162 protein-coding genes, 1 tRNA gene, 13 pseudogenes and 1 other annotated feature are annotated in these 180649 nt (G+C 54.7%); of the genes and pseudogenes, 115 read left to right on the forward strand and 61 right to left on the reverse strand.

Translation table 11 applies throughout. The annotated features are described in order from the left end of the window. Positions 1-511 (forward strand): annotated as a pseudogene (locus tag IM304_RS17565) (type IV secretion protein Rhs); the annotation flags it as partial. Positions 512-519: 8 nt separating this feature from the next. Then, positions 520-963: a DUF6386 family protein gene (locus IM304_RS17570; protein WP_176610092.1), complete on the forward strand. Its 444-nt coding sequence runs from the start codon at positions 520-522 to the stop codon at positions 961-963. A gap of 43 nt (positions 964-1006) precedes the next feature. On the opposite strand, the pseudogene IM304_RS22395 reads toward IM304_RS17570, so the two are convergent. After that, positions 1007-1087 (reverse strand): annotated as a pseudogene (locus IM304_RS22395) (DUF933 domain-containing protein); the annotation flags it as partial. A 40-nt stretch (positions 1088-1127) separates the two neighbouring features. Here IM304_RS22395 and IM304_RS17580 point away from each other — a divergent pair. The 3 genes and pseudogenes from IM304_RS17580 to IM304_RS22320 all read left to right on the forward strand — a co-directional run. Further along, positions 1128-2276: pseudogene (locus tag IM304_RS17580) on the forward strand (RHS repeat domain-containing protein); the annotation flags it as partial. Between the two features lie 36 nt (positions 2277-2312). Then, complete coding sequence (locus IM304_RS17585; protein ID WP_193356452.1) at positions 2313-2717, forward strand: hypothetical protein; 405 nt, start codon at positions 2313-2315, stop codon at positions 2715-2717. A gap of 64 nt (positions 2718-2781) precedes the next feature. Continuing rightward, a pseudogene (locus tag IM304_RS22320) lies at positions 2782-3064 on the forward strand (YciI family protein). A gap of 45 nt (positions 3065-3109) precedes the next feature. Here the strand turns inward: IM304_RS22320 and IM304_RS22440 are convergent. Next, a pseudogene (locus IM304_RS22440) lies at positions 3110-3202 on the reverse strand (DUF933 domain-containing protein); the annotation flags it as partial. Here IM304_RS22440 and IM304_RS22325 point away from each other — a divergent pair. The 8 genes and pseudogenes from IM304_RS22325 to IM304_RS22335 all read left to right on the forward strand — a co-directional run. Then, positions 3187-3489 (forward strand): annotated as a pseudogene (locus IM304_RS22325) (RHS repeat protein); the annotation flags it as partial. The pseudogenes IM304_RS22440 and IM304_RS22325 sit on opposite strands and share 16 nt — an antisense overlap. Before the next feature lie 432 nt (positions 3490-3921). After that, a complete protein-coding gene (locus tag IM304_RS17590) occupies positions 3922-4128 on the forward strand; it encodes a hypothetical protein (protein WP_193356451.1) in 207 nt (68 codons plus the stop codon). A 376-nt stretch (positions 4129-4504) separates the two neighbouring features. Beyond that, positions 4505-4675, forward strand: coding sequence for an RHS domain-containing protein (locus tag IM304_RS22330; RefSeq protein ID WP_370627943.1), 171 nt, complete (start codon positions 4505-4507; stop codon positions 4673-4675). 17 nt (positions 4676-4692) lie between these two features. Next, entirely contained in the window at positions 4693-4935 is a 243-nt protein-coding gene (locus tag IM304_RS17600) for a hypothetical protein (RefSeq protein ID WP_193356450.1), read from the forward strand. Positions 4936-5595: 660 nt separating this feature from the next. Beyond that, positions 5596-6072, forward strand: a complete 477-nt coding sequence (locus tag IM304_RS17605; RefSeq protein WP_193356449.1) for a hypothetical protein — start codon at positions 5596-5598, stop codon at positions 6070-6072. Between the two features lie 82 nt (positions 6073-6154). Beyond that, a complete protein-coding gene (locus tag IM304_RS17610) occupies positions 6155-6535 on the forward strand; it encodes a hypothetical protein (RefSeq protein WP_193356448.1) in 381 nt (126 codons plus the stop codon). A gap of 16 nt (positions 6536-6551) precedes the next feature. Beyond that, positions 6552-6917: a hypothetical protein gene (locus tag IM304_RS17615; RefSeq protein WP_193356447.1), complete on the forward strand. Its 366-nt coding sequence runs from the start codon at positions 6552-6554 to the stop codon at positions 6915-6917. 98 nt (positions 6918-7015) lie between these two features. Beyond that, positions 7016-7307: pseudogene (locus tag IM304_RS22335) on the forward strand (YciI family protein). A 54-nt stretch (positions 7308-7361) separates the two neighbouring features. On the opposite strand, the gene ychF reads toward IM304_RS22335, so the two are convergent. Together ychF and pth are read right to left on the reverse strand one after the other, a co-directional pair. Continuing rightward, positions 7362-8456 (reverse strand): redox-regulated ATPase YchF, encoded by a 1095-nt coding sequence (gene ychF, locus IM304_RS17620; RefSeq protein WP_010432886.1) that lies wholly within the window; start codon positions 8454-8456, stop codon positions 7362-7364. A 126-nt stretch (positions 8457-8582) separates the two neighbouring features. Continuing rightward, positions 8583-9167 (reverse strand): aminoacyl-tRNA hydrolase, encoded by a 585-nt coding sequence (gene pth / locus IM304_RS17625; protein ID WP_193356446.1) that lies wholly within the window; start codon positions 9165-9167, stop codon positions 8583-8585. A gap of 274 nt (positions 9168-9441) precedes the next feature. Between pth and ychH the strand changes: the two genes are divergently transcribed. Next, positions 9442-9717 carry a stress-induced protein YchH gene (ychH, locus tag IM304_RS17630; protein ID WP_022648382.1) on the forward strand — a complete coding sequence of 92 codons (276 nt, stop codon included), beginning with the start codon at positions 9442-9444 and terminating at the stop codon, positions 9715-9717. Positions 9718-9837: 120 nt separating this feature from the next. Beyond that, on the forward strand, positions 9838-10896 hold the full coding sequence (locus IM304_RS17635; protein WP_193356445.1) for a MerR family transcriptional regulator: 1059 nt from the start codon (positions 9838-9840) through the stop codon (positions 10894-10896). On the opposite strand, the gene dauA is transcribed toward IM304_RS17635, so the two are convergent. From dauA to lolB, 4 genes are all read right to left on the reverse strand, one after another. After that, on the reverse strand, positions 10882-12561 hold the full coding sequence (gene dauA, locus IM304_RS17640; protein WP_193356444.1) for a C4-dicarboxylic acid transporter DauA: 1680 nt from the start codon (positions 12559-12561) through the stop codon (positions 10882-10884). The genes IM304_RS17635 and dauA overlap by 15 nt on opposite strands. Positions 12562-12807: 246 nt before the next feature. Further along, positions 12808-13755 carry a ribose-phosphate diphosphokinase gene (gene prs / locus IM304_RS17645; RefSeq protein WP_003856663.1) on the reverse strand — a complete coding sequence of 316 codons (948 nt, stop codon included), beginning with the start codon at positions 13753-13755 and terminating at the stop codon, positions 12808-12810. A 125-nt stretch (positions 13756-13880) separates the two neighbouring features. Beyond that, positions 13881-14750, reverse strand: coding sequence for a 4-(cytidine 5'-diphospho)-2-C-methyl-D-erythritol kinase (gene ispE / locus IM304_RS17650; protein WP_176610122.1), 870 nt, complete (start codon positions 14748-14750; stop codon positions 13881-13883). Next, on the reverse strand, positions 14747-15358 hold the full coding sequence (gene lolB / locus IM304_RS17655; protein ID WP_148419604.1) for a lipoprotein insertase outer membrane protein LolB: 612 nt from the start codon (positions 15356-15358) through the stop codon (positions 14747-14749). The genes ispE and lolB overlap by 4 nt, the downstream gene beginning before the upstream one ends. Before the next feature lie 201 nt (positions 15359-15559). Between lolB and hemA the strand changes: the two genes are divergently transcribed. The 6 genes from hemA to kdsA are packed head-to-tail and all read left to right on the forward strand — an operon-like array spanning position 15560 to position 20863. Then, the gene (hemA, locus tag IM304_RS17660) at positions 15560-16816 is read left to right on the forward strand and encodes a glutamyl-tRNA reductase (RefSeq protein ID WP_193356443.1); all 1257 of its coding nucleotides are present in this window, start codon (positions 15560-15562) and stop codon (positions 16814-16816) included. A 41-nt stretch (positions 16817-16857) separates the two neighbouring features. Then, the gene (gene prfA, locus IM304_RS17665) at positions 16858-17940 is read left to right on the forward strand and encodes a peptide chain release factor 1 (RefSeq protein ID WP_148419606.1); all 1083 of its coding nucleotides are present in this window, start codon (positions 16858-16860) and stop codon (positions 17938-17940) included. Further along, a complete protein-coding gene (gene prmC, locus IM304_RS17670; protein WP_193356442.1) occupies positions 17940-18770 on the forward strand; it encodes a peptide chain release factor N(5)-glutamine methyltransferase in 831 nt (276 codons plus the stop codon). The genes prfA and prmC overlap by 1 nt, the downstream gene beginning before the upstream one ends. Further along, complete coding sequence (sirB2, locus tag IM304_RS17675) at positions 18767-19159, forward strand: invasion regulator SirB2 (RefSeq protein WP_176610124.1); 393 nt, start codon at positions 18767-18769, stop codon at positions 19157-19159. Before prmC ends, sirB2 begins: the two co-directional genes overlap by 4 nt. Positions 19160-19162: 3 nt before the next feature. Beyond that, complete coding sequence (gene sirB1, locus IM304_RS17680) at positions 19163-19972, forward strand: invasion regulator SirB1 (RefSeq protein WP_148419609.1); 810 nt, start codon at positions 19163-19165, stop codon at positions 19970-19972. A gap of 36 nt (positions 19973-20008) precedes the next feature. Continuing rightward, on the forward strand, positions 20009-20863 hold the full coding sequence (gene kdsA / locus IM304_RS17685; RefSeq protein ID WP_003856671.1) for a 3-deoxy-8-phosphooctulonate synthase: 855 nt from the start codon (positions 20009-20011) through the stop codon (positions 20861-20863). Positions 20864-20951: 88 nt separating this feature from the next. On the opposite strand, the gene chaA is transcribed toward kdsA, so the two are convergent. Beyond that, positions 20952-22052 (reverse strand): sodium-potassium/proton antiporter ChaA, encoded by a 1101-nt coding sequence (gene chaA / locus IM304_RS17690; protein WP_003856672.1) that lies wholly within the window; start codon positions 22050-22052, stop codon positions 20952-20954. 269 nt (positions 22053-22321) lie between these two features. Between chaA and chaB the strand changes: the two genes are divergently transcribed. Then, positions 22322-22552, forward strand: a complete 231-nt coding sequence (gene chaB / locus IM304_RS17695; RefSeq protein ID WP_003856674.1) for a putative cation transport regulator ChaB — start codon at positions 22322-22324, stop codon at positions 22550-22552. Between the two features lie 177 nt (positions 22553-22729). Beyond that, positions 22730-23425: a gamma-glutamylcyclotransferase gene (locus IM304_RS17700; protein WP_176611204.1), complete on the forward strand. Its 696-nt coding sequence runs from the start codon at positions 22730-22732 to the stop codon at positions 23423-23425. A 30-nt stretch (positions 23426-23455) separates the two neighbouring features. Here the strand turns inward: IM304_RS17700 and IM304_RS17705 are convergent, their stop codons facing one another. The 3 genes from IM304_RS17705 to IM304_RS17715 form a co-directional block, all read right to left on the reverse strand. Beyond that, positions 23456-23695: a hypothetical protein gene (locus IM304_RS17705; RefSeq protein ID WP_193356441.1), complete on the reverse strand. Its 240-nt coding sequence runs from the start codon at positions 23693-23695 to the stop codon at positions 23456-23458. Positions 23696-23890: 195 nt separating this feature from the next. After that, entirely contained in the window at positions 23891-25675 is a 1785-nt protein-coding gene (locus tag IM304_RS17710) for a methyl-accepting chemotaxis protein (protein WP_148419612.1), read from the reverse strand. A gap of 106 nt (positions 25676-25781) precedes the next feature. Next, positions 25782-26135, reverse strand: a complete 354-nt coding sequence (locus tag IM304_RS17715; RefSeq protein WP_148419613.1) for a DsrE/DsrF/TusD sulfur relay family protein — start codon at positions 26133-26135, stop codon at positions 25782-25784. 72 nt (positions 26136-26207) lie between these two features. Between IM304_RS17715 and nasR the strand changes: the two genes are divergently transcribed. The 7 genes from nasR (at position 26208) to IM304_RS17750 (ending at position 38551) form a co-directional block, all read left to right on the forward strand. Then, entirely contained in the window at positions 26208-27392 is a 1185-nt protein-coding gene (nasR, locus tag IM304_RS17720) for a nitrate regulatory protein NasR (RefSeq protein ID WP_193356440.1), read from the forward strand. A 227-nt stretch (positions 27393-27619) separates the two neighbouring features. Next, positions 27620-28867 (forward strand): CmpA/NrtA family ABC transporter substrate-binding protein, encoded by a 1248-nt coding sequence (locus IM304_RS17725; protein ID WP_193356439.1) that lies wholly within the window; start codon positions 27620-27622, stop codon positions 28865-28867. A 2-nt stretch (positions 28868-28869) separates the two neighbouring features. Beyond that, positions 28870-29748 carry a nitrate ABC transporter permease gene (ntrB, locus tag IM304_RS17730; protein WP_193356438.1) on the forward strand — a complete coding sequence of 293 codons (879 nt, stop codon included), beginning with the start codon at positions 28870-28872 and terminating at the stop codon, positions 29746-29748. 9 nt (positions 29749-29757) lie between these two features. After that, entirely contained in the window at positions 29758-30546 is a 789-nt protein-coding gene (locus tag IM304_RS17735; RefSeq protein ID WP_148419617.1) for an ABC transporter ATP-binding protein, read from the forward strand. Between the two features lie 12 nt (positions 30547-30558). Next, positions 30559-34545 carry a nitrite reductase large subunit NirB gene (nirB, locus tag IM304_RS17740; RefSeq protein ID WP_193356437.1) on the forward strand — a complete coding sequence of 1329 codons (3987 nt, stop codon included), beginning with the start codon at positions 30559-30561 and terminating at the stop codon, positions 34543-34545. Next, on the forward strand, positions 34542-37019 hold the full coding sequence (locus tag IM304_RS17745; RefSeq protein ID WP_193356436.1) for a nitrate reductase: 2478 nt from the start codon (positions 34542-34544) through the stop codon (positions 37017-37019). Before nirB ends, IM304_RS17745 begins: the two co-directional genes overlap by 4 nt. A gap of 113 nt (positions 37020-37132) precedes the next feature. Beyond that, positions 37133-38551, forward strand: a complete 1419-nt coding sequence (locus IM304_RS17750; RefSeq protein WP_193356435.1) for a YchO/YchP family invasin — start codon at positions 37133-37135, stop codon at positions 38549-38551. A 1-nt stretch (position 38552) separates the two neighbouring features. On the opposite strand, the gene narL is transcribed toward IM304_RS17750, so the two are convergent. Together narL and narX are read right to left on the reverse strand one after the other, a co-directional pair. Further along, the gene (gene narL / locus IM304_RS17755; protein ID WP_003856701.1) at positions 38553-39203 is read right to left on the reverse strand and encodes a two-component system response regulator NarL; all 651 of its coding nucleotides are present in this window, start codon (positions 39201-39203) and stop codon (positions 38553-38555) included. Continuing rightward, positions 39196-40992 carry a nitrate/nitrite two-component system sensor histidine kinase NarX gene (gene narX / locus IM304_RS17760; protein WP_193356434.1) on the reverse strand — a complete coding sequence of 599 codons (1797 nt, stop codon included), beginning with the start codon at positions 40990-40992 and terminating at the stop codon, positions 39196-39198. Before narX ends, narL begins: the two co-directional genes overlap by 8 nt. A gap of 309 nt (positions 40993-41301) precedes the next feature. Between narX and IM304_RS17765 the strand changes: the two genes are divergently transcribed. From IM304_RS17765 to narI, 5 genes are all read left to right on the forward strand, one after another. Further along, the gene (locus IM304_RS17765; RefSeq protein WP_193356433.1) at positions 41302-42699 is read left to right on the forward strand and encodes a NarK family nitrate/nitrite MFS transporter; all 1398 of its coding nucleotides are present in this window, start codon (positions 41302-41304) and stop codon (positions 42697-42699) included. A gap of 381 nt (positions 42700-43080) precedes the next feature. Further along, complete coding sequence (locus IM304_RS17770) at positions 43081-46824, forward strand: nitrate reductase subunit alpha (protein ID WP_176610135.1); 3744 nt, start codon at positions 43081-43083, stop codon at positions 46822-46824. After that, the gene (narH, locus tag IM304_RS17775) at positions 46821-48356 is read left to right on the forward strand and encodes a nitrate reductase subunit beta (protein ID WP_148419624.1); all 1536 of its coding nucleotides are present in this window, start codon (positions 46821-46823) and stop codon (positions 48354-48356) included. The genes IM304_RS17770 and narH overlap by 4 nt, the downstream gene beginning before the upstream one ends. Beyond that, positions 48353-49063: a nitrate reductase molybdenum cofactor assembly chaperone gene (gene narJ, locus IM304_RS17780; protein WP_148419625.1), complete on the forward strand. Its 711-nt coding sequence runs from the start codon at positions 48353-48355 to the stop codon at positions 49061-49063. The genes narH and narJ overlap by 4 nt, the downstream gene beginning before the upstream one ends. Continuing rightward, positions 49063-49740, forward strand: coding sequence for a respiratory nitrate reductase subunit gamma (gene narI / locus IM304_RS17785; RefSeq protein ID WP_193356432.1), 678 nt, complete (start codon positions 49063-49065; stop codon positions 49738-49740). The genes narJ and narI overlap by 1 nt, the downstream gene beginning before the upstream one ends. A gap of 170 nt (positions 49741-49910) precedes the next feature. Here the strand turns inward: narI and IM304_RS17790 are convergent. The 3 genes from IM304_RS17790 to IM304_RS17800 form a co-directional block, all read right to left on the reverse strand. Next, positions 49911-49995: transfer RNA gene (locus IM304_RS17790), tRNA-Tyr, on the reverse strand. Positions 49996-50152: 157 nt separating this feature from the next. Beyond that, on the reverse strand, positions 50153-50995 hold the full coding sequence (purU, locus tag IM304_RS17795; RefSeq protein ID WP_063452241.1) for a formyltetrahydrofolate deformylase: 843 nt from the start codon (positions 50993-50995) through the stop codon (positions 50153-50155). Positions 50996-51036: 41 nt separating this feature from the next. Then, positions 51037-51501, reverse strand: a complete 465-nt coding sequence (locus IM304_RS17800; protein ID WP_148419627.1) for a YchJ family protein — start codon at positions 51499-51501, stop codon at positions 51037-51039. 113 nt (positions 51502-51614) lie between these two features. On the opposite strand from IM304_RS17800, the gene rssA reads away from it, so the two are divergent. The 3 genes from rssA (at position 51615) to galU (ending at position 54725) form a co-directional block, all read left to right on the forward strand. Beyond that, a complete protein-coding gene (rssA, locus tag IM304_RS17805) occupies positions 51615-52517 on the forward strand; it encodes a patatin-like phospholipase RssA (protein WP_193355321.1) in 903 nt (300 codons plus the stop codon). An 89-nt stretch (positions 52518-52606) separates the two neighbouring features. Further along, complete coding sequence (rssB, locus tag IM304_RS17810) at positions 52607-53620, forward strand: two-component system response regulator RssB (protein WP_193355320.1); 1014 nt, start codon at positions 52607-52609, stop codon at positions 53618-53620. Between the two features lie 199 nt (positions 53621-53819). After that, positions 53820-54725, forward strand: coding sequence for a UTP--glucose-1-phosphate uridylyltransferase GalU (galU, locus tag IM304_RS17815; RefSeq protein ID WP_148419630.1), 906 nt, complete (start codon positions 53820-53822; stop codon positions 54723-54725). A 202-nt stretch (positions 54726-54927) separates the two neighbouring features. On the opposite strand, the gene hns is transcribed toward galU, so the two are convergent. After that, entirely contained in the window at positions 54928-55341 is a 414-nt protein-coding gene (gene hns / locus IM304_RS17820; RefSeq protein WP_193355319.1) for a histone-like nucleoid-structuring protein H-NS, read from the reverse strand. Positions 55342-55893: 552 nt separating this feature from the next. Here hns and tdk point away from each other — a divergent pair. Continuing rightward, entirely contained in the window at positions 55894-56508 is a 615-nt protein-coding gene (gene tdk, locus IM304_RS17825; RefSeq protein WP_176610140.1) for a thymidine kinase, read from the forward strand. A 64-nt stretch (positions 56509-56572) separates the two neighbouring features. On the opposite strand, the gene adhE is transcribed toward tdk, so the two are convergent. Further along, positions 56573-59251: a bifunctional acetaldehyde-CoA/alcohol dehydrogenase gene (gene adhE, locus IM304_RS17830; protein ID WP_148419632.1), complete on the reverse strand. Its 2679-nt coding sequence runs from the start codon at positions 59249-59251 to the stop codon at positions 56573-56575. A 480-nt stretch (positions 59252-59731) separates the two neighbouring features. Between adhE and IM304_RS17835 the strand changes: the two genes are divergently transcribed. Then, positions 59732-60379, forward strand: a complete 648-nt coding sequence (locus IM304_RS17835; RefSeq protein ID WP_063452247.1) for a YchE family NAAT transporter — start codon at positions 59732-59734, stop codon at positions 60377-60379. Positions 60380-60695: 316 nt separating this feature from the next. Here the strand turns inward: IM304_RS17835 and IM304_RS17840 are convergent, their stop codons facing one another. Next, on the reverse strand, positions 60696-60947 hold the full coding sequence (locus tag IM304_RS17840) for a hypothetical protein (RefSeq protein WP_193355333.1): 252 nt from the start codon (positions 60945-60947) through the stop codon (positions 60696-60698). Positions 60948-61147: 200 nt separating this feature from the next. Here IM304_RS17840 and oppA point away from each other — a divergent pair, with 200 nt between their 5' ends. From oppA to IM304_RS17870, 6 genes are all read left to right on the forward strand, one after another. Further along, positions 61148-62779, forward strand: coding sequence for an oligopeptide ABC transporter substrate-binding protein OppA (oppA, locus tag IM304_RS17845; RefSeq protein ID WP_148419634.1), 1632 nt, complete (start codon positions 61148-61150; stop codon positions 62777-62779). A gap of 82 nt (positions 62780-62861) precedes the next feature. Next, on the forward strand, positions 62862-63782 hold the full coding sequence (gene oppB / locus IM304_RS17850) for an oligopeptide ABC transporter permease OppB (protein WP_148419635.1): 921 nt from the start codon (positions 62862-62864) through the stop codon (positions 63780-63782). A gap of 12 nt (positions 63783-63794) precedes the next feature. Continuing rightward, positions 63795-64703 (forward strand): oligopeptide ABC transporter permease OppC, encoded by a 909-nt coding sequence (gene oppC, locus IM304_RS17855; RefSeq protein ID WP_148419636.1) that lies wholly within the window; start codon positions 63795-63797, stop codon positions 64701-64703. Between the two features lie 11 nt (positions 64704-64714). After that, positions 64715-65728 (forward strand): ABC transporter ATP-binding protein, encoded by a 1014-nt coding sequence (locus IM304_RS17860; protein ID WP_193355318.1) that lies wholly within the window; start codon positions 64715-64717, stop codon positions 65726-65728. Next, complete coding sequence (gene oppF / locus IM304_RS17865) at positions 65725-66729, forward strand: murein tripeptide/oligopeptide ABC transporter ATP-binding protein OppF (RefSeq protein ID WP_193355317.1); 1005 nt, start codon at positions 65725-65727, stop codon at positions 66727-66729. Before IM304_RS17860 ends, oppF begins: the two co-directional genes overlap by 4 nt. Positions 66730-66774: 45 nt before the next feature. Further along, on the forward strand, positions 66775-67611 hold the full coding sequence (locus IM304_RS17870) for an ion transporter (RefSeq protein WP_193355316.1): 837 nt from the start codon (positions 66775-66777) through the stop codon (positions 67609-67611). Positions 67612-67640: 29 nt separating this feature from the next. Here the strand turns inward: IM304_RS17870 and IM304_RS17875 are convergent, their stop codons facing one another. After that, the gene (locus tag IM304_RS17875; protein WP_006810881.1) at positions 67641-67970 is read right to left on the reverse strand and encodes an HI1450 family dsDNA-mimic protein; all 330 of its coding nucleotides are present in this window, start codon (positions 67968-67970) and stop codon (positions 67641-67643) included. Positions 67971-68003: 33 nt separating this feature from the next. Next, positions 68004-69464: a cardiolipin synthase gene (gene cls / locus IM304_RS17880; protein ID WP_148419640.1), complete on the reverse strand. Its 1461-nt coding sequence runs from the start codon at positions 69462-69464 to the stop codon at positions 68004-68006. Positions 69465-69607: 143 nt separating this feature from the next. Between cls and IM304_RS17885 the strand changes: the two genes are divergently transcribed. The 4 genes from IM304_RS17885 to leuE all read left to right on the forward strand — a co-directional run bounded on the left by IM304_RS17885 (position 69608) and on the right by leuE (position 71150). Beyond that, positions 69608-69781: a YciY family protein gene (locus tag IM304_RS17885; protein WP_193355315.1), complete on the forward strand. Its 174-nt coding sequence runs from the start codon at positions 69608-69610 to the stop codon at positions 69779-69781. A gap of 117 nt (positions 69782-69898) precedes the next feature. After that, a complete protein-coding gene (locus tag IM304_RS22445; RefSeq protein ID WP_209007145.1) occupies positions 69899-70027 on the forward strand; it encodes a KPN_01571 family protein in 129 nt (42 codons plus the stop codon). 11 nt (positions 70028-70038) lie between these two features. Continuing rightward, on the forward strand, positions 70039-70449 hold the full coding sequence (locus IM304_RS17890) for an Exc2 family lipoprotein (RefSeq protein ID WP_193355314.1): 411 nt from the start codon (positions 70039-70041) through the stop codon (positions 70447-70449). A 65-nt stretch (positions 70450-70514) separates the two neighbouring features. Next, positions 70515-71150: a leucine efflux protein LeuE gene (gene leuE, locus IM304_RS17895; protein WP_176610146.1), complete on the forward strand. Its 636-nt coding sequence runs from the start codon at positions 70515-70517 to the stop codon at positions 71148-71150. Positions 71151-71259: 109 nt separating this feature from the next. On the opposite strand, the pseudogene IM304_RS17900 reads toward leuE, so the two are convergent. Beyond that, a pseudogene (locus IM304_RS17900) lies at positions 71260-71604 on the reverse strand (tyrosine-type recombinase/integrase); the annotation flags it as partial. Between the two features lie 9 nt (positions 71605-71613). Between IM304_RS17900 and IM304_RS17905 the strand changes: the two are divergent. Then, positions 71614-72781 (forward strand): annotated as a pseudogene (locus IM304_RS17905) (replication endonuclease); the annotation flags it as partial. Between the two features lie 132 nt (positions 72782-72913). Here IM304_RS17905 and IM304_RS17910 read toward each other — a convergent pair. Then, entirely contained in the window at positions 72914-74785 is a 1872-nt protein-coding gene (locus IM304_RS17910) for a DUF262 domain-containing protein (RefSeq protein ID WP_193355313.1), read from the reverse strand. A 366-nt stretch (positions 74786-75151) separates the two neighbouring features. Next, a pseudogene (locus IM304_RS17915) lies at positions 75152-75755 on the reverse strand (phage portal protein); the annotation flags it as partial. A gap of 17 nt (positions 75756-75772) precedes the next feature. Between IM304_RS17915 and IM304_RS17920 the strand changes: the two are divergent. The 7 genes and pseudogenes from IM304_RS17920 to IM304_RS17950 all read left to right on the forward strand — a co-directional run. Then, positions 75773-75910 (forward strand): annotated as a pseudogene (locus tag IM304_RS17920) (phage tail protein); the annotation flags it as partial. Beyond that, a pseudogene (locus IM304_RS17925) lies at positions 75903-76359 on the forward strand (phage virion morphogenesis protein). The pseudogenes IM304_RS17920 and IM304_RS17925, both read left to right, overlap by 8 nt. A 242-nt stretch (positions 76360-76601) precedes the next feature. Next, positions 76602-77159, forward strand: a complete 558-nt coding sequence (locus IM304_RS17930) for a hypothetical protein (protein WP_193355312.1) — start codon at positions 76602-76604, stop codon at positions 77157-77159. Continuing rightward, positions 77159-77974: a toll/interleukin-1 receptor domain-containing protein gene (locus IM304_RS17935; RefSeq protein ID WP_193355311.1), complete on the forward strand. Its 816-nt coding sequence runs from the start codon at positions 77159-77161 to the stop codon at positions 77972-77974. The genes IM304_RS17930 and IM304_RS17935 overlap by 1 nt, the downstream gene beginning before the upstream one ends. A gap of 27 nt (positions 77975-78001) precedes the next feature. Then, positions 78002-78247, forward strand: coding sequence for a hypothetical protein (locus tag IM304_RS17940; RefSeq protein WP_193355310.1), 246 nt, complete (start codon positions 78002-78004; stop codon positions 78245-78247). Further along, the gene (gene tnpA / locus IM304_RS17945; RefSeq protein WP_193355309.1) at positions 78204-78662 is read left to right on the forward strand and encodes an IS200/IS605 family transposase; all 459 of its coding nucleotides are present in this window, start codon (positions 78204-78206) and stop codon (positions 78660-78662) included. The genes IM304_RS17940 and tnpA overlap by 44 nt, the downstream gene beginning before the upstream one ends. Positions 78663-78925: 263 nt before the next feature. Next, entirely contained in the window at positions 78926-79888 is a 963-nt protein-coding gene (locus tag IM304_RS17950) for a bifunctional helix-turn-helix transcriptional regulator/GNAT family N-acetyltransferase (RefSeq protein ID WP_193355308.1), read from the forward strand. A gap of 27 nt (positions 79889-79915) precedes the next feature. Here IM304_RS17950 and IM304_RS17955 read toward each other — a convergent pair whose 3' ends face one another. Continuing rightward, a complete protein-coding gene (locus tag IM304_RS17955; protein ID WP_148419645.1) occupies positions 79916-80212 on the reverse strand; it encodes a YciI family protein in 297 nt (98 codons plus the stop codon). Between the two features lie 221 nt (positions 80213-80433). Between IM304_RS17955 and tonB the strand changes: the two genes are divergently transcribed. Beyond that, positions 80434-81162 carry a TonB system transport protein TonB gene (gene tonB / locus IM304_RS17960; protein ID WP_176678699.1) on the forward strand — a complete coding sequence of 243 codons (729 nt, stop codon included), beginning with the start codon at positions 80434-80436 and terminating at the stop codon, positions 81160-81162. Positions 81163-81208: 46 nt separating this feature from the next. On the opposite strand, the gene yciA is transcribed toward tonB, so the two are convergent. The 5 genes and pseudogenes from yciA to IM304_RS22345 form a co-directional block, all read right to left on the reverse strand. Then, positions 81209-81604 carry an acyl-CoA thioester hydrolase YciA gene (gene yciA, locus IM304_RS17965; protein ID WP_148419647.1) on the reverse strand — a complete coding sequence of 132 codons (396 nt, stop codon included), beginning with the start codon at positions 81602-81604 and terminating at the stop codon, positions 81209-81211. A 99-nt stretch (positions 81605-81703) separates the two neighbouring features. Then, entirely contained in the window at positions 81704-83890 is a 2187-nt protein-coding gene (locus IM304_RS17970) for a TonB-dependent siderophore receptor (RefSeq protein ID WP_193355307.1), read from the reverse strand. A 179-nt stretch (positions 83891-84069) separates the two neighbouring features. Continuing rightward, entirely contained in the window at positions 84070-84609 is a 540-nt protein-coding gene (locus tag IM304_RS17975; RefSeq protein ID WP_148419649.1) for a septation protein A, read from the reverse strand. Between the two features lie 13 nt (positions 84610-84622). Further along, complete coding sequence (locus IM304_RS17980) at positions 84623-85366, reverse strand: YciC family protein (RefSeq protein ID WP_193355306.1); 744 nt, start codon at positions 85364-85366, stop codon at positions 84623-84625. Positions 85367-85391: 25 nt separating this feature from the next. Next, positions 85392-85484: pseudogene (locus IM304_RS22345) on the reverse strand (YkgJ family cysteine cluster protein); the annotation flags it as partial. A gap of 168 nt (positions 85485-85652) precedes the next feature. On the opposite strand from IM304_RS22345, the gene ompW reads away from it, so the two are divergent. Then, the gene (gene ompW, locus IM304_RS17985; RefSeq protein ID WP_148419651.1) at positions 85653-86285 is read left to right on the forward strand and encodes an outer membrane protein OmpW; all 633 of its coding nucleotides are present in this window, start codon (positions 85653-85655) and stop codon (positions 86283-86285) included. Between the two features lie 41 nt (positions 86286-86326). On the opposite strand, the gene IM304_RS17990 is transcribed toward ompW, so the two are convergent. The 8 genes from IM304_RS17990 to IM304_RS18025 form a co-directional block, all read right to left on the reverse strand. After that, positions 86327-86665 carry a hypothetical protein gene (locus IM304_RS17990; RefSeq protein ID WP_148419652.1) on the reverse strand — a complete coding sequence of 113 codons (339 nt, stop codon included), beginning with the start codon at positions 86663-86665 and terminating at the stop codon, positions 86327-86329. Between the two features lie 417 nt (positions 86666-87082). Beyond that, positions 87083-87316 (reverse strand): sulfurtransferase-like selenium metabolism protein YedF, encoded by a 234-nt coding sequence (gene yedF / locus IM304_RS17995; RefSeq protein ID WP_148419653.1) that lies wholly within the window; start codon positions 87314-87316, stop codon positions 87083-87085. Next, positions 87313-88524 carry a selenium metabolism membrane protein YedE/FdhT gene (gene yedE, locus IM304_RS18000; RefSeq protein ID WP_193355305.1) on the reverse strand — a complete coding sequence of 404 codons (1212 nt, stop codon included), beginning with the start codon at positions 88522-88524 and terminating at the stop codon, positions 87313-87315. The genes yedF and yedE overlap by 4 nt, the downstream gene beginning before the upstream one ends. A gap of 176 nt (positions 88525-88700) precedes the next feature. Next, positions 88701-89510: a tryptophan synthase subunit alpha gene (gene trpA / locus IM304_RS18005; RefSeq protein ID WP_176610152.1), complete on the reverse strand. Its 810-nt coding sequence runs from the start codon at positions 89508-89510 to the stop codon at positions 88701-88703. Next, complete coding sequence (gene trpB / locus IM304_RS18010) at positions 89510-90703, reverse strand: tryptophan synthase subunit beta (protein WP_148419656.1); 1194 nt, start codon at positions 90701-90703, stop codon at positions 89510-89512. Before trpB ends, trpA begins: the two co-directional genes overlap by 1 nt. Before the next feature lie 10 nt (positions 90704-90713). Beyond that, the gene (gene trpCF / locus IM304_RS18015) at positions 90714-92072 is read right to left on the reverse strand and encodes a bifunctional indole-3-glycerol-phosphate synthase TrpC/phosphoribosylanthranilate isomerase TrpF (RefSeq protein ID WP_193355304.1); all 1359 of its coding nucleotides are present in this window, start codon (positions 92070-92072) and stop codon (positions 90714-90716) included. A gap of 3 nt (positions 92073-92075) precedes the next feature. Further along, on the reverse strand, positions 92076-93671 hold the full coding sequence (gene trpD, locus IM304_RS18020) for a bifunctional anthranilate synthase glutamate amidotransferase component TrpG/anthranilate phosphoribosyltransferase TrpD (RefSeq protein WP_193355303.1): 1596 nt from the start codon (positions 93669-93671) through the stop codon (positions 92076-92078). After that, positions 93671-95233, reverse strand: a complete 1563-nt coding sequence (locus IM304_RS18025; RefSeq protein WP_193355302.1) for an anthranilate synthase component 1 — start codon at positions 95231-95233, stop codon at positions 93671-93673. Before IM304_RS18025 ends, trpD begins: the two co-directional genes overlap by 1 nt. A 23-nt stretch (positions 95234-95256) precedes the next feature. Further along, positions 95257-95351 (reverse strand) — a sequence feature (Trp leader region). A gap of 148 nt (positions 95352-95499) precedes the next feature. Between IM304_RS18025 and rnm the strand changes: the two genes are divergently transcribed. The 3 genes from rnm (at position 95500) to rluB (ending at position 97986) form a co-directional block, all read left to right on the forward strand. Then, entirely contained in the window at positions 95500-96393 is an 894-nt protein-coding gene (rnm, locus tag IM304_RS18030) for an RNase AM (protein ID WP_148419660.1), read from the forward strand. Further along, positions 96390-97010: an L-threonylcarbamoyladenylate synthase gene (locus IM304_RS18035; protein WP_023335953.1), complete on the forward strand. Its 621-nt coding sequence runs from the start codon at positions 96390-96392 to the stop codon at positions 97008-97010. The genes rnm and IM304_RS18035 overlap by 4 nt, the downstream gene beginning before the upstream one ends. Positions 97011-97107: 97 nt before the next feature. Continuing rightward, complete coding sequence (gene rluB / locus IM304_RS18040) at positions 97108-97986, forward strand: 23S rRNA pseudouridine(2605) synthase RluB (protein ID WP_148419661.1); 879 nt, start codon at positions 97108-97110, stop codon at positions 97984-97986. Positions 97987-98021: 35 nt separating this feature from the next. Here rluB and cobO read toward each other — a convergent pair whose 3' ends face one another. Both cobO and IM304_RS18050 read right to left on the reverse strand, forming a co-directional pair. Next, positions 98022-98612: a cob(I)yrinic acid a,c-diamide adenosyltransferase gene (gene cobO / locus IM304_RS18045; protein ID WP_193355301.1), complete on the reverse strand. Its 591-nt coding sequence runs from the start codon at positions 98610-98612 to the stop codon at positions 98022-98024. Further along, a complete protein-coding gene (locus IM304_RS18050) occupies positions 98609-99370 on the reverse strand; it encodes a YciK family oxidoreductase (RefSeq protein ID WP_193355300.1) in 762 nt (253 codons plus the stop codon). The genes cobO and IM304_RS18050 overlap by 4 nt, the downstream gene beginning before the upstream one ends. A gap of 252 nt (positions 99371-99622) precedes the next feature. Between IM304_RS18050 and sohB the strand changes: the two genes are divergently transcribed. Beyond that, entirely contained in the window at positions 99623-100669 is a 1047-nt protein-coding gene (gene sohB / locus IM304_RS18055) for a protease SohB (protein WP_176610159.1), read from the forward strand. Positions 100670-100704: 35 nt separating this feature from the next. On the opposite strand, the gene IM304_RS18060 is transcribed toward sohB, so the two are convergent. Then, on the reverse strand, positions 100705-100956 hold the full coding sequence (locus tag IM304_RS18060) for a YciN family protein (RefSeq protein ID WP_080329314.1): 252 nt from the start codon (positions 100954-100956) through the stop codon (positions 100705-100707). A 399-nt stretch (positions 100957-101355) separates the two neighbouring features. Here IM304_RS18060 and topA point away from each other — a divergent pair, with 399 nt between their 5' ends. From topA to acnA, 6 genes are all read left to right on the forward strand, one after another. Further along, positions 101356-103953 carry a type I DNA topoisomerase gene (topA, locus tag IM304_RS18065; protein ID WP_148419665.1) on the forward strand — a complete coding sequence of 866 codons (2598 nt, stop codon included), beginning with the start codon at positions 101356-101358 and terminating at the stop codon, positions 103951-103953. A 186-nt stretch (positions 103954-104139) separates the two neighbouring features. Then, positions 104140-105114, forward strand: a complete 975-nt coding sequence (gene cysB / locus IM304_RS18070; protein WP_006810844.1) for an HTH-type transcriptional regulator CysB — start codon at positions 104140-104142, stop codon at positions 105112-105114. A gap of 335 nt (positions 105115-105449) precedes the next feature. Then, positions 105450-105590: a YmiA family putative membrane protein gene (locus IM304_RS18075; protein WP_096168876.1), complete on the forward strand. Its 141-nt coding sequence runs from the start codon at positions 105450-105452 to the stop codon at positions 105588-105590. 2 nt (positions 105591-105592) lie between these two features. Then, positions 105593-105763: a hypothetical protein gene (locus IM304_RS18080; protein ID WP_193355299.1), complete on the forward strand. Its 171-nt coding sequence runs from the start codon at positions 105593-105595 to the stop codon at positions 105761-105763. Between the two features lie 137 nt (positions 105764-105900). Then, positions 105901-105999, forward strand: coding sequence for a small membrane protein YmiC (ymiC, locus tag IM304_RS22350; protein ID WP_227009597.1), 99 nt, complete (start codon positions 105901-105903; stop codon positions 105997-105999). Between the two features lie 165 nt (positions 106000-106164). Beyond that, on the forward strand, positions 106165-108840 hold the full coding sequence (gene acnA, locus IM304_RS18085; protein WP_193355298.1) for an aconitate hydratase AcnA: 2676 nt from the start codon (positions 106165-106167) through the stop codon (positions 108838-108840). Between the two features lie 37 nt (positions 108841-108877). On the opposite strand, the gene ribA is transcribed toward acnA, so the two are convergent. Continuing rightward, positions 108878-109468 carry a GTP cyclohydrolase II gene (gene ribA, locus IM304_RS18090; RefSeq protein ID WP_003856813.1) on the reverse strand — a complete coding sequence of 197 codons (591 nt, stop codon included), beginning with the start codon at positions 109466-109468 and terminating at the stop codon, positions 108878-108880. 197 nt (positions 109469-109665) lie between these two features. Between ribA and pgpB the strand changes: the two genes are divergently transcribed. The 5 genes from pgpB (at position 109666) to yciH (ending at position 113315) form a co-directional block, all read left to right on the forward strand. After that, positions 109666-110433 (forward strand): phosphatidylglycerophosphatase B, encoded by a 768-nt coding sequence (pgpB, locus tag IM304_RS18095; RefSeq protein ID WP_176610164.1) that lies wholly within the window; start codon positions 109666-109668, stop codon positions 110431-110433. 148 nt (positions 110434-110581) lie between these two features. Next, positions 110582-110890: a LapA family protein gene (locus tag IM304_RS18100; protein WP_148419668.1), complete on the forward strand. Its 309-nt coding sequence runs from the start codon at positions 110582-110584 to the stop codon at positions 110888-110890. Positions 110891-110896: 6 nt separating this feature from the next. Beyond that, complete coding sequence (gene lapB / locus IM304_RS18105; protein WP_148419669.1) at positions 110897-112066, forward strand: lipopolysaccharide assembly protein LapB; 1170 nt, start codon at positions 110897-110899, stop codon at positions 112064-112066. A 185-nt stretch (positions 112067-112251) separates the two neighbouring features. Further along, positions 112252-112989 carry an orotidine-5'-phosphate decarboxylase gene (gene pyrF / locus IM304_RS18110; protein ID WP_193355297.1) on the forward strand — a complete coding sequence of 246 codons (738 nt, stop codon included), beginning with the start codon at positions 112252-112254 and terminating at the stop codon, positions 112987-112989. Continuing rightward, positions 112989-113315, forward strand: coding sequence for a stress response translation initiation inhibitor YciH (gene yciH, locus IM304_RS18115; RefSeq protein WP_193355296.1), 327 nt, complete (start codon positions 112989-112991; stop codon positions 113313-113315). Before pyrF ends, yciH begins: the two co-directional genes overlap by 1 nt. A 103-nt stretch (positions 113316-113418) precedes the next feature. Here yciH and osmB read toward each other — a convergent pair whose 3' ends face one another. The 7 genes from osmB to fabI all read right to left on the reverse strand — a co-directional run bounded on the left by osmB (position 113419) and on the right by fabI (position 121218). Then, positions 113419-113637, reverse strand: coding sequence for an osmotically-inducible lipoprotein OsmB (gene osmB, locus IM304_RS18120; protein WP_003856823.1), 219 nt, complete (start codon positions 113635-113637; stop codon positions 113419-113421). Between the two features lie 262 nt (positions 113638-113899). After that, positions 113900-114652: a DNA-binding transcriptional regulator YciT gene (locus IM304_RS18125; protein WP_148419672.1), complete on the reverse strand. Its 753-nt coding sequence runs from the start codon at positions 114650-114652 to the stop codon at positions 113900-113902. 37 nt (positions 114653-114689) lie between these two features. Next, complete coding sequence (locus tag IM304_RS18130; protein WP_193355295.1) at positions 114690-114872, reverse strand: hypothetical protein; 183 nt, start codon at positions 114870-114872, stop codon at positions 114690-114692. Positions 114873-115077: 205 nt separating this feature from the next. Then, a complete protein-coding gene (pdeR, locus tag IM304_RS18135; protein WP_193355331.1) occupies positions 115078-117066 on the reverse strand; it encodes a cyclic di-GMP phosphodiesterase in 1989 nt (662 codons plus the stop codon). Positions 117067-117272: 206 nt separating this feature from the next. Further along, a complete protein-coding gene (locus IM304_RS18140) occupies positions 117273-119207 on the reverse strand; it encodes an exoribonuclease II (protein WP_148419674.1) in 1935 nt (644 codons plus the stop codon). A gap of 88 nt (positions 119208-119295) precedes the next feature. Next, positions 119296-120282, reverse strand: a complete 987-nt coding sequence (locus IM304_RS18145; protein ID WP_193355294.1) for a CMD domain-containing protein — start codon at positions 120280-120282, stop codon at positions 119296-119298. A gap of 147 nt (positions 120283-120429) precedes the next feature. Next, positions 120430-121218 (reverse strand): enoyl-ACP reductase FabI, encoded by a 789-nt coding sequence (gene fabI, locus IM304_RS18150; protein ID WP_003856831.1) that lies wholly within the window; start codon positions 121216-121218, stop codon positions 120430-120432. A gap of 452 nt (positions 121219-121670) precedes the next feature. Between fabI and IM304_RS18155 the strand changes: the two genes are divergently transcribed. The 6 genes from IM304_RS18155 to IM304_RS18180 all read left to right on the forward strand — a co-directional run bounded on the left by IM304_RS18155 (position 121671) and on the right by IM304_RS18180 (position 129536). Continuing rightward, positions 121671-121910: a hypothetical protein gene (locus tag IM304_RS18155; protein WP_148419676.1), complete on the forward strand. Its 240-nt coding sequence runs from the start codon at positions 121671-121673 to the stop codon at positions 121908-121910. A gap of 32 nt (positions 121911-121942) precedes the next feature. Next, positions 121943-124372 (forward strand): poly-beta-1,6 N-acetyl-D-glucosamine export porin PgaA, encoded by a 2430-nt coding sequence (gene pgaA / locus IM304_RS18160; protein ID WP_193355293.1) that lies wholly within the window; start codon positions 121943-121945, stop codon positions 124370-124372. 8 nt (positions 124373-124380) lie between these two features. Then, positions 124381-126402 (forward strand): poly-beta-1,6-N-acetyl-D-glucosamine N-deacetylase PgaB, encoded by a 2022-nt coding sequence (gene pgaB, locus IM304_RS18165; RefSeq protein ID WP_148419678.1) that lies wholly within the window; start codon positions 124381-124383, stop codon positions 126400-126402. Next, positions 126395-127720 carry a poly-beta-1,6-N-acetyl-D-glucosamine synthase gene (pgaC, locus tag IM304_RS18170; RefSeq protein WP_193355292.1) on the forward strand — a complete coding sequence of 442 codons (1326 nt, stop codon included), beginning with the start codon at positions 126395-126397 and terminating at the stop codon, positions 127718-127720. Before pgaB ends, pgaC begins: the two co-directional genes overlap by 8 nt. A 1-nt stretch (position 127721) precedes the next feature. Further along, entirely contained in the window at positions 127722-128120 is a 399-nt protein-coding gene (pgaD, locus tag IM304_RS18175; RefSeq protein WP_193355291.1) for a poly-beta-1,6-N-acetyl-D-glucosamine biosynthesis protein PgaD, read from the forward strand. Positions 128121-128306: 186 nt separating this feature from the next. Then, positions 128307-129536, forward strand: a complete 1230-nt coding sequence (locus IM304_RS18180) for a GGDEF domain-containing protein (RefSeq protein WP_227009581.1) — start codon at positions 128307-128309, stop codon at positions 129534-129536. 2 nt (positions 129537-129538) lie between these two features. Here IM304_RS18180 and IM304_RS18185 read toward each other — a convergent pair whose 3' ends face one another. Beyond that, positions 129539-130360, reverse strand: coding sequence for a helix-turn-helix transcriptional regulator (locus IM304_RS18185; protein ID WP_148419682.1), 822 nt, complete (start codon positions 130358-130360; stop codon positions 129539-129541). 61 nt (positions 130361-130421) lie between these two features. Beyond that, the gene (locus IM304_RS18190; protein ID WP_148419683.1) at positions 130422-130823 is read right to left on the reverse strand and encodes a RidA family protein; all 402 of its coding nucleotides are present in this window, start codon (positions 130821-130823) and stop codon (positions 130422-130424) included. A 131-nt stretch (positions 130824-130954) separates the two neighbouring features. Between IM304_RS18190 and IM304_RS18195 the strand changes: the two genes are divergently transcribed. Continuing rightward, entirely contained in the window at positions 130955-131545 is a 591-nt protein-coding gene (locus tag IM304_RS18195; protein ID WP_148419684.1) for a TetR/AcrR family transcriptional regulator, read from the forward strand. Here the strand turns inward: IM304_RS18195 and sapF are convergent. From sapF to pspF, 6 genes are all read right to left on the reverse strand, one after another. Further along, complete coding sequence (gene sapF, locus IM304_RS18200) at positions 131542-132348, reverse strand: putrescine export ABC transporter ATP-binding protein SapF (protein ID WP_148419685.1); 807 nt, start codon at positions 132346-132348, stop codon at positions 131542-131544. The two genes, IM304_RS18195 and sapF, sit on opposite strands and share 4 nt — an antisense overlap. Position 132349: 1 nt before the next feature. Then, complete coding sequence (sapD, locus tag IM304_RS18205) at positions 132350-133342, reverse strand: putrescine export ABC transporter ATP-binding protein SapD (protein ID WP_148419686.1); 993 nt, start codon at positions 133340-133342, stop codon at positions 132350-132352. Further along, positions 133342-134232, reverse strand: coding sequence for a putrescine export ABC transporter permease SapC (gene sapC / locus IM304_RS18210; protein ID WP_193355289.1), 891 nt, complete (start codon positions 134230-134232; stop codon positions 133342-133344). Before sapC ends, sapD begins: the two co-directional genes overlap by 1 nt. Beyond that, positions 134219-135184, reverse strand: a complete 966-nt coding sequence (gene sapB / locus IM304_RS18215; protein WP_148419688.1) for a putrescine export ABC transporter permease SapB — start codon at positions 135182-135184, stop codon at positions 134219-134221. Before sapB ends, sapC begins: the two co-directional genes overlap by 14 nt. Next, positions 135181-136821 (reverse strand): ABC transporter substrate-binding protein SapA, encoded by a 1641-nt coding sequence (gene sapA / locus IM304_RS18220; RefSeq protein WP_193355288.1) that lies wholly within the window; start codon positions 136819-136821, stop codon positions 135181-135183. The genes sapB and sapA overlap by 4 nt, the downstream gene beginning before the upstream one ends. Positions 136822-136909: 88 nt before the next feature. After that, positions 136910-137887, reverse strand: coding sequence for a phage shock protein operon transcriptional activator (gene pspF, locus IM304_RS18225; RefSeq protein WP_148419690.1), 978 nt, complete (start codon positions 137885-137887; stop codon positions 136910-136912). 166 nt (positions 137888-138053) lie between these two features. Here pspF and pspA point away from each other — a divergent pair, with 166 nt between their 5' ends. The 15 genes from pspA to IM304_RS18300 all read left to right on the forward strand — a co-directional run bounded on the left by pspA (position 138054) and on the right by IM304_RS18300 (position 152473). Then, positions 138054-138722, forward strand: a complete 669-nt coding sequence (gene pspA, locus IM304_RS18230) for a phage shock protein PspA (RefSeq protein WP_193355287.1) — start codon at positions 138054-138056, stop codon at positions 138720-138722. A 49-nt stretch (positions 138723-138771) separates the two neighbouring features. Beyond that, positions 138772-138996 carry an envelope stress response membrane protein PspB gene (pspB, locus tag IM304_RS18235; protein ID WP_148419692.1) on the forward strand — a complete coding sequence of 75 codons (225 nt, stop codon included), beginning with the start codon at positions 138772-138774 and terminating at the stop codon, positions 138994-138996. Beyond that, complete coding sequence (pspC, locus tag IM304_RS18240; protein ID WP_148419693.1) at positions 138996-139355, forward strand: envelope stress response membrane protein PspC; 360 nt, start codon at positions 138996-138998, stop codon at positions 139353-139355. The genes pspB and pspC overlap by 1 nt, the downstream gene beginning before the upstream one ends. 12 nt (positions 139356-139367) lie before the next feature. Further along, positions 139368-139592, forward strand: coding sequence for a phage shock protein PspD (pspD, locus tag IM304_RS18245; protein WP_193355286.1), 225 nt, complete (start codon positions 139368-139370; stop codon positions 139590-139592). A gap of 184 nt (positions 139593-139776) precedes the next feature. Then, complete coding sequence (locus tag IM304_RS18250) at positions 139777-141474, forward strand: sugar phosphorylase (protein ID WP_227009580.1); 1698 nt, start codon at positions 139777-139779, stop codon at positions 141472-141474. Between the two features lie 13 nt (positions 141475-141487). Further along, positions 141488-142780, forward strand: coding sequence for an ABC transporter substrate-binding protein (locus tag IM304_RS18255; protein WP_193355285.1), 1293 nt, complete (start codon positions 141488-141490; stop codon positions 142778-142780). 21 nt (positions 142781-142801) lie between these two features. Then, positions 142802-143683 (forward strand): carbohydrate ABC transporter permease, encoded by an 882-nt coding sequence (locus tag IM304_RS18260; protein ID WP_193355284.1) that lies wholly within the window; start codon positions 142802-142804, stop codon positions 143681-143683. Then, a complete protein-coding gene (locus IM304_RS18265) occupies positions 143670-144512 on the forward strand; it encodes a carbohydrate ABC transporter permease (protein WP_193355283.1) in 843 nt (280 codons plus the stop codon). The genes IM304_RS18260 and IM304_RS18265 overlap by 14 nt, the downstream gene beginning before the upstream one ends. 28 nt (positions 144513-144540) lie before the next feature. Continuing rightward, entirely contained in the window at positions 144541-145593 is a 1053-nt protein-coding gene (locus IM304_RS18270) for a zinc-binding alcohol dehydrogenase (protein ID WP_148419698.1), read from the forward strand. Between the two features lie 17 nt (positions 145594-145610). Continuing rightward, entirely contained in the window at positions 145611-146399 is a 789-nt protein-coding gene (locus tag IM304_RS18275; protein WP_193355282.1) for a sugar phosphate isomerase/epimerase, read from the forward strand. Between the two features lie 11 nt (positions 146400-146410). Continuing rightward, positions 146411-147469, forward strand: a complete 1059-nt coding sequence (locus tag IM304_RS18280; RefSeq protein WP_193355281.1) for a Gfo/Idh/MocA family protein — start codon at positions 146411-146413, stop codon at positions 147467-147469. Then, entirely contained in the window at positions 147463-149742 is a 2280-nt protein-coding gene (locus IM304_RS18285; RefSeq protein ID WP_193355280.1) for a glycoside hydrolase family 65 protein, read from the forward strand. The genes IM304_RS18280 and IM304_RS18285 overlap by 7 nt, the downstream gene beginning before the upstream one ends. Continuing rightward, positions 149732-150397, forward strand: a complete 666-nt coding sequence (pgmB, locus tag IM304_RS18290) for a beta-phosphoglucomutase (RefSeq protein WP_193355279.1) — start codon at positions 149732-149734, stop codon at positions 150395-150397. Before IM304_RS18285 ends, pgmB begins: the two co-directional genes overlap by 11 nt. A 13-nt stretch (positions 150398-150410) precedes the next feature. Continuing rightward, positions 150411-151493: an ABC transporter ATP-binding protein gene (locus IM304_RS18295; RefSeq protein WP_176611208.1), complete on the forward strand. Its 1083-nt coding sequence runs from the start codon at positions 150411-150413 to the stop codon at positions 151491-151493. A gap of 65 nt (positions 151494-151558) precedes the next feature. Beyond that, a complete protein-coding gene (locus IM304_RS18300) occupies positions 151559-152473 on the forward strand; it encodes an OmpG family monomeric porin (protein WP_193355278.1) in 915 nt (304 codons plus the stop codon). A gap of 33 nt (positions 152474-152506) precedes the next feature. Here IM304_RS18300 and IM304_RS18305 read toward each other — a convergent pair whose 3' ends face one another. After that, positions 152507-153517, reverse strand: a complete 1011-nt coding sequence (locus tag IM304_RS18305; protein WP_193355277.1) for a LacI family DNA-binding transcriptional regulator — start codon at positions 153515-153517, stop codon at positions 152507-152509. A 155-nt stretch (positions 153518-153672) separates the two neighbouring features. On the opposite strand from IM304_RS18305, the gene IM304_RS18310 reads away from it, so the two are divergent. The 3 genes from IM304_RS18310 to tyrR all read left to right on the forward strand — a co-directional run bounded on the left by IM304_RS18310 (position 153673) and on the right by tyrR (position 157772). Then, entirely contained in the window at positions 153673-155070 is a 1398-nt protein-coding gene (locus IM304_RS18310; RefSeq protein WP_193355276.1) for a YcjX family protein, read from the forward strand. Then, entirely contained in the window at positions 155067-156119 is a 1053-nt protein-coding gene (locus tag IM304_RS18315; protein WP_148419707.1) for a YcjF family protein, read from the forward strand. The genes IM304_RS18310 and IM304_RS18315 overlap by 4 nt, the downstream gene beginning before the upstream one ends. A 111-nt stretch (positions 156120-156230) precedes the next feature. Beyond that, positions 156231-157772, forward strand: a complete 1542-nt coding sequence (gene tyrR / locus IM304_RS18320) for a transcriptional regulator TyrR (RefSeq protein ID WP_193355275.1) — start codon at positions 156231-156233, stop codon at positions 157770-157772. A gap of 34 nt (positions 157773-157806) precedes the next feature. Here tyrR and tpx read toward each other — a convergent pair whose 3' ends face one another. Next, complete coding sequence (gene tpx / locus IM304_RS18325; RefSeq protein ID WP_193355274.1) at positions 157807-158313, reverse strand: thiol peroxidase; 507 nt, start codon at positions 158311-158313, stop codon at positions 157807-157809. A gap of 106 nt (positions 158314-158419) precedes the next feature. Here tpx and ycjG point away from each other — a divergent pair, with 106 nt between their 5' ends. Beyond that, entirely contained in the window at positions 158420-159385 is a 966-nt protein-coding gene (gene ycjG / locus IM304_RS18330) for an L-Ala-D/L-Glu epimerase (protein WP_193355273.1), read from the forward strand. On the opposite strand, the gene mpaA is transcribed toward ycjG, so the two are convergent. Continuing rightward, on the reverse strand, positions 159376-160089 hold the full coding sequence (mpaA, locus tag IM304_RS18335; RefSeq protein ID WP_193355272.1) for a murein tripeptide amidase MpaA: 714 nt from the start codon (positions 160087-160089) through the stop codon (positions 159376-159378). The genes ycjG and mpaA overlap by 10 nt on opposite strands. Before the next feature lie 183 nt (positions 160090-160272). On the opposite strand from mpaA, the gene IM304_RS18340 reads away from it, so the two are divergent. From IM304_RS18340 to IM304_RS18405, 14 genes are all read left to right on the forward strand, one after another. Beyond that, positions 160273-161889, forward strand: a complete 1617-nt coding sequence (locus IM304_RS18340; RefSeq protein ID WP_176610185.1) for an ABC transporter substrate-binding protein — start codon at positions 160273-160275, stop codon at positions 161887-161889. 609 nt (positions 161890-162498) lie between these two features. Continuing rightward, complete coding sequence (gene tssB, locus IM304_RS18345) at positions 162499-162990, forward strand: type VI secretion system contractile sheath small subunit (RefSeq protein ID WP_193355271.1); 492 nt, start codon at positions 162499-162501, stop codon at positions 162988-162990. Between the two features lie 38 nt (positions 162991-163028). Continuing rightward, the gene (gene tssC / locus IM304_RS18350) at positions 163029-164564 is read left to right on the forward strand and encodes a type VI secretion system contractile sheath large subunit (RefSeq protein WP_193355270.1); all 1536 of its coding nucleotides are present in this window, start codon (positions 163029-163031) and stop codon (positions 164562-164564) included. Between the two features lie 17 nt (positions 164565-164581). Next, a complete protein-coding gene (tssK, locus tag IM304_RS18355; RefSeq protein WP_193355269.1) occupies positions 164582-165922 on the forward strand; it encodes a type VI secretion system baseplate subunit TssK in 1341 nt (446 codons plus the stop codon). Beyond that, positions 165919-166611: a type VI secretion system protein TssL, short form gene (tssL, locus tag IM304_RS18360; RefSeq protein WP_193355268.1), complete on the forward strand. Its 693-nt coding sequence runs from the start codon at positions 165919-165921 to the stop codon at positions 166609-166611. Before tssK ends, tssL begins: the two co-directional genes overlap by 4 nt. After that, a complete protein-coding gene (locus tag IM304_RS18365; protein ID WP_193355267.1) occupies positions 166608-168314 on the forward strand; it encodes an OmpA family protein in 1707 nt (568 codons plus the stop codon). Before tssL ends, IM304_RS18365 begins: the two co-directional genes overlap by 4 nt. 5 nt (positions 168315-168319) lie before the next feature. Next, positions 168320-168811 (forward strand): type VI secretion system effector Hcp, encoded by a 492-nt coding sequence (gene hcp, locus IM304_RS18370; protein WP_001007319.1) that lies wholly within the window; start codon positions 168320-168322, stop codon positions 168809-168811. 172 nt (positions 168812-168983) lie between these two features. Beyond that, positions 168984-171620, forward strand: a complete 2637-nt coding sequence (gene tssH, locus IM304_RS18375; protein WP_193355266.1) for a type VI secretion system ATPase TssH — start codon at positions 168984-168986, stop codon at positions 171618-171620. After that, entirely contained in the window at positions 171617-173959 is a 2343-nt protein-coding gene (locus tag IM304_RS18380) for a type VI secretion system Vgr family protein (RefSeq protein ID WP_193355265.1), read from the forward strand. Before tssH ends, IM304_RS18380 begins: the two co-directional genes overlap by 4 nt. Beyond that, positions 173959-174831, forward strand: coding sequence for a hypothetical protein (locus IM304_RS18385; RefSeq protein ID WP_193355264.1), 873 nt, complete (start codon positions 173959-173961; stop codon positions 174829-174831). Before IM304_RS18380 ends, IM304_RS18385 begins: the two co-directional genes overlap by 1 nt. A gap of 24 nt (positions 174832-174855) precedes the next feature. After that, positions 174856-177975 carry a T6SS effector BTH_I2691 family protein gene (locus IM304_RS18390; RefSeq protein ID WP_193355263.1) on the forward strand — a complete coding sequence of 1040 codons (3120 nt, stop codon included), beginning with the start codon at positions 174856-174858 and terminating at the stop codon, positions 177973-177975. 100 nt (positions 177976-178075) lie between these two features. Beyond that, a complete protein-coding gene (locus IM304_RS18395; protein ID WP_193355329.1) occupies positions 178076-178816 on the forward strand; it encodes a DUF6708 domain-containing protein in 741 nt (246 codons plus the stop codon). Between the two features lie 104 nt (positions 178817-178920). Continuing rightward, positions 178921-179646: a DUF6708 domain-containing protein gene (locus IM304_RS18400; RefSeq protein WP_193355328.1), complete on the forward strand. Its 726-nt coding sequence runs from the start codon at positions 178921-178923 to the stop codon at positions 179644-179646. Between the two features lie 104 nt (positions 179647-179750). Next, positions 179751-180491: a DUF6708 domain-containing protein gene (locus IM304_RS18405; RefSeq protein WP_193362879.1), complete on the forward strand. Its 741-nt coding sequence runs from the start codon at positions 179751-179753 to the stop codon at positions 180489-180491. Positions 180492-180649: the final 158 nt, after the last annotated feature.

The raw sequence follows: 180649 nt of genomic DNA on the forward strand, positions 1-180649 counted from the left end.
CCCGATAGGGCTGGCGGGAGGGATAAACCTTTACCAGTATGCGCCGAATGCGCTGGGGTGGGTGGATCCGTGGGGGTTGAGTAGGTGTTCTGGAGGCACCCGGTTAACTGTCAATAAACCGAAGATTTTAAGCAGCACAAAGCTGTCGTCAACTGAGAGAAAATTCCTCGAAAGGCAGTTCATGAAAAAAATGAATGCATTAAACCGAGCGGCTCAAAGAGGAGAGTTAGTTTGGTCTCCAGGCACCCATGAAGTTAGGATTTCATCTTTGCAAAGTTCTTACAGGCAAGCTGTTTCTGCACGATTTGAAAGGATGTTTGGCTCAACTCCTGATCTAAGTAAGTTAAACGCTGATCATCCTGTTGATTTAATTGTGGGAGGTTCGCCTACACAAAGATTACAAATGCTGAATGAAACAATTAATAAAAGTGTCGGTAGTTCTTTAAAAAATGCAGGCAGAAAGGCGGGGCTTCAGCCTGGGGATGCCATCAGCGAAATAATATTTCAATAGGGGGTAAAGTGAATAAATTAATTAATATACAGACAGATACTGCCACATTAGTTATTTATGATTTGATGTCATTAAAACATAGGATTGATGATGATGCAGATTGGTGGAGTCTTCCAGAAGATGAAATTGAAGAAATAAATAAAGGGAATGTATTATTTCTCAATCTTGGAGATGATGGTGTTTATAAAGTCCTTATTAAAAATGATGTTGATGAATATGCCGGGGCGCTATTTTTAAAAGTACCTTCTGGAAAGGTTTTCATTGGAGCAGGAGAGGATGTTACGGGCGGAGATCTTGAGCCTGATGATTCAGATGTTATATCAGGTGAGTTTATTACTTTAGAACCTGGTAGTTACGAAGTTAAATACAAAAAGCAAGGTTCAGATGTTCTAATTTCTTTTACAAAAGCAACGTTTACTGAAAATTCATTAGAAGAGGGAGTTTATCTCTGAATTAAATCCACGCCTTGGCGTGGATTTTTTCATTCAAAACTAATCAAACGTTAAATAAGAAGTTCATCACATCGCCATCATTAACGATGTAATATTTACCTTCAGTACGCATTCGGGCTTCCTCTTACGCTCCTTGCTGAACCTTACCCTCAATAAGCTGTCAGTATACCCGCGACGAACTTCACCGTGAAACAAGCCGCACGCAGGGGCTGCTGACCACCCGCAGCGACTACGACCGTCTTGGTCGCCTGCATCGCCGGGACGTCTTCACCGGTAACGCCCAGCGCCCGTCGCCGCGCCGCTGGTCCCGCCGCTGGCGTTATGACATCGTGGAGAAGGATAACGGTCAGACCCGCTGGCGCTACCGGTACGACGGCGAACATCGCCTGATAGAAGCGATCAGCCAGCCGCGGGATCGCAACAGGCCGCAAACGCTGGTCAGCTTCCGCTACGACCCGCTCGGACGCCGCATCAGTAAAACGCGCCAGCAGATGCTGGGCGGTCAGCCAGTCGGCAAGCCGGTCACCACCCGGTTTGTCTGGGAAGGGTTCCGCCTGCTGCAGGAGCTGCACGGAGACGTGCCGCTGACCTACGTCTACAGCGACCAGGACAGCTACGACCCGCTGGCGCGCATTGACGGCGTTGATGCCCCGGAGATCTTCTGGTTCCACTGCCAGCCCAACGGCACGCCGGAGCGAATGACGGATATCGAAGGGCAGGTGCGCTGGGAAGGCGTTAACAGCGCCTGGGGCAAGCTGCTGCGGGAAAGCGAGACGCAGCTATCAGGATATTCCCAGAACCTGCGCATGCAGGGGCAATACCTGGACCGTGAGACAGGGCTGCACTACAATCTGTTCCGGTATTACGACCCGGACTGCGGACGGTTTACGCAGCAGGACCCGATAGGGCTGGCGGGAGGGATAAACCTTTACCAGTATGCGCCGAATGCGCTGGGGTGGGTGGATCCGTGGGGTTTGAGCCCTTGTAAACCTGACAAACATCTACCGGATGCGGAACCTGGACAATATAATTACCGTGGTATACATAAAGACCATCCCGAATGGGAAAATGCTCTTCAAGGCAAGGTGATTCCAGGGGATGTTCATTCATCATTAACTCCAGAACAACATAATTTTGGCGGGGTATCCAGTATCAGTCCATATACTTCGTGGACAGATAGCCCAGATGTAGCTAGAGGCTTCGCAGGACCTGATGGAGTTATATTAAGAGTCAAAGTTGGGGCTCCTAAACCTGGTGATTCGTGGTCGTGGGAGTATTCTTTTGATGAGGATGGAACGCGAAATTTTACTTAAAGGAACTTGAAGTGGCGATGTTGAGGTGTTTTTACCATGATAAACGATAACCTTATTGCGTATGCGCGAAAAAAAATACCGGATGCATATCTTTCTTATCTAAATGAAAAGAATAAATTGCAATGTGCATCATTTATAAGTAATGCACAAGATGAGTTGCGAATAATGAAAGCGCATAAAGAAAATACCAAATTCACAGGGTTGAAGGTAGAGGGTCTTGATGAGTTAATTATTGCTCTTGAAAATTTTGATGAGGAAAGTGTTTCTGTAATTAATATCCGAACCAGGTCATATTCTTTTAAGATTTATTCCAATCAAAAAAATACAGATCTATTGGGTGTTATAATACTTAAGTTAAAAAAGAAAACTGATGAAGAAATTCGATTTGGACGAGAGGTTCTTGGTATTACGTCTCCTCCTCCTGACATAGAAGATGATTAGTATTCCTTATTTAAACTTGAATACATACTAACCAGATTCTACATGCGTAGCGTACCGGGTTTACATTGTTATATTGACCTATTTAAAACCACTCGAAGAGATTGAAGTAGAGATACTTACTCATGTTGAGAGGTTAAACAGGGGGTAAAGGGACATTCCTGGCGTCTGGAAGACGGTTCCCAAGAACTGGCGGTGTCATTCTCGCTAAGTGTGGGAGTCTTGCCTCTCTTGAAGAGCGCTTACGCGAGGAGCCTTTTCATAGGTTAAAGCCTGCAACTGTTGAGATCATTCCTTTTGCACCCAGCATGAAAACAGAACTATTAGAAGATGTGTTAGCACCACAATAAAAAATCCACGCCAAAGCTTGGATTTTCTCTATTCAAAATAAAACAAACGTGAAACAGAAAGTTCATCACATCGCCATCTTTAACGATGTAATCTTTCCCTTAGGCACGCATCTTGCCTGCCTCTATCTCACCTTGCTCTCAATAAGCTGTCGGTCTCCGATTTTACCTGCGATGAGCCCCACCGTGAGACCAGCCGTACCCAGGGACTGCTGACCACCCGCAGCGAATACGACCGTCTGGGCCGCCTGCATCGCCGGGACGTCTTCACCGGTAACGCCCAGCGCCCTTCGCCGCGCCGCTGGTCCCGACGCTGGGATTACGACTACCGCAATAACCTGGTGCGGGGAGAGCGGGACGATAACCCGTTCAGCTGGTACCGCTGGCAGTACGACAGCGCCGGGCGCCTGCTCGATCAGGACGGCACGTCAGAGTTATTAATACTGACAAGATTGAAATTCTACCAGAGGAACCGTGATAAATTTACAATCTTATAGTGAAGTGTTAGATTTCCTGGAGCTGTTTTTTAAAAAATATATTCTTGATTCTAATTGTCTACAGGATATGCAATCTGTTTTAGATGGTTGTCGAAAAGAAAAAATGGTGGCTATTCGAGCTATAGACTCATATTTTATGGAGTATAGGCGAAAGACTCAAGACTATAGAGTCCCTACTCATGAGGAACAGGAGATATGGAAACAGTTGTTCAATATATGGCAATAAAATATTAAATAAACAAATGGCAAGATGGTTCTTTGCTTAAGATTCCGTATTATTTTACTAAGGTTATACATTACCATCGGTATCGGGAGGTAATCTCTTTTTTTTGAATGTGTTAGTATAATTCAGGAGTAAAAGCGATGACAGAAGAAGAGCTACGAAAGAATCTTATTTTTTTAATAAAAAAATATGTTCAGAAAAGTCAATGGGAAGCATTTCATGATGATATATTAAAGCCTGAGGTGCCAGTGAAAGGTATTTTAGCTGACTTTAATAAAGTCAAAACAAGAACCGTTGATGAAGCGGATGGAGATTTGATACGTGATATTTACTTTTATTTTTGCTAACTAATAGTTATGCGGGGAATTAATTTTTTCAGGTTGTTTATTATGTTTGTTTTTTATGGAAGGTGAGCAGGTTGATGCATGGGGAAGGGTAAATGACTCTTGACTCGTCCCAATCCTTACCCTCCTCTATGAGGGGCATTAGAAATATATTAATTACAGATGTTATTCTATATATCACGCATTACGCTAATTCCTTCTTTTAACTTTATTCAAAACCTGTTCGCCGTTGATGATAATCCGTTCGAAGGGCGATTGAGAAAATTACCCCTAACCGGCTGCTGCAGAAGGTGCTCGGGGACGTGCCGATGACCTAATTATACTGCGACCAGACAGTGATGACCCGCTGGCACATACTGACGACGTTAATGCCCCAGAGATCTTCTGGTTCCACTGCCAGCCCAACGGCACGCCAGAGCGGATAGTGGATATCGAAGGGCAGATGCGCTGGGAAGGGGGTACAGGCCTGAGGCAAGCTGCTGCTGGAAAGCGAGACACAGCTATCAGGACATCTCAAGAAGTTGATATGCCAAAACAAATCAGTATATGAAGTAAGATATGCCTCTCATGAACTACGATTCATATAATGAAGTACTCGATTATCTCAAGGTGTTTTTCAACGAAAGAGTGGATTCATCCATTTATTTAGAAAAACTAATGACTTTGATTGAAGGATCTCGCTCTGAAAAAACGGTGATAATAAGAGCTATTTATGAAACATACATGCAGTATGTTAAACAAAATAGAGATGACATAAACGTTATTGCTGGGGAAAAAGAAATGTGGATTGATTTATTGCACCATTGGTAATAAGACTTTATTATTATGCTGGTGCCATTGGAAATGGGTATGGGAAATGTAATTTCTACTCGGAAAAACTCTCCTCACATGAATGATATCATGTTGCAGTCGGTTATATCATTAAGATCTTGTTAGGCAGTCAAAGTTAAAGCAGGGGAGTATATTTGAATTAATTTTAAATCCGATTGCCGGTGAGCTAAAATTTGATGATCTGCCTTTGGGAATTGATACTGAAGAAGGGTTTTGTAAGTGTGATTTATACCGCGAATTAGTAAAGCACAAAGCTGTAAAGAAAACCATGCCAAATCACTACCTTGCTGAGTCAGTAGCGTTTTTCGACAAAGAATTTCAAATTACTATACGCCCAGTATGCTATGGTTTTCCTTTTATGCTTCATCTTGTGGATAAAAACAGTCAATACTATAAAGCATTAAATGATTGGAACGCTCGAACTAATATTCATATGCTAAATGAATCAGTGAAAAGCTTGTCTGATTGGCTGAAAGAATCATTAAACCTGGACACGCCTGATACCACGGAAACAGACCTCATTAGGTGGAACTATGAGTGGGGGCGGGTTTCAGTCTCATATAAGACAAAGTCATTTAATCATGGGATATATATAGTTTGGAATATAACGTAGTCACTTCCAGGCAAGGTGGTTGAGATATGTTAGAAATGAAACTTGATGTTCATACTGGATTTGTAGCAATTAACAACTACCCCCTCGAGTTAAAAGATGTTGATACTTTTAAAAATTCCGCATTTTACAAGTGCTTCTCGCCATTGACAACGATAGGTCCTTTTTATTTCTCAATCGATAATATTAAATGGAAAGATCAACTTTTCATTTTGGAACTGAGGCCTTCAGTATTCTCTTTTTCTCCATTAATATTCCTCACTAGTAAGGATGGAAGTTTTTATAAAACCATGGGGGATTGGGATAAAAGGGCTAGTTTGAGTAATTTATTGGATGAGCAGCAGCGTTTGACTGCATGGGTTGAGAATGAAATAACCTCGAAGCCTAAGCTTAAAATTACCAGCCCCCCATATGGATTTCAATGGGATCATGAATGGGGAGATATTGTTGTACAGTCTAATGAAAAAAGCTTCGATTGTGGTATTTATATTGAATGGAATGTTTGACTAAATAATGTTATTAATTGATAAAACCCCTCAATTTCTTCTCGCCTTACTTGTCTATTAATAAATATAAAAGTTTAAAAAAATGAAAATAACTAATCGTCTGAAAAAGAAGACATTAGTCCTGGATGGCATTGATAATGACTTTATAGATTATGGCGCAGAAATAGCATGCCCTGAATGCGAGGGTGTAATAGTCTATTCCATCGTAAACTCATATGAGTTTGACTCGCTCTCTGAAGAGATAAAGTACTTTTTAGTTAAGAAAATGAGAGGAGTGAAGCTTGTTAGTGAGCATAAGAAATATAGCTACGATGAAAGCCAATTAGATGTTTCAAAAAACACATGTTCAAAGTGTTTAAAAGCGTTTTCTAGTGTATTAACGTATAAAGAAGTGCAGCCAGCCCGTTACCGGGTGTATCTTGTGGGGCTTTTTGAAGGTGATTTGAAACAGATCAAACTTTAAAAGTTGAGGTCTACCAATGATTGAAAATCTCATTTTTATGAAAGAAAATGACCTGCTGCAATGGGAGTGTGGTGAAAGTAACATACTGGTTAGCTTGCCATTTTTAGACTATGCAATGGTCGATTCAACACGCCAGTTAGTCTTTGCGTTAAGCGAGCCAAAGCCATTACCAACCGTTTTGACTATCTTCAATGCTCAGGGAGAAAAACTATTTTGGTGTGCACCTCCTGAAGGCGCGACTTTTTATTACTTAACATTCAACCTGTCAAAGGAAGTTGTCGTTGTCTGTAGCTATCCAGCAAAAAAGAATGGCTGGCATGATTGGTTTTATTCCTGGGATATGAAGCGTAACGTGTTGTCTCAATCGGGCCCCGCGTATTAACATCAAAAGCGCCAAAAAATGATAACAATAACCAGTGGCAAAAGAGGGACTGTATCAGCAGTTCCAACAAGCGGTAAAAAAGAGCTAAGAGGCAAAGGATGCGCACGGTTTACGTTGTCATTTTAACCTCTATCAAACTATTCGAAGAGATTGATGCAGCGATATCCGCTCATGTTGAGTGGCTAAAAAAGGGTATTCAGAGGGATATTCCTGGCTTTCGGAATACTGATCCCAAGAACCGGTGTAGTCATCCTCGGTAAATGCGAGAGTCTTGCCTCCCTGGAAGAGCGCTTGCGCGAGGATCCTTTTCAGGCGTTAAAACTTGCGACTGCCGAAATCATTCCCTTTGAACCCAGTATGAAGGCAGAACTTTTAGACAATGTGTTTTAACGCCGCAATAAAAAAATCCACGCCAGGGCGTGGATTTTTTTGACTAAAGACGAATCAGACGTTAAACAGGAAGTTCATTACGTCGCCATCTTTAACGATATAATCTTTCCCTTCTGCACGCATCTTGCCTGCTTCCTTCGCGCCTTGTTCACCCTTGTAGGTGATGAAGTCTTCAAACGCGATAGTCTGTGCACGAATAAAGCCTTTCTCGAAGTCGGTGTGGATCTTACCGGCCGCCTGAGGCGCAGTTGCACCCACAGGGATGGTCCACGCACGCACTTCCTTCACGCCTGCGGTGAAGTAGGTCTGCAGGTTCAGCAGCTCATAGCCCGCGCGGATCACGCGGTTCAGGCCCGGCTCTTCCAGACCCAGCTCGGCCATGAACTCTTCACGGTCGGCATCGTCCAGCTCGGCGATATCAGATTCAACGGCAGCGCACACGGCAACAACCACGGAACCTTCAGCCGCCGCGATTTCACGCACTTTGTCGAGGTACGGGTTGTTCTCGAAACCGTCTTCGTTAACGTTGGCGATGTACATGGTTGGCTTCAGGGTCAGGAAGCTCAGGTATTTGATCGCCGCTTTGTCTTCTTCAGTCAGGTTTTTCAGCGCGCGCAGCATGCCCGCGTTTTCCAGCTGTGGCAGACATTTTTCCAGCGCAGCCAGCTCCGCTTTCGCGTCTTTATCGCCGCCTTTGGCTTTCTTCTGCACGCGGTGAATGGCGCGTTCGCAGGTGTCGAGGTCAGAAAGCGCCAGCTCGGTATTGATAACGTCGATGTCGTCGGCCGGATCCACTTTGTTGTTAACGTGGATGATGTTGTCGTTTTCGAAGCAGCGCACAACGTGACCGATCGCTTCGGTTTCACGAATGTTGGTCAGGAACTGGTTGCCCAGACCTTCACCTTTGGATGCGCCTTTTACCAGGCCCGCGATGTCCACGAACTCCATGGTGGTCGGCAGGATGCGCTGCGGCTTCACGATTTCCGCAAGCTGGTCCAGACGCGGGTCGGGCATTGGTACAACGCCGGTGTTCGGTTCAATGGTACAGAACGGGAAGTTCGCCGCTTCGATACCCGCTTTGGTAAGCGCGTTAAACAGGGTGGATTTGCCCACGTTTGGCAGACCGACGATACCGCATTTGAATCCCATTTCTAAATCACCTTAATATCTTGATAATCAATCCGTTAGTGATAACCGATTGAAGAAAAGTAAATAACTACGCCTATTATACACGTAACCCGCACAGCGCGCGGTAAAAAAGCCGCAGGAGGCCGACTATTGCGCTTTAAATGCGTGTAGTCGGTTTGTGGCTTTCGTTAAGCCGTCCTGTATCCAAATCTCGGTGCAACGCGCCGCTTCGTCCACCGCTTCGTCTATGAGCTTCTGCTCAGAAACCGGGGGCTTACCCAACACAAAGCCGACAACTTTGTTTTTATCGCCCGGATGGCCAATTCCGACGCGCAAACGGTGGAAATTGGGGTTATTACCCAGCTTGCTGATAATGTCTTTCAGCCCATTGTGGCCACCGTGACCACCGCCCAGCTTAAACTTTGCCACGCCTGGCGGAAGATCCAGTTCGTCGTGGGCTACCAGAATCTCATCCGGATTGATGCGATAGAACGTTGCCATGGCGGCCACGGCTTTGCCGCTCAGATTCATAAAGGTGGTTGGCACCAGCAGCCGCACGTCAGCCCCCGCAAGGTTGATGCGCGAGGTATACCCGTAAAACTTCGGTTCTTCACGCAGGGGAGCGCGCAAACGCTCTGCCAGCAGATCGACATACCAGGCACCGGCATTATGGCGGGTTGCCGCGTACTCTGCGCCCGGGTTGGCGAGGCCGACAATCAGTTTAATCGTCACGTTTTACTTCCTAATGGGTTCCAGATCTGGCGCGTAGTTTACTGTCTGGCGCGCCGCTTGACAAAATTCTGGCTGCCGCATCTTGAAATGCGAATAATTACTTATCTGAACAATTAGAATTTCAAGCTGTTCAATACCTTATTTGTAAATTTTTGTCGGGCAGTTATCTGTAAATGTGATCATTCACGCAACTCATATAAGAGCTGTTGTCTATACTTTACACACAAGGAGAAGGGGCTTTTCCCCTGACAACCCAAAGTTCCGGAGGTGACATATGAAACGCAAAAACGCTTCAATGCTCGGTAACGTGCTAATGGGGTTGGGACTGTTCGTGATGGTCGCCGGTGTCGGTTATTCAATTTTAAACCAACTACCGCAGCTTGACCTCCCACAATACTTTGCGCATGGCGCGGTGCTGAGCATCTTCCTCGGTGCGGTATTGTGGCTCGCCGGGGCGCGCGTGAGCGGACATGAGGAAGTATGCGATAAATACTGGTGGGTGCGCCATTACGATAAACGATGCCGCCGCGACCAGCATAAGCACGGCTAGTGCCCAATAAAGAACACCGAAACGACTCCATCTGGGGTCGTTTTTTTTTGCATGACGCATTGACCCTCACGTAACGTAAGGCTTCAGAGTAGCGACACTGGCAGAACAAAAGGAGCCGTTATGTTGATTCAGGTGGGTGAACTGGCGAAACGCGCCGGGATCACCGTGCGGACATTGCATCACTATGAGCAAACAGGGTTGCTGTTGCCTTCTGCCAGAAGCGCGGCAGGCTATCGGCTTTATAACCTGGCGGACGTGCAGCGTCTGCATATGATCCAGACGCTGGCGAAAGCGGGTCTGGAGCTTGCCGAAATAAGGGAGTTTCTGGAACAGGGATCGCTGTCGTTAACCGAGCTACTCGATGGACAAATCACCCTGCTGGACAAGCAGCTGCGCAGCATCCATACGCTGCGCGACCGGCTGGTGGAATTGCGTACCGGGCTTAACGACGATGCGACGCCGGATCTGGAATCCTGGCTACAGACTCTGGAGTTAATGAATATGTACGATCGCTGGTTTAGCAAAGAAGAATTGCAGCAGCTGCCGTTTGCGGTGGAGAAAGAGGCGCTGGCGGATATCTGGTCCGGTCTGGTCAAGGAGGCCAAAAAAATGCTGGAACAACACGTCGACGTCAGGGATCCGCAGGCGATTGATTTGGCGTCGCGCTGGATGGAGCGCCTGGAGAAGGATACCGCAGGCAGGCCGGAATTCCTGACCCGGCTCAACGAAATGCACAGCGTTGAGCCGCAGATGCAGGAGCAAACCGGCATCACGCCGGAGATGACTGATTACATCACGCGGGCGTTTGCCGAATCAAAGCTCAGCATCTGGGAGAAGTATCTCTCTGCTGAGGAGATGGCTTTTACCCGGGCGCATTACTTTGACCGCATGATGGAGTGGCCGCCGCTGGTGGCGAAGCTGCACAGGGCGCAGCGCGAACGGCTCGATCCCGCATCGGACGGTGCGCAAAAGCTGGCAGAAACCTGGCTGGCGCTGTTCCAGTCATACGCAGGAACAAACCCGGAGACGCAGCAAAAGTTTCGTATCGCCATGCAGCAGGAGCCGCATCTGATGAAAGGAACGTGGATGACGCCTGCCGTGCTTGAATGGCTCCAGCAGGCGATAGGGGTGATGATGCAGAGACGCTTCTCCGCATCACGTGACTCACAGATCCGCTAATGCGGCTTCCCGGTTAGGGTAGAAGGACAACCGGCCAGGGATCGGCTGGATGCCCGCGCGCGCCATGGTGCGCAGCGGCTGAAATTCAAGATTGCTTATCCGCAGCTCGCAGCCTTCCGGCAGACGCGCAACAAAGCGCTGGAAGGCATCCAGACCGCCCGCATCCAGTACCGGGACGGCATCCCACTTCAGCACCACAATCCGTTTACCCGCGATGCGGGATTCCAGGTCGCTGAACAACCCTTCCGCGGCAGCAAAGAACAGGGGGCCGATCACGCGCAGCACCAGCACATCGTCAGGCACCTCAGCGTTAACCGGCGAGTGACGCGTCATCTGCGCAATACGGCGCATAAACAGCAGCGAGGCCAGCACAATGCCGACGCTGATGGCGATAACCATATCGAACAGCACGGTCAGCGACATGCAGATTAGCATCACGATGATGTCGTCTTTCGGCGCGCGACGCAGCAGGTTAACCACCTTATGCGCCTCGCTCATGTTCCAGGCCACCATCAGCAGCAGGGCGGCCATGGCGGAGAGCGGAAGCCACGAAAGCAGCGGGGCAAGGATCAGCAGCGCCATAATCACCAGCAGGGAGTGAATGACCGCAGATACCGGGGAGGTTGCCCCCGCGCGCACGTTCGCGGCGGAGCGGGCAATCGCCGCCGTAGCCGTTATTCCGCCGAAGAAGGGTGCGACGATATTGCCTAAGCCCTGGCCGACCAGCTCACCGTTGGCTTTATGTTTGGTGCCGGTCATGCCGTCCAGCACCACGGCGCAGAGCAGGGATTCTATGGCCCCCAGCATCGCCATGGAGAACGCGGCGGGCAGCAGGGCGCGAAGGGAATCCCAGCTTAAGGTGAAGCTGGAGCCGGGCATATTCCACGGCAGCACCAGCTGCGGCAGCAGTTGCGGGATCCCGTTGCCCTGTGAGCCGTCCGCCAGAACGTAGTGGAACTGGGAACCAATGGTGGCGACCTGTCCGCCGAGCAGGTTGACGATGCCCATCACCGCGCAGCCCAGCAGCAGGGCGGGCAGGTGACCCGGAAGACGAATGCCCAGGCGAGGCCAGACGATCAGCGTGCCAAGGGTCACGACGCCGATAGCCGCGTCGCCCAGGTTGGCCGTCGGCAGCGCCATAAACAGCGCGCTCACTTTCTGCAAATAGTGCTCCGGAACGTGCGCCATCTCCAGGCCGAGGAAGTCCTTGATCTGCATGGTCCCGATGGTAATACCAATACCCGAGGTGAACCCCAGCGTCACGGAAAGGGGAATATATTCAATCAGCCGTCCAAAGCGGGCCAGACCGAACAGAATTAAAAAGACGCCGGACATCAGGGTGGCAACCAGCAGGCCTGCCAGACCAAACTGTTGGGAAACCGGATAGAGGATCACTACAAAGGCGGCGGTCGGGCCGGAAACGCTGAAGCGGGACCCGCCCGTCAGCGCAATTACAATCCCGGCAACCGCCGACGTGTAAAGGCCGTACTGCGGCGCGACGCCGCTGCCAATCGCCAGCGCCATCGCCAGCGGGATGGCAATGATCCCGACGGTGATACCGGCAATCAGGTCACGGACAAAGCGTGACGAGGTGTATTTCTCTTTCCAGCAGGCGTCGATGAGGGCGCGAAAGGGCAGAACATGTGAGGAGGTTACGTTTTTCACAATTATCTATCATCCGTGTGCGCATCATCTGTCATATAAATGGCAGGTGAAGGAGGCATTAATCATTGCTCGTCATACTTCGCGCTGCAGATGCGTTGGCTGCGCTCATTCATCCCGGTCACTTACTTTAAGTAAGCTCCGGGGATTCATTCACTTGCCGCCTTCCTGCAACACGAATTATTTAGAGCATTAATACATAACAGAAACAAAAAAACCCGCCGCAGCGGGTTTTTTTGCCGTGTTCGATTAGTGTTCGAACATTGCTGAGATGGATTCTTCGTTGCTGATACGACGAATCGCTTCGGCCAGCATCCCGGACAGGGTCAACGTACGCACGTTTGGCAGTGCCTTGATCTCGTCGCTCAGAGGGATGGTATCGCAAACCACAACTTCGTCGATAACGGAGTTGCGGAGATTATTCACCGCATTACCGGAGAAGATCGGGTGAGTTGCGTAAGCGAATACGCGTTTTGCACCACGCTCTTTCAGCGCTTCTGCTGCTTTACACAGCGTACCGCCGGTGTCGATCATGTCGTCAACCAGCACGCAGTCGCGGCCAGCCACGTCACCGATGATGTGCATCACCTGAGAAACGTTAGCGCGCGGACGGCGTTTGTCGATGATCGCCATGTCGGTATCGTTCAGCAGCTTCGCGATAGCACGAGCACGTACCACGCCGCCGATATCCGGAGAAACCACAATTGGGTTGTCCAGGTTCAGCTGAAGCATGTCTTCCAGCAGGATTGGGCTGCCGAATACGTTATCAACCGGAACGTCGAAGAAGCCCTGAATCTGCTCTGCGTGCAGGTCAACCGTCAGTACGCGGTCAACGCCGACGCTGGACAGGAAGTCAGCGACAACTTTAGCGGTGATTGGCACACGCGCGGAACGGACGCGACGGTCCTGGCGGGCATAACCAAAGTAAGGAATAACAGCAGTGATACGGCCTGCAGAAGCACGACGCAGGGCGTCGACCATAACAACCAGTTCCATCAGGTTGTCATTCGTTGGAGCACAGGTGGACTGGATGATGAAAATATCACCACCGCGTACATTTTCGTTAATTTGTACGCTGACTTCGCCGTCGCTAAAGCGACCTACAGCGGCGTCGCCGAGGGAAGTGTACAGGCGGTTGGCAATACGTTGTGCTAGTTCCGGGGTGGCGTTACCAGCAAAAAGCTTCATATCAGGCACGAGAAGAACCTCAGGCATGCGTCCAGTGGTGGATAGCGTCCGCCGCAAACTGCGGGGCCTAAGCGAATGCTATCCAGGCGGTGTATTAAAGAGCGCGATGCAACGTCTGGAACAGGGTGACGTTGTCACCGAAACTCAGTCTGCGCCAGAATGGCCTGCTGTAGGGGGGAGGTGTTCATCCCGCGCGCTACAAAACCATGCAGCCAAACCGGCGCTTGCTCAAGCACCTGACGGGCGGCGGACTCGGTGTCAAATTCAGCAAAGACACAGGCCCCTGTACCGGTCAGGCGCGACGGCGCGTATTCTAACAGCCAGGAAAGCACCGCATCAACCTCGCGAAAACGTTTTCTTGCGATATCCTCGCAATCGTTGCTGAATTCACAATTTAATAACGTTTCTATTGACCGTACCGGGGTATTTCTTTTCAGGTCAGGATCTTTAAAGATGACCGGGGTAGGAATACTCACTCCGGGATGCACAATCAGATACCATTTTTCCGGCGGGTCGACCGGCGTCAGAATTTCACCCACGCCTTCGGCAAACGCCGCGTGGCCGCGCACAAACACCGGTACATCCGCGCCCAGCGTCAACCCTAATGCTGCCAGCTCGTCTGTGGAAAGATCGCAGCCCCACAGGTGATTAAGGGCCACCAGCACGGTCGCGGCATTTGACGAACCGCCGCCGAGACCACCCCCCATCGGCAGGCGTTTCTCGATACGGATACCCGCCCCGCTTCCCGCGGGCAGACGACCCGACGCCGACGCTGCTTTCATCAGCAGGCGCGCGGCGCGTACGATGAGGTTATCGTCATGCTCCACACCGTCGACGGGAGTCAGCAGGCAAATCTGACCGTCATGACGCGGCTCGATAAAGATCGTGTCGCCGTAATCGACAAACTGAAACAGCGTTTGCAGCGTGTGATAGCCGTCAGCGCGCTGCCCGGTGATATAGAGAAACAGGTTCAGTTTTGCGGGAGAGGGCCAGCGGGTCATCATTTAACGATCCAGTTGTCCATCTTCAGCTTGATGCGCTGGCTACCCTGCGTCAGCTCCATATTGGACGGCAGCGACGGCTGAGTCTTGCTGTCATAGGCGCTGTAAACCACTTTCCAGGTTTTACCGTTCTGGGTGTAGTTCACCTGGCTCAGACGGTATTGTTCGTCAAGCTTATAGTCGGTTGCATCACCCGGCAGGCCGAGGATCCACTGGCGCAGGCTGTTGAGCGGGATCGGCATCCCGGTTAGCTTGCCAATCATCTCTTCGGCATCGGTCGCGGTATAGTGCTGGCCTTTGTTATCGGTGATCTGCGCTTCGCCCGGTTTCGCGATAAGCTCCAGCTCGGTGCTGCCCAGCGGGTTCAGCAGCAGCAGGCGATAGTTGTCCTGGCCCGTCTGCTGCCAGAAGAAGCGAGCATAAACTTTTTGCTCGTCAGAGAGATAGGCAAACGCGCCGCGGGTCTGGTACTGGCTTAATTTCAGCACGTCCTGCTGGTGCTGACGCCACTGCGGTGAGTCAGGGCTTTTGCCCGGGCCTTTCGGCTGATGAACGGAACAGGCGGTCAGTACGAGGGCCGCCAAAGGCAGCAGGCGAATCATTCGGGTCATAATGATGACAAATCCTTGAGATACGTTGCAGTTATAAGTGTTAATGCTAGCGTTGAAGGGGGGCACCGTCTACGTTCAAATTATCTCAAAGCGCTATGTAACCTATTACTCCGAAAGGGTGCAGTCTCTTTTATTGATCTCGCGCATCCTGTATGATGCGTCCTGCTAACCTTATTAACGCTGGTACTACTCCCGCTCAACATGACCCTATTAGCACTCGGCATTAACCACAAAACGGCCCCGGTTTCGCTGCGAGAACGCGTTACGTTTTCGCCGGATACGCTCGACCTGGCGCTGGACAGCCTGCTCGCACAGCCGATGGTGCAGGGTGGCGTGGTGCTGTCGACGTGCAACCGTACCGAGCTTTACTTGAGCGTAGAGGAGCAGGACAACCTGCACGACGCGCTGATCCGCTGGCTCTGCGATTACCACAACCTCAACGAGGAAGAGCTGCGCAACAGCCTGTACTGGCATCAGGATAACGATGCGGTCAGCCATCTTATGCGCGTCGCGAGCGGTCTGGATTCGCTGGTGCTCGGCGAGCCGCAGATCCTCGGCCAGGTGAAAAAAGCCTTTGCGGATTCCCAGAAAGGGCATCTGAAAGCCAGCGAACTGGAGCGTATGTTCCAGAAGTCGTTCTCCGTGGCCAAGCGTGTGCGAACCGAAACCGACATTGGTGCCAGTGCGGTTTCGGTTGCCTTCGCGGCCTGTACGCTCGCCCGTCAAATCTTTGAGTCGCTGTCGACCGTCACGGTGCTGCTGGTGGGGGCTGGTGAAACCATCGAGCTGGTGGCGCGCCATCTTCGCGAACACAAAGTGAAGAAGATGATCATCGCCAACCGTACCCGCGAGCGTGCGCAGGCGCTGGCAGATGAAGTGGGCGCTGAGGTGATTGCCCTGAGCGACATTGATGAACGCCTGAAAGAGGCGGACATTATTATCAGCTCTACCGCCAGCCCGCTGCCGATTATCGGCAAAGGGATGGTCGAACGTGCCCTGAAGTCTCGCCGAAATCAGCCGATGCTGCTGGTGGATATCGCCGTTCCGCGCGATGTTGAACCGGAAGTGGGCAAGCTCGCGAACGCCTACCTTTACAGCGTTGACGACCTGCAAAGCATCATTTCGCACAACCTTGCCCAGCGTAAAGCGGCGGCGATGCAGGCGGAAACCATCGTTGAGCAGGAAACCAGCGAATTTATGGCCTGGCTGCGCGCGCAAAGCGTCAGCGAGACCATCCGCGAGTACCGCGGTCAGGCGGAGCAGGTGCGTGATGACCTGACGGCCAAAGCGCTCGCGGCGCTTGAACAGGGCGGCGATGCGCAGGCAATTATGCAGGATCTGGCCTGGAAGCTGACCAACCGCCTGATCCATGCTCCAACCAAATCTCTTCAGCAGGCTGCCCGTGACGGGGATGATGAACGCCTGACTATTCTGCGCAACAGCCTCGGGCTGGAATAGCGCCCTATACCCATTTTCTATGACAAGGTGCATTTACGCCTATGAAGCCTTCTATCGTCGCTAAACTGGAAGCTCTGCACGAGCGCCATGAAGAAGTACAGGCGCTGCTCGGCGATGCCGGGACCATTGCCGACCAGGAACGTTTTCGCGCGCTGTCGCGTGAATACGCGCAGTTAAGTGATGTTTCAAAATGCTTTACCGACTGGCAACAGGTTCAGGAAGATATCGAAACCGCGCAGATGATGCTCGACGATCCTGAAATGCGCGAGATGGCGCAGGAAGAGCTGCAGGATGCCAAAGCGCGTTCAGAGGAGATGGAGCAGCAGCTTCAGGTGCTTCTGCTGCCGAAAGATCCGGATGACGAACGTAACGCCTTCGTGGAGGTGCGCGCCGGTACCGGCGGCGACGAAGCCGCGCTGTTTGCCGGGGATCTGTTCCGTATGTACAGCCGTTATGCAGAGTCCCGCCGCTGGCGCGTGGAGATCATGAGCGCCAATGAAGGCGAGCACGGCGGCTATAAAGAGGTGATCGCCAAGATCAGCGGTGACGGCGTCTATGGCCGACTGAAGTTTGAATCCGGCGGCCATCGCGTGCAGCGCGTGCCGGCCACCGAGTCGCAGGGGCGTATCCACACCTCAGCCTGTACGGTGGCGGTGATGCCTGAGCTGCCGGAAGCGGAACTGCCGGATATCAACCCGGCGGACCTGCGTATCGACACCTTCCGCTCCTCCGGGGCAGGTGGTCAGCACGTTAACACCACCGATTCCGCCATCCGTATTACCCACCTGCCAACCGGCATTGTGGTGGAGTGTCAGGACGAACGTTCCCAGCACAAAAACAAAGCCAAGGCGCTGTCGGTGCTGGGCGCGCGCATTCACGCGGCGGAAATGGCCAAACGCCAGCAGGCGGAAGCCTCTACCCGCCGCAACCTGCTGGGCAGCGGCGACCGCAGCGATCGTAACCGCACCTATAACTTCCCTCAGGGCCGCGTGACCGACCACCGTATCAACCTGACGCTCTACCGTCTGGATGAGGCGATGGAAGGCAAGCTCGATATGCTGATTGAGCCTATCGTGCAGGAATACCAGGCCGACCAGCTGGCGGCGCTGTCCGAGCAGGATTAATGGATTTTCAACGCTGGCTACGCCATGCCGCCAGTGCGCTTTCTGCGGGTGAAAGCCCGAAGCGCGACGCCGAAATACTGCTGGAATACGTCACGGGCAAAGCCCGGACGTACCTGCTGGCGTTCGGTGAAACCATCCTGACCGCTGAACAGCTTTCGCAGCTGGAGTCGCTGCTTGCCCGCCGCAAAGCCGGCGAGCCGGTGGCGCATCTGGTAGGCGAACGCGAGTTCTGGTCACTTCCGCTGTACGTCTCAGCGGCCACGCTGATCCCGCGCCCGGACACCGAGTGTCTGGTGGAGCAGGCGCTGGCGCGATTGCCGGCGCAGCCGTGCCGGATCCTCGATCTCGGAACGGGCACCGGCGCCATTGCGCTGGCGCTTGCCAGCGAGCGGCCGGACTGCACCGTGACGGCAGTGGACGTGATGCCTGATGCGGTCACTCTCGCGCAGCGCAACGTTGAGCGTCTGGGGCTTAGCAATGTTTCCGTTCTGCAAAGCAGCTGGTTTACCGCCCTTGAAGACCGCCTGTTCGACATGATTGTCAGCAATCCTCCCTACATTGACGAAAATGACCCGCATCTGGCGCAGGGCGACGTACGCTTTGAACCGCTGACGGCGCTGGTAGCCGCTAATCAGGGGCTTGCGGATCTCGATCACATTGTGACAACGTCACGGCAACATCTGCTTCCCGATGGCTGGCTGCTGGTGGAACATGGCTGGACGCAGGGGGAGGCGGTGCGGGCGCTGTTTACGCGTGCCGGCTATCGCATGGTGGAAACCTGTCGGGATTACGGCGGCAACGAGCGCCTGACGCTGGGGCAGCGGTCATGAGCCTGTTTACGCTGCTGATCTCCGTTCACCTGATTGCCGTTGCCCTGACCATCGGCTTTTTCATTGTCCGCTACTGGTGGCGCTACAGTAATAATCCACTGATTAACGCCCGCTGGGTGCGCATCGCTCCGCACTGTATCGACACGGTGCTGTTTCTTTCCGGCGCCGGGTTAATGTGGAAGACCGGCTATCTGCCATTTACTGATAAAGGCGCATGGCTGACTGAAAAGCTGTTTGGCGTTATCATCTACATCGTTTTGGGTTTTATCGCGCTTGGGCGTCATCGTCCGCGCAGCCAGCAGACGGGTTTTATCGCCTTTCTGCTGGGTCTGGTGGTGCTGTACATCATCATTAAACTCGCCACCACAAGAATACCGTTACTGGGGTAAGTCATGAGGTCCTTAGCCGATTTCGAATTTAATAAAGCGCCGCTTTGCGATGGTATGATCCTGATTTCAGAGATGATCCGCGACGATTTTACGTCACAGTACGTTTACGCTGAACTGGAAAATCTGGTTAGCCTGGCGCGCGAGGAGATCAGTCAGGCACGTCCGCAGGACTGGCAACTGGAGAAGCTGATTGAGCTTTTCTACGGCGAATGGGGTTTCTGCGACACGCGCGGCGTGTACCGCCTGTCTGACGCACTGTGGCTGGACCAGGTGTTGAAAAATCGTCAGGGCAGCGCCGTCGCGCTGGGCGCCATTTTACTGTGGGTTGCGCACCGGCTGGATATTCCGCTGGTGCCGGTCATCTTCCCGACGCAGATGATCCTGCGCGCGGAGTGGCTGGACGGTGAGATGTGGTTAATCAATCCGTTTAACGGCGACACGCTGGATGAACACACGCTTGACGTCTGGCTGAAGGGCAACATCAGCCCGATAGCCGAACTGTTCAATGAAGATCTTGATGAAGCCGATAACGCTGAGGTTATCCGCAAGCTGCTGGATACGCTGAAGTCTGCGCTGATGGAAGAGCGTCAGATGGAGCTGGCGCTGCGCGCAAGCGAAGTGCTGCTGCAGTTTAATCCGGAAGATCCGTACGAAATCCGCGACCGCGGCCTGATTTACGCGCAGCTCGACTGCGAGCACGTGGCGCTGAACGATTTGAATTATTTCGTCGAGCAATGTCCGGAAGATCCGATTAGCGAAATGATTCGCGCGCAGATCAACGCGATCGCGCATAAACACATTACACTGCATTAAATTTAATTCCGATTCACACCTGAATAAGGCGATCCTATGAAACAAAAAGTGGTTAGCATTGGTGATATCAACGTGGCAAACGACCTGCCGTTCGTGCTGTTTGGCGGTATGAACGTGCTGGAGTCCCGCGATCTCGCTATGCGCATCTGCGAACACTACGTGACCGTGACCCAAAAGCTGGGCATCCCGTACGTGTTTAAAGCCTCTTTTGACAAAGCCAACCGCTCCTCCATTCACTCCTACCGTGGCCCGGGCCTCGAAGAGGGGATGAAGATTTTCCAGGAGCTGAAACAGACGTTTGGCGTGAAGGTGATCACCGACGTGCACGAAGCGTCTCAGGCGCAGCCTGTGGCTGACGTAGTAGACGTGATCCAGCTTCCGGCGTTCCTGGCTCGCCAGACCGATCTGGTTGAAGCCATGGCGAAAACCGGTGCCGTGATTAACGTGAAAAAACCGCAGTTCGTGAGCCCAGGCCAGATGGGTAACATCGTCGATAAGTTTATCGAAGGCGGTAATGACCAGGTGATCCTGTGCGACCGTGGTTCAAACTTCGGTTATGACAACCTGGTTGTGGATATGCTGGGCTTCAGCGTGATGAAGAACGTCTCTAACCAGTCTCCGGTGATTTTTGACGTTACGCACTCCCTCCAGTGCCGCGATCCGTTTGGCGCAGCGTCCGGCGGCCGTCGCGCTCAGGTTACCGAGCTGGCGCGTGCCGGGATGGCAACGGGCCTGGCGGGCCTGTTCATTGAAGCGCACCCGGATCCGGCTAACGCGAAATGCGACGGTCCATCCGCGCTGCCGCTGGACAAGCTGGAGCCGTTCCTCAAGCAGATCAAGGCAATTGACGATCTGGTGAAGAGCTTCGACGAGCTGGATACCAGCAACTAATAAAAAAACCCGCTTCGGCGGGTTTTTTGTTCTCCCTCTCCCCGTGGGAGAGGGTTGGGGTGAGGGCATCAGCTCGCACCAGATAAAACTATGCAAATATCGTCATCAGATACGCAATAAACAGCGCCATATGCGCCGCGCCGTTCAGCACGTTGGTGCGTCCGGTTGAGAAGGAGATCTGGCACAGCAGCAGCGACGCCACCATCACAATCATCTCCGGCGCGCCCAGCGCAAACTGCAATTCATTCCCGGTCATAAAGGCAATCAGCGTTACCACCGGAACGGTGAGGGAGATGGTGGCCAGCACGGAGCCGAAGAACAGATTCATCGCACGCTGCACCTGATTATTGAGCACCGCCTTCAGCGCACCCAGGCCTTCCGGAGACAGGATCAGCAGCGCGACAAGGAAACCGGTAAAGGCAACAGGCGCATTCAGTTCAGTTAACAGCGCCTCAAGCGGATTCGCATTCATCTTGGTAACCGCAATAACGGCAATCAGATGCACGATCAGCCAAACCGTGTGCCACGCGCTGCTGTGGGCCGAAGGCTTACCGTGATGCGGGTCATCGTCATCGCCGTCGTCTTCATGCTCGTAGACAAACAGGCTCTGGTGCGTTTTGGTCTGAATCAACAGGAACACGCCGTACATTGCCGCGGAAATCAGCGCCACCAGCAGCGCCTGGCCGGTCGTGAAGTTTGCGCCCGGCAGCGCCATCGGGAAGACAAGCACGATAATCGCCAGCGGGAACAGGGCGATCAGATACTGCTTAATGCCAAACAGATTCATGTACTGGGTGGCAAATTTACGGCCACCTAATAAAAGAGAGAAACCGACCAGACCGCCGGTCACAATCATAATGATGGAGTAGAGCGTATCGCGCATCAGCGTTGGCGCGGCGTCGCCGGTAGCCATTAATGCGGAAATTAGGCTGACTTCAAGAATAACAACCGAAAGGCTTAAAATTAATGAGCCGTACGGCTCTCCAAGACGGTGGGCTAAAACATCCGCATGGCGCACCACGCTAAATGCACTGGTCAGAATTCCCACGAGAGCCAGAATATTGATCCCCACAACCACTGGCAATGACTGACTGCTTCCCCAGAAGAGCAGCACAGCCAGTGCCAGAACCGGGAAAATGAGAGACGTCTCCTTGTGGCGGGTTTTTACCGCCTCGTGTGTTGCTGTCATGTGTTTCTCCATCAGTGCAGGTGCTTGTAATTATAGATAGATTTTGAGGCCATTAAATTAACAGAAATTGGTTAACTACCCTTTAATTTTTACTTAATTTTACCCTTTGTTAAGATTTTTATGGTTGAAGCTTATAATGTTCTATCTGTGAGAAATAGTCATTAAATAACAATAAACTATGATTCAACGATGTTCATTTTTCATCGCCGGGTGGCACCCTGACGTATCGTCGTCCACACTTATCTCTTTAGCCAAAAGAGAGGTTAACGATGCCATACAAATCGAAAAGCGAATTACCGGATAACGTGCAAAACGTGTTGCCTGCTCACGCGCAGGATATCTACAAAGAAGCGTTTAACAGCGCCTGGGATCAGTACAAAGATAAAGAAGATCGCCGGGACGATGCCAGCCGTGAAGAGACGGCGCACAAGGTCGCCTGGGCCGCCGTAAAAAATGACTACGAGAAAGGGGACGATGACAAATGGCATAAAAAGAAATAGCCGCTGAATAATACGCCACCTTCATTTTGACATTTCAGGCGGTTGAGCTACCGCTGTGTTGCATCTGGCCCGCGAATTGCTTATCGTTGCTCACCTGCTGTTAAAATGAACAGCATACAAGGCCGGGAAGGCGAATTACAGATGTCGCAGGGAAGCATGCAGTGGCGGAGGTGGAATGTGTTAACGCGTGATTTCCTGATGAAGGCAGATTGTAAGACGGCATTTGGCGCTATTGAGGAATCGCTTCTCTGGTCGGCTGAACAGCGTGCGGCGTCGCTTGCGGCAACGCTTGCCTGCCGCCCGGATGATGGCCCGGTGTGGATTTTTGGTTACGGCTCGCTGATGTGGAACCCGGCGCTCGAGTACGTCGAATCGGCAACCGGAACGCTGCCCGGCTGGCACCGCGCATTCTGCCTGCGCCTCACCGCCGGGCGCGGCAGCGCCTGCCGGCCGGGCCGCATGCTTGCACTGAAAGAGGGCGGGCGCACCACGGGCGTAGCATACCGTCTTCCGGACGCCACGCTGGAAGAGGAGCTGACGCTGCTGTGGAAGCGCGAAATGATTACCGGCTGCTATATGCCCAGCTGGTGCAGGCTGGAGCTGGACGACGGGCGCAGCGTAAGCGCGCTGGTGTTCATTATGGATCCGCGCCACCCGCTGTATGAAGCCGATACCCGAACCCAGGTGATTGCTCCGCTGATTGCCGCCGCCAGCGGACCGCTGGGCACCAACGCGCAGTACCTGTTCTCGCTCGATCAGGAGCTGACGCGGCTCGGCATGAAGGACGACTGTCTGAACGAGCTGGTGGTGAAGGTGAAAGCGCTGCTGGAAGGCAACCCGCCCGGCGCGACGCTGAGGCCAGGTTTTGCATGAATTAACGCCCGGTTGACCGGGCGTTTTTCATTATGCCGCCACGTAGCTCACGGAGTGCTCGAGCGACTGGCTGTGGCTGTCGATCAGAACATCCCAGGTGCCGGTATAGGGCACCGTCAGCCATGCGTTATCATCCTGCACGGTGAGGATATCCGCCCCTGACTGCGCGTGCGCTTTCGAACTCATCAGGTGGATGCGGCAACGCTCTGAGCAACGAACCACTACCGTATCCCCGCCAAACAGCTTCAAGCTTGTTTTAACCAGTGCCATTTTATTACCCCGTCTTTTTTGCCCATCCCGAGCGTGATGTTGTTCACAATTTACTCACTGCATAACACCAAAGGAGGAGGGGCGGGATGCTGATTTTGATCAAAAAAGGGCGTAACGATTAAACAAAAATGACAAAATACCTGAAACCATTCAGCCGGCGCGCGTTTTCCCTGGCCTGCGCGCGCCTGGAGAAAATTATATGCGGAAATGTCCGGCGGTCTCAGCAAGGTCGCCCGCCTGGCTTTGCAGCGCGCTGGCCGCAGCGGCAGACTGCACAACGAGTTCAGCGTTCTGCTGCACCATCCGATCCAGATGGCTAACCGCGTGGTTAATCTCGTGGATCCCTTTCATCTGCTCGCGGGTGGCAATCGATATTTCGCGCATGATGCCCGACACGCTCCCGACGCTGGAGCGGATCTCATCCATGCTGTCTCCCGCAAGGTGCACGTACCGGGAGCCGGTCGCGACGCTTTCGGTGGTAGAGTCGATGAGGGATTTGATCTCTTTCGCCGCCTGAGCGCTGCGGCTGGCCAGATTACGCACTTCGCCCGCGACGACCGCGAACCCGCGGCCTTGCTCTCCGGCACGTGCGGCTTCCACCGAGGCGTTCAGCGCCAGGATATTGGTCTGGAAGGCAATGCCGTCAATGACGCTGGTGATATCACCAATTTTTGCGGAAGCAACCTCGATGGACTGCATGGTGCTGATGGCCTGAGCGACGACGTCGCCGCCGCGCGCCGCCGCGGCCGAGGCCTTGCTCGCCTGCTCGTTCGCCTCTGCTGCCGACTCGTTTGACTGCGTGACGGAGGCGGTTATCTCCTCTACGGCGCTGGCCGTTTCCCGCAGGCTGGAGGCGGCCTGCTCGGTTCGTCCGGAAAGATCCTGATTGCCCGCCGCAATCTCCCGCGCGGCGTTTTTCACTGAGGCGCTGGCCTCACGCAGCTGGACCATCACCACGGAGAGCTTATCGCTGAAGGCGTTAAAGGCCTGAGCGATTTGCGCCACCTCGTCGTCTCCCTTATCCGGCAGGCGCTGTGACAGATCGTTAGTACCGTTGGCGATGTTGTTCATCGCATCGCGGATATCAGACAGTCGTTTGAGCAGGCGGGCGATCAGGACATGCACGATGGCGCCGCTCAGCAGGGCGAGGATCGCCAGCGACAGCGCTGAGGCTTTAAGCAGGGAGCGCATTCCGGAGGTGGCATCCGCGTTATCGAGCGCGACAACAAGCAGCCAGCGGGTGCCCGGTACGGCGGTCGCGACGAACGTTTTATCGCTACCGTCAAACGTCCCGTCAACCAGGTTACCGCTTTTCAGGGCCGCAAAATCGATCCCTTTGAGGACCTCATTCAACGGCTTCAGCGTCAGGGCCGGGTCGTTGGCGGCAATCACGGTGCCGTCGCTGCCCAGAAGCAATCCGCTGCTGGCCGGGGTCGGGTGAATGCCGCGCACGTTAGCCACCACGCTGTCCAGGGCCACATCGCCCGCCACAACCGCCTTCAGCGCGCCGTTCTCCTTTACCGGTATCGCGAAGGTGACCACCAGTTTTCCGGTACCCGCGTCCACGTAGGGGGCCGTCACCACCGGGCCATCCGCGCTGACGACCTGCTGGTACCAGGGGCGAATGGTTGGATCGTAATCGGCAGGTACGCCGGCCGGGTCGGAGAATTTGGCCGTTTTGCTGGCGTACCCGACATACACGTTGGTAAACCCGCCCGCCTGCGCGAGCTGCTTAAATACGGGCACCGGATCATCACTTAACGCCACGCTTTGCGCCGAGGCGATGACGGCCATTTTGCCCTTCACCCAGTCGGCAATCGCCATCGTGTGGCTGGCGCTGGTGCTGCTCAGAATATCGCGCTGTGACTGCTGGTTATCGTGGCGCGTAACCTGAAAGTTGATAACGGTATTAAGAAGAAGGGCGACGACAAGACAGCCTGTCGTCGCGGCAATGATGCGGGCGCGAATGGATCTGAACATAAGTGTAATACCTGCTGTGTTGTTTCCATCTCCATCGGCAACCTCGCAGGTAAACTTGATGCTGAAACCGCGTCCATAAGAAAATAATATTTTTACGGCGAAATTATTAAAATGTTAATACTTTATCCGCGTTCAGCGTCCATTCGGCCAGCTCCACCAGCGTGCCGATCTCGACGCCCTCAATCAGCGGCAGCCCGGTGATGCCGCGTCCGTCGGTGCAGGTTTTACACAGTTTGACCGGCACGTCCTGCGCGGTCAGGATCTCCAGCATCTGCTGGATGTTGTACCCCTCGGCGGGTTTCTGCCCCTTCAGTCCGGCCGTGACGGCGTCCGACATCAAAAAAAGACGCAGCTCAAGTGCGCTCTCTTTCTCGCGCAGCGCTATCGCCAGACGCAGGCTGTTAAAAAGGGATTCGCTGCCGTAGGCCGCTCCGTTGGCGACGATCACAATCTTCTGCATGTTGACTCCTGTTCTTTAAAAGGCACGAAAATTGCTTACTACTCCGGAGATTCGCTATCCGGGAGAGTAAGCATGACATTAATGGCGGGCAGTTCACCTGCGGCAACCGAGTGGTTCCAGCGCGCGACGTTGCTGCGCAAGGAGCAGCTCGGCAGGCTGGCCGCGCTTGGCGTGCTGGTGAATGGCATCAGCCGTCTGGCACATATGCTCCAGTGCGAGCGCGGAGCATCCAACGTCTGGCTCTGCTCTCAGGGTAAGCTGTATGTCCCCGAATGCAAAGCCAGTCGCGGGCTGGTGGATGAAAATCTCACCGCGCTGCATGCCGAGCTCAGCGCGCACTTCCCGGTCACGGGGAGCGGCGTCTGCGAGCGCATCGCCTGCGCGTTGCTCAGCCTGGATACGCTTCCACTACTGCGTAACGGGATTGACGCGCAAAGCATCACGGCTCCCCAGGCCATGGATCGCTACAGCCGGATGCTCCGTCAGCTGCTCAGTATCGTACCGCAGCTGAATGACAGCATTGACGATCCGCAAATCGCGGGCCGTTTTGTTGCCCTCTATAGCCTGATGCAGGGCAAAGAGCTGGTGGGGCAAGAGCGCGCGCTTGGGGCCATTGGCTTTACGCAGGGTTTTTTCAATGACGACACCCGTCAGAAGCTGGTTGACCGCATTGACGGACAGCAGGCCTGTTTTGAGATCTTTTTATCCTATAGCCACGCGGACGTGCAGAACACGTTCGCCCGTCACTGCCAGCCCGACCGTGAGACGGAGCAGCTCCGGCGCGTCGCCTGCACGCGGCAGCCCTCCGCTGACAACGGCGATACCGCGCTGAACTGGTTTTCACTGCAAACGTCGCGGCTTGAGCATCTGCGCACGCTTGAGGAGATCGTGATTGCCGACCTGATGGTGGCGGTGGATGAGGCAATTCAGACCTCCGGTGCGGCCGTGATGGGAGGCGATGAACGCGACGACCCGATTGCGCCTTACCCGGATAAACCCCTGCTGACGCTGGTGCGCCAGCAGGCGCGAGAGATAGAGCAGCTATCCCGCCAGCTGGCCTCCCTGCGGGACACGCTGGAGGAGCGTAAGCTCATCGATAAGGCCAAAAGCATACTGATTACCCACCAGAACATGAGCGAGGAGCAGGCGTGGACGGCCCTGCGCAAAATGGCGATGGATAAAAATCAGCGCATGGTTGATATCGCCCGTGCGCTGCTCACCGTCAAAAACCTCTGGCCGCTAACCCCTAAGGAGTAGCTGCACAATCGGCGGGCATTTTCTGCCTGATAGCGGTGCGTGAAATCGCGGCTGCCGGGGGTACAGCCAGTAAAACAGGGTGTTAAAAGCTGGCATTAGCTTTGCATTAACAGATTAACCATTTTCGACGATGCGCCAACGGCGGTGCATGCGTCTTCGGGATAAAGGCGTCCAGCGGTGCTTCGGCACGGCGGGCGCTTTTTTTTGGCTTTTTTTCAGGAGCGGTTATGGCGGAATTGTCGAGACGGCGGTTTTTGCAGGCCAGCATGCTGGCAAGTGGCGCAATGCTGTTACCGGGCGTCATGCAGGCCGCGTGGGCGGCGGGGTCGGATAAGCCCGAACAGGAGACGGTACGCATCGGGTTTATCCCGCTCACCGACTGCGCGCCGGTGGTTATCGCGGCCCTGAAGGGGTTCGATAAAAAATATGGCATCACCATTGTCCCCACCAAAGAGGCGAGCTGGGCAGCGGTGCGCGACAAGCTGGTGGCGGGCGAGCTGGACGCGGCGCACGTTCTGTATGGCCTGCTGTACGGGCTTGAGCTGGGCATCGCCGGCAAGCCGCAGCAGATGGCGAACCTGATGACCCTCAACCAGAACGGTCAGGGCATTACGCTCTCGGGCGATCTGGCGGAGAAGGGCGTTCGCGATCTCGACGGGCTGAAGACGCTGGTTGGCCAGCAGGCTCCGGGGACGTATACCTTCGCGCATACCTTCCCGACGGGCACGCACGCCATGTGGCTCTACTACTGGCTGGCCAGCGCGGGCATCAATCCGTTCGACGACGTGCGCACGGTGGTGGTGCCGCCGCCGCAGATGGTGATGAACATGCGCATCGGCAACATGGTCGGCTTTTGCGTCGGCGAGCCGTGGAACGCGCGGGCGATTAACGACCGCATCGGGTTTACCGCCGCCACATCGCAGTCCATCTGGGCCGATCATCCGGAAAAAATTCTCGGCACGCGTCGCGACTGGGTGGACAAAAATCCGCACACCGCCCGGGCGCTGGTGTGCGCGGTGATGGAAGCCGCGCGCTGGATCGAGGCCTCACCGGAAAATAAACGCGAGACCGCGCGGATCCTCTCCCGCCGCGCGTGGCTGAACTGCAAGGAGCAGCACCTCACCGGGCGAATGCTGGGCGAATACGACAACGGCCTGGGGCAGCGCTGGCAGGACGCATACCCGATCCGCTTCTTCAACGAGGGTGCGGTGAGCTACCCGTATCTCTCCGACGGCATGTGGTTTTTAACCCAGTTCCGCCGCTGGGGCTTGCTCCACGCCGCGCCGGACTACGCGGGCATCGCACGGCGCATCAACCAGACCGCGGTCTGGCAGGATGCCGCGACCGCCGTCGGCGGCATGTCCACCCCGTCATCACCCTATCGCAGCAGCACCCTGATGGACGGCACCGTCTGGAACGGCACCGATCCGGAAGGGTACGCCAACCGCTTCGCCATTCACCGTAAAGGGGCCTGATTATGCAGCATTTGCAAAGTACGAAACCACAAGAGACGCCGGAGAGCGGGGAGGTGATTGTCCTGCCTCCTCGACGGGTACGCCGCCGCGCGCCGGCGTTTACGCGTCGGATGAACGATGTTTTACAGCGCGTTATTCCGGCGCTGCTCGGTCTCGGGCTGCTGGTGGTGCTCTGGCAGCTGGCGGCCATCAACAGCAAAGGCTTCCCGACGCCGCTCAGCACCCTGGATTCGGCCATCACCCTGTTCGCCGACCCGTTCTACCGCGACGGGCCAAACGATATGGGCATCGGCTGGAACGTGCTTGCGTCACTGCAGCGCGTCGCCATCGGCTTCGGGCTGGCCGCGCTGGCGGGCATTCCGCTGGGCTTTTTGATTGGCCGCTTCACCTTTTTCTCACGCATGTTTAACCCGCTGATCGCGCTCCTGCGTCCGGTCAGCCCGCTGGCCTGGCTGCCCATCGGCTTGCTGCTGTTCCAGAAAGCGGAGCCGGCGTCCAGCTGGACCATTTTTATCTGCTCCATCTGGCCGATGGTCATCAACACCGCCGAAGGGGTGCGCCGTATCCCCCAGGACTACCTCAACGTCGCCCGGGTGCTGCAGCTCTCTGAATGGGACATCCTGCGCCGCATTCTCTTTCCGGCGGTGCTGCCTGCGGTGCTGACCGGGGTTCGCCTCTCCATCGGCATTGCCTGGCTGGTGATTGTCGCCGCCGAGATGCTCACCGGAGGGCTGGGCATCGGCTTCTGGATCTGGAACGAGTGGAACAACCTCAACGTCGAAAACATTCTCATCGCCATCGTCATCATTGGCGTGGTCGGGTTGCTGCTGGAGCAGGGGCTGATGCTGATCGCCCGTCGCTTTAGCTGGCAGGAAAAATAAGGAGCGAAGATGAAACCGTTAATTCAGGTCCAGGCCGTGAGCCAGCGCTTTTCCACCGCCAGCGGCGAGTTCCTGGCGCTGCAGAACGTCTCTTTTGATATTCACGAGGGCGAAACCGTCAGCCTGATTGGCCACTCCGGCTGCGGCAAGTCGACGCTGTTAAACCTTATCGCCGGCATTACGCTGCCGACGGAAGGCGGGCTGATCTGCGACAACCGCGAAATCGCCGGGCCGGGACCCGAGCGGGCGGTGGTGTTTCAGAACCATTCGCTGCTGCCCTGGCTAACCTGCTTCGACAACGTGGCGCTGGCGGTGGACAGGGTGTTTCGCCACGCCATGAGCAAAGCCGAGCGTAAGGAGTGGATTGAACATAACCTCGACCGCGTGCAGATGGGCCACGCGCTGCATAAGCGTCCGGAGGAGATTTCCGGCGGCATGAAGCAGCGCGTCGGTATTGCCCGCGCGCTGGCGATGAAGCCGAAGGTGCTGCTGATGGATGAGCCGTTTGGGGCGCTGGACGCGCTGACGCGCGCGCACCTTCAGGATTCGGTGATGCAGATCCAGCAGGCGCTGAACACCACCATCGTGCTCATTACCCACGACGTCGACGAGGCGGTGCTGCTCTCCGATCGCGTGCTGATGATGACCAACGGCCCGGCGGCCACCGTGGGCGAGATCCTGCGCGTCGATCTTCCGCGCCCGCGCAACCGGGTGCAGCTGGCGGACGACGGTCGCTATCACCACATGCGCCAGCAAATCCTCCATTTCCTCTACGAAAAACAGCCGAAAGCGGCGTAGCGAGGGGCAACCATGCGACTGGTCATTATCGGTAATGGGATGGCGGCAACCCGGCTGATTGACACGCTGACCGGGCGTGCTCCCGGTCGTTTTTGCGTCACCGTCATCGGTGACGAGCCTCAGCATGCCTATAACCGTATCCAGCTTTCGCCGGTTCTGGGCGGGGAAAAGCAGGCGGCGAACATTTACCTGCACGATGAGGAGTGGTACCGGGCGCGAGGCGTGACGGTGCTTCGGGGTGAAAAGGTCATTGCCGTGGACGTGAACGCGCGTGAAGTGCATACCGCCGCCCGCAGGCTGGGCTGGGATGTGCTGGTCTATGCCACCGGGTCAACGCCCTTTGTGCCGCCGATCCCCGGCAGCGCCGCGCCGCACGTGTTTACCTTTCGTACCCTGGACGATACCCGCGCCGTTCAGCGCATTTCCGGTCCGGCGGTAGTGCTGGGCGGCGGGGTGCTCGGCGTGGAGGCGGCTGCGGCGCTGGCGCGGTCTGGTGACAACGTCACGCTGGTTCACCGCGGCCCGTGGCTGATGGAGCAGCAGCTGGATAAGCAGGCGGGCGTGCTGCTGGAAGAGGCGCTGGCGGAGCGGGGCGTGCGCTGCGAGCTCGACTCGGGCATCGCGGCGATTGATGCGCACGCCGTGACGCTGCGCAACGGACGCCGCGTCGCGGCCGCCCGCGTGGTGCTGGCGACCGGGGTGCAGCCCAACGTCGCGCTGGCGCAGGCCAGCGGCATTCGCTGTGCGCGCGGCATTGTGGTGGATAGCCAGATGCAGACCTCGGTGCCGGCTGTCTTCGCCATTGGCGAGTGCTGCGAAGTTGACGGCCAGACGTTTGGCCTGGTCGCCCCCTGCATGGCGCAGGCGGATATCCTCGCCGCGCGGCTGGCCGGTGAGGTCACCGCGCCGTTTGCCCTGACCGACAGCGGCGTGCGCCTCAAGGTAACCGGCGTGGAGCTGTTCAGCCTCGGTCGCGCGGCGGCTCAGGAGAACGACGTGGTCTGGAGCTCGTGGGATCCGCTAACCCGCCACTATCGCCGCCTGCTGATCCACCGGGGGGCGCTCGCTGGCGTGCTGCTGATGGGGGACTGCCGCAGCGCGGCGACATTTACCGATTTACTGGCAACGGCTGCGCCCGCCCACGCGGACTGGCTGTTCGATCGTTTCACTACGCAACCGCGGGTTGCAGGACAGAACGCTATGACAAAACCTACTCTGGTGGTGGTTGGACACGGTATGGTCGGCCATCATTTCCTTGAAGATTGCGTTAACCGCAATCTGCATCAGCAGTACCAGATCGTTGTCTTTGGTGAAGAGCGCTATGCCGCCTATGACAGGGTACATCTGTCCGAGTACTTTGGCGGGCGCAGCGCGGCGTCGCTCTCGCTGGTGGAAGGGGATTTCTTTGCCGAAAGCGGCATCGAGCTGCGCCTGTCGCAGCAAATCGTCGCTATCGATCGCGATGCGCGCGTGGTGCGCACCGCCAGCGGGCATGAGATCCACTGGGACAAGCTGGTGCTGGCGACCGGTTCATACCCGTTCGTGCCGCCCGTGCCGGGCAACGATCTGCCGGGCTGTTTTGTCTACCGCACCCTTGACGACCTGGACAACATTGCGGCCCATGCCGCGGGTTCACAACGCGGCGTGGTGATTGGCGGCGGCCTGCTGGGGCTGGAGGCGGCGAATGCCCTCACGCAGCTCGGGCTGGAAACCCACGTGGTGGAGTTTGCGCCGAACCTGATGGCGGTGCAGCTCGATAACGACGGCGCGGCAATGCTGCGTAAGAAAATTGAGGCGCTTGGCGTCGGCGTTCATACCTCTAAAGCCACGACCGACATTATCCCGACGGACGACGGATTAGTCCTGCGCTTCGCGGATGGCGAACGGCTGGAGACGGACATGGTGGTCTTTTCTGCGGGCATTCGTCCCCAGGACGCGCTGGCGCGCGGCTGCGGGCTTGCTGTCGGCGAGCGCGGCGGGATCTGCATTGACGACGGCTGTCATACCTCTGACCAGGACGTGTTTGCCATCGGCGAGTGCGCGCTGTGGGAGGGCAAAATTTACGGCCTGGTCGCGCCGGGCTACCAGATGGCGCGGGTGGCCGCCGCCGCGCTGGCGGGTGAGGAGAAGACCTTCACCGGGGCGGATATGAGCACCAAACTCAAGCTGCTCGGCGTGGATGTCGCCTCGTTCGGCGACGCTCACGGACGCACGCCGGGCGCGCTGAGCTACCAGTGGACGCACGGCCCGCGGCAAATCTATAAGAAAATCGTGGTCAGTCACGACGGCAAAACGCTGTTGGGCGGCGTGCTGGTGGGCGATGCCGGCGAATACGCCACGCTGGTGCAGATGATGCTCAACGGTATCGGCCTGCCGAAAGAGCCGGAAACGCTGATATTACCCGTCTCCACGGGCAGCGTGCCGAAAGCGCTCGGCGTGGCGGCGCTGCCGGAAAGCGCGCAGATCTGCTCCTGTCATAACGTCAGCAAAGGCGATATCTGCCGGGCGGTGAGCGGCGGTGCGGCGGAGATGGGGGCCATTAAACGCTGTACGAAAGCGGCCACCGGCTGCGGGGGCTGTAGCGCGCTGGTGAAGCAGGTGATGGAGTTCCAGCTTGCCGAACAGGGCGTGGAGGTGAAAAAGGATATCTGCGAACACTTCCCGCACTCGCGCCAGGAGATTTACCACCTGGTGCGCGTCAACCATATCCGCACCTTTGACCAGCTCATCAGCCGCTACGGCCACGGGCACGGGTGTGAAATCTGTAAGCCGCTGGTCGGGTCGGTGCTCGCCTCCTGCTGGAACGAGTATCTGCTGAAGCCAGCGCACCTGCCGCTGCAGGACACCAACGACCGTTACTTCGCCAATATCCAGAAGGACGGAACCTACTCCATCGTGCCGCGCATGCCCGCGGGGGAAGTGACCGCCGACGGCCTGATCGCCATCGGACAGATTGCGAAGCGCTACGGCCTGTACAGCAAAATCACCGGCGGCCAGCGTATCGACCTCTTCGGCGCCACCCTCGATCGGCTGCCGGAGATCTGGCAGGCGCTGGTGGAGGCCGGGTTTGAAACCGGGCACGCGTACGGGAAATCCCTGCGCACGGTGAAGTCCTGCGTCGGGTCGACGTGGTGCCGCTACGGCGTGCAGGACTCTACCGGCCTCGCGGTCAGGCTGGAGCACCGCTACAAGGGGCTGCGGGCGCCGCACAAAATCAAAATGGCGGTTTCCGGCTGTACCCGCGAGTGCGCCGAGGCGCAGAGCAAAGACGTGGGGGTGATTGCCACGGACAAGGGCTGGAACCTCTATCTGTGCGGCAACGGCGGGATGAAGCCGCGCCATGCGGATCTCTTTGCCAGCGACCTGGACGACGAAACGCTGATCCGCACCGTCGACCGTTTCCTGATGTTTTATATCCGCACGGCGGATCGCCTGCAGCGCACCAGCACCTGGATGGACAACCTTGAAGGCGGCCTCGACTATCTGCGGGAGGTGATCCTGCACGACAGCCTGGGGATCGCCCACGAGCTGGAGCAGGAGATGGCCCGGGTGGTAGAGACGTATCAGTGTGAGTGGCAGACCACGCTGAACGATCCCGATCGTCTGGCGCTGTTCCGCACGTCGGTGAACGTTACCGCAGCGGACGAAAGCAAGCGCTGGCAGGAGATCTGCGGCATTGACGATATCCCGGAGCAGGCGGGCATCGGCGCGCGGCTTGGCCGCAATCCGATTGCGCTGTTCCGCTTTGGGGCTTCCGTTTACGCCCTCGACGATCTGGAGCCGGGCAGCCGCGCGAACGTGCTTTCGCGCGGCATTCTCGGCGATGCGGCGGGCGAACCGGTCGTTATCTCTCCGCTCTACAAGCAGCGTATTCGCCTGCGCGACGGGCGTCAGGCCGAGAGCGGCGAGCCTGCGGTACGCGCCTGGCCGGTAAAAATTGAAAACGGCAAGGTGTGGGTTGGCAACGAAGAGCTTGTGATGCGCGCGGAGGCCTCATGACGGAAACCCGGACAACGTGCCCCTACTGCGGCGTGGGCTGCGGCGTAATTGCCAGCGTAGACGGCGAAAAGGTTAGCGTTCGGGGAGATGAAACGCACCCCGCAAACGTTGGTCGCCTGTGCGTAAAAGGGGCTGCCCTGGGAGAGACGACGGGATTGCAGGGAAGGCTGCTGCACCCGGTCGTTGACGGCGCCGAGGTGGAATGGCCGCAGGCGCTGGGCGCAGCAGGCGAGCGGCTCAGGGCAATTATTGAACAATGGGGGCCGCAGGCGGTGGCGTTTTACGCCTCCGGCCAGCTGTTAACCGAGGATTACTATGCCGCCAACAAGCTGATGAAGGGGTTTATCGGGGCGGCAAACATTGATACCAACTCGCGGCTTTGCATGTCGTCGGCGGTGGTGGGCTACAAACGCGCCTTTGGCGAAGACGTGGTGCCGTGCAGCTACGAGGATGTGGAAAACAGCGACCTGGTGGTGCTCGTTGGCTCGAACGCGGCCTGGACGCATCCGGTGCTGTATCAGCGGCTGGTTCAGGCAAAACTCAATAATCCGCAGATGAAGGTCGTGGCGATCGATCCGCGCACCACCGCCACCTGCGATATCGCCGACCTGCACCTGGCGCTGAAGCCCGGCAGCGACGCCGGGCTGTTTGTGGGATTGCTCAATCTGATCCAGGGCACCGGTGAGTGGCCCATTGCCCGCGTGGCGGCGTTTTGCGATCTCCCTGCCGGGAAAATAGGGACCTTTTACGACTGGTTTATCACCGCGCCTCGCGCGATCACCCTTTACGCCATGGGGATCAACCAGTCTTCCAGCGGCAGCGACAAGTGCAGCGCCATCATTAACGTGCATCTTGCCAGCGGAAAATTTAATCGTCCGGGCTGCGGCCCGTTTTCGCTGACCGGACAGCCAAACGCCATGGGCGGGCGGGAAGTGGGCGGGCTGGCAAACCAGCTGGCGGCGCATATGGGCTTCGAGCCGGACGATCTGGCAAGGGTGGCGCGCTTCTGGGGCACCGGGCGGCTGGCGCAGACTCCGGGGCTGATGGCGGTGGAGCTGTTTGACGCCATTGCCCGCGGCGAGGTGAAGGCGGTGTGGATCATGGGGACTAACCCTGCCGTCTCGCTGCCGGACAGCCACGCGGTATGCCAGGCGCTGGCGGGCTGCCCGCTGGTGATCGTCTCTGAGGTGATGCAGGAGACGGACACCAGCCGGTTTGCCCATATCCGTTTTCCGGCGCTGGGGTGGGGCGAGAAAAACGGCACGGTGACGAACTCCGAGCGGCGTATTTCCCGCCAGCGCGCGTTTTTGCCGGCGCCCGGCGAGGCGAAGCCGGACTGGTGGATCGTCGCCCGGGTCGCCGGGCAGCTTGGCTATGGCGAGGCCTTCGCCTGGGAACATCCTCAGGAGATATTTTGTGAGCACGCGGCGCTGACGGCGTTTGAAAACGACGGGGAGCGGGCGCTGAACCTGCGCGAGCTGGCGGGGCTGACGCGGGAAGAGTGGGATGGGCTGGAGCCGTACCAGTGGCATGCCGGTGACTTCCCGCAGCGTACGATGGTTCCGGTTGAGCCGCAATCGCATTGGGCACGCGTCGGGGCGCTGTATCCGCTGATGCTCAACACCGGGCGGATACGCGACCAGTGGCACACCATGACGCGCACCGGGTACGTCCCGCGCCTGATGCAGCACGTCGACGAGCCTGTGGTGGAAATAAGCACCACCGACGCCGCGCGCGCTGCCCTTACCGACGGCCAGCTGGCGCGGATAAGCTCTCCGCGCGGGGTCATGGTTGCAAGAGTCCGTATCAACCCCGGCCAGCGTGCGGGGGAGCTGTTTGCGCCGATGCACTGGAACGCGCAGTTTGCCCGCCAGGGGAAGGTGAATGCGCTGGTGGAAGGGCGCTGCGATCCGGCTTCTGGCCAGCCGGAGAGTAAACAAACCGCCGTCAGGATCGCGCCCTGGCAGCCGGTCTGGCAGGGGGAGCTGTATGCCCGGGAACTGCCCGAGCTGCCGCCCCCGGTATGCTGGTGGCGTAAAGCCTCGCGGCTGACGGTGGCGGGCGATAAGCCGCTGCTGTCGTGGGTGATGAATTACGCCAGCGGCCGCGGCTGGCAGCTTCAGGTTGCTCAGGCGGGCGAACGCAGCAGCGTGCTGGCCTGGCATGACGGCGAGCTGATGCTTGGCTTCTGGGAAGGCCATACGCTGCCGGCACTCGCGCATGCATATATAGAAGAAGCCTTCGCCGCTGCGCCTGCAGAGGTAGCTGAACGCCACGCGCTGCTGAACGGGCAAAGACCGGATGAAGGTTCAGATCCCGGGCGAATTATCTGTAGCTGCTTTTGCGTGGGGGAAAACACGATACGCGAGGCGATTGCCGGAGGCTGCGGTTCCGTGGCATCGCTCGGGGCGTCGCTACGGTGCGGCACCGGCTGCGGCTCCTGCGTGCCTGAACTGAAGGGGCTGCTGGGATGAGGTTGTAAAGCGGACAAACGCTTTCAGGATATTCCTGAAATTGCTGTTAAGACTGTATTTCGGGTTTTATAGCGTTAACATAATAGGAGTTTGTTTATACGCACAGGTTCTTATTGACGACGTTGAAGGCTGTATCGTCCCGCATCGGTTTTTTGTTATTACTCCCCCTTCTTTCGGCCGGAGCCGTCCACGGTGCGCCGAAATCCTTCGTGCAGCAGGCGCAAAATCCCTTTGATAACAACGGCGATAGCCTGCCGGACCTGGGCATGGCCCAGCCCACCAGCGAGGGCGAAAAGCACCTTGCCGAAATGGCGAAAGCCTTCGGTGAGGCGAGTATGAACGATAACGGCCTTACCGCCGGGCAGCAGGCGCGGCAGTTCGCGTTGGGTCAGGTGCGCGATGCGGTGAGCGGAGAAGTCAACGAGCAGATTGAATCCTGGCTTTCTCCCTGGGGTAACGCCAGCGTTAACGTGCTGGTGGATGATGAAGGCAACTTCAACGGCAGCAGCGGAAGCTGGTTTATCCCCTGGAACGATAACAACCGCTACCTGAGCTGGAGCCAGCTTGGTCTGACGCAGCAGGCCGACGGGCTGGTGAGCAACGCGGGGATCGGCCAGCGCTGGGTTGCCGGAAAGTGGCTGCTGGGCTACAACACCTTTTACGACAACCTGCTTGAGGACAACCTGCAACGTGCCGGGCTGGGGGCAGAGGCGTGGGGCGAAAACCTGCGCCTGTCGGCCAACTATTACCAGCCGTTTGCGGGATGGCAGCCGCGCTCCGATATTCGGGAGCAGCGCATGGCGCGCGGGTACGACGTGACGGCGAAAGCCTGGCTGCCGTGGTTTCACCATCTGAACACCAGCGTCAGCTTTGAGCAGTATTTTGGCGATAACGTGGATCTGTTCAACAGCGGCACGGGGTATCACAACCCGGTGGCGGTCAATCTGGGGCTGAACTATACCCCCGTTCCGCTGGTCACCCTGACGGCTGCCCACAAGCAGGGGGAGAGCGGGGTCAGCCAGAATAACCTCGGGATAAAGCTCAACTACCGTTTTGGCGTGCCGCTGGCGAAGCAGCTTTCCGCCGGGGAAGTGGCGGCGACGCGCTCGCTTCGCGGGAGCCGCTATGATTCACCCGAGCGCGATAATCTGCCCGTGATGGAGTTCCGCCAGCGCAAAACGCTGTCGGTTTATCTGGCCACGCCGCCGTGGGATCTGAAGCCGGGCGAAACCGTGATGCTGAAGCTGCAAATTCGCAGCACGCACGGTGTTCGTCAGATCCACTGGCTGGGTGATACCCAGGCGCTCAGCCTGACCTCACCGGAAAACAGCAACAGCAGCGACGGCTGGAGCGTGATCATGCCTGCCTGGAACGACGCGGAAGGGGCGAAAAACGAATGGCGGCTCTCGGCCGTTGTGGAAGATAAGGATGGGCAGCGTGTCTCCTCCAATGAGATCACGCTTTCCGTGGTGCAACCGCTCGTCGCAGTGCCTGACGACGATCCACGGTGGAAGTTGCTGCCGGACGAGTAAGTTAAAAAATGCGTTCCTGATGCACCCAGACGGCGGCCTCAACGCGGGATTTTAACTTCATTTTCTTCAGCATGTGTTTAACGTGTACCTTGACCGTGCTTTCGGTGATGTCCAGACGGCGGGCGATCATCTTGTTCGGCAGGCCCTGGGCAATCAGCTTCAGAATGTCGCGCTCGCGCGGAGTCAGCTGGCTGACGTCGCGGTCGGACGTGGCGCGGTTCGCGCGCAGGCTGGCGGCCAGCACTGGCGTTAACGCTTCACTCAGTACCATCTCGCCTGCGGCAGCCTGCTGCAGCGCCTTGAGCAGATCTTCCGGCTCCATATCCTTCAGCAGATAGCCGTCTGCACCCCGCTTGAGCGCGGTGACCACGTCTTCCTCATGGTTAGATACGCTAAAGACCACCACCCGGCCGGAGAGGGATTTCTCACGCAGCTTATCGAGGGTTTCTAGGCCGTTCATGCCCGGCATGTTGAGATCGAGCAGGATCAAATCAGGATCGAGCGATTCGGCAAGTTCAATGCCCTGTTCGCCGTTGCTGGCCTCACCGACGACGGTGATGTCGGGCGCCATGCTGACAAGCTGCTTAACGCCAGTACGCAGCATCGGATGATCGTCAATCAACAGGATGGATGCCGGTTCCTGATTAGTCATGGTTTTCTCCTTGAGCAGTTATGAGGGGCTTTTCGGGTATAAAGGTGACCACTACTTCGGTGCCACCTGACTCTCCCCGGCGAACCTGGCAATCACCGCGCAGGCTTTGCGCGCGGTCTCGCATGATAATTAAACCATAGTGGTTCGTTCGTTCGGCATTTTCCGGCACGCCGCGGCCGTTATCCTGGATCCTGAGCTTCACCTGGTTATCCTGGCAGCTCACGGTCACCGTGACGGCCGTCGCATCGGCATGCTTAAGCACGTTGCTCAGGGCTTCACGGGCAATTTGCAGTAAATGAATCGCCTGATGGGAGGGGACAAATCGCGGCGGCAGCTGGTAATCCAGCTTCACCGGGAAGCCCAGCCGGGCGCTAAACTCCTGGCAGCTCGACTCCAGCGCGGGGCGCAGCCCCGGCTCGGTGAGCTGCAGGCGGAAGGTGGTCAGCAGTTCGCGAAGCTGGATCCACGAGGAGTTAAGCTCGTTGCGGATCTGGCTGAGCAGCTGTTTGCTGCTCTCCGGCATACCTTCATCCTGCATTTGCAGACAGCTCACCTGCATCTTCATGCAGGAGAGGGACTGGGCGATGGAGTCGTGCAGCTCGCGGGCGATGGTGGCTCGCTCCTCCATGACGATCAGCTGCTGCTGTTTCTCCTGATGGCGATCGAGCGCCAGCGTAGCCGTGAGCTGTTCAACCAGCGTATCCACCAGCTGCTGCTGGTCGTGGCTCAGGTGACGCCCGGCTGGCAGGGTAGCCAGCAAAATACCGTACTGGGTATGGCTGTCCATCAGCCGCCACTTCAGCGTTGTGCCGCTGGTGGTGAGCGGAGGTAGCCCGCGCGGGCACAGATGACACCCTTTATCGTCGCAGGACATGTCCGACTGACAGGTAAATTCCTGATGATTTTCTTCATCTTCAACGTCGTAAACCCGCAGCTCCAGGTCGTGGAGCAGGGTCAGGTTTTGCAGGCCGTTCAGCACCGGCGAGAGACGTTCACAAAGCGGTACCTGCATATGCAGGCGACGGTTCGCCTGCCACAGGAAAGAGAGGATCTCGTTTTTCTGCTCAAGCCCCGCGGTTTTCTCCTGAACGCGTTTCTCCAGCACCGCGTAACTTTCCGACAGCTCTGCCGACATGGTATTCAGCGCCTCGCCGAGCATCGCCATTTCGTTGCGTCCGCTGATGTGCGTGCGCTGGGTAAAATCGCGCTGCGTAACGGCGCGAGCCATCGCCAGCAGCTGCTTCCAGGGGTTCAGCAAGCGCGCGCGCAGCCAGATCACCGTGAAAATCAGCAGCAGGCCCATAAACAGCGCCATCGCGCGGTGAACCATCACCACGCGGTCAATGCGTAGCTCCGTGGTGCGATCGAATGAGCTGACAAGGCGATCGATGCGCGATACGAACCCGGCGACATCCTGAGCGACGGTATCCCGGCTTTCCGCCCGCTTTAACCCCGGTGCCAGCTGGGTGTGCCAGTAGCCCTGAAGCGCCTTAAGCTGCGATTCCTGACCGTCACGAATGGCGGCTTTTTCCAGCTCAGGGCTGAACGCGGTACGCTCCATTTCATCAATAAGCGGCTTATCGGCCTGGGTTAGCGGGACCGACGCCAGCAGCCGGTAACTCTGCATACGCAGGGAGCCTGCCTCGTTAATGGCATGCGCGTTACCCTGTACGCCCTGCACCAGCCAGCCAGAAATAGCCATGCCGGTCACACCGATGGCGGTGGACAGCAAAACAATAAGCGCCAGTTGGTTAACCAGCGTCAGCGGAGATAAACATCTTTTTAACATAGAGTTGCCGGGCTCCTGACGTGACATGATTGCAGGAATGGCGCTATTCTGGTGCATACCCTGGAGTATACCCATACCAATAAAGGATTACCTCTAAATTGCCGCAGGGGTAACGGTTAGGGGGTGGGCGCAGCAGGAACGGGTCAGAACCGTGAAAAACCACACCTTTTTTACGTTTTGCGTCTACTCACTAAGGGGGATGACTTTTTTTTCGCCGCAAAACGTCCCACTTTTCCTTTGATTTATATCAACTTACCGCCGCCCTAAAGCCCTAATGTTTGCAGCATCATTCGAGAATCAGAGGTGTCTATGAGTCACTCATCCGCTCCCGAAAGGGAAAATGGTGCCGTTATTACTGACTGGCGTCCAGAGGATCCGGCGTTCTGGCAACAGCGCGGCCATCGTGTAGCAAGTCGTAATCTGTGGATTTCCGTTCCATGCCTGCTGTTAGCGTTTTGCGTGTGGATGCTGTTCAGCGCGGTTGCGGTTAACCTGCCAAAGGTGGGCTTTACCTTTACCACCGATCAGCTCTTTATGCTGACCGCGCTGCCGTCGCTTTCGGGCGCGCTGCTGCGCGTGCCTTACGCATTTATGGTGCCGGTCTTCGGCGGACGTCGCTGGACGGCCTTCAGCACCGGCATCATGATCGTCCCGTGCGTGTGGCTCGGTTTTGCGGTGCAGGATACCTCCACGCCGTTTAGCGTGTTCGTGATTATCTCCCTGCTGTGCGGTTTTGCGGGTGCGAACTTTGCGTCCAGCATGGCAAACATCAGCTTCTTCTTCCCGAAAGCGAAGCAGGGCGGGGCGCTCGGCATTAACGGCGGTCTGGGTAACATGGGCGTGAGCGTGATGCAGCTGCTTGCTCCGCTGGCGATCTCCGTTTCTATCTTTGCTGCCTTCGGCGGCGGCGGCGTGACGCAGCCTGACGGTTCGATGCTGTTCCTGCAAAACGCCGCCTGGATCTGGGTGCCGTTCCTGGTGGTCTTTACGCTGGCGGCGTGGTTCTTTATGAACGATCTGTCTGCGTCAAAAGCTTCCCTGAGCGAGCAGCTGCCGGTGCTGAAGCGTGGTCACCTGTGGGTGATGGCGCTGCTGTATCTGGCAACCTTCGGCTCGTTCATCGGCTTCTCCGCGGGCTTTGCTATGCTGTCGAAAACCCAGTTCCCGGACGTGCAGATCCTGCAGTTCGCCTTCTTCGGTCCGTTTATTGGCGCCCTGGCGCGCTCGCTGGGCGGCATGATTTCTGACCGCCTTGGCGGTACCCGCGTCACGCTGGTGAACTTTGTGGTGATGGCTATCTTCTGTGCGCTGCTGTTCCTGACGCTGCCGGCGGATGGTCAGGGGGGTAACTTCATTGCCTTCTTCGGCGTCTTTATGGTGCTGTTCCTGACGGCCGGGCTGGGCAGCGCGTCTACGTTCCAGATGATCTCAGTTATCTTCCGAAAGCTGACCATGGATCGCGTGAAGGCGCAGGGCGGGAGCGACGAGCAGGCGATGCGTGAAGCCGCTACCGACACCGCGGCGGCGCTGGGCTTTATCTCTGCTATCGGCGCCATCGGTGGCTTCTTTATTCCAAAAGCGTTCGGCATCTCGCTGGATCTGACCGGCTCCCCGGCGGGAGCAATGAAGGTCTTCCTCGTCTTCTATATCGCCTGCGTGGCTATCACGTGGCTGGTATACGGCCGTAATACCAAGAAAAACAAGTAAGCTTGATTATCCGTTTGCGCGGCCTGTGTGCCGCGCTTTTTTTATGGCACAAATAGTTACAACATACTAATGGCTTCGCCAGGGGTATCGCGCGGGTAACGCTGTGATGGCCATCGCTTTTCAGGGAAGCCTACCCCTTAATACCTAAGATGTTAAATTTTTCCCTGCTTTTTGTACGATAAATAAAAAATATCTATATATTTCAAAATGATAGTAAATTTAAAAACCTACCGCTTTGGTGGTATTTCATCTAATACCCCCCGTGAGAGTCCCCCTTCGCCTTGATCGTTATCAATTCTCACCATCTTTCATAGCGTTACCTTCGCTGCAAATCAGCAATGTCGATTTAGAGAGCCACAGGCTCCACACAGGAGATACCCGATGAGCAAATTTTTGGACCGGTTTCGCTACTTCAAACAGAAGGGTGAAACTTTTGCCGATGGGCACGGCCAGGTTCTGGATACCAACCGGGACTGGGAAGACGGTTACCGTCAACGCTGGCAGCATGACAAAGTTGTCCGCTCTACCCACGGCGTAAACTGCACTGGCTCATGTAGCTGGAAGATTTTCGTTAAAAACGGTCTGGTGACCTGGGAAATGCAGCAGACCGACTATCCGCGCACCCGCCCGGATATGCCGAACCACGAACCGCGCGGCTGCCCGCGTGGCGCCAGCTACTCCTGGTATCTCTACAGCGCCAACCGTCTGAAATACCCGCTGATGCGTAAACGCCTGATGAAAATGTGGCGTGAAGCGAAGGTTCAGCACAGCGATCCGGTTGATGCGTGGGCATCCATCATCGAAGACGCCGACAAAGCGAAAAGCTTCAAGCAGGCTCGCGGTCGCGGTGGCTTCGTTCGTTCCTCCTGGAAAGAGGTGAACGAGCTGATTGCGGCTTCCAACGTCTACACCGTGAAAACCTACGGTCCTGACCGCGTGGCAGGCTTCTCGCCGATCCCGGCGATGTCGATGGTCTCCTACGCCTCCGGTGCGCGCTATCTTTCGCTTATCGGCGGTACCTGCCTGAGCTTCTACGACTGGTACTGCGACCTGCCGCCTGCGTCTCCACAGACCTGGGGCGAGCAGACCGACGTGCCGGAATCTGCCGACTGGTACAACTCAAGCTACATCATCGCCTGGGGCTCTAACGTTCCGCAGACCCGTACCCCGGACGCGCACTTCTTTACCGAAGTGCGTTACAAAGGGACGAAAACCGTTGCGGTGACCCCGGACTACGCGGAGATCGCGAAGCTGTGCGACCTGTGGCTGGCACCGAAGCAGGGTACCGATGCGGCAATGGCGCTGGCGATGGGCCACGTTATGCTGCGCGAATTCCACCTCGATAAGCCAAGCCAGTACTTCACCGACTACGTGCGTCGCTACACCGACATGCCGATGCTGGTCATGCTCGAAGAGCGTGACGGCTACTACGCGGCGGGCCGTATGCTGCGCGCGGCGGATCTGGTGGACGCCCTGGGCCAGGAAAACAACCCGGAGTGGAAAACCGTCGCCTGCAACAGCAACGGCGAGCTGGTGGCGCCAAACGGCTCAATCGGCTTCCGCTGGGGCGAGAAGGGCAAATGGAACCTGGAGCAGCGTAACGGCACTACCGGCGAAGAGACTGAACTGCGCCTCAGCATGCTGGGCAGCCAGGATGAGATCGCCGATGTTGGCTTCCCGTACTTTGGCGGCGAAGGCTCCGAGCACTTCAACAAGGTTGAGCTGCAAAACGTCCTGATGCACAAGCTGCCGGTTAAGCGCCTGCAGCTGGCCGACGGTTCTACCGCGCTGGTTACCACCGTCTATGACCTGACCATGGCCAACTATGGCCTGGAGCGCGGTCTGAACGACGAAAACTGCGCGACCGGCTATGACGACGTGAAGGCTTACACCCCAGCCTGGGCAGAGCAGATCACCGGCGTGCCGCGCGCGCAGATCGTTCGCATCGCCCGCGAGTTTGCGGAAAACGCCGATAAGACCCACGGCCGTTCAATGATCATCGTCGGGGCCGGTCTGAACCACTGGTATCACCTCGATATGAACTATCGCGGTCTGATCAATATGCTGATCTTCTGCGGCTGTGTCGGTCAGAGCGGCGGCGGCTGGGCACACTATGTGGGCCAGGAAAAGCTGCGTCCGCAGACCGGCTGGCAGCCGCTGGCGTTTGCCCTTGACTGGCAGCGCCCGGCACGCCACATGAACAGCACCTCCTACTTCTATAACCACTCCAGCCAGTGGCGCTACGAGACGGTTACCGCCCAGGAGCTGCTGTCGCCGATGGCGGATAAATCCCGCTACAGCGGCCACCTGATTGACTTCAACGTCCGCGCTGAACGCATGGGCTGGCTGCCGTCCGCGCCTCAGCTGGGAACTAACCCGCTGCGCATTGCAGAAGAGGCGAAGAAGGCGGGGATGTCGCCGGTGGATTACACCGTTAAGTCACTGAAAGAAGGCTCAATTCGTTTCGCGGCTGAACAGCCGGAAAACGGTAAAAACCATCCGCGTAACCTGTTCATCTGGCGCTCAAACCTGCTGGGCTCTTCCGGTAAAGGGCATGAGTACATGCTGAAATACCTGCTCGGTACCGAAAACGGTATCCAGGGTAAAGATCTCGGCAAGCAGGGCGGCGTGAAGCCGGAAGAGGTGGAGTGGAAAGACAACGGTCTCGACGGCAAGCTGGATCTGGTGGTGACCCTCGACTTCCGTCTGTCCAGCACCTGCCTGTACTCCGACATCGTGCTGCCAACCGCGACCTGGTACGAAAAAGACGACATGAATACCTCGGATATGCATCCGTTTATTCATCCGCTGTCTGCGGCCGTTGACCCGGCGTGGGAATCAAAAAGCGACTGGGATATCTACAAGGACATCGCGAAGAAGTTCTCCGAAGTCTGCGTGGGGCACCTGGGCAAAGAGACCGACGTGGTCACGCTGCCGATCCAGCACGACTCCGCTGCCGAACTGGCGCAGCCGCTGGACGTGAAGGACTGGAAAAAAGGCGAATGCGACCTGATTCCGGGCGTAACCGCGCCGCACATTATTCCGGTAGAACGCGACTACCCGGCGACCTACGAGCGCTTTACCTCTATCGGCCCGCTGATGGAGAAAATCGGTAACGGCGGGAAAGGGATCGCCTGGAACACCCAGAGCGAAATGGATCTGCTGCGCAAGCTCAATTACACCAAAGCGGACGGTCCGGCCAAAGGCCAGCCGATGCTGAATACGGCGATTGATGCGGCAGAAATGATCCTGACCCTGGCACCGGAAACCAACGGCCAGGTTGCCGTGAAGGCGTGGGAAGCGCTGAGTGAATTCACCGGCCGCGACCACACGCATCTGGCGCTGAACAAAGAAGACGAAAAAATCCGCTTCCGCGATATTCAGGCGCAGCCGCGCAAAATCATCTCCAGCCCGACCTGGTCTGGCCTGGAAGATGAGCACGTGTCCTATAACGCCGGCTACACCAACGTTCACGAGCTGATCCCATGGCGCACCCTGACCGGCCGTCAGTCGCTGTATCAGGATCACCAGTGGATGCGCGACTTCGGTGAAAGCCTGCTGGTTTACCGTCCGCCTATCGACACCCGCTCCGTGAAGGCCGTGATGGGTGCGAAATCTAACGGTAACCCTGAGAAGGCGCTGAACTTCCTGACGCCGCACCAGAAGTGGGGTATCCACTCAACCTACAGCGACAACCTGCTGATGCTGACGCTGTCGCGCGGGGGCCCAATCGTCTGGATGAGCGAGACGGACGCCAAGGATCTGGGTATCGAAGATAACGACTGGATCGAAGTGTTCAACAGCAACGGTGCCCTGACGGCACGTGCAGTGGTGAGCCAGCGCGTACCGGCCGGGATGACCATGATGTACCACGCGCAGGAACGTATCGTGAACCTGCCGGGTTCAGAGATCACCGAGCAGCGCGGCGGTATTCACAACTCCGTGACGCGTATTACGCCGAAGCCAACCCACATGATCGGTGGCTACGCGCAGCTGGCCTACGGCTTTAACTACTACGGCACCGTAGGATCGAACCGCGATGAGTTCGTGGTGGTACGTAAGATGAAGAATATTAACTGGTTAGACGGTGAAGGTAATGACCAGGTACAGGAGAGCGTAAAATGAAAATTCGTTCACAAGTCGGCATGGTGCTGAATCTGGATAAATGCATCGGCTGTCATACCTGCTCGGTCACCTGTAAAAACGTCTGGACCAGCCGTGAAGGTATGGAGTACGCCTGGTTCAACAACGTGGAAAGCAAGCCGGGCACCGGCTTCCCGACCGACTGGGAAAACCAGGAGAAGTGGAAGGGCGGCTGGATCCGTAAAATCAACGGCAAGCTTCAGCCACGCATGGGTAACCGTGCGATGCTGCTGGGTAAAATCTTCGCCAACCCGCATCTGCCGGGCATCGACGATTACTATGAGCCGTTTGATTACGACTATCAGAACCTGCACAACGCGCCGGAGAGCAAGCACCAGCCGATCGCCCGTCCTCGCTCGCTGATCACCGGCCAGCGCATGGACAAAATTACCAGCGGTCCAAACTGGGAAGAGATTCTGGGCGGCGAGTTCGAAAAACGCGCCAAAGACCAGAACTTCGAGAACATGCAGAAGGCGATGTACGGCCAGTTCGAAAACACCTTCATGATGTATCTGCCGCGCCTGTGCGAGCACTGCCTGAACCCGGCGTGCGTGGCGACCTGCCCGAGCGGTGCCATCTACAAGCGTGAAGAAGACGGTATCGTGCTGATCGACCAGGACAAGTGCCGCGGCTGGCGTATGTGCATCACCGGCTGCCCGTACAAAAAAATCTACTTCAACTGGAAGAGCGGTAAGTCTGAGAAGTGCATCTTCTGCTACCCGCGTATCGAAGCCGGTATGCCGACCGTTTGCTCTGAGAGCTGCGTAGGCCGTATTCGCTACCTCGGCGTGCTGCTGTATGACGCGGACGCGATTGAAAATGCCGCGAGCACCGAGAACGAGAAAGATCTGTATCAGCGTCAGCTGGACGTCTTCCTCGATCCGAACGATCCGAAGGTTATCGAACAGGCGCTGAAAGACGGCATTCCGCAGAGCGTGATCGACGCCGCGCAGCAGTCTCCGGTGTACAAAATGGCGATGGACTGGAAGCTGGCCCTGCCGCTGCACCCGGAATACCGCACGCTGCCGATGGTCTGGTACGTGCCGCCTCTGTCTCCGATTCAGTCTGCGGCCGATGCGGGTGAACTGGGCAGCAACGGCATTCTGCCGGACGTGGAAAGCCTGCGTATCCCGGTTCAGTACCTGGCAAACCTGCTGACCGCAGGGGATACCCAGCCGGTACTGCTGGCGCTGAAGCGCATGCTGGCGATGCGCCACTTCAAACGCGCGGAAACCGTTGACGGCGTCAACGATACCCGCGCGCTGGAAGAGGTCGGCCTGACCGAAGCGCAGGCGCAGGAAATGTACCGTTACCTGGCGATTGCCAACTACGAAGACCGTTTCGTGGTGCCGAGCAGCCATCGTGAACTGGCGCGTGAAGCCTTCCCGGAAAAAAGCGGATGTGGCTTTACCTTTGGCGACGGTTGCCACGGGTCAGACAGCAAGTTCAACCTGTTTAACAGCCGCCGCATCGACGCCCTTGATGTGACCAGCAAAACGGAGCCGCACCAATGATTGAACTCGTCATTGTTTCGCGTCTGCTCGAGTACCCTGATGCTGCGCTTGCGCAGCATCAGCAGGAACTCTTTGATGCACTCGCGTCATCTGAAAACCTGGATAAAGAGGATGCCCAGCGCCTTGGCGTTTTCCTCCGCGACCTGTTAGCGCGCGATCTTCTTGATGCGCAGGCGGACTACAGCCAGCTGTTTGACCGTGGACGTGCGACGTCGCTGCTGCTGTTTGAACACGTTCACGGTGAATCCCGCGACCGTGGTCAGGCAATGGTGGATCTGATGGCCCAGTACGAGCAGCACGGTTTGCAGCTCGACAGCCGCGAGCTGCCGGATCATCTGCCGCTGTACCTGGAGTATCTGGCGCAGCTGCCGAAAGAGGAGGCGCTGGGTGGCCTGCAGGACATCGCGCCGATTCTGGCGTTGCTCGGCGCGCGCCTGCAGCAGCGTGAGAGCCGCTATGCGGTCCTGTTCGATCTGCTGGTGAAGCTGGCTAATGCCTCGGTCGACGGTGAAAAAGTGGCGGAAAAAATCGCGGATGAAGCCCGCGACGATACCCCGCAAGCGCTGGATGCGGTCTGGGAAGAGGAGCAGGTGAAATTCTTCGCGGACCAGAACTGCGGGGAATCTGAAATCTCAGCCCACCAGCGTCGTTTTGCCGGAGCGGTTGCTCCGCAATATCTGAATATCTCTAACGGAGGACGGCACTAATGCACTTCCTGAATATGTTCTTCTTTGACATTTACCCGTATATCGCGGGCACCGTATTCCTGGTGGGAAGCTGGCTGCGTTATGACTACGGCCAGTACACCTGGCGTGCTGCCTCCAGCCAGATGCTGGATCGCAAAGGGATGAACCTGGCGTCTAACCTGTTCCATATCGGGATTCTGGGGATTTTTGCGGGGCACTTCCTGGGGATGCTGACGCCGCACTGGATGTACGAAGCGTGGCTGCCGATTGAAGTGAAGCAGAAGATGGCGATGATCGCCGGCGGTGCCTGCGGCGTGATGACCCTTGTGGGTGGCCTGCTGCTGCTGAAGCGCCGTCTGTTCAGCCCGCGCGTGCGTGCTACCACCACGGGAGCGGACATCCTGATCCTCTCCCTGCTGATGGTGCAGTGTGCGCTGGGTCTGCTGACCATACCGTTCTCCGCGCAGCATATGGACGGCAGTGAAATGATGAAGCTGGTGGGATGGGCGCAGTCAGTGGTGACCTTCCACGGCGGTGCATCTGAGCATCTCGACGGCGTGGCGTTTATCTTCCGCGTTCACCTGGTGCTGGGTATGACCCTGTTTGTGCTGTTCCCGTTCTCTCGTCTGGTCCACATCTGGAGCGCGCCGGTGGAGTACATGACGCGCAAGTACCAGATTGTGCGCGCACGTCGCTGATTCACTTTTCTGATACAAGCCCCGCCCTGGCGGGGCTTTTTTTTGTTCCGGCTTGGCCTTTCAGGGCGCTTAACGCTGAGTGACGCATGTCTGGCACGACTCATCCTTCCCCGCAATGGAAGAACATAAGGCATTGTGCTTTAGGGTAGTATTGGAATCTTTGGAAGTGATGGTGGTGGGGGAAGGATTCGAACCTTCGAAGTCGATGACGGCAGATTTACAGTCTGCTCCCTTTGGCCGCTCGGGAACCCCACCACGGGGTAATGCTTTTTACTGGCCTGCTTCCTGTTGGAAGCGGGGCGCATCATATCAAATGAGGCGCCCCTGTAAAGTATTCCTTTAGGGAAATGAAGTTGTTTGCCTGCTTTTTATCCGTAAAGGCGGAAAGCTAATCAATTCATTTTCCGAAGGATTAAAGAATAATCGTTCTGTTGCCGTAGACAAAGACGCGCTGGGCAAGCACCTGATACAGCGCACGGCTCAGGACGTTCTTCTCGACGTCGCGCCCTGCGCGCATCATATCTTCCGCCGTGTAGGTGTGGTCCACGTGAATGACGTCCTGCATGATGATTGGGCCTTCGTCCAGATTATCGTTCACGTAGTGGGCGGTCGCACCGATGATCTTCACCCCGCGCTCGTACGCCTGGTGATACGGGCGTGCACCAATAAAGGCTGGCAGGAATGAATGGTGAATGTTGATGATCTTGTTCGGGAAGCGTGCCACGAAGGACGGCGTCAGTACGCGCATGTATTTGGCCAGCACGACGTAGTCCGGGTTATGCGCCTCAATGGCCTGAGCCATCAGGTTGTCGTGTTCTTCACGGGTATGGCCTTCATGGCTCACCAGCTCGAACGGAATGTCAAAACGTTCAACCAGGGTACGCAGCGTCTCGTGGTTGCCAATAACGGCGGCGATTTCAACGTCCAGTCCGCCATAGTTGGCCTTCATCAGCAGGTCGCCCAGGCAGTGCGCCTCTTTGGTGACCAGAATCACAATGCGGCGACGGCCGGCCGGATTCAGCTCGCGTACCGAGCCTTCCGGCAGGGCGCTATCCAGATCGGCAAGCAGGGTGGTGTCGTTGAAAATGCCTTCCAGCTCGGTGCGCATAAAGAAGCGACCGGTACGGTGGTCAACGAACTCGTTGTTCTGCACGATATTCAGTTCATGTTTGTAACAAATGTTAGTAATTCGTGCGATAAGCCCTTTTTGATCGGGACAAATAGTGCGCAGAACTTTACGTTGTAATGATTGCATCGCCGGGAAATCCTGTTTAAGTATTTGCGAAGTCTGAGTTGTCAGGCATTGCTGCCGCAACACTTTTTAAATTTTTTACCTGAACCGCAGGGGCAGGGATCGTTACGACCGAATTGCGGGCGTGTACCGTCAATATAATACCATTGCCCGCTTTCCTTTAAGAACCGGGAACGTTCAATGATGGCTCCCGGTTTGTTTTGCTCGCTGAAGCGGGCGACAAAGCTGACATAGCCTTCGTTATCATCACGGCCGGGAGCGGCGTCAAAGACGGTGAGGCCAAGCCAGGTCGTGTTGGCGAACCCGGCTTCAATCTCCTGACGGAAATCGGCCGCCTGGCAGGACGGGTGCCAGGTGTTAATCAGGTAGTCTGCGTTTTTGATCACAAAAGCAGCATACCGCGAGCGCATAAGGTGTGACGGGTCTGGTGCAACCTGCTCGCCAGAAAGATATCGCTGGCAACATAGGCTATACTCCAGAGCGCTACCACAGGGGCAGAGTTGAGACACGATTCTCTTCCTGGAACAAAAAATAAGGCGTTAAACGCTTAAGGTAGCACCATGTTAACTGAGCAGTTGCGTTGACGCTATGTCGGGAATCCAGGGGAAGTAAAACAGGGCTAATGAGAAAGGTAAAAATTGGACTGGCGTTGGGCTCAGGTGCCGCCCGGGGTTGGTCACATATTGGCGTTATCAACGCCTTAAACAAGATGGGGATTGACGTTGATATCGTTGCAGGTTGTTCTATCGGGTCGCTGGTCGGGTCCGCTTACGCCTGCGGCAAGCTCCCGGAGCTCGAAAGCTGGGTGCGCTCTTTTCGCTACTGGGATGTGCTGCGCCTGATGGATCTCTCCTGGCAGCGCGGCGGGCTGCTGCGCGGGGAACGCGTGTTCAACCAGTTCCGCAAGATTATGCCACACGCTGACTTCAGCCACTGCCATATGCCATTTGGTGCCGTTGCCACCAACCTCAGTACGGGCCGGGAAATATGGCTCACCGAAGGGGATATTCACCGTGCCGTACGCGCCTCCTGTAGCATACCGGGCTTAATGGCTCCCGTGCCGCACAACGGCTACTGGCTCGTTGATGGCGGAGTAGTGAATCCCGTGCCCATCTCGCTGACGCGTGCTATGGGGGCAGATATCGTCATTGCCGTGGATTTACAGCACGATGCCCATCTTATGCAGCAGGATCTGATGTCGGTTAATCTGCAGGGCGATGAGGCAGAAACAGAGAAACTGGCGTGGCATGCGCGTCTGCGCGGCAGAATAGGGCGTCTGGCCTCCCGTCGTGCGGTAGCCGCGCCTAACGCCGTCGAAATCATGACGACCTCCATTCAAATCCTTGAGAATCGCCTGAAGCGAAACCGTATGGCGGGCGATCCTCCGGATATTCTTATTCAACCCTATTGCCCACAAATCTCTACTTTAGATTTCCACCGGGCTGAAGCCGCCATTGCAGCGGGCTCGTTAGCCGTCGAAAAGAAAATAGATGAACTGTTGCCTTTTGTGCGTACAGCACGTTAAGCACTTTTTTGATTACTTCAGCAAAATCTGACAGGCGATAGTACCAATAGCATGCCACTATTGAGTAACTGTCAGCCAGGGGAGGAACCATGACACAGCCATTGGCCGGAAAACACATTTTGATAGTTGAAGACGAGCCCGTTTTCCGATCGCTACTGGATTCGTGGTTATCCTCACTGGGTGCAACCACGTCCCTTGCCGAAGATGGCGTCGAGGCGCTGGAAAAAATGGCCAGCATTACGCCTGACCTGATGATCTGTGATATCGAGATGCCTCGCATGAACGGCCTGATGCTGGTGGAGAACCTGCGTAACGAAGGGGATCAGACCCCCATTCTGGTTATCTCCGCCACCGAGAATATGTCGGATATCGCCAAAGCGCTGCGTCTTGGGGTGCAGGATATCCTGCTCAAGCCCGTCAAGGATTTAAACCGTCTGCGTGAAACGGTGCTCGCGTGCCTGTACCCTAATATGTTTAATTCCCGGGTTGAGGAAGAAGAACGTTTATTCCAGGACTGGGATGCGTTAGTCAGTAATCCCCTCGCGGCCGCAAAGTTGCTTCAGGAACTTCAGCCGCCCGTGCAGCAAAATATTTCTCATTGCAGGGTAAATTATCGCCAGCTGGTAGCGGCTGACCAGCCGGGACTGGTGCTGGATATTGCACCGTTATCAGATTCCGATCTCGCCTTTTATTGTCTGGACGTCACTCGGGCGGGAGATAACGGCGTTTTGGCTGCCTTATTGCTGCGCGCGCTGTTTAATGGTTTGTTACAGGAACAATTATCCCATCAGGGGCAACGGCTTCCTGAGCTAGGCAGTTTACTCAAACAGGTTAACCAGCTTTTCCGCCAGGCGAATTTACCGGGTCAGTTCCCGCTTCTGGTTGGCTATTATCACAGCGGGTTGAATAACCTTATTCTGGTATCGGCAGGGTTAAATGCCACGCTGAATACCGGAGAACATCATATTCAGGTGAGTAACGGCGTACCGTTGGGGACGCTGGGAAATACTTACCTTAATCAAATTAGTCATCGCTGCACCTCATGGCAGTGCCAAATTTGGGGTGCGGGTGGACGGTTACGCTTAATGTTGTCCACGGAGTAAGCAATCGGATTTTATTTTTCAGATTGCTTTACCTGTGTTTTTGCCGGCGGTGCTACTATCGCTGCAAGTTTCATGCGTATTTGTCTTAATTGATCGGCAACGCGTCCTTTTCAGACCCGTATTAGTGGCTGAGACTGTATACTCAACGCGTTATTCAATGCATAAAAGTTCAAAACTTGAACAATTCAGGAGAATTTCAATGGCTGCCCTAAATTCGAAAGTCAGAAAGGCCGTTATCCCGGTGGCGGGATTGGGTACCAGGATGTTGCCAGCGACGAAGGCAATCCCAAAAGAGATGCTGCCTCTGGTTGATAAGCCATTAATCCAGTATGTCGTGAATGAGTGTATTGCTGCAGGTATCACCGAAATTGTTCTGGTGACGCATTCATCTAAAAACTCTATCGAAAACCATTTCGATACCAGTTTCGAACTTGAAGCGATGCTGGAAAAACGCGTTAAGCGTCAGCTGCTGGAAGAAGTTCAGTCTATTTGCCCTCCACACGTTACCATTATGCAGGTTCGCCAGGGCCTGGCGAAAGGTCTGGGCCATGCGGTACTGTGCGCGCATCCGGTAGTGGGTGATGAGCCCGTTGCGGTAATCCTGCCAGACGTCATTCTGGACGAATACGAATCCGATCTCTCCCAGGAAAACCTGGCAGAGATGATCAAACGCTTCGACGAAACCGGCAGCAGCCAGATCATGGTTGAGCCAGTCGACGACGTTACCGCTTACGGTGTGGTTGACTGCAAGGGCGTAAACCTGCAGCCGGGCGAAAGCGTGCCGATGGTTGGCGTTGTAGAAAAACCGAAGGCTGACGTTGCGCCGTCTAACCTCGCTGTTGTAGGCCGCTATGTGCTCAGCGCAGAGATTTGGGCGCTGCTGGCGAAAACCCCTCCGGGTGCTGGTGATGAAATCCAGCTGACGGATGCCATTGATATGCTGATCGAGAAAGAGACTGTAGAAGCCTACCATATGAAAGGTAAGAGCCATGACTGCGGGAATAAACTCGGTTATATGCAGGCGTTCGTTGAATACGGTATTCGCCACAACAGCCTGGGTGAAGAATTTAAAGCCTGGCTCAAAGGTAGCGTGGGTATTAAGTAATAATCCTCCAGCCTGCTAAACAAGACCGGTGCGGCGATGCTCACCGGTTTTTTTATACCTGCCGTGCGGTATTTGTCACCGCGATTGTCAAGGACGTTAAATAGTGCGCATCGCAATATGACAGAGTGTAAGGAGATGTACGGGAAAATATGGCAGGCATAAAAAATCCCGCTCAGGGCGGGATTTTCAGAATCTTTCCAGATTAATCCTTGATAAGGAAGTCATCCAGTTGTTTGCCTTGCTCGTCCATTGCTTTCTTGATAACAGCAGGAGTACGACCCTGACCGGTCCAGGTTTTCTCTTCGCCGTTCTCATCAATGTAGCAATATTTTGCAGGGCGTGCAGCGCGTTTTGCTTTGGTGCCGGTTTTCGCTGCTGCCATGCTGTTCAGCAATTCATTTGGATCGATACCGTCAGCAATCAGCATTTCGCGATACTGTTGCAGTTTACGCGTACGTTCTTCGATTTCAGCAGCGGCTGCGCTTTCTTCTTCACGACGTTCGTTAACTACAACTTCTAATTTTTCCAGCATTTCTTCAAGCGTCTCAAGGGTACATTCTCTTGCCTGCGCACGAAGAGTACGGATGTTGTTCAGAATTTTAAGTGCTTCGCTCATTGTAGTAATCTCAAACTTATAATGGGGGTGGGTTTGTTGTCCTAATAATAGAGCGTTAATTTGACTTGTGCAATAGGCCGGAATGTAAGGAATTCAAAAAATACAAAATAAACGACGCTATTATTAATTACGCTATCTTAAATTTCATTGCTTGTCTGACCTGTCAGATATCGATGCAAACGGCAAAAAACTCGTCATTTGCATGTTTGTTTTGTGACTTTTCCCGCAGGAATTATAGTTGCGGTTGATAAATATCAGCCTTTTGTATTACTCCGGGAAAGCGCAGCCAGAACGAAAATAGTTAATAAATAGTGAATTTTAAAGCACGAACAATCCAGTATAAAAAGAAGTGTTATCACTTACGTTGCGCTTGTCATATTGTCATTGCTATATGCCTTTACTGCCTGTTTTAACGCATTATTTTACGCAGAATGCTGAGGGATTAACCGCTGCTCAAAGGCCCCGAACGTGCGGTCTGGCGCAGATGCAGGTACGAAATATGGTACAATGAATCATCGGGAATATTACACATTGATTAGGATTTTTCGGCCAATGGCACAACTTTATTTCTACTATTCGGCAATGAACGCAGGGAAATCGACGGCGTTACTGCAATCCTCATACAATTATCAGGAACGTGGCATGCGTACCGTTGTGTACACCGCTGAAATCGACGATCGCTTCGGTGCCGGGAAAGTGAGTTCACGAATAGGGCTATCGTCGCCTGCAAGGCTGTTTAACCCTGCAACGGATCTGCTTGAGGATATTCGTACCGAGCATGCGGCTAAGCCTGTACACTGCGTGCTGGTCGATGAAAGCCAGTTTTTGACCCGAGAGCAGGTCCATGCGCTTTCAGACGTTGTGGATGAACTGGATATTCCCGTGCTGTGCTACGGATTACGTACCGATTTTCGTGGAGAGTTATTTGCCGGAAGTCAGTATCTGCTCGCCTGGTCAGATAAGCTGGTTGAGCTGAAAACGATTTGTTTCTGCGGTCGTAAGGCCAGCATGGTGCTTCGCCTTGACCAGTCGGGCAAACCCTACGCTGATGGCGAGCAGGTGGTGATAGGGGGCAATGAGCGCTATGTCTCGGTGTGCCGCAAGCATTATAAAGAGGCGCTGGTCGTAGGCTCGCTGACGGCACTACAGGGCGACAGCCGGAAATAACAGAGCTGCTGTTATTCAGATATAAAAAAACCCGCCGCTGGCGGGTTTTTTGTCACGTTGTCAATTACGCGTTTTTCTTCGCTTTCTTGTCAGCTTTTACTAATGGAAGTTCCACTTTCACAGCAGCAACATCGCTTTCAGTGAATTCACGGCCGTAGTAGGTATCCAGCAGGATCTGTTTCAGCTCGGAAATCAGCGGGTAGCGTGGGTTAGCACCGGTACACTGGTCATCGAACGCATCTTCAGACAGCTTGTCTACGTGTGCGAGGAAGTCAGCTTCCTGAACACCTGCTTCACGGATAGACTTAGGAATACCCAGCTCCGCCTTCAGGCTTTCCAGCCACGCCAGCAGCTTCTCAATCTTCGCAGCAGTACGGTCGCCCGGTGCGCTCAGACCCAGGTGGTCAGCGATTTCAGCGTAACGACGACGAGCCTGTGGGCGGTCGTACTGGCTGAATGCAGTCTGTTTGGTTGGGTTGTCGTTGGCGTTATAACGGATAACGTTGCTGATCAACAGGGCGTTCGCCAGACCGTGTGGAATGTGGAACTGTGAACCCAGTTTGTGAGCCATAGAGTGGCAAACACCGAGGAAGGCGTTAGCAAACGCGATACCCGCGATGGTTGCTGCACTGTGTACACGCTCACGTGCAACAGGGTTTTTCGAACCTTCGTTATAGGATGCCGGCAGGTTTTCTTTCAGCAGCTTCAGCGCCTGCAGAGCCTGACCGTCAGAGAACTCAGAGGCCAGTACGGAAACGTAAGCTTCCAGAGCGTGAGTCACAGCATCCAGACCACCGAACGCACACAGTGATTTTGGCATTTCCATAACCAGGTTGGCATCGACGATAGCCATATCTGGCGTCAGCGCGTAGTCAGCCAGCGGATATTTCTGACCCGTTGCGTCATCAGTCACAACCGCAAACGGCGTTACTTCTGAACCGGTACCGGAAGTGGTGGTGACGGCGATCATTTTCGCTTTCACGCCCATTTTCGGGAACTTGTAGATACGTTTACGGATATCCATAAAGCGCAGCGCCAGTTCTTCGAAGTGCGTTTCAGGATGCTCGTACATGACCCACATAATTTTCGCGGCGTCCATTGGGGAACCGCCACCCAGTGCGATGATCACATCTGGTTTGAAGGAGTTTGCCAGTTCGGCACCTTTACGTACAACGCTCAGGGTTGGGTCAGCTTCAACTTCAAAGAAGACTTCAGTTTCGACGCCAGCCGCTTTCAGAACAGAGGTGATCTGGTCTGCATAGCCATTGTTGAACAGGAAACGGTCGGTCACGATGAGCGCACGTTTGTGGCCATCAGTAATCACTTCATCCAGCGCGATTGGCAGAGAGCCACGGCGGAAGTAGATAGATTTCGGAAGTTTGTGCCACAACATGTTTTCAGCTCGCTTAGCAACGGTTTTCTTGTTGATCAGGTGTTTTGGACCAACGTTTTCAGAGATGGAGTTACCACCCCAGGAACCACAACCCAGAGTCAGGGAAGGTGCGAGTTTGAAGTTGTACAGGTCACCGATACCACCCTGAGAAGCAGGGGTGTTGATCAGGATACGCGCCGTTTTCATCTTCTGACCGAAGTGAGCAACGCGTTCTGGCTGGTTATCCTGGTCGGTGTACAGGCAGGAGGTGTGACCGATACCGCCCATGGCAACCAGTTTCTCTGCCTTCTCTACCGCGTCATCGAAATCTTTGGCACGGTACATTGCCAGAGTAGGGGACAGTTTTTCGTGAGCGAACGGTTCGCTTTCATCGACAACCTTAACTTCACCGATCAGAATCTTGGTGGTAGCAGGAACGGTAAAGCCGGCGAGTTCAGCGATTTTATAAGCTGGCTGACCAACGATGGCGGCGTTCAGCGCGCCATTTTTCAGAATCACGTCCTGAACGGCTTTCAGCTCTTTACCTTGCAGCAGGTAGCCGCCGTGGCTGGCGAAACGTTCACGAACGGCGTCGTACACAGAATCAACGACGACGACAGACTGTTCAGACGCACAGATAACGCCGTTATCGAAGGTTTTGGACATCAGAACAGAGGCAACAGCACGCTTAATATCAGCCGTTTCGTCGATAACAACAGGTGTGTTACCCGCGCCTACGCCGATTGCCGGCTTACCGGAGCTGTATGCTGCTTTAACCATACCCGGACCACCGGTCGCCAGAATCAGGTTAATATCTGGGTGATGCATAAGGGCGTTGGACAGCTCAACGGAAGGTTGGTCGATCCAGCCGATTAAATCTTTTGGTGCGCCCGCAGCAATGGCAGCCTGCAGGACGATGTCTGCTGCTTTGTTGGTGGCGTCTTTCGCACGTGGATGCGGGGAGAAGATGATTGCGTTACGGGTCTTCAGGCTGATCAGAGATTTGAAGATTGCGGTAGAGGTTGGGTTAGTGGTTGGAACGATACCGCAAATGATGCCGATCGGTTCTGCAATAGTGATGGTGCCGAAAGTATCGTCTTCTGACAGCACGCCGCAGGTTTTCTCATCTTTATAGGCGTTGTAGATATACTCTGAAGCAAAGTGGTTTTTAATCACTTTATCTTCAACGATACCCATACCGGATTCGGCAACGGCCATTTTAGCGAGAGGGATTCGAGCATCTGCAGCAGCCAGAGCGGCCGCGCGGAAGATTTTATCAACCTGTTCTTGGGTGAAATTGGCATATTCACGCTGGGCTTTTTTTACGCGCTCGACGAGGGCGTTCAGTTCAGCGATATTGGTAACAGCCATAATGCTCTCCTGATAATGTTTAAACTCTTTTAGTAAACCAGCGCTCGATACGTCAGACAGTATAGTCAGAGCCGATTCCACTTGCGTAACACACAGTAAAACAAAGGATTACTCTCTTCTCCAGCTCACTAATTTACTAAAAGAGCCTTACCTTAGCATCATACCTTTTTGATAGGTGATCTCCCTGGCGGCGTAATCAAGATTACTCACTTCTGAGTACGAAAATTATGATCTGGGTCAATTTTCCACTAAGCTGATACCTTTCAGCAGGGTTAATTTGTGCTAATTATTCCACTGTTAAATAATTAAGTAACTATTGGAAGTGCCGCTATCATTGATTATACAAACGTTTAACATCATGAATTGATAACGTTTAGGCACAGATTTCTGGTGAAGTATGCGGCTAAAAAGCGTATCTTCAGCGCGGATTTATCATGACACGCTATCTCTTCCAGGCCATGCTCATTTGCGGAGCTTAATGTGATTCAAACGCTCTTTGATTTCCCTACATATTTTAAGTTTTTTATCGGCTTGTTTGCCCTGGTCAACCCGGTCGGGATCATCCCTGTCTTTATCAGTATGACCAGCTATCAAACGGCAGCCGCAAGAAATAAAACCAACCTGACGGCAAACCTGTCGGTGGCGATCATCTTGCTGACCTCCCTTTATCTTGGTGACGCCATTCTGCAGGTGTTCGGGATCTCGATTGATTCGTTCCGTATTGCGGGTGGGATCCTCGTGGTGACCATTGCGATGTCGATGATAAGCGGCAAGCTGGGGGAGGATAAGCAGAACAAGCAGGAAAAATCAGAGACGGCGATCCGCGAAAGCATTGGCGTGGTACCGCTGGCCTTACCGCTCATGGCAGGACCGGGTGCGATCAGCTCAACCATTGTGTGGGGTACGCGCTACCACAGCCTGATGCATCTGATTGGTTTTTCCGTCGCCATTGCTCTGTTCGCGCTCTGCTGCTGGGGCGTGTTCCGCATGGCGCCATGGCTGGTTCGCCTGCTGGGACAAACGGGCATCAACGTCATTACCCGTATCATGGGGCTGCTGTTAATGGCATTGGGCATTGAATTTATTGTTACCGGTATAAAAAGCATATTCCCCGGATTATTACACTGACCTTCATTTGAAACGACGGAGCCGATGGCTCCGTTTTTTTTACGTGATTATCAGCAAATCATATAAATAAAGTTGAAATGCGCGCCCGTCATAATAAGTTCTGCTAATAACTCTGTTTTGTTATTTTTCAAGAGGTTGTTAATTACACCCTTCCCATCCTGCTCATAAATCCTGCGAACCCTTTGTTATTTTACTCACATGATACTCTGGGGCTTGCTGACGGATAACCGAAATGATATTAGTAAATTCTGCGATGGCTCAGACGAATGTGCTAAATAATAACCATTTGTTAAATTTTCGTGAAAAAATTGAGCGGTCAGGCAATGTCATCGCGGTTACGAGCGTTTTTTCTGTAATGGCATAATAAACAAGCATTTTTAGCATTTTCTTCAGGGTTGGCGTCTGCCATCAATGAGTGTTCAGGCGCTATAAAAGAGAAATGCTTAACAAATTTGCAAAATGTATTGGCGAGTGGTGGCACCATTTGGTACTTTCCGGCCTTATATTTTGCTGAATTAAACAAGTTGATGAGAATTATTTTCAGATAGCTCTCGCCAATGAAATCCACGCTCTCTCTGACAGGGGAGAGAGTTAAAGAATCGACGCAAGGCCGCCGTACGAGCGGTCAGTAATAATGAAGTCGGTGATAGCAAGAAGTAAAAAAAGAACCTGACAGCAGCAAAAAAAACTCCTGCGCTGTACAGGCCCCAACAGGGGATTACACAACTGGCGAAGGCCGGTCATTATAATGAGTGGAGTATCAACACAATGTCCATCATCACAAAAAAAAGTCTGGTAGCGGCGGGGATTTTAACTGCGCTAATCGCGGGTAATGCTGCAATGGCCGCGGACGTTCCTGCGGGTGTTCAGCTGGCCGAGAAGCAAACGCTGGTCCGTAACAACGGCGCGGAAGTACAGTCTCTCGATCCGCACAAAATTGAAGGGGTGCCAGAATCTAACGTTAACCGTGACCTGTTCGAAGGTCTGCTGGTGACTGACGTGGACGGCCATCCGGCGCCGGGTGTGGCGGAAAAGTGGGACAACAAAGATTTTAAAGTCTGGACCTTCCACCTGCGTAAAGATGCCAAATGGTCCGACGGCACGCCGGTAACCGCCGAAGATTTCGTTTATAGCTGGCAGCGCCTGGCGGATCCCAATACCGCCTCTCCGTATGCGAGCTACCTGCAGTATGGTCATATTGCCAATATCGATGACATCATCACGGGTAAAAAGCCGGTTACCGATCTGGGCGTAAAAGCCATTGATGCCAACACCTTTGAAGTCACGTTGAGCGAACCTGTTCCATACTTCTATAAGCTGCTGGTACACCCGTCCGTCTCTCCGGTGCCAAAATCCGCTGTTGAAAAATTCGGTGAAAAATGGACCCAGCCTGCGAATATCGTGACCAACGGTGCGTACAAGCTGAAAAGCTGGGTAGTAAACGAACGTATGGTGCTGGAGCGTAACCCTCAGTACTGGGACAACGCGAAGACCGTTATTAATCAGGTAACCTACCTGCCAATTGCTTCAGAAGTAACCGACGTTAACCGCTACCGCAGCGGTGAAATCGACATGACCTACAACAACATGCCGATTGAACTGTTCCAGAAACTGAAAAAAGAGATCCCAAAAGAAGTTCACGTCGATCCGTATCTGTGCACCTATTACTACGAAATCAACAACCAGAAAGCACCGTTTACCGACGTTCGCGTACGTACCGCACTAAAGCTGGCGCTGGATCGCGATATCATCGTCCACAAAGTGAAGAATCAGGGCGACCTGCCTGCCTACAGCTATACCCCGCCTTACACCGACGGAATGAAGCTGGTTGAGCCTGAGTGGTTCAAGTGGTCTCAGGAAAAACGTAACGAAGAAGCGAAAAAACTGCTGGCCGAAGCCGGGTATACCGCCGATAAGCCGCTGACGTTTAGCCTGCTGTACAACACGTCCGATCTGCATAAAAAACTGGCTATCGCCGTCGCGTCAATCTGGAAGAAGAACCTGGGCGTAAACGTGAAGCTGGAAAACCAGGAGTGGAAGACCTTCCTCGATACGCGCCATCAGGGGACGTTCGACGTGGCCCGTGCAGGCTGGTGTGCGGACTATAACGAACCAACCTCCTTCCTGAACACCATGCTCAGCGACAGCTCGAACAACACTGCACACTATAAGAGCCCGGCGTTTGATAAGCTGATTGGTGAAACGCTGAAGGTAGCAGATGACGCTCAGCGCGCCGATCTGTACGCTAAATCTGAGCAACAGCTCGATAAAGACTCTGCGATCGTTCCGGTGTACTACTACGTCAACGCCCGTCTGGTGAAGCCGTGGGTAGGGGGTTATACCGGGAAAGACCCGTTGGATAATATTTCCGTTAAGAATCTTTATATTATCAAGCATTAATGGCAATACGTGGGGCGAGCCAGCTTGCCCCACTGTGTCTACTTTGTAACATTCATCAGGCACACGCCAGAAGGTACGGGCAATGTTGAAATTTATCCTGCGTCGCTGTCTTGAAGCGATCCCAACGTTATTTATTCTAATTACTATTTCATTCTTCATGATGCGCCTTGCGCCGGGCAGTCCATTTACCGGCGAACGTACGCTTCCGCCAGAAGTGATGGCCAATATCGAAGCGAAATACCATTTAAACGATCCCATTACCACGCAGTACTTCAACTATCTGAAGCAGCTTGCGCACGGTGATTTTGGACCGTCATTCAAATATAAAGACTATTCCGTTAACGACCTGGTCGCGTCCAGCTTCCCGGTATCGGCTAAATTAGGTGCTGCTGCATTTATCCTGGCCGTGGTTCTCGGGGTCACTGCGGGCGTTATCGCCGCGCTAAAACAAAATACCCGATGGGATTACGCCGTGATGGGGGTCGCAATGACCGGGGTGGTTATCCCCAGCTTCGTTGTCGCGCCGTTGCTGGTCATGATATTTGCCATCACGCTGCAGTGGCTGCCCGGGGGCGGCTGGAACGGCGGGGCGCTGAAGTTCATGATACTGCCGATGGTGGCGTTATCACTGGCGTACATCGCCAGCATCGCCCGTATCACCCGTGGATCGATGATTGAAGTCCTGCACTCTAACTTCATCCGTACCGCCCGCGCGAAGGGGCTGCCGATGCGCCGGATAATTTTGCGTCATGCGCTCAAGCCAGCGCTGCTGCCGGTGCTCTCCTATATGGGGCCTGCTTTCGTCGGCATCATTACGGGTTCCATGGTCATTGAAACCATTTACGGTCTGCCGGGCATTGGGCAGCTGTTTGTTAACGGGGCGCTTAACCGTGACTATTCGCTGGTGCTGAGCCTCACGATCCTCGTGGGTGCGCTGACCATTCTGTTTAATGCCGTTGTCGATGTGCTGTATGCCGTTATCGACCCGAAAATCCGTTACTAACTGGAGCACGCCATGATGTTGAGTAAGAAAAACAGCGAGGCGCTGGAAAACTTCAGTGAAAAGCTGGAGGTCGAAGGGCGCAGCCTCTGGCAGGACGCGCGCCGTCGCTTTATGCATAACCGTGCCGCCGTTGCCAGCCTGGTTGTGCTGGTGCTTATCGCGCTGTTCGTTACCCTGGCACCGATGCTGTCGCAGTTTACCTATTTCGATACGGACTGGGGCATGATGTCCAGCGCGCCGGATATGGAGTCCGGGCACTATTTCGGTACCGACTCTTCCGGCCGTGATTTGCTGGTGCGCGTGGCGATCGGCGGCCGTATCTCGCTGATGGTCGGTATTGCCGCGGCGCTGGTGGCGGTTCTGGTCGGTACGCTTTACGGCTCGCTTTCCGGTTATCTCGGCGGCAAAGTGGACTCCGTAATGATGCGTATGCTTGAGATCCTTAACTCCTTCCCGTTTATGTTCTTCGTCATTCTGCTGGTGACCTTCTTTGGTCAGAACATCCTGCTGATCTTTGTGGCAATCGGGATGGTCTCCTGGCTGGACATGGCGCGTATCGTGCGTGGCCAGACGCTGAGCCTTAAACGCAAGGAGTTTATTGAGGCCGCGCAGGTTGGGGGTGTCTCTACCGCCAATATCGTGGTGCGTCATATCGTTCCTAACGTGCTGGGCGTGGTGGTGGTGTACGCCTCCCTGCTGGTACCGAGCATGATCCTGTTTGAATCTTTCCTGAGCTTCCTGGGATTAGGTACGCAGGAGCCGCTGAGCAGCTGGGGCGCTCTGTTAAGCGATGGCGCTAACTCCATGGAAGTGTCGCCGTGGCTACTGCTGTATCCGGCGGGCTTCCTGGTAGTCACCCTGTTCTGTTTCAACTTTATCGGCGATGGCCTGCGTGATGCCCTCGACCCGAAAGACCGTTAAGGAGCGCCGCCATGACCATTATTGAAACGGCAACCGCGCCTCAGGCGCAGCAGCGGACCAGCGCACTGCTGGACGTAAAAGATCTCCGCGTGACCTTTAAAACACCGGACGGGGATGTTACCGCCGTAAACGATCTCAACTTCGACCTGCGTGCGGGTGAAACGCTGGGTATCGTGGGGGAGTCCGGCTCCGGAAAATCCCAAACCGCCTTCGCGCTGATGGGCCTGCTGGCGTCTAACGGCGTGATTGGCGGTTCGGCGACATTTCACGGCAGAGAGATCCTGAATTTGCCGGAACATGAGCTGAACAAACTGCGCGCCGAGCAGATCTCAATGATTTTCCAGGATCCGATGACGTCGCTGAACCCGTACATGCGTGTGGGGGAACAGCTGATGGAAGTGCTGATGCTGCACAAGGGACTGGGCAAAGCCGAAGCGTTTGAAGAGTCGGTCAAAATGCTGGATGCGGTGAAAATGCCGGAAGCGCGCAAGCGCATGCGCATGTATCCGCACGAGTTCTCCGGTGGGATGCGTCAGCGCGTTATGATCGCAATGGCGCTGCTTTGCAGGCCAAAGCTGCTGATTGCCGACGAACCGACCACGGCGCTGGACGTGACCGTTCAGGCGCAGATCATGACGCTCCTGAACGAGCTTAAGCGCGAGTTCAACACCGCGATTATCATGATTACCCACGATCTGGGCGTTGTCGCCGGGATTTGTGACAAAGTCCTGGTCATGTATGCCGGCCGCACGATGGAATACGGTAACGCACGTGACGTGTTTTACCAGCCAGCCCATCCGTACTCTATAGGCCTGCTGAATGCCGTACCGCGCCTTGATGCGGAAGGGGAGTCGCTGCTGACGATCCCCGGTAACCCGCCAAACCTGCTGCGTCTGCCGAAAGGCTGTCCGTTCCAGCCGCGCTGTCCGTACGCGATGGAAATCTGCAACAGCGCACCGCCGCTGGAGGCGTTTGCCCCGGGCCGTCTGCGCGCCTGCTTTAAGCCGCAGGAGGAGCTGGTATGAACGCCATTGATGAAAAAAGAAATGTACTGCTCGAAATCGCTGACCTGAAGGTTCATTTCGATATCAAAGACGGCAAGCAGTGGTTCTGGCAGCCGGCTAAAACCCTGAAAGCGGTGGATGGCGTTACGCTGCGCCTGTACGAAGGGGAGACCCTTGGCGTGGTGGGCGAATCCGGCTGCGGCAAATCGACGTTTGCGCGGGCGATTATCGGCCTGGTAAAAGCCACCGACGGTAAAGTGGCCTGGCTTGGCAAAGATCTGCTGGGAATGAAGCCGGATGAATGGCGCGACGTGCGCAGCGATATCCAGATGATATTCCAGGATCCGCTGGCATCGCTCAACCCGCGTATGACCATTGGTGAAATCATTGCCGAGCCGCTGCGCACCTATCATCCAAAGATGCCGCGCCAGGAAGTGCGTGACCGCGTGAAGGCGATGATGCTGAAGGTGGGTCTGCTGCCTAACCTCATCAACCGCTATCCGCACGAGTTTTCCGGCGGGCAGTGTCAGCGTATCGGTATTGCGCGTGCGCTGATCCTCGAGCCAAAGCTGATCATCTGCGATGAGCCGGTTTCGGCGCTGGACGTTTCTATCCAGGCGCAGGTGGTTAACCTGTTGCAGAAACTCCAGAGGGAGATGGGGCTGTCGCTGATTTTCATCGCTCATGACCTGGCGGTGGTAAAACACATTTCCGATCGCGTGCTGGTGATGTATCTGGGTCACGCCGTGGAGCTGGGCACCTACGACGAGGTGTATCACAACCCGCTGCACCCCTACACCAAAGCGCTGATGTCCGCGGTACCCGTACCGGACCCCGATCTGGAGAAAAATAAAACCATTCAGCTGCTGGAAGGCGAACTGCCTTCGCCGATTAACCCGCCTTCGGGCTGCGTATTCCGTACGCGGTGCCCATTAGCCGGGCCGGAATGCGCGAAGACGCGGCCGGTGCTGGAGGGCAGTTTCCGACACGCAGTTTCCTGCCTGAAAATAGACCCGCTATAATCGCAAGGGCTGACATGATGTCAGCCCTTATTTTTCGAGGTTATTGTGTCGCGATTATTCACGTCGGCCCGCCAGCGGCTGTATCATTTTTTATTCGATCCTGAAACGGTTTCCGGTCGACGCGTCGAGGGACTGTGCGGCTTATTTGCGCTGATTAGCGTCATCATTATCTTTATTGAATCCGGCGCCGGAACGCAGTACCACATGACGTTTGAGGAGTGGCATGTCTTCGTCTGGCTGGAACTGATCGTTACGCTGGTCTTTACCGTCGAATATCTACTGAGGGTCATCAGCTGGCCGAATCCGGCTAAATACGTCTTCAGCTTCTGGGGAATTATTGATTTAGCCACCATTCTGCCGCTGTACGTCATGTGGCTGTGGCCTGAAATTAGCCTGAACTATGTCTTTGCCTGGCGCGCAATGCGGGCGATTCGCGTATTACGTATTCTGAAGCTGCTGCGCTTTATGCCGTCGCTGCGGGTTTTTTGGGTCGCCATTGTCAGCGCCCGCCACCAGCTTATTCTCTTCTATTCGTTTATTGCTATCGTGATGATCGTTTTTGGATCCCTGATGTATTTAATCGAAGGGCCAAAATACGGCTTTACCACCCTTAATGCATCGGTTTACTGGGCCATCGTGACGGTGACGACGGTAGGCTATGGGGATATTACGCCGCATACGCCGCTCGGACGTATTGTGGCCTCTGTCCTGATTCTGATCGGTTATTCCGTGATAGCGATCCCGACGGGGCTAATTACTACTCACATGAGCAGCGCGTTTCAGAGCAGCAAACGGCAACGCAAATGTTCGAATTGTCAGCAGGGGAATCATGAACCCGACGCGCGGTTTTGTCACCGCTGCGGAAAGGCATTACCGGAGTAAATAAAAAAGGCTGCCGTCGCAGCCTTTATTTATTCGCGCCAGAGAATGTGGCACAGCTTGTGGTCTTTCTCGCGGCACAGCAGCACGCGCGCGAAGATGTCGTTAATTTCGCCACCGTCTTCATCTGCCAGTCCAATCACAACCTCAGCGAAGAAGTCCGGGTTGAGGTCAAAATCAACGTGCTCGGCCCAGTCTTCAGACGGATCGAACAGCTCGGCGCCGCCACGCTCTTCAAACTGAAGGTTGAAAAGAATGACGTCCGCAGGGTCGAGGTTATCAACCGCCAGTTCGAGAAAAATATCGTAAGCCTGCTCGAGCGTTTCGTCTTCGGTCAGGCGATTGTTCAGATCCATTTCCATGATGACTACCTGTTTAACATCGTTGGGCACGTTTTACAGCAACGGACTAAAGAAGTAAAACAGTCGTTCGGCAATTCGCTGCCAGAGCGGACGTTTGGCCCACAGCCTGGCGTCCAGCAGGCGGGAGCGGGAGATATAATCGTCCTGAACTGCCGCCAGATCGCCGCCGAATCCGACGTCGTCAATCACCAGCGTAATTTCAAAATTCAGCCACAGGCTACGCATGTCCAGGTTGACGGTGCCCACCAGGCTCAGCTCGCCGTCCACCAGCACGCTCTTGGTGTGTAACAGCCCGCCTTCGAACTGGTAAATTTTCACCCCGGCGGCCAGCAGCTCGCTGAAGAACGCGCGGCTTGCCCATCCGACCAGCAGCGAGTCATTCTTGCGCGGCAGAATAATGCTCACGTCCACCCCGCGCTGCGCCGCCGTGCAGATGGCATGCAGAAGATCGTCGCTGGGTACGAAGTAGGGCGTGGTCATTATCAGATACTCACGCGCTGAGTAAGCGGCGGTCAGCAGTGCCTGATGGATGAGATCTTCCGGAAAGCCGGGGCCGGAGGCAATGGTATGAATGGTGTGGCCGCTGGCTTCTTCAAACGGCATGATGTTGCCATCCGGCGGCGGCGGAAGAATACGTTTACCGGTTTCAATTTCCCAGTCGCAGGAATAAACGATACCCATAGAGGTCGCCACCGGGCCTTCCATACGCGCCATCAAATCGATCCATTGCCCCACGCCGGAATCCTGCTTGAAGAAGCGGGGATCGACCATGTTCATGCTGCCGGTGTAGGCAATATAGTTATCGATCAGGACCATTTTCCGGTGCTGGCGGAGATCCATGCGGCGCAGGAAGACGCGGAAAAGATTCACCTTCAGCGCCTCGACCACTTCGATGCCCGCATTGCGCATCATACCGGCCCACGGGCTGCGGAAAAAGGCGACGCTCCCGGCAGAGTCCAGCATCAGGCGGCAGTGGATACCGCGGCGCGCGGCGGCCATCAGCGATTCGGCTACCTGATCCGCCATTCCGCCGGGCTGCCAGATATAAAACACCATCTCGATATTATGCCGGGCGAGCTGAATGTCGCGGATCAGGGCCTGCATCACATCATCGGAGGTGGTCATAAGCTGCAGCTGATTGCCCTTTACGCCGCCAATGCCCTGGCGGCGTTCGCACAGTTTGAACAGGGACGCGGCCACGCTGCTGTTCTCTTCGGCGAAGATATGCTTGCAGGCTTTGAGATCGGCCAGCCATTTTGCCGTGGAGGGCCACATGGCACGGGCGCGTTCGGCGCGGCGTTTCCCAAGATGAAGTTCACCGAAAGAGAGATAGGCGATAATGCCCACCAGCGGCAGAATATAGATAATCAGAAGCCAGGCCATGGCTGAAGGTACCGCTCTGCGTTTCATCAGAATGCGCAGCGTCACCCCGGCAATTAACAGCCAGTATCCTAAAATGACCAGCCAACTCACCACGGTGTAGAAGGTTGTCATAAATAAAAAATCCTTTTGAAAGCGTATTGTTATGAGTTTACGCATCAGGAATCATCTGGCAAATAAAAACGGCAGATAAAAGCGCTGGTTTGCCGACAGCTTAGGCTTATAATGACGTTTCTGTTAGAGAAAGAGTTGTAGACATGAAGCGCAGTAGAACTGAAGTAGGGCGCTGGCGCATGTTGCGACAGGTGAGTCGTCGTAAGGCTCGTTGGCTGGAAGCACAATCCCGCCGCAATATGCGTATCCACACCATCAGAAAATGTGGACTGAACAGACACCGTAACGCGCTGCTGTTCGCGGTCCAGGACATCTGAAAAGCATGAGGGGCACCGTTAAGGTGCCCGTTAAACCTCCGGACTATCATTTTTCGCAGTCTCTCCTCTCCGGTTTCAGCGATATACTACGCCCCCCTAACGTCATGAAATAAAAAGATGAATCCATATCTCTGGGTTTTTATTGTGCTTTTGGCGCTGGATGCGCTCAGGGAAGATTTAGGGTTATCGTCATTCTCCTCGCTGACAGATTATGTTTATGCCTGGGGAGTAAGCTGGCTTTATTAAAAGGAAAAAGGATGAACGGAAAAGCGATGGCAGCGGTCCTCGGGATTGCGATATTAAGCGGATGTACCAGCAGTAAACCTTCCCCTGATCGGCACGCGTTTTATTTTGTCTCGCATCTGTCCGGCTTCACCGGCGGCAATTACGCCTCTGACGTGCAGAAGAATTATCGCCTGAACGTGGCGCAGTTCCGCGAGCTTTACGCGCGCGGCAGGGCCGACCGCAAGGAAGGCCGGACGCAGGAAGAGGCGCATCAATACGCCCAAAGCATACGCGATCAGCTGAAGGAAAATGCGAAGTCGCAGGAGTCCTTCGCAGGCAATGCGAAGGATAAGTGGACGTCGGCAATGGATGAAAAGGATGCTGCTTTATTTGGCAACGAACTGGCAGCGACTTATCTTGACGGCTATAACGGCGTACAATAGCGCCCTGATTTGGGGATACCGTTATTTACGGTAATCCCGCAGTTGTAGTGCAAAAGGAGTGAGACGTGTTTGCGGAGTTTGGTGTACTGAATTTCTGGACCTATGTTGTCGGCGCATTTTTTATCGTGCTGGTTCCAGGACCGAACACCTTGTTTGTGCTTAAAACAGGGATTGGCCACGGCGTTAAAAAAGGATATCTGGCCGCCACCGGCGTATTTATTGGTGATGCTGTACTCATGTTTCTGGCCTGGGCGGGGGTCGCCGCGTTAATCCAGACCACGCCGGTGTTATTTAATATCGTCCGCTATCTGGGCGCGTTTTACCTTCTGTGGCTCGGCGGCAAAATGCTCTGGTCTGTTATTAACCGTCAGAATAATGCACATGATAATAGCGCCGAACCGGCAAGCGCGATCCTCAAGCGTTCGCTGGTGCTGAGCCTGACGAACCCGAAGGCCATTCTTTTTTACGTGTCGTTCTTCGTGCAGTTCATTGATGTGAACGCGACGAATACCGGCACGTCGTTCCTGATCCTCGCCACAACCCTGGAGCTGATCAGCTTCATGTACATGAGCTTCCTGATTTTCTCAGGGGCGTTTGTTACGCGTTACCTGAAAACGAAAAAGAAACTCGCCAGGCTGGGCAACGGTCTGATAGGGCTGCTGTTCGTCGGGTTCGCGGCGCGGCTGGCGTCGCTGCACTGAATGAAAAAAGGCTCCTGAGGGAGCCTTTGTAATTTCTGGAGTAGCTGGAAAGCCGCGCCAGACAAGGCTTCACGTTTTACTACTAGCAGCCAAAAGCCATAAAAAGCGGCTAGGGTGTGGACACATTGTGGACACTCTGACCACCATTAGCGCCCTTCAACGGGTTAAGCGAAATCGCGTCCTGCAGGTACTTAGGAGCGAAGTGCGCATAGACCATTGTCTGCGCAATTTTCGTATGACCTAAGATCCTCTGCAGTGTGATGATATTGCCCCCGTTAATCATAAAGTGCGTGGCGAAAGAGTGTCGTAGCGCATGTGTTGCTTGCCCCGCAGGTAAGTCGGGCTTAACTTCTTTGAGGATTAGCCTGAATTCAGCATAACTGGCCTCAGGAAACAGAAAGCCTCGTGCTTTGCCGACTACGTAAGCCGCAACGTCATCAGAGATCGGGACCGAAACCGCATTCAGCGCTATCTGTGCCGAATCTGGAGCCTCATGCGCACTGCGTTCAAAGATAACGATTTAGACGTTTAACGGGATGCGTGTTGTCGAGCCGCACCACGACGGCACGTCACACTGGCACATGATGCTTTTTTGCAAACCCGGTCAGCGTAAAGCCATTAACGAAATTATGCGTCGTTATGCCCTCAAAGAGGACGGCCACGAAAAGGGCGCGGCAAAACAGCGCTTTGAGTCACGCCATCTTAATCAGGGCGGAGCGGCGGGTAATATCGCTAAATACATTGCAAAAAATATCGACGGTTACGCGCTCGACGGCCAACTCGATAATGACACCGGCAAGCCTCTGAAAGATACGGCCGCAGCCGTCACCGCATGGGCGTCAACATGGCGTATCCCTCAGTTTAAACCGATTGGTCTCCCGACGATGGGCGCTTACCGCGAACTGCGCAAACTACCGCGTGGGGTGAGTATTGCCTGCGAGTTTGACGACAGGGTCGAGGCCACGCGAGCTGCAGCAGATGAGGGTGACTTTGAGCGGTACATCATCGCGCAGGGTGGGGCAAACATGCCGTGTGATGCTCAGGCCGTCAGGGTCGCCCGTAAGGTGACGGATGAGGTTAACGAGTACAAGGAAGATATCGAGAGGGTGGTTGGTATTTATGCCCCTCATCTCGGGGCTGACCGTGTCCATGTAACCCGTACAGCCGAATGGCGAATCGTTCCTAAGGTTTTGGCCGTTGAGCCTTTGACCTTAAAAAGCGGCTCTGCCGCACCTCGGAGTTCTGTCAATAACTGTGGAAAGCTCACCGGCGGTGGCGATCCAGTTATGACCCCTACACCGTCTGAGCAAGCCGCAGCGGTGTAAAATCTGAATAAGAGCGGGGTAATCGGCTGGAATGAGCCAGACGTAGTGAAGGTGCTTAATGGCGCGTTAAGAGCCTGTGCACAACGTAAACATCGCCAGCAAAAATGTAATGTGCCACTCAAAAACAGCGAAAAAGCGCCATCAGCAAGGATGACTAAATATGAAAGGGAGCGTGTTGTGAAAATCCGTGTAGAATTGGCCCAAGAAGGGCTTCATCCTGAACGATGGGAACTAGATGTGCTTGCACGTGGTGCAACAGTCTTTTACGGTGAAAAAAAATACAAGTTTCCAGTTGCTGGAACTTAGTCAGTTCGAAAATTATCACCTATGTTATCAAATAAAAGCTAGTCAATATCAAATCAGGCACTTGGCTTTTCGCCAAAATACCTGATTTGCATTACATAACAACCAGTAAAGTTACCTTTTATAAGTTCTAATTCATTGTGGACAGGACCAAATGTTTAATGCGATTTCTTTATACATTGTCCCTCTTTCGGTTATTGTGTCAGCTTTAAACTCTTGGCATTCCTTGAAGACTATATTAGGATTGTCAGCTAAAAATCTTGTTAATTCAGGGTTGTTTTGATAGAACCCCGGACATAAGGTTTGGCAAAGGATATTCTCTCCACTGTAGACAGTCTGTTTTGCTGAGTATAAATTATCACTTAAAGATCTATTTCTTGAACGAGGCAATAATATTAAGCCGCCGATGAGGTTTCGTTTAATGTTATATTCAGCATCTGAGGCGAAACCTAATGCTGTTGAAGGCATTACAGTGTTATCAACTACACTGCGGAGAATATGCTCTATATCGAATGTTTTCATTCCTTTGTCACGCTGCATGTAAGTATCAAACCCAACTTTATTTGTAATGTTAAGTTGATTCTCAATATGAGAGGCGATGCGAGCTAACATATAGAGCATATCTGACCTAGATTTGTTTTCATAGGTCATTTCTGGGATTTTATCCAACAAGATATAGTGTTTGTTCCATTCGCTTTGAATATAATTTAGCAAAGCAGGGTAGTCTTTACCTCTAACTTCTTTTGCTAAATTAAAGGCAATGTCTTTTAAGTTGTCATAAGTGTTTGCCTTTTTTGTAACAATTCGACTTGTTAATATGAGGTCAATGTATTTTGATATTAATTGTATTTTCTTTTTGCGGATGTCTCTGGTATCAGTCAACTCAACAGAAGATAGTATTATCATCGTTTGGAAATTGAACTTTCTGATGCCATTATAGAAGACATCAGGGTAGTCTTGGGTTAATTTCTTCTCTGCATTCGCGAGCATAAGACACAACTCAGCATATTCTGGTATGTCTTTTTTTGCAAAGTTATAAAAATCATCTGAGTTGTTTAGCCCAATTTCATGAGTTTTATCTTCGAACCACCGATGATAAGCATCATTAATTTTATCGAAATCTCCAGCTTCATCGCCTTTATTTTTTCCTCTAATGGTATTTGCCCATTTAGCACGCAATAAGTTTCTTATAAATAAAGAATCACCTTCAGGATCGTTATCTCTCAATCTCGACATCGTTTTAACCCATTCCTGGTGGCATTCTTGGCTATCCTCAGGGTCCGTTATTCTAGATAAAATATAACCCTTGAGAAGTTCAATTGCACCGAGTCTCAACCCTCGGTCATTCATAGTTACAAACACTCTATGTGCCTCGGATTCACTTGATACAGAAATGTCAATAAGTAGAACCTTTTCCATGAGATAGTCAATGAAGAAAGATATTTTATCTTTAATTGTAGGATCTAAAGCATCCTCAATTGATTTCATCGCTTCAATTATTCTTCGATCGCTATCATTAAGTCTTGGGATGCTATCTACATCATCCAATGCTTCAGGAAGGCTTTTTTGATCGTTAGTATACTTGGTAAATATCTCTTTACGAACTTCAGAAAATTCAATATTAAAATCACGCTCTCCATAAGAAACACTACCAATAAAATTCTCTAAGGCCAATGTGTCTTGAATACCATTGTCTTTGATATATCTTTCAAAAAAGACAAGCATGATAAACATAGAAGTTATACGTTGTTGTCCATCTATTAAAGGACGTTTGCCATTAGTTTCAATTGCGGTGATAATTGAGCCCAGAAAATAAGGCGCATAAGATGAAACATCGCGCCGACCATGAGCAGGATCATAAGCTAGCATAAAGGCGTTTTGTATATCGTTTAACATTTCAAGAAAATGTCTACTTTCCCATTTATAATCTCTTTGAAAATAAGGTAGGGAATATTTACTTTGAAAGCAGGTTTTAAGGCTTAGAGTCGAAGGTGTTATGTACGCCATTAGTATGTCCTTTTTGGTATTATTTGATATGAAAGCATTTTGAAACCAGTGAGCCAGCCTTGCATTATACTGCATCAAACTGCATTCAATTTCCATGTGATAGAATCAAGAATTGATACATATGGGGAGGGCTGTCGAATGGGTCATACATGTGCATAAAAAAAGACTTCTTAAGAGGGCAGGCGAGGCGGGGATAGCACTGCGCGCGAGACGTGGTGACAGGATTTATTTTGCGCGTCTGTGCACGTCGTGGTGACGCGCTGATGGGGGCGGTCAATAAATGAGGTGTTGACGCGGTTGCGTCGCGTGTGCGGGGTCTGGATTGCTCTGAGGGTGTGCCGCCCGGGGGCGGCATTTAGGCGGGGTTTATTCTGTATCGATGCTGTAATCCTTAAAGCGGATCACCTCCATTCCTAACCAATCGTTTATCTCTTTGAAACGCTCCTGCAGCGGCGTCAGCTCGTTACGCACAAACACCAGCGCCACCTTCTCAATATCCCCCATCGAGCCGATGTTTTCAGGCTTGCCGCCCATGAGCTGAAACGGTACGCGGTGCGCATCGAGCAGGTCGGCGGCGCTGACCTTTTTGATGTTGAAAAAATCATCCTTCGTGGCGACTTCACTCAGCGGCACAATCTTGATGCCATCCGGTTTCCCGTTCGGGGTATAGAAAAACAGGTTTTTGAAATTCCCGAGTCCTTTCGAGTCACGCATAGCGGAGCGCAGTGCCTCGACGTCGGTGCTGCTCTGCGCCGCGTCCGTGACGTACATGATGTAGCCTGCGTGCGCACCGTTCTGGTAATACTTGCGACGAAACAGCGTGGCGGATTCATTCAGCCAGGCGGAGTTTAGCGCGCTCAGGTATTCCGGCATCCCGTAGAGCTCCTGATTGATATCAGGCTCAAGCAGATGAAACACCGAGCCGGGGGGCGAACTGATGCGGGTGGTTAAAGCTCGACACGTACCAGTATCAGCAACAGCCTGTAGCTCACCAAGCGCACCCTCATCAAAGAGGAAAACGGCGCGCTACATGACTATGCCCCTGAGCCGCCGCTGCCGGAGCCCGTCACCCGGCCAAAAGAGCTTTATATCAATGGCGAACTGGTGAGCAAAAGGGATGAATGAATTTAAGCCTGTTGACGACAGGCTCAATGGTCTTATTGCTGCCCTGTCACCGACAGCACGCCGGAAGCTGGTCGGTGACATTGCAAAGGAGCTGCGCAAGTCGCAACAGCAACGGATTAAACAGCAAAAAGCCCCTGACCGGCTCACCATATCAAGCGCGAAAGCGTCAGCTTCTCAGTGCTAAGACCGGACGAATTAAACGGGCGATGCTTCAAAAATTGTGCACGAGCCGATACTTAAAAGCCAGTGGCCGCAATGATGCTGCTGTAGTCGAGTTTTCCAACAAGGTGCAGCGTATCGCAAGGATACATCAGTTTGGATTGAAGGACAGGCCAAATCCTCATGCTGAGTATATGCTTTATTCTGAGCGACATTTGCTTGGATACAGCTTTTCTGTTGACAAACTTATCGAAGAATTTGTTGCCGAACGTTTGATTGCAGCATGTTGAACACATGTCCTATCCTTTGTGAGATGCATTAAAATGTTTCAGGGAACAAATAATACCATTGGGAATAGTATCTTTGGTAATTATGAATTTAACTGAAATGAGTTGTTCAAAGTTCTGTTCAGAGCAGTAAAAGATCGTGTCGGCGACATATTTGTCTTAAGTTGAAAATTATTATTCAAAGTATTTAGAAAGCCAATACCCGATACCAGAGGCAGACCTAGAACTATGGAGTACAGACTGATATGTCAGTTTTTATGTTAAATATCAATGTTTTGTGGTTTTCTTGTGCTCTTTTAGGCATCCTTTGTCGCTATAGGCACATTTTTGTTGATCTTTTTATTATGATTGAGGATTATAGCTTTGTTAAAAAAGGAGATTTTATGTCGAATGCATCGTTAGTTGCTACCTTAGGTTTCATACAAGAAACGATCAAAAGGATGGCTGCGAATTCATTATTTATCAAAGGTTGGTGTATATCCCTTTCAGGTATTGTAGTTGTATTGGGAAAAAAAGAATATGAGAGTGATTATTTGGCACAGATTTTTCTAGGTTTGATCGTCTTCAGTTTCTTTTTTAGTCTCTTAGACGCTTATTACTTAAACCAAGAAAGAATATTTAGGAATGAATATAATAGGAAGATAAGTGAATTAACTGATGTGGATGAAAAAAATAACTTAACAATAATATCAGTCAACCAAGAAAGAATTGGTTTCTTTAAAGCTTATTTCTCAGTTAGTGTATTTCCCTTTTATGCGCTTGTTATTGGTGTTGGATATTTTATTGCGAGAGGGTGTTTGTAATGCTAAATTGTTATGAAATAGATGCTGATAAATTGAATATCACTGCTGAGAGTAAGCTTGAATATGATACAGGGGAAATAGGTCTTAGATTAAAAGATATAATTAAAGTTCAGGCAGTGAAGGGGGGCGAGATTGCTATAGTTGAGCATAAAGAATTGCTCGATGAGTGGTTTCCTGATACTGGATGCCATATTTTCATCTCTCATAGTCATAAAGATAAAGGGCTTGCTATTGCCATAGCTAACAAGCTTTTTAAAAAATATGGTATTAGATCTTTCATTGATTCTGAATTCTGGGGTTTTGTCGATAAGGCTATATATGAAATAAATTCTGATCATAGCCGGAGCACTGGTAATGAGAAGTACCTAGACTATGATAAATGTATGAGGGTAGCTAGCAATTTTTATCTAATTCTCTCTAACGCTCTTACTGATGGGATATATCATAGCGATAGTTTTTGGTTCGTAAACAGTGGTAATGCTTTTGATGCAGTAAATGAATCATCTGAAGGGACTTATTCACCATGGTTGTATACGGAATTAAACTATACAAAAACAGTGGCCTTGTCCCCACATCCTAAAAGACCTGCTCTGATTTTGGAAAGTGCAGGTTTAGAGTCAAATGATAATAATGGTTGGATTATTAAATCTGCTAGTAGGAATTTTTCAGTGAGATTCTCACCTGAAAAATCACACTTAACGAAAGTTAGTAGTGAATCAATTGAAAACGTTCTTTATGATCCAAAAGGATTTGCTCAGGCTAATGATGAACAAATATTCAATAACCTAGATCGAATTTATACAATATTTAATTAATGCTCACATTATTGTGAGGAGTGGTTGATGGGCAATTACGAAACAGTCCATGAACTTAAAACCCCGCAACCGCGGGGCTTCTTGTTGTGCACTGAAAACCCCCAGCTAGGCTGGGTGTTCCGGAAAGCTTTCAGCGTTAAGTCAGTTATAAAAACCCCTTTTGATTTGTTAAAACAACTTGCGGTCTGGCAACTGCAAGAGAGAAACAAGAAATCAAAAGGGGGTCCCAATGGGGGACGAGAAGAGCTTAGCGCACACCCGATGGAACTGTAAATATCACATAGTCTTTGCACCGAAGTACCGCAGACAGGCGTTCTACGGAGAGAAACGTCGAGCAATAGGCGCGATTTTAAGAAAGCTATTTGAGTGGAAAAACGTGAATATTCTGGAAGCAGAATGCTGTGTAGATCACATCCATATGCTTCTGGAGATCCCACCGAAGATGAGTGTGTCGGGCTTCATGGGGTATTTGAAAGGTAAAAGTAGCCTGATGCTTTATGAGCAGTTTGGGGATTTGAAATTCAAATACAGAAACAGGGAGTTCTGGTGCCGTGGGTACTACGTCGATACGGTGGGTAAAAATACGGCGAAAATACAAGACTACATAAAGCACCAGCTGGAAGAGGATAAAATGGGAGAACAGTTAGCGATCCCGTATCCGGGCAGCCCGTTTACGGGCCGTAAGTAATCCATAGATGCAAATGTCAGATTGCGATGCGCCTGTTAGGGCGCGGCTGGTAACAGAGCCTTACAGGCGCATTTGAAAAACCTCCGGCTATGCCGGAGGATACTTATTTTCGATGTGGCCAATATGTGGACATGACATGAAATAAATCCTTTTATTTCATGTTGTTAGCTTTTTTAGAAAGCCCCAGAGGAAGCCTTTTTTGATCCTGTTGACAACATGCGGTCATTTAGTTGTATAGTACAACTAAATGACGGAGAACAACAATGCACATCGAAACCCCTATAGTCAGTGACATCCGCAGCGCCTCACGTCTGATGGTGCGAGAGCTTGGATTTATGGCCTCGACGCTGGCCTCAACGAATTATTCCCCTTCCGCCGTCCATACTCTGGTCGAAATTGGGTTGCGTAAAGAGATGACGGCCGGACAGCTAGTCCAGCTGCTGGGGCTGGAAAAATCAAGCGTCAGCCGAATGCTGGCTCGTCTGATAGCCGCTGGTGAACTGGAGGAGTTCGCTTCACCGGAAGACGCCAGGGCAAAATGTCTCCGGCTGACCGCAAAAGGGCATGCGACCGTCCAGCAAATCAACGCTTACGGTAGCGAGCGGGTGATTTCAGCAATACGGTCGCTGACTCCTGAGCAACAGCAGGCCATTGCCCGGGGGTTATCGCTTTATGCCGGTGCGCTGCTGTCGTGCCGCGAAAATCCTGCGGATAAATTCTCAGATGAGCTGGAGATTGTTGAGGGCTATCTGCCCGGTATGATAGGCCGCATCGCGGAGATGCACGGGACTTTCTACGCCCGCGAACACCAGTTCGGCAGCTTCTTTGAAGCCAAAGTCGCTTCGGGGCTGGCTGAGTTCAGCGGACGTCTTACTAATCCCCGTAACCGAATCTGGCTGGCGCTCATTCAGGGCAGGATTGTTGGCTCCGTAGCCATTGATGGTGAAGATCTTGAGCAGGGAGAAGCCCATCTGCGATGGTTTATTCTTGACGATGGATGCCGTGGACATGGGGCGGGCAAAAGGCTGCTGACGGAAGCGATGAATTTTTGCGACAGCATGGGTTTTTCCGCGGTACATCTCTGGACGTTTAATAAGCTTACGGCCGCCAGACGTCTCTACGAATCCTTTGGCTTTCAGCTTGCCAGTGAGTGGGAGGGCGAGCAGTGGGGAAGCCTGATTACCGAACAGCAGTTTACCCGCCTTAACGGCTCATTACCGGAATGAAAAAAGGCTCCTGCTGGAGCCTTTCTTTCAGAACACTTTCTTATACGGGCGAACCGTGACGTTCTCATACACGCCGGCCGCGACGTACGGGTCTGCTTCTGCCCATGCCTGTGCGGCTTCGAGAGACTCAAACTCGGCAATCACCGTTGAGCCGGTAAAACCCGCTGCACCAGGATCGTTGCTGTCGACGGCAGGCATCGGGCCCGCGGTCAGTAACCGGCCTTCATCCTGCAACAGCTGTAAGCGCGCCAGATGGGCAGGGCGAACGGAAAGACGTTTTTCCAGAGAATCAGATACATCTTCAGCGTAAATCACGTAAAGCACGGCAAAGCTCCTTAACCGGTAAAAGTGTCATTTACGTTATGTGAAAGCACAAATGTCTGCAATGCAAAGATAATAACAATGTTAAAACCCTGATCTGGATGCCCCTTTTTTGTCCTCTTGTACGCTTAAATTGCGCCAGGACAAAGTGTCTTATTGAATATGATTGCTATTTGCATTTAAAATCGGAGTTCGGTTTTTTAACGTTGATGATTATGACTTCGATGACCCTTGATTTACCTCGCCGCTTTCCATGGCCGACGCTGCTTTCCGTCGTTATTCACGGTGCTGTCGTGGCGGGTCTGCTCTATACCTCGGTTCATCAGGTTATTGAAATGCCGGCGCCCGCGCAGCCAATTTCGGTGACCATGGTCTCGCCTGCGGATCTTGAACCGCCACAGGTTGCGCCTCCGCCACCACAGCCCGTTGCTGAGCCGGAGCCAGAGCCTGAGCCCGTTCCGGAGCCGCCGAAAGAAGCGCCGGTGGTCATCCATAAGCCAGAGCCAAAACCGAAGCCAAAGCCAAAACCAAAACCGAAACCGGTCAAAAAGGTGGAGGAGCGCCCTAAACGTGAAGTGCGTCCGGTAGAGCCGCGCGCCACGCAGCCGGTTGAAAATACCGCACCTTCGCGTCCGCTGATGAATAACACCGCGACCGCGGCCAAACCAGCGGTAACAGCGCCTGCGGGGCCGCGCGCGCTGAGCCGTAACCAGCCGCAGTATCCGGCTCGCGCTCAGGCATTACGTATTGAAGGGCGAGTACGGGTGAAATTTGACGTTACGGCAGACGGACGCGTGGATAACGTGCAGATCCTGTCCGCGCAGCCATCCAATATGTTTGAACGTGAAGTTAAATCGGCCATGCGCAAGTGGCGCTATGAAGCCGGTAAGCCAGGCAACGGGCTGATTGTGAACATTGTCTTCCGCCTGAACGGCGGGGCCCAGATGGAATAACAGCAATAAAAAAAGCCTCGAGTGAGGCTTTTTTTACGTCTGAGGATCAGTTCTGGGGTAGCGGACGGGGTTTTCCGTCGTTATCCACCGCCACATAGATAAACAGCGCTTCAGTCGCCTTGTAGCGCTGGCCAATCGGTTCAGAAGAGACTTTCTTCACCCATACCTCAATGTTGACAGAGATGGACGTGTTGCCGCGCTTAACGCAGCGCGCGTAGCAGCAAACGACGTCGCCCACCGCTACGGGCCGCAGGAAGGTCATACCGTCAACCCGGACCGTCACCACCCGCCCGTGAGCAATCTCTTTTGCAAGGATTGCACCGCCCATATCCATTTGCGACATCAACCAGCCGCCAAAAATATCGCCATTGGCATTCGTATCCGCAGGCATTGCCAGTGTGCGTAAAACCAGTTCGCCCTGAGGGGCGCTATTTGTTGTCATTGTTTTTTAACTCATAACTGAAGACTTCAGGCGGGATGCTACTATGATTTCTGGCTGGAGAGAATAGGGGATAGCGCCCGCAGAGCAGGCGCCTGAGGGTCAGAAGGACATGGTTACGCCCGCGTAATACGCGCGGCCCGGTTCGTTATAGGTCGACGCACCCTCATTTTCACGATAAATCTGCTTATCAAAGAGGTTACTGATTCCCGCATTAAGGCGCAGGTTTTTTGTCAGCTGATAATTACCGCCGATCCCTACGATGGAATACGCGCCGATTTCCCGGTCTGACATCGCGCCTTCCTCTTTACGGATTTCCGCATTTTCCCGAGGCTTCTGGCGACCGTACATGGTCCAGGTAACGTTTGCCGAGAGTTTGCTGTTTACTTCCCAGTCGAGCATGGTGTTGACCGTATATTCAGGGATAATCGACAATGGGTTGCCGGTATCTTTGCTTTCAGACTGAATCATATACGTGGCGTTGGTGCGCCAGGTGAGCGTGTCGCGGATTACCGGCACGCTAAGGTTACCTTCCAGCCCCTCAACGACGGCCTTACCACCATTCTCCCACTGAAGGATGTTCACACCGCTGCTGGTCTGCCCCAGCACGTCCGTTCCCGAGACGATCTTGTTTTTATAATCGTTTCGGAACCAGGTAATGCCGGCTTCGTAGCCTTCCAGCGCGAAGGCGAGGCCGATTTCCTTGTTCACGCTGATTTCAGGATCCAAATCCGGGTTGCCCAGCAGGTAGCAGCTTCCTTCGGAAACGTTATTCGGGCAGCCATTACCGCGGGTGGAAAGCAGATAGCCCTCGCTGGACTGATAGAGGTTTGGCGCTTTAAATACCCGTGCGATACCCGCTTTGACCTTGAACATGTCGCCGAGATCCTGAGAGAGGTTGAGGCTTGGGCTCCAGTTACTGCCAAACTGATTATGGTAATCAAAACGGATGCCGGGGATCAGGCTGGTGCCCGGACGCGCTTCAATATTGTCCTCAAGATAGATACCGGTCAGGTCGGCGCTGTTTTTGCTGTTACGCTCGGAGGCCGTGCCGGAAACGCCGTTAATCACCTCTCCCGACACGTTAGTTGCCTGCATCGACGCCGGGTCGTTCAGTTCATCACGGTTCCACTCTGCGCCAACGGTCAGGGTCTGATCGACCAGCCAGAAGAAGGGAATATTCAGCTCACCGGTGGAGCGGTATGACTCCAGACGGCTGGTGTCATATTTATCGCTATTGATCATCCCCTCCACTTTACCCGTGGAGCCTTCGCCCAGCCGGGTATTATTGGTCTTCTCGTAATAGACACCGAATTTTGACTGGCCCCAGTCCCAGATGCCGTTGTGGGTAATACCGTATGACTGACGGTACATGCGGTTAGTTTCGTGCCCATAAAGGGACGATACCAGCCCGTTGGGGCTGACGTTGCCGTTGCTGTACTGCGTATCCCCAGCGTAAATATTGCCCTGGCGGCTGTAGCTGTAATCGAAATCGATTATCTGCTGCGGTGTGAGCTTCCAGGAGAGCAGGGCATTAATGTCTTTATTACGTACGCCTTCGCGTCCGGCGGCCCAGGAGCCATTTTGTGCGGTATTGATGTCCTGCGCATCCGCGTCGGTTTTGTTGATATTCCCGTACAGGCGCATCGTCAACGCGTCGCCCGCGAGCGGGCCGCTCAGGTCAAAGTTAGCGCGTTTGGTCGCCCCCTCTTTATCATTTTCAGGCTGGTTGGTGAACAGGGAGAGCGAGCCGTGCCAGTCGTTGGTTGGGCGTTTGGTAATGATGTTGACGACGCCACCGGCGGCACCCGAACCGTAGCGGGCCGCAGCAGGCCCACGGAGCACTTCAATGCGCTCGACCATCTCTGGCGGAACCCAGTTAGTGTCACCGCGGGTGTCGCGCTCGCCGCGCCAGCTGTAGCGCACCGAGTTGCGGGAGGTTACCGGAACACCGTCAATCAGGATCAGGGTGTTCTCTGGCCCCATGCCGCGAATGTCGATCTGGCGATTGTTGCCGCGGCTGCCCGTCGCGCTGTTTCCGGTGAGATTAACCCCGGGCATTTTGCGAATAATTTCCGAAAGATCGTTAACCGGTGGATCCTTTTCAATGTCTTTTGCGGTGATGACAGAAACCCCCGGCTGCTGCTTGAGTGCTTCCTCTGCGGTGGCCTGAACCACCATGGTTTCACCATCGGCGAGAAGATCGTCTGCTGCGTGCGCGCTCTGGCTGAGTGCGGAAAGCATGGCCAGCGTCAGTGACGCGGGGGCAAATCTTATTGTTTTATTCATCAACTCATTTCCATTTGTTAAAATGCGATGACGAATATTAATGATAGTGATTCTCATTACAATGAAGTGAGAGCAATCTCCATAAAATCTTCATGATTCGGACATTTTTGCAGAAAGCGTGATGAGAATAGGGAAGGAAAAAGAGAAGGGCCAGACCGCGAGGCGATCTGGCCATCTGATTACTGCTTATCGTCCTGCGGCATGTGGCGGTAGATATAAACCCCGCTCAGCAGAGTGAAGATCAGCGTCAGGGCCGTAAGCCCGAAGACTTTAAAGTTGACCCAGATATTTTGCGGCAGCCAGAAGGCGATGTAGATGTTGGCCAGGCCACAGAGAATAAAGAATAGCGCCCAGGCGATGTTCAGACGAGACCACACCTCCTGCGGTAGCGTCAGCTCTTTGCCCAGCATGCGCTGAATCAGGGGTTTTTTCATTACCCACTGGCTGATGAGCAGTGCGCCAGCAAAAAGCCCGTAAATCACCGTCACCTTCCATTTGATAAATTCATCGTTATGGAAGAACAGCGTCAGGCCACCAAACACCGCCACCATCAGGAAGGTGATGAGCGCCATCTTTTCAACTTTGCGATAGCGTACCCAGCTGTAAATCAGCACTACAGCCGTTGCTACAATCAGGGCCAGCGTCCCGGCGTAAATGTCGTAGAGCTTATAAAACGCGAAAAAAACGATCAGCGGTAAAAAATCTAGAAACTGCTTCATTCTGCGATCCCGGTTACTGACGAATTAACATATACAGGCGGAACAAATAGACCAGCAGCACGGCTGAAATCAGGTTGCTCAGCGTATTGGCGACAACCGCACCGACGTTGGGCGTTAATACCGCAAAGTTCGGCGCAAACAGCAATAACAGCGTTTTGGCAAGCAGCCAGCTGATAACGGCCGGGGCGACCAGACGCATGTTCGCCCACGCGAGCTTAATGCTGCTGCGCATCGCCGTGAAGATCCCCATTTTGTCCTGCACAACCATAACCGGCGCGAATGAAAGCACAATCGCCAGCAGGACGCCCGGTACGACAACCAGCATGATCCCCATCTGCACCAGGAGCGTGGTCAGGAAGATCAGGATAAACAGCTTCGGCAGCACGGGTGCGCTGGCACCGATGGCACGCAACGCGCTAACGCGGTGTCCGGCCGAAACGAGCTGGATCATCAGCAGCACGCCACCTGCCAGAATCGCATTCCCAATTAACCCGGAGAACGTCGATGCCGCGGAGGCGCGCAGCAGGATTTGCTGTTGCTCTGGCGTCATATTCTGCACAAGGTCAAACAAGCCTGCGCTGCCTGCAAGATGATCCCCCTGGCTCAGCGTAGCAATCTGTTCTTCACTGGGTGAGAACGCATGACCCAGAACCACCGTAATAAAGGCGCACAACAGCGCGATCAGTAAAAACGTAACGAACTGATTGCGGAAAAAATTTCCCGTGTCACGGTAGACAGACTTCGCCGTGATAGACATGCACTCTCCTTGAGTATTGCAGGTGTTAATTAGCCGGCAATTGTACACCGGATATCACGCGGGTGGCAGCCTCAAGGCTTGTATGGAAAAGCATATCTTTGTAAAGCAGCGATAATCCCGTCTTGCCGGGCTATATCAAGGCAGGCGCTAACATGATGTTGGTAAAAATTAATCTGGATCAATAAATGTTAAGTTACTGGTTTTAATGTGATCTGTGTTAGATCACTTATTACTTATTTGTAGGTATATTCTCCATCGCTATTAAAACCACAACGATGGAGCGGATATGAAAAAAGTAGCGGTGGCAGCCCTTGTATTAAGCAGTCTCTCTGGTGGCGCGTACGCGCATGAAGCGGGTGAATTCTTTATCCGTGCCGGCTCGGCAACGGTTCGTCCAACGGAAGGTTCAGACAGCGTACTGGGAATGGGCGGTTTTAACGTCAGCAACAATACTCAGTTAGGCTTAACGTTCACCTATATGGCAACGGATAACGTTGGCGTCGAGCTGTTGGCCGCAACGCCATTCCGTCACCGCGTCGGTTTAGGACCGACCGGAGACATTGCCACGGTGCATCATTTACCGCCAACGCTGATGGCGCAGTGGTACTTCGGTGACTCCAGCAGCAAGGTGCGTCCGTATATTGGTGCCGGTGTGAACTATACGACCTTCTTCGACGAGAAATTTAACGATACCGGGAAAGCGGCCGGGTTGACCGATCTTAGCCTGAAGGACTCCTGGGGCGTGGCGGGGCAGGTGGGGCTGGATTACCTCATCAACCGCGACTGGCTAATCAACGCCTCCGTCTGGTACATGGATATTGATACCGACGTGCGTTTCAAAGCAGGCGGGGAGCAGCAGAGTATCAGCACCCGTCTGGATCCGTGGGTGTTTATGTTCTCTGCGGGATATCGTTTCTGATCGTTCAAAAAACTGGCCGCACGGCGGCCAGTCATACCGGCTTAAAAAGAAGGGTAAACAGGGCGTTCATCAAGCTTTGCGCAATACCTGAGCCTCGATTCGCCATCATACAGGTAGCTGAACGTATCGCGTGAGATGGAGTGGAACAGAATATCGCCGTTCGCAAAGGGAATAATTTCAGTATCGCCGGATCGCTTATGACCCGCGCCGGTTTCAAAATTCCCGGACCATTTTTCCTGCGTGTGGTCATAAACGTGCAGGATGATTTCTACCGGCCCTCTTTCTGGACAATTTAGCCGCAAAACCGTTGACGAAAAATTTAAAGATAACGCGTGAAAAGAGATAAAAAAGAGCAACAATCCAGAAAATCTTACCAACATCAATCCATCAAAACCTTATTCAACCAGGCTTAAGATTTTACTTAAGTAAAAATTTTTCCTGTTGCCATGGATCAATAAGAGTTAACTTTCAACAACCTGTCGTTTCATCACGCCCATAGGTTTGGACCGTAAGACGATATATCCCTGCAAGGGGGATAATTGCTGTATGGTGGTTATTCCATACACCTGGCTGGAGGGGATATCCCCAACATCAAATTTGAGTGTCCGGTTTGTGCAGGTAAACAGTTTTACTTTACCACCTTTAGTGCAGCACACAACCAACCTCACGGTGCGCTTTGTTCAGCTTGCGGAACACGACTCACCATACATTCATGCCTCCCAAAGCTTGAAAGGCGGCGGTGGCCAAAGCCAGTAAGCTAAAAAAAGGCCTCCAGGAGGCCTTTTTAGATCGGAATATTACTTCTGAATTAAATACCGTATGGTTGGCCCATCCTGCTGGATATCCAGCACCGTGTAGCCGTGGTTTTTGGCATCAAGCGGAATAGAGTTGATGGACTGCGGGCAGTCGCTCACGACCTCCAGAATTTCTCCTTTGTTTAACTGTGGCAGGGCTTCAAGCGTGGCGACGGCGGGATAAGGGCAGGGTTCACCTACCATATCGAGGCGATAGTCCGGAACGATCTCTTTCATGCTGCATTCTCCCGAGTTTTCGTTGTAGCTGAGGCGCGGCGGAAGAAGCGCTTCTCCTGCGCGATAACCAGTAAGAAGGCGATTAACAGCAGGCCGTACGTTACCAGCAGTCCGCCGAGCGGGCCAAAGGCGTTCAGCAGGTTGACCTTATCCCAGTTCGTTGCAAGCACCGGAGAAACGTCATCCCAGCAGTACGCCAGAATGGTTGAGCCAATTACGTTACCCAGACCTACCCACCAGTAGTGTACCTGGCCTTCCACGGCGCGGTACATCCAGCCGGTCTCACATCCGCCTGCCAGCACGATGCCAAAACCAAACAGCAGGCCGCCAATGACGGCATTCGGGCCCGCCCACATGATTTTCGGCTCGACGCCGAGCTGCACGTAGCTAAAGATGCCGATAGCGCTGACCGCCATACCGGCGACGATCGCCTTCGCCATCATCGTGCGCCCGGTGATCCACATATCGCGAAACGCGGACGTAAAGCAGATCTGCGCGCGTTCAATCAGCAGACCAAACCCAACGCCGAACAGCATCGCCAGGCCGAGCTTGGGCTGATTCATCGCAGTGCAAATCGCCCAGGCAATCATGGCGAAAAAGACCAGCATACCGAGACGGAAGCGGCGCCGCGCCTGGTCAGGCTTCTGCGTTAACGGCGAGGCCGCGCTGACTTTGGTCATTTTTACCGGAATGCGGAACAGCGGCAGCAGGGTGAATTTTGCACCAAAGTAAGAGCCGATGGCGGTGGCAACGGCAAAGAACCAGGCATGCAGCGAAAACTGCGGTATACCGGTGAAGAACGCGGCAAGGTTACAGCCCATTGCCAGGCGCGCGCCAAAGCCGGCAATGATACCGCCGACCACCGCCTGCATGATGCGAATGCGGCTTTTTGGCATCCGCAGCTTAACGTTGTTCGCCCACAGCGCGGCGGCAAAACAGCCGCCGAACATACCGACGATCATCATTCCGTCAATACGGGTCAGCGGTGTGCCTTCCAGATGTATGAGTTTAAAGTAGCCCCACTCTTCGGCGTGTACGCCTGCCAGCTGAAGGAGCTGTCCGCCCCAGCGGGTAAATTCGCCCGTGACGGCCCAGAAGGTGCCGGTAATACCGAAATAATAAGTGGAGAGAATGCCTGCCGCGATGACGGCCGGAACAGGTGACCAGAACTTAACCAGGTAAGTCTGTTTGAAGTAATGCCATGACATGAATAACCTCTGAACTCAGAAGGATAACGCTAAAAAGAGCCCAGATCATACGCTTACGTAAAAGTTTGAAAAGCTATTCACGCCGAAAATATCGACGCGATCAATTTTGACCCGACACGCTGAAGGCCGTATCGGAAAGAAGACCGCCCGGCAGCGAGGCCAGACGGTCAGGACGGTCAGGCGCTGCGAGTTGCCGCTTTCATGGCAGTGACGAACGCTTTCAGCTCAGCCAGCATCTGCGCGGGCTTATCAACGTTTTTCTCGATGATTTTCACGATAGCCGAACCGGAAATCGCGCCAGCCGCCTTCGCCTCAATCGCTGCGGTAACCTGGTCCGGGGAGGAGATCCCGAAGCCCTGAAGCGGCGGCGCAGCGTGATATTCCGCCAGCTTTTCCACCAGATGGTGCAGCGGCAGCGCGGCTTTGTTCTCCGCGCCGGTAACGCCCGCACGGGAGAGCAGGTAGGTATAGCCTCGTCCGTACGAGGCAATCTGGCGCAGCAGTGCGTCATCGGCGTTCGGCGGGCAGATGAAGATTGGCGCGACGTTGTGGCGCATCGCCGCCTGGCGGAACGGCGCAGATTCCTCCACCGGCACGTCAGCGACCAGCACGGAGTCAACGCCAACGCGGGCGCACTCGGCGTAAAACTCGTCAATACCGCGGCTGAAGACCAGGTTAGCGTACATCAGCAGGCCGATCGGAATGGTCGGATGCTTCTGTCGAACTGCCGCCAGCATCTCGAAGCACTGGGTCGGCGTAACGCCCGCGGCAAAGGCGCGCAGGGTGGCGTTCTGGATGGTCGGGCCATCCGCCAGCGGATCCGAGAACGGGATCCCCAGTTCAAGAGCGTCGGCACCGGCTTCAATCAGGGTGTCGATGATTTTCAGCGACTGCTCCGGACCGGGGTCGCCCAGCGTAACGAAGGGAACGAACGCGCCTTCCTGGCGGGCTTTCAGCTGTGCAAATGCGTTGTCGTAGCGTTCCATCAAATTTCCCCTCGTGCTTTCAGAATATCGTGAACGGTAAAGATATCTTTATCCCCGCGACCGGAAAGGTTAACCACCAATAGCTGCTCTTTCTCCGGGTCCGCTTTCATCATTTTCAGCGCGTGTGCAAGCGCATGTGAGGACTCCAGCGCGGGGATAATCCCTTCATTGCGGCACAGCGTTTTAAAGGCTTCCAGCGCTTCATCATCGGTTATAGAGACGTAATCCGCGCGGCCGGTGCTGTTGAGGAACGCGTGCTGCGGCCCAACGGACGGGAAATCCAGCCCGGCAGAAATCGAGTAAGACTCTTCAATCTGCCCTTCGTCGGTCTGCATCATCGGGGCCTTCATGCCGAAGTAGATCCCCACGCGACCGTGCTTCAGCGGCGCGCCGTGCTCGCCGGTTTCGATCCCGTGACCGGCTGGCTCTACGCCAATCAGCCCAACGCTGGTCTCGTCGATAAAATCGGCAAACATGCCGATGGCGTTAGATCCACCGCCAACGCAGGCGATCACCGCATCCGGCAGGCGACCCTCTTTCTCGAGGATCTGCGCTTTGGTCTCTTCGCCGATCATGCGCTGAAACTCGCGAACGATGGTCGGGAACGGATGCGGACCCGCCGCCGTGCCGAGCATGTAGTGCGCGGTTTCGTAGCTGCCGGACCAGTCGCGCAGCGCTTCGTTGCAGGCATCTTTCAGCGTGGCGGAACCGCTGTGCACCGGGATCACTTCCGCGCCCATCAGACGCATGCGGAACACGTTTGGAGACTGACGCTCAACGTCCTTTGCCCCCATATAGATGCGGCATTTCAGGCCGAGCAGGGCGCTGGCGAGCGCCGAGGCCACGCCGTGCTGGCCCGCACCGGTTTCGGCGATGATTTCGGTTTTGCCCATGCGCTTCGCGAGCAGCGCCTGGCCCAGCACCTGGTTAGTTTTGTGCGCCCCGCCGTGCAGCAGGTCTTCGCGCTTGAGGTACAGCGTCGTCCGCGTGCCTTCGGTCAGGTTACGGCATTTGGTCAGCGCCGTCGGGCGACCGGCGTAGTTTTTCAGCAGGTCGGTAAATTCAGCCTGAAACGCCGGATCTTTCTGCGCGCTTACGAAGGCTTCTTCCAGCTGGCGCAGGGCGGGCATCAGGATCTGCGGGACGTACATCCCACCGAATTCACCGAAATACGGGTTAAGTAATGTCGTCATCTTCTCTTCCTTAATATGCGCGCAGAGTTTTAAATACCGAGGCCAGCTTGCTGGCATCTTTTATACCCGGCTGGCTCTCTACGCCTGAATTGAAATCGAGGCCTGCGCAGCCGGTTTTAGCCGCTTCCACGCAGTTATCGGGGCTTAATCCACCTGCCAGCAGAACGTTGTCCAGCGCTTCGCCACGCAGCAGTGACCAGTCGAAACGCTGTCCGGTACCGCCCTGGCCGTTATCAAGCACGTATTTATCCACCTGGTTCAGGTTACGTGCGGGCAGCGTGGCTTCGACGCGTTGTGCTTTCCAGATTTGAATCTGAGGCGCGAGAACGGCTCGAAGCGCATCGATATACGCCTGGTCTTCATCGCCGTGAAGCTGAACCGCGCTCAGTTTTAGCGCTTCCGCTTTCGCCGCAACGTCGTTGATGTCCGCATTGCGGAACACGCCCACATAGCTGAGCGGGGCCGCCGCGATGACCTTACGCGCCTGTTCCTCACTGACAGCCCGCGGGGAGGAATCAACAAAGATCAGACCGCCGTAGATGGCGCCCGCTTCATACGCGGCCAGGGCATCCTGTTCACGGGTTAAGCCGCAGACTTTGTTTTCGCCCAACAGCACGCGGCGCACGGCCGCATTCAGATCGTCGTGTTCCATCATTGCGGAGCCGATCAGGAAGCCGTTAGCAAAATGGCTGAGCTCGCGCACCTGAGCGTAGCTGTTAATGCCGGACTCGCTGATCACCGTTACGCCCGCGCCGAGGCGCGGTGCAAGCTCACGCGTGCGGTTAAGGTCAATCGAGAGATCGCGCAGATCGCGGTTGTTAATGCCCACCACTTTGGCCTCCAGAGCGATGGCGCGCTCCAGTTCCTCCTCGTTGCTTACTTCGGTCAGCACGCCCATATTCAGGCTGTGCGCGACGGCGGCGAGCTGGCGATACTGTTCGTCATCAAGCACGGACAGCATCAGCAGGCAGGCATCGGCCTGGTAGAAGCGCGCCAGCAAGATCTGGTACGGGTCGATAATAAAGTCTTTGCACAGAATCGGCTGCGGCGCGATGCCGCTGACGACGGGCAGAAAATCAAAGCTGCCCTGGAAATATTTCTCATCCGTCAGCACGGAGATGGCGGACGCATGATGTTTGTAGATACCGGCAATACGCGCCGGGTCGAAATCGTCACGGATTACGCCCTTAGACGGAGACGCTTTTTTACACTCCAGAATGAACGCGGTGCGTGCGCCCTGGAGGGCATCATAGAAACGACGGCTGCTCGGAACGACGTCATTCTGGAAACCGGCCAGCGGCTGCTGCTGCTTGCGTGCTTCCACCCAGATGGCCTTATCGGCGACGATTTTCGCTAAAACGGTCTGCATTATTTACCCTCTTGCCGCAAGTGCGGTAACGCGATCGTAAGCTGCACCGGAGCGCAGTACGTCCAGAACTTTTTGGGCGTTGGCTTTCAGATCTTCCTCGCCATGTAAACGCATCAGCATGGCAACGTTGGCAGCCACGGCGGCCTCGTGGGCGGCCTCACCTTTACCTTGTAATAAGCGCGTGAGAATGTCACGGTTTTCTTCAGGAGTACCGCCAGCAAGCGCCTCCTGACGGTATGGCGTTAAGCCAAAATCAGAAGCATCAAGCTGGTAGTTCAGCACTTCGCCGTTGTTCAGTTCGGCTACCAGCGTTGGCGCGTGCAGCGAAACTTCATCCATTCCGCCGCTGTGAACCACGGCGGCACGTTTGTAACCCAGCACGCGCAGGGTCTCGGCAATGGGCAGCACCAGTTCCGGGCTGTAAACGCCAATCAGCGCCAGCGGCGGGTGCGCCGGATTAATGAGTGGGCCGAGCACGTTGAACAGCGTGCGGGTCTTAAGCTGCTGGCGAACCGGCATCGCGTGGCGGAAACCGGTGTGATACTTCGGCGCAAACAGGAAACAGACGCCCAGGTCATCCAGCGCTTCGCGTGAACGTTCGGCATTCATGTCCAGATTGATGCCGAACGCGGCCAGCAGATCGGACGATCCGGAACGGCTGGACACGCTGCGGTTACCGTGTTTCGCCACCTTCAGACCACAGGCCGCGGCCACAAAGGCGCTGGCGGTCGAAATATTAATGCTGTTGCTGCCGTCGCCACCGGTACCGACGATGTCGGCAAACTGATAGTCCGGGCGCGGGAACGGGGCCGCATTTTCCAGCAGGGCCGTTGCAGCCCCGGCAATCTCCTGCGGGCTTTCGCCGCGCACCTTCATGCTCACCAGCGCGGCGGCCAGCTGTTCAGGCTTCAGCTCGCCGCGCACCACGGCAGAGAAAAGCTGGTGGCTTTCCTGCTGGCTCAGGGTCTGGGCCTGATACAGTTTTTCCAGAATCGGCTGCAGGGTGTTGGTCTGTTCCAGCTTCTGCAACGCCCAGTCGAGCGTTTGCTCCAGCAGGCGCGCCCCGCCGGAGGTCAAAATTGATTCCGGGTGGAACTGCATTCCGCAGACGCGGTCCGCGTCGTGACGTACCGCCATTACCATTCCTTCAAACGAGGCGTTGATGGTCAGCCCGGCTGGAATGTTGCTGCCGACAAGCGAGTGGTAACGCGCTACCGGAAGCGGGTTCGGCAGCCCGGCAAACATCGCCTGGCCGTCATGTTCTATGCTGGACGCTTTACCATGCAGGATCTCGCCAGCCTGACCTACGTAGCCGCCGTAGGCTTCCACAATCGCCTGGTGGCCGAGACAGATACCGATAATCGGCAGCTTGCCGCGCATGCGGGTTAACAGCTCTGGCATACAGCCCGCTTCGCTCGGCGCGCCTGGCCCGGGAGAGAGCATCAGCACCGGGTTTTGCATGGTCGCCAGCCGGTCAATCAGCGTCTGGGCCGGAACGTGGTTGCGATAGATAACGACGTTGTGACCATTCGCACGCAGCTGATCTGCCAGGTTATAGGTAAAAGAGTCGATATTATCGAGCAGCAGAATGTCAGCCATCAGAAAATCTCCTGTGCATGGTGTGCGGTAGCGATGGCGCGCAGTACCGCGCGAGCCTTACTGCGGGTTTCGTCAGCCTCAGACTGCGGGACAGAATCAAGCACAATCCCGGCACCGGCCTGAACGGTGGCAACGCCGTCCTCAACGTAGGCGGAGCGGATCACGATGCAGGTATCCAGGTCGCCGTGTGCGGTGAAGTAGCCTACGGCGCCGCCGTAGCTGCCGCGACGGCGGCCCTCTGCTTCGGCGATAAGCTGCATCGCGCGAACTTTTGGCGCACCGCTCAGGGTGCCCATGTTCATGCAGGCGCGGTAGGCATGCAGCACGTCGAGGTCGCTGCGCAGTTCGCCCACCACGCGGGATACCAGGTGCATCACGAAGGAGTAGCGGTCGACTTTGGTCAGGTCCGCCACGTAGCGGGTGCCCGGAGTGCAGATACGCGCCAGGTCGTTACGCGCCAGGTCGACCAGCATCAGGTGCTCGGACAGCTCTTTATGGTCGGTACGCATTTCCAGCTCAATGCGGCTGTCGAGATCGCGATCCAGCGAGCCATCGGCGCGACGGCCGCGTGGACGGGTTCCCGCGATCGGGTAGATCTCAATCTGGCGGCTGGTGGCGTCGTACTTCAGCGAGCTTTCCGGTGAGGCGCCAAACAGGGTGAAATCGTTGTCCTGCATAAAGAACATGTACGGGCTTGGGTTGCTCTTTTTCAGCACGTCGTAGGCGGCCAGCGGCGACGGGCAGGGCAGAGAGAAGCGGCGGGAAGGCACCACCTGGAAAATCTCCCCGGCGCGAATCGCCTTCTGCATCTGGCGAACCACGGCGCCGTACTGGTCGTCAGTCTGGTTTACCTCGCAGATCATCTGTTCAATACGCTGTACCGGCAGCGCGGGCGGGGCCTCCGTCATCTGCTGTTGCAGTTGGGCGATGCGCTGTTCAAGGCGGCTTTTCTCAGACGCTGACGGCGTGAACAGGCTGGCCTGGATGCGGGTATATTTTTTCTGATGGTCGATTACCAGCAGGGTTTCAGCCAGATAGAAGCAGTAGTCCGGGCAGCGGTTGCCCTGCTCGGTTTCCGGCAACGCTTCAAAGCCGGCAACCAGGTCGTAAGCAAACAGCCCGCCGAAGAACATGGCTTCGCGCTCATCTTCCGGCACGGTGACCAGATTTTGCAGCAGGCGGAAGGCATCGAAAACGGACAGCGAGCAGAGGCGGGCATCTTCATCCAGCAGCTGGCTGACCGGCGGGAAATGGAGAATACGCATTTCCGGGTGATGCTCATTTTCAATGCCCGACGGCAGAGCCGCATCCAGCAGCGGCAGCAGCGACGCGCCGTTATCGGAAAGGGCCTTAACGGTGACAGTGTCACCAAACGCGGTAATGCGCAACGCGCTGTCCACCAGCAGCAGGCTTTTGAGATCGTCCTTGCTGTCGATATCGGCAGACTCCAGCAGCAGCGTCGCTGGGCGCGCACCGCAGACCTGGTGAAACAGCGCGGTCGGGTTGTGGCGATAGGCCGCCTCGCAGGTCAGCAATTCGAGGTGTGGTTTGGCTGTTTGCATGGTGTTGTTCTCATTTTCTGTTCAAAAAAAAGCCCGCTGGGTAGCGGGCTGGGTATCTGTTTGCATTTCGCAGACGCGTGACACTGCCCGATAGTCAGGAAGTGCGCCACCAACCGTGAAGAGTGAATTGTGTGGTCATTTTCAGATACCTTTCTCGTGTGAACTTGCGTACTAGTTAACTAGTTCGATGACGTATTGTCAACCACTGATTTCAGTATTTTTCCGTTAGTCGGTATCATAGGGGCTTCGGATGTCTCCAACCTGTTATGGGAAGTGCTTTGAGCGATACCACCTACGCCATTATTTATGATTTACACAGCCATACTCAGGCCTCTGACGGCCTGCTGACACCCGAAGATCTGGTTCATCGCGCCGTTGAAATGCGCGTCGGCACGCTGGCGATAACCGATCACGACACGACAGACGCCATTCCTGCGGCGCGCGCCGAGATTGCCCGCAGCGGGCTGGCGCTCAATCTGGTGTCCGGCGTAGAGATTTCGACCGTCTGGGAAAACCACGAGATTCACATCGTTGGCCTTAACATCGATCCAGACCATCCGGCTATGCGGACGCTTTTGCAGGAACAAAAAGCGCGCCGCAATCATCGCGCGGAATTGATTGGCGAGCGGCTGGAGAAGGCGCATATTCCCGGTGCGCTGGAGGGTGCGCAAAAGCTGGCGAACGGCGGAGCGGTAACGCGCGGCCACTTTGCCCGTTTCCTGGTTGAGGCGGGGAAAGCAACAACCATGGCGGATGTCTTTAAAAAATATCTGGCGCGCGGGAAAACCGGATACGTTCCACCACAGTGGTGTACAATAAAACAAGCTATTGATGTGATTCATCATTCTGGCGGTAAGGCTGTGCTGGCCCATCCGGGGCGGTATAATCTTTCTGCTAAATGGCTGAAAAGGCTGCTGGCGCACTTTGCCGAATGCGGTGGTGAGGCGATGGAAGTTGCCCAGTGTCAGCAGGCACCCAATGAGCGCTCACAGCTCGCGACCTACGCCCGCCAGTTTGGCCTGCTTGGGTCACAGGGTTCAGATTTTCATCAGCCCTGCGCGTGGATCGAACTGGGGCGCAAGCTCTGGTTGCCCGCCGGCGTTGAGCCGGTCTGGCAGCTCTGGGAGCAGCCGCAGCAAATTGAAGAGAGGGAAGTATGAGTCAGTTTTTCTATATCCATCCGGATAACCCCCAGCCGCGTCTGATTAATCAGGCCGTGGAGATCGTCCGCAAGGGCGGCGTGATTGTCTATCCAACCGATTCTGGCTACGCGCTGGGCTGTAAAATTGAAGATAAAGGGGCGATGGAGCGTATCTGCCGCATTCGTCAGCTGCCGGACGGGCACAACTTTACCCTGATGTGTCGCGATCTCTCCGAGCTGTCGACCTACGCCTACGTCGACAACGTGGCGTTTCGTCTGATCAAAAACAACACGCCAGGTAACTACACCTTTATCCTGAAGGGGACGAAGGAGGTGCCGCGGCGTCTGCTGCAGGAAAAGCGCAAGACCATCGGGATGCGCGTGCCGTCTAACCCGATTGCCCAGGCGCTGCTGGAAACCCTCGGCGAGCCGATGCTCTCCACCTCGCTGATGCTGCCGGGAAGCGAGTTTACCGAATCCGACCCGGAAGAGATCAAAGATCGTCTGGAAAAGGTGGTAGAGCTGATTATTCACGGCGGTTATCTCGGCCAGCAGCCGACCACCGTGGTGGATCTCACCGAAGATGCGCCAGAAGTGATTCGTGAAGGCGCAGGTGACGTTAAGCCTTTCTTGTAAGGGTGTAAGCAGATATACTACGCGGCCATCAAAGCAGGGCGCTGCTCTGTTTTTGACCTGATTCGACGCCTGTGAAGGCGACACCTGAGGAAGCTCAATGAGCGAGAAGTTACAGAAAGTGCTGGCGCGCGCCGGCCACGGTTCACGCCGTGAAATCGAAGCTATTATTGAAGCCGGTCGCGTGAGCGTGGACGGCAAAATTGCCACGCTGGGTGACCGCGTAGAAATCGTACCGGGGCTCAAGATCCGCATCGACGGCCATCTTATCTCCGTAAAAGAATCCGCTGAGCAGATCTGCCGCGTGCTGGCTTACTACAAGCCGGAAGGCGAGCTGTGTACCCGCAACGACCCGGAAGGTCGCCCGACGGTGTTTGACCGTCTGCCTAAGCTGCGCGGCGCTCGCTGGATTGCCGTAGGGCGTCTGGACGTGAACACCTGCGGCCTGCTGCTGTTCACCACCGATGGTGAACTGGCAAACCGTCTGATGCATCCAAGCCGTGAGGTGGAGCGTGAATACGCAGTACGCGTATTCGGCCAGGTTGACGAGAACAAACTGCGCGACCTGTCGCGCGGCGTGCAGCTTGAAGATGGTCCTGCGGCGTTCAAGACCATCAAATTTACCGGTGGTGAAGGCATTAACCAGTGGTACAACGTTACCCTGACCGAGGGGCGTAACCGCGAGGTTCGTCGCCTGTGGGAAGCGGTAGGTGTGCAGGTAAGCCGCCTGATCCGCGTTCGCTATGGCGACATTCTGCTGCCTAAAGGCTTGCCGCGCGGCGGCTATACCGAGCTGGATCTGACGCAAACTAACTACCTGCGCGATCTGGTCGGACTGACGCCAGAAACCACGTCTAAGGTGGCGGTTGAAAAAGATCGTCGTCGCATGAAGGCAAATCAGATCCGCCGTGCGGTGAAGCGTCACAGCCAGGTGAGCAGCAATCGCCGCTCTGGCAGCCGTAATAATAACAACGGTTAATCGAAAAGCCCGGTGAACATACCGGGCTTTTTTCTTTAGTAATCAATCCCGATTTGCGCTTTGATACCCGCATCGAACGCATGTTTAACCGGACGCAGCTCGCTGACGGTATCTGCAAGCTCCAGAATGTCCCGATGGCACCCGCGCCCCGTAACGATCGCCGTCTGATGCGCCGGGCGATTCTTGAGCGCCTCCAGCACGTCCTGTAGCGGCAGGTAGTCATAGGCCACCATATAGGTGATCTCATCCAGCAGCACCATATTCAGCGCCGGGTCGGAAAGCATTCTTTTGGCGTGCTCCCAGACGGCGAGGCAGGCGGCGGTATCCGTTTCCCGGTTCTGGGTGTCCCAGGTAAAGCCGGTCGCCATGACCTGGAACTCGACGCCGTGCGGTTCGAGCAGATTACGCTCACCGTTGGGCCATTCGCCCTTGATAAACTGGATCACGCCTACCTTCTGGCCGTGTCCGACCGCGCGGGCAGCGGTGCCAAATGCGGCGGTGGTTTTTCCCTTGCCGTTACCGGTAAAGACGATGACGATCCCGCGCTCATCCTGTGCGGCCGCCACGCGCGCGTCGACCTGTTCTTTCAGGCGTTGCTGGCGCTGCTGGTGACGTTCTTCACTCATTGCGAAATCCCCGGCTTACGGCCCGGCTGGGCATCAAAGGTCATTCCGGTTTTGCGACGGCTGTCGTCGCCCATCAGCCAAAGATAGAGCGGCATGATATCGGCCGGGGTTTTGAGCTTCTGCGGATCTTCGGTCGGGAACGCGCTGGCGCGCATTTTAGTGCGCGTACCGCCTGGGTTAATACAGTTCACCCGCAGGTGGCGGCTTTGATACTCCTCCGCCAGCACCTGCATCATCCCTTCAGTAGCAAATTTAGAGACAGCGTATGCCCCCCAGTTCGCGCGGCCCTGACGACCCACGCTGGAGGAGGTGAAGACCAGCGAGCCGGAATCTGAGTTAAGTAATAAAGGAAGCAATGCCTGGGTTAGGAAAAACGTTCCGTTGACGTTTACCTGCATCACCTGCTGCCACACCTCGGGATCCTGCTCATCCATCGGGCGCACGTCACCGAGTAGTCCCGCGTTATGCAGGACGCCGTCCAGGCGCGGGTAGTGGGCGCCGATGCGCCGGGCAAGCGCCTGGCATGACGCTGCCGTACAGGTCAGCAGATCCAGGGTATACCAGGGCGTGGGCGTCCCGCTGGCGTCTTCAATTTCCCGCGCGACGGACTTGAGCTTTTCTTCATTGCGTCCGAGCAGAATAAGGCTGGCACCGTATTCGGAGTAGGTCAGGGCAGCTTCGCGACCAATCCCGTCGCTGGCACCGGTAACCAGAATGATACGGTTCTCTAGAAGGTTTTTTTGTGGCTGATAATGCACGGTGACTCCTCAGGTGCAACGGGCGGGACCTGCACCTTTATTTATGACTTTTCGGCTTTATGCCCGAAACAGCGTCAGAATTCAATCAGTCTACCGGACAGAACGCTTGGAAATTAACAATTTGCAAAGATTTAAACCAGAATCGGGGTATTCCTGAAGCCGCCTCGCAGAGGTAATGTCCCGAGCGAGACGCCCAGGCCGGGCTGTTGTACACTGGCGTGAAAGATTCGTGGTTAAATCAAGGTGGAACGCGTGGAGTTACTTTCTCAATATGGGTTGTTTTTGGCCAAAATCGCGACGGTGGTTATTGCTATTGCGGTGATTGCCGTTCTGATTGCCAACCTGACGCAGCGCAAGCGTCAGCGCGGTGAATTACGCATTACCCGCCTGAGTGAGCAGTATCAAGAGATGCAGGAAGAGATGTCGCTGGCGCTGCTGGACGATCATCAGCAGAAGCTGTGGCTGAAAGCGCGCAAGAAAAAACAGAAGCAGGAAGCCAGGGCCGCGAAGGCGAAAGCAAAGCGTGGTGCCCCGCAGGCTGACGCAAAGCCGCGGGTCTATGTGCTCGATTTTAAAGGCAGCATGGACGCGCACGAAGTCTCTTCACTGCGCGAAGAGGTGACGGCGGTGCTTGCCGTAGCCACTGCGCAGGATCAGGTCGTGGTTCGTCTTGAAAGCCCGGGTGGTGTCGTCCATGGGTATGGGCTGGCGGCTTCACAGCTACAGCGCCTGCGGGATAAGCAGATCCCGCTTACTGTAGCCGTGGATAAAGTCGCGGCGAGCGGTGGCTATATGATGGCCTGCGTCGCGGACAAAATCGTTGCAGCACCTTTCTCCATTATCGGCTCGATTGGCGTGGTCGCGCAGATCCCTAACTTCAATCGTTTCCTGAAAAATAAAGAGATTGATATTGAGCTGCACACCGCGGGTCAGTACAAACGCACGCTGACGCTGCTTGGTGAAAACACAGAAGAGGGACGGCAGAAATTCCGTGAGGATCTGAACGAAACCCATCATCTGTTCAAAGACTTTGTGCACCGTATGCGCCCTACGCTTGATATTGAGCAGGTGGCAACGGGTGAACACTGGTACGGCACCCAGGCGCAGGAGAAAGGGCTGGTGGATGACGTTGGCACCAGTGACGATCTGCTGCTCAACCTGATGGAAGGCCGCGAGCTGGTAGGGGTACGTTTTACCCAGCGCAAGCGCCTTTTGGACCGCTTTACCAATAGCGCGGCAGAAAGCGCGGATCGCCTGCTGCTGCGCTGGCTCCAGCGGGGCCAAAAGCCGCTGCTGTAAAGAAAAACGCGAGGCATTTGCCTCGCGTTTTTGTCTTAATCGACCAGGTGATACTTCTCTGAGAGCGCATGCGCCAGGTACTTAAACATGTTAAATACGGCGGTGCTTTTCGGGGTGGGCAGCCCTTGTTCATCAAGGAAGTATTCACCGCTGAACACCAGCACGCCATTACGTTGTTCTACGCCAGTCGCTTCGATCCCTGCCAGGGTATCCTCATGGTCTCGAATGAGTTTGTTTGCTTCGATAAGCAGAGAAGCTCGGTCAATGGGTTGGGTTGTATTCTGCATATTCCACTCCTTAAACAGTGACAATAGTCTACGCCTGGGGCGCTTCAGGGGCAAATTTTCCCTGTTATCAGAGGGGATAAGGAACCGGCGGCTTGCTGGCGGGATTTGCTTTTGCATGCTAATAAAGTTGCGTAACGAATTTTATCAGGTACAGTGTGCGCTTTCGTCATTCTGGCAACAGAATTGCTTGACATTCGACCGGGAATTCGTCACGAATGAATAGTGATGTGAGAAAAATACCCGATAACTCAATGACCTGGATGTCGCCATTCTGACGTTCGGTAAGACATAGGGGTTGATATCCCCTGACGCCGTCGCAATATCAATGGCTCGTCGTCAGCGGAAGGGAAATCAACGTGCGGCGTATTCCTGGAAGAATTAAATTAGGTAAAGGTGAATATGGGTAAAGCTCTCGTCATCGTTGAGTCCCCGGCAAAAGCCAAAACGATCAATAAATATCTGGGCAATGACTACGTGGTTAAGTCCAGCGTTGGTCACATCCGCGATTTGCCGACCAGTGGCTCAGCCAGCAAAAAGAGCGCAGACTCTACCTCCACCAAAGGGGCTAAAAAGCCTAAAAAGGATGAACGTAGCGCGCTTGTCAACCGCATGGGTGTTAACCCATGGCACAACTGGGATGCACAATATGAAGTGCTGCCAGGCAAAGAGAAAGTCGTTAACGAGCTGAAGCAGCTGGCTGAAAAAGCCGACCACATCTATCTCGCAACCGACCTTGACCGCGAAGGGGAAGCCATCGCATGGCACCTGCGGGAAGTGATCGGCGGAGACGACAAACGCTACAGCCGTGTAGTGTTTAACGAAATTACAAAGAATGCGATTCGTCAGGCGTTTGAAAAGCCGGGTGAACTGAATATCGACCGTGTCAACGCTCAGCAGGCGCGTCGCTTTATGGACCGCGTTGTGGGCTACATGGTCTCGCCGCTGCTGTGGAAAAAGGTCGCTCGCGGTCTTTCAGCAGGGCGCGTACAGTCCGTTGCCGTGCGCCTTGTCGTGGAGCGCGAACGCGAAATCAAAGCGTTCGTTCCGGAAGAGTTCTGGGAAGTGGATGCGAATGTCACCACGCCGGGCGGCGATGCGCTGCCCCTGCAGGTGAGCCACCACAACGACAAGCCGTTCCGTCCTGAAAACCGCGACCAGACAATGGCCGCCGTGGCGCTGCTGGAAAAAGCGCGTTATCAGGTTCTGGATCGTGAAGATAAACCGACCAGCAGCAAGCCTGGCGCGCCGTTTATTACGTCTACCCTTCAGCAGGCTGCCAGCACGCGTCTGGGCTATGGCGTGAAGAAGACCATGATGATGGCCCAGCGTCTGTATGAAGCGGGTTACATCACCTATATGCGTACTGACTCAACCAACCTGAGCCAGGATGCTGTCAACATGGTGCGCGGCTACATTGGCGACAACTTCGGTAAAAAATACTTGCCGGAAAGCCCTAATCAGTACGCCAGCAAGGAGAATTCTCAGGAAGCGCACGAGGCGATTCGTCCTTCTGACGTTTCCGTACTGGCTGAATCCCTGAAAGATATGGAAGCGGATGCGCAGAAGCTTTATCAGCTGATCTGGCGCCAGTTCGTGGCCTGCCAGATGACGCCTGCTAAATACGACTCCACCACCCTGACCGTCGGTGCAGGTGATTTCCGCCTGAAGGCTCGCGGCCGTATTCTGCGTTTCGACGGCTGGACAAAAGTAATGCCCGCGCTGCGTAAAGGGGATGAAGACCGAACGCTGCCGTCCGTCAATAAAGGTGACGAGCTGTCGCTGGTCGATCTCGTTCCGGCTCAGCACTTCACCAAGCCGCCTGCGCGCTTCAGCGAAGCGTCGCTGGTGAAAGAGCTGGAAAAACGCGGTATTGGCCGTCCGTCCACCTACGCGTCAATCATCTCGACCATTCAGGATCGCGGTTACGTTCGCGTCGAGAACCGTCGTTTCTATGCCGAAAAAATGGGCGAGATCGTCACTGACCGGCTGGAAGCTAACTTCCGTGAACTGATGAACTACGACTTCACCGCGCAGATGGAGGACAGCCTTGACGAGGTTGCCAGCCACAAGGCCGAGTGGAAAAAGGTTCTCGACAGCTTCTTCAGCGATTTTACCAACCAGCTTGAGAAAGCCGAGAAAGATCCTGAAGAGGGCGGCATGCTGCCTAACCAGATGGTTCTGACCAGCATCGACTGCCCGACCTGTGGCCGTAAGATGGGCATTCGCACCGCCACCACGGGCGTGTTCCTCGGCTGCTCCGGGTACGCGCTGTCCCCGAAAGAGCGTTGCAAAACCACTATCAACCTCGTGCCGGAGAACGAAGTTCTCAACGTGCTGGAAGGGGATGATGCGGAAACCAACGCGCTTCGCGCTAAGCGCCGCTGCAAGAAATGCGGCACGGCGATGGACAGCTACCTGATCGATCCGAAACGTAAGCTGCACGTCTGCGGTAATAACCCGACCTGCGACGGTTACGAGATTGAAGAGGGCGAGTTCCGCATTAAAGGCTACGATGGCCCAATCGTCGAGTGTGAGAAATGTGGTTCCGAAATGCACCTGAAAATGGGACGCTTCGGCAAGTACATGGCGTGCACCAACGACGACTGTAAAAACACGCGCAAGATCCTGCGTAACGGTGAAGTCGCACCGCCGAAGGAAGATCCGGTTCCGCTTCCGGAGCTGCCGTGTGAGAAGTCGGACGCCTACTTCGTGCTGCGTGACGGCGCTGCCGGGGTATTCCTCGCGGCCAATACTTTCCCGAAATCACGTGAAACGCGCGCGCCGCTGGTAGAAGAGCTTTACCGCTTCCGCGACCGCCTGCCGGAAAAACTGCGCTACCTGGCCGATGCGCCGCAGCAGGATCCGGAAGGCAATAAAACCGTGGTGCGTTTTAGCCGTAAAACGAAGCAGCAGTACGTGGCGGCGGAGAAAGAGGGTAAAGCGACCGGCTGGTCAGCCTTCTTTGTTGACGGCAAATGGGTTGAAGGCAAGAAATAATCTTCCCTTACCGTAACTTACCTGTGAAAGGGCCGGACTTCCGGCCCTTTTTTATTACCACGTTATTATTTTTTGTTCCGTACTATACAGCCTGGCTATAAATGATATAGTGGTTATAGTTAACCCGTTTCTTATTATCAAATCGTCTTAAGCGATGGACGCATGCGCTAAATCGGATGGTCAGGCATGAAATTACAGCAGCTTCGCTATATCGTTGAGGTCGTCAATCACAACCTCAATGTCTCTTCCACCGCAGAAGGTCTTTATACCTCCCAGCCCGGCATCAGTAAGCAGGTGCGTATGCTGGAGGATGAGTTAGGTATTCAGATTTTTGCCCGCAGCGGTAAACATCTGACGCAGGTCACGCCGGCGGGACAGGAAATCATCCGTATTGCACGGGAAGTGCTTTCCAAAGTGGACGCTATTAAATCCGTCGCGGGGGAGCATACCTGGCCCGATAAAGGCTCCCTGTATATTGCCACCACGCATACGCAGGCGCGATATGCGCTTCCCGGCGTAATTAAAGGTTTTATCGAACGCTATCCCCGCGTTTCGCTGCATATGCATCAGGGCTCGCCGACGCAAATCGCCGAAGCCGTCTCAAAAGGCAATGCGGATTTTGCCATCGCAACGGAAGCCCTTCACCTGTACGACGACCTGGTGATGCTGCCGTGCTATCACTGGAACCGCTCAATTGTCGTAACGCCCGACCATCCGCTGGCGGGGAAGGGGGAAGTGACTATAGAAGAGCTGGCGCAATATCCGCTGGTCACCTATACGTTTGGCTTCACGGGCCGTTCTGAGCTTGATACCGCCTTCAACCGCGCGGGTTTAACACCGCGCATTGTCTTTACCGCGACGGATGCGGACGTGATTAAAACCTACGTTCGACTCGGGCTTGGCGTTGGGGTAATTGCGAGCATGGCGGTGGATCCGGTCTCCGATCCGGACCTGGTGCGCCTGGACGCGCATGATATTTTCAGCCACAGCACCACCAAGATAGGTTTTCGTCGCAGCACCTTCCTGCGCAGCTATATGTATGACTTTATTCAACGCTTCGCGCCGCATCTTACGCGCGACGTGGTGGATACGGCAGTGGCCCTGCGCTCCAACGAAGACATCGAAGAGATGTTTAAAGACATTAAGCTCCCCGCCAAATAATCACATCCGGTATCTTTCTCCTGCGGAAAGATACCGAATTTACCCCGCAAATCTGAATTAGAATTATCATCATCTGCGTCACCGTCATATATCGTCATAATCCATTTAATGACTAAGGTTTTACTGTCGCAAATTTGCGACAAAAGTAGAAAGTAATTTACAGGTGTGCAAATTATTCTTTTCAATTATTTATTTCTGGTCAAAAGATTGAATATTCCTGGACGCAGATGCGTAAATTCACTGGCTTTTCGGCTAAAGTTTCTTTAGGATTTATCTCATCAGATGATTACTTGTGCCAATTGTTTGGTCTCTAAATGATAAGCGATATCGATTGTATGAGGTTAGCAATGCCGTCAGGAAGTGAAGAACCGCAAAGGGATCCCGCGCTTAAGCGTAAAGCCTGGCTGGCGGTCTTTCTTGGCTCTGCCCTGTTTTGGGTGGTGGTTGCGCTTCTTGTCTGGAAATACTGGGGTTGAATATGGCCATAACGGTGCGTACAGAAGCGATAAAAGAGATGTGTCAGCTGCGTGACAATGCTCACAAAGCGCGCAAGGCGCCAGCAACCAGCGTGCCGGCCTCGTGGAAACTGACGCCGCAACAGCAGGCCTTTATTGATGTGTTCGCGGAAGACGAACCCAAAAGACAATAATTTAGTATTTTGCGTAACGATGCAAATAGTCTGAATAAAGACTCTGCACTTTTGTACTCTTTAATAAATACACATCAGCAATATAGACCGAGGGCAGACCTCGCCATGTTTAATAAATAAAGTCTGGTGTCCCTATGATGAATAACATGACAACCTTAAAATACTGGTCGTGGCTCGGCGTATTCTCGGCGTCGATCCTCTTCTGGTGTCAGCTCATCTGGCTGGCTCTCCACTAAATCGTAAAACCTCGCCACGGCGGGGTTTTTTGTTTTATCCCGCGCCCTGGAGCATTCCGAAATTTATCAATTCGGGTTGTTATCAAAACGTTACGACATCTTTGTGTTATCTTTAATTACAGCCCTGATGATTGTCAGGACATCCCTGTTTTTATGGAGGAGCTTATGTCGTTAACCCTACGCGAAGCCAGTAAGGACACATTACAGGCGGAAAATAAAACCTGGCACTACTACAGCTTACCGCTGGCAGCCAGAACGCTTGGGGACATTTCGCGGTTACCCAAGTCGTTGAAAGTCTTACTGGAAAACCTTTTACGCTGGCAGGATGGCGACTCGGTTACCGAGGAGGATATCCATGCTCTGGCAGGGTGGCTAAAGAATGCTCACGCAGACAGAGAGATAGCCTATCGCCCGGCAAGGGTGTTAATGCAGGATTTCACCGGCGTGCCGGCGGTGGTTGATCTGGCCGCCATGCGTGAAGCCGTTAAGCGTCTCGGGGGCGATACCGCGAAGGTTAACCCGCTCTCTCCGGTGGATCTTGTCATCGACCACTCGGTGACCGTGGATCGCTTCGGCGACGACGATGCGTTCGGCGAAAACGTCCGTCTGGAGATGGAGCGTAACCATGAACGCTACGTATTCCTTAAATGGGGTCAGCAGGCGTTCAGCCGCTTCAGCGTGGTGCCGCCGGGAACCGGCATTTGCCACCAGGTTAACCTCGAATATCTCGGCAAAGCCGTCTGGAGTGAGCTGCAGGATAAAGCGTGGGTGGCCTACCCGGATACGCTGGTAGGCACCGATTCTCACACTACCATGATCAACGGCCTCGGCGTTCTGGGCTGGGGCGTCGGCGGGATTGAAGCGGAGGCGGCCATGCTTGGCCAGCCGGTATCCATGCTCATTCCGGATGTGGTGGGCTTTAAGCTGACCGGTAAATTATCCGAAGGCATTACCGCCACGGACCTGGTGCTTACGGTCACGCAAATGCTGCGCAAGCACGGCGTGGTGGGCAAATTCGTTGAGTTTTACGGCGATGGACTGGACTCATTACCGCTGGCGGACCGTGCCACCATCGCTAACATGGCGCCCGAATACGGCGCGACCTGCGGCTTCTTCCCGATTGATAGCGTTACGCTGGAGTATATGCGACTCAGCGGCCGCAGCGAGGAGCAGGTTGCCCTCGTCGAGGCCTATACCAAAGCGCAGGGCATGTGGCGTAACCCGGGTGACGAACCGGTATTTACCAGCACGCTTGAACTGGATATGGGCACCGTTGAGGCAAGCCTCGCAGGGCCAAAACGTCCTCAGGACCGCGTCGCCTTAAGCAACGTTCCGGCTGCCTTTGCCGCCAGCAACGAGCTGGAGGTGAATACGGCGCAAAAAGATCGCCGTCCGGTCGACTATGTTCTGAACGGTCATCAGTATCAGCTTCCTGACGGCGCGGTGGTGATCGCCGCCATCACGTCCTGCACCAATACCTCCAACCCGAGCGTGCTAATGGCAGCCGGGCTGCTGGCTAAAAAAGCGGTAGAGCTGGGGCTCAAGCCGCAGCCGTGGGTCAAGGCCTCTCTGGCGCCGGGTTCGAAAGTGGTTTCTGATTATCTGGCCCAGGCACGACTCACGCCTTACCTGGACGAGCTGGGCTTTAACCTTGTGGGCTACGGCTGCACGACCTGCATCGGTAACTCCGGCCCGCTGCCTGAACCCATTGAAGTGGCGATCAGGCAGGGCGATCTGACCGTTGGCGCGGTGCTTTCCGGTAACCGTAACTTCGAAGGCCGTATTCATCCGCTGGTGAAGACCAACTGGCTGGCCTCGCCGCCGCTGGTGGTGGCGTATGCCCTGGCCGGGAACATGAATATTAACCTGGCGACCGATCCGATTGGGCACGATCGCAAGAATGAACCGGTATACCTGAAGGACATCTGGCCTTCGTCGCGTGAAATTGCGCGCGCGGTAGAGAAAGTTTCCACCGAGATGTTCCGCAAGGAATATGCCGAAGTCTTTGAAGGTACGCCGGAATGGAAATCGATCGACGTCGTTGGCTCTGACACCTATGGCTGGCAGGACGATTCCACCTATATCCGCCTGTCGCCGTTCTTCGACGAGATGCTGGCAGAGCCCGCGCCGCTGAAGGACATTCACGGTGCGCGCATTCTGGCGATGCTGGGGGATTCCGTCACGACCGACCATATCTCACCGGCCGGGAGCATCAAGGCGGACAGCCCTGCGGGGCGTTATCTGCAAAGCCGTGGGGTGGAACGCCGCGATTTTAACTCCTACGGCTCGCGTCGCGGAAATCACGAAGTCATGATGCGCGGCACGTTTGCCAACATCCGCATTCGAAACGAAATGGTGCCGGGCGTGGAAGGGGGCATGACGCGCCATCTGCCGGATACGGAGGTCATCTCGATTTATGATGCTGCCGTGAAGTATCAGCAGGAGGGAACGCCGCTGGCGGTCATTGCCGGGAAAGAGTACGGCTCCGGCTCCAGCCGCGACTGGGCTGCGAAGGGTCCGCGCCTGCTCGGGGTTCGCGTGGTCATTGCCGAATCGTTTGAACGTATTCACCGTTCAAACCTGATCGGGATGGGGATCCTGCCGCTGGAGTTTCCGCAGGGCGTGACGCGTAAAACGCTGGGTCTGACCGGGGAAGAGCAGATCGATATCAGCGGTCTGCAACAGCTGCAACCGGGTAAAACGGTGCCGGTGAAGTTAACGCGCGCAGACGGTCAAACGGAAGTGCTGGACTGTCGTTGTCGTATTGATACGGCAACAGAGCTGACCTACTACCAGAACGACGGCATTTTGCATTATGTGATTCGTAAGATGCTGGACTGATAAAAGACGCCCGGCACGCGTGCCGGGCATTTTGCGATTACTCGCTCAGCAGATGGCCCATCTTGGCGGCTTTGGTATCGAGGTAGTGTGCATTTTTCGGGTTGCGACCTACAATCAGCGGCACGCGCTCAACGATATTGATGCCCGCTTCAGTAAGGATCTCAACCTTCTTCGGGTTATTGGTCAACAGACGCACTTCGTCCACGCCCAGCAGCTTGAACATATCTGCACACAGGGTGAAATCGCGCTCGTCAGCCGCAAAGCCTAACTGATGATTGGCTTCAACCGTATCGTAGCCCTGATCCTGCAACGCATAGGCGCGGATTTTATTCAGCAGGCCAATGTTACGCCCTTCCTGGCGGTGATACAGCAGCACGCCGCGGCCTTCCTCTGCGATATGAGAAAGGGCAGCTTCAAGCTGGAAGCCGCAGTCGCAGCGCAGGCTGAACAGCGCGTCACCGGTAAGACACTCTGAATGAACGCGGGACAGTACCGGCGTCTGCCCTGAAATGTCGCCGAATACCAGGGCGACGTGATCCTGCCCGGTTGCCAGTTCTTCAAAACCCACCATCAGGAAATCGCCCCATGGGGTTGGCAGTTTGGCTTCTGCCACACGTTTAAGCTGCATGTGATTCTCCAGACCAGGCTGACACGTTTCGTGTCCTTGCCCCGTTTTACTTTCTGTATTCGACTATTTTGCCACAAGCCCGGCAACTTCACCTAATCACCACCACCCTATATGAACGTTAAACGCACGATCCGACATATCCACCAGAAAGATGAAATTCAGTTATGATTGTGGTGCTTAGTGAAAAAGGAGAGGACATGCTTTCAATCGCCAGACGCACGGCCGCCGGCGCCGCCGTATTGCTTGTTATACCCCTGGTTGTGTGGTTTTCCGGCTGGACATGGCAGCCCGGACAAAACGAGACGTGGCTGAAAACCTTATACTGGATAACCGAGACGGTCACCCAGCCGTGGGGGATTATTACGCACGTGCTTCTCTGTGGCTGGTTTCTGTGGTGCCTGCGCTTTCGCCTGCGCGCGGCGCTGGTGCTGTTTGCCATTCTCGCCGGCGCTATTCTTGTCGGGCAGGGGGTGAAGTCGTGGGTAAAAGATCGCGTGCAGGAACCCCGTCCCTTCGTCGTCTGGCTGGAAAAAACACACCATGTTCCCGTGGATGAGTTCTACAATTTAAAGCGTAAAGATCGCGGGGCGCTGGTGAAAGAACAGCTTGCGGAACAGCAGGATATTCCGACCTTTTTACGCAAACACTGGCAAAAAGAGACCGGTTTTGCGTTTCCTTCCGGGCACACGATGTTTGCCGCCAGCTGGGCATTGCTTGGCGTAGGGCTTTTATGGCCGCGCCGACGCACCTTAACCATTGCGTTGTTGCTGGTGTGGGCCACGGGCGTAATGGGTAGCCGGATGCTGCTGGGAATGCACTGGCCGCGTGATTTGGTGGTCGCAACGCTGATCTCGTGGGTACTGGTGACGCTGGCGACGTGGCTTGCTCAACGTTTTTGTGGGCCACTGACGCCGCCGCCGGAAGAGAAGGAAGAAATAGCCGAAAGGGAGTCAGGCGGAACCTAAAGCTTGATTTTCCGCATTTAGACCCTAAATCCATGAAGGGCGCGTTACTTTTTCCGTTTCGCGCCCGCCACTAAAATGGTAGCTTATAAGGCTGATTGCAGTGAGTTGAACACGCTTTATACGCTCGAACCACATAACGGGAAGTCATGTGAAATATTTACTCATTTTCTTACTGGTGTTGGCGATTTTTGTCATTTCAGTCACATTGGGCGCGCAAAACGATCAACAGGTAAGCTTCAACTATCTGCTGGCGCAGGGCGAGTACCGGGTGTCGAGCCTGCTGGCAGTATTATTCGCGGCGGGATTTGTCATAGGTTGGCTCGTATGTGGCCTGTTCTGGCTTAAGGTTCGTGTTTCTCTTGTTCGCGCTGAACGTAAAATTAAACGACTTGAACATCAACTTGCGCCTGCGTCTGACATTCCGGCGAGCTCTGGTGTGCCGGTAGTCAAGGAATAATCGAATATGCTGGAGTTGTTGTTTCTGCTTTTGCCTGTCGCCGCAGCCTATGGCTGGTATATGGGCCGCAGAAGCGCGCAACAAACAAAACAGGATGAAGCAAACCGACTCTCCCGCGACTACGTTGCGGGGGTGAACTTCCTGCTGAGCAACCAGCAGGACAAAGCGGTAGATCTGTTCCTCGACATGCTTAAAGAGGATACCGGCACCGTAGAGGCACACCTCACCCTGGGAAACCTTTTCCGCTCGCGCGGAGAGGTTGACCGCGCCATTCGCATACACCAGACCCTGATGGAAAGCGCCTCGTTGACCTATGAGCAACGATTGCTGGCCGTGCAGCAGCTGGGGCGGGACTACATGGCCGCGGGACTTTACGATCGCGCCGAAGATATGTTCACCCAGCTGGTGGATGAGACGGACTTCCGTATCGGTGCGCTTCAGCAGCTTCTGCAAATCTACCAGGCCACCAGCGACTGGCAAAAAGCGATCGATACGGCAGAACGTCTGGTGAAGCTCGGCAAAGACAAACAGCGCGTCGAGATTGCCCACTTTTACTGCGAGCTGGCCCTCCAGCAAATGGGCAGCGATGACATGGACAAAGCCATGGCGTTGCTTAAAAAAGGCGCGGCAGCCGATCGCAACAGCGCTCGCATCTCAATCATGATGGGGCGGGTCTTTATGGCAAACGGGGATTACGCCAAAGCCGTGGAAAGCCTGCTTCGCGTTATCGATCAGGACAAAGAACTGGTCAGCGAAACGCTGGAGATGCTGCAAACCTGCTATCAGCAGCTGGGCAAGCAGGACGAGTGGGTCGCGTTTCTGCGCCGCTGCGTAGAGGAGAATACCGGGGCCACGGCCGAGCTGATGCTCTCCGATGTCGTTGAGCAGCACGAAGGCAGTGAAACCGCTCAGGTCTACATTACGCGCCAGCTGCAGCGCCATCCTACAATGCGCGTGTTCCACAAGCTGATGGACTACCACCTCAATGAGGCAGAGGAAGGGCGCGCCAAAGAGAGCCTGATGGTGCTGCGAGACATGGTGGGCGAGCAGGTGCGGAGCAAACCGCGCTACCGCTGCCAGAAATGCGGTTTCACCGCTTACTCGCTCTACTGGCACTGTCCGTCGTGCCGCGCGTGGTCCACCATTAAGCCAATTCGTGGTCTGGACGGGCAGTAATTTTTTAAAACACCACACTTTAGTTACAACATACTAATATTTTTGGATAAGCCAGCCAGCACGGTGCGGTCTGTCGTTCAGCAGGAAAGACATTCGATTCTGTTCATTTCCGCCGATGGCAGGTAGAATGCACGCCGTTTATCTGTTCCGCGCCGCTGCGCGCCCATAGACGAAAAGGGCTGGTCATGACGTCTGTTACTTCCTCTACTTCCCGCGTAGTTACCGATTCTCCTGTTGTCGTTGCTCTGGATTACAATAACCGTGACGCCGCGCTGGCCTTTGTTGATGGCATTGATCCTCGCGATTGCCGTCTTAAAGTCGGCAAAGAGATGTTCACGCTGTTCGGGCCGCAACTCGTCCGCGATTTGCACCAGCGCGGTTTTGACGTTTTCCTCGACCTGAAATTCCACGATATTCCCAATACCACCGCGCACGCCGTTGCCGCGGCGGCTGACCTGGGCGTGTGGATGGTAAACGTGCACGCTTCCGGTGGGGCACGCATGATGACGGCCGCGCGCGAAGCGCTGCTGCCGTTTGGCAAAGAGGCGCCACTTCTGATTGCCGTCACCGTGCTGACCAGCATGGATGAAACCGACCTCCGAGATCTGGGAGTGACGTTGTCACCAGCAGAGCATGCGGAGCGTCTTGCGCGTCTGACGCAAAGCTGCGGACTTGATGGAGTGGTCTGCTCCGCCCAGGAAGCGGAGCGTTTTAAATCCGCCTTAGGCCACGAATTTAAGCTGGTTACGCCGGGTATTCGTCCTGCGGGCAGCGAGTCAGGGGATCAGCGTCGCATCATGACGCCGGAGCAGGCCCTGAGCGCGGGTGTAGACTATATGGTGATTGGTCGTCCGGTAACGCAATCTGCTAACCCGGCAGAAACGCTGAAAGCGATTAATGCATCGCTGAAAAAGGGGGCATAATGGGTGACGCCAACAGTCGTCTGGTCTATTCAACTGATACCGGACGCATCGACGAGCCAAAAGAAAAAGCTGAGCGCCCCAGGGGCGACGGTATTGTCCGTATACAGCGCCAGACCAGCGGCAGAAAGGGTAAAGGCGTATGCCTGATTACCGGCGTCGATCTGGACGATGTGGAACTGGCAAAACTTGCCGCAGAGCTTAAAAAGAAATGCGGATGCGGTGGGGCGGTCAAGGATGGCATTATCGAGATTCAGGGCGATAAGCGCGACGTAATTAAATCGCTTCTGGAAGCCAAAGGGATGAAGGTCAAGCTGGCGGGCGGTTAAAATAAATGAGCCACGGACAATGCCGTGGCTCTTTTTTTACGTGCGTAAGTCAGATCTGAAAATACAAAATATATTATTTTACCGGTGAGAGCCGTTATGGTGATTATTTGCCCACCTGGTGACCGATAATACCACCTACGGCAGCACCACCTAATGTACCCAGCGTACTACCATCCGTTAATACTGCACCACCAAGAGCACCAGCACCGGCGCCAATCGCGGTGTTACGGTCACGTTTAGACCAGTTAGAGCAAGCGCTCAGGGACATTGCTACAGTGATTGCCAGAACAGCGGCGGCTAATTTTTTGCTGGTAAAGGTCATAATACTTTCTCCTGAATTATCGATTCACGGAAAGAAATGCTATTTAAGTATAGACAATATTTATACTTAAATTCCGTTCCCGTGAAAGCTGGTCGCGCAGGCGTTTCATCATCACGCAGGTGATAGTCACTTCCTGTTATATCGCTAATAATAATTTTACGTGTTTAAAGGCGTTTCAACAGGTAAAAACTCTTAAAGGAGGGGTCGGAATAATCTCAGACAAAGGTTGAACTGCGTCCATAATCCGGACGCAGCAGGATAATCAGGCCGTTTTTTTGACAATATCAACCGTCAGGCCGTCGTGCTGTAACTGCTGGCGATATTCATCGCGCAAGCGCTCATCCGTAATCACCCGGCTAAAGCGCGAGACAGGGCCCATCGTATAGGGATGCACGGCACCGAATTTAGAGCTGTCGGTAAGGACAATCGCCTCGCACTCTTTGGCGAGCACGGCGTTAACCACGTCTGAACGCATCATATCCCGGCCGGTAAAACCGGTGTCGGGCTGCCAGCCATCAATACCGATAAATGCCTTACTGAAGTGAACCTGCTGAACATACTGGCGCGTTAAGGGGCCCACCATGCTTTCGCTTTTCTTCTGATAAATGCCGCCCAGCAGAATCACCTCGCAGCGGGTCTCCTTCAGCAGATGGGCGATATAGCTGCTCACGGTGATGATGGTCACGTCTTTCTGCTCAGCAAGCGTGCGCGCCAGAAGGGCATTGCTGCTGCCATTTTCAATGAAGACGGTTTCACCGTTGTTCACTAAGGACGCGGCAAATTCCGCCAGCTCCCGCTTTAGCGCGTAGTTGTTCATCATGCGGGTTTCGACATCTTCGCTGTCCAGCGGCACGGCATATCCGTGCGCACGCCGCAGGTAGCTCTGTTTTTCCAGAAGATTAAGATCCTGACGGATGGTGACTTCAGAAACGCCGGTGGCTTTAGCGAGATCGACCACGCTTACGCGTCCCTGGTCGATGACCATCTGCAAAATAATTTGTTGTCGGGAATTCATAGCATCCATTTAAAAGACAAGGGCGGAAACGGCGTGGTTACACTTCCCACGGGGCTTTTGGTTGCGCAGATTCTGGTGCGTCGTCAGCGCCGTTCTGAGCCAGGAGTTCGGACTTGAGGATCTCAAGATTACGGATAGCAGAGTGATAATCGCCCGCGACGAGAATATTCAGCACGGTATCAATACGCTGTGCTACGGCTGCTGCATCAATGTTAGACATAATCTTACCCTGAAGCGAAATGTGAATATTATCAATGATGCAGAAAATTGCTTCAAAAGAGAAGGTAAAAAATGCAATTACCAAAGCACATAAATGAAAGTGATTAATTTTCACTGGTAGCCCGTCGTGCCGGCAACAACCCCTAAATGGAACGGCTGGTTATGCTGTCAAACCGCCATCAGGCGACGGGGTTACGCAGGGCCAGCTAGCGGACGTGCCGCGCCTGATAGCGCTTTAGCCATCGCTCGAACGCGGCAGCGGGCATGGGCTTAGCAAAAAGATAACCCTGCCGTTCGTTGACGCCGTTCTTCGTCAGAAAGGCGTCCTCTTTCGCGCTCTCCACGCCTTCGGCAATAACCTGTAAGTTTAACGCCTGCGCCACGGCGACAATCGCCCGCACCAGAGACTGTGAAATGGATTGCTTGTGAATATCCCGGACGAACGACTGATCGAGCTTAATCGCATCGATAGGGAAACGCGCCAGCTGCGACAGGGAAGAGTATCCCGTCCCGAAGTCATCCAGATGGATTTGCGCCCCCAGGCGGCTAAACTGCTGGATGAGCGAGAGCGCCAGCTCTTCATTTTCGATAAGGCAGCTTTCGGTTAGCTCCACGTCAATCGGGCAATATTCAAAATTCAGATCCTTCAGCGCCTGTTTTAAGTCGCTGAATATAGTCTGGTCCGCCAGCTGACGGGCAGAGACGTTGACCGCGACGCGCAGGTTAATACCCTTGTCGCGCCACTTTGCCACCTGCCGCACTACGTCCAGCATCACCCAGCGGCCAAGGGGCACAATCAGTCCTGACTCTTCAGCGTAGGAGATAAACTCCATCGGCGGGATCAGGCCACGCTCTGGCGACTGCCAGCGCACCAGCGCCTCGAGGCTCCTGACTTCGCCGCGCCATGTCATCTTGGGCTGGTAGTGGATCAGCAGCTGATCGTTATCCAGCGCCTTACGCAGGTTGGTATCCAGCCAGAGATATTCAAATACGCGCTGGTTCATCTCTGGCGAGAATACGCAGAATTTACCCCGGCCATTTTCTTTGGCGGTATACATGGCGGTGTCGGCATTGCGAATGACGCTTTCGCGATCGTTACCGTGCTGGGGCGCAAGCGCGATACCAAGCGAGCAGCCCGTATACACCTCAATCAAGCCAATGCGGAAAGGCTGGCGCAGGCGGGTCAGGATACGCGACGCCATGGCTTCCAGCGCGCCCTGTGACGTATCGGTGGCCATCACGATAAACTCATCCCCGCCGAGGCGCGCCAGCGTTTGCGCTTTATCCAGGCAGCTCAGGATCGCCAGCGCAACGGCCTGAAGCAGCTGGTCGCCAAACATGTGGCCATACGCGTCGTTTACCTTTTTGAAGTTATCCAGATCGAGATAGACCACACCCACCTGTCCGTCACCACGGGCGCTGATGGCATCGGAGATCAGCTCATGAATGGCGTTACGGTTTGGCAATCCGGTAATGGTATCCGTATTGGCGAGAACGCGCAGCCGCTCCTGGGCACGACGCTCTTCCGTGATGTCGGTGCCCGAACAGATAAGGAAGATTTCATTTTTCCCGCTGCCGCTGTGAACAAACTTATTTCTGAACAGAAACAAGCGCTGGCCCTTGCGGGTCTTGATCCAGCGTTCGACTTCGTACGAACTGCCGTTACGAAAAAAACCGGCAATATTGCGTTTCGATGCGGCGGCCTCGCTGCGGCTCATAAACAGTTTAAACACGTTTTGCCCGATAACTTCCTGCTCCTTCAGGCCCGTATACTCTTCGCTTAAGCGATTGAAGCGCTGGATATTCCCGTTCTGGTCGAGGATGACAATGACGGAGTTAGCCTCGGACACCACCTGTTCGGCGAAGGAGAGTCCCTGCGCCAGATCGCGCGCCACGGAAGGCGTGTCGTTCCATGCTGATGCCGTTCCCGCCCACTCGCTTTTGTTAATTTTACGGCCCACCAGATGAACGGGGACTTCAACACCGTACAGCGGCAGGGTCATGGCAATGCTGGAGGTGATCACGGTTAGCTGGCGAATCAGATCGGCCTGTTCATCATCCAGCGCAACAGCCTGGATAATGTCGGTGTTTTCACTTGCGGCAAGATGCAGAGCATTGCTGTCTGCTGTTAATCGCCACCAGGGGCTATGGGTACCCATGTAACGAAACAGCAGGTTCTGCTCCAGATCGTCCATCCCGTTTTCTCCCGCGGCAGCTGAGTAGCGCACAAATTATTCATTTGCAGTCGACTATGACGGCTCTTTTTACTGTAGATAACTCTGGCGAAATGTGGCGGCGGGATACGGAAAATTGTGAGATAAAACGATGGTTTTGCGGGAAATAAAGCGGGAGAGAAATATCGGCCATTTACCAATAAAATGGCCGATATGTTAAGCGATTATCAGGCAACCGGGCGCGCGATAATGCTGCGGGTTTCCATGCGGACTTCAGCGATGTTTACATCAATCACGTCTGTGACCTTATAAACCGTTTCGCCTTTAATTTGCACGGTACCGTTTTCCTGGCTGCAAACCAGCTCGTCCCGAACGGCATGCAGGAACGGGGCAGGAATAAAGGCAACGGCGCCGTTATCCACAAGACGCACGCGCATACCGCCGCGGCTAACGTCGATGATTTCAGCCGGGAAGCGAGCGTCTGTTCCTGCTTTATCATTCAGGAAACGCGCGTACAGCCAGTCGCCAACGTCGCGTTCCGCCATGCGGTTCAGACGGCGGCGCTCTGCCATCTGAAGCGTGGTGTCGTCCTGTGGACGGGCAATAGCTTCACCTTTAATGATTGCTTTAAGCAGACGGTGGTTAACCATGTCGCCGTACTTACGGATAGGTGAAGTCCAGGTCGCGTACGCCTCAAGGCCGAGACCGAAGTGCGGGCCTGGCTCCGTGCTGATTTCCGCAAAGGACTGGAAGCGGCGAATGCGGCTGTCGAGGAAGCCTGACGGCTGTGCGTCCAGCTCGCGGCGCAGCTTGCAGAAGCCTGGCAGGGTCAGCACCTCTTCCGGGTCGACGTGTACGTCATGGGTTTTGAGCAGGGCGGCCAGCGCTTCGGTGTTCGCCGGGTCAAATCCGGTGTGCACGTTGTAAATGCCAAAGCCTAACCTGTCGCGCAGCACGCGTGCGGCGCAAATGTTGGCGGAGATCATCGCTTCTTCAACGATACGGTTGGCAATACGGCGTGGCTCGGCGACGATGTTCAGCACTTCGCCTTTTTCACCCAGCACAAAGCGGTAGTCCGGGCGATCCTTAAATACCAGTGCGTGGGTCTGGCGCCACTCACTGCGGCTCTGGCAGACGCGGTGCAGCAGACGAATTTGCGCAGCAATATTTTCGGATTCAGGCTTCCAGCTGCCGGTATTTTCCAGCCAGTCGGACACGCTGTCATAAGCCAGTTTGGCTTTGGATTCGATGGTGGCGGCGAAGAATTCGATATCGTCTTCAATTGTTCCATCCGCCGCGATTGTCATGCGGCAGGCCAGCACCGGACGCACTTCATGCGGGCGCAGCGAGCAGAGATCGTCAGAGAGTTCGCGCGGCAGCATTGGGATGTTGAAGCCCGGCAGGTAGTTAGTGAACGAACGCACTTTGGCCATCTCGTCCAGCTTGCTGCCTTCAACGATCCACGCGGTAGGGTCGGCAATGGCGACGGTGAGATGCAGTTTGCCATCCGCTGCCTCTTCGGCGTACAGCGCGTCGTCCATATCCTCGGTGCTGGCGCTGTCGATGGTGACAAAGTCCAGGGCCGTCAAATCGCGACGCTCAAGACCTTCGTCCTGCATTTCGGTCGCTACGCCATCCGGCGCTTCTTTTTCGAGGTTATGGCGCGCCAGCGTCACCCACCATGGAACGAAATGGTCGTCGCCAAAGGTGATGAACTGGGTCAGCTCGGCGTAGAAACCGCGATCGCCTTTTAAAGGATGACGGCGCATTTCGGCAACCGCCCAGTCACCCTCGACAAAGTCATGCTCAACGCCACGCGCGGCGCGGCAAGGGATGGCATCTTTCAGGAGAGGATGATCCGGTACGATAGAAAGACGATCGTCTTTTTTATGCACTTTCCCGACAAAACGCGTCAGGAAAGGTTCGATCAGTGCTTCCGGCTCGGCAGACTCACGCTCCTTTTCGGTATGAATAACGGCCGAAATGCGGTCGCCATGCATCACTTTCTTCATCTGAGGGGGTGGAATGAAGTAGCTCTTCTGTCCGTCAACTTCAAGAAAGCCAAAGCCCTTTTCCGTGGCTTTTACGACCCCTTCTGCACGCGGCGTCTGGGAATGCAGTTGCTGTTTAAGCTGCGCTAGCAGCGGGTTGTCCTGAAACATAATGTTCTATTTTCGTAGCCATTGAGCGGCTGACAGTTTTACGCGATTCTCACTGCTACAGCAAGCGCTCTTTAGGTAAAGCGTGTGGTTATTCCTCTTTGCCAAGCGCCACGCGCAGACGGTCCAGCCAGCCATTAAATGCGCCGCGGGTTAACAGATTAATTGCCTTGCCCGGCGGGATTCCGGCCTCCGTGAGAGGCGTTAGCTGGGCGGCGCTAAAACGATCGGGAGACGTAAGCAGCAGCGCATGGGCGGCCGAGAGCGATGCAGACGGCTGGGCTTCGCTTTGTGGATGGTTAACCAGTATCTCACCCGTCAGATTCAGCAGCATCGGCTCGTGGCACAGAACCGGCGTGAGCGCTGCAAGCGCCGGTTCGGCCTGCCAGCGCGAGAGCGCCTCAAGCTGAACCGCACTGGCATATTTTAGTTCGACTACGGGCTGGGTGGCGGTCCATCGGGTAAAGCTCAGCGGTAGCGTATGGGGCTGAATGTGGTGTCCCGGCAGCCAGCGTACCGGATGGCCAAGCAGCGCCTGAAACACCGCGACCGCCCGCGCCTGGAATCCGGTAAAGCCGATGATCTGGTTGATAAGCACAATGTCATACGTTGTCAGCCCCACCTCATCAAGCTGGGTTTGCGCTTTGTCGTCAATGACGTCAGGAGAGCTCGCCAGCTGGCGGGCATACTGGGTGATCTCTGCCAGGCGTCGATTGCTTTCGCGGGAGGAGTCGGGGCCTGGAAGCGGCGCGAGCAGGGCGGCATAGTGGTTACAGAGCCGCTGTACGCCGCACGCCTGGGCAACCGTCAACGCCGTGCTCAGCCTGTCGTAGGCGCTAAGCGTGTGCAGACGGTTCACGGGAGTATCAAGCGGGAATAAGAGGTGGTACAAGGTTCGGGCTGGCGTAAGCCACCCACAACAGCTTGCGGCAATGTCGTCAGGCAGGGCTAAATCGAGCAAAAAACGATCGTCGACGTTAGCGGCTTCGGGCACCAGAGGCAGAACGTCCGTCTGCGAATGATTCGACTGGGTTTCATGATACCAGTGGCCTTTGCCGGAAAAACGGCGTTGTTCCATGGGCGTTCCTTGATCTCAAAATGGCGATCAATATCCTGGCGTAAGGCGGATGAGGGGAAAAATATTGTTAGGTGATAACAAATAGCAGAACGGAATAACGAGGGGCGGGGGAGAACTCTCTTCCCTGGCGGGAAGAGAGTGGCAGGCTTATTTGATTTCCAGCTCGTTCATGGCAGCGATGTTGAAACCGCCGTCAACGTGAACCACTTCGCCGGAGATACCCGCGGAAAGGTCAGAGCAGAGGAAGGCAGCAGAGTTACCCACGTCTTCGATGGTAACGGTACGACGAATCGGGGTAACCGCTTCGCAGTGTGCCAGCATTTTACGGAAATCTTTGATACCGGAGGCCGCCAGGGTACGGATTGGACCCGCAGAGATGGCGTTAACACGCACGCCTTCAGGACCCATGGCGTTCGCCATATAGCGTACGTTGGCTTCCAGAGACGCTTTCGCCAGACCCATGACGTTGTAGTTAGGGATAGCACGTTCAGCGCCCAGGTAGGACAGGGTCAGCAGTGCTGCGCCCGGGTTCAGCATCGCGCGGCAGGATTTTGCCATCGCCACGAAGCTGTAGGAGCTGATGTCGTGTGCGATTTTGAAGCCATCACGGGTAACCGCGTTAACGTAGTCGCCGTCCAGCTGGTCGCCAGGTGCGAAGCCGATGGAGTGAACGAAGCCGTCGAATTTCGGCCATGCTTTTGCCAGTTCAGCAAACATGCCGTCAATGCTTTCGTCTTGTGCAACGTCACATTCCAGAACAATGCTGGAACCCAGCTGCGCGGCAAATTCTTCAACACGGCCTTTCAGCTTGTCGTTCTGGTAGGTGAACGCCAGCTCAGCGCCTTCGCGATGCATAGCCTGTGCGATGCCGTATGCGATGGACAGTTTGCTGGCAACGCCAGTTACCAGAATGCGCTTACCGGAAAGAAAACCCATAGCTTTAATCCTTATATTCATTGCTTATTTTGCCTTGTAATTCATAGCGTTACAGGCAGTATTTCAAAATCATTCGAAATTAGCTCGAAATTATAGCCCACTCACAGCCCCTTGTGTCACGATATTTCTCGCTCATCTGCCGTGACCGGGGCGCCGGAAGGCCTTGAGCCGGCGCTTATTCACGCTGTTTCGTATGCATCTCAGCAGTATACCACCGCGCGTCGGGTTCGCCTCATCCAACCAGAGAGGGGAACGGCGCCGTCGCCTTCTCGACGCGCCCGGGGCGCTTTTGCGCAAAATGATCCGTTCAGCTGTCTCAACTCCCTAAAATTTACCGCGGGTCGGCACGCGTCAGGAATTTCATCCCTGTATACGCGTCTGCGGTGACCGACTGAAGTCAGGAAATATTCTGCACCTCGTTTGATGTGGATATTTTTCAAAGGGAGTTGTTAATGAAGAAAGAAGAAATGTACGAGTACGATGAAGATGATATCGACTCAATCGCCTGGTCCGTCGCATTTAGCGAATGGCTGGGAATGGACACATTACAGGATTGTGTTTTAACCAGAATATCAGAGAAGGAAAGAGAGAAATATGAAAGTAAGTTAGCCGAGTTCCGCCATTTCCTGCAGTACGCGTCAGGAGAAGAATATTTTTCGCGGTATCTAATACAAAATAAAGCGCAGCGCTAATTTTACCTTATACGGATATAGGGATTATATGCATGAGGATTGCACAGTTAATAGCTAAAACGTTAGTTGTCGGCACGTTTTACCTGCCTTGCGCGCCGGTGTCGGCCATGCTGCCAGCGGATGATAACCAGTACGACGCGCTGATTATTGAAGCGAGAAAGGGAAATACTCAGCCTGCATTAACCTGGTTTTCCGGCCATCAACGGCTTGATGAATCCCAGATTGCCGACTGGATGCAGATTGCCCTCTGGGCCGGTAAAGACAGCGAGGTTATCGACGTTTATTCCAGGCACCAGCATTACGCGCTGCCGGCGAGAGCCTGGGCCGCGCTGGCGGTAGCGTGGCGTAATAAACAGGAGTGGAAAAAAGCGCTCAATGCCTGGGACCGCATTTGCGATGACAGCCCGTACACGGCGGAGTTTTGCCGGGGAAGGGTGTTAACGCTGGCCGACAGCGGCGAGTATGCCGGTGCGCTCCGTGAGATCCGTCGGCTGCAGAAGAGAACGCCGGACAGCAAAAACTACCTGACTGAAGCCTATGTGCACAGGCTTGCCGGAAATTATCCTGATGAGTTACTCGCTATTACGAAGGCGATGCGCCTGTCACAGCATCCTGAAACGCTGGCTGATGCCTATCGCCAGGCGCTGGCGGATAACCAGCTGCCGTCAGCCGGGTTAAAGCACGTTCAGGCGCAGGGGAAAGAGCCTGATGCCCGCGAACGTGCGGACGCAGCGGCGGAGTTAGTCAGGCTCGCGTTTATGCCGACCCGCGGTGAAAAAGAGCGTTACGTCATCGCCGATCGGGCGTTGTCCCTTTACGACGGGATGATCGCCGAGTGGAAAGAGAAGCCGGAGCATGAGGCGGTGTATCGCCGTATTCGCTTCGACAGGCTGGGGGCGCTGCTGGCCCGCAGCCGCCATCAGGAGGTTATCGGGCAATACCAACAGATGAAACAGGAAGGTCTGGTGCTGCCGGAGTATGCCCAGTACTGGGTCGCGTCAGCGTTCCTCAAAACGGGCCAGCCCGACCGGGCTCAGGCGATGCTCTCCAGGCTGTTTTATCAGAATCCTCAGAAGGTTGATGATATTTCGGAGGAAGAGCGTGCCGACCTTTTTTACAGCCATCTGGAAAGTGAAAACTATCGCCCGGCAAAGCTGCTGACGAAACGCGTCGTTGATACCACGCCCGCCACCTGGTATCCGCGAGGATCGTCAGTGCCCGTGCCGAATGATAAGTGGCTTGAGGGGCAGCAGTACCGCTCCTCGCTTGCGATGTATGAACAGGATCTTGCCCGGGCGGAAGCGCTGACGCGTAGCCTATCGCAGGCGGCGCCGGGTAATCAGGGGCTCCTTATAGATCATGCGCGCGTGCTGCTTGCGCGTGGTCTGCCGAGGGCCGCAGAAGCGCGCTTAAAGCAGGCCGAACTGCTTGAGCCTTCCAGCGTTGCCCTGGAAACCGAACAGGCCTATGCCGCGCTGGATCTTCAGGAATGGCGACAGGCGGAGGAGCTGACAAAGGATGTAGCGCAACGCGCGCCCGACAACGCGGCGGTAAAGCAGCTCAGCAAGGCGTTTGCCACCCATGAGCGCGCAGAATTAAGGATGGGGGGGACGGTCAGCCTGGACTCTGATTCGCCTGATTCAGGGCGCCATGATGTTAACGTCAATACCACCCTTTATAGCCCGCCGCTTAACTATAACTGGCGTGGATTCGTCGGCTACGGCTTCTTTGACGGCCGTTTCCAGGAGGGGAAAGGCGTGGTTCGCGACGGGCTCATGGGGCTGGAATGGCGTTCGCGAGACCTGTGGGCAGAGGCTGAAGTCTCGGAGCGACATTTCAACGGCGACAGGAAAGTCGGAGCACGCCTTGCAGCCCGGGTTGATGTCAACGATAGCTGGCAGCTGGGCCTGGAAGGTGAACGCTTATCGCGTAACGCGCCGATGCGCGCCATGAAAAACGATATTACCGCGAACAGCGGTGGGGCGGAGGTACGCTGGTATCAGCATGAAAGCCGTCAGTACAGCGCCCGCTACCTGAAAACCGCTTTCTCTGACGGTAACCGCAGGAATGAATATTTCCTCAATGGTCAGGAACAGGTCTGGGCTTCGCCTGATATGAACCTGAGTATCCAGCCCGGCGTGTATTACGGCACCAACAGCCAGTCTGACACGCCTTACTTCAGCCCGGAAAAACGTCTCGACGTGATGGCAGGCGTGACGCTGGATCATCGGCTGTGGCGTCGGTATGAAAACAGCTGGACGCAGACCTTCAGCGCCGGTGCAGGTAATGCGTGGCAGCACGGCTATGGCAGCGGCCTTATCACCCATCTTGGCTACGGGCAACGCGTGTCCTGGCGCGACGGTGGTGAAGCCGGTGTGGCGATACGCTGGGATAAACGCCCCTATGACGGAAAGCAGGAACACAATCTGTCAGTTGATTTTAACGTGACCCTTCGATTCTGAGGCAACGTATGTTACGGAAAGGATTTCAAACATTACTCGTACTGCTCGGCATTATGCTCGTGGCAGCGTGCGTCGACGGGCGCGGGCCGGCCTATACCAGCCCGGCCCTGCGCGAAAAGTTACGCGCCGAGACGCCATGGCCGGCGAATGGCTTCGTGACGATTGCGTATCATGAGGTCGAAGATGGCGAAGCGGATCAGCGCTTTATGTCCGTGCGGACCTCTGCGCTGAAAGAGCAGTTTGCCTGGCTGCGCGCTAACGGCTATAGCCCGGTCAGCGTGGCGCAGATCCGTGAGGCACACCGTGGGGGAAAACCGCTCCCGGAAAAAGCGGTGCTGCTGTCCTTTGACGACGGATTCAGCAGCTTCTACACGCGCGTCTATCCGCTGCTCGTCGCCTATCAGTGGCCTGCTCTGTGGGCGCCGGTTGGGAGCTGGATCAACACCCCCGCCGGACAACCCGTGCAATACGGTGATGAGAAGATCGAGCGTGAACGCTTTGCGACCTGGCAACAGGTGCAGGAGCTCTCCCGTTCGCCGCTGGTAGAGATTGGCGGGCATACCTGGAACAGCCACTTTGGGACGCTTGCTAACCCGAGCGGCAGCATGCTTCCTGCCTTTGCGAATCGTCGGTTTATTCAGGACGGCCGTCGCTATGAAACCGAAACGGAATACCGGGCGCGGATACGGCGAGACGCGCAAACGCTGATAAGCCATGTAAAAGCACATACCGGCAAAGCACCTACGGCCTGGGTGTGGCCCTATGGCGCGGCGAACGGTACGGCGATTCAGGAGCTAAAGGCACTCGGGTTTGACATGTTTTTCACCCTGGAGGACGGGCTGTCAACGGCCACGCAGCTGGATGCAATTCCCCGTATCCTGATTAACGGCAACCCGACGCTGGAAGAGTTTGCGCTTCAGGTGACGGGGGTACAGGAGCAGCAGCTTCAGCGCGTGATGCATGTCGACCTGGACTACGTGTTTGATCCTGATGCCGGGCAGATGGAAAAAAATATCGATGCCCTTATTCAGAGAGTAAAAGACATGGGGATCACCACCGTATACCTCCAGGCCTTCGCGGATCCGGCGGGTGACGGTCTGGTTAAAGCGGTCTACTTCCCGAATCGATGGATGCCGGTAAAGGCCGATATTTTCAGCCGCGTTGCGTGGCAGCTGCGTACCCGGGCGAGCGTGGCCGTTTATGCCTGGATGCCCGTTCTGAGCTGGGAAATGGCGGAAACCTTAACCCGCGTGCATAGCCTGGAGACAGGGGATGAGGACGGCCCTCAGGTCAATCCCTCACAATATCGTCGCCTGTCGCCCTTCGACGATCGGGCAAGGCAGCGAATCGGTGAGGTGTATGAAGATCTGGCTGCGCACGCCTCTTTTGACGGCATTCTTTTTCACGATGACGCCGTGCTGTCCGATACGGAGGATGCCAGTCCCGCTGCGCTGGATGCTTACGAAAAAGCGGGCTTTGGACGTGATATTCGGGCCATTCGTGACGACCCAGAGCGGTTTGAGGCATGGACCCGCTTTAAAACCGAAACGCTCACCCGCTTCACGCTTGAGCTGGCGGATAAAGTAAAAGCGATCCGCGGCCCGGAAATCAAAACGGCGCGTAACCTGTATGCGTTGCCGTTGATTGAACCGCAAAGCGAAGCCTGGTTTGCGCAAAACACCAGCGACTTTCTCGCCCACTATGACTGGACGGCAGTGATGGCGATGCCCTACATGGAGGGAGTGAACGGTCGGGAGGGCGATAAATGGTTTAAAGCGCTTATTGCTCGTGTAGCAGCGTTACCCGACGGGAAAAATAAAATGATTATTGAGCTTCAGGCTCGCGACTGGCGTCCCGACGGCCAGCATCAACATATTGCATCCAGCAAGATTGCGCACTGGATGCGTATTATGCAGTTCTCCGGAATAAAACATTATGGTTATTACCCGGATGATTTTTTGAATAATCAGCCGAAGATAAATGTTATTCGGCCAGAATTCTCAACTAGCTGGTACCCTGAAGATGAATAATCGCTATTTCTCTATCGTTATTTTAATTCTGGTGTTGTGCATCCCAGTCGGTTTGACTCTACTGTTTTCCGCAGAGGTTATGCTGCGTTACGTCTTTTTCTGGCCGTTCTTTATGTCGATATTCTGGATAGCCGGCAGCGTATTTTTCTGGTTTTATCGCGAACGCCACTGGGCGTGGGGAAAGAATGCGCCGGCGCCCGGGCTCCGGGGCAATCCTTTAATTTCGATCGTCATTCCTTGTTTTAATGAATCGAAAAATATTCATGAGACCATTGCGGCGGCCATGTCCCAGCGGTATGACAATTTTGAAGTTATCGCGGTGAACGACGGGTCTTCGGACGATACGGGCTTTCAGCTTAATATGCTGGCTGAGCGTTTTCCCCGCCTGCGCGTTCTGCATCTGATGGAAAACCAGGGAAAAGCGATTGCGCTGAAAAGCGGTGCAGCCGCCGCAAAAGGTGAATTTCTGGTTTGCGTGGACGGCGACGCCTGTCTGGATCGTGACGCCGCAGCCTGGCTTGTTGCGCCTATGATTGATAACCCGCGCGTGGGGGCGGTCACCGGCAATCCGCGGATCCGAACTCGCTCAACGTTAATCGGTAAAGTTCAGGTCGGCGAGTTTTCTTCCATCATCGGTCTAATCAAGCGTACGCAACGGGTATATGGCCAGGTGTTTACCGTCTCTGGCGTCATTGCCGCGTTTCGCCGTAGCGCGCTGGCGGACGTCGGTTACTGGAGCGATGACATGATTACGGAAGACATTGATATCAGCTGGAAATTGCAGCTTCGCCGCTGGTCTGTGTTTTATGAGCCGCGTGCGCTGTGCTGGATTTTGATGCCAGAAACGCTACGGGGGCTGTGGAAGCAGCGCTTGCGCTGGGCGAAGGGAGGCGCAGAGGTATTCCTGAAAAATATGGGGTCGCTCTGGCGCTGGAAACACCGCCATATGTGGCCGCTGTTTGTGGAATATTGTGCTTCCACGGCCTGGGCATTCACCTGCCTGGTGAGCGGGCTGGTCATCCTGGTGGACGTCATCCAGAACGGTACGGCGGGCGGGCTGTCAATTTCTTCGGTATCGGAGAATGCCGGAGTGCTGCTCTGTAGCCTGTGCCTCGTGCAGTTCCTGGTAAGTATTATGATTGAATACCGGTATGAGCATAACGTCATCTCCACGCTGTTCTGGATCATCTGGTACCCAATCATCTTCTGGCTTATCAGCTTATTCACCACGCTTGTTGCATTTACGGCTGTGATGCTAAATCCCCGTAACGCGCGCGCGCGTTGGGTCAGTCCGGACCGCGGGATCGCAAGGGGATAACATGAAAAACTGGATCATTTATTCGCGCAGGAATGGCCTGCGCAAGGGCGTGGAACTGGCGGTAACCTGCCTTTTATGGGCCGTGTTCACCTACTTCGCCACGGGATTTATCTCTTTTTTTCTGAAGGGATTTGCGCAAGAGGATGACGCGTATTCGCGGCTATTCCTCTATTTCATCCTGGCGATACTCAACGCGCTGGTGCTGGTTCTCTGGGCGCTTTATAACCGCTATAAACACCATAACGTAGCGGTTCAGCCCGCCCGCGTCGCGAGTGAGGCGGAGCTGGCGACGAGCTTTTCGCTTGCGCAGCCGGTTTATCAGCAGTTCCAGGCTAATAAAAAGCTGTACGTTGATTTTGACAGCCATGGCGATGTGGTGAATGTCACCCCAGAGCAGTAGTACGATCCCCTGACCTCGCCGGTCAGGGGAGTCGATTTGCGTGTATAGAGATTTGCGGTAAGAAGTAAGATGAATAACGTTACGTTGGCCGAGAAGATGATCGTGCTGTGCGGTGCATTCCTTTTTGCACTCATGATCGCGGTGAACTCCTTTTGCGTGAATGACAGTCCAGGTTTCAGGGTACCCATGACAACGTACCTAATTGTCATGATTGCGCTGTTTTTTCTGGATACCATCATCTTTATTTTCATCCAGATGCAGTATGCGTCTGACAGGTCGCATCCTTCATTATTAATACTGAGCCTGGCGTTTTTAAGCGGGCTGGTCTACTTCATTGAAACCATCGTGATTATTCAGCTTCCGGAAAACGCCGGGTTTTCCTATGCGGTAAAAACTAACGATACGGCGGTGTTTTATTTTTTCCGACAGCTCAGCCTGATCTTTTTGCTGGCGCTCGCCGTTTGGGTGGAGAAGCTCTCAACGCGATCGGTACTTGGGCGTCGTAATAAGGCTAAACTGGCTCTGGCATTATTTATTCCGCTGGTCGTATTTCCGGTGCTGGCCCATTATATGAGCAGCTACCATCCCGCATTGTCATTAACGATAGCGTCAGACGGCCGTGACCGCCACGATCCGGTCTGGAACGTCAGTTACGTTAACGTTCTGATCGCGTTCTGGTCGTTTTTGCTCTGCTATATGACCTATGTAACGCGACTGTCATCCGGGATCTGGAACAGTATTATTGTGGTGTGTCTCTCGGCCATCATTTATAACTTTTTCCTGCTGCTGCTTGATACGTACAATATGTCGCTCTGGTATATCAGCCGGACGGTAGAAGTATTTAGTAAATTGTTTGTTATTTGCACCTTACTGTTTCATGTCTTTAGCATGTTAAAAATTTTTGGCGACCGGGTTAATCGCGATCCGCTTACGCAAATCTTCAACCGTAAATATTTTTATGAGGCGCTTCAGCGGATCCGCACGCTCAGAACAGAAAAGGGGGCCAGCATAATGATGCTGGATATCGATAACTTCAAGTCTATTAATGATACCTGGGGCCACCCGGCAGGCGATCGCGTCCTACTCGCGGTCGTGGATATCATCAAAGACAGCATCCGGGATAAGGATATCTTTGCCCGACTGGGAGGTGAGGAGTTCGGCCTTCTGCTGCCGGATACGGACGCAAATCTGGCGCTATCCGTTGCAGAGCGCATTCGCCAGAACGTCCAGCGTCGCACCGGACAGGGCAACCACTATGCGATTCCCGCAGAGGTAACGTTAAGTATTGGCGTGTGCTCTGCCATTCAGAACAGCCTCAACAGTAACGATGTCATTCGTAACGTGGATGATGCGCTCTATGAGGCGAAGCACAACGGTAAAAACAGAACCGTCACCAGACAGGCTGAATGCAGCTGAGGCTACAGGACAGGGATGTAAACATCAAAATCGACATGTTCCTCGCTGTACGAATTAAATTTCATGAGGTAAATATCGTCGCGCAGCGTCAGGCGATTTTTAACCATCGCCTTAACGAAGGCAATCTTGTTAAAGGCGCTGTAGCTTTCCCAGCTGCCGCTAAAGGGCATTCTTGCGTATTTACCACGCACTACGCACGTTTGTTTATTATCCTTCGTGTCGCTTTGTAAAGCGTAAGATATTAACACCTCCACCAGATACGATCGGCTTTTGCCGAGTTCGGGTCGGCGGGGCAGCAGGGTAATTTTCTCGATCTCATGACGGTTTTCTGTCAGGAGCTTTTTGATTTTTTTAGTAATATCATGTACCGAGGTATCAAAAAGATGATCGTGCTCTATAATTTGATGGTTACAGATAAGCGTCTCATTCAGCTCACATATTTCGAGCTCAGGCGTTTGTTGTTCGCTTAATAAAAATGAGGGCTGTAAGATATCAAAATCCCACACTCTGGCATGTCTGTACTCAGAGGGCGTCAGACCCGTCATTTTTTTAAAGGCTCTCGAAAAACTCTGGCTGCTCTGGTAATGGAATAAATAGGCAATATCCGTCACCGGAATAGACGTCATTCTTAGCATAATGGCAGCACGGCTCAGCCTCCTTCGGAGAATATATTCTCCGAGTGAGAGCTGATAATGCTCCTTGAACCATGTTTCGATGGTTCTTCTGCTATATCCGATATCTGCAACCAGATCATCAATATGTAAAATAGTGAAGTTATTCTCCTCCACCCAGGAGAGAATATACTTTCTGATGCTGTCTTTCATTTGTCTGTCAGTGAGTACTTAACGGTAAACCAGTTTAGTGCCGGACAGATTATGCCGTAAGTTAATTAGCAGGCGAAGGGATCCTGGCAATAACTTTAATTTCAAAATCAAATCCTGCCAGCCAGTTAACGCCAATAGCCGTCCAGTTTGGGTAAGGAGGATGCGGAAACGCCAGTTTTTTCGCCTCCATAATGACGGGAAACTGGTTTTCTGGATCGGTATGAAACGTGGTGACATCAATTAAATCGTCAAAAGTACACCCGGCGGCTGCCAGAGTCGCCCGTAAATTATCGAATGCCAGCCGCACCTGAGCGGGGAAGTCGGGTTCAGGTGTGCCATCGCTGCGGCTGCCAACCTGGCCGGAAACAAATAACAGATCGCCTGAGCGGATTGCCGCTGAATAGCCGTGCTCTTCATACAGGGCATGACGGTTGGCCGGGAATACAGGATCGCGTGAATGCATGGTTTTTCCTTTTTTGTCAGAGATGTTGTCGTGATTGCGCATCGGAAGTAACATACGCGGTGTATGTCAAAAATGTAATTCACATACGCCGTGTATGTCAAATTAAAAGATCGGTTAACTAAGGGAGCCCTATGGCTGTAAAACGTCGTGCTGAAACGGCTCAGGAAAATCGCGAGAAAATGATTCAGGCGGCGCGGAAGGCCTTTGCTGAAAAAGGCTATGCCGCAGCGTCGATGGACGAACTCACGGCCAGTGTGGGTTTAACGCGCGGTGCGCTGTACCATAACTTTAGCGACAAGAAGGGGTTGCTGGCGGCGGTGGTCGCGCAGATTGATAGCGAAATGGCGGCAAAAGCGAAAGCTATTGCGGCAACCGCGGAGAACGACTGGGACCGGCTGCTCGCGGAAGGTATCGCCTACATCAACATGGCGCTCGTTCCGGAAGTGCAGCGTATCGTGCTTCTTGATGGCCCGGCCGTTCTGGGCGATCCCGCGCAATGGCCCAGCCAGAATAGCTGCCTTGAGTCGACCCGCCAGACTATCGAAAAAATGATCGACTGCAAGGTGCTTAAAAAAATGGATGCAAAAGTCGCAGCCCATCTGTTGAATGGCGCTGCGCTGAATGCTGCCCTGTTGATTGCCGCAAGTGACGAGCCGCAGAAGACGCTGCCGCATGCCATCGAGGTGTTTAGCCTGCTGGCAAGCGGGTTACGCAACAGCTAACGGTCTTTACGCCACGCGTCGGCCGTTAACGCTTCACCAAAGTGTCCTGCAATCAGGCGTTTTGTCAGGTCGTGGAGCGGGGAGGCCAGCACGTCAGCCGTACTGCCGCGCTCGACGACGTCTCCCTGATGCATGACCAGCACCTGGTCGCTGATATGCTTCATCATGCCCAGGTGCTGGGTCACGTAGATATACGAAATTCCCTGTTTTTCCTGTAATTCCAGCATCAGGTTGATGAGCTGCGAACGCATCGACATATCCAGCGAGGCCAGCGCTTCGTCGGCGATAATGACCTTTGGGCGCAGGATAAGCGCGCGGGCCAGGCCGAGACGCTGTTTTTGACCCGGTGCCAGCATGTGCGGGTAGTAGCTAACGTGATCGGGCAGCAGCCCCACCAGGCGCAGGGTTTCAACAATGCGTTTCCGTCGCGCTTCCGGCTCCAGATCGGTATTTAACCGCAGCGGGAAATCCAGAATCTGCGAAATTCGCTGGCGTGGATTAAGGGACGTCGACGGATCCTGGAAAATCATGCGGATGCGCTGGCTGCGAAACGAATAGTCCCCAAAAACCAGAGGATGATCGTCAATCAGTATTTCTCCGCCGCTCGGCTCTACCATGCCGGCGAGCATTTTTGCCAGCGTTGATTTGCCCGAGCCGTTTTCGCCGATAATGGCCAGCGTTTGCTTTTCGCGCAGCGTAAAGCTCAGCGGCTTAACCGCCTCGACGGTCTGACGGTGAAAAAGGCCAGTGCGATAGCGAAAGGTCTTACTCAGGTTATGCACTTCCAGTAAGGTTTCGACCATTTCACTCTCTCTCCATGTTCAGCGGGAAATGACAGGCAAACAGATGATTTTTCGGCCCCGTCAGGCGTGGCGTTTCAATGCATTTACGCTGAGCATACGGGCAACGCGGACCCAAACGGCAGCCAATCGGCAGCGACTCCAGCAGCGGGATCGCCCCGGGCAGGGTATTCAGACGGCTCTTGTGCGGCATTGCGCTGCCAAAGTCAGGGATCGCACGGATCAGCGCCTGGGTGTACGGATGATGCGGGGTGTTCACCAGATCTTCACTCGGCGCGGTTTCGACCGTCTGTCCGCAGTACATTACGTCAATCTTGTCCGCCCACTTGCTCAGCATTTGCAGATCATGGCTGATGAGCAAAATGGTGGTGTTATTGTTCTGGTTCAGACGCGTGAGCAGGCGGAAAATCTGCGCCTGCGTCGTCGGCTCCATCGCGTTCGTCGGTTCATCGGCAATCAGCAGGCGCGGCTGGTTAGCAAGGGCGATGGCAATCATCACCTTCTGGCATTCGCCGTCGGTCAGTTCATACGGAAAACTGCGCATCGCGTCTTTATGGTCTTTGATCCCGACGCGGTGCAGCAGCTCAATGGCGCGGCGCTTACGCCAGCCGAAACGCTGCCACCAGCGGCCTTTATAGGTCCAGCCGGGAATGTTCTGCATCAGCTGTTTGCCCACGCGCTCGGACGGGTCGAGACAGGATTGCGGCTCCTGGAAAATCATCGAAACGTTATGGCCCACCAGCTTGCGGCGTTCGCGCGGGGAGAGACGCAGCAGGTCGATGTCGTCGAAGCGCATGCGGTCGGCGGTGACGCGCCAGTTGTCTTTCGCCACGCCGCAAATGGCTTTGGCGATCAGGCTCTTACCTGAACCAGATTCGCCCACCAGCCCGCGGATTTCGCCTTCTGCAAGGGTAATGCTGATGCGATCCACGGCTTTTACCCAGCCTTCACCCGTTTTGATTTCGATGGTGAGGTTGCGAATATCAAGTAACGGCATTATTGCACCCCCGCGTTGATTGCGCGGCGGATGCCGTCGCCCAGCAGGTTGATGAGCAGAACGCTCACCATAATAGCCGCGCCCGGCAGCATCACCGTCCACGGCGCGACGTAAATCAGCTCCAGCGCATCGCCGAGCATGGCACCCCATTCCGGGGAGGGCAGCTGTGCGCCCAGGTCCAGGAAGCCCAGCGCGGCGATATCCAGTATCGCCATCGACAGGGCGCGGGTGATCTCCGTAACCAGCCCGGCGGCTATGTTAGGCAGCACGGCAAACCACAAAATATTGAAGGTGGTGGCGCCATCCAGACGGGCGGCGACAACGTACTCTTTCTCCAGCTCGTCATGCACCAGGCTGTAAACCGAACGCACCATGCGCGGCAGGATAGCCAGCCAGACGGCGAACATCGCGTGCGAAAGGTGCGGGCCTGCGAAGGCCACGACGATGATCGCCAGCAGCAGCGAGGGAATAGAGAGCAGGGTATCAAGAATATGGTTAAGTACGGCTGAACGCAGGCCGTGGGTTGCACCGGCAAAAATGCCCAGCGCCAGGCCGCAGACGGCGGCGGCGAGCGTCACCACGAATGCGCCACCTACGGTCGGTGCGGCACCGCTCAGCAGACGGCTGAGCACGTCGCGTCCGAGATCGTCAGTCCCGAGGAAGAAAGAGACCTCTCCGTAGCGCGACCACGACGGCGGCAAAAGCTGGTAGCCGAGGAACTGCTGATCGATGCCATAGGGGGCAAACCATGAACCGAAGAGACACAGCAGCACGAGGCCAATGCAGCCGTAAAAGCCGATCATTGCCGTGGTGTCACCGTAAAAATTACGCCACACGGTGCGTAGCGCACCGGGCGTGCGCTTTTCGCTGTAGACGTTATCGTAAGGCATACCATTCCTTATGCTTCAACGGGTTGGCCATGGCACCCAAAATGTCGGAAACAACGTTAACAATGATGACCAGGGAGCCAATCACCATCACCCCGGCGGAGATAGCCGCATAGTCCTGCTGGCGGATCGCATTAATCATCCAGCGCCCAAGGCCCGGCCAGCTGAAGACCATCTCGGTGATCATTGCCAGCGTCAGCATGGTTGAGAATTGCAGCCCGAGACGCGGAATAACCGGCGGAAGCGCGTTGTGCAGCACGTGGCGGCGTAAAATCGTCAGGCGAGACAGGCCGCGCGTGGCGGCGGCTTTAACATAGTTTTGGTCAAAGACGTCAATGGTGCTGATACGCATCAGGCGGATCACTTCGGTCGTCGGCGCGACGGCCAGCGTCAGGACCGGCAGCACCATGTGGCGCAGGGCGCTCACGATCATCTCATCGCGCCAGACTGAATCTGAAAGCCAGGCGTCAACGATGGCGAACCCGCTCACCGTTTGCACGTTATAGAGCAGATCGAAACGACCGGCCACCGGCAGCCAGCCGAGCGTCAGCGAGAAAAAGAGGGTGAGCAGCAGCGCCAGCCAGAAAATGGGGATGGAGAAGCCAATCAGGGCAAGGGCGCTGATAAACTTATCCTGCCATTTATTGCGATATATTCCTGCCAGCATCCCCACCGGAATGCCTACGATAAGGGCAAAGCCGAAGGCCAGAATACAGAGCTCCATGGTGGCCGGAAAAACGACCTTCAGCTGCTCGGATATGAGCTGTCCGTTGATGCTGGACACGCCGAAATCCCAGTGCAGCAGGCCGTTAAACCAGAACAGCCAGGCGTCCAGGAGCGAAGAGCCCTGAAGCGGGGCGTGAGGGGTAAAGTAGCTAAGGCTGAAGCCGACAAAGGTTAGCAAGAACAGCGTGACCAGCAGCAGCAACAGCCGACGCAGGGTAAATATAATCATGGTTTCTTCACCTCTTGTTCTTTCTCACGGGTTACGCCCGCGAAGGAGGCATTACCAAACGGGCTCAGTACCAGCCCTTTAATATCGTAACGGTAGGCCTGAAGGCGCAGGGAAGAGGCAAGCGGCAGCACGGGGAGTTCTCTGGCCAGAATATCTTGCGCTTCGTCGTAGGCTTCTATGCGCGAGGCAAGCTGCTGGGAGGCCAGCGCTTTTTGCAGTACGGCATCAAATTCCCGGTTACACCAGTGGGCGTAGTTGGTCTGGGAGGTTATCGCCGCACAGCTCAGCAGCGGACGGAAGAAGCTGTCCGGGTCGTTACTGTCCGTAGACCAGCCAGCCAGGGTTAAGTCGTGATTCATGTCCATCAGGCGCGCCTCCTGGAAGCGGCCTTCAACAGGAACGATGATCACCTTCACGCCCACCTGCGCCATATCAGCCTGCAACAGCTCTGCGGTTTTCAGCGGGCTGGGGTTCCAGGCCTGGGAGCTGGTAGGCACCCACAGTTGCAGCGTCAGGTTTTCCGCCCCCAGCGCCTTAAGCTGTTCGCGCGCTTTCGCCGGATTATATTCCGTGATCTTCGCCTCGCCGTCGTAGGCCCACGAGGCGCGCGGCAGAATAGAGGCGGCGGTTTCCGCGGTACCGTAATAAATCGACTGCATCAGACGCTGGTTATTGATCGCCAGCGCCAGCGCATGGCGCACGGCCGGATTATTGAGCGGCGGCTTATCGGTGTTAAACGCCAGATAGGCAATATTCATCCCGGGACGCAGGGTCAGACGCAGGCGAGGATCGTCACGCAGAATGGTCAGCTGGCTGGCCGCAGGCCAGGCAAGGACGTCACACTCGCCGGTCAGCAGCTTGGAGAGCCGGCCGGTGCCGCCTGAACCCAGATCGACTATGACCTGCGGCATAAGCGGCTTGCCGCGCCAGAAGCGCTCGTGACGCTGAAGGCGAATGTATTGTCCTGCGCGGTACTCGCCCAGCTGGAACGGACCTGTGCCCACAGGCTCTCGGTCGAGGCGTTCCTGACGCCCCGTCTTCGTCAACCGATCCGCATATTCGGCAGACATGATGGAGGCATAGTGCGTCGCCAGGTGCCAGAGAAATGAGGCGTCCGGGCGCGTCAGGCGAAACTCAACCGTGTGGTTATCCAGCTTGCGGACGCTTTTGACCGTATCGGCGAACTGCAGGCTGTCGAAATAGGGGAAGTTGTCGCCATTGACGTTATGCCACGGATGATTGCGGTTGAAAATGCGCTGGAAGGTAAAAACCACGTCATCCGCGTTGAGCTTGCGGGTTGGAGTAAACCAGGGTGTGTGCTGAAAGGCGACATCATCGCGCAGGCGGAAGCGGTAGGTCGCACCGTTATCCATCACTTCCCAGCTTTCGGCAAGCTCAGGCACCAGCCGATAGGTATAGGGATCCACATCGAGCAGGCGATCGTAAAGCTGCGCGGCCAGCGTATCGACAATCAGGCCGCTGCCCGCTTTTTGCGGATTAAAGGTATCAACTTGCCCGCTGACGCAATAGACGAAACCGCTATCGCGGATATCAGGGGGCACAGGACGTTCGGGCGCAGCAAAGGCCAGATTGCTGAACAGACCGAGTGCAAACAGGGACGATAAAACCAGGCGCATATTTTTTAAGGTTTTTAGATTCGATCTGCAAAGTGTATCGCACTTACGCCTGCTTCGTAAAAATGTCTGGGGATAAGTGCTGATAATGTCAGCGCATTTGATGCTTTTTGAGCAATGCCCTTAGCTGATGGTAGGTCAGCCCCAGAAGTTCAGCCGCCCGTTTCTGGTTATATTTCGCCTCTTTCAGGCTTTGCTCAAGCAGCTGCTGTTCCTGATGGTGCTGATACTGACGCAAATCGAGCGGTAACGTCGGGCCTTCATGCAGCGCAGCCGGTGCCGGGGGCGGTTTAACGCTGCGTTTGAAGGGATCGAGAATAATGTTGTCCAGCTCGGTGTCGCTGCTCCCGTGACGGTAAACGGAGCGCTCCACGACGTTTTTCAGTTCCCGAATGTTGCCCGGCCAGCGGTAGCCGAGCAGGGTCTCGGTGGCCTGTTCGCTGAAGCCGGGGAACAGCGGCAGCCCCAGCTCCCGGCACATCTGAATCGCGAACTGATCGGCCAGCAGCATAATATCGCTGCGTCGCTCGCGCAGCGGCGGCAGCTGCACGACGTCAAAAGCCAGCCTGTCCAGCAGGTCGGCGCGGAATTTGTCCTCTGCCACCATTGCGGGAAGATCGGCGTTGGTGGCGCACACGAGGCGAACGTTCACCTGCAGAGGCTGGCTTCCGCCCACGCGCTCAAGCTCACCGTACTCAATGACGCGCAGCAGCTTTTCCTGCACCAGCATCGGCGCGGTTGCCAGCTCGTCAAGGAAGAGGGTGCCGCCGTCGGCACGCTCAAAACGGCCCGGATGGCGTTTTTGCGCGCCGGTAAAGGCACCGGCTTCGTGCCCAAACAGCTCCGTATCGAGCAGATTCTCGTTCAGCGCCGCGCAGTTCAGCGAAATAAAGGGGCCGTCCCAGCGCCCTGACAAATAGTGCAGGCGGTTGGCGATGAGTTCCTTCCCCGTTCCGCGCTCGCCGATAATCAGCACCGGTTTGTTGAGGGGCGCAAGGCGGGAAACCTGCTCAAGTACTTCCAGGAAGCTGTTGGCTTCGCCAAGCAAATTGTCTTTGTATTCTGCCATGATGAAATTAACCACTCCTTAGCGATATTCACCAGGTGAGGATAGTCGCTGGATGGATAAATATCAATCACATTGAATAAAATCAACAAGATAAAAAGTTGGCATGGGATTTGTATTAACTATTCAGCAGGGCATCGCCCGATAACAAAACTATGAGGATTGAATTATGGGTATTTTTTCTCGTTTTGCCGACATCGTGAACGCCAACATTAACTCGCTGCTGGAAAAAGCGGAAGATCCGCAGAAGCTGGTGCGCCTGATGATTCAGGAGATGGAGGACACGCTGGTTGAAGTGCGTTCCACCTCCGCTCGCGCGCTGGCTGAGAAAAAGCAGTTAACGCGTCGTATCGAGCAGGCGACCGCTCAGCTCAGCGAGTGGCAGGAAAAAGCCGAACTGGCGCTGCGTAAAGATAAAGAAGATCTGGCGCGCGCTGCGCTGATTGAGAAGCAGAAGCTGACCGACATGGTTGCCACGCTGGAACATGAAGTGACGCTGGTGGATGATACGCTGGCGCGTATGAAGAAAGAGATTGGCGAGCTTGAAAACAAGCTGAGCGAGACCCGCGCGCGTCAACAGGCGCTGGCGCTGCGCCATCAGGCGGCCAGCTCGTCCCGCGACGTGCGTCGTCAGCTGGACAGCGGTAAGCTGGACGAAGCGATGGCGCGTTTTGAATCGTTTGAACGCCGTATCGACCACATAGAAGCGGAAGCGGAAAGCCACAGCATCGGTAAGCAGAAAACCCTGGATCAGCAGTTTGCTGACCTGAAAGCCGACGATGAAATTAGCGAGCAGCTGGCTGCGCTGAAGGCCAAAATGAAGCAAGACAACCAGTAATAATTTCTGCGGCACCTGAGCGTGCCGCATCGTAAGACAAGGAGTACACATGAGCGCGCTTTTTCTGGCTATACCCCTGACAATTTTCGTGCTGTTTGTTCTGCCCATCTGGCTATGGCTGCACTACAGCAACCGCTCTGCACGCGGGGAGCTGTCGCAAAGTGAACAGCAGCGGCTGGCGCAGCTCTCTGCGGAGGCGAATAAAATGCGCGAACGTATTCAGGCGCTGGAAGCTATCCTGGATGCGGAACACCCAAACTGGAGGGACCGTTAATGGCTGGACTGAATCTGAATAAAAAACTGTGGCGTATCCCGCAAAAGGGCATGGTGCGGGGCGTATGCGCCGGGCTGGCCCACTATCTGGACGTCCCGGTAAAGCTGGTGCGCGTGGTCACCGTGCTGTCGATTTTCTTCGGCCTGGCGTTTATCACCCTGGTGGCATATATCATTCTGTCGTTTGTGCTCGACCCCATGCCGGAAGGCGAACTGGATGCTGAGGGCATGCCAACCAGCAGCGATCTCCTCAATGCGGTGGATGAACAGCTGAGTGCAGGGGAGAAGCGGTTGCGCGAGATGGAACGTTATGTCACCTCCGACACCTTTACGCTAAGAAGCCGTTTTCGTCAGCTTTAAGAGAGACTCTACATGAAACAACACTGGCAACAGGCCGGTCAGAAGGTAAAACCCGGCCTGAAAATCGCAGGTAAACTGGTTCTGATGACGGCGCTACGTTATGGCCCGGCAGGCGTGGCGGGCTGGGCGATCAAGTCTGTTGCCCGTAAACCGGTCAGAATGGTGCTGGCGGTCGCGCTCGAACCCATGTTAAAGAAACTCGCTAAACGTGTTTCCCGTCGTTACCTCTCACGCTAATTATCCTTCCGAATAAGCCCTTTCTCGCAGAGAGAGGGCGCGAAACTCCCCTCGGCTTTTTTTCTTTCTTTGCGGCAGCTCACATTACTGCGTTGAGTTGCTTTAAGAATCTCTTTTTCCGTCCCCAGGTCCGTTGACAGATATTTTCCATGGGAGTAGATTGCCACTCCGTGGGACCGCTACCATGGAAAATAATGTGAACGCAAAAATTAAAAATCTTATCAATCATATTTACGGTGAATCATTTTCTGATGCACACCTTGACGTGCTATTAACTAAGCTTGAACAAGCGGCTGTTAATATTACGGAAAAGCGTAAATCCGGCTGGGATGAAAAAGATGTCGTCCTGATTACCTATGCCGATCAGTTCTCCGCGCAAGGGGAGAAAGCGCTGCCGGTATTTACCCGTTTCTATAATGAATGGCTTTCTCGTACTTTTTCCCATGTCCATCTCTTGCCTTTTTATCCGTGGTCCTCAGATGACGGATTTTCCGTCATTGATTATCACAGCGTCGCGCCTGAAACCGGAACCTGGCGAGATGTTGCGGAGCTAAAACAGTCAGCCAGCTTAATGTTTGACTTCGTTTGCAACCATATGTCAGCTAAAAGCGAATGGTTTGCTAATTATCTGGCGCAGAAGCCAGGCTTTGAAGATTTCTTTATTTCTGTCGACCCCGATACCGATTTATCTGCCGTGACCCGTCCGCGCGCGTTACCGCTGCTGACGCCGTTTACCCTTCATGACGGAAGCGTACGTCACCTGTGGACAACCTTCAGCGATGACCAAATCGATCTCAATTTCGCCTCACCGCAGGTGCTGATTGCGATGGTCGATGTCCTGCTCCATTATCTTAAGGAAGGGGCGCGCTATATCCGTCTGGACGCGGTCGGGTTTATGTGGAAAATCCCGGGAACGAGCTGCATTCATCTGGAACAAACCCACTGCCTTATCCAGCTGTTCCGCGCCATTACCGACGCCGTGGCGCCGGGAACGGTGATCATCACCGAGACGAATGTTCCGCACAAAGACAATATTTCGTACTTTGGTGATGGTGAAAATGAAGCCCAGATGGTTTACCAATTCTCATTACCACCGCTGGTGCTGCATGCCGTTCATCGTCAGGATGTAAAAGCTCTCTGCCAGTGGGCGGGTTCGCTGGCGCTGCCTTCAGCACATACCACGTGGTTCAACTTCCTGGCCTCTCATGATGGTATCGGGCTGAATCCGTTACGCGGCATTTTGCCGGAATCAGAGATCCTCTCGCTGGTTGAAAATCTTCAGCAGGAAGGGGCGCTGGTCAACTGGAAAAATAACCCCGACGGAACGCGAAGCCCTTATGAAATCAATGTCACCTATCTTGATGCGCTAAGCGCGCAAGACAGCTCCGATGAGGAGCGCATTGCACGATTTATTCTGGCGCATGCGGTGTTGTTAAGTTTCCCTGGCGTACCGGCTGTTTATATTCAAAGCATACTTGGATCGCGTAATGATTACGAAGGCGTTGAACGTCTCGGATATAACCGCGCGATAAACAGGAAGAAATACGCCGCTGGTGAGGTTGATCGGGAGCTTAATAATAAGAATAGTATTCGACATCAAATCTATTCTCGTTTAACCAGCCTAATCGCAATTCGCCGCGGAGAGCGCGCGTTCCATCCTGATAGTCAGGCAATTTTTGAAGCGGTGGGTGAACAAATTCTTAAAATTGTTCGCGTTGCTGAAAACGGGGAACGGATTACAGCATTATTTAATTTTAGTAATAAGATGCAGGCCGTTAATGCACCCGCGCTGTCCGGTATGGAATTATTATCTAAATATAAGATTAGCGGTACGGATCTGACCCTCAATCCATGGCAGGTAATGTGGATTAAAGAAAACTAAAAAGGACCCTAAAATGAAAATGCCCAAAATTGTGCTGTTATCAGCACTGGTTTCGTGCGCCCTGTTATCGGGCTGTAAGGACGACAAATCATCTCAGGTCACCATCGAGTTCATGCACTCGTCGGTAGAACAGGAGCGTCAGGCGGTCATCACGAAGCTGATCGAAAAATTCGAGAAAGAGAACCCTTCTATTACGGTGAAGCAGGTACCCGTTGAGGAAGATGCCTATAACACCAAGGTTATTACGTTGGCCCGTACCGGTGCGCTACCGGAAGTGATTGAGGTCAGCCATGACTACGCCAAAGTGATGGATAAAGAGCAACTGCTGGATCGTAAAGCGATTGGCCAGGCCATCAAAGCCGTGGGCGAGGAGACCTTCTACGACGGTATCCTGCGCGTTGTTCGCACCGAAGATGGCAGCGCATGGACGGGTGTGCCTGTTAGCGCGTGGCTGTCCGGCGTCTGGTATCACAAAGACGCCCTCGCGGCGGCGGGTATCGAGGAGCCGCACAACTGGGAACAGCTGCTGAAGGCCAGCCAGGCGCTCAATGATCCGGCCAAAAAACATTACGGTATCGCGCTTCCTACCGCGGAAAGCGTTATGACCGAGCAGGCTTTCTCCCAGTTTGCCCTGTCAGGCGGCGGCAACGTCTTTGATGCAAACGGCAACGTTGACATCGATACCCCTGAAATGTTGAAAGCCCTGGCGTTCTATAAGGCACTTGCGGCAACCACCATGCCCGGTTCGAACGATGTCATGGAGATCAAAGATGCCTTCATGAATGGTTCCGCGCCTATGGCCGTTTATTCCACCTATATCCTGCCTGCCGTTTACAAAGATGGCACCCCGGCCAACCTGGGATTTGTCGTCCCGACGGAAAAATCTTCCGCCGTTTACGGGATGGTCACATCGTTGACCATCACCACCGGCCAGACCGAAGAGGAAACGCAGGCGGCCGAGAAATTCGTCACCTGGATGGAGCAGGCGCAGAACGCCTCTGACTGGGTGATGATGTCACCGGGCGCGGCGCTGCCGGTGAATAAGCTGGTTGTCGGCACGGAGAGCTGGAAAAACAACGACGTGATCAAAGCCTTTGGCCAGTTGCCTTACGAACTGATTGCGCAGTTCCCGAACGTGCAGGTGTTTGGTGCCGTGGGCGACAAAAACTTTACCCGCATGGGCGACGTTACCGGCTCCGGCATTATCAGCTCCATGGTGCATAACGTGACGGTGGGGCAAAAAGATCTCAATGAGACCTTAAGCAACAGCCAGAAAAAACTGACTGACCTGATATCACAACGATAGGAGCGCTTTGCGAAGGGAATTATGAAGACGTTGTTTTCTGGTCGTTCAGATATGCCTTTCGCCATGCTGCTGTTGGCCCCCAGCCTGATTCTGCTGGGGGGCCTGGTGGCCTGGCCAATGATTTCCAACATTGAAATCAGTTTTTTACGTTTGCCGCTGAACCCGCGTATTGATGCGGCGTTCGTCGGCCTGGATAACTATGTCCGCATTCTCGGCGACGCTGCCTTCTGGCACTCCCTGTGGATGACGTTCTGGTACACGGCGCTGGTGGTGATCGGCAGCACCGGGCTGGGGCTGGCCGTGGCGATCTTCTTTAACCGGGAATTCCGGATGCGGAAAACGGCGCGTTCGCTGGTGATTTTATCCTACGTGACGCCGTCTATATCGCTCGTATTTGCCTGGAAATACATGTTCAACAACGGCTACGGGATCGTGAACTATCTGGGCGTTGACCTGCTGCATCTTTATGAGCAGGCGCCGCTGTGGTTTGACAACCCGGGCAGCAGCTTTGTGCTGGTCGTGCTGTTCGCCATCTGGCGCTACTTCCCGTATGCCTTTATCTCATTCCTGGCGATTCTGCAGACGATTGATAAATCGTTGTACGAAGCGGCAGAGATGGACGGAGCCAACGCCTGGCAGCGTTTTCGTATCGTTACGCTGCCCGCCATCATGCCGGTGCTGGCAACGGTGGTCACGCTGCGAACCATCTGGATGTTCTACATGTTTGCGGATGTTTATCTGCTGACGACCAAGGTCGATATTCTGGGCGTGTATCTCTACAAAACAGCATTTGCCTTCAATGACCTGGGTAAAGCAGCCGCCATTTCCGTTGTGCTGTTTGTGATCATCTTCGCCGTCATTCTGCTGACCAGAAAAAGGGTAAACCTCAATGGCAACAAATAAACGCGTGCTGGGCCGTATCGGTTTTTATCTGGGGCTGGCGGTATTTCTGATTATTACGCTGTTTCCGTTTTTCGTCATGCTGATGACATCGTTCAAGAGCGCGAAAGAGGCGATATCGCTGCATCCGACCATTCTGCCGCAGGAGTGGACGCTACAGCATTACGTCGACATTTTTAACCCACTTATTTTCCCGTTTGTGGATTACTTCCGTAACAGCATGGTGGTGTCGCTGACCTCATCGGTCATTGCGGTGTTTCTCGGCACGCTTGGCGCTTATGCGTTGTCCAAACTGCGCTTTAAAGGACGCACGACGATCAATGCCAGCTTTTACACCGTTTATATGTTCTCCGGGATCCTGCTGGTGGTGCCGCTGTTCAAAATCATCACCGCGCTCGGCATTTATGATACCGAGCTGGCGCTAATCATCACCATGGTGACCCAGACGCTGCCGACGGCGGTATTTATGCTGCGCAGCTATTTCGACACCATCCCGGACGAAATTGAAGAAGCCGCGATGATGGATGGCCTGAACCGCCTGCAAATCATCTTCCGCATCACCGTGCCGCTGGCGATCTCCGGTCTCGTGTCGGTCTTTGTCTACTGCTTTATGGTGGCGTGGAATGACTATCTGTTCGCCTCTATTTTCCTGTCCAGCGCCAACAACTTCACGCTGCCGGTAGGGCTGAACACGCTCTTCAGTACGCCAGATTACATCTGGGGTCGGATGATGGCGGCATCGCTGGTGACGGCACTTCCGGTCGTCATTATGTATGCCCTGTCCGAACGTTTCATTAAAAGTGGTTTGACCGCCGGCGGCGTGAAGGGCTGAGGCGGCCGATTTTAACAAGGAGTGAGTCATGAAAAAGCTAGTTGCGACAGCGCCTCGTGTAGCGGCGCTGGTGGAATATGAAGATCGTCCCGTTGCAGCGCATGAAGTAAAAATTCGTGCCCGTTTTGGCGCGCCGAAGCACGGTACCGAAGTGGTGGATTTCCGCGCGGCAAGCCCGTTTATCGATGAGGAATTCAACGCCGAGTGGCAGATGTTTACGCCACGTGAAGAGGGCGCAGCCCGCGGTATCGAATTTGGTAAGTTCCAGCTGGGAAACATGATCGTCGGCGACATTATCGAATGTGGTGCTGAGGTCACGGAATACCAGATCGGCGACAGCGTCTGCTGCTACGGTCCGCTGCAGGAAACGGTCATCGTCAATGCGGTCAATAACTATAAGCTGCGCAAAATGCCGCAGGGCGCCTCATGGAAAAACGCCGTTTGCTACGATCCGGCACAGTTCGCCATGAGCGGCGTGCGTGATGCCAACGTCCGCGTAGGGGATTTCGTTGTGGTGGTCGGCCTGGGCGCGATTGGCCAGATCGCGATTCAACTGGCAAAAAAAGCTGGTGCGTCAGTGGTTATCGGCGTTGATCCTATCGAACACCGCTGTGAGATCGCTCGTCGTCACGGTGCGGACCATTGCCTGAACCCAATCGGTACCGATGTCGGTCTGGAAATTAAGAAACTGACCGGCAAGCAGGGCGCGGACGTGATCGTTGAAACCAGCGGTTTTGCGGACGCGTTACAGTCTGCGCTGCGCGGACTCGCCTACGGCGGAACCATCTCCTACGTGGCTTTCGCCAAGCCGTTTGCGGCCGGCTTCAACCTTGGACGCGAGGCGCACTTCAATAACGCGAAAATTGTATTTTCCCGCGCGTGCAGCGAACCCAACCCGGATTACCCACGCTGGAGCCGCAAGCGTATTGAAGAGACCTGCTGGGAACTGCTGATGAACGGCTATCTCAATTGTGAAGATCTGATCGATCCGGTCGTGACCTTCACCACCAGCCCGGAAAGCTATATGAAGTATGTCGATCGGCATCCTGAACTCAGTATCAAAATGGGCGTCACTTTTTAAGCTAAGGAAAGCAAACCATGAAAATCGCAACACAAAACCAGGCCTTTTTCCCAACCAATATCCTGGAAAAGTTCGAGTACATCAAAGCGATGGGTTTTGATGGCTACGAAATTGATGGCCGCCTGCTGGTTGAAAACCTCGATGAGGTGAAAGCGGCTATCAAAGCCACTGGCCTGCCGGTTACGACGGCATGCGGCGGATACGATGGCTGGATTGGTGATTTTATCGAAGAACGCCGTCTCAACGGGCTACAGCAGATTGAACGCATTCTGGAAGCACTGGCCGAAGTGGGCGGGAAGGGCATTATCGTGCCTGCTGCCTGGGGGATGTTTACCTTCCGCCTGCCGCCGATGACCTCTCCGCGCAGCCTCGACGGTGACCGGAAAGCCGTAAGTGCCTCCCTGCGCTGGCTGGATAAAGTAGCCGCGCGCACCGGTACCACCGTCTATCTTGAACCGCTGAACCGCTATCAGGACCATATGATCAACACCCTGGCAGACGCGCGTCGTTATATTGAAGAAAACGACCTGAAGCACGTGCAGATCATCGGCGATTTCTATCATATGAACATTGAAGAAGACTCGCTGACCGATGCCCTGCACAACAACCGCGATCTGCTGGGTCATGTACACATTGCGGATAATCATCGCTATCAGCCGGGCAGCGGCAGCCTCGATTTTGCCAGCCTGTTCGATCGGCTGCGTGCCGATAACTATCAGGGATATGTGGTGTATGAGTGCCGCGTTCGTGCCGACGATCCGGCTCAGGTTTATCAGGATTCACTCACCTATTTGCGTGAATGCTAAGGATGACAAGCGTGATGAGTGCTTCTACACCTTCGCCTCTGCGCGTCGCCATTATTGGTGCCGGCCAGGTCGCGGATAAAGTGCATGCCTCGTATTACGCCTCGCGCAGTGATGTTCAGATGGTGGCTGTCATGGACAGCCGCCTCGAGCAGGCACAGGCGTTCGCGGACCGTTATGCTATTCCATCGGCATGGCAGGACGCGCACGAGATGCTGCAGGTTGTAAAACCGGATGTGGTGAGCGTCTGTTCGCCTAACCGATTTCATTTCGAACATGCGATGGCGGCTCTCGAGGCTGGCTGCCATGTGATGTGTGAAAAGCCGCCGGCGATGACGCCGCAGCAGGCCGACCAGATGCGCATCGCCGCGCGCAAGGCGGGCAAAGTCCTGGCATATGATTTTCACCATCGCTTTGCCCTGGATACCCAGCTGCTGCGTAATGCGGTTATTAACGGCACGCTGGGCGAAGTTTATTTCACCTCCGCGCAGGCGCTGCGTCGCTGCGGCGTACCGGGATGGGGCGTTTTTACGAATAAAGCGTTGCAGGGCGGTGGGCCACTGATCGATATCGGCATTCATATGCTGGATGCCGCAATGTACGTGCTGGGTTTCCCGAGCGTGAAGCGGGTAACCGCGCACAGCTTTCAGAAGCTTGGGAACCAGAAACACAGCGGCCAGTTCGGTGAGTGGGATCCCGCGCAGTTCACGGTCGAAGATGCGCTTTTCGGGACAATTGAGTTCAGCAATGGCAGCGTTCTGCGTCTGGATACCTCCTTCGCGCTTAATATTCGCGAGCAGTCCATCATGAATATCTCATTCTGTGGTGATAAGGCAGGCGCAACGCTGTTCCCGGCACACATTTACAACGACGAAGCCGGTGTTTTGCAGACGCTAACGCAGCGCGAAGAAGCCGACGATCGGCGTCATCTGCGCAGTATGGATGCTTTTGTGCGCCACGTGATGGGCGAGCCGGTTATGATCGCCGATGCGGAACAGGGGCTGGTGATCCAGCAGTTAGTCGCAGCGTTATATAAAGCGGCGGAAACAGGGGAAAGCGTGACGTTATGCTGATCCAGTCTGTATTAACCGACCCGGGCTTTTGCCCGCATAGCCTGAATAAGTACGCGTCCATAATGGCCTGCGGTAACGGCTATATGGGCGTTCGCGCCACGCATGAAGAAGATTACACCCAGCAGACCAGAGGCATGTATCTGGCGGGCCTGTACCATCGTGCGGGGCGCAATGAAACGAACGAGCTGGTCAATCTGCCCGATATTACAGGCATCAATATTGAACTGGACGGCATCAATTTTACGCTGCTGTCCGGCGAAATTCTTGACTGGCACCGTGAACTGGCCTTCGCCAGCGGGGAACTGCGCCGCAGCGTTCTCTGGTGCTCGCCGGAGGGAAAACGCTATCGCCTGGAAAGCCGTCGCTTTGTCTCGCTGGACCAGCTGCCGCTGGTCGCCATGCAGCTTTCCATCACGCCAGTTGATGCGGATTCCCGCGTTGTTCTGAAAACCGGAATCGACGCGACCCAAACCAACAGCGGGAAGCAGCATCTGGATGAGATATCCGTCAGAGTTTTTGATGAGCACTATATGCAGGGCGTGTATGAAACGCAGAATCGCGTTTCTGACGTGGTGATTTCGGCCTGCTGCCGACTGTCTAAAAATAGCGACAGCTGCTTTACCGCCAAAAATCGACGCGTAATGGCGCACCACGCGCTGACCGTTAATGAAGGTGACACCGTAACTTTTGAAAAGCTGGTCTGGGTTACCCACCGCAGTGATAAAGCCCTTTCGCAAGACTCGTTTGCCCGCCATTCGCTGGCTGAGTTAAAGGCGTGTGCAGAAAGGGGTTACGCAGCGTTGCTCAAGCGTTCCGTCAGCGCCTGGGAAAGGGTCTGGCTCGACTGTCGCGTTGAGGTTGAGTCGTCTGAACATCAGGATCAGATGGCGCTGGATTACGCCGTCTGGCATCTGACGACAATGACGCCAGCCCACAGCGAACGAAGCAGCATCGGCGCAAAAGGGCTGACGGGCGAGGGGTACAAAGGGCACGTATTCTGGGATACCGAGATTTTCCTGCTGCCTTTTCATCTGTTTACGCGCCCGCAGATTGCCCGCAACCTGCTGCGCTATCGCTGGCTTAACCTTTCAGGCGCCCGTGAAAAAGCCCGCCGTAACGGTTGGCCGGGGGCGTTGTTCCCGTGGGAGAGCGCCGCCAGCGGACAAGAGGAGACGCCTGAGTTTGCCGCAATCAACATCCGCACCGGGGTACGCCAGAAGGTCGCTTCTGCGCTCGCTGAACACCACATCGTGGCGGATATTGCCTGGGCCGTCGTTGCTTACTGGCAGGCGACGCACGATGATGCCTTTATGCGTAATGAAGGCCTGACGCTGCTGATGGAAACCGCTTCCTTCTGGATGGGGCGCGCGACGGAAACGAATGGTCGCCTTGAGATCCATGACGTGATCGGCCCTGACGAATATACCGAGCATGTCAACAACAACGCCTACACCAACTATCTGGCCTGGCACAACGTAGCCTGCGCGCGCCAGTTTATGTCGATGTTTGGGCGGGAAGATGCGCGATTCACGGATAATGCCGCACGGTTCCTGGCGCGCCTGTGGCTGCCTGAGGCTAATGCAGACGGGGTTATCCCACAGGATGACACCTTTATGGCAAAACCGGCGATTGACCTGACCCGCTATAAAGCGAATGCGGGTAAACAGACCATCCTGCTCGATTACTCCCGCGCGGAAGTCAATGAAATGCAGATCCTAAAGCAGGCCGATGTTGTGATGCTTAACTACCTGCTGCCGGAGCGGTTTACGCCGGAACAATGTGCCGCCAATCTGGCCTTCTATGAGCCACGCACCATCCATGATTCGTCGCTGAGCAAAGCCATCCACGGGATTGTTCTCGCGCGCTGCGGTGACACCGAAGGAGCCTATGCCTTCTGGCGCGACGGTATCGCTATCGATTTGGGTGACGATCCGCACAGCAGCGATGACGGTATTCATGCCGCGGCTACCGGTGCGATCTGGTCCGGTGCCATTCAGGGGTTTGCTGGCCTGCAAATCATCGAAGGGGAGTTGCACCTTGCGCCGACGCTGCCCGCTCGCTGGAGCAGGCTTGCCTTCCCGCTGCGGTGGCGGGACGCCACAGTGCATTTCACCTGTGAAGATGGCCGGTTAACCATCGAAACTACTGCACCTGTCAGGTTGACCCTGTGGGGCAAAACGCTGGATATAACGGGACGGAAGGTCTGCGCTTATAAGGACTTTCTTGCATCCGTTAATGGGACCGCTACCACGGAGGGGCACCATGACGCTTAACGCTGTTGTATTTGATTTGGACGGTGTGATTACCGATACCGCACACCTTCACTTTCTCGCCTGGCGTGCCGTAGCGCAGGAGATCGGCATCACCTTCGACGAGGTGTTTAACGAACAGCTGAAGGGGATTAGCCGTATGGATTCCCTCCAGCGCATCCTGAAGCATGGGGGGAAAGCGGGGATGTTCAGCGATGAGCAGCGTGAGGCTCTTGCGGCAAAGAAAAACGCGCTCTATGTCCAGTCGCTGTCATCGCTGACGCAGGATTCGCTGCTGCCGGGCATTCGCGACGTGCTGGCAGATATCCGTGCGGCGAAGGTCAAAATTGGGCTGGCGTCAGTTTCGCTCAACGCCCCGGGGATCTTACATGCGCTGGGCATTCATCAGGCGTTCGATTTTTGCGCGGATGCCTCGCGGATCCGCCGCTCAAAGCCGGATCCGGAGATATTCCTCGCGGCCTGTGCAGGGCTGAACGTACGTCCTGAAGAGGCCATCGGTATCGAAGATGCCGCGGCAGGCGTTGAGGCAATCAACGCCGCAGGAATGCTGTCGGTCGGGATTGGGCCTGGCCTGAACCATGCGGGACTACAACTTCATTCAACGCGGGAACTGACCTGGAAATGCCTCACGGCGTTCTGGGCATCCCGGGCGCATTGATAAGGAATTAATAATGGCTCAACTGTCTCTGAAACACATTCAGAAAATCTATGATAACCAGGTTCACGTGGTAAAGGATTTCAACCTCGAAATTGAAGACAAAGAATTTATAGTCTTTGTCGGTCCGTCGGGCTGCGGTAAATCCACGACGTTGCGCATGATTGCCGGACTTGAGGAGATCAGCGCGGGTGAACTGATCGTTGACGGGGTGTGCATGAACGATGTGCCTGCCAAGTCCCGCGATATCGCCATGGTTTTTCAGAACTACGCGCTTTATCCGCATATGACGGTCTACGACAACATGGCGTTTGGCCTGAAAATGCAAAAAATCGCGCCATCCGTCATTGAAGAACGCGTCAGCTGGGCGGCACAAATCCTCGGGTTACGTGACTACCTCCAGCGTAAACCAGGCGCCTTGTCCGGCGGTCAGCGCCAGCGCGTGGCGCTGGGCAGGGCTATCGTACGCGAAGCCGGGGTATTCCTGATGGACGAACCGCTGTCTAACCTTGATGCCAAGCTTCGTGTGCAGATGCGTGCCGAAATCAGCAAGCTGCACCAGAAGCTTAACACCACCATGATTTACGTGACGCACGACCAGACGGAAGCCATGACCATGGCAACCCGTATCGTGATCTTAAAAGACGGCATCATTCAGCAGGTAGGTGCGCCGAAGCAGGTTTACAACGAGCCGGCAAATATGTTTGTGGCAGGGTTCATCGGCTCACCTGCGATGAATTTTATTCGCGGTGCAATCGACGATCGCTATTTCGTGACGGAAACGCTGCGTCTGGAGATCCCTGAAGACAAGCTGGCTGAGCTGAATGCGCAGGGCTACCAGCGTAAGGCGGTCGTCTTTGGCATCCGTCCGGAAGACATTCTCACCCCGCAGAGCAGCGGGGGAGAGATCACGGCAAAAGTCAGCGTCGCCGAACTGACCGGGGCGGAGTTTATGCTGTATGCCACCGTGGGCGGGCATGAACTTGTTGTCCGCGCGGGGGCGGCAAATGACTACATTGCGGGAGATAATATCGGCATCCAGTTCGATATGAATAAATGCCATTTCTTCGATGCTGATACTGAATTAGCTATTAGATAAGAAAGGTGTTCGCCGGAAATGAAAGTTTCCGGTTTTTTGTTAGTTAATTATAAAGGAATATTTTAATGAGTACTCTACTAAGAAGTGCTGCGCTCGTTCTGTGCGCAGGGGTTAGCTGCGCGCAAGCAACAGAAACAGCAAAACGCTGGGAGTTTAATATTGGTGCCATGTATGAAATTGAAAACGTCGAAGGACAGGGCGACGATAAAGATGGATTATATGAACCTTCCGTGTGGTTTAACGCCACGTACGATGCGTGGACCATTTCACTTGCCATGTATCAGGAAGGTCCGGTTGATTACAGCAGCATGACGCGCGGTACCTATTTTGACCGTCCGGAATTTGAATTACGGTATCGCTTCATTGGCACCGATGATTTTACGCTGGGTCTTACGGGTGGTTTCCGCAATTATGGATATCATTTTAAAGATGAGCACGGGGCAAAAGACGGTAGTGCCAATATGCAGCGCTACAAAATTCAGCCGGACTGGGACCTGAAATTAACCGATGACTGGCGTTTTGGCGGTTGGTTTGCCATGTATCAGTTTGCAAATGACCTGGGAAAAACCGGCTATTCTGACAGCCGTGTCGAAACGGAAACCGGCTTTACCTGGACAATAAATGAAACCGTCTCTGCAAAGGTTAATTACTATTTAGAGCGTGGTTTTAATATGGACAATTCACGTAATAACGGTGAATTTTCCACGCAGGAAATTCGCGCGTATCTGCCTGTTTCATTAGGTCAGACGACACTGACGCCTTATACCCGTCTTGGGCTTGACCGCTGGTCAAACTGGGACTGGCAGGACGATCCAACCCGTGAAGGGCATGACTTCAATCGCCTGGGGCTGCTCTATGCTTATGACTTCGCAAATGGCGTATCCATGACGCTGGAATATGCCTACGAATGGGAAAATCACGACGAAGGAGATAGCGATCGCTTCCACTATGCGGGTGTCGGCGTGAATTACGCGTTCTGATAACCGGTTACCAGGGGCGGATGCCCCTGGTTTTTAGCGTAGCGAAGCCGCATCTGAAAAATGCGTTTCGACCAGTACCTTATGTGGCGCAGCTTTACCCGCAATGCACCTGAACAGCAGGTCGCAGCTCTCTTCACCCAGCTTTCTCGTCGGAATATCAAAACCTCCTGGTGCAGGGGTCAAAATGAGAGACAGCATCGGGTCGCTGTATCCCGCTATGGCGACCTGTTCAGGGATCGTCAGATTCAGCTCATCCGCGGCACGATAGAGGCTCAGCAATTTCATGCTGTCCGTGGCAAAAACCGCGTCAGGCGGGTTACCAGAAGAGAGCAATTTACACGCCGCCTGAAGTGCACTTTCATGGGTATATCCGCCATCAATAACCCAGTCCGGGTTAATAGCAAATCCCTGTTGTTCAAGGCTGGATTTATAACCCGCGAGACGATCGATTGAAACGTGATAATCAAGCGGGGCATGCAGGCAGGCAATTTTCGTTCGCCCATGCCTGATAAAAGAATCTGTCAGTATGGCGCTGTCGTGGAAATTGTCCGTATCGACAGAGTATATATTCTGATAATCACCTTCCACTTTACCAATAACGACCACCGGCACTCCGTATTCATCCAGCGTGGCGAAAAAAGATTCGTTAGCCGGTGAGCTCAGCATGATGATCCCTTTGATCATCTTCTGCTTTATTTTACCCACGCACTTTTGTAGATCGTCTTCACTGCTTCTTGAGGTTTGTAAAATGACGTCAAAACCTTCTTCTTCCGCTTTTGCCGTGATGGCATGCAGTACGTCAGAGAAAAAAGGATTGCCTGCGGTAGTTTTGGTTGAGCGGGTCGAAATAACCATAATGGCGTCAAAGCCAGAAGAGGTAAGCGCGCGGGCAAGTTTATTAGGTTGATAATTTAATTCTTCTATCGCCTTCAACACTTTTTCACGCGCCTCGGGAGATATATTCGTTTGTTTATTCAGAACGCGCGACACGGTTGATTTCGAAACGCCAGCAACGCGTGCAATATCATAGATCGTGGGTGACATACACCTTACTCACTCCAGACGGACAGCAATGGCGCCCATCTTACTGGAGAGAAAACGGCAATAGCAATAATTAAGAATTGATAATCAACGATCTGCCCCAATTTATTGTATTCTGAAGTGACTCTTTTCCGGCTTCCAGGCAATGAAGGATGGCGATGAAGCGACTTAAAAACGAATTCAATTCTCTGGTGAACCGTGGCGTTGATCGGCATCTGCGTCTGGCCGTGACGGGGCTGAGCCGCAGCGGTAAGACCGCATTTATTACGGCAATGGTCAATCAGCTTTTGAACCTGCATGCCGGGGCACGGCTGCCGCTGCTTAGCGCGGTGCGCGAGGAGCGGCTGTTGGGCGTGAAACGTGTGCCGCAGCGTGATTTTGGCATCCCCCGCTTCACCTATGATGAAGGGCTGGCGCAGCTGTACGGGCAGCCACCCGCCTGGCCTACGCCGACGCGTGGCGTGAGCGAGATTCGTCTTGCGCTTCGTTTTCGCTCTAACGAATCGCTGATGCGCCATTTTAAAGAGACGTCCACGCTCTATCTTGAAATTGTGGATTATCCTGGCGAATGGCTGCTCGATTTACCCATGCTGGCGCAGGACTACCTGAGCTGGTCCCGACAGATGACCGGCCTGTTGCAGGGGCAGCGTGCGGACTGGTCGACAAAATGGCGGCAACTTTGCGAAGGGCTGGATCCGCTGGCGCCAGCGGATGAAAACCGTCTGGCAGCAATAGCCGAGTCCTGGACGGACTACCTGCACCAGTGCAAGCAGGAGGGGCTGCATTTTATCCAGCCGGGGCGGTTTGTTTTGCCGGGAGATTTAGCCGGTGCCCCCGCGCTGCAGTTTTTCCCATGGCCGGACGTTGACGGCATTGGCGAAGTGAAACTGGCGCAGGCGGACAAAACCACCAACGCCGGCATGCTCCGGGACAGGTACAATTACTACTGTGAAAAAGTCGTTAAAGGTTTTTATAAAAATCACTTTTTACGTTTTGACCGTCAGATAGTGCTGGTGGACTGCCTGCAACCGCTCAACAGCGGGCCGCAGGCGTTCAACGATATGCGACTGGCGCTGACGCAGCTGATGCAGAGTTTTCATTACGGCCAGCGAACGCTGTTTCGCCGCTTGTTCTCTCCGGTGATCGACAAGCTGCTGTTTGCCGCGACAAAGGCCGATCACGTGACGGTCGATCAGCACGCCAATATGGTTTCCCTGCTGCAACAGCTGGTGCAGGATGCATGGCAGAATGCGGCTTTCGAAGGGATCGGTATGGATTGCCTGGGGCTGGCGTCCGTACAGGCCACCCAGAGTGGGCTGATCGACGTGAATGGCGAGAAAATCCCGGCATTACGCGGTAATCGCCTCAGCGATGGTGAACCGCTCACGGTCTATCCGGGGGAAGTCCCGGCGCGTCTGCCGGGCCAGGCCTTCTGGCAAAATCAGGGGTTTCAATTTGAAGCCTTCCGTCCGCAGGTGATGAACGTTGACCAGCCATTGCCGCACATCCGTCTGGATGCAGCGCTGGAGTTTTTGATTGGAGATAAATTGCGATGACGGAACCGTTAAAGCCACGCATTGATTTTACTGGCCAGCTTGAGCAGACACCGGAGGAGGTGTTCAAAACGGCGCACACCTTCAGCGGCCCGCAGGCCGACAATTTTGCGCCGGTGCTGGCAGAAGAGCCGCTGGTTGAAGAGGGGCAGGCGGAAGCGGTCGTTGACGCGGCGCTGCGCCCGAAACGCAGCCTGTGGCGCAGGATGGTCAGCGCCGGGCTGGTCCTTTTCGGTGCGAGCGTAATCGGGCAGGGCGTACAGTGGGGCATCAATGCCTGGCAGACGCAGGACTGGGTGGCGCTGGGCGGCTGTGCAGCCGGGGCACTGATCGTTGGTGCGGGCGTTGGGTCAGTGGTCACCGAGTGGCGACGGCTCTGGCGTTTGCGACAGCGTGCCCACGAACGTGATGAGGCGCGGGATCTTCTTCACAGCCACGGCACGGGCAAAGGGCGTGCTTTTTGTGAAAAGTTGGCGGCTCAGGCCGGAATAGATCATTCTCATCCGGCGCTTCAGCGCTGGTACGCGGCGATCCACGAAACGCAGAACGATCGGGAAGTTGTCACGCTCTATGCCCATATTGTTCAGCCGGTGCTGGATGCGCAGGCACGGCGTGAAATAAGCCGGTCAGCCGCAGAATCCACGCTGATGATTGCCGTCAGCCCGCTGGCGATGGTGGATATGGCCTTTATTGCCTGGCGCAACCTGCGCCTGATCAACCGTATCGCCCGGCTGTATGGCATTGAGCTTGGCTATTACAGCCGGCTGCGCCTGTTCAAGCTGGTATTGCTGAATATCGCCTTCGCCGGGGCCAGCGAACTGGTGCGCGAGGTAGGAATGGACTGGATGTCGCAGGATCTCGCGGCACGTCTGTCCGCGCGAGCGGCGCAGGGGATAGGTGCCGGTCTGCTGACGGCACGCCTGGGAATCAAAGCGATGGAGGTTTGTCGCCCTTTACCCTGGATTGACGGCGACAAGCCGCGGTTAGGCGATTTCCGGCGCGAGCTGATTGGCCAGCTCAAGGATACGCTTAACAAAAAACCTGCTCAGTGAGGTTTTGTTTACTAATCGTGCTGGCTGTCAATATTTGTTGACAGCCACCTTCCCGAACACCGCGATCTGACATATCATTTTACTGTTAATGGCTTAAACGGTGAATTTCCCATGCGTCTGGAAGTCTTTTGTGAGGACCGTCTCGGTCTGACCCGCGAGTTACTCGATCTTCTTGTTTTACGTAGCATTGATTTACGTGGCATTGAGATCGACCCTGTCGGGCGAATTTACCTCAATTTTGCCGAAATTGAATTTAATACCTTCAGCAGCCTGATGGCGGAAATCCGCCGTATCGCTGGCGTTACGGATGTACGCACCATTCCATGGATGCCGTCCGAGCGTGAACACCTGGCCCTGAGCGCGCTGCTGGAAGCGATGCCGGAGCCGTTCCTGTCCCTCGATCTGAAGAATAAAGTCGAGCGCGTCAACCAGGCCAGCTGCCAGCTGTTTGCGCAGAGCCAGGAAAAACTCATCGGCCACCACGCCACGCAGCTGATCCCTGGCTTTAATTTCCAGCGCTGGCTGGAGAGTAGCCCGCAAAACACCCACAGCGAACACGTGGCGATCAACGGACAGAATTTCCTGATGGAGATCACGCCGGTCTACCTGAAAGGGGAAAACGACGCGCGCGTGCTGACCGGAGCCGTGATCATGCTGCGCTCCACCGTGCGCATGGGCCGCCAGTTGCAGAATCTTTCAAGCCAGGATGTCGGTGCCTTCAGCCAGATCATTGCGGTAAGCCCGAAGATGCGTCACGTGGTTGAGCAGGCGCGCAAGCTGGCAAATCTGACCGCGCCGCTGCTTATCACCGGCGATACCGGTACGGGAAAAGATCTGCTGGCGCATGCCGTGCATCTGGCCAGCCCGCGTGCGGCAAAACCCTATCTGGCGCTCAACTGCGCTTCTATCCCGGAAGACGCGGTTGAAAGCGAACTGTTCGGCCATGCGCCGGAAGGTAAAAAAGGCTTTTTTGAACAGGCGAACGGCGGCTCGGTGCTGCTGGACGAGATTGGCGAAATGTCGCCACGCATGCAGGCGAAGCTGCTGCGTTTTCTGAATGACGGCACCTTCCGCCGCGTAGGGGAAGATCATGAAGTGCACGTTGACGTGCGCGTGATATGCGCCACCCAGAAAAACCTGGTGGAGCTGGTTCAGAAGGGCGTCTTCCGGGAAGACCTATACTATCGCCTGAACGTTCTGACCCTTAATATTCCGCCGCTGCGCGATTGCCCGCAGGACATCATGCCGTTGACGGAGCTGTTCGTGGCCCGTTTTGCCGATGAGCAGGGCGTTCCGCGTCCGAAGCTCTCCGCCGATTTGGGCACCGTGCTGACCCGCTACGGCTGGCCGGGCAATATTCGTCAGCTGAAAAACGCGGTCTACCGTGCGTTGACCCAGCTGGAAGGATATGAACTGCGACCGCAGGATATTTTGTTGCCGGATTACGATGCCGGAACGGTATCGGTGGGCGAAGAGGCAATGGAAGGCTCGCTGGACGATATCACCAGCCGTTTCGAGCGCTCGGTATTGACGCAGCTCTATCGTAGCTATCCGAGTACCCGCAAGCTGGCTAAGCGCCTTGGGGTGTCGCATACCGCGATTGCCAATAAACTGCGCGAGTACGGATTGAGTCAGAAGAAGGGTGAAGAATAAATAAAAAAGCCTCTTTGCAGAGGCTTTTTTACGATTACGCTTTCAGGGCGTCGAGTGCCGCGGTGTAATCCGGTTCGGTGGTGATTTCATTTACCAGCTGGCTGAAAACAACGTTGTCGTTTTCATCAATGACCAGCACCGCGCGCGCGGCCAGGCCTTTCAGCGCACCTTCGGAAATGCCAACACCGTACTTCTCAAGGAAATCCGGGCTGCGCAGGGTGGAAAGGGTGATGACGTTGCTCAGGCCTTCAGCGCCGCAGAAGCGGGACTGGGCAAACGGCAGGTCAGCAGAAATGCACAGCACCACGGTGTTGTCCATTTCGGTCGCCAGCTGGTTGAATTTACGCACGGACGCGGCGCAGACGCCGGTGTCGATGCTTGGGAAAATGTTCAGGACTTTGCGTTTGCCGGCAAACTGGCTCAACGTGACGTCAGACAGATCTTTAGCAACCAGAGTGAAAGGCTGTGCTTTGCTGCAGGACTGTGGAATGGAACCTGCAACAGCAACCGGGTTGCCCTGGAAATGAACGAGTTGTGACATGGATATCTTCCTGTTTACAAATAGTTAACGTCGTGGCTAGTGTATGTCATCCGCAGTTAGCACGGCAAACCAATTTTACGCCTTACCGGCCTGCAAGGAGTCAGTGATGAGAAGCGTTAAGGTCTATGAAGAAGCCTGGCCATTGCATACCCCATTTGTGATCTCGCGCGGCAGCCGTAATGAGGCCCGTGTGGTGGTGGTTGAATGTGAAGAGGACGGCGTGAAGGGCGTCGGGGAATGTACGCCCTATCCACGCTACGGTGAAAGCCTGGCGTCGGTGATGGCGCAGATAATGACGGTTGTGCCCGATCTTCAGACCGGCCTTACGCGTGAAGCGCTCCAGCAGCGCTTACCGGCTGGCGCAGCCCGCAATGCTATTGACTGTGCTCTCTGGAGCCTTGAGGCGGCGAAACAGGGCAAAATGCTGCCTTCACTTCTTAACGTTACGCTTCCAGACGCGATCGTCACCGCGCAAACGGTAGTTATTGGTGAACCGGAGCAGATGGCGGCCAGCGCCCAGGCGCTGTATGCCACGGGCGCGACGTTGTTAAAAGTAAAGCTCGACGACCGTATGATAAGCGAACGCATGGTCGCCATTCGCGCCGCGGTGCCTGAGGCAACCCTGATCGTCGACGCGAACGAATCATGGCATAGCGAAGGGCTGGCAGCGCGCTGTCAGCTGCTGGCCGACCTGGGCGTTGCGATGCTTGAGCAGCCTTTACCCGCGGAAGATGATGCCGCGCTGGCAAATTTCATTCATCCGCTTCCGGTATGTGCTGATGAGAGTTGCCATACTCGCGAAAGCCTGTCGGCCCTGAAGGGCCGCTACGAGATGGTGAACATTAAGCTCGATAAAACCGGTGGATTAACCGAAGCCCTTGCTCTGGCAAAGGACGCGCAGGCGCAAGGATTTACCTTAATGCTGGGCTGTATGCTCTGCACGTCCAGGGCGATTGGCGCAGCGCTCCCGCTGGCGAACAGCGTGCGTTTTGCCGATCTGGATGGCCCAACCTGGCTCGCGGTTGATGTATCACCCGCCCTGAATTTCACCTCCGGCGTGCTTCACCTCTGAGGCTGCCAGCGCAGCAGGTCCGTCATTGCCCGCAGGTATTTTTCGCTCGCTTCGTCCGAGGAGATGGGCGGAAACTCTGCGGTGATACAGTGCAGGCCGAGGTCGGCGCACCAGCTGCCAAACGATCCGGGAGTTTCATAGCCGACGCTGGTCACCAGAGGAAGGGCAAACGCATCTGCGAGCCATTGCCCGAGCGCCGTATGGCGAGGATCTTCAATACAGGCGAGCGGATCGTGGAAAGAGACAACCCAGGCCGGGTGGATCTTATGAATAAGCTGGCATAACGCCTGAGTCTCGGGTTCGGAGCCGGGCTTGTCGCCCGTAAGCAGGACCACATCCCGCTCCTGCGCCGAACTGTTCCAGCGGTACACCGTTTCACCGGCGCGCCAGTTTGCCGCCGGGAAGTTCCTGTTAAGGTCAACTCCCCGCGCATTCGCCCGTAGCCCAAGCTGGCAGCCGTCCGGGTTAACGGTCAAAATCACATGATGACGCCGCAAGTCGGGAGCCAGCGTCCGCAGCGCGCAGGAGAGCGTCACGATGGACGAATTTTCGTCGCCATGCATCCCCGCAATAATCAAGCCGCTGTTGCGATCGGCCTCGGGAGCCGGAAACCAGATTAATGGAGCGCCTAAAAAGGAGCGGCCATAATGTTCAGTACCGGGCGGAAAGGCGCCGCGTTCCGTTCGTGGTCGGGTGGTTGCCATAGTAAACCCTGATGATGAAGTCGCTTCTGGCAGTGTTGTGCAAAACCCGCGCTTAATCAAATAGTTTCCTTTCGTGTAGAAATTTGCCTGACATCAACTTTCAGGAGGAAGCATTTGCATTTCTCCGTTTCGAAACAAATAATTACGCATCTGCCTGTTACCTGAAATCATTAAGGGGATCGTATGAAGCATCCTGTTTCGCTTCTTTGTACTGCGCTGTGGCTGTGCGGGCTCTCATCACTTTCATATGCCGCGGATGTTCCCCAGGGAACGGTTCTGGCGCAAAAACAGGAGCTGGTTCGACATATCAAAGATGAACCCGCTTCCCTCGATCCGGCAAAAGCGGTGGGATTACCGGAAATTCAGGTGATCCGCGACCTTTATGAAGGGCTGGTGAATCAAAATGAAAAAGGGGAGCTGGTGCCGGGAGTAGCGACGCGCTGGCAAAGCAATGATAACCGGATCTGGACGTTTACCCTGCGAGACAACGCGAAGTGGTCTGACGGTAGCCCGGTGACGGCGCAGGATTTTGTTTACAGCTGGCGTCGTCTGGTTGACCCGAAAACGACCTCACCTTTCGCCTGGTTTGCGGCGCTGGCTGGAATTAACAACGCTCAGGCCATAATCGATGGCAAAGCTGCACCAGACACCCTTGGCGTAACGGCGGTCGATGCGAAAACGCTGCGCGTTCAGCTCGACAAGCCCCTGCCGTGGTTCAGCAATCTTACGGCTAATTTTGCGTTCTATCCTGTCCAAAAGGCCAACGTCGAAAGCGGTAAAGAGTGGACACGTCCAGGCGCGCTCGTCGGTAATGGTGCGTATGTGCTGAAAGATCGTGTGGTTAATGAAAAACTGGTGGTTGAGCCGAATCCTCATTACTGGGATAACGCCAAAACGGTGCTTCAGAAAGTGACTTTCGTGCCGATCAATCAGGAGTCATCAGCAACGAAACGTTATCTGGCGGGCGATATTGATATAACCGAATCGTTCCCAAAAAACATGTATCAGAAGCTGCTTAAGGATATCCCTGGGCAGGTATACACGCCGCCGCAGCTGGGTACCTACTACTACGCGTTTAACACGCAAAAAGGCCCAACCGCTGATGCCCGCGTGCGTCTGGCGCTCAGCATGACTATCGACCGGCGGATCATGGCGGAAAAAGTGCTGGGAACTGGCGAGAAGCCGGCCTGGCACTTCACTCCCGATGTGACTGCCGGTTTCACGCCGGAAACCTCGCCATTTGAGCAGATGTCGCAACAGGAGCTGAATGCTCAGGCGAAAACGTTATTGCAGGCAGCAGGCTATGGCCCGCAGCGCCCGTTAAAATTAACGCTGCTCTACAACACGTCCGAAAATCATCAAAAAATTGCGATTGCGGTTGCATCTATGTGGAAAAAAAACCTGGGCGTTGACGTCAAGTTGCAGAATCAGGAGTGGAAAACCTACATCGACAGCCGTAACACCGGGAATTTTGACGTCATCCGTGCGTCATGGGTAGGGGACTACAACGAGCCGTCGACTTTCCTGTCGCTGCTCACCTCCTCCCATAGCGGGAATATCTCGCGCTTCAACGATCCGGCGTACGACAAGATTATTAATCAGGCGACGCTTGAAACCACTGAAAAAGCGCGTAATGCCGACTACAATATGGCGGAGAAGATCCTGACAGAAAAGGCACCTATTGCTCCGATTTATCAATACACCAATGGCCGCCTCATTAAGCCCTGGGTCAAAGGATATCCAATAAATAACCCAGAGGACGTGGCGTACAGTCGTACTATGTACATTGAAAAGCACTAGAATCGAAAGAGCAGGGCGCGGTGCGATTACGATAGCTGTAATCGCATTAGCGCCCGAAGCCTGATTTCATCTTATTAACAGGCTTGTTACTATTGATGAAGCTTTTTATGTTACAGGTCGGCATTCATATTCCACATGAATATCTTTGGTCGCCTTATTATTAGCGTTGTTCAACTTTTATTACGGTCATTTATTGACGTTTTATATAACGGGAAAATGACGGTGTGTTCAGATCCGTTTTAGTCCGATGCTGGACAGGTTACCTTTTCAAGTAATTATTTATTGATGTATTTAAGAATCAGAAAACTGCTGAATGAAAACGCGAAAGATTTATTCAGGCGGAACTGAGCAATATTCAATGATAGCCCCGACATTCCTGCACGCGGCGTCATGCCTTCCTGTTTATGACAAATTCACAGTCAAAGATTACTTTGTGCGATATATTCATTTCATTTATGAATGATAAGATTATTATTAAATTGCTTAAGAATTACTTTAAAGAAAAGTACAGGGCTGGCAAGTTGATTTCATTAGAGTTTATGTTCTAAGATGGCTCTGTAAAAATCCTCACAAAACTATCATTTATTTCTTTAAAAGAAAGGGACTGCTATGGCCGATTCATTTCAGAATGAGGTGCCCAGGGCACGCATAAATCTCAAGCTGGCTCTGCACACGGGCGGCGCGCAGAAGAAAGTTGAACTGCCGCTTAAACTCCTCACCGTGGGGGATTTCAGTAATGGTAAAGAAAATCGTCCTTTATCTGAAAGGAAAAAAATAAACATCAACAAAAATAATTTCAATAGCGTACTTTCGGAATTTAACCCGGAAATCAATCTGAATGTTGAGAATACCCTTGCGGGGGATGGCTCCGAAGAACAGGTGAAGCTGAGCTTCTCCGATATTAAAGACTTCGAACCGGAGCATGTAGCCCGTCAGATACCGCAGCTCCGCGCTATGCTGGCGATGCGTAATTTATTACGCGACCTCAAATCCAACCTCCTTGATAACGCCACTTTCAGAAAAGAGCTTGAGAAAATCCTTAAGGATCCGGCGCTGTCTCAGGAATTACGTGACGAAATGAGTGCACTGGCCCCGAAATAAGCGGCTGCATTATTAATGGATTAACCGGGAATATGCTGATGTCTGTAAATACTGAAACCGCCTCCGCGCAGGGGCAGACCACCGTACTTGAAAAAGAGAGCGTTTATGCCTCCCTGTTTGAAAAAATCAACCTGTCCCCGGCGTCGAGCCTGGGTGATATTAACGACTTCCTCGACGATGCCGCGTTGTCTGACGCTCCGGCAGGCGAGCGCCTGACGGCCGCGATGCAGGTGTTTATGGACTGCATCCGCAAGTCCGGACAACAGGTGGAAAAACTCGACAAGTCGCTGATTGACCACCATATCGCAGAGCTGGATTTCCAGATTAGCCGCCAGCTGGATGCGGTGATGCATCACGAAGAATTTCAGAAAGTGGAATCACTTTGGCGCGGCCTGAAGCAGCTGGTGGACAACACCGACTACCGCCAGAACGTGAAAACCGAAATTCTGGATGTCTCCAAAGACGACCTGCGCCAGGACTTTGAGGATGCACCGGAACTTATCCAGAGCGGCCTGTACTGGCACACCTATACCGCTGAATACGACACCCCGGGCGGCGAGCCGATTGGTTCAGTCATTTCCGCCTATGAGTTCGATGCCAGCCCGCAGGACGTGGCGCTGCTGCGTAATATCTCGAAAGTGTCCGCTGCCGCGCATATGCCATTTATCGGTGCCGTCGGCCCGGCCTTCTTTATGAAGGACTCCATGGAAGAGGTGGCCGCGATTAAGGACATCGGCAACTACTTCGACCGCGCAGAGTACATCAAGTGGAAATCCTTCCGCGATACCGACGATGCCCGTTATATCGGCCTGGTGATGCCGCGCGTGCTGGGGCGTCTGCCTTACGGTCCGGACACCGTGCCGGTGCGCAGCTTCAACTACGTTGAGCAGGTGAAAGGCCCGGACCACGAAAAATACCTGTGGACCAGCGCGTCGTTTGCTTTCGCTTCCAATATGGTGAAGAGCTTCATCAGCAACGGCTGGTGCGTGCAAATTCGTGGCCCGCAGGCGGGCGGGGCGGTGAAAGATCTGCCGATCCACCTTTACGATCTGGGTACCGGCAACCAGGTGAAGATCCCGTCAGAGGTGATGATCCCGGAAACTCGCGAGTTTGAATTCGCTAACCTCGGCTTTATACCGTTGTCGTACTACAAGAACCGCGACTACGCCTGCTTCTTCTCGGCGAACTCGGCGCAGAAACCGACGCTGTACGACACCGCCGATGCCACCGCCAACAGCCGCATCAACGCCCGTCTGCCGTACATCTTCCTGCTGTCGCGTATTGCGCACTACCTGAAGCTTATTCAGCGCGAGAACATCGGCACCACCAAAGACAGACGTCTGCTGGAGCTGGAACTCAATACGTGGGTACGCAGTCTGGTGACTGAAATGACCGATCCGGGTGACGAACTTCAGGCATCCCATCCGCTGCGCGACGCAAAAGTGGTGGTGGAAGATATCGAGGACAACCCGGGCTTCTTCCGCATGAAGCTGTTTGCGGTGCCGCACTTCCAGGTGGAAGGCATGGACGTGAACCTGTCGCTGGTTTCTCAGATGCCGAAAGCGAAATCATAAGTTAAGGCAGGAAGCCAATGAAAACGGAACAGCCGTTATGGGGAAGGGGCGTGATGGTATCTCCCCAGCACTTCCAGCAACAGGCCGCGTATGCGGCCTGGTCTGCGGAATGCATCGCCCGGTTAGGCCTGTCCCAACCCTGGGGAGTGATTGATGCGACTTTCGAACCGGAAGTACTAAAGCTGGGCCGCCTGCAGGCCCGTCATCTGCACGTTCGTTACCCTGACGGGACGCTTATCGACACGAATAATGCTGACGATCTGCCACCGGTGCTGGCGCTTGAGGGTGAATCACAGGATACGGTGGTAGTGCTGGCCATACCGTTGCTGCGGGCGAATGGCGGCAACTGCCTGAAACCCGATGAGGTGGCCGAGCGCCCTGTTCGCTATCGCCAGCGCTGGCGGGATATCCGCAACGCTTTTGGGGACGACACCCGCCAGATTGCGGTGATGAAACCTGAACTGACGCTGCGGTTTGCCCGTCAGGACAACAGCGATTATCTGACCTGCCCGGTTGCCCGCCTGCAGCAGGATTCGCAGGGGGCATGGTTACTGGATGAGACGTTTCTTCCGCCACTGCTGGCTCTGCAGGGCAGCCGCTGGCTGATGACCCAGCTGGAACAGCTTATGAACCAGCTACGCGTACGTCTGAGCCGGCTGATGGCCATGCGCCGGGAGAGTAACGAGCGGATGGCGGATTTTGCCGTGGCGGATGTTTCCCTGTTCTGGCTGCTCAATGCCCTGAACAGCGCAGAACCTGTGCTCGGACAGTTTCTGCGCCATCCGCAAAGCCCGCCGGAGCGTCTGTATCCGGAGCTGGCACGCCTGGCGGGCAGCCTGCTGACCTTCTCGCTGGAGCATCAGGTGAGTGCGATCCCGGTCTGGCAGCATGAACAGCTGAATAACGTATTCCCGCCGCTGTTTGATTTACTGGGTGACCTGCTGGAAGCCAGCCTGCCGTCGCGGGTAGTGGCGATAGAGCTTGAGCACGATACCCGGCTGCACTTCTGGCAGGCCCGTCTGCATGACCCGCGTCTGCGTGAAGGGGCGGATTACTATCTTTCCGTGCGTTCACCGGTGCCGGTGGCACAGCTGCAGGAGCAGTTCCCGCGCCAGTGCAAGGTCGGCAGCCCCGATCATGTCAGAAGTATCGTCAATTCATCGCGGGTGGGCGTGCCTCTGACCCCGCTGCGCCATGTACCGGCAGCCATTCCGTTACGTCTGGAAAATCAGTATTTCAGTCTTGATGTCTCTCATCCTCAGGCCACTGAAATGCTCCAGGGCGGCACCTGCATGTTTTACGTTCCGGGCATGCTCGGTGAGCCTGAACTTGAACTCTTTGCGGTGCTGAGAACATGAGTGAGCGTAAACGCGGCTCTGCCGCATCCATTGATATTGATGCCCTGCTGCAGGATACCTGGCTGCAGGCGATCAGCCTGCGTCACGGCCCGACGTTTCAGGAGGGCGAAGGGCGCACGCTGTGGGAGCGCTGCATTGCGGATGTCGAACGTGTGCAGCGTGAGCTGAAAGCGAGCGAACTCGATGAAGCCAGCTGCCAGCATATTCTTACCGCACAGTGCGCCCTGCTCGATGAGGCGGTGAAAGGTCGTGGTGTGGAAGATGACGCCTGCGTGCAGTGGTATGACATTCCCCTGCAGGGGCACTTCCTCGGCACCATGGATGCCGGCGACACGCTGTGCGATCGGATGCGCGATGTGCTGCGTGAACCGGCGCCTGACCATGCTGTCGTGACCTGCTTCCAGCGGGTCATGATGCTGGGTTTTCTCGGCAGTTACCGCTCACTGAATGACCCGGATCGCCAGAAACTGGTCAACGCACTCAATGAACATGTCACGTCGTTCAGCTACCCACAGTCTCATCCCGTACTGGCGGAAAGCCATACCGGGCGGGGAATCATGGGCGGCTGGCTGGCGTCATGGCCCGTACGTATTGGTCTGAGCGTGATAGTGGTCGCTGCACTCTGGTGGGGGCTGGATCGCTGGCTGGATCAGTTGCTGCTAACCCTGTTGCCGGGGGCCGTGAAATGAGTCCTGCACAACAGCGCGGGCTGGCGTTGTGGGCCGTCCTGCTGAGTGCCGTGGTCTGCCTGAACTTTCTGCCGGTATCCAGGTGGGTTTCTGTGCTCATTCTGCTGGTGGTGCTGGGGGTTATTCTGGCGTTCCGGACTGTCGCCAGTCGCCGTGAACAGCATGATGTCACCCTGCGCCTGGAGGACCTGCCTGACGCCACTTACCGTCAGCCCGTAGTGCTGGTTTGTGGGGATCTGCCTCTGGCCTGGCCGCATTCGTCACCGGTACTCACTGTCACGCAGGGGTGCTGGATCCGCGTGGAGGATCATCACGATCTGGCACAGGCCGCCCGTCAGATACTGTGGTTACGTCCTGACTGGGGACGTCAGCTGTCGGTGATGGTCAGCGTCTGCCCGCAGCAGCACCCTGACAGCGAAGCCCTGACCAGTCGACTGCTGACCCTGCGCTGGCACATCAGCCAGCTGCGTAAAGCAACCGGTCACTCTGTGCCGCTGGTGCTGAATGGTCAGGTCGGCAGCGCGATGACGAATGACATGTTCTGGCAGGCGGTTTTCCCGGGAGAAGGGGTGAGGGTCTGGCGTGAATCTTCAGCCCCGGGTTCTGTTGTTGAGTGGGTTACCACCGGCGGAACGCCTGCGGTGCAGCAGCAGGTGCTGATGAACAGTCTGATGAACTGGTTCCGTCAGCATGTCCAGGCCGTCTTTATGGATGAGAACCCCGATGTGCCGGTCATTGCACCTGTTGCTGTGCTGTGGGGAATGGGGCCGATCCTGGCCGGAAGCCTGGCCACATCGGCCTGGACAACGTGGCTTTCCCGTCACACCGCGATGCAGCAGGTGTCTGGCTGGCAGCCGGTGGGAACGGACAGTACGGTCATCTCCCTGTTCCCGGATTTTATTTTGCCATTACTGCCGGAGGGGCGGGGCCTGACGCCGCGTGAGCGAACCTGGCGTTGTGCGCTCGGGATTTTCACGCTGGCGGCCATTGCTGCACTGCTCAGCAGTGGCTGGAACAACCGCCAGCTGCTGCAACGCGTGAGCTTCGATATTGTCCGTTACAACAGCATCGCCATGGATGATTACGGTCCTAAAGCCAGCGCCGTACAGGTGCTGCGCGAGGATGCGGCGATGCTGGATGAGTACGCACGCAATGGTGTACCGGCCCGGCTGGGCCTGGGGCTTTATCGGGGGGTACGTCTGCGAATACCGGTGCTGGAAGCGATCCGCTCGTATGTACCACCACCTCCTCCAACGAAGCCTGTAGAAAAAGTTGCACCGAAAATCATCCGCCTCGACAGCATGTCGCTGTTCGATACCGGCAAATGGGCGCTGAAACCCGGCTCGGTGAAGCTGCTGGTGAATTCGCTGGTGGGAATTAAGGCGAAGCCCGGCTGGCTGATTGTGATAGCGGGTCATACCGACAGCACGGGGGATGGCCAGTCCAACCAGGTGCTGTCGCTTAAGCGTGCGGCGTCTGTGCGCAACTGGATGCGCGACACCGGCGACGTGCCGGAGAGCTGCTTTGCGGTGCAGGGCTACGGCGAGAGCCGTCCTGTCGCCACCAACGACACGCCGGAAGGCCGGGCGCTGAACCGCCGTGTCGAAATCAGTCTGGTGCCGCAGGCGAACGCCTGCCAGCTGCCGGGCAACACCCCCGCGCCATCGCAGGATGATGGCGTTTCAAAAAATGAAATGGAGTAATTAACATGGCAATTCCTGTTTATCTGTGGCTGAAGGACGACGGCGGCGCGGACATCAAAGGGTCCGTGGACGTTCAGGATCGTGAAGGCAGCATCGAGGTTGTCGCTCAGGAACACAACCTGTACATCCCGACCGACAACAACACCGGCAAGCTGACCGGCACCCGTATCCACACGCCGTTCCTGTTCACCAAGGAAATCGATTCCTCCAGCCCGTACCTGTACAAGGCGGTGACCACCGGCCAGACCCTGAAATCTGCGGAATTCAAGTGGTACAAAATCAACGATGCCGGCCAGGAAGTGGAGTACTTCAACACGAAGCTTGAGAACGTGAAGGTGGTGAAGGTGAATCCGGTGATGCATGACATCAAGGACCCGTCTTTCGAGAAGCACAACCATCTGGAGCAGATTGAGCTGCGCTACGAAAAAATCACCTGGACCTACAAGGACGGCAACATCATTCATTCCGATTCCTGGAACGAACGCGCCACCGCCTGAGTCTCGTGCGGGCGGGTTTTCCCGTCCGCCGTTTTTGCTGAACGCCTGTAACCGCGGACGTTCAGCAAAGAAAAACACAGTCTGCCTGCCCGACCTTATGCGCTTTGGGTTCCTGAATGAAAGGAAAAGCGACGGGCGGTAGCGTGTCCGGAACTGATAAAGAGAGAGTCTCATGGAAAATCCAGCCAGCCTGTTACGTCGTCTGAACCCCTACTGCGCCCGCGCGATGGAAGGCGCAGCCTCCCTGTGCCAGACCCGCGCCCATGCGGAAATCCTGCCCGAGCACTGGCTGCTGAAGCTGCTGGAGCAGGGCGAGGGCGATCTCACCGTGCTGGCCCGCCGTTATGAATGGGATATGGACGGGATATGGCAGGATTTGCTGAATTTTCTGGAGAAGCTGCCCCGTTCAGTGCGCGGCCGCCCGCAGCTTTCGGACAGCACTCAGACCCTGATGCAGGACGCGTGGCTGCGCGCCTCGCTGGCCGGCGAAGCGCAGGTCCGCAGCATTCACCTGCTGATGGCGCTGGTGGACCGGCAGAGCCTGGTGCGCTGCGACGGCTTATGGCCGCTGCTGACGCTGGGGCAGAGCCAGCTTGAGCGTCTGCGACCGCTGCTGGATGCGCAGTCAGACGAGCGCGAAGAGGTACAGCAGGAAGAGGAGCTGGCGCAGGGCGGCAGCGTGCCGCTGTCCGGCGGTGAGGTGAAAGAGGGCGAACTGAATCCGGCCCTGCAGAACGCGCTGGACAAGTTCACCCTTGACGTCACCGCTAACGCGCGTGAGGGCAAAATCGACCCGGTGTTCGGCCGCGACAATGAAATCCGCCAGATGGTGGATATTCTCTCGCGGCGTCGCAAGAACAACCCGATTCTGGTCGGCGAGCCGGGCGTGGGGAAAACCGCCCTGGTGGAAGGGCTGGCGCTGCGCATCGCCGAAGGGAACGTGCCGGAGTCCCTGAAAGCGGTGAGCCTGCGCACGCTGGACCTCGGTCTGCTGCAGGCGGGGGCGGGCGTGAAGGGTGAGTTTGAGCAGCGCCTGAAAAACGTCATTGATGCGGTGCAGCAGTCTCCGTCCCCGGTGCTGCTGTTCATCGACGAGGCCCACACCATTATCGGGGCGGGCAACCAGGCGGGGGGCGCCGATGCGGCCAACCTGCTGAAGCCCGCGCTCGCCCGCGGTGAACTGCGGACCATCGCCGCCACCACCTGGAGCGAATACAAGCAGTACTTTGAGCGCGACGCCGCGCTGGAGCGGCGCTTCCAGATGGTGAAGGTGGACGAGCCGGACGACGACACCGCCTGCCTGATGCTGCGGGGCCTGAAATCCCGCTACGCGCAGCACCACGGGGTGCACATTACCGATGAGGCGGTCAGGGCGGCGGTGACCCTTTCCCGGCGTTACCTGACCGGCCGCCAGCTGCCGGACAAGGCGGTTGACCTGCTGGATACCGCGTCGGCCCGCGTGCGCATGAGCCTCGACACCGTGCCGGAGCCGCTGACCCGGATGAAGGCGCAGCTCACGGCCCTGGCGATGGAAAAGCAGGCGCTGCTGGAGGATATCGCGGTGGGTAACCTCACCCACGGTGAGCGGCTGGCGGCTATCGAACAGGACGAGGTCCGCATTATTCTGGAGCTCGACGAACGGGAAGCGCAGTACGGCCAGGAGCTGAAACTCACGGAAGCGCTGGTGGCCTGCCGCGCAGATATCTCCCGTCAGGCGGAGATTTCAGACCTGCAACAGCAACTGAGTGAAGCTCAGCAGGGCAACCCGCTGCTGGGGCTGGACGTGGATGCGCGTACCGTCGCCACCGTGATTGCCGACTGGACGGGCGTGCCGCTCTCGTCATTAATGAAGAACGAGCAGACGGAGCTGTTACGCCTCGAAGAGCACCTCGGTAAACGCGTGGTGGGCCAGGATGCGGCGCTGAGCGCCATCGCACAGCGCCTGCGCGCGTCCAGAGCCGGCCTGACGCCGGAGAACGGGCCGCAGGGCGTCTTCCTGCTGGCGGGGCCGAGCGGGACGGGGAAAACCGAAACTGCGCTCACGCTCGCCGATGCGCTCTATGGCGGCGAAAAGTCGCTGATTACCATCAACCTCTCTGAATACCAGGAGCCGCACACCGTGTCGCAGCTGAAGGGTTCCCCGCCGGGCTACGTCGGCTACGGCCAGGGCGGTATTCTCACCGAAGCGGTGCGCAAGCGCCCGTACAGCGTGGTGCTGCTGGACGAAGTGGAAAAGGCCCACCGGGACGTGATGAACCTGTTCTACCAGGTGTTTGACCGGGGCTTTATGCGCGACGGCGAGGGGCGTGAAATCGACTTCCGTAATACGGTAATTCTGATGACCTCCAACCTGGGCGGCGACCACATCATGCAGATGCTGGACGAACAGCCGGAGGCGACAGAGGCCGGCCTGCACGAGCTTGTCCGTCCGCTGCTTCGCGACCACTTCCAGCCTGCGCTGCTGGCGCGTTTCCAGACGGTGCTCTACCGCCCGCTCAGTGAGGCCGCCATGCGCACCATCGTGGCGATGAAGCTGGATAAAGTCTCACAGCGCCTTGCCCGTCACTACGGTATCCGCACGACCATTGATGAGAGCCTGTACGACGCGCTGACCGCCGCCTGCCTGCTGCCGGATACCGGGGCGCGCAATATCGACAGCCTGCTGAACCAGCAGATTTTACCGGTGCTGAGCCAGCAGCTGCTGACGCATATGGCGGCGGGGCAAAAGCCACAGCACCTGACCCTGAACTGGAGTGAGGAGGTGGGGATCGGACTGGAGATTGACTGTACAGAAGGAGTGCACGCATGAGCAGTAATCCCCCGCTGAGATTCAGCCACAGCCATCACCTGCTTTCGGTGAAAGGCTGTGACGCAGGGCTTGATGTGCTGGCGTTTGAGGGCGATGAAGCCCTGAGCAAACCCTTCCGCTACCGTATTGAGTTCACCAGCGCGGACCATGCCATCAGCAAAGAGATAATGCTGATGAAAGCGGCTTCCCTGACGCTGCAGGCTCCGGTTGACCAGGGGTATGGCATTAAGGTGCAGCAGCCGGTGCGGGTGATACAGGGGATGGTGAGCGGCCTTGAGCGCCTGGGCACCTCAAAAGATGAAACCCGCTACGCGGTGACGCTTGAGCCGCGTCTGGCACTGCTTGACCGCTCGCACCAGAACGCCATTTACCAGGACATGTCCGTTCCGCAGATTGTGGAGAAAATCCTGCGCGAGCGCCACGGCATGCGCGGCCAGGATTTCCTGTTTTCGCTCACCCGAGAGTATCCACGCCGTGAGCAGGTGATGCAGTTCGGTGAGAACGACCTGCACTTTATCACCCGCCTGCTGGGTGAGGTCGGCATCTGGTTCCGCTTCACCACCGACACGCGTCTGAACATCGACGTGGTGGAGTTTTACGACAGCCAGAAGGGGTATGAGAAAGGCCTGACGCTGCCGTCGGTGCCGCCGTCCGGGCAGCATTCGCAGGGTGTGGACTCGGTGTGGGAGATGGAGAGCCATCATAACGTGGTCCAGAAGGCGGTCAGCACCCGCGACTACAACTACCGTCAGGCCACGGAGGACATGAACGCCCGGGTGGACGCGACCGGCGGGGATACCACCACGTACGGTGATGCCTATCACTGGGCCGATAACTACCTGACGGCGGGAACGTCCCATGACCGCAACCCGGTGCCGGAGTCCGGGGCGTTTTACGCCCGCATTCGTCACGAGCGTTACCTGAATGGACAGACGAAGACAAGGGCCATCACCAGCTGCCCGACGCTCTCTCCGGGTCAGGTACTGAAAGTCACCGGCGGGTACGAAGTGGCAGATGTGTTTGCGCAGGGCGTGGTCATCACGGCGATGCACAGCCATGCCCGGCGTGACGCGGACTTTGGCGTCAGGTTTGACGGTATCCCGGACAGCACCGATTTTTGTTTCCGCCCGGCGCCAGGCAGCCGCCCGGTGATGGCCGGCACCTTACCGGCCCGCGTCACCAGTACCACTGAAAATGACACCTACGGGCATATCGATAAGGATGGTCGTTACCGCGTCAACATGCTGTTCGACCGGGACAACTGGGAGACCGGATTCGAGAGCCTGTGGGTCCGTCAGTCCCGCCCGTATGCCGGCGACACGTACGGCCTGCACCTGCCGCTGCTGGCGGGTACCGAAGTGGCGATTGGCTTTGAGGACGGCAACCCGGACCGGCCGTACATCGCCGGCGTGCTGCACGACTCGGCGCACGGTGACCACGTCACCATCCGCAACTACAAACGTAACGTCCTGCGCACCCCGGCAAACAACAAAATCCGCCTCGACGACGAGCGCGGGAAAGAGCATATCAAGGTCAGTACGGAGTACGGCGGCAAGAGTCAGCTGAATCTCGGCCACCTGGTTGACAGAGAAAAACAACAGCGGGGGGAAGGCTTTGAACTCAGAACCGACAGCTGGGGCGCCATTCGTGCACAGCAGGGTATTTTCATCACCGCAGATGCACAAATCAAAGGTCAGGGACAGGTTCTTGCGATGGATGCGGCGCTGGGGACACTCAATCAGGCGCAGCAGTTAGCGAAATCACTGAGCGATGCTGTAGCCACTGCACAGGCTGAACTCGCGCAGATCCAGGCGCAAAAAACATTGCTGGAATCCTCTCTCAAAGATCTGCAGCAGTCCGCGTTGCTGATGAGCGCCCCGGACGGGATAGCTCAGGTATCACCGCAAAGTATTCAAATCAGCAGCGGACAGAACTTTATTCAGACCTCCGGCGAGAACAGTGACTTTAGCGTCTTCAAAAAATTCACCGTTGCGGCAGGCGAGATCATCAGCCTGTTTGCTAAAACGCTGGGTATCAAGATGTATGCCAATAAGGGCAAGGTTGATATTCAGGCGCAAGGGGATGCAATGATGCTGACGTCCCTGAAAAGCATGACCATCACCAGCAAAGACGATGAGGTGGTGATTCAGGCAAGCAAGAAAATGACTTTATGTTGCGGTAAAACCGCTGTTGTCATCGACCCGTCTGGCGTCAATATTCTGACGCCTGGTGATGTGAATGCCAAATCAGCCAGCCTGAACCATTTGGCATCACAGATCTTCAGCCCGGCACAACCTGAACTGCCACCGGCGGCCAGCTGTGTGGAGAGTGCACTCTGATGGATACCCTCACTAACTTAACTGGTGCCCTGAATGCCAGGCAGAATGAATACCGCTACCTGGTGCTTGATCCGCTAAAAAAGGTGGCGAGCTGGGATCCTCTGCACGCAGACATGCTCAGGTATAGCCACGGTAGCGATGCCCTGCGCAGGATATTGCGTCCGGATTTGGCCTGGTCGCCGGAGCATTGTCCGATTCTGCTGTTGCTTGCTTCTCCGGGCGGGTCTCTGGATGAAGCGCTGGTCCGAAGCACTGAAACCTATTCATTCGCAGAAGCACTGTACGAGAAGCGCTATGTCTGCGGCTGGTTGAGTTCAGCACTTTCGCCTGATGAAATGACTGTCTGGCTGGCTGATTTGTGCAAACGCATCAAACCGGGCGTCAGTATCCCTGCGTTCGAACCCCTGCGTCTTGAACTGTTGCAGGCGACTGCTGACCCTGAGTTGCTGGCAGGTCTGCTTGCCGCAACGACTCAGTGGCACTGGATGTCCTGTACGGGTGAACTGAGGACACTGAGTAGTAAACCCAGTGGTAATACCTGGATTCTGAACTGGGGAGCTGAACACGCACAAGCTGAAGTCCGTAATATCTGGCGTTTGCTGTCTGCCTGGCATGAATCAAATGACGCTTTACCTCCAGAGGCTGTGCGTCTTGCGGCTGATGCCTGGTTTGCCGCTGATAAATCGGGGCTGCATCATCTCAGTGACCGGCTATGCCTGGCGCTCAATGCCCTGACCTTGCCCGTTGCTATCACTACACATGCAGTCGTACAGGCCCGACTGCAGAAAGCCGCGGAAAACCAGGCACTGCACTTTACCCAACTGCTTCAGACCCTCCCGGACTTTGTCTGGCAGGAGCTGCGTCAGGCATGACGCGACTGAGAAAGGAATTTGATAATGGATATGAAAGCACAGGTAAATAAAAACGCAGCGGCAATTCAGCAGGCAGCATCCATACCTTCAGGCTGTAAGTCGTGTGAGCGTAAAGGAGTTGCGATATACCCGCTACGTGTGGCTGCAGTCCCGGCTTCTCTGGTAAATACCGGCTGGCATCCTGCCGTCCCTCACCAGGACATAGAGCTTAAGGGGGGCGAGTTCAAATACGCCCTGCGTACACTGCGCGAGGGTTATGTGTATGTTCTGGCAGATAAACAGGTCTGGTATGCCTACCAGGTCACCCCGCAGGGCTTTTTGCGCATGTTCAATGCGAAGGAAATGCCGGAAGGAGGGAAAGTGGAACCTCTGAGTGCCGCCTGCCTGCAGCAGAATCATGATATCCGCAGCAGCTTTATCAATATCGATCCGAAGCATACTCATGCAGCCGTGGCCTTCAGCAATGACCCGTGGCCCCGTGAAGTGCTGGCGAAATATAAACAAGCCGGTGCTTCGGCACCGCGTTTTACGCAAGTGACTATTGCTGATGGGAAAACAGTGACAATTGAAGGTGCAGGGCGCAGCCTGGAGCTTGACCCCACGCTCTCAACTCTGACAAAGAACGTGCTGGAGTTTGCGACAGAAAAATTTCCGGGTATTGTCGGAAAAGAAGGGCAGCCCGATGGCGCGTATGGTTTTTATCCCCGAAGGGATATCAGGAAGCAGACGGCGCTGGGTAATAAGGTCGCGGAGTTACAGGAGCTGTACGGTGCAGTGCATGCCATTGTGCTGGATGATGCCATCGGGATAGTTCAGGAACTTAATCACGCCCGCCTGGATGTGGTGGATGCGCTGGCGAAATATCGTTCTAAACCCGCGAATCTTCATCAGGGCACCATTTCCGACACGATTTTGTCAATTCAGGAACTGATGACAAAGCAGGTGGATGCGGATAAAAGCATTAAGCCTGTCACGATCCCGCCTTTTACTGATTCCCCCTTCGATCAGGGAATAACCTTCAGCCGTGAAGATATGGTAGCCGCCACCAAACGTTCTACTCTGGAGAGGATGCAGAAATATTACAGCGAACCCAACCGCGCTAAATTTGCCCGGGAATTTAAAGCCGTGGTGGACGGCTATCAGCAAAAAATTACGGCGGTGGCGAAGGATTTAGATGCCTGGTATCACTCGGCTTTATGGCTGACGGTGATCAAACAGGACTATTCCCCGGTAACCAGTGTAATCAGCTGGGCGGCTCAGCTTAACATGCTGGCCGCCAGTTTGCAGGGGGCGATGGTAGGAATGGATAAGGACAAATCGGCCTGGCATGACTGGGTGGAAAGTCCGGACAGTCCGCCATTTTTGTCTCTCCTTGGCAAACAGTCTGGGCTAATCGCGGCGGTCTACAACGGTTCAGCAAACTACACCAATATGAAGACCCTGCTGAACAGTCAGGAAGTCTGTGACTTTGTGGACAGCATCAACTTCAGCCAGCCCGTAAGCAGCCTGACGATGTCGATGAACGGCGCATTCAGCATGATTGGTGAGAAGATTTCCGCCAAAGCGAACGCAGGATTTGAGCGGGTGCTTCAGGCAATGGCCTATGCTGCAGAAGGTGAACCTGCTGTTACTATTTTTTCGGGTGAAATTACCGTTCGTGAATTTCAGAATATCATGCTTAAGCAGCTGGATGGGCACGGTCGTCCCGTTTGGGGGACCATGCGGGGAGGCATCACGACCTCCCATGCCGGTACCTGGCTGCAGGTAACTGATCCCGTCATACTTGAGCGAAAAATTCACGTACGCTATGCATCCTTACTGAAAGATATTGAATCACCGGTCTATAAGCAGGCAGCACGCAAGGCGGGTTCCAGTTCGGCGGCCCTGAGTAAAGGCACGATGCTGAAAGACGGTAGCCATCTTTCCGGATTCCCGAACCTGATCCTCGCGCAGGATGCCGTAGACGCTTCTCTTACAACGGGTAGCATGAGTATGACGCTGGGGGATACGCTGAAGATAGCCCGTCAGCAGTACCAGCTTTCGCGACGGGTATTCAGCAGCAGCGGCCTGGGTCTGGTGTTGGGGGCCGCTATGCTGGGTCTGCAGAAAAGTGCCCTGGACGCCAACCTTAAAGCGCTGAAGGAGGCTGTGCCGGGGGATGCGCAGGCGGAAATGAAGCTGGCCTCCAGCGCGCTGATGGTGACGGCTTCGGCGGTAGAAATGGTCGGGTTTGGTCATATGATCGCCCGCTGGGGCACCAATCCCTGGGACGTCAAGCCCAATATGAAAGTGCGTGGTGCTGAAATCTACGCCCATCCGCTAATCCGGGTTGCCGGGGTGATAGGGGGAGTGGCGTCGATTGTGGATGGGATTGGGATGTATACGAGTGCTCAAGACGCAGGGAAAAATGGTGATTCAACTGCTAAAAACCTATATTTTGGCGCTAGCTTTTTTACAATTTCTGCTGGAGGGGCCAGCATTTTTGCTGGCATTGCAGGTGATTTTGCTTTGTTTGGTCCCATCGGTATCTGTATAGGGCTGGCCATTTTAGGTGCTGTATTGGCAACCATGGCGGCTGATGAAGTTCGTTCCCCGCTTGAAGTTTGGCTCAGTAATACCTGTTTCGGCCTCCAGCGAGCCGAACATGAAAAACACTGGGATGCTAACAGTCTTACGGATCTTCAGGCCGCGATGACAGCGTACTATACCATTGCCAGCGGCGTCTCTGCACAAATCCGACGTCAAAGAATGGCCGAAGTGGTGCTCAATTCTGCCGGGACGGGGCTGATTGCCGTGCAGGTGAAGCTGCCGGGGTGCAGCAAGTTGGGCTCGGACTGGCTGATCGAACTGTCTGCCAAAGGAAGCGGGGGCAGCCAGTTACTGGCTCAGTCGGCGTCTTCAGGGAAGGTGATAAACGTGGAAACTGCGGCTAAGCAGAGTTTTGATATCACCCCGATGGGAATGGGATCGGCCACCTTGTCTGCTGATTCAGTCATGAAAGAAAGCTGGGAGACAAATGGGTTACTGCTACAGGGCGAGTTTGCTTTTAACCGCATGAAATTCAGCAATGTGGAGCTCAACGTGACCTACTGGCCAGATAAGCACAAACCGGAAGAAAATCTGCAGATAACAACCAGCGCTTAAGGCAATTAAGGATAAAACGATGTCACAAGACGCTTTTTTTCAGGAGCAAAGTGAAGTTCAGCCAAAGCTTAATCCTCCCATATATCGCTGGCAGGAGGATATGCCAGAGAATAACCAGCCTCAGCTAGTGCCTCCCCAGCTGATTTGGTTAAATACTAAAAATAGTATCTGGATGGAAATTCCACGTTATGAAAGTGTGATGTGGGAAGGAGCTTTATTCATGATTTTTTTCTTTTCCGTTGTTTTTGTTTTTATTTTCATCGATTCCATCTCAATGTTAATTGATGACTTCGAGTATGTTACATTTGTTATTATGCTGTTTTATTATGTGATGTTAGGCTCATTTGTTTTTTTATTTTATAAATTATATTTTGCAATCCCGCGCGATCAGCCTATACGACTGAACAAGCAACGACAGGCGATTTATACTTTCAATTATAAAAGAAAATGGTGGAATCCCTGGGCCAGATGGCCAACCACTGTCAAAGCCTATCACTGGGCAGATATTCACGGCGAGATGCGTTTTTCCAGCGACCGTTATACCGGAGGTTTCCAGTTGTTTGCTTCCGTCTGTCAGCCAGGAACGCTGAACGTGACGGAACGCTTCCAGATTGCCAGCGGCTCTCCTGCTCAGCTGCAGCAGCTCTGGAGCTGTCTGTGCCTGTATATGCAAGGTGAGCCGGTGCCGGATGAGGCGGTGAATAAAGGCCGCCCTGATTTCTGGTGTCCGCGTAAAGCGGATAAATGGCCTGCAGAAATGGAACGTGAATCCACCACTGCGCCGGAAAGTGAACTTTCTGCTCCCCGCGCCTGTAGCGAACTATCTGATAAGACGAGATAATCGCCAGTGCTAAGGACAAGATAATGTCTCAGGACGCAATTTTTCAGGGCCAGAGTGAAACTCAGCCAAGGCTTAACCCTCCCATATATCGCTGGCAGGAGGATATGCCGGAGAACAACCAGCCTCAGCTGGTGCCTCCCCAGCTGATTTGGTTAAATACAAAAAATACTATCTGGATGGAAATTCCGCGCTATGAAGCGATTATGTGGGGGGGGATGGTTTTTGGCATAGTGATTCAATTTTTTACTATTGTCATGTTTTTCTGTTTTTTATTTGGAAGTGATGTGTTTTCATTGGTTTTATTAACGTTGGCTTCATTTATTTCATTTGCACTGATGTTGACTTATATTCGGATGAGTTTTTATATACCACGAGATCAACCCATTCGCTTAAACAGAAAACGTCAAAAAATCTATACCTTCGATTATAAAAGAAAATGGTGGAATCCCTGGGCCAGATGGCCAGCCACTGTCAAAACCTATCACTGGCCCGATATTCACGGCGAGATGCGGTTTTCCAGCGATCGCTATACCGGGGGTTTTCAGCTGTTTGCTTCCGTCTGTCAGCCAGGAACGCTGAACGTGACGGAACGCTTCCAGATTGCCAGCGGCACTCCTGCTCAGCTGCAGCAGCTCTGGAGCTGTCTGTGCCTGTATATGAAAGACGAGCCCGTGCCGGATGAGGCGGTGAATAAAGGCCGCCCTGATTTCTGGTGCCCGCGTAAAGCGGATAAATGGCCTGCAGAAATGGAACGTGAATCCACTACTGCGCCGGACAGTGAACTTTCTGCTCTCCGCGCCTGTAGCGAACTATCTGACAAGACGAGTTAATCGCCAGTGCTAAGGACAAGATAATGTCTCAGGACGCAATTTTTCAGGGCCAGAGCGAGGCTCGGCCAGGGCTTAATCCTCCAATATACCGCTGGCAGGAGGATATGCCGGACAAAAACCAGCCTCAGCTGGTGCCTCCCCAGCTGATTTGGTTAAATACTAAAAATAGTATCTGGATGGAAATTCCACGCTACGAAGGGGTTGTCTGGGGGGGGATGCTATTTGGCGCTATATTGTCTTTGTTGGTTTTATTGTTTTATTTTTTGTTGACTCTGTCTATGCTTGGGCTTGAACAGGATATAAATATTATTACCACATCCATTATTGGTGATTTTATACTTATATCTCTTACGGTGATGTTTTTTAAATGTTATTTTTTTGCTGCGCGAGATCAACCTATTCGTTTGAATAGTAAGCGCCAAAAAATCTATACCTTCGATTATAAAAGAAAATGGTGGAATCCCTGGGCCAAATGGCCAGCCACCGTCAAAGCCTATCACTGGGCAGATATTCACGGCGAGATGCGTTTTTCCAGCGACCGCTATACCGAAGGTTTTCAGCTGTTTGCATCTGTCTGCCAGCCAGGAACGCTGAATGTGGTGGAACGCTTCCAGATTGCCAGCGGCTCTCCTGCTCAGCTGCAGCAGCTCTGGAGCTATCTGTGCCTGTATATGAAAGGCGAGCCAGTGCCCGCAGAGCCCAAAAATAAAGGCCGCCCTGATTTCTGGTGTCCGCGTAAAGCGGATAAATGGCCTGCAGAAATGGAACGTGAATCCACCACTGCGCCGGACAGGGAACTTTCTGCTCTCCGCGCCTGTAGCGAAGTATCTGACAAGACGAGTTAATCGCCAGTGCTAAGGACAAGATAATGTCACAGGACACAGTTTTTCAGGGCCAGAGCGAGGCTCGGCCAAGGCTTAATCCTCCCCTATATCGCTGGCAGGAGGATATGCCGGACAATAACCAGCCTCAGCTGGTGCCTCCCCAGCTGATTTGGTTAAAT

Origin of the sequence: Enterobacter cloacae complex sp. P40C2, assembly GCF_014930695.1 — a bacterium.
GTDB lineage: Bacteria > Pseudomonadota > Gammaproteobacteria > Enterobacterales > Enterobacteriaceae > Enterobacter > Enterobacter pasteurii.

Coding starts and splice junctions, on each gene's coding strand:
- IM304_RS18060 (WP_080329314.1), bottom strand. CDS start 100,956: ATGCAGAATACAACCCAACCCATTGACCGAGCTTCTCTGCTTATCGAA.
- ychF (WP_010432886.1), bottom strand. CDS start 8,456: ATGGGATTCAAATGCGGTATCGTCGGTCTGCCAAACGTGGGCAAATCC.
- oppB (WP_148419635.1), top strand. CDS start 62,862: ATGTTGAAATTTATCCTGCGTCGCTGTCTTGAAGCGATCCCAACGTTA.
- narJ (WP_148419625.1), top strand. CDS start 48,353: ATGATTGAACTCGTCATTGTTTCGCGTCTGCTCGAGTACCCTGATGCT.
- hns (WP_193355319.1), bottom strand. CDS start 55,341: ATGAGCGAAGCACTTAAAATTCTGAACAACATCCGTACTCTTCGTGCG.
- IM304_RS17935 (WP_193355311.1), top strand. CDS start 77,159: ATGCTAAATTGTTATGAAATAGATGCTGATAAATTGAATATCACTGCT.
- rssA (WP_193355321.1), top strand. CDS start 51,615: ATGAGAAAGGTAAAAATTGGACTGGCGTTGGGCTCAGGTGCCGCCCGG.
- IM304_RS22445 (WP_209007145.1), top strand. CDS start 69,899: ATGAATCCATATCTCTGGGTTTTTATTGTGCTTTTGGCGCTGGATGCG.
- IM304_RS18185 (WP_148419682.1), bottom strand. CDS start 130,360: ATGAAAGACAGCATCAGAAAGTATATTCTCTCCTGGGTGGAGGAGAAT.
- tdk (WP_176610140.1), top strand. CDS start 55,894: ATGGCACAACTTTATTTCTACTATTCGGCAATGAACGCAGGGAAATCG.
- IM304_RS18195 (WP_148419684.1), top strand. CDS start 130,955: ATGGCTGTAAAACGTCGTGCTGAAACGGCTCAGGAAAATCGCGAGAAA.
- rnm (WP_148419660.1), top strand. CDS start 95,500: ATGGGAAGTGCTTTGAGCGATACCACCTACGCCATTATTTATGATTTA.
- sapD (WP_148419686.1), bottom strand. CDS start 133,342: ATGCCGTTACTTGATATTCGCAACCTCACCATCGAAATCAAAACGGGT.
- IM304_RS17635 (WP_193356445.1), top strand. CDS start 9,838: ATGTTGATTCAGGTGGGTGAACTGGCGAAACGCGCCGGGATCACCGTG.
- pgaC (WP_193355292.1), top strand. CDS start 126,395: ATGAATAATCGCTATTTCTCTATCGTTATTTTAATTCTGGTGTTGTGC.
- IM304_RS18190 (WP_148419683.1), bottom strand. CDS start 130,823: ATGCATTCACGCGATCCTGTATTCCCGGCCAACCGTCATGCCCTGTAT.
- IM304_RS17860 (WP_193355318.1), top strand. CDS start 64,715: ATGACCATTATTGAAACGGCAACCGCGCCTCAGGCGCAGCAGCGGACC.
- IM304_RS18340 (WP_176610185.1), top strand. CDS start 160,273: ATGAAGCATCCTGTTTCGCTTCTTTGTACTGCGCTGTGGCTGTGCGGG.
- IM304_RS17610 (WP_193356448.1), top strand. CDS start 6,155: ATGAAAATAACTAATCGTCTGAAAAAGAAGACATTAGTCCTGGATGGC.
- tssK (WP_193355269.1), top strand. CDS start 164,582: ATGAAAACGGAACAGCCGTTATGGGGAAGGGGCGTGATGGTATCTCCC.
- sapA (WP_193355288.1), bottom strand. CDS start 136,821: ATGCGCCTGGTTTTATCGTCCCTGTTTGCACTCGGTCTGTTCAGCAAT.
- IM304_RS17930 (WP_193355312.1), top strand. CDS start 76,602: ATGTCAGTTTTTATGTTAAATATCAATGTTTTGTGGTTTTCTTGTGCT.
- yciA (WP_148419647.1), bottom strand. CDS start 81,604: ATGACAACAAATAGCGCCCCTCAGGGCGAACTGGTTTTACGCACACTG.
- nirB (WP_193356437.1), top strand. CDS start 30,559: ATGCGACTGGTCATTATCGGTAATGGGATGGCGGCAACCCGGCTGATT.
- tnpA (WP_193355309.1), top strand. CDS start 78,204: ATGGGGGACGAGAAGAGCTTAGCGCACACCCGATGGAACTGTAAATAT.
- IM304_RS18395 (WP_193355329.1), top strand. CDS start 178,076: ATGCCAGAGAATAACCAGCCTCAGCTAGTGCCTCCCCAGCTGATTTGG.
- IM304_RS18035 (WP_023335953.1), top strand. CDS start 96,390: ATGAGTCAGTTTTTCTATATCCATCCGGATAACCCCCAGCCGCGTCTG.
- IM304_RS18310 (WP_193355276.1), top strand. CDS start 153,673: ATGAAGCGACTTAAAAACGAATTCAATTCTCTGGTGAACCGTGGCGTT.
- ompW (WP_148419651.1), top strand. CDS start 85,653: ATGAAAAAAGTAGCGGTGGCAGCCCTTGTATTAAGCAGTCTCTCTGGT.
- IM304_RS18075 (WP_096168876.1), top strand. CDS start 105,450: ATGAGGTTAGCAATGCCGTCAGGAAGTGAAGAACCGCAAAGGGATCCC.
- galU (WP_148419630.1), top strand. CDS start 53,820: ATGGCTGCCCTAAATTCGAAAGTCAGAAAGGCCGTTATCCCGGTGGCG.
- IM304_RS17970 (WP_193355307.1), bottom strand. CDS start 83,890: ATGAATAAAACAATAAGATTTGCCCCCGCGTCACTGACGCTGGCCATG.
- IM304_RS18405 (WP_193362879.1), top strand. CDS start 179,751: ATGCCGGACAAAAACCAGCCTCAGCTGGTGCCTCCCCAGCTGATTTGG.
- IM304_RS18265 (WP_193355283.1), top strand. CDS start 143,670: ATGGCAACAAATAAACGCGTGCTGGGCCGTATCGGTTTTTATCTGGGG.
- IM304_RS17950 (WP_193355308.1), top strand. CDS start 78,926: ATGCACATCGAAACCCCTATAGTCAGTGACATCCGCAGCGCCTCACGT.
- oppF (WP_193355317.1), top strand. CDS start 65,725: ATGAACGCCATTGATGAAAAAAGAAATGTACTGCTCGAAATCGCTGAC.
- oppC (WP_148419636.1), top strand. CDS start 63,795: ATGATGTTGAGTAAGAAAAACAGCGAGGCGCTGGAAAACTTCAGTGAA.
- yedE (WP_193355305.1), bottom strand. CDS start 88,524: ATGTCATGGCATTACTTCAAACAGACTTACCTGGTTAAGTTCTGGTCA.
- IM304_RS17590 (WP_193356451.1), top strand. CDS start 3,922: ATGACAGAAGAAGAGCTACGAAAGAATCTTATTTTTTTAATAAAAAAA.
- mpaA (WP_193355272.1), bottom strand. CDS start 160,089: ATGGCAACCACCCGACCACGAACGGAACGCGGCGCCTTTCCGCCCGGT.
- IM304_RS18315 (WP_148419707.1), top strand. CDS start 155,067: ATGACGGAACCGTTAAAGCCACGCATTGATTTTACTGGCCAGCTTGAG.
- nasR (WP_193356440.1), top strand. CDS start 26,208: ATGACATTAATGGCGGGCAGTTCACCTGCGGCAACCGAGTGGTTCCAG.
- ychH (WP_022648382.1), top strand. CDS start 9,442: ATGAAACGCAAAAACGCTTCAATGCTCGGTAACGTGCTAATGGGGTTG.
- IM304_RS18300 (WP_193355278.1), top strand. CDS start 151,559: ATGAGTACTCTACTAAGAAGTGCTGCGCTCGTTCTGTGCGCAGGGGTT.
- IM304_RS17735 (WP_148419617.1), top strand. CDS start 29,758: ATGAAACCGTTAATTCAGGTCCAGGCCGTGAGCCAGCGCTTTTCCACC.
- pgaD (WP_193355291.1), top strand. CDS start 127,722: ATGAAAAACTGGATCATTTATTCGCGCAGGAATGGCCTGCGCAAGGGC.
- tyrR (WP_193355275.1), top strand. CDS start 156,231: ATGCGTCTGGAAGTCTTTTGTGAGGACCGTCTCGGTCTGACCCGCGAG.
- yedF (WP_148419653.1), bottom strand. CDS start 87,316: ATGAAAGAGATCGTTCCGGACTATCGCCTCGATATGGTAGGTGAACCC.
- narH (WP_148419624.1), top strand. CDS start 46,821: ATGAAAATTCGTTCACAAGTCGGCATGGTGCTGAATCTGGATAAATGC.
- IM304_RS18140 (WP_148419674.1), bottom strand. CDS start 119,207: ATGTTTCAGGACAACCCGCTGCTAGCGCAGCTTAAACAGCAACTGCAT.
- topA (WP_148419665.1), top strand. CDS start 101,356: ATGGGTAAAGCTCTCGTCATCGTTGAGTCCCCGGCAAAAGCCAAAACG.
- IM304_RS17940 (WP_193355310.1), top strand. CDS start 78,002: ATGGGCAATTACGAAACAGTCCATGAACTTAAAACCCCGCAACCGCGG.
- sapC (WP_193355289.1), bottom strand. CDS start 134,232: ATGCCTTACGATAACGTCTACAGCGAAAAGCGCACGCCCGGTGCGCTA.
- fabI (WP_003856831.1), bottom strand. CDS start 121,218: ATGGGTTTTCTTTCCGGTAAGCGCATTCTGGTAACTGGCGTTGCCAGC.
- chaA (WP_003856672.1), bottom strand. CDS start 22,052: ATGACAGCAACACACGAGGCGGTAAAAACCCGCCACAAGGAGACGTCT.
- pdeR (WP_193355331.1), bottom strand. CDS start 117,066: ATGGACGATCTGGAGCAGAACCTGCTGTTTCGTTACATGGGTACCCAT.
- rssB (WP_193355320.1), top strand. CDS start 52,607: ATGACACAGCCATTGGCCGGAAAACACATTTTGATAGTTGAAGACGAG.
- IM304_RS17770 (WP_176610135.1), top strand. CDS start 43,081: ATGAGCAAATTTTTGGACCGGTTTCGCTACTTCAAACAGAAGGGTGAA.
- IM304_RS17910 (WP_193355313.1), bottom strand. CDS start 74,785: ATGGCGTACATAACACCTTCGACTCTAAGCCTTAAAACCTGCTTTCAA.
- IM304_RS18250 (WP_227009580.1), top strand. CDS start 139,777: ATGGAAAATAATGTGAACGCAAAAATTAAAAATCTTATCAATCATATT.
- tssH (WP_193355266.1), top strand. CDS start 168,984: ATGGAAAATCCAGCCAGCCTGTTACGTCGTCTGAACCCCTACTGCGCC.
- narX (WP_193356434.1), bottom strand. CDS start 40,992: ATGTTAAAAAGATGTTTATCTCCGCTGACGCTGGTTAACCAACTGGCG.
- ntrB (WP_193356438.1), top strand. CDS start 28,870: ATGCAGCATTTGCAAAGTACGAAACCACAAGAGACGCCGGAGAGCGGG.
- ribA (WP_003856813.1), bottom strand. CDS start 109,468: ATGCAGCTTAAACGTGTGGCAGAAGCCAAACTGCCAACCCCATGGGGC.
- sapB (WP_148419688.1), bottom strand. CDS start 135,184: ATGATTATATTTACCCTGCGTCGGCTGTTGCTGCTGCTGGTCACGCTG.
- cysB (WP_006810844.1), top strand. CDS start 104,140: ATGAAATTACAGCAGCTTCGCTATATCGTTGAGGTCGTCAATCACAAC.
- IM304_RS17980 (WP_193355306.1), bottom strand. CDS start 85,366: ATGTCTATCACGGCGAAGTCTGTCTACCGTGACACGGGAAATTTTTTC.
- pspD (WP_193355286.1), top strand. CDS start 139,368: ATGAAACAACACTGGCAACAGGCCGGTCAGAAGGTAAAACCCGGCCTG.
- IM304_RS17605 (WP_193356449.1), top strand. CDS start 5,596: ATGTTAGAAATGAAACTTGATGTTCATACTGGATTTGTAGCAATTAAC.
- yciH (WP_193355296.1), top strand. CDS start 112,989: ATGGGTGACGCCAACAGTCGTCTGGTCTATTCAACTGATACCGGACGC.
- pspA (WP_193355287.1), top strand. CDS start 138,054: ATGGGTATTTTTTCTCGTTTTGCCGACATCGTGAACGCCAACATTAAC.
- trpB (WP_148419656.1), bottom strand. CDS start 90,703: ATGACGACATTACTTAACCCGTATTTCGGTGAATTCGGTGGGATGTAC.
- IM304_RS17585 (WP_193356452.1), top strand. CDS start 2,313: ATGATAAACGATAACCTTATTGCGTATGCGCGAAAAAAAATACCGGAT.
- ycjG (WP_193355273.1), top strand. CDS start 158,420: ATGAGAAGCGTTAAGGTCTATGAAGAAGCCTGGCCATTGCATACCCCA.
- pgpB (WP_176610164.1), top strand. CDS start 109,666: ATGCTTTCAATCGCCAGACGCACGGCCGCCGGCGCCGCCGTATTGCTT.
- IM304_RS17745 (WP_193356436.1), top strand. CDS start 34,542: ATGACGGAAACCCGGACAACGTGCCCCTACTGCGGCGTGGGCTGCGGC.
- IM304_RS18385 (WP_193355264.1), top strand. CDS start 173,959: ATGGATACCCTCACTAACTTAACTGGTGCCCTGAATGCCAGGCAGAAT.
- cobO (WP_193355301.1), bottom strand. CDS start 98,612: ATGAGTGAAGAACGTCACCAGCAGCGCCAGCAACGCCTGAAAGAACAG.
- acnA (WP_193355298.1), top strand. CDS start 106,165: ATGTCGTTAACCCTACGCGAAGCCAGTAAGGACACATTACAGGCGGAA.
- pyrF (WP_193355297.1), top strand. CDS start 112,252: ATGACGTCTGTTACTTCCTCTACTTCCCGCGTAGTTACCGATTCTCCT.
- IM304_RS17975 (WP_148419649.1), bottom strand. CDS start 84,609: ATGAAGCAGTTTCTAGATTTTTTACCGCTGATCGTTTTTTTCGCGTTT.
- purU (WP_063452241.1), bottom strand. CDS start 50,995: ATGCAATCATTACAACGTAAAGTTCTGCGCACTATTTGTCCCGATCAA.
- tssC (WP_193355270.1), top strand. CDS start 163,029: ATGTCTGTAAATACTGAAACCGCCTCCGCGCAGGGGCAGACCACCGTA.
- pgaA (WP_193355293.1), top strand. CDS start 121,943: ATGAGGATTGCACAGTTAATAGCTAAAACGTTAGTTGTCGGCACGTTT.
- IM304_RS18025 (WP_193355302.1), bottom strand. CDS start 95,233: ATGCAAACAGCCAAACCACACCTCGAATTGCTGACCTGCGAGGCGGCC.
- pspC (WP_148419693.1), top strand. CDS start 138,996: ATGGCTGGACTGAATCTGAATAAAAAACTGTGGCGTATCCCGCAAAAG.
- kdsA (WP_003856671.1), top strand. CDS start 20,009: ATGAAACAAAAAGTGGTTAGCATTGGTGATATCAACGTGGCAAACGAC.
- trpD (WP_193355303.1), bottom strand. CDS start 93,671: ATGGCTGACATTCTGCTGCTCGATAATATCGACTCTTTTACCTATAAC.
- lolB (WP_148419604.1), bottom strand. CDS start 15,358: ATGACCCGAATGATTCGCCTGCTGCCTTTGGCGGCCCTCGTACTGACC.
- IM304_RS18295 (WP_176611208.1), top strand. CDS start 150,411: ATGGCTCAACTGTCTCTGAAACACATTCAGAAAATCTATGATAACCAG.
- osmB (WP_003856823.1), bottom strand. CDS start 113,637: ATGACCTTTACCAGCAAAAAATTAGCCGCCGCTGTTCTGGCAATCACT.
- IM304_RS18275 (WP_193355282.1), top strand. CDS start 145,611: ATGAAAATCGCAACACAAAACCAGGCCTTTTTCCCAACCAATATCCTG.
- IM304_RS17705 (WP_193356441.1), bottom strand. CDS start 23,695: ATGGCACTGGTTAAAACAAGCTTGAAGCTGTTTGGCGGGGATACGGTA.
- tonB (WP_176678699.1), top strand. CDS start 80,434: ATGACCCTTGATTTACCTCGCCGCTTTCCATGGCCGACGCTGCTTTCC.
- IM304_RS18390 (WP_193355263.1), top strand. CDS start 174,856: ATGGATATGAAAGCACAGGTAAATAAAAACGCAGCGGCAATTCAGCAG.
- lapB (WP_148419669.1), top strand. CDS start 110,897: ATGCTGGAGTTGTTGTTTCTGCTTTTGCCTGTCGCCGCAGCCTATGGC.
- IM304_RS18145 (WP_193355294.1), bottom strand. CDS start 120,282: ATGGAACAACGCCGTTTTTCCGGCAAAGGCCACTGGTATCATGAAACC.
- IM304_RS17710 (WP_148419612.1), bottom strand. CDS start 25,675: ATGTTCAGATCCATTCGCGCCCGCATCATTGCCGCGACGACAGGCTGT.
- IM304_RS18125 (WP_148419672.1), bottom strand. CDS start 114,652: ATGAATTCCCGACAACAAATTATTTTGCAGATGGTCATCGACCAGGGA.
- sapF (WP_148419685.1), bottom strand. CDS start 132,348: ATGGTCGAAACCTTACTGGAAGTGCATAACCTGAGTAAGACCTTTCGC.
- tssB (WP_193355271.1), top strand. CDS start 162,499: ATGGCCGATTCATTTCAGAATGAGGTGCCCAGGGCACGCATAAATCTC.
- hemA (WP_193356443.1), top strand. CDS start 15,560: ATGACCCTATTAGCACTCGGCATTAACCACAAAACGGCCCCGGTTTCG.
- IM304_RS18285 (WP_193355280.1), top strand. CDS start 147,463: ATGCTGATCCAGTCTGTATTAACCGACCCGGGCTTTTGCCCGCATAGC.
- IM304_RS18260 (WP_193355284.1), top strand. CDS start 142,802: ATGAAGACGTTGTTTTCTGGTCGTTCAGATATGCCTTTCGCCATGCTG.
- oppA (WP_148419634.1), top strand. CDS start 61,148: ATGTCCATCATCACAAAAAAAAGTCTGGTAGCGGCGGGGATTTTAACT.
- adhE (WP_148419632.1), bottom strand. CDS start 59,251: ATGGCTGTTACCAATATCGCTGAACTGAACGCCCTCGTCGAGCGCGTA.
- IM304_RS17725 (WP_193356439.1), top strand. CDS start 27,620: ATGGCGGAATTGTCGAGACGGCGGTTTTTGCAGGCCAGCATGCTGGCA.
- sirB2 (WP_176610124.1), top strand. CDS start 18,767: ATGAGCCTGTTTACGCTGCTGATCTCCGTTCACCTGATTGCCGTTGCC.
- IM304_RS17885 (WP_193355315.1), top strand. CDS start 69,608: ATGAAGCGCAGTAGAACTGAAGTAGGGCGCTGGCGCATGTTGCGACAG.
- IM304_RS18380 (WP_193355265.1), top strand. CDS start 171,617: ATGAGCAGTAATCCCCCGCTGAGATTCAGCCACAGCCATCACCTGCTT.
- cls (WP_148419640.1), bottom strand. CDS start 69,464: ATGACAACCTTCTACACCGTGGTGAGTTGGCTGGTCATTTTAGGATAC.
- ispE (WP_176610122.1), bottom strand. CDS start 14,750: ATGATGACCCGCTGGCCCTCTCCCGCAAAACTGAACCTGTTTCTCTAT.
- IM304_RS18155 (WP_148419676.1), top strand. CDS start 121,671: ATGAAGAAAGAAGAAATGTACGAGTACGATGAAGATGATATCGACTCA.
- narI (WP_193356432.1), top strand. CDS start 49,063: ATGCACTTCCTGAATATGTTCTTCTTTGACATTTACCCGTATATCGCG.
- IM304_RS17765 (WP_193356433.1), top strand. CDS start 41,302: ATGAGTCACTCATCCGCTCCCGAAAGGGAAAATGGTGCCGTTATTACT.
- trpA (WP_176610152.1), bottom strand. CDS start 89,510: ATGGAACGCTACGACAACGCATTTGCACAGCTGAAAGCCCGCCAGGAA.
- IM304_RS17990 (WP_148419652.1), bottom strand. CDS start 86,665: ATGTTGGTAAGATTTTCTGGATTGTTGCTCTTTTTTATCTCTTTTCAC.
- IM304_RS17715 (WP_148419613.1), bottom strand. CDS start 26,135: ATGCAGAAGATTGTGATCGTCGCCAACGGAGCGGCCTACGGCAGCGAA.
- prmC (WP_193356442.1), top strand. CDS start 17,940: ATGGATTTTCAACGCTGGCTACGCCATGCCGCCAGTGCGCTTTCTGCG.
- prfA (WP_148419606.1), top strand. CDS start 16,858: ATGAAGCCTTCTATCGTCGCTAAACTGGAAGCTCTGCACGAGCGCCAT.
- rluB (WP_148419661.1), top strand. CDS start 97,108: ATGAGCGAGAAGTTACAGAAAGTGCTGGCGCGCGCCGGCCACGGTTCA.
- ymiC (WP_227009597.1), top strand. CDS start 105,901: ATGAATAACATGACAACCTTAAAATACTGGTCGTGGCTCGGCGTATTC.
- IM304_RS18270 (WP_148419698.1), top strand. CDS start 144,541: ATGAAAAAGCTAGTTGCGACAGCGCCTCGTGTAGCGGCGCTGGTGGAA.
- tssL (WP_193355268.1), top strand. CDS start 165,919: ATGAGTGAGCGTAAACGCGGCTCTGCCGCATCCATTGATATTGATGCC.
- tpx (WP_193355274.1), bottom strand. CDS start 158,313: ATGTCACAACTCGTTCATTTCCAGGGCAACCCGGTTGCTGTTGCAGGT.
- IM304_RS18255 (WP_193355285.1), top strand. CDS start 141,488: ATGAAAATGCCCAAAATTGTGCTGTTATCAGCACTGGTTTCGTGCGCC.
- IM304_RS18400 (WP_193355328.1), top strand. CDS start 178,921: ATGCCGGAGAACAACCAGCCTCAGCTGGTGCCTCCCCAGCTGATTTGG.
- pgaB (WP_148419678.1), top strand. CDS start 124,381: ATGTTACGGAAAGGATTTCAAACATTACTCGTACTGCTCGGCATTATG.
- IM304_RS18080 (WP_193355299.1), top strand. CDS start 105,593: ATGGCCATAACGGTGCGTACAGAAGCGATAAAAGAGATGTGTCAGCTG.
- IM304_RS18305 (WP_193355277.1), bottom strand. CDS start 153,517: ATGTCACCCACGATCTATGATATTGCACGCGTTGCTGGCGTTTCGAAA.
- pspF (WP_148419690.1), bottom strand. CDS start 137,887: ATGGCAGAATACAAAGACAATTTGCTTGGCGAAGCCAACAGCTTCCTG.
- IM304_RS17875 (WP_006810881.1), bottom strand. CDS start 67,970: ATGGAAATGGATCTGAACAATCGCCTGACCGAAGACGAAACGCTCGAG.
- IM304_RS17600 (WP_193356450.1), top strand. CDS start 4,693: ATGAACTACGATTCATATAATGAAGTACTCGATTATCTCAAGGTGTTT.
- IM304_RS17890 (WP_193355314.1), top strand. CDS start 70,039: ATGAACGGAAAAGCGATGGCAGCGGTCCTCGGGATTGCGATATTAAGC.
- pgmB (WP_193355279.1), top strand. CDS start 149,732: ATGACGCTTAACGCTGTTGTATTTGATTTGGACGGTGTGATTACCGAT.
- sirB1 (WP_148419609.1), top strand. CDS start 19,163: ATGAGGTCCTTAGCCGATTTCGAATTTAATAAAGCGCCGCTTTGCGAT.
- pspB (WP_148419692.1), top strand. CDS start 138,772: ATGAGCGCGCTTTTTCTGGCTATACCCCTGACAATTTTCGTGCTGTTT.
- hcp (WP_001007319.1), top strand. CDS start 168,320: ATGGCAATTCCTGTTTATCTGTGGCTGAAGGACGACGGCGGCGCGGAC.
- narL (WP_003856701.1), bottom strand. CDS start 39,203: ATGACTAATCAGGAACCGGCATCCATCCTGTTGATTGACGATCATCCG.
- IM304_RS17615 (WP_193356447.1), top strand. CDS start 6,552: ATGATTGAAAATCTCATTTTTATGAAAGAAAATGACCTGCTGCAATGG.
- IM304_RS18130 (WP_193355295.1), bottom strand. CDS start 114,872: ATGTCTAACATTGATGCAGCAGCCGTAGCACAGCGTATTGATACCGTG.
- chaB (WP_003856674.1), top strand. CDS start 22,322: ATGCCATACAAATCGAAAAGCGAATTACCGGATAACGTGCAAAACGTG.
- trpCF (WP_193355304.1), bottom strand. CDS start 92,072: ATGCAGACCGTTTTAGCGAAAATCGTCGCCGATAAGGCCATCTGGGTG.
- IM304_RS18365 (WP_193355267.1), top strand. CDS start 166,608: ATGAGTCCTGCACAACAGCGCGGGCTGGCGTTGTGGGCCGTCCTGCTG.
- IM304_RS18180 (WP_227009581.1), top strand. CDS start 128,307: ATGACAACGTACCTAATTGTCATGATTGCGCTGTTTTTTCTGGATACC.